Annotated in this window: 199 protein-coding genes and 3 pseudogenes (1 of these 202 only partly in view); 103 read left to right on the forward strand and 99 right to left on the reverse strand. The window is 69.9% G+C overall.

Annotation, left to right across the window (positions count from 1 at the left end):
• Positions 1–122: 122 nt before the first annotated feature.
• Entirely contained in the window at positions 123–1,346 is a 1,224-nt protein-coding gene (locus tag AB0H36_RS02390; protein ID WP_360515143.1) for an alpha-hydroxy acid oxidase, read from the forward strand.
• A 61-nt stretch (positions 1,347–1,407) separates the two neighbouring features.
• Here AB0H36_RS02390 and AB0H36_RS02395 read toward each other — a convergent pair whose 3' ends face one another.
• The 3 genes from AB0H36_RS02395 to AB0H36_RS02405 form a co-directional block, all read right to left on the reverse strand.
• On the reverse strand, positions 1,408–2,547 hold the full coding sequence (locus tag AB0H36_RS02395; RefSeq protein WP_360515146.1) for a sensor histidine kinase: 1,140 nt from the start codon (positions 2,545–2,547) through the stop codon (positions 1,408–1,410).
• Between the two features lie 78 nt (positions 2,548–2,625).
• Entirely contained in the window at positions 2,626–3,264 is a 639-nt protein-coding gene (locus AB0H36_RS02400; protein ID WP_360515149.1) for a pyridoxamine 5'-phosphate oxidase family protein, read from the reverse strand.
• Positions 3,264–4,580, reverse strand: a complete 1,317-nt coding sequence (locus tag AB0H36_RS02405) for an MFS transporter (RefSeq protein WP_360515152.1) — start codon at positions 4,578–4,580, stop codon at positions 3,264–3,266. The genes AB0H36_RS02400 and AB0H36_RS02405 overlap by 1 nt, the downstream gene beginning before the upstream one ends.
• A 141-nt stretch (positions 4,581–4,721) precedes the next feature.
• On the opposite strand from AB0H36_RS02405, the gene AB0H36_RS02410 reads away from it, so the two are divergent.
• On the forward strand, positions 4,722–5,270 hold the full coding sequence (locus AB0H36_RS02410) for a hypothetical protein (protein ID WP_360515155.1): 549 nt from the start codon (positions 4,722–4,724) through the stop codon (positions 5,268–5,270).
• An 18-nt stretch (positions 5,271–5,288) separates the two neighbouring features.
• On the opposite strand, the gene AB0H36_RS02415 is transcribed toward AB0H36_RS02410, so the two are convergent.
• Complete coding sequence (locus AB0H36_RS02415) at positions 5,289–5,933, reverse strand: alpha-ketoglutarate-dependent dioxygenase AlkB (RefSeq protein ID WP_360515158.1); 645 nt, start codon at positions 5,931–5,933, stop codon at positions 5,289–5,291.
• A gap of 77 nt (positions 5,934–6,010) precedes the next feature.
• On the opposite strand from AB0H36_RS02415, the gene AB0H36_RS02420 reads away from it, so the two are divergent.
• From AB0H36_RS02420 to AB0H36_RS02435, 4 genes are all read left to right on the forward strand, one after another.
• Entirely contained in the window at positions 6,011–6,655 is a 645-nt protein-coding gene (locus AB0H36_RS02420) for a hypothetical protein (protein ID WP_360515161.1), read from the forward strand.
• Between the two features lie 65 nt (positions 6,656–6,720).
• On the forward strand, positions 6,721–8,292 hold the full coding sequence (locus AB0H36_RS02425; protein WP_360515164.1) for an amidohydrolase: 1,572 nt from the start codon (positions 6,721–6,723) through the stop codon (positions 8,290–8,292).
• A gap of 205 nt (positions 8,293–8,497) precedes the next feature.
• Positions 8,498–9,307, forward strand: a complete 810-nt coding sequence (locus tag AB0H36_RS02430) for a dienelactone hydrolase family protein (protein ID WP_360515167.1) — start codon at positions 8,498–8,500, stop codon at positions 9,305–9,307.
• Positions 9,308–9,551: 244 nt separating this feature from the next.
• Positions 9,552–10,301, forward strand: coding sequence for a hypothetical protein (locus tag AB0H36_RS02435; protein WP_360515170.1), 750 nt, complete (start codon positions 9,552–9,554; stop codon positions 10,299–10,301).
• Between the two features lie 16 nt (positions 10,302–10,317).
• Here AB0H36_RS02435 and AB0H36_RS02440 read toward each other — a convergent pair whose 3' ends face one another.
• Positions 10,318–10,863, reverse strand: a complete 546-nt coding sequence (locus AB0H36_RS02440; RefSeq protein WP_360515172.1) for a hypothetical protein — start codon at positions 10,861–10,863, stop codon at positions 10,318–10,320.
• Between the two features lie 709 nt (positions 10,864–11,572).
• Here AB0H36_RS02440 and AB0H36_RS02445 point away from each other — a divergent pair.
• The 10 genes from AB0H36_RS02445 (at position 11,573) to AB0H36_RS02490 (ending at position 26,729) form a co-directional block, all read left to right on the forward strand.
• Positions 11,573–12,844, forward strand: coding sequence for an ROK family transcriptional regulator (locus AB0H36_RS02445; RefSeq protein ID WP_360515175.1), 1,272 nt, complete (start codon positions 11,573–11,575; stop codon positions 12,842–12,844).
• A gap of 115 nt (positions 12,845–12,959) precedes the next feature.
• A complete protein-coding gene (locus AB0H36_RS02450) occupies positions 12,960–14,465 on the forward strand; it encodes a sugar ABC transporter ATP-binding protein (RefSeq protein ID WP_360515178.1) in 1,506 nt (501 codons plus the stop codon).
• Positions 14,462–15,505, forward strand: a complete 1,044-nt coding sequence (locus AB0H36_RS02455) for an ABC transporter permease (protein ID WP_360515181.1) — start codon at positions 14,462–14,464, stop codon at positions 15,503–15,505. Before AB0H36_RS02450 ends, AB0H36_RS02455 begins: the two co-directional genes overlap by 4 nt.
• A 13-nt stretch (positions 15,506–15,518) precedes the next feature.
• A complete protein-coding gene (locus AB0H36_RS02460) occupies positions 15,519–16,562 on the forward strand; it encodes a substrate-binding domain-containing protein (RefSeq protein ID WP_360515184.1) in 1,044 nt (347 codons plus the stop codon).
• A gap of 12 nt (positions 16,563–16,574) precedes the next feature.
• Positions 16,575–17,738: a Gfo/Idh/MocA family oxidoreductase gene (locus AB0H36_RS02465; protein ID WP_360515187.1), complete on the forward strand. Its 1,164-nt coding sequence runs from the start codon at positions 16,575–16,577 to the stop codon at positions 17,736–17,738.
• Positions 17,735–18,895 carry a xylose isomerase gene (gene xylA, locus AB0H36_RS02470; RefSeq protein ID WP_360515190.1) on the forward strand — a complete coding sequence of 387 codons (1,161 nt, stop codon included), beginning with the start codon at positions 17,735–17,737 and terminating at the stop codon, positions 18,893–18,895. The genes AB0H36_RS02465 and xylA overlap by 4 nt, the downstream gene beginning before the upstream one ends.
• Before the next feature lie 111 nt (positions 18,896–19,006).
• Positions 19,007–24,391, forward strand: coding sequence for a ThuA domain-containing protein (locus AB0H36_RS02475; protein WP_360515193.1), 5,385 nt, complete (start codon positions 19,007–19,009; stop codon positions 24,389–24,391).
• Between the two features lie 229 nt (positions 24,392–24,620).
• Positions 24,621–25,622, forward strand: a complete 1,002-nt coding sequence (locus AB0H36_RS02480; RefSeq protein ID WP_360515196.1) for a sugar phosphate isomerase/epimerase family protein — start codon at positions 24,621–24,623, stop codon at positions 25,620–25,622.
• A 65-nt stretch (positions 25,623–25,687) separates the two neighbouring features.
• Entirely contained in the window at positions 25,688–26,008 is a 321-nt protein-coding gene (locus AB0H36_RS02485) for a hypothetical protein (RefSeq protein WP_360515199.1), read from the forward strand.
• A 4-nt stretch (positions 26,009–26,012) separates the two neighbouring features.
• On the forward strand, positions 26,013–26,729 hold the full coding sequence (locus AB0H36_RS02490) for a DUF2071 domain-containing protein (protein ID WP_360515202.1): 717 nt from the start codon (positions 26,013–26,015) through the stop codon (positions 26,727–26,729).
• 4 nt (positions 26,730–26,733) lie between these two features.
• On the opposite strand, the gene AB0H36_RS02495 is transcribed toward AB0H36_RS02490, so the two are convergent.
• Genes AB0H36_RS02495 through AB0H36_RS02505 form a run of 3 tightly spaced genes read right to left on the reverse strand, consistent with a single transcriptional unit; the run spans position 26,734 to position 29,026 of the window.
• Positions 26,734–27,735: an ABC transporter permease subunit gene (locus tag AB0H36_RS02495; protein ID WP_360515205.1), complete on the reverse strand. Its 1,002-nt coding sequence runs from the start codon at positions 27,733–27,735 to the stop codon at positions 26,734–26,736.
• A complete protein-coding gene (locus AB0H36_RS02500; protein ID WP_360515208.1) occupies positions 27,732–28,631 on the reverse strand; it encodes an ABC transporter ATP-binding protein in 900 nt (299 codons plus the stop codon). Before AB0H36_RS02500 ends, AB0H36_RS02495 begins: the two co-directional genes overlap by 4 nt.
• Positions 28,628–29,026, reverse strand: coding sequence for a GntR family transcriptional regulator (locus AB0H36_RS02505; RefSeq protein WP_360515211.1), 399 nt, complete (start codon positions 29,024–29,026; stop codon positions 28,628–28,630). The genes AB0H36_RS02500 and AB0H36_RS02505 overlap by 4 nt, the downstream gene beginning before the upstream one ends.
• Before the next feature lie 128 nt (positions 29,027–29,154).
• Between AB0H36_RS02505 and AB0H36_RS02510 the strand changes: the two genes are divergently transcribed.
• Positions 29,155–29,319, forward strand: coding sequence for a hypothetical protein (locus AB0H36_RS02510; RefSeq protein WP_360515214.1), 165 nt, complete (start codon positions 29,155–29,157; stop codon positions 29,317–29,319).
• On the opposite strand, the gene AB0H36_RS02515 is transcribed toward AB0H36_RS02510, so the two are convergent.
• Positions 29,316–29,894, reverse strand: coding sequence for a GNAT family N-acetyltransferase (locus AB0H36_RS02515; RefSeq protein WP_360515217.1), 579 nt, complete (start codon positions 29,892–29,894; stop codon positions 29,316–29,318). The two genes, AB0H36_RS02510 and AB0H36_RS02515, sit on opposite strands and share 4 nt — an antisense overlap.
• A 9-nt stretch (positions 29,895–29,903) precedes the next feature.
• A complete protein-coding gene (locus AB0H36_RS02520) occupies positions 29,904–30,683 on the reverse strand; it encodes an SGNH/GDSL hydrolase family protein (RefSeq protein WP_360515220.1) in 780 nt (259 codons plus the stop codon).
• Positions 30,684–30,759: 76 nt separating this feature from the next.
• Here AB0H36_RS02520 and AB0H36_RS02525 point away from each other — a divergent pair, with 76 nt between their 5' ends.
• A complete protein-coding gene (locus AB0H36_RS02525) occupies positions 30,760–33,714 on the forward strand; it encodes a hypothetical protein (RefSeq protein ID WP_360515223.1) in 2,955 nt (984 codons plus the stop codon).
• Here AB0H36_RS02525 and AB0H36_RS02530 read toward each other — a convergent pair.
• A complete protein-coding gene (locus AB0H36_RS02530; RefSeq protein WP_360515226.1) occupies positions 33,705–35,495 on the reverse strand; it encodes a BTAD domain-containing putative transcriptional regulator in 1,791 nt (596 codons plus the stop codon). The genes AB0H36_RS02525 and AB0H36_RS02530 overlap by 10 nt on opposite strands.
• A gap of 118 nt (positions 35,496–35,613) precedes the next feature.
• Positions 35,614–36,432: a class I SAM-dependent methyltransferase gene (locus AB0H36_RS02535; RefSeq protein WP_360515229.1), complete on the reverse strand. Its 819-nt coding sequence runs from the start codon at positions 36,430–36,432 to the stop codon at positions 35,614–35,616.
• A 302-nt stretch (positions 36,433–36,734) separates the two neighbouring features.
• Here AB0H36_RS02535 and AB0H36_RS02540 point away from each other — a divergent pair, with 302 nt between their 5' ends.
• The 5 genes from AB0H36_RS02540 to AB0H36_RS02560 are packed head-to-tail and all read left to right on the forward strand — an operon-like array spanning position 36,735 to position 42,234.
• The gene (locus tag AB0H36_RS02540; protein WP_360515232.1) at positions 36,735–38,573 is read left to right on the forward strand and encodes an ABC transporter substrate-binding protein; all 1,839 of its coding nucleotides are present in this window, start codon (positions 36,735–36,737) and stop codon (positions 38,571–38,573) included.
• Positions 38,570–39,664 (forward strand): ABC transporter permease, encoded by a 1,095-nt coding sequence (locus AB0H36_RS02545; RefSeq protein ID WP_360515235.1) that lies wholly within the window; start codon positions 38,570–38,572, stop codon positions 39,662–39,664. Before AB0H36_RS02540 ends, AB0H36_RS02545 begins: the two co-directional genes overlap by 4 nt.
• Positions 39,665–39,669: 5 nt before the next feature.
• Positions 39,670–40,545: an ABC transporter permease gene (locus AB0H36_RS02550; protein WP_360515238.1), complete on the forward strand. Its 876-nt coding sequence runs from the start codon at positions 39,670–39,672 to the stop codon at positions 40,543–40,545.
• A complete protein-coding gene (locus tag AB0H36_RS02555) occupies positions 40,538–41,350 on the forward strand; it encodes an ABC transporter ATP-binding protein (RefSeq protein WP_360515241.1) in 813 nt (270 codons plus the stop codon). Before AB0H36_RS02550 ends, AB0H36_RS02555 begins: the two co-directional genes overlap by 8 nt.
• Positions 41,347–42,234, forward strand: coding sequence for an ABC transporter ATP-binding protein (locus tag AB0H36_RS02560; protein ID WP_360515244.1), 888 nt, complete (start codon positions 41,347–41,349; stop codon positions 42,232–42,234). Before AB0H36_RS02555 ends, AB0H36_RS02560 begins: the two co-directional genes overlap by 4 nt.
• Here AB0H36_RS02560 and AB0H36_RS02565 read toward each other — a convergent pair.
• A complete protein-coding gene (locus AB0H36_RS02565) occupies positions 42,231–43,004 on the reverse strand; it encodes a methyltransferase domain-containing protein (protein WP_360515247.1) in 774 nt (257 codons plus the stop codon). The genes AB0H36_RS02560 and AB0H36_RS02565 overlap by 4 nt on opposite strands.
• 41 nt (positions 43,005–43,045) lie before the next feature.
• A complete protein-coding gene (locus AB0H36_RS02570) occupies positions 43,046–45,829 on the reverse strand; it encodes a BTAD domain-containing putative transcriptional regulator (RefSeq protein WP_360515250.1) in 2,784 nt (927 codons plus the stop codon).
• Between the two features lie 184 nt (positions 45,830–46,013).
• Here AB0H36_RS02570 and AB0H36_RS02575 point away from each other — a divergent pair, with 184 nt between their 5' ends.
• Positions 46,014–46,454 (forward strand): LysE family translocator, encoded by a 441-nt coding sequence (locus AB0H36_RS02575; RefSeq protein ID WP_360515253.1) that lies wholly within the window; start codon positions 46,014–46,016, stop codon positions 46,452–46,454.
• Here AB0H36_RS02575 and AB0H36_RS02580 read toward each other — a convergent pair.
• A complete protein-coding gene (locus AB0H36_RS02580; protein ID WP_360515256.1) occupies positions 46,447–46,890 on the reverse strand; it encodes a hypothetical protein in 444 nt (147 codons plus the stop codon). The two genes, AB0H36_RS02575 and AB0H36_RS02580, sit on opposite strands and share 8 nt — an antisense overlap.
• On the opposite strand from AB0H36_RS02580, the gene AB0H36_RS02585 reads away from it, so the two are divergent.
• Positions 46,882–47,544 carry a histone deacetylase gene (locus tag AB0H36_RS02585; RefSeq protein ID WP_360515259.1) on the forward strand — a complete coding sequence of 221 codons (663 nt, stop codon included), beginning with the start codon at positions 46,882–46,884 and terminating at the stop codon, positions 47,542–47,544. The two genes, AB0H36_RS02580 and AB0H36_RS02585, sit on opposite strands and share 9 nt — an antisense overlap.
• On the opposite strand, the gene AB0H36_RS02590 is transcribed toward AB0H36_RS02585, so the two are convergent.
• On the reverse strand, positions 47,488–49,590 hold the full coding sequence (locus AB0H36_RS02590; RefSeq protein ID WP_360515261.1) for a M6 family metalloprotease domain-containing protein: 2,103 nt from the start codon (positions 49,588–49,590) through the stop codon (positions 47,488–47,490). The genes AB0H36_RS02585 and AB0H36_RS02590 overlap by 57 nt on opposite strands.
• A 146-nt stretch (positions 49,591–49,736) precedes the next feature.
• On the opposite strand from AB0H36_RS02590, the gene AB0H36_RS02595 reads away from it, so the two are divergent.
• The 3 genes from AB0H36_RS02595 (at position 49,737) to AB0H36_RS02605 (ending at position 53,195) form a co-directional block, all read left to right on the forward strand.
• Positions 49,737–51,095: an NAD-dependent succinate-semialdehyde dehydrogenase gene (locus AB0H36_RS02595; protein ID WP_360515264.1), complete on the forward strand. Its 1,359-nt coding sequence runs from the start codon at positions 49,737–49,739 to the stop codon at positions 51,093–51,095.
• A gap of 139 nt (positions 51,096–51,234) precedes the next feature.
• Positions 51,235–52,182, forward strand: coding sequence for a hypothetical protein (locus AB0H36_RS02600; protein WP_360515267.1), 948 nt, complete (start codon positions 51,235–51,237; stop codon positions 52,180–52,182).
• Positions 52,183–52,274: 92 nt separating this feature from the next.
• On the forward strand, positions 52,275–53,195 hold the full coding sequence (locus AB0H36_RS02605; RefSeq protein WP_360515270.1) for a hypothetical protein: 921 nt from the start codon (positions 52,275–52,277) through the stop codon (positions 53,193–53,195).
• Here AB0H36_RS02605 and AB0H36_RS02610 read toward each other — a convergent pair.
• Both AB0H36_RS02610 and AB0H36_RS02615 read right to left on the reverse strand, forming a co-directional pair.
• Positions 53,135–53,644, reverse strand: a complete 510-nt coding sequence (locus AB0H36_RS02610; protein WP_360515273.1) for an excalibur calcium-binding domain-containing protein — start codon at positions 53,642–53,644, stop codon at positions 53,135–53,137. The genes AB0H36_RS02605 and AB0H36_RS02610 overlap by 61 nt on opposite strands.
• Positions 53,645–53,878: 234 nt before the next feature.
• On the reverse strand, positions 53,879–54,388 hold the full coding sequence (locus AB0H36_RS02615; protein WP_360515276.1) for a helix-turn-helix domain-containing protein: 510 nt from the start codon (positions 54,386–54,388) through the stop codon (positions 53,879–53,881).
• A gap of 65 nt (positions 54,389–54,453) precedes the next feature.
• Between AB0H36_RS02615 and AB0H36_RS02620 the strand changes: the two genes are divergently transcribed.
• Positions 54,454–54,960 carry a PaaI family thioesterase gene (locus tag AB0H36_RS02620; RefSeq protein ID WP_360515279.1) on the forward strand — a complete coding sequence of 169 codons (507 nt, stop codon included), beginning with the start codon at positions 54,454–54,456 and terminating at the stop codon, positions 54,958–54,960.
• A 3-nt stretch (positions 54,961–54,963) separates the two neighbouring features.
• Here the strand turns inward: AB0H36_RS02620 and AB0H36_RS02625 are convergent, their stop codons facing one another.
• Positions 54,964–55,710, reverse strand: a complete 747-nt coding sequence (locus tag AB0H36_RS02625) for an AraC family transcriptional regulator (RefSeq protein WP_360515282.1) — start codon at positions 55,708–55,710, stop codon at positions 54,964–54,966.
• Between the two features lie 83 nt (positions 55,711–55,793).
• Here AB0H36_RS02625 and AB0H36_RS02630 point away from each other — a divergent pair, with 83 nt between their 5' ends.
• Positions 55,794–56,561 (forward strand): phytanoyl-CoA dioxygenase family protein, encoded by a 768-nt coding sequence (locus AB0H36_RS02630; protein ID WP_360515285.1) that lies wholly within the window; start codon positions 55,794–55,796, stop codon positions 56,559–56,561.
• On the opposite strand, the gene AB0H36_RS02635 is transcribed toward AB0H36_RS02630, so the two are convergent.
• The 3 genes from AB0H36_RS02635 to AB0H36_RS02645 form a co-directional block, all read right to left on the reverse strand.
• Entirely contained in the window at positions 56,558–57,802 is a 1,245-nt protein-coding gene (locus AB0H36_RS02635; RefSeq protein ID WP_360515288.1) for an aminotransferase class I/II-fold pyridoxal phosphate-dependent enzyme, read from the reverse strand. The two genes, AB0H36_RS02630 and AB0H36_RS02635, sit on opposite strands and share 4 nt — an antisense overlap.
• An 84-nt stretch (positions 57,803–57,886) precedes the next feature.
• Positions 57,887–60,283: a penicillin-binding protein gene (locus AB0H36_RS02640; protein ID WP_360515291.1), complete on the reverse strand. Its 2,397-nt coding sequence runs from the start codon at positions 60,281–60,283 to the stop codon at positions 57,887–57,889.
• Between the two features lie 97 nt (positions 60,284–60,380).
• Positions 60,381–60,812 (reverse strand): Lrp/AsnC family transcriptional regulator, encoded by a 432-nt coding sequence (locus tag AB0H36_RS02645; RefSeq protein WP_360515294.1) that lies wholly within the window; start codon positions 60,810–60,812, stop codon positions 60,381–60,383.
• Positions 60,813–60,892: 80 nt separating this feature from the next.
• On the opposite strand from AB0H36_RS02645, the gene AB0H36_RS02650 reads away from it, so the two are divergent.
• Both AB0H36_RS02650 and AB0H36_RS02655 read left to right on the forward strand, forming a co-directional pair.
• Positions 60,893–61,591, forward strand: a complete 699-nt coding sequence (locus AB0H36_RS02650) for an AzlC family ABC transporter permease (protein WP_360515297.1) — start codon at positions 60,893–60,895, stop codon at positions 61,589–61,591.
• Positions 61,584–61,931, forward strand: a complete 348-nt coding sequence (locus tag AB0H36_RS02655) for an AzlD domain-containing protein (protein WP_360515300.1) — start codon at positions 61,584–61,586, stop codon at positions 61,929–61,931. The genes AB0H36_RS02650 and AB0H36_RS02655 overlap by 8 nt, the downstream gene beginning before the upstream one ends.
• Here AB0H36_RS02655 and AB0H36_RS02660 read toward each other — a convergent pair.
• From AB0H36_RS02660 to AB0H36_RS02670, 3 genes are all read right to left on the reverse strand, one after another.
• The gene (locus tag AB0H36_RS02660; RefSeq protein WP_360515303.1) at positions 61,897–64,155 is read right to left on the reverse strand and encodes an ATP-binding domain-containing protein; all 2,259 of its coding nucleotides are present in this window, start codon (positions 64,153–64,155) and stop codon (positions 61,897–61,899) included. The genes AB0H36_RS02655 and AB0H36_RS02660 overlap by 35 nt on opposite strands.
• Before the next feature lie 176 nt (positions 64,156–64,331).
• Positions 64,332–65,390 carry a LacI family DNA-binding transcriptional regulator gene (locus AB0H36_RS02665; protein WP_360515306.1) on the reverse strand — a complete coding sequence of 353 codons (1,059 nt, stop codon included), beginning with the start codon at positions 65,388–65,390 and terminating at the stop codon, positions 64,332–64,334.
• A gap of 4 nt (positions 65,391–65,394) precedes the next feature.
• A complete protein-coding gene (locus tag AB0H36_RS02670) occupies positions 65,395–67,788 on the reverse strand; it encodes a glycoside hydrolase family 3 N-terminal domain-containing protein (protein ID WP_360515309.1) in 2,394 nt (797 codons plus the stop codon).
• Between the two features lie 288 nt (positions 67,789–68,076).
• On the opposite strand from AB0H36_RS02670, the gene AB0H36_RS02675 reads away from it, so the two are divergent.
• From AB0H36_RS02675 to AB0H36_RS02685, 3 genes are read left to right on the forward strand one after another with little or no spacing between them, the layout of a single operon-like run.
• The gene (locus AB0H36_RS02675) at positions 68,077–69,432 is read left to right on the forward strand and encodes an extracellular solute-binding protein (RefSeq protein ID WP_360515312.1); all 1,356 of its coding nucleotides are present in this window, start codon (positions 68,077–68,079) and stop codon (positions 69,430–69,432) included.
• Positions 69,433–69,469: 37 nt separating this feature from the next.
• A complete protein-coding gene (locus AB0H36_RS02680; protein WP_360515315.1) occupies positions 69,470–70,399 on the forward strand; it encodes a sugar ABC transporter permease in 930 nt (309 codons plus the stop codon).
• A 1-nt stretch (position 70,400) separates the two neighbouring features.
• Positions 70,401–71,291, forward strand: coding sequence for a carbohydrate ABC transporter permease (locus AB0H36_RS02685; RefSeq protein ID WP_360515318.1), 891 nt, complete (start codon positions 70,401–70,403; stop codon positions 71,289–71,291).
• On the opposite strand, the gene AB0H36_RS02690 is transcribed toward AB0H36_RS02685, so the two are convergent.
• From AB0H36_RS02690 to AB0H36_RS02700, 3 genes are read right to left on the reverse strand one after another with little or no spacing between them, the layout of a single operon-like run.
• Positions 71,288–71,938 (reverse strand): hypothetical protein, encoded by a 651-nt coding sequence (locus AB0H36_RS02690; RefSeq protein ID WP_360515321.1) that lies wholly within the window; start codon positions 71,936–71,938, stop codon positions 71,288–71,290. The two genes, AB0H36_RS02685 and AB0H36_RS02690, sit on opposite strands and share 4 nt — an antisense overlap.
• On the reverse strand, positions 71,935–72,750 hold the full coding sequence (locus tag AB0H36_RS02695; RefSeq protein WP_360515324.1) for an ABC transporter ATP-binding protein: 816 nt from the start codon (positions 72,748–72,750) through the stop codon (positions 71,935–71,937). The genes AB0H36_RS02690 and AB0H36_RS02695 overlap by 4 nt, the downstream gene beginning before the upstream one ends.
• A complete protein-coding gene (locus tag AB0H36_RS02700; RefSeq protein ID WP_360515327.1) occupies positions 72,698–73,936 on the reverse strand; it encodes a hypothetical protein in 1,239 nt (412 codons plus the stop codon). The genes AB0H36_RS02695 and AB0H36_RS02700 overlap by 53 nt, the downstream gene beginning before the upstream one ends.
• A 59-nt stretch (positions 73,937–73,995) precedes the next feature.
• Between AB0H36_RS02700 and AB0H36_RS02705 the strand changes: the two genes are divergently transcribed.
• A complete protein-coding gene (locus tag AB0H36_RS02705) occupies positions 73,996–74,964 on the forward strand; it encodes a helix-turn-helix domain-containing protein (RefSeq protein WP_360515330.1) in 969 nt (322 codons plus the stop codon).
• Positions 74,965–74,986: 22 nt separating this feature from the next.
• Here the strand turns inward: AB0H36_RS02705 and AB0H36_RS02710 are convergent, their stop codons facing one another.
• Complete coding sequence (locus tag AB0H36_RS02710; RefSeq protein WP_360515333.1) at positions 74,987–76,009, reverse strand: DUF4331 family protein; 1,023 nt, start codon at positions 76,007–76,009, stop codon at positions 74,987–74,989.
• 112 nt (positions 76,010–76,121) lie between these two features.
• Between AB0H36_RS02710 and AB0H36_RS02715 the strand changes: the two genes are divergently transcribed.
• Entirely contained in the window at positions 76,122–77,048 is a 927-nt protein-coding gene (locus tag AB0H36_RS02715; protein WP_360515336.1) for a LysR family transcriptional regulator, read from the forward strand.
• Here AB0H36_RS02715 and AB0H36_RS02720 read toward each other — a convergent pair.
• Positions 77,008–79,416: a glycoside hydrolase family 3 C-terminal domain-containing protein gene (locus tag AB0H36_RS02720; protein ID WP_360515339.1), complete on the reverse strand. Its 2,409-nt coding sequence runs from the start codon at positions 79,414–79,416 to the stop codon at positions 77,008–77,010. The genes AB0H36_RS02715 and AB0H36_RS02720 overlap by 41 nt on opposite strands.
• A gap of 47 nt (positions 79,417–79,463) precedes the next feature.
• Here AB0H36_RS02720 and AB0H36_RS02725 point away from each other — a divergent pair, with 47 nt between their 5' ends.
• Entirely contained in the window at positions 79,464–80,030 is a 567-nt protein-coding gene (locus tag AB0H36_RS02725) for a helix-turn-helix domain-containing protein (protein ID WP_360515341.1), read from the forward strand.
• 13 nt (positions 80,031–80,043) lie between these two features.
• Here AB0H36_RS02725 and AB0H36_RS02730 read toward each other — a convergent pair whose 3' ends face one another.
• Genes AB0H36_RS02730 through AB0H36_RS02740 form a run of 3 tightly spaced genes read right to left on the reverse strand, consistent with a single transcriptional unit; the run spans position 80,044 to position 86,172 of the window.
• Positions 80,044–81,243 carry an alginate lyase family protein gene (locus AB0H36_RS02730; protein WP_360515344.1) on the reverse strand — a complete coding sequence of 400 codons (1,200 nt, stop codon included), beginning with the start codon at positions 81,241–81,243 and terminating at the stop codon, positions 80,044–80,046.
• Between the two features lie 26 nt (positions 81,244–81,269).
• Entirely contained in the window at positions 81,270–83,024 is a 1,755-nt protein-coding gene (locus tag AB0H36_RS02735; protein ID WP_360515347.1) for a putative Ig domain-containing protein, read from the reverse strand.
• A 13-nt stretch (positions 83,025–83,037) separates the two neighbouring features.
• The gene (locus tag AB0H36_RS02740) at positions 83,038–86,172 is read right to left on the reverse strand and encodes an alginate lyase family protein (protein ID WP_360515350.1); all 3,135 of its coding nucleotides are present in this window, start codon (positions 86,170–86,172) and stop codon (positions 83,038–83,040) included.
• Between the two features lie 118 nt (positions 86,173–86,290).
• Between AB0H36_RS02740 and AB0H36_RS02745 the strand changes: the two genes are divergently transcribed.
• Together AB0H36_RS02745 and AB0H36_RS02750 are read left to right on the forward strand one after the other, a co-directional pair.
• Positions 86,291–87,085, forward strand: coding sequence for a CPBP family intramembrane glutamic endopeptidase (locus tag AB0H36_RS02745; RefSeq protein ID WP_360515353.1), 795 nt, complete (start codon positions 86,291–86,293; stop codon positions 87,083–87,085).
• 65 nt (positions 87,086–87,150) lie between these two features.
• Entirely contained in the window at positions 87,151–87,423 is a 273-nt protein-coding gene (locus AB0H36_RS02750) for a hypothetical protein (protein ID WP_360515356.1), read from the forward strand.
• Here AB0H36_RS02750 and AB0H36_RS02755 read toward each other — a convergent pair.
• Positions 87,420–88,208 (reverse strand): phytanoyl-CoA dioxygenase family protein, encoded by a 789-nt coding sequence (locus tag AB0H36_RS02755; protein WP_360515359.1) that lies wholly within the window; start codon positions 88,206–88,208, stop codon positions 87,420–87,422. The genes AB0H36_RS02750 and AB0H36_RS02755 overlap by 4 nt on opposite strands.
• Before the next feature lie 50 nt (positions 88,209–88,258).
• Between AB0H36_RS02755 and AB0H36_RS02760 the strand changes: the two genes are divergently transcribed.
• Positions 88,259–89,086: a helix-turn-helix domain-containing protein gene (locus AB0H36_RS02760; protein WP_360515362.1), complete on the forward strand. Its 828-nt coding sequence runs from the start codon at positions 88,259–88,261 to the stop codon at positions 89,084–89,086.
• A 3-nt stretch (positions 89,087–89,089) separates the two neighbouring features.
• On the opposite strand, the gene AB0H36_RS02765 is transcribed toward AB0H36_RS02760, so the two are convergent.
• From AB0H36_RS02765 to AB0H36_RS02780, 4 genes are all read right to left on the reverse strand, one after another.
• Entirely contained in the window at positions 89,090–89,845 is a 756-nt protein-coding gene (locus tag AB0H36_RS02765; protein WP_360515365.1) for a glucose 1-dehydrogenase, read from the reverse strand.
• A 69-nt stretch (positions 89,846–89,914) separates the two neighbouring features.
• Positions 89,915–90,682 (reverse strand): helix-turn-helix transcriptional regulator, encoded by a 768-nt coding sequence (locus tag AB0H36_RS02770; RefSeq protein WP_360515368.1) that lies wholly within the window; start codon positions 90,680–90,682, stop codon positions 89,915–89,917.
• A gap of 63 nt (positions 90,683–90,745) precedes the next feature.
• Complete coding sequence (locus AB0H36_RS02775; RefSeq protein WP_360515371.1) at positions 90,746–94,384, reverse strand: PQQ-binding-like beta-propeller repeat protein; 3,639 nt, start codon at positions 94,382–94,384, stop codon at positions 90,746–90,748.
• Positions 94,381–95,460 (reverse strand): HupE/UreJ family protein, encoded by a 1,080-nt coding sequence (locus AB0H36_RS02780; RefSeq protein WP_360515374.1) that lies wholly within the window; start codon positions 95,458–95,460, stop codon positions 94,381–94,383. The genes AB0H36_RS02775 and AB0H36_RS02780 overlap by 4 nt, the downstream gene beginning before the upstream one ends.
• 120 nt (positions 95,461–95,580) lie before the next feature.
• Between AB0H36_RS02780 and AB0H36_RS02785 the strand changes: the two genes are divergently transcribed.
• Positions 95,581–96,105, forward strand: coding sequence for a GNAT family N-acetyltransferase (locus AB0H36_RS02785; RefSeq protein ID WP_360515377.1), 525 nt, complete (start codon positions 95,581–95,583; stop codon positions 96,103–96,105).
• Here the strand turns inward: AB0H36_RS02785 and AB0H36_RS02790 are convergent.
• The 6 genes from AB0H36_RS02790 to AB0H36_RS02815 all read right to left on the reverse strand — a co-directional run bounded on the left by AB0H36_RS02790 (position 96,102) and on the right by AB0H36_RS02815 (position 104,060).
• Positions 96,102–96,833: an amidohydrolase family protein gene (locus AB0H36_RS02790; protein WP_360515380.1), complete on the reverse strand. Its 732-nt coding sequence runs from the start codon at positions 96,831–96,833 to the stop codon at positions 96,102–96,104. The genes AB0H36_RS02785 and AB0H36_RS02790 overlap by 4 nt on opposite strands.
• Positions 96,830–97,555 carry a hypothetical protein gene (locus tag AB0H36_RS02795; protein WP_360515383.1) on the reverse strand — a complete coding sequence of 242 codons (726 nt, stop codon included), beginning with the start codon at positions 97,553–97,555 and terminating at the stop codon, positions 96,830–96,832. The genes AB0H36_RS02790 and AB0H36_RS02795 overlap by 4 nt, the downstream gene beginning before the upstream one ends.
• Positions 97,552–98,787, reverse strand: coding sequence for a DegT/DnrJ/EryC1/StrS family aminotransferase (locus tag AB0H36_RS02800; protein ID WP_360515386.1), 1,236 nt, complete (start codon positions 98,785–98,787; stop codon positions 97,552–97,554). The genes AB0H36_RS02795 and AB0H36_RS02800 overlap by 4 nt, the downstream gene beginning before the upstream one ends.
• Before the next feature lie 29 nt (positions 98,788–98,816).
• The gene (locus tag AB0H36_RS02805) at positions 98,817–100,772 is read right to left on the reverse strand and encodes a hypothetical protein (RefSeq protein ID WP_360515389.1); all 1,956 of its coding nucleotides are present in this window, start codon (positions 100,770–100,772) and stop codon (positions 98,817–98,819) included.
• A gap of 9 nt (positions 100,773–100,781) precedes the next feature.
• On the reverse strand, positions 100,782–102,725 hold the full coding sequence (locus AB0H36_RS02810; RefSeq protein WP_360515392.1) for a PQQ-binding-like beta-propeller repeat protein: 1,944 nt from the start codon (positions 102,723–102,725) through the stop codon (positions 100,782–100,784).
• Positions 102,726–102,848: 123 nt separating this feature from the next.
• Positions 102,849–104,060 (reverse strand): helix-turn-helix domain-containing protein, encoded by a 1,212-nt coding sequence (locus AB0H36_RS02815; protein WP_360515395.1) that lies wholly within the window; start codon positions 104,058–104,060, stop codon positions 102,849–102,851.
• An 83-nt stretch (positions 104,061–104,143) separates the two neighbouring features.
• Between AB0H36_RS02815 and AB0H36_RS02820 the strand changes: the two genes are divergently transcribed.
• The 6 genes from AB0H36_RS02820 to AB0H36_RS02845 are packed head-to-tail and all read left to right on the forward strand — an operon-like array spanning position 104,144 to position 112,505.
• Positions 104,144–105,007: a hypothetical protein gene (locus tag AB0H36_RS02820; RefSeq protein ID WP_360515398.1), complete on the forward strand. Its 864-nt coding sequence runs from the start codon at positions 104,144–104,146 to the stop codon at positions 105,005–105,007.
• A gap of 50 nt (positions 105,008–105,057) precedes the next feature.
• Positions 105,058–105,468 carry a PRC-barrel domain-containing protein gene (locus AB0H36_RS02825; protein WP_360515401.1) on the forward strand — a complete coding sequence of 137 codons (411 nt, stop codon included), beginning with the start codon at positions 105,058–105,060 and terminating at the stop codon, positions 105,466–105,468.
• Positions 105,469–105,483: 15 nt separating this feature from the next.
• Positions 105,484–108,597 carry a BTAD domain-containing putative transcriptional regulator gene (locus AB0H36_RS02830; RefSeq protein WP_360515404.1) on the forward strand — a complete coding sequence of 1,038 codons (3,114 nt, stop codon included), beginning with the start codon at positions 105,484–105,486 and terminating at the stop codon, positions 108,595–108,597.
• Positions 108,598–108,637: 40 nt separating this feature from the next.
• Entirely contained in the window at positions 108,638–109,795 is a 1,158-nt protein-coding gene (locus tag AB0H36_RS02835) for an MFS transporter (protein WP_360515406.1), read from the forward strand.
• A complete protein-coding gene (locus tag AB0H36_RS02840; protein ID WP_360515409.1) occupies positions 109,792–111,672 on the forward strand; it encodes an FAD-dependent monooxygenase in 1,881 nt (626 codons plus the stop codon). Before AB0H36_RS02835 ends, AB0H36_RS02840 begins: the two co-directional genes overlap by 4 nt.
• 17 nt (positions 111,673–111,689) lie before the next feature.
• A complete protein-coding gene (locus AB0H36_RS02845) occupies positions 111,690–112,505 on the forward strand; it encodes a class I SAM-dependent methyltransferase (RefSeq protein WP_360515412.1) in 816 nt (271 codons plus the stop codon).
• 33 nt (positions 112,506–112,538) lie between these two features.
• Here AB0H36_RS02845 and AB0H36_RS02850 read toward each other — a convergent pair whose 3' ends face one another.
• Entirely contained in the window at positions 112,539–113,279 is a 741-nt protein-coding gene (locus AB0H36_RS02850) for an IclR family transcriptional regulator (RefSeq protein ID WP_360515415.1), read from the reverse strand.
• Positions 113,280–113,342: 63 nt separating this feature from the next.
• Here AB0H36_RS02850 and AB0H36_RS02855 point away from each other — a divergent pair, with 63 nt between their 5' ends.
• The 6 genes from AB0H36_RS02855 to cpt are packed head-to-tail and all read left to right on the forward strand — an operon-like array spanning position 113,343 to position 118,412.
• Positions 113,343–114,473: a cupin domain-containing protein gene (locus AB0H36_RS02855; RefSeq protein WP_360515418.1), complete on the forward strand. Its 1,131-nt coding sequence runs from the start codon at positions 113,343–113,345 to the stop codon at positions 114,471–114,473.
• The gene (locus AB0H36_RS02860; RefSeq protein WP_360515421.1) at positions 114,470–115,279 is read left to right on the forward strand and encodes a fumarylacetoacetate hydrolase family protein; all 810 of its coding nucleotides are present in this window, start codon (positions 114,470–114,472) and stop codon (positions 115,277–115,279) included. Before AB0H36_RS02855 ends, AB0H36_RS02860 begins: the two co-directional genes overlap by 4 nt.
• Positions 115,279–115,881 carry a maleylpyruvate isomerase family mycothiol-dependent enzyme gene (locus AB0H36_RS02865; protein ID WP_360515424.1) on the forward strand — a complete coding sequence of 201 codons (603 nt, stop codon included), beginning with the start codon at positions 115,279–115,281 and terminating at the stop codon, positions 115,879–115,881. Before AB0H36_RS02860 ends, AB0H36_RS02865 begins: the two co-directional genes overlap by 1 nt.
• Positions 115,882–115,932: 51 nt before the next feature.
• Positions 115,933–117,201: an MFS transporter gene (locus tag AB0H36_RS02870; RefSeq protein WP_360515427.1), complete on the forward strand. Its 1,269-nt coding sequence runs from the start codon at positions 115,933–115,935 to the stop codon at positions 117,199–117,201.
• Complete coding sequence (locus AB0H36_RS02875) at positions 117,177–117,836, forward strand: GAF and ANTAR domain-containing protein (RefSeq protein WP_360515430.1); 660 nt, start codon at positions 117,177–117,179, stop codon at positions 117,834–117,836. Before AB0H36_RS02870 ends, AB0H36_RS02875 begins: the two co-directional genes overlap by 25 nt.
• A 45-nt stretch (positions 117,837–117,881) precedes the next feature.
• Positions 117,882–118,412, forward strand: a complete 531-nt coding sequence (gene cpt / locus AB0H36_RS02880) for a chloramphenicol phosphotransferase CPT (protein ID WP_360515433.1) — start codon at positions 117,882–117,884, stop codon at positions 118,410–118,412.
• Between the two features lie 3 nt (positions 118,413–118,415).
• On the opposite strand, the gene AB0H36_RS02885 is transcribed toward cpt, so the two are convergent.
• The 3 genes from AB0H36_RS02885 to AB0H36_RS02895 are packed head-to-tail and all read right to left on the reverse strand — an operon-like array spanning position 118,416 to position 121,401.
• Positions 118,416–120,164, reverse strand: a complete 1,749-nt coding sequence (locus AB0H36_RS02885) for an ABC transporter permease (RefSeq protein ID WP_360515436.1) — start codon at positions 120,162–120,164, stop codon at positions 118,416–118,418.
• Positions 120,161–120,886 (reverse strand): ABC transporter ATP-binding protein, encoded by a 726-nt coding sequence (locus tag AB0H36_RS02890; protein WP_360515439.1) that lies wholly within the window; start codon positions 120,884–120,886, stop codon positions 120,161–120,163. The genes AB0H36_RS02885 and AB0H36_RS02890 overlap by 4 nt, the downstream gene beginning before the upstream one ends.
• The gene (locus tag AB0H36_RS02895; RefSeq protein ID WP_360515442.1) at positions 120,883–121,401 is read right to left on the reverse strand and encodes a PadR family transcriptional regulator; all 519 of its coding nucleotides are present in this window, start codon (positions 121,399–121,401) and stop codon (positions 120,883–120,885) included. The genes AB0H36_RS02890 and AB0H36_RS02895 overlap by 4 nt, the downstream gene beginning before the upstream one ends.
• A 148-nt stretch (positions 121,402–121,549) precedes the next feature.
• On the opposite strand from AB0H36_RS02895, the gene AB0H36_RS02900 reads away from it, so the two are divergent.
• Positions 121,550–122,704 (forward strand): alkaline phosphatase PhoX, encoded by a 1,155-nt coding sequence (locus AB0H36_RS02900; RefSeq protein WP_360515445.1) that lies wholly within the window; start codon positions 121,550–121,552, stop codon positions 122,702–122,704.
• Here AB0H36_RS02900 and AB0H36_RS02905 read toward each other — a convergent pair.
• A complete protein-coding gene (locus AB0H36_RS02905; RefSeq protein ID WP_360515448.1) occupies positions 122,701–123,660 on the reverse strand; it encodes a TIGR03885 family FMN-dependent LLM class oxidoreductase in 960 nt (319 codons plus the stop codon). The genes AB0H36_RS02900 and AB0H36_RS02905 overlap by 4 nt on opposite strands.
• Before the next feature lie 116 nt (positions 123,661–123,776).
• Between AB0H36_RS02905 and AB0H36_RS02910 the strand changes: the two genes are divergently transcribed.
• Positions 123,777–124,349, forward strand: coding sequence for a TetR/AcrR family transcriptional regulator (locus tag AB0H36_RS02910; protein ID WP_360515451.1), 573 nt, complete (start codon positions 123,777–123,779; stop codon positions 124,347–124,349).
• Here the strand turns inward: AB0H36_RS02910 and AB0H36_RS02915 are convergent.
• The 3 genes and pseudogenes from AB0H36_RS02915 to AB0H36_RS02925 all read right to left on the reverse strand — a co-directional run.
• Positions 124,336–125,430, reverse strand: a complete 1,095-nt coding sequence (locus AB0H36_RS02915; RefSeq protein WP_360515454.1) for an aldo/keto reductase — start codon at positions 125,428–125,430, stop codon at positions 124,336–124,338. The two genes, AB0H36_RS02910 and AB0H36_RS02915, sit on opposite strands and share 14 nt — an antisense overlap.
• A gap of 46 nt (positions 125,431–125,476) precedes the next feature.
• Entirely contained in the window at positions 125,477–125,707 is a 231-nt protein-coding gene (locus tag AB0H36_RS02920) for an SDR family oxidoreductase (protein ID WP_360516042.1), read from the reverse strand.
• Positions 125,661–125,975, reverse strand: a pseudogene (locus AB0H36_RS02925) (SDR family NAD(P)-dependent oxidoreductase); the annotation flags it as partial. The pseudogene AB0H36_RS02925 and the gene AB0H36_RS02920, both read right to left, overlap by 47 nt.
• Before the next feature lie 12 nt (positions 125,976–125,987).
• Between AB0H36_RS02925 and AB0H36_RS02930 the strand changes: the two are divergent.
• Positions 125,988–128,000, forward strand: coding sequence for a GMC oxidoreductase (locus AB0H36_RS02930; protein WP_360515457.1), 2,013 nt, complete (start codon positions 125,988–125,990; stop codon positions 127,998–128,000).
• A 1-nt stretch (position 128,001) separates the two neighbouring features.
• Here AB0H36_RS02930 and AB0H36_RS02935 read toward each other — a convergent pair whose 3' ends face one another.
• A complete protein-coding gene (locus tag AB0H36_RS02935) occupies positions 128,002–128,547 on the reverse strand; it encodes a VOC family protein (protein WP_360515460.1) in 546 nt (181 codons plus the stop codon).
• Between the two features lie 31 nt (positions 128,548–128,578).
• A complete protein-coding gene (locus AB0H36_RS02940) occupies positions 128,579–129,295 on the reverse strand; it encodes a LysR substrate-binding domain-containing protein (RefSeq protein WP_360515463.1) in 717 nt (238 codons plus the stop codon).
• 39 nt (positions 129,296–129,334) lie between these two features.
• On the opposite strand from AB0H36_RS02940, the gene AB0H36_RS02945 reads away from it, so the two are divergent.
• Entirely contained in the window at positions 129,335–129,706 is a 372-nt protein-coding gene (locus AB0H36_RS02945) for a DUF5997 family protein (protein WP_360515466.1), read from the forward strand.
• Here the strand turns inward: AB0H36_RS02945 and AB0H36_RS02950 are convergent.
• Positions 129,687–130,145 carry a GNAT family N-acetyltransferase gene (locus AB0H36_RS02950; protein ID WP_360515469.1) on the reverse strand — a complete coding sequence of 153 codons (459 nt, stop codon included), beginning with the start codon at positions 130,143–130,145 and terminating at the stop codon, positions 129,687–129,689. The genes AB0H36_RS02945 and AB0H36_RS02950 overlap by 20 nt on opposite strands.
• A gap of 85 nt (positions 130,146–130,230) precedes the next feature.
• On the opposite strand from AB0H36_RS02950, the gene AB0H36_RS02955 reads away from it, so the two are divergent.
• From AB0H36_RS02955 to AB0H36_RS02970, 4 genes are read left to right on the forward strand one after another with little or no spacing between them, the layout of a single operon-like run.
• On the forward strand, positions 130,231–131,487 hold the full coding sequence (locus AB0H36_RS02955) for a sugar ABC transporter substrate-binding protein (protein ID WP_360515472.1): 1,257 nt from the start codon (positions 130,231–130,233) through the stop codon (positions 131,485–131,487).
• Between the two features lies 1 nt (position 131,488).
• Positions 131,489–132,169 carry a hypothetical protein gene (locus AB0H36_RS02960; RefSeq protein WP_360515475.1) on the forward strand — a complete coding sequence of 227 codons (681 nt, stop codon included), beginning with the start codon at positions 131,489–131,491 and terminating at the stop codon, positions 132,167–132,169.
• Entirely contained in the window at positions 132,166–132,921 is a 756-nt protein-coding gene (locus tag AB0H36_RS02965; RefSeq protein WP_360515478.1) for an amidohydrolase family protein, read from the forward strand. The genes AB0H36_RS02960 and AB0H36_RS02965 overlap by 4 nt, the downstream gene beginning before the upstream one ends.
• Positions 132,918–134,051 (forward strand): DegT/DnrJ/EryC1/StrS family aminotransferase, encoded by a 1,134-nt coding sequence (locus AB0H36_RS02970; protein ID WP_360515481.1) that lies wholly within the window; start codon positions 132,918–132,920, stop codon positions 134,049–134,051. The genes AB0H36_RS02965 and AB0H36_RS02970 overlap by 4 nt, the downstream gene beginning before the upstream one ends.
• Here AB0H36_RS02970 and AB0H36_RS02975 read toward each other — a convergent pair.
• Entirely contained in the window at positions 134,038–135,561 is a 1,524-nt protein-coding gene (locus AB0H36_RS02975; protein ID WP_360515484.1) for an FAD-dependent monooxygenase, read from the reverse strand. The genes AB0H36_RS02970 and AB0H36_RS02975 overlap by 14 nt on opposite strands.
• Positions 135,554–136,507 carry an MBL fold metallo-hydrolase gene (locus tag AB0H36_RS02980; protein ID WP_360515487.1) on the reverse strand — a complete coding sequence of 318 codons (954 nt, stop codon included), beginning with the start codon at positions 136,505–136,507 and terminating at the stop codon, positions 135,554–135,556. Before AB0H36_RS02980 ends, AB0H36_RS02975 begins: the two co-directional genes overlap by 8 nt.
• A 70-nt stretch (positions 136,508–136,577) precedes the next feature.
• On the opposite strand from AB0H36_RS02980, the gene AB0H36_RS02985 reads away from it, so the two are divergent.
• Positions 136,578–137,918, forward strand: coding sequence for a sulfatase-like hydrolase/transferase (locus AB0H36_RS02985; protein WP_360515490.1), 1,341 nt, complete (start codon positions 136,578–136,580; stop codon positions 137,916–137,918).
• On the opposite strand, the gene AB0H36_RS02990 is transcribed toward AB0H36_RS02985, so the two are convergent.
• A complete protein-coding gene (locus tag AB0H36_RS02990) occupies positions 137,915–139,054 on the reverse strand; it encodes a pyridoxal phosphate-dependent aminotransferase (RefSeq protein ID WP_360515493.1) in 1,140 nt (379 codons plus the stop codon). The two genes, AB0H36_RS02985 and AB0H36_RS02990, sit on opposite strands and share 4 nt — an antisense overlap.
• Positions 139,055–139,328: 274 nt before the next feature.
• Between AB0H36_RS02990 and AB0H36_RS02995 the strand changes: the two genes are divergently transcribed.
• Positions 139,329–140,177, forward strand: a complete 849-nt coding sequence (locus AB0H36_RS02995) for an NAD(P)-dependent oxidoreductase (protein ID WP_360515496.1) — start codon at positions 139,329–139,331, stop codon at positions 140,175–140,177.
• Here the strand turns inward: AB0H36_RS02995 and AB0H36_RS03000 are convergent, their stop codons facing one another.
• Positions 140,178–141,536, reverse strand: a complete 1,359-nt coding sequence (locus tag AB0H36_RS03000; protein WP_360515499.1) for an FAD-dependent oxidoreductase — start codon at positions 141,534–141,536, stop codon at positions 140,178–140,180. It lies immediately after the preceding gene.
• A gap of 42 nt (positions 141,537–141,578) precedes the next feature.
• On the reverse strand, positions 141,579–142,295 hold the full coding sequence (locus AB0H36_RS03005; RefSeq protein ID WP_360515502.1) for an alanyl-tRNA editing protein: 717 nt from the start codon (positions 142,293–142,295) through the stop codon (positions 141,579–141,581).
• 78 nt (positions 142,296–142,373) lie between these two features.
• Here AB0H36_RS03005 and AB0H36_RS03010 point away from each other — a divergent pair, with 78 nt between their 5' ends.
• From AB0H36_RS03010 to AB0H36_RS03035, 6 genes are all read left to right on the forward strand, one after another.
• Positions 142,374–143,024, forward strand: coding sequence for a hypothetical protein (locus AB0H36_RS03010; RefSeq protein ID WP_360515505.1), 651 nt, complete (start codon positions 142,374–142,376; stop codon positions 143,022–143,024).
• Between the two features lie 8 nt (positions 143,025–143,032).
• The gene (locus AB0H36_RS03015; RefSeq protein WP_360515508.1) at positions 143,033–143,584 is read left to right on the forward strand and encodes a DUF6529 family protein; all 552 of its coding nucleotides are present in this window, start codon (positions 143,033–143,035) and stop codon (positions 143,582–143,584) included.
• 11 nt (positions 143,585–143,595) lie between these two features.
• Positions 143,596–144,000 carry a Rieske (2Fe-2S) protein gene (locus tag AB0H36_RS03020; protein WP_360515511.1) on the forward strand — a complete coding sequence of 135 codons (405 nt, stop codon included), beginning with the start codon at positions 143,596–143,598 and terminating at the stop codon, positions 143,998–144,000.
• A gap of 34 nt (positions 144,001–144,034) precedes the next feature.
• Positions 144,035–144,916, forward strand: coding sequence for an LLM class flavin-dependent oxidoreductase (locus tag AB0H36_RS03025; protein WP_360515514.1), 882 nt, complete (start codon positions 144,035–144,037; stop codon positions 144,914–144,916).
• 125 nt (positions 144,917–145,041) lie between these two features.
• Complete coding sequence (locus tag AB0H36_RS03030; RefSeq protein ID WP_360515517.1) at positions 145,042–150,555, forward strand: carboxyl transferase domain-containing protein; 5,514 nt, start codon at positions 145,042–145,044, stop codon at positions 150,553–150,555.
• A 9-nt stretch (positions 150,556–150,564) separates the two neighbouring features.
• Positions 150,565–152,835 carry a penicillin-binding protein gene (locus tag AB0H36_RS03035; protein WP_360515520.1) on the forward strand — a complete coding sequence of 757 codons (2,271 nt, stop codon included), beginning with the start codon at positions 150,565–150,567 and terminating at the stop codon, positions 152,833–152,835.
• Here AB0H36_RS03035 and AB0H36_RS03040 read toward each other — a convergent pair.
• Positions 152,832–154,706, reverse strand: a pseudogene (locus tag AB0H36_RS03040) (primary-amine oxidase); the annotation flags it as partial. The gene AB0H36_RS03035 and the pseudogene AB0H36_RS03040 overlap by 4 nt on opposite strands.
• Positions 154,707–154,778: 72 nt before the next feature.
• On the opposite strand from AB0H36_RS03040, the gene AB0H36_RS03045 reads away from it, so the two are divergent.
• Positions 154,779–156,224, forward strand: coding sequence for a gamma-aminobutyraldehyde dehydrogenase (locus AB0H36_RS03045; RefSeq protein WP_360515523.1), 1,446 nt, complete (start codon positions 154,779–154,781; stop codon positions 156,222–156,224).
• Here AB0H36_RS03045 and lysA read toward each other — a convergent pair.
• The 5 genes from lysA to AB0H36_RS03070 form a co-directional block, all read right to left on the reverse strand.
• Positions 156,221–157,471: a diaminopimelate decarboxylase gene (gene lysA / locus AB0H36_RS03050; RefSeq protein WP_360515526.1), complete on the reverse strand. Its 1,251-nt coding sequence runs from the start codon at positions 157,469–157,471 to the stop codon at positions 156,221–156,223. The two genes, AB0H36_RS03045 and lysA, sit on opposite strands and share 4 nt — an antisense overlap.
• Positions 157,472–157,478: 7 nt before the next feature.
• Positions 157,479–158,399 (reverse strand): universal stress protein, encoded by a 921-nt coding sequence (locus tag AB0H36_RS03055; RefSeq protein ID WP_360515529.1) that lies wholly within the window; start codon positions 158,397–158,399, stop codon positions 157,479–157,481.
• Positions 158,396–159,850 carry an amino acid permease gene (locus tag AB0H36_RS03060; protein WP_360515531.1) on the reverse strand — a complete coding sequence of 485 codons (1,455 nt, stop codon included), beginning with the start codon at positions 159,848–159,850 and terminating at the stop codon, positions 158,396–158,398. Before AB0H36_RS03060 ends, AB0H36_RS03055 begins: the two co-directional genes overlap by 4 nt.
• Positions 159,851–159,956: 106 nt before the next feature.
• The gene (gene speB / locus AB0H36_RS03065; protein ID WP_360515534.1) at positions 159,957–160,976 is read right to left on the reverse strand and encodes an agmatinase; all 1,020 of its coding nucleotides are present in this window, start codon (positions 160,974–160,976) and stop codon (positions 159,957–159,959) included.
• Between the two features lie 82 nt (positions 160,977–161,058).
• Positions 161,059–161,394 (reverse strand): hypothetical protein, encoded by a 336-nt coding sequence (locus AB0H36_RS03070; RefSeq protein WP_360515537.1) that lies wholly within the window; start codon positions 161,392–161,394, stop codon positions 161,059–161,061.
• A 64-nt stretch (positions 161,395–161,458) separates the two neighbouring features.
• Between AB0H36_RS03070 and AB0H36_RS03075 the strand changes: the two genes are divergently transcribed.
• Entirely contained in the window at positions 161,459–164,884 is a 3,426-nt protein-coding gene (locus AB0H36_RS03075) for an error-prone DNA polymerase (RefSeq protein ID WP_360515540.1), read from the forward strand.
• An 81-nt stretch (positions 164,885–164,965) separates the two neighbouring features.
• Here AB0H36_RS03075 and AB0H36_RS03080 read toward each other — a convergent pair whose 3' ends face one another.
• The 4 genes from AB0H36_RS03080 to AB0H36_RS03095 all read right to left on the reverse strand — a co-directional run bounded on the left by AB0H36_RS03080 (position 164,966) and on the right by AB0H36_RS03095 (position 167,172).
• Positions 164,966–165,220 carry a HEAT repeat domain-containing protein gene (locus AB0H36_RS03080; RefSeq protein WP_360515543.1) on the reverse strand — a complete coding sequence of 85 codons (255 nt, stop codon included), beginning with the start codon at positions 165,218–165,220 and terminating at the stop codon, positions 164,966–164,968.
• Positions 165,221–165,224: 4 nt separating this feature from the next.
• Positions 165,225–165,911 carry an SMI1/KNR4 family protein gene (locus AB0H36_RS03085; RefSeq protein ID WP_360515546.1) on the reverse strand — a complete coding sequence of 229 codons (687 nt, stop codon included), beginning with the start codon at positions 165,909–165,911 and terminating at the stop codon, positions 165,225–165,227.
• A 20-nt stretch (positions 165,912–165,931) separates the two neighbouring features.
• The gene (locus tag AB0H36_RS03090) at positions 165,932–166,327 is read right to left on the reverse strand and encodes a hypothetical protein (protein WP_360515549.1); all 396 of its coding nucleotides are present in this window, start codon (positions 166,325–166,327) and stop codon (positions 165,932–165,934) included.
• Between the two features lie 71 nt (positions 166,328–166,398).
• The gene (locus AB0H36_RS03095) at positions 166,399–167,172 is read right to left on the reverse strand and encodes an inositol monophosphatase family protein (protein WP_360515552.1); all 774 of its coding nucleotides are present in this window, start codon (positions 167,170–167,172) and stop codon (positions 166,399–166,401) included.
• Positions 167,173–167,255: 83 nt separating this feature from the next.
• On the opposite strand from AB0H36_RS03095, the gene AB0H36_RS03100 reads away from it, so the two are divergent.
• A complete protein-coding gene (locus tag AB0H36_RS03100; protein ID WP_360515555.1) occupies positions 167,256–168,095 on the forward strand; it encodes a YhjD/YihY/BrkB family envelope integrity protein in 840 nt (279 codons plus the stop codon).
• Here the strand turns inward: AB0H36_RS03100 and AB0H36_RS03105 are convergent.
• The 5 genes from AB0H36_RS03105 to AB0H36_RS03125 are packed head-to-tail and all read right to left on the reverse strand — an operon-like array spanning position 168,088 to position 171,928.
• Positions 168,088–168,711 (reverse strand): neutral zinc metallopeptidase, encoded by a 624-nt coding sequence (locus AB0H36_RS03105; RefSeq protein ID WP_360515558.1) that lies wholly within the window; start codon positions 168,709–168,711, stop codon positions 168,088–168,090. The genes AB0H36_RS03100 and AB0H36_RS03105 overlap by 8 nt on opposite strands.
• Positions 168,708–169,223, reverse strand: a complete 516-nt coding sequence (locus AB0H36_RS03110; RefSeq protein WP_360515561.1) for an RDD family protein — start codon at positions 169,221–169,223, stop codon at positions 168,708–168,710. Before AB0H36_RS03110 ends, AB0H36_RS03105 begins: the two co-directional genes overlap by 4 nt.
• Positions 169,220–169,759: a hypothetical protein gene (locus AB0H36_RS03115; RefSeq protein ID WP_360515564.1), complete on the reverse strand. Its 540-nt coding sequence runs from the start codon at positions 169,757–169,759 to the stop codon at positions 169,220–169,222. The genes AB0H36_RS03110 and AB0H36_RS03115 overlap by 4 nt, the downstream gene beginning before the upstream one ends.
• A complete protein-coding gene (locus AB0H36_RS03120; protein WP_360515567.1) occupies positions 169,756–170,658 on the reverse strand; it encodes a formylglycine-generating enzyme family protein in 903 nt (300 codons plus the stop codon). Before AB0H36_RS03120 ends, AB0H36_RS03115 begins: the two co-directional genes overlap by 4 nt.
• A 7-nt stretch (positions 170,659–170,665) precedes the next feature.
• The gene (locus AB0H36_RS03125; protein WP_360515570.1) at positions 170,666–171,928 is read right to left on the reverse strand and encodes an arylsulfatase; all 1,263 of its coding nucleotides are present in this window, start codon (positions 171,926–171,928) and stop codon (positions 170,666–170,668) included.
• 201 nt (positions 171,929–172,129) lie between these two features.
• On the opposite strand from AB0H36_RS03125, the gene AB0H36_RS03130 reads away from it, so the two are divergent.
• Together AB0H36_RS03130 and AB0H36_RS03135 are read left to right on the forward strand one after the other, a co-directional pair.
• On the forward strand, positions 172,130–172,552 hold the full coding sequence (locus AB0H36_RS03130; RefSeq protein WP_360515573.1) for an SHOCT domain-containing protein: 423 nt from the start codon (positions 172,130–172,132) through the stop codon (positions 172,550–172,552).
• Positions 172,533–172,961 carry a hypothetical protein gene (locus AB0H36_RS03135; protein ID WP_360515576.1) on the forward strand — a complete coding sequence of 143 codons (429 nt, stop codon included), beginning with the start codon at positions 172,533–172,535 and terminating at the stop codon, positions 172,959–172,961. Before AB0H36_RS03130 ends, AB0H36_RS03135 begins: the two co-directional genes overlap by 20 nt.
• A gap of 41 nt (positions 172,962–173,002) precedes the next feature.
• Here the strand turns inward: AB0H36_RS03135 and AB0H36_RS03140 are convergent, their stop codons facing one another.
• A complete protein-coding gene (locus AB0H36_RS03140) occupies positions 173,003–173,413 on the reverse strand; it encodes a hypothetical protein (RefSeq protein ID WP_360515579.1) in 411 nt (136 codons plus the stop codon).
• Positions 173,414–173,506: 93 nt separating this feature from the next.
• Between AB0H36_RS03140 and AB0H36_RS03145 the strand changes: the two genes are divergently transcribed.
• Positions 173,507–174,511 carry a DUF2278 family protein gene (locus tag AB0H36_RS03145; protein ID WP_360515582.1) on the forward strand — a complete coding sequence of 335 codons (1,005 nt, stop codon included), beginning with the start codon at positions 173,507–173,509 and terminating at the stop codon, positions 174,509–174,511.
• Positions 174,512–174,570: 59 nt separating this feature from the next.
• The gene (locus AB0H36_RS03150; RefSeq protein ID WP_360515585.1) at positions 174,571–175,164 is read left to right on the forward strand and encodes a DUF4386 domain-containing protein; all 594 of its coding nucleotides are present in this window, start codon (positions 174,571–174,573) and stop codon (positions 175,162–175,164) included.
• Here AB0H36_RS03150 and AB0H36_RS03155 read toward each other — a convergent pair.
• Entirely contained in the window at positions 175,088–175,912 is an 825-nt protein-coding gene (locus tag AB0H36_RS03155; protein WP_360515588.1) for an IclR family transcriptional regulator C-terminal domain-containing protein, read from the reverse strand. The two genes, AB0H36_RS03150 and AB0H36_RS03155, sit on opposite strands and share 77 nt — an antisense overlap.
• 45 nt (positions 175,913–175,957) lie before the next feature.
• Complete coding sequence (locus tag AB0H36_RS03160; protein WP_360515591.1) at positions 175,958–177,421, reverse strand: amidohydrolase family protein; 1,464 nt, start codon at positions 177,419–177,421, stop codon at positions 175,958–175,960.
• 184 nt (positions 177,422–177,605) lie between these two features.
• Between AB0H36_RS03160 and AB0H36_RS03165 the strand changes: the two genes are divergently transcribed.
• The 5 genes from AB0H36_RS03165 to AB0H36_RS03185 are packed head-to-tail and all read left to right on the forward strand — an operon-like array spanning position 177,606 to position 181,720.
• Positions 177,606–178,769, forward strand: coding sequence for a CoA transferase (locus AB0H36_RS03165; protein WP_360515594.1), 1,164 nt, complete (start codon positions 177,606–177,608; stop codon positions 178,767–178,769).
• On the forward strand, positions 178,766–179,545 hold the full coding sequence (locus AB0H36_RS03170; RefSeq protein WP_360515597.1) for a citryl-CoA lyase: 780 nt from the start codon (positions 178,766–178,768) through the stop codon (positions 179,543–179,545). Before AB0H36_RS03165 ends, AB0H36_RS03170 begins: the two co-directional genes overlap by 4 nt.
• 25 nt (positions 179,546–179,570) lie before the next feature.
• On the forward strand, positions 179,571–180,434 hold the full coding sequence (locus AB0H36_RS03175; protein WP_360515600.1) for a hypothetical protein: 864 nt from the start codon (positions 179,571–179,573) through the stop codon (positions 180,432–180,434).
• Complete coding sequence (locus AB0H36_RS03180; RefSeq protein ID WP_360515603.1) at positions 180,431–180,790, forward strand: hypothetical protein; 360 nt, start codon at positions 180,431–180,433, stop codon at positions 180,788–180,790. Before AB0H36_RS03175 ends, AB0H36_RS03180 begins: the two co-directional genes overlap by 4 nt.
• Positions 180,791–180,799: 9 nt before the next feature.
• On the forward strand, positions 180,800–181,720 hold the full coding sequence (locus AB0H36_RS03185; protein ID WP_360515606.1) for a zinc-binding alcohol dehydrogenase family protein: 921 nt from the start codon (positions 180,800–180,802) through the stop codon (positions 181,718–181,720).
• Between the two features lie 3 nt (positions 181,721–181,723).
• Here AB0H36_RS03185 and AB0H36_RS03190 read toward each other — a convergent pair whose 3' ends face one another.
• Positions 181,724–182,644: an asparaginase gene (locus AB0H36_RS03190; RefSeq protein ID WP_360515609.1), complete on the reverse strand. Its 921-nt coding sequence runs from the start codon at positions 182,642–182,644 to the stop codon at positions 181,724–181,726.
• On the reverse strand, positions 182,641–184,056 hold the full coding sequence (locus AB0H36_RS03195; protein ID WP_360515612.1) for a cytosine permease: 1,416 nt from the start codon (positions 184,054–184,056) through the stop codon (positions 182,641–182,643). The genes AB0H36_RS03190 and AB0H36_RS03195 overlap by 4 nt, the downstream gene beginning before the upstream one ends.
• Positions 184,057–184,162: 106 nt before the next feature.
• On the opposite strand from AB0H36_RS03195, the gene AB0H36_RS03200 reads away from it, so the two are divergent.
• On the forward strand, positions 184,163–185,722 hold the full coding sequence (locus AB0H36_RS03200) for a helix-turn-helix domain-containing protein (RefSeq protein WP_360515615.1): 1,560 nt from the start codon (positions 184,163–184,165) through the stop codon (positions 185,720–185,722).
• Here the strand turns inward: AB0H36_RS03200 and AB0H36_RS03205 are convergent.
• On the reverse strand, positions 185,719–186,309 hold the full coding sequence (locus AB0H36_RS03205; RefSeq protein WP_360515618.1) for an urea carboxylase-associated family protein: 591 nt from the start codon (positions 186,307–186,309) through the stop codon (positions 185,719–185,721). The genes AB0H36_RS03200 and AB0H36_RS03205 overlap by 4 nt on opposite strands.
• Positions 186,310–186,427: 118 nt before the next feature.
• On the opposite strand from AB0H36_RS03205, the gene AB0H36_RS03210 reads away from it, so the two are divergent.
• The 3 genes from AB0H36_RS03210 to AB0H36_RS03220 are packed head-to-tail and all read left to right on the forward strand — an operon-like array spanning position 186,428 to position 189,649.
• A complete protein-coding gene (locus AB0H36_RS03210; protein WP_360515621.1) occupies positions 186,428–187,555 on the forward strand; it encodes an NADH:flavin oxidoreductase in 1,128 nt (375 codons plus the stop codon).
• Between the two features lie 52 nt (positions 187,556–187,607).
• Positions 187,608–188,477, forward strand: a complete 870-nt coding sequence (locus AB0H36_RS03215; RefSeq protein WP_360515624.1) for a polysaccharide deacetylase — start codon at positions 187,608–187,610, stop codon at positions 188,475–188,477.
• A gap of 38 nt (positions 188,478–188,515) precedes the next feature.
• Positions 188,516–189,649: an MFS transporter gene (locus AB0H36_RS03220; protein ID WP_360515627.1), complete on the forward strand. Its 1,134-nt coding sequence runs from the start codon at positions 188,516–188,518 to the stop codon at positions 189,647–189,649.
• Here AB0H36_RS03220 and AB0H36_RS03225 read toward each other — a convergent pair.
• Positions 189,618–190,199, reverse strand: coding sequence for a TetR/AcrR family transcriptional regulator (locus AB0H36_RS03225; RefSeq protein WP_360515630.1), 582 nt, complete (start codon positions 190,197–190,199; stop codon positions 189,618–189,620). The genes AB0H36_RS03220 and AB0H36_RS03225 overlap by 32 nt on opposite strands.
• A gap of 81 nt (positions 190,200–190,280) precedes the next feature.
• Here AB0H36_RS03225 and AB0H36_RS03230 point away from each other — a divergent pair, with 81 nt between their 5' ends.
• Both AB0H36_RS03230 and AB0H36_RS03235 read left to right on the forward strand, forming a co-directional pair.
• Positions 190,281–191,369 (forward strand): serine hydrolase domain-containing protein, encoded by a 1,089-nt coding sequence (locus AB0H36_RS03230; protein ID WP_360515633.1) that lies wholly within the window; start codon positions 190,281–190,283, stop codon positions 191,367–191,369.
• Positions 191,370–191,408: 39 nt separating this feature from the next.
• Positions 191,409–192,692: a BNR-4 repeat-containing protein gene (locus AB0H36_RS03235; RefSeq protein ID WP_360515636.1), complete on the forward strand. Its 1,284-nt coding sequence runs from the start codon at positions 191,409–191,411 to the stop codon at positions 192,690–192,692.
• Between the two features lie 36 nt (positions 192,693–192,728).
• Here AB0H36_RS03235 and AB0H36_RS03240 read toward each other — a convergent pair whose 3' ends face one another.
• From AB0H36_RS03240 to AB0H36_RS03250, 3 genes are read right to left on the reverse strand one after another with little or no spacing between them, the layout of a single operon-like run.
• Entirely contained in the window at positions 192,729–193,505 is a 777-nt protein-coding gene (locus tag AB0H36_RS03240) for an ABC transporter permease (RefSeq protein WP_360515639.1), read from the reverse strand.
• A complete protein-coding gene (locus tag AB0H36_RS03245) occupies positions 193,502–194,461 on the reverse strand; it encodes an ATP-binding cassette domain-containing protein (protein ID WP_360515642.1) in 960 nt (319 codons plus the stop codon). The genes AB0H36_RS03240 and AB0H36_RS03245 overlap by 4 nt, the downstream gene beginning before the upstream one ends.
• Before the next feature lie 57 nt (positions 194,462–194,518).
• Positions 194,519–196,180 (reverse strand): putative PEP-binding protein, encoded by a 1,662-nt coding sequence (locus tag AB0H36_RS03250; protein ID WP_360515645.1) that lies wholly within the window; start codon positions 196,178–196,180, stop codon positions 194,519–194,521.
• Positions 196,181–196,307: 127 nt separating this feature from the next.
• Between AB0H36_RS03250 and AB0H36_RS03255 the strand changes: the two genes are divergently transcribed.
• From AB0H36_RS03255 to AB0H36_RS03270, 4 genes are read left to right on the forward strand one after another with little or no spacing between them, the layout of a single operon-like run.
• Positions 196,308–197,075: a DeoR/GlpR family DNA-binding transcription regulator gene (locus AB0H36_RS03255; protein WP_360515648.1), complete on the forward strand. Its 768-nt coding sequence runs from the start codon at positions 196,308–196,310 to the stop codon at positions 197,073–197,075.
• Positions 197,072–198,040: a 1-phosphofructokinase family hexose kinase gene (locus AB0H36_RS03260; RefSeq protein ID WP_360515651.1), complete on the forward strand. Its 969-nt coding sequence runs from the start codon at positions 197,072–197,074 to the stop codon at positions 198,038–198,040. Before AB0H36_RS03255 ends, AB0H36_RS03260 begins: the two co-directional genes overlap by 4 nt.
• A 21-nt stretch (positions 198,041–198,061) precedes the next feature.
• On the forward strand, positions 198,062–200,152 hold the full coding sequence (locus AB0H36_RS03265) for a fructose-specific PTS transporter subunit EIIC (protein WP_360515654.1): 2,091 nt from the start codon (positions 198,062–198,064) through the stop codon (positions 200,150–200,152).
• Between the two features lie 11 nt (positions 200,153–200,163).
• Positions 200,164–200,421 (forward strand): HPr family phosphocarrier protein, encoded by a 258-nt coding sequence (locus tag AB0H36_RS03270; protein ID WP_360515657.1) that lies wholly within the window; start codon positions 200,164–200,166, stop codon positions 200,419–200,421.
• A gap of 19 nt (positions 200,422–200,440) precedes the next feature.
• Here the strand turns inward: AB0H36_RS03270 and AB0H36_RS03275 are convergent, their stop codons facing one another.
• The 3 genes from AB0H36_RS03275 to AB0H36_RS03285 all read right to left on the reverse strand — a co-directional run bounded on the left by AB0H36_RS03275 (position 200,441) and on the right by AB0H36_RS03285 (position 205,122).
• Positions 200,441–201,958 carry a hypothetical protein gene (locus AB0H36_RS03275; RefSeq protein ID WP_360515660.1) on the reverse strand — a complete coding sequence of 506 codons (1,518 nt, stop codon included), beginning with the start codon at positions 201,956–201,958 and terminating at the stop codon, positions 200,441–200,443.
• 252 nt (positions 201,959–202,210) lie between these two features.
• Positions 202,211–202,876: a response regulator gene (locus AB0H36_RS03280; protein ID WP_360515663.1), complete on the reverse strand. Its 666-nt coding sequence runs from the start codon at positions 202,874–202,876 to the stop codon at positions 202,211–202,213.
• Positions 202,852–205,122, reverse strand: coding sequence for an ATP-binding protein (locus tag AB0H36_RS03285; protein WP_360515666.1), 2,271 nt, complete (start codon positions 205,120–205,122; stop codon positions 202,852–202,854). Before AB0H36_RS03285 ends, AB0H36_RS03280 begins: the two co-directional genes overlap by 25 nt.
• A gap of 238 nt (positions 205,123–205,360) precedes the next feature.
• On the opposite strand from AB0H36_RS03285, the gene AB0H36_RS03290 reads away from it, so the two are divergent.
• The gene (locus AB0H36_RS03290; RefSeq protein WP_360515669.1) at positions 205,361–206,449 is read left to right on the forward strand and encodes an enolase C-terminal domain-like protein; all 1,089 of its coding nucleotides are present in this window, start codon (positions 205,361–205,363) and stop codon (positions 206,447–206,449) included.
• Here the strand turns inward: AB0H36_RS03290 and AB0H36_RS03295 are convergent.
• Both AB0H36_RS03295 and AB0H36_RS03300 read right to left on the reverse strand, forming a co-directional pair.
• Positions 206,424–207,287 (reverse strand): hypothetical protein, encoded by an 864-nt coding sequence (locus AB0H36_RS03295; protein WP_360515672.1) that lies wholly within the window; start codon positions 207,285–207,287, stop codon positions 206,424–206,426. The two genes, AB0H36_RS03290 and AB0H36_RS03295, sit on opposite strands and share 26 nt — an antisense overlap.
• The gene (locus AB0H36_RS03300; protein ID WP_360515675.1) at positions 207,284–207,856 is read right to left on the reverse strand and encodes a sigma-70 family RNA polymerase sigma factor; all 573 of its coding nucleotides are present in this window, start codon (positions 207,854–207,856) and stop codon (positions 207,284–207,286) included. The genes AB0H36_RS03295 and AB0H36_RS03300 overlap by 4 nt, the downstream gene beginning before the upstream one ends.
• A gap of 178 nt (positions 207,857–208,034) precedes the next feature.
• Here AB0H36_RS03300 and AB0H36_RS03305 point away from each other — a divergent pair, with 178 nt between their 5' ends.
• A complete protein-coding gene (locus AB0H36_RS03305; RefSeq protein ID WP_360515677.1) occupies positions 208,035–208,709 on the forward strand; it encodes a lysoplasmalogenase in 675 nt (224 codons plus the stop codon).
• On the opposite strand, the gene AB0H36_RS03310 is transcribed toward AB0H36_RS03305, so the two are convergent.
• The gene (locus AB0H36_RS03310; RefSeq protein ID WP_360515680.1) at positions 208,678–210,117 is read right to left on the reverse strand and encodes an alkaline phosphatase PhoX; all 1,440 of its coding nucleotides are present in this window, start codon (positions 210,115–210,117) and stop codon (positions 208,678–208,680) included. The genes AB0H36_RS03305 and AB0H36_RS03310 overlap by 32 nt on opposite strands.
• A 174-nt stretch (positions 210,118–210,291) precedes the next feature.
• Between AB0H36_RS03310 and AB0H36_RS03315 the strand changes: the two genes are divergently transcribed.
• Positions 210,292–210,696, forward strand: coding sequence for a hypothetical protein (locus AB0H36_RS03315; protein ID WP_360515683.1), 405 nt, complete (start codon positions 210,292–210,294; stop codon positions 210,694–210,696).
• Here the strand turns inward: AB0H36_RS03315 and AB0H36_RS03320 are convergent.
• The 3 genes from AB0H36_RS03320 to AB0H36_RS03330 form a co-directional block, all read right to left on the reverse strand.
• Positions 210,688–212,022 carry an FAD-dependent oxidoreductase gene (locus AB0H36_RS03320; protein ID WP_360515686.1) on the reverse strand — a complete coding sequence of 445 codons (1,335 nt, stop codon included), beginning with the start codon at positions 212,020–212,022 and terminating at the stop codon, positions 210,688–210,690. The genes AB0H36_RS03315 and AB0H36_RS03320 overlap by 9 nt on opposite strands.
• Positions 212,023–212,252: 230 nt before the next feature.
• Complete coding sequence (locus AB0H36_RS03325) at positions 212,253–214,979, reverse strand: AAA family ATPase (RefSeq protein ID WP_360515689.1); 2,727 nt, start codon at positions 214,977–214,979, stop codon at positions 212,253–212,255.
• 56 nt (positions 214,980–215,035) lie between these two features.
• Positions 215,036–215,662, reverse strand: a complete 627-nt coding sequence (locus AB0H36_RS03330; protein ID WP_360515692.1) for a sigma-70 family RNA polymerase sigma factor — start codon at positions 215,660–215,662, stop codon at positions 215,036–215,038.
• 180 nt (positions 215,663–215,842) lie between these two features.
• Here AB0H36_RS03330 and AB0H36_RS03335 point away from each other — a divergent pair, with 180 nt between their 5' ends.
• From AB0H36_RS03335 to AB0H36_RS03345, 3 genes are all read left to right on the forward strand, one after another.
• Positions 215,843–216,400 carry a GNAT family N-acetyltransferase gene (locus AB0H36_RS03335; RefSeq protein WP_360515695.1) on the forward strand — a complete coding sequence of 186 codons (558 nt, stop codon included), beginning with the start codon at positions 215,843–215,845 and terminating at the stop codon, positions 216,398–216,400.
• Positions 216,401–216,493: 93 nt separating this feature from the next.
• Positions 216,494–218,227, forward strand: coding sequence for an FAD-dependent oxidoreductase (locus tag AB0H36_RS03340; RefSeq protein WP_360515698.1), 1,734 nt, complete (start codon positions 216,494–216,496; stop codon positions 218,225–218,227).
• A gap of 86 nt (positions 218,228–218,313) precedes the next feature.
• Positions 218,314–220,680 (forward strand): glycosyl hydrolase, encoded by a 2,367-nt coding sequence (locus tag AB0H36_RS03345; RefSeq protein ID WP_360515701.1) that lies wholly within the window; start codon positions 218,314–218,316, stop codon positions 220,678–220,680.
• Here AB0H36_RS03345 and AB0H36_RS03350 read toward each other — a convergent pair.
• Entirely contained in the window at positions 220,656–221,306 is a 651-nt protein-coding gene (locus AB0H36_RS03350) for a hypothetical protein (protein WP_360515704.1), read from the reverse strand. The genes AB0H36_RS03345 and AB0H36_RS03350 overlap by 25 nt on opposite strands.
• A 113-nt stretch (positions 221,307–221,419) precedes the next feature.
• Between AB0H36_RS03350 and AB0H36_RS03355 the strand changes: the two genes are divergently transcribed.
• The 5 genes and pseudogenes from AB0H36_RS03355 to AB0H36_RS03375 all read left to right on the forward strand — a co-directional run bounded on the left by AB0H36_RS03355 (position 221,420) and on the right by AB0H36_RS03375 (position 224,697).
• Positions 221,420–222,349, forward strand: a complete 930-nt coding sequence (locus tag AB0H36_RS03355) for an ABC transporter ATP-binding protein (RefSeq protein ID WP_360515707.1) — start codon at positions 221,420–221,422, stop codon at positions 222,347–222,349.
• The gene (locus tag AB0H36_RS03360) at positions 222,346–223,113 is read left to right on the forward strand and encodes a hypothetical protein (RefSeq protein WP_360515710.1); all 768 of its coding nucleotides are present in this window, start codon (positions 222,346–222,348) and stop codon (positions 223,111–223,113) included. Before AB0H36_RS03355 ends, AB0H36_RS03360 begins: the two co-directional genes overlap by 4 nt.
• Positions 223,110–223,646 (forward strand): annotated as a pseudogene (locus tag AB0H36_RS03365) (FAD-dependent oxidoreductase); the annotation flags it as partial. The gene AB0H36_RS03360 and the pseudogene AB0H36_RS03365, both read left to right, overlap by 4 nt.
• Before the next feature lie 20 nt (positions 223,647–223,666).
• Entirely contained in the window at positions 223,667–224,236 is a 570-nt protein-coding gene (locus tag AB0H36_RS03370; RefSeq protein WP_360516051.1) for a hypothetical protein, read from the forward strand.
• Between the two features lie 14 nt (positions 224,237–224,250).
• Complete coding sequence (locus AB0H36_RS03375; protein ID WP_360515713.1) at positions 224,251–224,697, forward strand: hypothetical protein; 447 nt, start codon at positions 224,251–224,253, stop codon at positions 224,695–224,697.
• Here AB0H36_RS03375 and AB0H36_RS03380 read toward each other — a convergent pair.
• The 4 genes in view from AB0H36_RS03380 to AB0H36_RS03395 are tightly spaced (at most 48 nt apart) and all read right to left on the reverse strand, a layout consistent with a single transcriptional unit that may run on beyond the window.
• The gene (locus tag AB0H36_RS03380) at positions 224,677–225,102 is read right to left on the reverse strand and encodes a DUF1801 domain-containing protein (RefSeq protein ID WP_360515716.1); all 426 of its coding nucleotides are present in this window, start codon (positions 225,100–225,102) and stop codon (positions 224,677–224,679) included. The two genes, AB0H36_RS03375 and AB0H36_RS03380, sit on opposite strands and share 21 nt — an antisense overlap.
• 12 nt (positions 225,103–225,114) lie before the next feature.
• On the reverse strand, positions 225,115–227,040 hold the full coding sequence (locus AB0H36_RS03385; RefSeq protein ID WP_360515719.1) for a LamG domain-containing protein: 1,926 nt from the start codon (positions 227,038–227,040) through the stop codon (positions 225,115–225,117).
• 48 nt (positions 227,041–227,088) lie between these two features.
• Positions 227,089–227,484 carry a hypothetical protein gene (locus AB0H36_RS03390; RefSeq protein WP_360515722.1) on the reverse strand — a complete coding sequence of 132 codons (396 nt, stop codon included), beginning with the start codon at positions 227,482–227,484 and terminating at the stop codon, positions 227,089–227,091.
• A gap of 24 nt (positions 227,485–227,508) precedes the next feature.
• Positions 227,509–228,597, reverse strand: the 3' portion of a protein-coding gene (locus AB0H36_RS03395; protein WP_360515725.1) for a heparinase II/III family protein. The gene runs 879 nt beyond the window's last position; 1,089 of the gene's 1,968 nt are visible here — the last part of the coding sequence; its start codon lies beyond the right edge, outside the window; it ends in the stop codon at positions 227,509–227,511.

A 228,597-nucleotide genomic window follows, 5' to 3' on the forward strand; every position in this document is an offset into this window, starting at 1 on the left:
CCGCATCCGGATTCCTATCGGTACGCGGCCGTCGTGTGCGGTGTCCCGGAGGAGCCGATGGCGCTGGTCGCACAGGCTATGCTGTGGTCCGACCACAGGATTCCCCCTCCGCCGGAGTAGTGATGACCGACCGACAGCTCCCCAAATGGTCCGAGCTCAAGCCGCTGCTGCGGCCGAAGCCGGTCACGGTGAACCCGACCGACCGCCGGCTGGAGAAGGCGCTCACGATCCACGACCTGCGGGCGATCGCCAAGCGCCGGACGCCGCGGTCGGTGTTCGACTACACCGACGGCGCGGCCGAGGCGGAGATCAGCCTGCAGCGCGCCCGACGGCTGTTCAGCGAGATGGAGCTGCAGCCGTCGATCCTGCGCGACGTGTCCGACCTCGACCTGGGCACGTCGATCCTCGGCGGCCGCTCGGAGCTGCCGTTCGCGTTCGCGCCGACCGGCTTCACCCGGATGATGAACCACGAGGGCGAGAGCGCGGTCGTCAAGGTCGCCGAGCAGATCGGCATCCCGTACGCGTTGTCCACGATGGGTACGACGTCGATCGAGGACGTCGCCGCAGCCGCTCCGGACGCGCGCAAATGGTTCCAGTTGTACGTGTGGAAGGACCGCGACGCCGGCGAGGACCTGCTGAAGCGGTCGGCCGCCGCCGGGTACGAGGCGCTGATGCTGACGGTCGATGTACCGGTGGCGGGCGCCCGGCTGCGCGACGTACGCAACGGCTTCACCATCCCGCCGTCGCTGACCGCGAAGACCGTGCTGGACGCTTCGCTGCACCCGGCCTGGTGGGCCAACCTGCTGACCACACGGCCGCTGACCTTCGCGTCACTGTCCACCTGGGACGGCACGGTCGCCGAGCTGCTGGACAAGCTGTTCGACCCGACGATGACCATCGACGACCTGAACTGGCTGCGTTCGATCTGGTCGGGTCCGCTGATCGTCAAGGGCATCCAGACCGTCGACGACGCCCGTCGGGTGGTCGACGCGGGCGCGGACGCGATCGTGCTGTCCAACCACGGGGGCCGCCAGCTCGACCGGGCGCCGACACCGTTGCGCATCCTCCCGGACGTCCGCAAGGCGGTCGGCAGCGACGCCGAGATCTACCTCGACACCGGCATCATGTCGGGCGCGGACATCGTCGCGTCGATCGCCTTGGGCGCGGACGCCTGCCTGGTCGGCCGCGCGTACCTGTACGGCCTGATGGCCGGCGGCCAGCGCGGCGTGGCCCGGGCCGCCGAGATCCTCACCAAGGAGGTCCGCCGCACGATGGCGCTGCTCGGCGTCTCCCGGGTCGCCGACCTCAACCCGTCGCACGTCCGCCTTCCAGCAACGGGAGTGTGAGCCGGAAGCGGGAGCCTTCGCCCACAGCGGTTCGCAGTACGACGTCGCCGTTGTGGACGACCTACAGCGGTAGGTGGGCGGTGATGCGCATGCCGCCGGTGGAGGTGCGGGCGGCGGTGAGGGTGCCGCCCAGGGCAGTGGCGCGTTCCCGCATTCCGATGATGCCGTTGCCCTCCTTGGGCGGGCCGACCAGGGACTGGCCATCGTCGTCGACCTGGAGTACGAGCGCTTCGTCGCCGTACTGGATGCGGACGGTCGCGGAGTTCGCCTTCGCGTGCCGCACGATGTTAGTGAGCGACTCCTGGATGATCCGGAACGCCGCGCGGTCCAGGCCGGTCGGCAACGGCTGTGGGTCGCCGTGGACGATGGTGTGGACCTCCAGGCCGGCGCGGGACGTGCGGCTGACCAGGTGATCGAGCCGCTCGAGCCCGGCAACCGGCTGCCTGGGCGCAGACTCGTCCGACTGCCGCAGGATGCCGACGATCGACCGCAGCTCCACCAGAGCTTCCTTGCTGGCGTCCTTGATCGCAGCGAGCGCGGGACCGGCCTGCTCGGGCTGCCGGTCGACCAGGTGCAGGGCCGTCGACGCCTGCACGTTGATCAGTGAGATGTGGTGCGCGACCACGTCGTGCAGCTCCTGCGCGATCCGCAGCCGCTCCTCACCGGCCTTCCGCAGCTCGGCCTCGCGGCGCGTGCGGTCTGCCGCGATCGCCCGGTCCCGCTGGGCCCGGGCCAGCTCGGCGACGATCCCGAGCACGACGAAACACGTGCCGACGAGGAGGACCTGGTAGATGCCGTCCTGGTTGATGCCGAGGATGAGCCGGCCGCCGACGTGGCCGACGTACAGGGCGGCGAGGCCGACCCAGCCGGCCAGGCGGTGACCGCGGCGGATCACCGAGAACACGGCAATCACGAACGCGAAGATCACCGGGCCCCACGGGTACTGCATCAGCATGTAGACCAGGGTCGAGACGACCGTTGCCCACAGCACCGGGATGGGACGGGGCCGGAGCCAGTACAGCGACACCGATCCGATCAGCAGCAGGACCGCCATGAACCAGTCGCCGGGCCGGCGGTCCGGCTGGCCGTTGGCCGCGCCGAACGAACCGACCACGGTGAACACGCTGAGCACGGCAGGCAGCGCGATCCGCCGTACCTGGGCTGCCCAGGTCGGCGCGGTCGTCGGCTCAGTCGTGGTCACACTACGAAACCGTAGAGGTCGGCCCGGTCGGTGTCATCGTCGCCACGGAGTATCCGGGCCTGCTCCGGCCGGAGTAGTTCAGTACTTGACCTTGTAGATCTTCTCTTCGTACGCCTTGCCGTAGTACTCCTCGAGCTCGGCCAGGTCGTCGTTCTGCCGCTCCAGGGCCTTCGCGATCCGCGGGCGGCTCGGCATGGCGTCGGGGTTCCAGGTCTCGGGCTTCCACAGCTGCGAGCGCAGGAACGACTTCGAGCAGTGGTGGAAGACCTCCTCGATCTCCACCAGCAGCGCCAGCTGCGGACGGTTGCCGCGGACGATCATCTCGTCGAAGAACGGCGCCTCCCGGACGATCCGGGCCCGCCCGTTGATCCGCAGCGTGTCACCGCGGCCGGGGATGAAGTAGATCAGGCCGACGTGCGGGTTGCTGAGGATGTTGGTGAAGCCGTCGACCCGGCGGTTGCCCGCGCGCTCCGGAACGGCGATCGTGCTGTCGTCGAAGATCTTGGTGAACCCGGCCGGGTCGCCCTTGGGGGAGACATCGCAGCTGCCGTCGGCCGCCGAGGTGGCGATCAGGCAGAACGGCGACGCGGCCAGCCACTGCCGGTCCAGCTCGTGCAGCGCCTTGCGGGTCTTGCCGGCCGCGGCTGCCAACGGGGTGGGGACGATCTCGCGCAGCTCGTCGTACGTCGTGATCTCTTCCAGTCCGGGGATCTCCATCAGGCGGCGGTCTCCTCTGCCAGCGACGGCGTGGCGTCCTCGTTGACGGCCCTCGTCCGTGCGGCCCATCGTACGGCGGGACCAGTTGCGCAACTGGTCCCCAGGAACAGTGCGCCCACAGCGATCCAGCCGATCGGGCCCCACCCCAGCACGACCGTCGTGAGCATCGCCGGACCGAGCATCCGGGCGACCGCGGGACCGGTGCCGAAGAAGCCCTGGTACTGGCCCTGCTTGTCGGCCGGGGCCAGTCCGAAGCTGATCTCCCACGCTCCGGAGGCCAGCTTCATCTCGCCGAGCGTCAGCAGCGCGGCACCGGCGATTAGTACGGCGGCCGCCGTCCAGGTGCTCATCTCCGCGGCAGAGATGGCGAACACCGCGCACGCGGCCAGCATGGCGACACCGGCGTACCGGACGGACTTCGTTGCTGTGCGGAGGTCCTTGACGCTCTTGGCGGCTTTCACCTGGAAGAGCGTGACCAGGAGCGTGTTGACGATCAGGAGGGAGGCGACGACCCAGTCCGGTGCGTCGGTGCGGGTGACGATCCACAGCGGGACGACCAGGCTGAGCAGCGGCATGAAGAGCAGCATGATCGCGTTCAGCAGCGCGAGGACGGCGTACGGGCGGTCGTGCAGGACGGCGAGGCGCGGCTCGCCTTTGACGCGTGTGCTGACGTTGACCTTGGGGACGCGGTGGACGAGGCGTGCGGCGATCAGGAAGCTGAGGGCGTCGAGGGCGAATACGGTCAGGTACGCCGCTGCAGTGTCGTAGTGGAGCGCGATGCCGCCGAGCAGGGCGCCTACTGCGAGGCCGGCGTTGACCGTGGACTGGAGGAAGGCGCGGATGCGGGTGCGCTCCTGTGGTTGGACCAGGCCCGCCAGTAGTGCCTGGCGCGCTGCGGTCAGTCCGGTTTGGCTGCTGGCGTAAGCGATCGCGGCGACCAGGAAGAGCGGGAAGCTTCGTACGACGAGGAACGCCGCGACCGAGGCTGCTGTGGTGAGCGCGAGCACGACGGCGACGCCGCGAGGACCTCTGCGGTCGGCGAGGTTGCCGAGCGGCACACCCATCAGGAAACCGACCAGCCAGGCCACCGTCAGCCCCAGCCCGACCTGCGCCGTCGACAGCCCGACCACCCGCGTGAAGAACAACGCTGACGTGACGATGAACGCCCCGTCGCCGACCGAGTTCGCCAACTGCGCCATCGCCAGGTCCCGCGCGACCCCCGCCGGCGGCAAGACCCGCCCGACGCGAGCCGGCGGGCGCACCCGCCCTACGCCCTTGCCGCCGCTCCGCCTGCTGCGCTCCATCGTGATGCTCATCTCGGTCTCCCTCAGCTCGTTACACCCGAGCCTAGGAGCACAGCGGCCCAGCAGGCAGATCCACTTTGATGCTCATCAGATGGGCCACTTTGGTCTGTGGATAACTCGAGTCAGCGCGTGAAACGACGGCATCTTGTAGGCATGAGCTTCCAAGACCTCCCCCAGACCTGGACCGACCATCCACTCTCCGACCCCACCCGCGCCGCCGACGTCGTCGACCTCCTGGTCAGCCTCGGTGACCGCCACCGCGGCACCTTCACTGTCATCCTCTGCGACGAGAACACCCGCTACCGAGCCGCCATCGCCGTCGACCTCCCCTCGGAGTTCGGCCAACCTCCCGCACCTCCCTCACCCCTCGCCGCCCGCGCCACGTCCACCCCACCCCTGGCCCGCACCACGTCCACCTCACCCCTAGCCGCCCGCACTATGCCCACCTCATCCCTGGCCGCCGGCGCCATGTGTACGTCAGCCCTGACCCCGATCATCCCCGCCGTCCGCACCGCCCCCGGCACGTCCTTGCTCCTGGCCCTGGGCCGCCCCGGCCCCGACACCTGGCCCGACCTCGACACCGAATGGGCCCACGCCGCCACCCACCTCTGCCGAACAACCGCCGTCCCCCTCCTCGGCTTCTACATAGCCACCCCCCACCACATCTACCAACCCCAACTCCCCATCCCCACAGCCGCCTGACCACCACGCGGCTGGTGGTCAGCGGACGTTGTGGGGGCGGTACTGGATGCTGATGCGGGGGCCCTTGTGGCCCGTGGCTTTGGGGATGGCGTGTTCCCAGGTGCGTTGGCAGGAGCCGCCCATGACGATCAGGTCACCGTGGCCGAGCGGGTAGCGGACGGTCGAGCCGACCGGGCCGGCCGAGTTGCCCGGGCGCGGGCGGAGGGCGAGGACGCGGGGTTCGCCGACGGAGAGGATGGCGACCATGGTGTCCTCGTGGTTGCCGCGGCCGATCCGGTCGCCGTGCCAGGCGACGCTGTCCCGGCCATCGCGGTAGAAGCACAACCCCGCCGTACGGAAGGACTCGCCGAGCTCCTCCGCGTAGTGAGCGCTGAGCCGGTCGCGGGCTTCGTCGAGGATCGGCAACGGGAGCTCTTCGTTCTCGCCGTAGAAGCACAGCAGGCGCGGTACGTCGACCACCCGGTCGTACATCTGCCGTCGCTCCGCCTGCCACGGCACGTCGCGGGCCAACCGCTCGTACACCTGATCCGCCCCGGTCAGCCACCGCGGCAGCACGTCGATCCACGCGCCGCGCCCCAGCTCCGTCCGCTGGATCCCGTCGAGCGAACCCAGCGCAGGATCCTCGAACGCATCCAGCAACGAGCCCTGCAGATCAGCACCCATGACGCCCACCATACCGGAAACTCGAACATCTGTTCCCATGACTTTCCCAGGCCCAGTCCGGCGCGCATCATGACGGTATGACCGGGGATCCACCTGGACCGGCGGTGCGGGCGCAGCTGCTCGCCACCGAGCACTGGAGCCTGCTCGCGACCAGGAGCCAGACCTGGTCGGAGGTGATGGGCCGGATCAGCGCCCAGTTCACGTTCGCCTCGGCCTCGCTGGTGGTGCTCGCCCTCACCCTGCAGGTCTCCGGGCTGAACTCATCATTCAGGCTCCTCGCGGCCTGGCTCGGGGTGTCGGTGCTGGTGACCGGGAGCCTCACTGCACTGCGCGTGCGCAACGCCAGCCAGCAGGACCTCATGCTCGTCATCGGCATGAACCGGCTGCGGGCGGCGTACCTCGAGCTCGACCCCGGCATCCAGGAGCACCTGGTGACGGGCTGGACGGACGATCCGGCGGGCATCGACCGGACCTACGACATGGGGGTGCGGCGCAGCGGTGTGTCCCACTTCCTCGCCAGCGCCTTCGTGTTCGCCGGCGCCGTGAACATCATCGTCGCGGCCGGTCTCGGCGCGGTGCTCGCGGATACCGCTGGGACCAACGGTGCAGTCACGGCCGTCGTCGGTGCGCTGTCGGCGTTGGCGTATGCCGTCCTCGTCTTCGTGCCCGCACACCGCGCCTATCGCCGCGTGGTCGCCGAGCTCCCCGCTGCTGCTGAGTGAACTCCGGCGGTTGGCCCGGCGGATGCACGAGACTGCGGTACGACGAACCACCGGCTGGAGGATGGATGTCGTACCTGCTGATCCGCAACGTCTCGGTCCTGATCGTCCCCGAACACGGCGACTGCCGAGTCGACGAAGCACAAGACATCCACATCCACGACGACAAGATCACCGCCATCACCCCCACCGGCACACCCCTACAACTCCCTCCACCGAGAGTGGAGGAGACCGGGAGCCCGGAGGTCGACCGGGAGAGGACCGGGGACCCGGAGGTCGACCGGGTGGGGACGGGCAGCCGGGAGACCGACCGGGACGGGGCGGGCAGCCGGGAGACCGACCGGGTGGGGGCGGGTAGCCGGGAGACCGAGCGGGACGGGGCGGGGAGCCGCCAGGCCGACCGGGACACGGCTGGAGGGCCGGGCGGTGTGCCGGGGCGGGGTGTGGAGCCGGAGGTGGTTGAGGGGCGGGGGCTGGTGGCGGTGCCGGGGTTGGTGAACTCGCACACGCACAGTCCGATGGTGATGATGCGGGGTGCAGCTGAGGATCTGGCGATCGAGGACTGGTTCAACCAGCGGATCTGGCCGATGGAGGTGAATCTGACGGCCGAGCGGGTCCGGGTCGGTGCGCGACTCGCGTGCGCCGAGATGTTGCTCGCCGGGGTGACCACGTTCGTGGACCACTACTTCCACGCCGACCAGATCGCCGAAGCCGCGATCGAGTCCGGCATCCGCGCCGACCTCGCGCCGACGTACTTCTCCTCGACCGGACCCGAAGCCATCGAAGCCGCCATCACCACCGCCCGCGACCTCCGCAACCGCAGCCCCCGGATCACGGCCAGCCTCGGCCCGCACGCGACGTACACGGTCTCCGACGACGACCTGCGCCGTACGGCGGACATCGCACGAGCAGAAGGCTTCCGCATCCACCTGCATGCCGCGGAAACCGACGACCAAACCCAATCGTCCATCGACCGCCTGGGCGTCACGCCGATCCAAGTCCTCGAGCGAACCGGCGTGCTCGACGCCGGCGCCCTCATCGCCCACGGCTGCGGCATCCGCGAAGCCGACCTCCCGATCCTTGAGCAGTACGGCGACCGCACCGCAGTGGCCTGCTGTCCGAAGGTCTACCTCAAACTCGCCATGGGCACGGTCACCCCGATCAAAAGCCTGCAGTCGAAGGGCGTGAAGGTCGGCATCGGCACCGACGGAGCCGCGGTCCACAACACCCTGGACGTCTGGGAGTCGCTGCGGATGGTTGCGCTGACCCAGAAGCAACGCGAGCAGGACGCCGAGTGGATGAACGTCTCCGACACCCTCCGCCTGGCCACCAGGGGCGGAGCCGCCGCAGCGGGCCTCGCGGACCGGATTGGCGTACTCGAACCAGGCCGCCAAGCCGACCTCGCCCTGGTCGACCTCTCCGGCCCGCACTGCCAGCCGGTCCACGACCCCAGGGCAGCCCTCGTCTACTCCGTGCGCTCGTCGGACGTCGTCACCGTCCTGGTCGCGGGCCGCGTCGTCGTCCGCGACCGCCAACTCACCACCATGAACCTCGACGAGGTCCTTGCCGACGCCAAGGACCTCGCCCACACCCTGGTCGACCTGTCCAAGGGCGGCGCCGTCCAGCACTACGCACCCTGACAGCACGAACACCCTGACAACACGAACACCCTGACAGCACGAACACCCCGACCCAAGCGGGCCGGGGCGTTCGAGCGGGTTCAGCTGATGGTGACGATCTTGTTCACCGTGTAGGCCTGCGTGTGGTCCGGTCCCTTCTCCAGTCAAGAGCTGCAACCGGCCGCGCACCCTAAGCTATGAGCCTCCACCTGCGAGGAGGCGTGCGATGACCGCACCGAGCTCGGATCTGACCGGCTGGCGACGGACGCCGTTCACCGGCGCGGGGTTGACCTACGACTGCTTCGAGAAGGGCGAAGGCCCGGGCGTCGTGCTGATCCCGGAGATACCGGGGTTGACGCCGGAGGTGCTGGGGCTGGGGGACCACCTGGTGGGTGCGGGGTTCACGGTGGTGATCCCGTCGCCGTTCGGTACGCCGGGGAGCCCGGAGACCACGGGGTACGCGCTGGGGGTGATCGCGCGGATGTGTGTGGCGAAGGAGTTCCGGGCGTTCGCGGCCGATGCGGAGCGGCCGATCACGAAGTACCTGCGGGCGGTCGCCGCCGACCTCGCGACGCGGACGCCGGGGCGCGGGGTCGGGGTCATCGGGATGTGCTTCACCGGAGGGTTCGCGTTGGCCACAGCGGTCGAGGAGGCGGTTCTGGCCCCGGTCCTCAGTCAGCCGTCCACGCCGTTCGCCGTCAGTGGCCGTCTGCGGCGTGATCCGGGGCTGTCCCGGCAGGAGCTCGAGGTCGTCAAGGAACGGACGCAGACGGACGGTCTGTGCGTCCTGGGCCTGCGCTTCAGCCATGACCGGATGTCACCGGCCGAGCGGTTCACGACCCTGCGCAAGCAGCTCGGCGACGCGTTCGAGGTGATCGAGCTCGACAGCCGGCCGGGGAACCCGGACGGCTACCGCCGGATGGCGCACTCGGTGCTCACCCGCGACCTGCGCGAGGACCCGCCGAACTCGGCGCTGCAGGCACGCACCCGGACCGTCGAGTTCCTCCGGCAGCACCTGACTGCTACCGCGCGGTGACCCACAGTGCCGAAATGTTAAAGCAACGTTGAGGAATGCTCTGCGTGTGACTATGCGGACGCAGAGTGGGGAACCTGGCGGAAGTCTGGGGTGGAATGTTGCAGTGCGCAAGGGAGGGGGAGCGGTGGGTGACGCTGGGTGATTTCCTCTGGTCGTGGGCACTGGAGACATGGCACGATCGGCCACCGGAGGCACATCAGGGGGCGCGCATGGCGATGGCCAGGCACTTGACGAGTGAGGCTGTATGAACGGGCGGACAGCGCAGGAGAGCCGGCTCCCGAGGAACGGGACCACGGCCGCGAACGGGACCAATGGTCACGGTCCGCAATCGGGCCCTCACGCAGGCCGGACCACGCCGGCCGGCCAGGGCGATCAAGAGGCTGAGCAAGAGCCGACCGGCCAGGCCTCCGAGGGCCCGGCACCGGAGGGCCAGGAGACGGTCGTCAAGACGCCTGCCTGGGTCGAGGAGTACGCCGCCCGCAGGGCCGGCCGGGTCGCCAACGGAACGGCGCGCGCCGAGTTCGAGACGCCCGTCCGGGTCGACGAGATCGCGCTGGCCGCCAAGACGCTGTCGGAGAACCTGCAGGCAGCCACCCGGGGGATGCCCGAGTCGCCCGAGCTGCGGGCGTTGCGCCGCGACCTCGACCACGCTGCCAGCACGCTGGGCTCGGTGGCCGGCGCGCTCGAGGCGACCGCCGGCAACCTGATCCGACTCGCCGCCAGCGAAGGCCAGGCGTGTGGCGTCGGCTGGGGTGTCTGCCCCGAGCACGGCCTCACGCTGATGAACGTCGGCGAGACGGTCACCTGTCACGTCCTCGGCTGTCACCGCGAGAACGAGGGCGCCGTCGAGCGCTGCGGGCACCCGGTCGCCTACCGCGTCGTCGACGCGGCCGGCCCGGCCCTGCACACCTGCGCAGGCCACGCGATCGCCTGCCGGCTCTACCTCGACGACGCCGTCATCACCCTCGCCTCGGACAGCCTGGAGCTGTTCTAGGAGATCCGGCAGGACGTCAACTGGTCGTTCGCGTTCGGAGCCCGGCCGCACCGCCGTAGTCGACGTGCTCGAGGAACACCACGCCGCCCGGCCCTTGGACCGGCATCGGCACGGTTGGGCGCACGGACGTGAGTGGTGCCTGGCCCTTGAACATTCGGCCGCCGTCGTTGGTCAGGCGCAGGTAGTAGTCCGCGGAGCACGCCGTACCGTCCTCGTCGAGGGCGCGGATGCCTGAACCCGCGGGTACCCAGGCCGCGGACTCGGCGGTCTTCGCGATCTGGTTGCCCTCGTTGTACTCGTCGAACATCGAGATGTAGATGCCTTGTACATCCGCGCCCGCGATGTCGCTGATCCGGCCAACCATCCACGGCGACAGCATGTCGAACGCGTGGCACACGTCCAGGTAGCCGGCGCGCGAGTCCTCCACCCCGCGCCGCCAGTGCGTCGGCACTCCACCGATCACGTAGCACCCCTGGCCCTTGAACCAGTTCACGACGTCCAGGCACACCGACGCCGGCCAGGCCTTGTTGGCCTCGTCGAACCCGAACCCCCAGATGCACACCACCGGGCTTCCCGTTCTGCCGCGCGTACGCCGGTGAGGCCGTGTAGGCGCTCATCTTCGACGTCCAGTCCGCCTTCATCTCCGACTGCATCGAGGTCCAGCCGGTGGCGTCGTACATGATGTAGAACTTGCGCCCGTACTGCTCCGCCGCCTGCCGGACCTTGACGGCCATCGCGTCCCGCGTCGGTCCCTCGCCGCCGGTCGGGTTGAACCGCTGCAGTGCCGCGGTGTCGCAGCCGTTCTGCTGCACGGCGGCTGGCCCCAGTTGTGGCTCCAGTGCCACCAGCCGTTGATCGGGGCGCCGTCGCCGGTGCAGGCGAACCGGCCCTGGTACCCGACGGTGACCTTGCCGACGACGTCACCGGGCGGGCTGGCGGCGAAAGCGGACGTGAGTTGGGTGCCGCCGACAGCGGTGGCGGCGGTGGCGGCAAGGAAGGCACGGCGCGACAGAGTCATGTGGGGCTCCTGGTGGGGGCGGACAGGAGAAGTGCCGCGAGAGTACAAACGCCGAAGAACGCCCGCAAGAGTTGAACGGACTTCACGCAAGTTCCGGAACCAACCCGGCCTCTGGTCAAAGAGAGCGTTTGCCCGCTAGCGTCGGCGAAAACTTGTCGACAACGTCTTGACGCGGCTTCAGCGGCGTACTTAGTTTGTTGGTTCAACAGACAAAGTCTGTGACTGGGCTCACAACGACCAAGGGTGGGGTCGCATGACGTTGACGGGGGGCAGCCGTCCGGGCAGTCGCGTGGTCGCCGCCGACCACGTCTCGCTCCGGCGCAACAACCTCTCGGTCGTGCTGCGTCACGTCCGCGACAACGGTCCCCGGTCCCGGGCCCGGATCGCCGCCGACACCGGCCTCAACAAGGCGACCGTGAGCAGCCTGGTCGCCGAGCTGGTCGAGCGCGGCCTGCTTCGCGAAGGCCCGGCCGACTCGACTCGTGCCCTCGGCCGCCCCGGGCAGCTGGTCGAGCTCGACGGCACCGGAGTCTGCGGCGTCGGCGCCGAGATCAACGTCGACTACCTCGCCGTCACCGCGCTCGACCTGGCCGGTGACACGGTCAGCGAACGCCGCGTCCCGCTGGACGTCGCCCACATGGACCCCAGTACGACGCTCAGCCGCCTGGCCGACCTGATCCGCGAGGCCGTGGCCGCTGTGGACGCGCGCGACGGCCAGGTCGCCGGCGTGACCCTCGCCGTGCCGGGCCTGGTGCAGGGCGACACCGGTGAGCTCAAGCTGGCGCCGAACCTGGGGTGGGGCGAGGTCCCCGTCGTGCGCGAGATGCGCGAGCGGCTGGGTGGGCCGTCGTACCCGCTGCACGTGGACAACGAGGCGAACCTGGCGGCGCTGGCGGCGTACTCGGAGCTGCAGAAGACTGAGCCGGTGCAGGATCTCGTGCTGCTGACCGGCGCTGTCGGTGTCGGCGGTGGCGTGGTGTCGAACGGGCACCTGCTGCGCGGCGGCCACGGGTACAGCGGAGAGGTCGGGCACATGCCGGTCGCACCGGCCGGACGGATCTGCGGCTGCGGCCGGACCGGTTGCTGGGAGACCGTCGTCGGCCTGACCGCGCTGTTGCACAAGGCAACGGATGCGGACGACCCGGTCCGCGACCCGGCGCTGGACGTGGACCGGCGGCTGGCCGAGATCACCGCGCGGGCCGAGGCGGGGGAGCCGCGGACGCTGTCCGCGTTGAAGGACGTCGGAACCTGGCTGGGGATTGGGGGAGCGATCCTGGTGAACATCCTGAATCCGGACGTGCTCGTGCTCGGCGGCTACTTCGCCGTGCTCGGGCCATGGCTGAAACAACCACTGGAGACGGCGATCCGCGACCGCGTGATCGCCCCGGACGGCGGCGGCTGCCGGGTGGTCCGCTCGGAGCTCGGCTTCACCGCCGCGGTGCGCGGCGGCGCCCAGATCTCGCTCGACCAGGTCTTCGTCGACCCGACCGTGATCGGCCGATCCGAGACGGGAGTAGCGCAGTGACTCTGTTGAATGCCGCGCTGCCGCGCGGCGGGTCATGGGGCTGGAACTCCCGGCCTTCCCTCGTCACTCCAGTCGCTTCGCTCCCTCCGCTCCTCAGTCCAGGCCGGGAGGCCCCATGACCGAGCTGCTCACGATGACCGGCATCGTCAAGGAGTTCCCCGGGGTGCGGGCGCTCGACGGTGTCGACCTGGATGTGCGCGAGGGTGAGGTGCACTGCCTGCTCGGCCAGAACGGCGCGGGCAAGTCCACGCTGATCCGCGTGCTGACCGGCGCCCACCAGCCCGACGCCGGCACGATCCTCCTGCACGACGAACAGGTCCAGTTGAACACCCCGACCGCCGCGATCCAGCGCGGGATCGCGGCGATCTACCAGGAGCTCGACCTGGTGCCCGAGCTGACCGTTGCCGAGAACATCTTCCTCGGCCACGAGCCGGCCCGCTTCGGCTTCAGCCGCCGGCACGAGGCGACCACCCGGGCGCGCGAGATCCTGCGCGGACTCGGCCACGGCGAGATCCCGACGCACCGCACGGTCGGCTCACTCCCGGCGGCCGGGCAGCAGGTGGTCAGCATGGCGCGCGCGTTGTCGCGGGACGCCCGGCTGATCGTGATGGACGAGCCGTCCGCCGTCCTCGACCCCGAAGAGGTCGCGAACCTGTTCCGGGTGATCCGCGGGCTCACCGCGCGCGGTGTCGCGGTCGTCTACATCTCGCACCGGCTCGAGGAGATCCGCCAGATCGGCGACCGGGTCACCGTGCTGAAGGACGGCGCCACCGTCGCGACCGGCCTGGACGCGCGCGCGACGCCGACCAAGGAACTGATCCGGCTGATGACCGGCCGCTCGATCGAGTACGTCTTCCCGCCCCGCCGCGAGATCCTCAGCACGGCGCCCGTCGTCCTGGAGGTGACCGACCTGACCCGGCCGGCCGAGTTCGCCGGGATCACCTTCGAGGTCAGGGCCGGCGAGATCTTCGGCCTGGCCGGACTCGTCGGCTCCGGGCGCTCCGAAGTACTGGAGACCGTGTACGGCGCTCGGCGCGCGGCCACCGGGTCGGTCCGGGTCGACGGCGTGCCGCTGCGGCCGGGCCGGGTGCAGTCCGCGGTGAAGGCAGGTGTCGGGCTGGCGCCGGAGGAGCGGAAGAGCCAGGCGTTGCTGCTGGACGAGGCCGTCTACAAGAACATCACGGTGTCGACCATGCAGCGGTTCGCCAGCGGGGGATTCCTGAACGGCCGCGCCGAGCGGGAGGCTGCCACCGAGCTGTCCAAGGCACTGGACGTCCGCCCGGCCGGCGTGGACCATCCGGTGCGCAACCTGTCCGGCGGCAACCAGCAGAAGGTCGTGCTGGCCCGCTGGCTGCTCCGGGACTGCCGCGTGCTGCTGCTGGACGAGCCGACGCGCGGTGTCGACGTGGGCGCGCGGTCCGAGATCTACGCGCTGATCCACAAACTGGCCGCCAACGGGGTCGCGATCGTGCTGGTCTCCAGCGAGGTCGAGGAAGTGCTCGGTCTCGCCGACCGGGTCGTCGTACTGCGGGAGGGACGGGCCGTCTACAACGGGCCCGCGCAAGACATCGACGAGCACCAGGTTCTCGACCTGGTGATGGAAGGAAGTGCTGTCTCGTGAGTGATGACCTCGCACGGCCCTCTGACCAGACCGCGTCGACCCAGGCGACGGTCACGCCGCCCGCGGCGCCGCGGGCCGGCAGCAATGTGCTGATGACAGGGATGGGGCGCAACGTCGGCCTGGTGGTGGCGCTCGTCCTGCTCTGCCTGGTCGGCATCATCACCGCCGGCGACACGTTCGCGACCGGCGCCAACGTGCTGACCATCCTGCGGCTCGCGGCCGTCATCGGTGTGGTCAGCATCGGCATGACGTTCGTCATCACGGGTGGCGGCATCGACCTGTCCGTCGGGGCGATGGTCGCGCTGGCCTCGGTCTGGGCGACCACGCTGGCGACCCAGCAGCTGGCCGAGGACTTCCACTGGATCCTCATGGTCTCCACGGCGCTGCTGGTCGGCGCCGCGTGCGGCCTGGTCAACGGCCTGCTCGTTGCCTACGGCAAGATCGTGCCGTTCATCGCGACGCTGGCGATGCTGGCCGCCGCGCGCGGCCTGGCCGAGATCATCTCCGACCGGAAGACCCAGATCATCTCGGTGAACGGTTTCGTCGACTTCTTCGGCGGCTCGCTGATCGGGGTGCCGGTGCTGGTCTGGATCTTCCTGCTGGTCGCCGCGGCCGGCTGGGTGCTGCTGAACCGGACCACGTTCGGCCGCCGCACCTTCGCGGTCGGCGGCAACGCCGAGGCGGCCCGGCTGGCCGGCATCAAGGTGCAGCGGCACACCGTCGCCCTCTACGTGCTGGCCGGCCTGTGCTGCGGGATCGCCGCAGTCATGCTGATGGCCCGTACGACGACCGGCAGCTCGACCCATGGTCAGTTGTACGAGCTGGATGCGATCGCGGCCGTGGTCATCGGCGGCACGCTGCTGTCCGGTGGCCGCGGGACGATCGTCGGCACGGTGATCGGCGTACTGATCTTCACCACCCTGAACAACGTCTTCACCCTGAACAACCTCAGCATCTCCGCCCAGTCGGTGGCGAAGGGCCTGATCATCGTGATCGCGGTCCTTCTCCAGCAGCGCCTGGCGCGCACGACCCGCCAATAGAAGGAGGACAAAGATGTCCGCACGTTCCGTCCGCACTCTCATCGTCGCCGGCCTGAGCGTGATCGCGCTGGCCGCCTGTACCAGCAACACCCCGGAGGCCGAGGAGAACGACAACGCGCCGGCGAACTCGGGTGTCGCCGCCGGGAAGAACGACGAGCCGGGCCAGAAGGTCCGGATCGGGTTCTCCGCGCCGGCCGCCGACCACGGCTGGATGGGCGCGATCACCAAGGCCACCCAGGCGGAGGCGAAGAAGTACTCCGACGTCGAGCTGATCGTTGCCGAGGGCACCAACGATGTGAACCTGCAGATCAGCCAGGTGGAGACGTTCATCAACCAGAAGGTGGACGCGATCGTGCTGCTGCCGTTCGACGGCGCCGCGCTCACCCCGGTGGCGGTCAAGGCGATGGAGGCCGGGATCACCGTGGTGAACGTGGACCGCGAGTTCGACAGCCCGTTCGCGGCCCGGACCACCATCCTCGGCGACAACTACGGGATGGGCCGCTCGGCCGGCACCTACGTGTGCCAGCAGCTGAAGGACAAGAAGGACTCGGTGGTCGCCGAGATCGCCGGGATCGACTCGCTGCCGCTGACCCAGGACCGCAGCCGCGGCTTCAAGGAGGCGCTGACCGACTGCGGCCTGAAGGTGAGCAACCGGGTCGCCGCCGAGTTCACCGTCGAGTCCGGTGAGAAGGCCGCCGCCAACCTGCTGCAGGCGGCGCCGAAGATCGACGCGATCTGGAACCACGACGACGACCAGGGCGTCGGCGTGATGGCGGCGATCAAGAACTCCGGCCGCAAGGAGTTCTTCGTGGTCGGCGGGGCCGGCTCGGCGAACGTGATGCGCGACATCAAGTCCGGCAACAGCCTGCTGAAGGCGACCGTCATCTACCCGTCCACCCAGGGCGCGGACGGCGTCCGGCTGGCCCGGCTGCTGGTGCAGAAGAAGGCCCTCACCGACCTGGTGGAGGTCGAGGTGCCGCGCACCATCCAGCTGTACGCGCCGGTGGTGACCAAGGACAACGTGGACCAGTACCTGCCGACGGCATTCGAAAGCTGACAGAGGAGAGTCATGACGAACCTGGGCATCGGCCTGATCGGCTACGCGTTCATGGGCGCGGCCCACTCGCAGGCCTGGCGGAGCGCGCCGCGCTTCTTCGACCTGCCGCTGAACCCCGAGATGAACGTGCTCTGCGGGCGTAACCCGGACGCGGTCGCGGCCGCGGCGACGAAGCTCGGCTGGAAGGAGACCGAGACCGACTGGCGCAAGCTGCTCGGCCGCGACGACATCCAGCTGGTCGACGTCTGCACGCCGGGAGACAGCCACGCCGAGATCGCGATCGCCGCACTGGAGGCCGGCAAGCACGTGCTGTGCGAGAAGCCGCTGGCCAACACGGTCGAGGAGGCCGAGGCGATGACCGCCGCGGCCGAGGCGGCGGCGGCCAAGGGGATCAGGTCGATGGTCGGGTTCACCTACCGCCGGGTGCCGGCGATCGGGCTGGCCCGCCAGCTCGTCGCCGAGGGCAAGCTCGGGACGATCCGTCACGTCCGGGCGCAGTACCTGCAGGACTGGATCGCCGACCCGGAGGCGCCGTTGTCGTGGCGGCTGGACAAGGAGAAGGCGGGGTCCGGCGCGCTCGGTGACATCGGCGCGCACATCATCGACCTGACGCAGTACATCACCGGTGACAACATCGCCGAGGTGAGCGGTCAGCTCGAGACGTTCGTCAAGGAGCGCCCGGTCGCCGCCGAGCACGCCGGTCTCGCCGGTACGGCGGGCACCGAACGCGGACCGGTGACGGTCGACGACGCGGCCGTGTTCCTGGCCCGGTTCGGCTCCGGCGCGCTCGGCGTCTTCGAGGCGACCCGGTTCGCGACCGGCCGGAAGAACGCGATCCGGATCGAGGTCAACGGCAGCCTGGGCAGCCTCGCGTTCGACTTCGAGGACATGAACCTCCTGCACTTCTACGACGCGACCGAGGACGCGCGTACCGCCGGCTTCCGGCGGATCCTCGCCACCGAGTCCGCCCACCCGTACGTCGCAGCGTGGTGGCCGCCCGGCCACCTGCTCGGTTACGAGCACGGGTTCACCCATCAAGTCGTCGACCTGGTCACCGCGATCGCCGATGGAGCCGATCCGACACCGTCGTTCGCCGACGGGCTGCGGATCCAGCGTGTGCTGGCCGCGGTCGAGGCCAGCTCGACCTCCCGACAATGGCAGGAGATTTCGGAATGAACAGCTACACCCCGACGAAGGACGACAAGTTCTCGTTCGGTCTCTGGACGGTCGGCTGGCGGGGGGTCGACGTCTTCGGCACCGCGGTCCGCCCGGCGATGGATCCGATTCACGCGGTGGAGAAGCTGGCCGAGCTCGGCGCGGCCGCGATCTCGTTCCACGACGACGACCTGGTGCCCGACGACGGCACCCGGCAGCAGGTGCTCGACCGCTTCGGCAAGGCGCTGGCCGACACCGGCATCGTGGTCGAGATGGCCACCACCAACCTGTTCGCCCACCCGGTGTTCAAGGACGGCGGCCTGACCGCCAACGACCGCTCGGTCCGCCGGTACGCGTTGTCGAAGTTGCTGCGCAACCTCGACCTCGCGGCTGAGCTGGGCGCGTCGACGTACGTGCTCTGGGGCGGTCGCGAAGGTGCGGAGTCGGGCGGCTCGAAGGATGTCCGCGCGGCCCTGGACCGGTACAAGGAGTCGATGGACCTGCTCTGCGCGTACGTCCGGGAGCAGGGCTACGACATCAGGTTCGCCCTCGAGCCGAAGCCGAACGAGCCACGCGGTGACATCCTGCTGCCGTCGATCGGCCACGCCCTTGCCTTCATCAACGATCTCGAGGATCCCGAGCTGGTCGGGCTGAACCCGGAGGTCGGGCACGAGGAGATGGCCGGGCTGAACTACGCGCACGGCATCGCGCAGGCACTGTGGCACGGCAAGCTGTACCACATCGACCTCAACGGGCAGCACGGCCCGCGGTTCGACCAGGACCTGCGGTTCGGCGCCGGGAACCTGCGCGGCGCGTTCTGGACCGTCGACGTCCTGCAGGGCTCGGAGGGCCGGCCCGGGTACGACGGCTACGTCCACTTCGACTACAAGCCGCCGCGGACCGAGGACGAGGACGGCGTGTGGGAGACCGCGCGGGCGTCGATGCGGAACTACCTGATCCTGCGCGAGAAGGTGAAGGCGTTCCGGGCCGACCCCGAGGTGGCCGAGGCGCTGGCCGCGGCCAAGGTCGCGGAGTTGTCCGAGCCCACCCTGGCCGAGGGTGAGAGCCTGGCCGACCTCCGCGGCGAGAAGCACGACCCGGACGCGCTGGCCGAGCGCGGTCTCGGGTTCGAGAAGCTGGATCAGTTGGCGATGGAGCACCTGCTCGGCGTCCGCTGACCGGTAGCAGTACCTCCCGCGCAGGGCAGAGCACGGGACTTGTGGTAGCTGGGGTTCAACCGCCCCGGACCGATGGAGCGCGCGCCTTATCCGACCCATGAGGAGCTCCGCATGATCCAGCTACGCAGGCATGGCACGGTGATCCGTGCGCTCGTGCTCGCCCTGATCGCGGCAGTGTTGGTCCCCACCATGTCACTGCCGGCCAGGGCCCACCCGGGCCACGGTGACGAGACCTTCAACGCCCTGATCTTCAGCAAGACCGCCGGGTTCCGGCACGACTCGATCCCGGCCGGGATCCAGGCGATCAACGAGCTCGCGGCGGCGAACGGCTTCACCGTCACCGCGACCGAGGACGCGTCGATGTTCAACGACACCGAGCTGGCCAAGTACGAGGTGGTCGTCTGGCTGTCGACGACCGGTGACGTCCTGAATGCCGACCAGCAGGCCGCCTTCGAGCGGTACATCCGGGCCGGCGGCGGGTACGCCGGCATCCACGCCGCCTCGGACACCGAGTACGACTGGCCCTGGTACGGCGAGCTCGTCGGCAGCTACTTCGACAGCCACCCACCGGGTACGCCCGCCGGCACGGTGAAGGTCGAGGACCACGCGCACCCGTCGACCGCCGAGGCGCCGACGATCTGGCAGCGCACCGACGAGTGGTACAACTACCGCACCAACCCGCGCGACAAGGTCCACGTGCTCGCCTCGCTCGACGAGTCGTCGTACACGGGCGGGAACATGGGGCCGGAGCACCCGATCACCTGGTGCCAGGACTACGACGGCGGCCGGGCCTGGTACACGGGCATGGGGCACACGATCGCGTCGTACGCCGAACCTGCCTTCCGGCAGCTGCTGCTCGGCGGTCTCAAGACGGCGGCCGGTGTCGTGCCCGCGGACTGTGGCGCTTCGCTGAGCGACAGCTACCAGACGGTGACGCTGGACGACGACACGTCGAACCCGATGGAGCTCGCGGTCGCCGGCGACGGCCGGGTGTTCTACATCGACCGGAACGGCGCGGTGAAGATCGTCAAGCCGGACGGCTCGGTCGTCACCGCCGGGACGCTGAACGTCTACACCGGCCAGGAGTTCGGCCTGCTCGGGATCGCGCTGGATCCCGCCTTCGCGTCGAACGGCTATGTGTACTTGTACTACTCGCCCGCCGGGACCGAACCCTTCGACCGGGTCTCGCGGTTCACGATGACCGGCGACACCCTCGACCTGGCGAGTGAGAAGCAGGTGCTGCGGATCGACACCCAGCGGGACCAGTGCTGTCACGCGGGTGGCGCACTCGAGTTCGATGGTCAGGGCAACCTCTTCATCGCCACCGGCGACAACAGCAACCCGTTCGACTCCGACGGCTACACGCCGATCGACGAGCGGTCCGGGCGGTCCGCGTGGGACGCGCAGCGCAGTGCCGCCAACAGCAACAACCTGAACGGCAAGATCCTCCGCGTCCACCCGTCGCCGGACGGCACGTACACGATCCCCAGCGGCAACATGTTCCCGCCTGGTACGGCGAAGACGCGGCCGGAGATCTACGCGATGGGCTTCCGGAACCCGTTCCGGATCGGCATCGACCCGACCACCAACCACCTCTTCGTGGCCGACTACGGCCCGGACGCGGGCGCGGTGTCGCCCACACGCGGTCCGGACGGACGGGTCGAGTGGGACATTCTCGACAAGCCCGGGTTCTACGGATGGCCGTACTGCGTCGGCAACAACACGCCGTACAACGATCATGACTTCGCGACCGGCACGTCGGGTGCGGTGTTCAACTGCAACGCGCCGGTGAACGAGTCGCCGAACAACACCGGCATCACGCAACTCCCGGCGGCGATCCCCGCGACGTTGTGGATGGGGAAGTCGACGACCGGCGTACCGGAGATCGGTGGCAGTGGCGCGCCGATGACGAGTGGCGCCTACCAGTACGACGCCGACAGCACGTCGGACCGCAAGTGGCCGGCGTACTTCGACGGCAAGGCGGTCTGGGCGGACTGGAACGACAGCCGGCTGTTCTCGGTGCAGCTGAACGACGACCGCAACGGCGTGGTCGACGTGTCCCGGATGCTGCAGAAGCTGAGCTTCATCCGGCCGCACGCGTTGCAGTTCGGGCCGGACGGCGCGTTGTACGTGATCGAGTGGGGGAGCGGGTTCGGCGGCAACAACGCCGACTCCGGGATCTACCGGATCGACTACGTGCAAGGGAATCGGGCGCCGATCGCGCAGTTCAGCACGGACAAGACATCCGGGCCGGCGCCGTTGACGGTCGCCTTCGACTCGACCGGGTCGCGCGATCCGGACGGGCAGCCGATCACGCTGGCCTGGGACTTCGATGGCAACGGTACGACGGACAGCACCGAGGCCAAGCCGTCGTACACCTATGCCACGGCCGGCGTCTTCACAGCCCGGCTGACGGTGTCCGACCCGGACGGCCGTACAGCGGTCTCGAACCGGACGATCACGTCCGGCAACACGGCGCCGACGATCACCGTGCAGGCTCCGGTCGATGGTGGATTCTTCGACTTCGGGGACACGATCCGCTACCGGGTGACCGTCACCGATCCCGAGGACGGTTTGGTCGACTGCAACGACGTGATCACCCAGCCGGCGCTCGGGCACGACGAGCACGCGCACGGGTACGAGCAGTACCGCGGGTGCGAGGGCACGTTCCCGTTGCCGGGCGACCAGGGGCATGTCGGGGCGAACATCTTCGGCATCGTCACCGTGACGTACACGGACAAGGGCGCGCCGGGGACGGGCACGATCACCACGCAGAAGGTCGTGCAGTTGCAGCCGAAGACGCGTGAGGCGGAGTACTTCGACGAGACCGGGGGACCGGGGTCCGCGCCCGGTGTGCAGGTCGAGGACACCGGTGACGTGGCCGGTGGCGGGAAGAACATCGGCTGGATCGAGGACGGCGACTGGTGGGGCTGGAAGCCAACGAACCTCACGCAGATCGACCAGATCCAGTTGCGGGCGGCCTCGCCCGAAGCGGGCGCGACTGTGCAGGTTCGGCAGGGGTCGCCGACCGACGGGCCGGTGGTGGCGACGATCCAGGTCTCGCCGACCGGCGGTTGGCAGACGTACGGCGACTTCACCGGCTCCGTGTCCGGGGCGTCGTTGGACAGCGGGCCGCTGTACTTCGTGAAGACGACCGGTCAGCTCAACGTCAACTGGGTGCGCTTCATCGGGAAGGGCGTCACGGAGAACCAGCGGCCGGCGGTCACTGCGTCGGCGTCGGTGACCCAGGGCAAGGCTCCGCTAACGGTGGACTTCACCGCGGCGGCGACCGATCCCGAGGGTGATCTGCCGCTGTCCTACGCGTGGAGCTTCGGAGACGGTTCCACTGCGTCGGGCGCGTCGGTGAGCCACACCTTCACGACACCGGGGACGTTCTCGGCCACCGTGACGGTGACGGACTCTCGCGGCGCGGCCGGGGTGGCCAAGGTTCCGATCACCGTGGACTCCCCGTCGTTGCCGGCCTGCCTGACCGGCCGGTCCGACGGCTTCGACGGTACGGCGCTGGACACCGAGCGCTGGTCCGCGGTCGTCCGGGGCAACCAGGAGCTCGTGGTTGCCGATGGCAAGTTGTCGATCCCGTTGACGGCGACCGACATCTACGGGACCGGCAACTCGGGCACGCCGAACGTCGTACTGCAGCCGTTGCCGTCCGGCGCGTGGCAGGCGACCACGAAGGTCACGCTGCCGGCCCGGCTGGCGTACCAGCAGGCCGGGTTGATCGTGTACGGCGACGACGACAACTACGCCAAGATGGTGATCCAGGGCCGGTCGACCGGAGCGCCGTCCGCGGCCGACCGGATCTTCCAGTTCATTCGCGAGGAAGGCGGCGTGCCGAACGAGGTCGCCGCGTCGAACACGGCCAACCTGGGCGCGTCGTACCCGGACACCGTCTGGGTGCGGTTCACCTCGGACGGGTCGTCGTTGCGGGCGGCGTACAGCGCGGACGGGGCGACGTTCACCGAGATGCCGGAGACCAAGCAGCTGGCCGGGATCTCGAACCCGCGGATCGGGGTCTTCGGGCTGACGAACCGGACCGAGGCGTTGCCGATCACGGCCGCGTTCGACTACTTCACCATCACACCGGACGACACTGCCGAGCAGGCGGCGCCGGACGACGAGTTCGCGGGTACGACGCTGGACGCCTGCCGGTGGTCGGCCGTCGTACGGCCTGATCCTGCGGCCTACCGGGTCGCCGGTGACGTGCTGGAGATCGACACCGGGAAGGGCGACATCTACCAGGGTGGCAACACGAACCCGGCCAACCTGATGCTGCAGCCGGCGCCGGACAGCGACTGGACGATCGAGACGAAGGTGGACGCGTCGGCGTTCGACGAGCGTTACCAGCAGGCCGGGCTGCTGGTGTACGCCGACGACGCGAACTACGTGAAACTCGACTACCTCACGACCAATGCGCCTGGGTCGCCGGTGACACGTGGTTTGGAGTTGCGCTCGGAGATCAACGACGTCGTGCAGTCACCGCAACCCAACGCGCCGACACCGACTCACGGCATCTGGCACCTGCGGATAGCCAAAACGGGCACGACCTACACCGCCTCCTACAGCGGGGACGGCCTGACGTGGGCGGCTCTGCCGGCTGTCACCAACGCCGCGCTGACCAACGCGAAGTTCGGCGTCTACGCCTTCGGGGCGGATCAGGTCGCGTCGAAGACGGCCCGGTTCGAGTACTTCCGGTTGGTCCGGGACACGGTCGCTCCGGCCGTCACCTTGTCGTTGAACCCGTCCACGCCTTCGGGTCTCGCCGGCTGGTGGACCGCGCCGGTCGTCGCCACCGCGATGGCGACGGACGACCAGGGCGGTCAGGTGTACGTGGAGCAGAAGGTCGGGGACAGCAACTGGTCCGAGTACACCGCGCCTGTCACGTTGTCGGCTGACGGCACCCACACGCTGACCGTGCGTGCCAGCGACACAGCCGGCAACGTGTCCGAACCCGCGTCCGCCACGGTCAAGATCGACAGCACGGCGCCGACCGTCGCGGTGACCGGTCTGTCACCTGGGGGCTCCCTTGGCGTCGCCTCCGTCCTCGCGGTCACGGCTGCGGCGACGGACGCGCTGTCTGGTCCAGGGCCCGTGACGCTCGCGGTCGACGGTCGTCCGCTGACCGGCTCCCTCGACGGCGTGCTGCTCGGTCTCGGGACGCACACGCTGACGGCATCCGCGGCTGATGTCGCCGGCAACAAGTCGGTGACCACGGTGCCGTTCACGGTCGTCGCGTCGTACGCCGAGGCCGTGAAGCTGGTCGACCGGCTCCGGGCGGCCGGGACGGTGCCGGCGGCCACAGCGACGGTGCTGAAAGTCCAACTGGGGTTGGCGTCCGAGGCCGATCGGCGAGGCCGTGACAACGTCGCCCGGGTCGCGCTCGACCTCTACCTGGCCAAGGCCAGCACGGTGTCCGACACCGCCGCCCGCACCCTGCTCATTGCGGTGGGCAACGACCTGAAGTCCGGGCTGGGCTGATGACGTCCGCCGTGGGAGATCGCGCACCCTGGTGCTCGTCCGGCTGGTTCGGCCCCAGCCGAACGGCGGCAGCGCCTTCTCCCACGGCAGGCGGGGGACCACGGTCCCCGGTCCCCGGCGTCGCCCCCGCGCTCCAGGCGCCGCCGGGGACACCCCAGCCCCACCCAACAGACCCCAGCTCGCCCCGGCTGGACCGCAGTACCGAAGGAAGCTCGACTAAGGAGTAGTGATGGCTCGACCGATTACCTTGTTCACCGGGCAGTGGGCTGATCTGCCGTTCGAGGAGGTGGCGCGGCTGGCGTCCGAGTGGGGGTACGACGGGCTGGAGATCGCCTGCTGGGGCGACCACCTCGACGTACGGCGGGCCGCGGAGGACGACTCGTACGTGCGCGACCGGCTCGACATCCTGGACAAGCACAACCTCAAGCTCTGGACGATTTCCAACCACCTGCTCGGCCAGGCGGTCTGCGACGACCCGATCGACCAGCGCCACCAGGCGATCCTGCCGGCGCACATCTGGGGCGACGGCGACCCCGAGGGCGTCCGGCAGCGGGCCGCTGAGGAGATGAAGACGACCGCCCGCGCCGCCCGCGCGCTGGGCGTCGACGTGGTCGTCGGTTTCACCGGCTCGTCGATCTGGAAGACGGTCGCGATGTTCCCGCCGGTCCCGCCGGCGATGATCGAGGCCGGCTACCGCGACTTCGCGGACCGCTGGAACCCGATCCTGGACGTGTTCGACGAGGTCGGCGTGCGGTTCGCGCACGAGGTGCACCCGTCCGAGATCGCGTACGACTACTGGTCGACCACCGCGACCCTGGAGGCGATCGGCCACCGCGAGGCGTTCGGCCTGAACTGGGACCCGTCGCACTTCGTCTGGCAGGACCTCGACCCGGTCGGCTTCCTGTGGGACTTCAAGGACCGGATCTACCACGTCGACTGCAAGGACGCGAAGCGCCAGGTCGGCAACGGCCGCAACGGCCGGATGGGCTCGCACCTGGCCTGGGGCGACCCGCGCCGCGGCTGGGACTTCGTGTCCACCGGGCACGGCGACGTACCGTGGGAGGCCTGCTTCCGGATGCTGAACACGATCGGGTACGACGGCCCGATCTCGGTCGAGTGGGAAGACGCCGGCATGGACCGCCTGGTCGGCGCCGCCGAAGCCCTCCAGTTCGTCCGCTCGCTGGCCTTCGACCCGCCCACCGCGTCCTTCGACGCCGCCTTCTCCTCCTGATCGGCCGGACGGCTGGGTGGGCCGCCTCGCCCACCCAGCCGGCTTTCGGAGCTACCCTCGATGGCATGACTGCAGGCAGGTACGTCGCCCGGATCGTCGAGGTGCCGGATCAGGGGATCAAGCTCGCGCCGGAGGCCGGGACGGTGGTTCCCGACCAGCCGACGCAGGTGAATCTGCTCGGGATGGCGATCGCGCTCGCGCTCGGCTCCGCCGGGTACCGGCATCACGCGATGCAGCGCGATCCGGAGATGCAGACCCTGGACGCGCTGCTGAGTGGTGACGCGGTGATGCCGTGGCAGGCCACGTCCGGCAGCGGTACGGCGTACGTCGTCTGCGACCTGAACGACGGCCGCCCGACCTGCGAGGTCCGGCCGAGCGCCGACTGACCTGGTGGACGCGACCTGGCCCGAGGCGCCCGCGCTCCGGCGGCCACGGATCCTGCGCCAGTGGTGGCGAGACCTGACGTTCCTGCACTGGGCCGTGGAACCGGCGGCGGTCGCGCACTTCTTCCCGCCGGGTGTCCGGCCGGACGTCTTCGAGGGACGCACGTACGTCGGCCTCGTGCCGTTCCGGATGACTGACACCGGGTTGGCTCGAGGTCCCGCCGTACCGTATGTGGGGAGCTTCCTGGAGACGAACATCCGGCTGTACTCCGTCGACACCTCGGGCCGGCGCGGCGTGGTCTTCCTCAGCCTGGACGCCGACCGCCTGGCCGTCGTCGCGGCCGCCCGGGCCGCCTTCGGCCTCCCGTACCGCTGGGCCCGGATGACGCATGTTGCTGACGGCAACCACCATGTCTATACCTCGACACTGCGCCGGGCACGCGCCTCCGCCACAGTCGAAGTCCGGCTCGGCCGGCCGGTCGAACCAGGTCCCTTCGAACACTTCCTGACCGCCCGCTGGGGACTCCACATTCAGCGAGCCGGCCACACCTGGTACCTCCCCAACCACCACCCCGCCTGGTCCCTGCGCACAGCCGACCTCCTCCGCTTCGAGGACCGCGGTCTGTTCGCCTCAGTCGGTCTCACCGACCTGAACCGCGCACCGGACCACGTGCTCCACAGCCCCGGCGTCCCCGCCGAGTTCGGCCGACCCTTCCGCGCCTGACCGCTCAGGAGAGGCGACGCCGTACGCGGTAGACAGCCAGGACGATCAGGATCACGGTCAGGCCGAGGAAGATGCCGGTCTCGATCGTCTGGAACAACCAGAACCGGTCGGCGGGCTGGAAGACCTGCAGGTTGTAGAGACCTTCCTCGCAGCCCTCGGGCGTCGGTCCGGCCGGCGTCCCGGTCGGTGGTGGCGAATCGATCCGGCACGATCGTTGCTGGTTCGCCGCGACCTGGACGCCGCTCGCGTCGTAGATGCCGGTGCGGATGATCCAGTCGCCGCTGAGCGGGTTCGGCTCGACGGTGCTGGTGACCGGGAACGTGCGCTCCTCCTGGGCCTGGAAGTGCGGCCGGGCCAAGCCGGCCACCACGAGCCGTACGGCGAGGAAGCCGACCAGCGTGGTCGCCATCGCCGTCATCACCCGCGGCGTCACCGTGCCGGCGAAGACGCCGAGCGCGACCGCGAACAGCGTGTACCCGATCGGGACGGTTCCCTGCTGGTCGAAGATCAGCACCGTGAAGCGGCTGCCGTTCGCGCCGTTCAGCGGCCGGATCCACCAACTCAGCAGCAGGGTGTACCCGATGGCGAGGGCGAGGCAGCCGGTTCCGACCAGTCCGAACTTCACCAGCGCCCAGCGCAGCCTGCTGATGCCCTGCGTCCAGACCAGCCGGTGGGTGCCGTGCTCGACCTCGCGGGCGACGAGTGGCGCGCCGAGGAACAGCCCGACCAGCAGCGGCAGCACGGCGAACAGGACCGCGAGCGGCTGCAGGTAGCCGAAGCGCGCCAGGAACTGGTTCGCGATCTCACCGCAGTCCCGCTGCGAATCATCGTCGACAGCAACGAACTCGGCGCCGGCGGTACGGCGCAGGCAGTCGGCCAGCCCGCTGTCGGTGAAGACGTCGTGCATCTTCAGCCCGGTCGGCAGGATCAGCGCCGCGACCGCGGCCATGCCGAGCACGACGAACAGGACCTGCTGCCGGTGCTGTCGCCAGGTCATCCAGATCATGACGTCACGTCCATTCCGAGCGGCGACGGTCCGGGCAGGACGCCCGCGCTCGGCTCGGCGAGGTAGGCGAGCACCAGATCCTCGAGACTGAGGTCGCGGATCGTCCAGGCCGGGTCGAGGACCGGTCCGTTGATGCGCGCCAGCAGGGTGGACTGCTTGTCGGTGTGGCTGTCGCGGATGACGGTCGCGACGCCCACCGGTGGGGCCGAGCGACGCGGACCGATCAGCACCTTGTGGTCGGCCAGTAGGTCGTCGACGGCGCCGATCACCTGCACGCGCGACTCCTGCAGCACGATCAGGTAGTCGCAGACCCGCTCCAGGTCGGCCACCAGGTGCGACGACAGCAGGACGGTCGTGCCGTCGTCGGCGACGGCTCCCATCAGCGCTTGGAGGAACTCGCGCCGGGCCAGCGGGTCGAGGCTCGCCACCGGCTCGTCCAGGATCAGGATCTCCGGGCGCTTCGCCAGCGCGAGCGCGAGCGCCACCTGGGCCCGCTGACCGCCGGACAGCTTGCCGACCTTGCGGTCGAACGGGATCCGCAGCCGTTCGAGCCGGCCGGCGGCGAGCGCGGAGTCCCACTGCCGGTTGAGCTTCTGGCCCATCTTGAGCAGGTCCAGGACGGTGAAGTCCGGATACATCGGGGCGTCCTGGGCGACGAACCCGACCTGGGTGAGCAGGTCGGCGTCGGCAGCCGGCGTACGGCCCAGAACCCGCACCGATCCGGCATCCGGCCGGAGCAACCCGACCGCGAGATGCAGCAGCGTGGTCTTGCCCGCGCCGTTCGGGCCGACCAGGGCCGCGACCCGGCCGGCCGGAAGCCGCAGCGAGCAGTCCCGCAAGGCCCAGGTCCGGCCGTACCGCTTGCCCAGGCCAGTGGTCTCGAGCGCCGTACTCATGCCTGCGCTATCCCCTCCTGAAACGTGGCCCGCAGCGTGGTCTCGACCAGGGCGACGATGTCCTCCTGGTCCAGCCCCGCCGCGGTGGCCCGGCTGAGCCAGCCGACCAGGTCGTGCCGGAGCGCAGCCTGGTTCGCCAGTGACGGACCGGCCAGCGACCGCGTCACGAACGTGCCGACGCCCGGGCGCGCGCTGACCAGCCCTTCGAGCTCCAGTTGCCGGTACGCCTTCAGCACCGTGTTCGGGTTGATCGCCAGCGACTCGGCGACCTCCCGAACCCGCGGCAGCTGGTCACCGGGGTCGATCAGGCCGAGCCGCAGCGACTGCCTGACCTGCTGCACCAGCTGCATGTAGGTCGCGACCTTCGAGTGCCCGTCGAGGTGGAACTCGATCACGCCAGCCTCCCTATTGTCTTACTCAAGTAAGACAATAAGACAACCGGGATGTCAAGAATCCGCGGCCGGTTCCGACGTACCTGTGAAGGCGCCCGGACGGCGGGTGCCCGGATCCGGAGGACGGACCGATGGAACCCCTGAACCTGATGGTCTCGCTGAGCCACTTCGGCAACGCCAAGTCGACTCTCCCGCCGAAGCAGAAGCGCCGCACGACCAGCAAGCCGCGCGGTACGACGACCCGTCGCGCCACTCGCCGCGCCATCCGCTGGTTCCGTACGGCGACTGCCCGCTAGCGCGGTGGCCGGTACATCGCGTAGTGGATCGGGCCGCGGTGCGGAAGCTCCAGCTCGGCGATGACGGTGAAACCGAGGGACTCGTAGAAGGCGAGGTTGCCGGGCTCCTGGGTTTCCAGGAAGGCGGCCGAGTGGTCGGCGTCGGCGGTGGCCAGCCCGGGCCCGATCACGGCCCGGCCGAGCCCCTGGCTGCGCCGTTCGGGATCGACACCGACCAGCGCGAGGAACCACACGGGTTCGCGCGGGCGGAAGACGCCCATCGCCTGCTCGTACTCCGCCGCCAGCTCCGCCCGGGAGCCGGCCAGTTCCCGGAACGCGTCCGCGTGCGGAGCGAAGGCGTTCGGGGGAGTGGCCGGCGTCGTCCAGACGGCGACCGCGCTCACGTCCGACGTCACCCAGACCCGCCCGTGCGGCAGGCCGATCCGGGTCAGGAAGAGCCGCTGGTACTGCGTGAGCCGGTCGAGGTAGTGGTCCGGATCGAGGCCCATCCGCGTCATCGGGTAGTCCTCGAACGCGCGGGCCAGGGTGCGGACCGCCGCGTCCACGTCCGTCGCACTCGCCCGCCGTACCTCCATGGTCCGAGCCTACGTTTTCAGCGTCCGCAGGATCAGGTCGGCGACGGCTCGCATGCCGGCCGCGTTCGGGTGGTACGGCGCGCCGCCGAGCAGCTTGAACGCGGTCGTCCAGGGATCGGGCGATCCGATCGCGTGGTCCCGGCTCGCCGCCGAGGCCGTGACCAGGTCGGCGCCCGTGGTCGCGGCCGCCTTCGCGAACGCGGCAGCGAGCCCGTCGGCCATCATCGCGACACTCGGAAGCTGCTCTTCGTTCAGTGGTACGTCGAGCCGCGGCCGAGTGCTCGGGCCGACCAAGGTGAGGTAGTCGACCAGCAGGATGCGCGCCGAGGGAGCCCGGTCGCGGACGCTTTCGACGACGGTGACGAGTGAGTCGGTGACGGCCTGGTAGGCGGCGTCGTCCTTGAGGTAGCTGACCCGGGCGCGGATCCGGTTCGCGACCCGGCGGCCGAGCAGGGTCGCCGGCTTGGCCAGGGTGTTGAGCATGCTGCCCCGGATGAACGTCCCGACGTACTCGAGATCGTTGCCTCCGGCAGTGATCGTCACCAGCGCGGTGTCGGGCGTGACCGCTTCGAGCTGCGGGGGCGCCGCGTCCTGCGGGGTGTCGAGCAGGTTCGCGGTGGTCGCGCCGGAGTAGCTGACGTCGACCAGGTCGAGGCCGAGCTCGGCGGCGACCAGGTGCGCGTAGTTGTTGGCCGAGCGTCCCGCCGGCTTGTGCACGATCGGGTTGATTCCTGGCCCCGCGGCGAACGAGCTGCCAAGGGCGACGTACCGGCTGCCGGGTCGGATCACCGGACCACGATAGCTGCGACCTACCAGGACGGGAGACCTGGCTGCCCGCGCAGGGACGCTTGACATACTGCACGGCGTGACTGACGACGTGTTCGGGGTGGGCGGGATTCGGGAGCGGGTGCTGGCCGGGTGGCTGGCGGCGCCGGTGCGGTTTCGGGAGGACGCGAACGCCGAAGAGGAGCTGGCGCTCGGCGGGTACGTCGACCGGGTCGTCATCGAGCTCGCGCAGAACGCGGCGGACGCCGCGGCGCGGGCGGGGGTGCCGGGGCAGGTGCTGTTCGAGTTCCGGGACAACACGCTGGTCGTCGCCAACACGGGCGCGCCGTTGTCCGCGGCCGGGGTCGAGTCGCTGGCCACGCTGCGGGCATCGGCGAAGCGGGACGAGGCTGCGGTCGGGCGGTTCGGCGTCGGGTTCTCCGCGGTACTCGCGGTGACGGACGAGCCGGTGGTGCTGTCGCGGACCGGGGGAGTGCGGTTCTCGAAGGCGGACACGGCGGCGACGATCGCCGCGCTCGGGTCCGCTGGGCTGGACACCGAGGTACGGCGACGTGGCGGCCAAGTGCCCGTACTGCGTCTGCCGTTCGAAGCAGCCGGCGAGCCGCCGGACGGCTACGACACCGCGGTCATCCTGCCCCTTCGCGACGAGGCCGCCGCCGCCCTCGTCCGCCGCCTCCTCGACGAGGCCGGCGATGCGCTCCTGCTCGCCCTCCCCGGCCTGGAGCGCATCGAGATCGAAACCGCGCACGGCCGGCGCGTCCTGGAAGACGTCGAGTCCCGCTGGCATATCCACCGCGTAGCCGGCGTCTTCACCGAACCCCAACGCGAGCAGTTGCTCGCCGACCGCCCCACCGAAGAACGCACCCGCCCCCAGTGGTCAGTCCTCTGGGCACTCCCATCCGCCGGCGCACTGCCGGGGGTCGTGCATGCTCCTACGCCTACTGACGAGCCACTGAGCCTGCCTGTGTTGCTGTTGGCAACTTTCCCGCTCGACTCCACCCGGCGGCATGTGGCGCAGGGGCCATTGACCGACTGGCTGGTGCGGGGGTCGGCAACCGCCTATGCAGAGCTGTTGCGGCGACGGGTCGAGGACGGCGACGACGTGCTCCACCTGGTGCCCACGGGGCTTGCTGCGGGGGCGCTGGATCACGCGCTCCGGGATGCGATTGTCGCCGTGCTGCCAGACACCCCGGTGCTCCGGGTGGTGGAGGACGGGGCGACCATCCGGCCGCGGGATGCGGTGGTGGTCGAGGGGGCGGATGAGGCGTTCACCGGGCGACTCGGGGCGATCGTGCCGGGGTTGGTCCGGTCGAGCTTGCAGTTTCGGAGTGCGCTGGATGCGTTGGGCGTGCGCCGGCTCGAGCCGGCGGAGGTGGTTGACCAACTCGGGGCGCAGCACGAGCCGGAGTGGTGGCGGGACTTGTACGCGTCGCTCGCCGGCATGGTGACGGACGCGCTCCTGCGCGAGTCGCTCGGCACGCTCCCGGTCCCGCTCGCCGACGGTCGGCTCATGCGCGGCGTGCGCGGCCTGCTCCTGCCCGGTCCCGAGCTACCGGTCGACGTGCTCAAGGAGTTCGGCGAGTACGGCGTCCGCATCGTCCACCCCGACGCCGTCGCGCCAGCGCTCGAACGCCTCGGCGCGCTCCCGGCGACCCCGCGGACGTTGCTCGAGGACAGCGCCGTACGCACCGCCGTCGAGCACTCGCTGGAAGCCGACGACCCGGACGCGATCGCGCACGCCGTCCTGAGCCTGGTCGCCGCCGACCCGGCGCAGGCGGACGGCCTGTGGTGGCTCGCCGACCTCGCGCTCCGCGACGCCGACGGTGACCTCGTGCCCGCGAACGCGCTCGTCATCCCAGGATCCGAGGCCGAGTCGATCCTCGACGCCGACGAGGTCGCCCCGATCGACCGCGCGCTCCTCGATCGCCACGGACTGCCCGCGCTGGAGGCGGTCGGCGTGCTCGCGACGCTCGGCGTCGTCACCGCCTCGGACGTTGCGCTCGACGAGCTGCCCCAGTCGTTCACCGACCTCGACGGTATCGAGGACTGGGCGTACGACGTGGCGCCCGACGGCTCCCGCTACGGCGCGACGATCGGCGAACTGACCGCGATCCGGGACCTCGACTGGATCACCGACGACGCCTGGCCGCGAGTCCTCGAACTGTTCGGCTCGTCACCCGATCTCCGCCGCGCCCTGGTGACCCAGGTGCGCGTGGTCGGACCCGACGACCGTCCGCTCGGCGTCCCGTCGTACGCCGCCTGGTGGATCCGCGAACGCGTGCTGCTCGAGGACGGCGAACCGCTCGCCGGCCGGGCCGATCCGGACGCCGACCCTGTGCTCGCGAGCTTCCTCGACGAGGCCCCGGCGTGGACGGCCCAGCTCGACCCCGAGGTGCGTACGGCGGTCGGCCTCGTCCGCGACGTCGGTGACCTCGACGCGGACGGCATCAGCCTGCTGCTCGAACGGCTCGCGGATCCGGACCGCGATGTCGAGGAGAGCGAGCTGCTGCGGTTGTGGAGCCGGCTCGGCACGTTGGCCGTCTTCCCGGGCGACGCCCCGGAGCAGGTCCGGGTCCTCGCGGACGACGGCCTGACCCGCGTCACCATGGCCGGCAGCGCAGTGGTCGTCGACGGCCCGATGTGGTTGCAGCGCGAGGATCTGGGCGGGTTCGTCGTCGCCTCCGGCGCCGCGGCGGACGGGTTGAGCGACCTGCTCGACGTACCGATGGCGCAAGAAGTTGCCCAGGGCAAGATCGACGGCGAGGGTACGGCGGCCGACGTGCCGGAGATCGTCCGTGAGCTGGTCCCCGAGGTCCCGGCGACGTGGTGGGAGCACGAGGAGCTCACCGTCGACGGGGTCGAGGTGTCGTGGTGGGTGGACGAGGACGGTGCGCCGCATGCGGCGACGTTCGACGGTCTGGCCAAGGCGCTGGCCTGGGCGAGCGGACGGTGGGACCAGCGGCACGTGATCCGCGCCGTGCTCAACGAGCCGGACCGTAGCTCCGAGCTGCTGGTCGACGCCGCCTACGACTGAGCCAGCAGTTGCAGCGCCGGGTTGTCGATCTCGGCGCTGAGCGATCGCGCTGTGGCGACGGCCCGTTGGTCGCCGAGCCGACCGAGGTGGAGCTGCGCGTGAACGAGCATCTCCCGGAGGTCGCAACGTGCGGCCAGCGAGGACAGGCTGCCGGCCAGGTGCTGCGCACGTTCGCCGTCGGATCGCTCGATCGCCGTCCCGACCGCGGTGTCGAGAACGTGCGCGTGCACCCACTGGTACCGATCGGGTTCACGACTCGCCCGCGTCAATGCGAGATCGAGCCACTCGGTCGCACCCGGATAGTCGCCGCGCCTGGCGTGCAGCATCGCCAACCCGCGACCTGCCATGCCCTCCCAGCACGGGTCGTTCAGCTGGCAGCCCATCGCCCACGCCTGCTCGAACCCCTCGGCCGACGTGTCCAGCTTGCCGGCGTACAGGTCGATCTCAGCGGCCAGGGCCTGCGGCCAAGGCAGGAAGGCGATCCAGCGTTCCTGCCGGACGAGGTCGAGCGTCTCGGCGAGCGTCTTGGCGGCCTCGCCGTACTCCGAACGCAGCAGCTGCGCCCGCCCGACCAGGGCCAGGGACCATGCCTGCTGCCGGTGATCGCCACAGCGGGCAGCGAGCTCCACCGACTCGCCCAGCTGCTCGAACGCGGCCGGGTAGTCGGCCCGGTCGGACGAGTTCATCCCGCGGACGCCGAGGATCGCGGCGTTCTCCGCATCGGTCTCGGCGAGCGCATGGGCCTTGGACAGCCACTCGTCCCCGGTCTGCCGCCGCCCGGCCTGGACCTCGATGAACCCGAGCTCGCGCAGCGCCAGCACTGTGGTCGCCCGCTCACCGGCCGCGTCGGCGACCGTCAACGCCTCGTGCAGGACGATCGCACCCTCCTCGTCGTGCCCGCGAATCGCATGCACGAGCGCGCCGCCGAGCGCCGCGAGAGCCCTTGCCTCCAAGGTCTTGTCGTGGCATTCGACCGCGAGCGCCGCGGCCTGGCGCAGGCATTGCAACCCAGCGTCGACCGCACCGGCGACGATCGCCGCGCGGCCGGCCTGCAGCTGACTGACGGCGGCGGCCCGCCCGCGCAGCGGTGGGCCCGTCAGGGACTCGACCCGCGCTGCTTCCCGGAGCGACCCGGAGACCGAGATGCCGAGCTCACGCTGGAACAGGTCCTCGCAGATCGAGATCTGCCGCAGCGCGCGCACCCGATCGCCGGAGGTGGCCAGGCTCCGGATCAGCAGCTCGTGGTTGCCCTGCTCGTGCGGATTGATCTCAACCGCCTTGGCGGCAAAGGGAATCGCCTTGGCCGCCTGCCCGGCCGCGAGCAGGGCGATCGCGTTCTGCCGGAGCCGGGCCTCGATCGTCCCGGCGATCCGGCGCCGCTCCACCAGCAACCAGGACTCGAACTCCGGACAGGACTCCAGGTCGACGCCTTCGAGCAGCTCACCGCCGAGTGTCAGCAGCGACTCCGGATCGGCCGACGGCTCGGCCAGCTCCAGTACGTCGACAGTCGTCGTACCGTCGAGTGTCGTCACCACCGGATCGCCGGACAGCAGGTCGGGAACGTCGAGGGCACGACGAAGCTCGGCCAGCGTCCAGCGCAGCCCGCCGAGCGGATCCTCGGCGTCACCGAAGAACAGCTCGGCGAGCCGGCGGCGGCTGGGCGGCCGCTCGGCCAGCAACAGGTAGCCGAGCAGCGCCCAGGCCTTCCGCCCGCGCGGCTGACGACCCGGCTCCCCGCCGTGCTCGACCACCGGCGGCCCGAGCAACCGAATCGTCGCCATACCGCTCCCCTCCACGCCTCGCGTGCTTGCCCATCCGGTTCGGGGGTTGCCCATTGGAAATTCCAGTGGGCAACCCCTCATCCGAGTGGGCAAGCTCCCCCGAGACCAGTGTGACCCCTCAGCGGCGGATTCCCACGGCTTCCAGGTATTCCGCGCGGGCGGCGACGGTGCCGTCGTCGGCGTAGTCGAACGGTCGCGGAACGTCGGCGAGCTCGCGGGCGAACTCGTGCAGGTCCTCGCCGTCCAGCGTCCCGGCCAGCCGCGTGATCGGGCCGTAGAAGTCCCGGAACCACTCCGAGAAGTGCTCCGGCGTGTGGTAGCGGAACACGAACTCGCGCCGGTTCAGCGCGACCCACTCGACCCGGTCGCCGAACAGCTCGAACAGGTGGTCCTCGGTGCCCCACAGCGTCGGCGGCCGCACCCCGGCGGGCGGCGGCGCCCACTTGGACACGGTCTTGAACATCTGCCCGATCATGCCGGACGGCGTCCAGTTGGCCAGCGCGATCTTCCCGCCCGGAGCGGTCACCCGGACCAGCTCGTCGGCCGTCTGCTGGTGGTTCGGCGCGAACATCACGCCGACCGTGCTGCAGACCAGGTCGAACGACGCGTCCGGAACCGGCAGGCTCTCGGCGTCGCCCTCGGTGAAGGTGATCGGCAGGTGCTCGGCGGCGGCCCGCTCCCGGCCCTGCTCGAGCAGGTTCGGCGCGTAGTCGACACCGGTCGCCTCGGCGAACCGCCGGGCGGCCGCCATCGCCGCGTTGCCCTGGCCGCAGGCAACGTCGAGGACCCGTTGCCCGGCCCGTACGTCGGCGGCCTCGACCAGGTTCTCGGCGATGATCTGCAGCGTGTTGCCGACCCGCGGGTAGTCGCCGGTCTGCCAGGACGCTCGCTGCTTGGACTTGATCGCCTCGAAGTCCACGGTCGTGTTGGTCGTCATGTCTCCCCCTGGAGTAACGGTTCTGATACGCGACCGCTTCGGTGCGGCCGCCGTACCGATGGAAGACGGCCGCCGTGTGACGCGGCGTGTGACGAAACCGGCGAGCTCCCGCCTGAGCGCCGTCACGCAGAGCGAACCAACGTTGTCAAAGGTTGGTATATCGACTGACCTGCACGTTCAGCGTCATTGTTCCAACGTGGCAATGAACTCTTGCCAACGTTGTCAACGCTACTTATAGTCCGTCACACCTCTCGGTGGGTGATCGCCCTGTCCGCGCAACGAAAACGGAGGTGACTTTCGTCATGAACGAAGCACCGCGCCCCCAGTACGAAGACGTCGCAGATGTCGTCCGCTACCAGCTGAGCCGGCGGCACATGCTCGGAGGAGGTGCCGCGGCCGCGATGACGGCCTTCCTCGCGGCCTGCTCCGGCAGCGGCGGTTCATACTCCGACAAACCTGCCGACAACAAGCCGGCCGCCACCAAGTCGATCCAGATCGGCAAGGCGAACATCCCGGTCCCGCGGGACCAGTCGGTGATCGTCGGCCAGGTCGAGTACACGGTCTTCGACAGCTTCAACGGGATGATCCCGAACGGCTCTCCCGGCGGCGCCGGCGTCGAGCTCGCCACCGAGCCGCTGTTCTTCCTCAGCTTCGCCACCGGCAAGCTGACGCCCTGGCTGGCCACCGAGTACAAGTACAACGACGACCACACCGAGCTGACCATCAAGTTCGACCCGAAGGCGCACTGGAACGACGGCAAGCCGCTGGGCGCGAACGACTTCAAGTTCACCGTGATGATGCTGAAGGACCGTCCGGACCTGTTCGGCGGCGGTGGTGAGCTGAAAGAGTTCGTGAAGGACGTCGAGGTCACGGACCCGCACACCGCCGTGGTCAAGCTGCTCAAGCCGACCCCGCGGCTGCACTACAACTTCATCGCCGCGATCGCCGGTGCGCCGAACAACATCATGCCCGAGCACATCTGGAAGTCGCAGGACCCGACGAAGTACAAGGACAACCCGCCGGTGCGGTCCGGCCCGTACAAGCTGAAGCAGGCGATCCGGAACCAGAAGATGTTCGTCTGGGAGAAGGACCCGAACTACTGGAACAAGGACAAGCTCGACGTCAAGGCGCAGTACGTCATCTTCCAGAGCACCTCGAAGCAGGCCGACCAGGCCTCGCTGTCGTTCGAGAAGGCGGAGTTCGACGTCGGCTCGATCGACGAGCAGCACGCCAAGCAGCTGCGCAACACCGGCTACCCGGCGCTGCAGACCACGCAGTTCCACGACCCGAACCCGCGGGTGCTGTGGCTGAACTGTGACCCGGCCCGCGGCGTGATCTCGGAGCCGAAGATGCGCCAGGCGATCAACCACTGCCTGGACCGGGAGAAGATCGGCAAGTCCGTCTGGCAGGTCGAGGTGCCGCCGGCGATCTACCCGTGGGCGGACTACCCGACCAACGACAAGTGGAAGAACGACGAGCTGGCGAACAAGTACAAGTACGACTACAACCTGGACAAGGCGACCCAGCTGCTCGACGAGATCGCCCCGAAGAACGCCGCCGGCAAGCGGACGTACAAGGGCAAGGAGATCAACCTCGAGATCATCACGCCCGCGCCGGTCGACAAGGACGAGTACGCGATCGCCAACGTGCTGAAGGTCGACCTGGCCAAGGTCGGGGTGCCGGCCACGCTGCGCAGCCTGTCCGGCAGCGTGCACGACCAGAAGTTCCAGCGCGGCGAGTACGACATCGACTCCAGCTGGGCCGGGTTCGCCATCGACCCCGAGCAGCTCTACACCGACTGGGAGAGCAGCAAGGCCCAGCCGATCGGCAAGAACGCCGCCGGCCGGAACAAGATGCGGTTCCGGGACCCGCAGTTCGACGAGATCTCCCAGAAGCTGGCCGGGATGGACCCGAACAGCGAGGAGGCCAAACCGCTGCTCGACCAGGCGCTGGAGATCTACTTCCAGAAGCTGCCGCTGCTGCCGGTGATCCAGACCGGGTACCCGCAGTTCTTCAACACCGCGTTCTGGTCCGGCTGGCCGACCGACGACGACCTCTACGAGGTACCGCTGAACTGGTGGCCGCACTTCATCTTCGTGCTCGCCAAGATCAAGGCCACCGGGCAGAAGGGACCGGCGTGACGGCGGAAGCCCCGCCGGTGGTGCCTGTCGACGAGAGCCAGGACTCCGCACCCGCCTCGGGGGTGCGGGCCTGGCTGTCGCGGCATCCGCTGGCGGCGTACGCGCTGCGCCGGTTCGGGCTCTACGTGGTGGAGCTGTGGGGCGCGCTCACCATCGCGTTCTTCTTCTTCCGGATGATGCCGGGCGACCCGATCCAGACGCTGATCCAGACCCTGCAGCAGAACTACATCTACAACCAGCAGGCCAGCGCCGAGCTGATCGCGCGGTACCAGCACGAGTTCGGGCTCGACGGCAACATCTTCTCCCAGTACCTCAAGTACATGGAGAAGCTGGTCCTGCACGGCGACATGGGCCCGTCGCTGATCAACTACCCGACGCCGGCGCAGACCGTCATCCTCAGGTCGTTGCCCTGGACCATCGGCCTGCTCGGCATCTCGGCCGTGCTGGCCTGGATCTTCGGCGTGGTGATCGGCGCGATCGCGGGCTGGCGGCGCGGCAAGCTCGGCTCGCGGGTCGCGACCAACCTGTCGATCGCGCTGTCGCACGTGCCGTACTTCTTCGTCGCGCTGATCCTGGTGTACGTCTTCGCGTACACCCTCGGCATGCTGCCGGCCAGATCGGCGTACGACTCGAGCATCAACCCCGGCATCACACCGGAGTTCATCGGCAGCGTACTCAAGTACGGCTTCCTGCCGGCGTTCTCGATCGTGCTGATCGGGACGTTCAGCTGGATTCTGTCCACCCGGATGCTGATGATCCCGATCCTCGGCGAGGACTACCTGGTGTACGCCGAGGCCAAGGGCCTGAAGGGTTCGCGGATCCTGACCCGGTACGCGCTGCGGAACTGCTACCTGCCGCAGATCACCGCGTTCGGCATCTCGCTCGGCTTCATCTTCAACGGCAACGTGCTGGTCGAGCAGCTGTTCAACTACCCGGGGCTCGGGACGACGCTGGTCACCGCGATCCAGCAGCTCGACTTCAACACGATCCTCGGAGTGACCAACATCGCGATCTTCTCGGTGCTCACCGCAGTCCTGATCCTCGACCTCCTGCTCCCGCTGCTGGATCCGCGGGTCAAGTACTGGAAGTGATGGCGATGAGACTTCTGACTGCGGTACTGCGGACGATCCGGGGCAGCCGGCGGCTGGCGACCGGACTGGCGATCCTCGGGGCGATGGTGCTGCTGGCGCTGTGCAGCCCGTTGATCACCAAGGCCATCGGCGGTGGCGAGGATCCGATGGAGGTGGCGGCGTACGAGAAGTGGCTGGTGCCGTCCGCGGACCATTGGCTCGGCACCGACCAGTTCGGCCGGGACGTGTTCGCGATGGTGATCAAGGCGCTCTCGGTGTCGCTGCAGATCGGGGCGATCGCCGGTGTCATCTCGACCGTCGTCGGCGTGATCGTCGCGTTCGTCGCCGGGTACAAGGGCGGCTGGATCGACGGGGTGCTGTCGACGTTCACCGGGATCCTGCTGGTGATCCCGACGTTCCCGCTGCTGATCGCGCTGTCGGCGTACGCGAAGAACGTCACCCTGTTCCAGGTCGGTGTGATGATCTCGATCTTCTCCTGGCCGTTCGCGGCCAAGACGATCCGGTCCCAGGTGCTGAGCCTGCGGACCCGGCCTTACGTCGACCTGGCCCGGGTGAGCAAGGCCCGGGACCTGGAGATCATCGTCACCGAGCTGCTGCCGAACCTGCTGCCGTTCATCGGCGTCGGGTTCGCGTCCTCGGCGCTCGGCGCGATCTTCGGCCTGGTCGGGCTGGAGGTCATCGGGCTCGGGCCCGGCGGGGTGGTCGACCTCGGGCAGATCATCTTCAACGCGATCACCACCGGCGCGCTGACGCTCGGCGCGTGGCCGATGTTCGCGGTGCCGATCATCTTGCTGACGTTGCTGTTCGCGGCGCTGAACATGGTCAACATCGGGTTGGAAGAGGTCTACAACCCGCGGCTGAGGGGAGTGACCGGTGAGTGACTCGGTCTTGGAGATCAGGGGTCTCGAGGTCACGTACCTGTCGACGCGGGGCAACGTGAAAGCGGTCAACGGCGTCGACCTGGACGTCCGTCGCGGTGAGATCCTCGGCATCGCGGGGGAGTCGGGCAGCGGGAAGAGCACCCTCGCGGTCGCGCTGCTCCGGCTGCTGAAACCGCCGGGCAAGGTGACGGGCGGGTCGGTGATGTTCCACCCGGCCAAGCGTTCGCCGGTCGACCTGCTGAAGGTGGACGGCGAGGAGCTGCGGGTGCTGCGCTGGTCGGCGCTGTCGTACCTGCCGCAGGGCTCGATGAGCTCGCTGAACCCGGTGATGCGGGTGCAGGACCAGTTCAAGGACGTGATCCTGGAGCACGCGCCCGGCCGGAAGGACTCGCTCGGGGAGCTGATTCCGCGGCTGCTCGGCCAGGTCGGGCTGGAGCCGCGAGTCGCGCGGATGTACCCGCACGAGCTGTCCGGCGGGATGAAGCAGCGGGTGCTCATGGCGATTGCGGTCGCGCTCGAACCGGACTTGGTGATCGCGGACGAGCCGACCACCGCGCTCGACGTGACCATCCAGCGGGTGATCCTGCAGTCGCTGGCCGACCTGCGCACCGACTTCGGCGTCACGCTGGTGGTGATCTCGCACGACATGGGTGTGCACGCCCAGCTGGCCGACCGGGTCGCGGTGATGTACGAAGGCCGGCTGGTCGAGGTCGGCGACGTACGCCAGGTGTTCAAGGATCCCAGGGATCCGTACACCCGGCAGCTGATCGAGTCGATCCCGCAGGTGGGACGGAGGGCATCGTGAAGTCCGAGCTCGAACTTCGTGGCGTACAGCAACGATTCCACGCGCGTGGGGTGGCCGGCGGTTACCTGACCGCGGTCGACGACGTGAGCTTCACGCTCGCGGCGCAGCCGCCGCAGGTGGTCAGCCTGGTCGGCCAGAGCGGCAGCGGGAAGAGCACGATCGCCCGCAACGTCCTCGGCCTGCAGAAGCCGACCGCCGGATCCGTGCTGTACGGCGGCAAGGACATCTTCAAGCTGAGTCGCGCCGAGTACGACGAGTACCGGCGCGACGTCCAGCCGGTGTTCCAGGACCCGTACGCGATCTTCAACCCCTTCTACCGCGTCGATCGGGCGCTGTGGAAGGCGGTGAAGAAGTTCGGGCTCACGACCAGCCGGTCGAAGGGGCTCGAGCTGATCGAGGAGTCGCTGCGCGCGGTCCGGCTCGAACCGGAGAACGTGCTCGGCCGGTATCCGCACCAGCTGTCCGGCGGCCAGCGCCAGCGCATCATGCTGGCCCGCGTGCACATGCTGCGGCCGTCGTTCATCATCGCGGACGAGCCGGTGTCGATGCTGGACGCCCAGGTACGCAAGCACTTCCTGGACATCCTGCTCGACTTCCAGCGCGAGCACGGGATGACCACGCTGTTCATCACCCACGACCTGTCCACCGTCTACTACCTGGGCGGCGAGGTCATGGTGATCACCAAGGGCAAGATCGTCGAACGCGGCCCGGTCACCACGGTGATGCACGAGCCGTCCCACCCGTACACCAAGCTCCTGCTCGACTCCATCCCGCAGCCCGACCCCGACCTGCGCTGGACCTCCCGCATCAACGTCGACGAGCTCGACGAGGAGGAGAAGGCCGAAGCCGACGCCACCAGCGGCCCCGAGACCCCAGTGATCTAGGGCCGACGGCCGCTGGTGACGAGGAACTCGTAGAACCAGGCGCGGAAGGCCGGGTTCGTCATCAGCTCGCGGTAGCGGGTGAGCTCGTCGTCGGTGGCGCCGGCGGCGCGGAGCAGCGGTTCGGCCTGCTGGTTGAGGTTGAGGTGCAGCAGGCAGCCGTCGGTGCCGCCGGCCGTGGTCTGGGAGTACTCCATGACGTCGACGTCGACGAGGCCGGCGGCGGTCATCAGGCCGGCGGTCTCCCGGGCGAAGGTCCAGCTGATACCGCGAGCCGGGCTGACCACGTTGTGGGACAGATGCAGCATCTTGTCCCACAGCCCCTGGTCGCCCGGCTCCGGTACGGCGAGGGTCTCGAGCGGACGGTCGGTGATATCGCCGAGCACCAGCCAGCCACCAGGCGCCAGCGCCTCGACGATCCGTTCGAGGAGCTGCTCGCGTTCTGGCAGGTGCATGAGCAGCAGCCGCGCGTGGATGAGGTCGAACGGCCCCTCCACCGGCAGGCCGTCGCGCAGGTCGTGGCGGATCACCTGGACGCCGGGTGCGACGTCGTTCAGCTGGCTCGTGTCGATGTCGACGGCAACGACCTCGCGGGTGCGCGCTGCCAGCCAGTTGGCGATCGAGCCGTTGCCCGCGCCGAGTTCGAGGCAGCGCAGGTCCGGCCGGAGCCCGACCCGCTCCAGGGCCCAGGCGGTCGGCCGGTTCAGGAGCTTGCCGAGGTGATCGAGGTGGTGCGTGCCGAGTTCGCTGCCGGTGTCGAAGAGATAATCCATGCTCCGAGCGTGGGCGGCCCGGCCGACCGAAACATCCGGGTTCACCCGGATCGTGACAGCGCCCAGGCGACGATCTCGTACCGGCTGGCCAGGTCCAGCTTCTGCCGGATGTGCTCCAGGTGCGACTCCACGGTACGGCGGGAGATCACCAGAGCGACCGCGATCTGTTCGTTGCTCAGCCCCTGTCCGGCCAGCTCGGCGACCTCCAGCTCGCGGCCGGTCAGCGGCTTGTCGGTCGGGGTCGGCGGTGCGAGCGCCTCGGCCATCAGTTCGTCCTGAGTGAGCTGCCGGCCGACCGCCATCAGCCGATCCGCGACGCGGGCACCGACCCGCTGCCGGAGTCGCGCGACGGTGGCGTCACAGAACACGGTGGTCACGTCCGACATCCGCCCACCGCGACGGCTGAGCGCGATCGCGGCCCCGGCGAGCCGCAGTGATGCAAGCTCCCGGCCTTCGCTCGCCGCCAGGCTCATGCTGGCCCACAGCCACTCAGGATCCTCGATCAGACCGGACGCCTTGCGCAGCTCGGCGACCACCGCGGTCACCTGCTCGCGATGGGTCCGCACGTCACCGGCCACGGCTGCCGCGAAGGCCGTCCCGAGCCGGCCCGCGACGGTCAACGCGGCGGCGCCGGTCGACCTGCCGATCTCGAGTGCTTCGCGCGCGCAGGGAGCTGCGGCTGCGTAGTCGTCCGCCTCGAAGTGCGCCAGGCCGAGCACGGTCAGCGTCCATCCTCGGCTGTGCTCGTCACCGAGCCGCCGGAAGATCGCCATACTCTGCTCACACAGGTCGATGGCGACCGCAGTCTCGCCGGTGGCCGCAGCGACCAGGGCGAGATTGCGCAGCGCCCGTGCCGTACCGGGCTCGTCGCCGAGTTGCCGATGCAGGTCGAGGCTCTCCTGGTAGGCGAGCCTGGCGGCCGCGTAGTCGCGTTGCCGCCAAGCCAGCCGGCCGAGTCTTGCCAACGCGGTGGCACGCAGCGCCGCGTCGTCGCGGTCGAGGAACTCCTCCAGCCAGCCGCGTGCGTCATTGACGAAGCCGCGGTTCTCCCAGAAGTAGGCGAGGCCCGTGGCCAGGCGCAGCCCGAGATCGCCGGGCTGCGATCGCGCCCAGCTCAGCGCGGCGAGGAAGTTGCCCTCGTCACGCTGCAGGTCGATCACCGTGCGGCCTCGATCGCTCTTGTGCAGCTCGGAGTCGCCCCGCTGGGCGACGGTCAGGTAGTGCGCTGCGTGGCGCGACCGGACGGACGGCGCTTCGCCGAGGAGCGAAGCGGCGTACTGGCGAACCGGCTCCAGCAGGCGGAAGCGAATGCGGCCGTCGGGCAGCCGGTCGGTCAGCACCAGGGAGTGGTCGACGAGGCCGGTCAACGCACCGAGCAGGTCGTCGCCGAGATCGGCGACGCACTCCAGCGCGGTCAGGTCGAAGCCGCCGGAGAACACCGCGACCCGCTCGAACAGCAGCTGCTGTGGTTCGGAGAGCAGGTGGTAGCTCCAATCGAGCGCAGCCCGCATCGTTGCGTCGTTCTCCTGCAGCAGGGGAGTGAGGCGCTGCAGGATCTGACGCGGCGACAGCACTCGGCTCCAGGCCGCCGCGAGCTCGATGGCGAGCGGCAAGCCATCCAGCTTCAGGCAGATCTCGGCGACGGCTTCCGCGTCGACAGGGGTGTCACCGGACACGAGTGCGGCCCGGTCGTCGAAGAGTTCCTTTGCGGACGTGGCGGCCAGCGGCGGTAGCCGGAAGACCTGCTCGCCGGGTGCGCCCAGCGGGACCCGGCTCGTGGTCAGGATGCGCACGTCCGGGTGGGTCTCCAGGATGCGCGTGGCGACCTCGATCGCCTCGTCGACCACGTGCTCGCAGTTGTCGAGGATGAGCAGGTCACCGTCGAGCGGATCCGGGATCGCTGACTCCACCGAGGCCGCCGATGCGAGCTCGGCCAGTACGACGTCGGTCGCTGACCGGGCGGCGAACTCGCGACTCAGCCGGGTCTTTCCGGCTCCCGGCGGTCCGGCGATCGTCACCAGGCGAGTGGTGTTCACGAGGTGGTCGAGGCGATTCAGCTCGGTGTCGCGGCCGAAGAACCTGGTGAGGTCCGGAGGTGGCTGTCGTCGCATCGGCGGTTGTGCGGCTGGTCGTCGTACTTCGAGCAGTTGCTGATGGATCGCCTGCAGGTCGGGCGACGGGTCGGCGCCGAGTTCGTCGGCGAGCTGGGTGCGGAGGGCCTCGTAGCGGTCGAGAGCTTCGGCGGATCGGCCGGCGTCGCGCAGGGCGGTGAGCAGCCGGAGCCAGAGGGTCTCGCGCAGTGGATAGCGGGCGGTGAGCTCGTGGAGCTCGGGGATGCGTTGCAGGTGCGCGCCGGTGGTTGCTTCCTGGTCGATGCGTCGTTCGCAGGCGGTCAGGTAGCGCTCGATCAGGGCCGGCGTCTCGTGATCCTCGAACCACGCCGACAACTGCTCGCCGAACGGGTCACCACGCCAGAGCTGCAGCGCGGCGTCGTACTCGGATCGGTCGAGCAGTTGACGGAAGCGCAGTACGTCGACGCACTCCGGCGGCACGTCGAGGCGGTAGCCGGTCGGCTCGGTGGTCACCGACTCGTCGCCGAGGACGCGGCGCAGCCGGCCGACGTACGTCTGCAGACTGCCGCGGAGCCGCTCCGGCGGATCGTCGGCCCAGAGCGCCCGTCCGAGCGCGTCGAAGGAAACCGTCCGCCCGCAGTCGAGCGCCAGAATCGCCAGCAGAGCACGAACCTTGCGCCCGGGCAGCGTCACCCGCCGCCCGTCACGACAGATCTCGAACGGACCAAGCAGCCGAATCTCGAGACGCGCCATCACACCCCCGGCCCCTCACCCTACCGAGCCGAAGGGTCGCCACTGGACTGACAGCAAACCGACAGCGCTACTCCCTACGTTGTCGAACGGGAGTGCAACTGATCGGGGGATCATGCCGAGTACGACAACTGTCCTGTCCTTTTGCCTTGCAGCGCTGGCGGTACCACTCGTACCGGGACCATCCGTGGCGTTCGTGGTGGCCTCGTCCCACGAGCTGTTCCAGGCAGTCACGTACGCCGGCGCCGCCTACCTGATCGTGATGGGGATCCGCGAGCTCCGGCACCGGCCGGCCGACAGTGGACCGAAGCACCGGGCGGTGTCGTCGGGCTACGGGCGGCTCGTCCGGGACGGGATCCTCGTCGACCTGCTGAATCCGAAGACCGCGCTGTTCTTTCTCGCGTTCCTGCCGCAGTTCGTCCGTCCGGCGGAGGGGTCCGGGCCGGTGCAGATCCTGGTGCTCGGCGGGTGCTTCGTCGTACTCGCGGGCTGCTGCGACGCGGCGTACGCGATCGCGGCCGGTGGGCTCGCGAGCCGGTGGCATGAGTCCCACCGCGCCCGGCGGAGGCTTCGGCAGACCACGGGTGGGGTCTACCTCGGCCTCGCCGGGTTGACAGTGCTCACATGAGCTCAGGTGGTGCGGATGGCGGGGTCGCTGAGGCCGGGGTGCCGGTTTCGACGTGGCCGGCCAGGCGGCGGAGGTACGTCGTGTCGTTGGTGGTGATGGAGACGTCGTACCAGCGGTTGGTGGTGGTGATGGTGTGGGTGCGGGTCGGCCGGTAGTCCGGGTGCCGGTCGTTGTCCGGCGGCTCGTACGCCGACGTGTCTGGCAGGTCGGCCATCGTCACCGCGGACTTGGCCGCGATCCACTGGTTGTACTTGCCCTTGTTGATCGCCTGCTGCCCGTCCGGCCAGCTGTGCGGGAGGCCCTGCAGGAACTGCAGTCCGAGGTCGTCAGCCTCCGGGTGGAACGGCAGTGTCTCCTGGCCGGAACTCCCGGTGGAAGATGAACTGTGCTGTTTGAAAGAGCCGACTTCCGAACTATTCTGAGCGGTGTGGACCACGTCTGGTACGTCGCCTACGGGTCCAACCTCGCCCTCGACAGGTTCCGCTGCTACCTGGCCGGCGGCCGCCCGGCCGGCGGCGCGCGTGTCTACCCGGGGTGCCGCGACGCCCGCGACCCGGCGCGGATCGCAGCGGTCGAGGTCCCGGGCGGCCTGGTCTTCGCGGGGGAGTCCCGGGTCTGGGGTGGCGGCTCGGCGTTCTACAACCCGGCCGCGCCGGGCGTGGTGGCCGCGCGGGCCTATCTGGTGACCGCGGATCAACTGGGCGACATTGCCGCGCAAGAGATGCGCCGCGACCCGGGAGGCGAGTTCGCTCGCGACCTGGCCGCCGTACTCCCGGAGGTTGATGCCGTCCACGCGATGGGTTCGGGGCGCTACGAGACTGTGGCCCGCCTGGGTGAGCAGGACGGCGTACCCATGTTCACCGTCACCCACGGCACCGTCGCCGACCTCGAACCGAACGCGCCGACCCTCCCGTACCTGCGCTGGATCGCCGCCGGCCTCGCCGAAGCGCACGGCTGGGCCGCCCGCCGGGTCGCGGAGTATCTCTACTCCGCGACCGGTGTCAGTCGGGCGTGGACAGTGGACGAGCTCGCGTCAGCGCTTGACGGCGAGGCAGGTGGCGGTGGATTGCTTGGTGGGGTCGCTTTCTGAGGTGGCGGTCAGGGTGATCTTGGCCAGCGGCGCGGTGCCGGACTTCGTGTAGACCGGGACCGTCGTGTGCTGGCCCGCGTTCGCGGTGGCGAGGGCGTTGGGCAGGGACATCGACCAGCCCTGGCCCTCGATCTCGGCGCTCACGCGGTAGACGTCGCCCTTGAGGTACGACGTGACGTCCGCGGGGTGCTGTGATCCGGACGCCGCCGTACCGGTGTTGGTCAGCTGGAAGCTGCAGGTCTGCACGCCGTTCTGCTGCGGCTTGGCCACGGTCGGCAGCACCCGGACGCCGCGCTTCTGGGCTCCGGCGCCGTCGAGCGACCGGATGGCGACCGTGTAGGAGAGCACGCCATGGCGGTCCCGCTTCACGTTGGTGACGTAGAAGTGCAGGCGGTTGGCGGCGTCGGTGTACTCGTACTCGCTGCCCGAGTTCGTGCCGGCGTGGAAGAGGGCGTCGGACAGCTGGCGGTAGTCGCCGATCGTGATCGGTACCTCGGTGCCGTCGGGCAGCACGTAGTCGGTCATGCCGATGTCCTGCGGGTTCGCGTCGATGACCCACTCGAACGGCGCGCGGTCCTCGTTCTTCGTCTTCGCCAGCAGTACGCCGGCGTCGGGGGTGAACGAGTCCGTGCCCATCCGGTCGACCACCTCGACCGTGTAGTTCTGGTACCCGCGGCCGTCGCACATCGGGTCCGTGGTGACGCTGCAAGGTGGTGCGAGATCGCCTGCGCCGCCGAGCTGGATGTTCACGCCGGCCAAGCCCTTGGGACCGGGCTGGACCGTCCTCGCGGTGACGTCGGCGATCACGACACCGGACGTCGCGAGGGCCTCGCGGGACAGCCGCAGGACGTTCTTCTCGTCGACCATCTGCAGCTTGATCTTGTTCCGGAGCATGTGCTGCGCGCCCATCGAGCCGCCACCGGTCGCCGGGATCATCCAGCGGCTGTGCGGACCACCCGGGCCGTTGAAGCTGCCGCGGCTGAGCATCTCCCAGATGCCGGTGTACGCGCGCCGTGGCGGAACGCCGTACGGGTTGTTGTAGTTGTCGCCGATGCCCAGGATGTGGCTGAGCTCGTGCGCGTAGACGCCCATCCCGGAGCTCTCGGCCTGCGTCGACGATCCGCCGCCGGCGTTCGGCCAGATCGACGCGCCGGCGGCCCAGGACGTCCAGTCGACGTACCGGGTGTCGGACCAGTTCGGCAGCGCCGGGTCCGGCGGGCCGAACTCGTCGGTGACGTCCTCCTTGGTCGGGAACTTCATCATCCCGAACTCCTGCCAGGTGGACGACTCGTCCTGCCCGGCGCTCAGGAAGAAGACGAAGTCGAACCCGGCCGGCACCTCCGGGCCCTGGTCGGCGACCCAGGCGGCGCGGCCGTCGGTGCGAATGTTCTTGGTGCAGTCGTCACCGGCCGGGCAGGCGGTGCCGCCCTGGAACTCCATCGCGTACTCGTGCGACTTGCCGGGCATCCGGTACGGGCCGAACGCGGTCAGGTCGACGCCGTACCGGCCGCCGGAGTCCTCCATCCAGTACTCGTGGATGGTGTGGCCGCGGTTCAGCGTGCCCGGGGTGTTGAGGAAGTTCTTGTAGAACTCGGCGACCTGGTCGCGCGGCACGCCGTTCGCCTCGGCACTCGGGTTCCCGAACGGCGTCGACCCCTTCGCCTTGGTCACGACGAAGTCCTGGTTCGGGTAGTCCACGAGCACCAGCGCACCCTTGAACGTCCGCGTCGACCCCTTCACGTTCGGGTCGGACCAGTTGGTCCCCGGCGGCTTGCGGTAGTCACCCCACGTCATGTGGTCCGGGTTCACCCAGTTCTGCGGATCAATGGCCCCCGGCAACCCCTCGGCGGTGGTAGCCGCAACACGCTGCGGCGATCCCGACTCCTGCCAAGGCTGCTTCTGCGGCCAATGCGGAAACTGCCAAGCATTAGCGGGATCCGGGGGTGCGGTCGCGCTCGGCGAGGCCAGCGCCATCGAGGGCACCGAGACGGCGGCGAGTACGGCGACCAGCTTCAGGACAAGACGAAACTTCCGTTGCTCAGACACGGGCGGGCATCCGATCGACTAGGGCGGGACAACGGGCTGCCATGAGCTTGCCCTGTGAACACCCGTGACCACAACAGATGAGACCACTGTATACAGTATGGAATGAAGTCGCCAACCTGGGCGCGACGGCTGTGGATGGAGGAACCATGTACGTGGTGACGAACCCGGCGACGGGTGTGGTGGTCGAGGAAGTGGCCAACTCGACGGAGGAAGAAGTTCACGCCGCGGTCGGGCGGGTGGCCGGGGGATATGCGGGGTGGCGGGCCCGGTCGGTGCGGGAGCGGGCCGCGATCGTGGCGCGGGCGGCGGACCTGTTCGAGGAACGGGCCGAGGAACTGGCTGCGATCATGACGCTGGAGATGGGGAAGCGGATCAACGAGGGCCGCGGCGAGGTCGGCATCGTGGTCGACATCTTCCGGTACTACGCCGAGCACGGGCCGGCGTTGCTGGCCGACGAGCCGCTGGACATCAAGGGCGGCAAGGCCGTCATCACCAAGGGCCCGATCGGGCCGCTGCTCGGCATCATGCCGTGGAACTTCCCGTGCTACCAGGTGGCCCGGTTCGTCGCGCCGAACCTGGTGCTCGGCAACACCATCCTGCTCAAGCACGCCTCGATCTGCCCGCGCTCGGCCCGCGCGATCGAGGAGATCCTGCACGCCGCCGGCGTGCCGGACGACGTGTACGTCAACACGTTCGCGTCCAGCCGGCAGATCCCGGCGATCCTGGCCGACCCGCGGATCCAGGGCGTCTCGCTGACCGGCAGCGAGCAGGCCGGGGTGTCGGTGGCGGCCGAGGCCGGGCGGCACCTGAAGAAGACCGTGCTCGAGCTCGGCGGCTCCGACCCGCTGATCGTGCTCGACACCGCCGACATGGACGAGACGGTCAACGCCACCGCGACCGCGCGGATGCGGAACTGCGGCCAATCGTGCAACGCGCCGAAACGGATGATCGTGCTCGCCGACATCTATGAAAAGTACGTCGACCGGCTGACCAAACGAATCGCGGAGTACTACCGGCCCGGCGACCCGGGCGACCCGGAAACGAAGCTTCCGCCGCTGGCGTCGGCCGCGGCCGCGGACGAGGTCGCAGGCCAGGTGACGAAGGCCGTCGAGCAGGGTGCGACGCTGCGCGCCGGCGGACACCGGATCGAGCCTGGTGCTTTTCTCGAAGCAACCGTGCTCACCGACGTCACCCCGGCGATGGACGCGTACTACGAGGAGATCTTCGGCCCGGTCGTCATCGTGTTCCGCGCCGCGGACGAGGACGACGCGGTCCGGCTCGCCAACGACACCCCGTTCGGTCTCGGCGCCAGCGTCTGGGGGACCGACCCCGACCGCCTGCGCCGCGTCGCCGAGCGGATCGACGCCGGCATGGTCTACCTCAACCGGGCCGGCGGCTCCCAGGCCGACCTCCCGTTCGGGGGCATCAAACGCTCCGGCATCGGCCGCGAGCTCGGCCCGGCCGGGATCGAGGAGTTCATGAACAAGAAGTCGATCAGGCTGTAAAGGGTTTTGAAACGGGCGTTTTACGCATAAGGTTACGCACCTGATGTAACGGGCTGGTGACTGTGTGAAACCGGTCCGGCCAGATCTGTTCCGTGAGGACGGCCGGTGCGATCCACCGGCCGGGAAAGAGTGGCAGCAGATGATGCGATTCCGCCCCCTTCGTTCCGTCCTGCTCGCAACCACCTGTGCCGTCGGCCTCGTCGTACCGCTCGCCGGTACGGCGTCCGCCGGCCACCCCTCGACGGTCCACGAGGCCGCGACGACCAAGGCCGAGCAGGCCAAGGTCGCCGGCTTCTGGACACCCGAGCGGATGCGGTCCGCCGTACCGCTCGAACAGCTTCTGAAACCGAAGCAGCGGGTGGCCGCCGCGCCGGCGGCCGGCAAGCCCACGACGGTCGCGCCGACCGCGTTCCCGAACGGCGGCGGTCAGTGGACCGGCGGCGGCAAGATCGTCAGCACCGAGGGCCGGGTGTTCTTCACCTACCAGGGCCGTACGGCGTCCTGCAGCGGGACCGCGGTGACCTCGACGAACAAGAGCACCGTGATCACCGCCGGCCACTGCGTGAAGCTGGACGGCGCGTTCCACACCAACTGGGCCTTCGTCCCGGCGTACAACAACGGCAGCACGCCGTACGGGACGTGGACCGCGAAGAAGACCTACGCGACGCCGCAGTGGGTGGCCAGCGAGGACATCAACTACGACGTCGGCGCCGCGGCGGTGAACCAGCTCAACGGCCAGAACCTCACCGACGTGGTCGGCGGCCAGGGCATCGCGTTCAACCAGGCGCGCGGCCAGAACATGTACGCCTTCGGCTACCCGGCCGCTGCGCCGTACGACGGCTCGAAGCTGATCTACTGCAGCGGTACGACGTTCAACGCGCTCATCTCCAACGGGATCGGGATGACCTGCGACATGACCGGCGGCTCGAGTGGCGGCGGCTGGTTCCTGCAGTTCAGCGAGTCGACCGGCGCCGGCATCGTGAACTCGGTGAACAGCTACAAGATCAACTTCATCCCGACCTGGATGTTCGGCCCGTACTTCGGCACCGACGCCCAGAACGTCTACAACACGGCCCAGGCCGGCTGATCCCGACACGCGGCGGGCCGCACGCGCTGCCGTGCGGCCCGACGCAGCGCATACTGCGAGTAACAGGGGGAGCACATCTCTAGGGGGCGGACATGGCTGAGCCTGCGGGTTACTCGATCAAGACCTACCGCTACCTGCGGATGGCGATGGTGGCGATGGTGGTGCTGCTCGCCGCGTCACTGGTGATCGAGTGGTCGAAGACGAATCCGCGCTGTCTGCAGACGTCGATCAGCGCCTACTACTACACGCCGGTGCAGGCGATCTTCGTCGGCGGCCTGATCGCCATCGGCCTCTGCATGGTGGTGCTGAAGGGCAACACCGAGCGGGAGGACATCCTGCTCAACGTCGCCGGGATCCTCGCACCCGTCGTGGCGCTGGTGCCGACACCGGGTGCAGGTCGGTGCCGGTCGGTGCCGGTCGTGCTGGGTGACACCGCCGCGAACATCGCCAACAACATGCTGGCGCTGTTCGTCGTCGGCGTGCCGTGTCTGGTCGTCACCGCGGTGTTCGTGCTCCGGGCGCGGTTGTCACGCGAGGACCGGAACCCCATGTACCTGGTCGGCTTCGCTGTCGCGCTCCTGCTCTTCGGCGGTGGCGTCGCGTGGTTCTTCGCCGACCGGGCCGGGTTCATCGCCAACGCGCACTACACGGCGGCGTTGGTGATGTTCGCCTGCATCATCGCGGTCGTGGTGGTCAACGCGCAGGACTTCCGCCGCAAGCAGCACCGCGCGGAGCACCACCGGGCGCCGGAGACCAAGCCGGTGCCGGCCAACCGGTACTCCGCCATCGCCATCGCGATGGTCGTCGTTCCGCTCGCGTTCTGGGCCTGGAAGGCGATCTTCGGCTGGGAGCACCTGGTGCTGTGGATCGAAGGCGCGCTGATCACGCTGTTCGCGACCTTCTGGATCATCCAGACGCAGGAGCTGTGGGACGAGGGCGTCCGCGACGGCGGTCAGGAGTTGCCGCGCTCGCAGGCGATCCCGTCACCGTTCTTGTCGAGCGCTTCGGAGTAGCCCGGCCGACCGCGGTACAGCGGCGCCTTGCCTGCGGCCCGAGCCTCGGCGCAGGTGCTGAACACGACCGGTTTGGTGCTGGTCGGCGCAGTCGTGGGCGCACTGGTCGGGGGGTTGGCCGGGTCCGGCGTCGACGAAGGCGCCGACGACTCGGGCCCCGTCGGCGTGGAACTCGGTGCCGAAGTAGGCGACGACTCCTCCGACGTTGTCGGCGTGGGTGGCGTGGTCGGCGTGGTTGTCGGAGGAGCCCCGGTCTCGGGAGCGGCCGGCGAGCTCTCCGGCTCCGACGACGTCTCGACCTCAGACGTCGGCGCCGCCGTGGGCTTCGTGTCGTCGCCGCCGGTGAACGGGTTGAACAGCACCAGTCCGATCAACACGAGTACGACGAGCGTCGCCGACCCGAGCTTGATCACACTCGGACCGCCGTACCGTCCGATCGGTCCGCGCACCGGATAGCCTTCTTCGTCGACCCAGAATCTCCAGCCGGCCGGGGCCGGCGGCCACGACGAAGCGGGTCCCCAGCGTTTGGGCGGTCGCCACCTCGCGTTCGGCGGGCCGGGCCAGCCCGGTGGCGCGTTGAACTGCCTCACACAACCTCCTGCTCCCCCAGGTTGTTCATCGCGTCAGGCAGCCTACAGACAATCACGCGGGAAAGTCTGGCCTAGGCCCGAATGTCGTCGTTTTCAATCGTTTGAACGCCGCTTGGCACCCGGTCCCGGTCGCGGTACGGCGTCGCGCGGTGACTCAACGGTGTGGCCGGCCGCACAATGGACCTCGGTGTGGACGACCGCGCCGCAGTCGCGATGGATGATGGTCAGCGGCGAGCCTTCGGGACCGGCCAGGTACTTGTCACCCCAGTCGCGGATCGCGATCAGCAGTGGGTAGAGGTCGAAGCCCTTCTCGGTCAGCCGGTACTCGTCGCGCTGCCGGGCCCCGGGCTCGCGGTACGGCACCCGGCGCAGGATGCCGTGCTCGACGAGTTTGGCCAGCCGGTTGGACAGCACCTGGCGGGGGATGTCAGTGCGGATCCGCAGGTCGTCGAACCGGCGGATGCCGTTGAACACCTCGCGCAGCACCACTACGGTCCACCGCTCGCCGAGGATCTCCATCGCCCGGCCGATCGGGCAGTTGTCCACCGACCAGTCCAGGGCGTCGTACCCCCGCACCGGAGGCGCGGCATTCAGTGCCGTCATGGGGCTATCGTAGTGAGGGCTAGGTCTCGTTGACAGACCCAGCTGCGTAGTGTGAGGCTCGGTCCATGACAGAGACCCAGCAGGCGACCCGCAGCCGTACCTTCACCTGGGCCGACCCGGCGCTGACGGCCGCGTCGCTCGGCGCGATCTCCGGCCTGGAGATGCTGCAGGCGATGCGGGACGGCAAGGTCCCGCCGCCGCCGATCCTGCAGCTCGTCGGCGGGACCGGGTTCGAGGTCGAGGAGGGCCGGGTCGCGGTGCTGATGCCGGCCGCCGAGTTCCACTACAACCCGCTCGGCACGGTGCACGGCGGCATCATCGCGACGCTGCTCGACACCGCCGCCGGATGCACGGTCCACTCGACGCTTCCGGCCGGCGTGGGGTACACCTCGCTCGACCTGATGACCCGCTTCATCAAGCCGGTCACGGTCTCCTCCGGTCTGCTCCGGTGCGAAGGCGCGATGATCAGCCGCGGCCGCCGTACCGCTGCTGCCGAGTCCCGGCTGTTCGACGAGCGTGGGACCCTGCTGGCGCACGCGACCTCGACGTGCCTGCTCTTCGACCTCCCGTGACTGTCATTCCGGCGTACGCAGTGCGCCCGGCGCCGAGCCGGTCGCGGCCTTGACCTGGCGGCTGAGGTGGCTGACCGAGTCGTAGCCGGTCAGCTCTGCGATCGCCTGCAGCGTCAGCGTGGAGTTGCGGATGTGGCCGAGCGCGTGCCGCAGGCGCACATGTTGGAGCGCCGCGCGCGGGCTCGTGCCACGCAGTCGTGCGAAGGCGGCCCGTAGCCCGGACGGCGAGATGCCGAGCTCGGCGGCGACCTCGGCGACCCGGATGCCCGAGGCGAAGCGTTCCTCGAAGATCCGCTCGGCCTGCGCGACCAGTTGTTCGGCGGCAGTCACCGGCTCCGCGGCCGCAGCGCGGCGCAGCAGAAGGTCGAGCTCGTCGAGCAGCAGCGAGCACATCCGATCGCTCTCGTCGCCGGGCTGCGCGCTCTCCCGGACGATGGCGTCGAAGACCCGGCCGAGGCTGCGCTCGCCGTCGTCGAAGCAGACCCGCGGCCACGGGCGCCCGGCCGCGGCGTCGACCTGCAGGAAGCGGTTGGCGTAGCCGGTCCGGCTGAGCTCGGCGTGGAACGTCCGCGGTGGCGTGAGCAGGACGGTGCCGGGCGTGGCGGCGTACGTCTCGTCGCCGATCGGGCACGTGATCCGGCCGCGCACGTAGTAGACCAGCTCCCACGAGGTGTGCGCGTGCGACGGATAGTCCTTGCCCGGACCGGCCGTGTGTACGCCGGCGCCGAGCAGCTGGAGCGATTTGTGCATAGTCGCTGTCGCCTCCTGCATTGTTTCCCAGGCACGTTCGATCGATGCTGACATCGATTCGTGCAACCTGTGAAGGAGTGCTTATGGATATGGCGACCGCACTGCACGACCTCGGCGTGACCGGCGACGTGCTCACCCAAGCCGAGAAGGACCGGCTCGACCGTGACGGGTTCCTGCCGCTCGAGGGAATCCTCACGGCGGAAGAGGTGTCCGGCCTCAACAAACGGATGGCGGAGCTCACCACTGCCGAGGGCGACCGAGCGGGTCTCGAGGTGCACCAGGAGAGGGGTACGGACCGGCTTGCCGACCTGGTCAACAAGGATCCGAGGTTCGAAGTCTGCTTCAGCCGCCCGCGGGTGCTGGCCGCGATGAAGCACGTGCTCGGCGAGTTCCGGCTGTCGTCGCTGAACAGCCGCGCAGCCCTGCCGGGGCAGGGGCATCAGGGCCTGCACGCCGACTTCGGCCACCCGGTCGAGCCCGGCGCGTACGAGGTGTGCAACTCGATCTGGCTGCTCGACGACTTCACCCCGGACAACGGCGCGACCCGCGTGGTGCCCGGCTCACACCGGCGCGGCACCATGCCCGGCGACGAGATGGCCAACCCGGGTGACGAGCACCCGGACCAGGTTCTGCTGACCGGCAAGGCCGGCACGGTCGTCGTCTTCAACAGCCACCTCTGGCACGGCGGCACCCAGAACCGGACCGACCAGCCGCGGAGGGCGATGCACTCCTACTTCGCCCTACGCCATCTCCCGCAGCAGCTGGACCAGCAGGCCTACCTCCGCGTCGAGACCTACAACCGCCTGACGCCGGCCCAGCGCTTCATCCTCGACGTCACCGGCACCAACTAGCCGGCCGGCTGCTGCTCCGCGCCGACGAGGCGGATGCAGGTGACCAGACCGGAGATGGCTGCCTCGACCTCGGGCAGCTCGGGGTAGGTCGGGGCGATGCGGATCGTCCGGTCGTCCGGGTCGTCGCCGTACGGGTGGCTGGCGCCGGCTGGGGTCAGGGCGATGCCGGCGGCCTTCGCCTTCGCGACGACGGCGCGGGCGCAACCCTTCGGGACCTGGAGCGTGATGAAGTAGCCGCCGGCGGGGCTGGTCCAGGACGCCAGGTCGGTGCCGCCGAGCTCGGCGCTGAGGATCTTGTCCACGGCCTCGAACTTGGGCCGGATCAGCTCCGCCAGGTTCCGCATGTGCGCCCGCAGCCCGTCGGCGTCGCGCAGGAACTGCACGTGCCGCAACTGGTTGATCTTGTCCGGGCCGATGCTGCGCTTCGAGGTGTGGCTCAGCCACCAGGCGACGTTGGCGGGGGAGGACCCGAAGAACGCCACCCCGGACCCGGCGAAGGTGATCTTCGAGCTGGACCCGAACACGAGCGCCCGGTCCGGATGGCCGTGCTCGGCACACAACGCCAGCACGTCGGCGATCTCGGACTCGGTGTCGGTCAGGTGGTGAACGGCGTACGCGTTGTCCCAGAAGATCCGGAAGTCCGGGGCCGCCGTCTCCATCGCCGCCAGCCGCCGCACCGCCTCGTCCGAGTACACCGTGCCGTCGGGGTTGCTGTACTTGGGCACGCACCAGATGCCCTTCACCTGCGGGTCCGCCGCGACCAGCCGCTCGACGACGTCCATGTCCGGTCCGTCCGGCGTCATCGGCACCGCGACCATCTTGATGCCGAACCGCTCGCAGACCGAGAAGTGCCGGTCGTACCCGGGCACCGGGCACAGGAAGGTGATCTCCGGCTCGTCGACCCACCGTCGCTCCGCGCCCGGTACGACGCCCAGCAGCGAGAACACCACCGCGTCGTGCATCAGCTCCAGGCTGGAGTTGCCGGCCGCAAGCAGCTGGTCGACCGGCACCTGCAGAGAGCCGGCGAAGATCGCCCGCAGCTCGGGCAGCCCCTCCAGACCGCCGTAGTTGCGCAGGTCCACCCCGGCGGCCGACACCGGCTCGACGTCTTGGTCGAGCATCCCGTTCGCGAGATCGAGTTGCCGGGGTGACGGCTTTCCGCGCGTCAGGTCGAGCTTCAGCCCCCGCGCGACAAGGTCGTCGTACTCCTGGCGGGCGCGCTGCAGCTCATCGACGGTCACAGGATTTCCCTTTCTGCTCTGGCTTCGAACGGCCACAGCCTAGTGACTCACCCCGGCGGCCCGCAGAAGATATCCACAGACCGGTCAGCGACCGCGCCGGCAGTTGGGGTACTTCGGGTCCCACGGCGGGCAGGTCGGGAAGCCCGGCGGCGGCTTGATCGTCGGTGGTGTCATCGGCGGTGTGGGTGGTGTCACCGGCGGTTGCGCCTTGCTGCCGTTGGACAGGTGCAGCGTCACGGTCGCACCGGCCGGAGCACCGTCCTCCTGCCGCGGCGTGGTGTAGGCGACCATCCCCGCCTGCGCGTCCGAGTCCACCGGCTCCGGCGCGACCTGCGCCTTGAAGCCCAGCTGCATCAGCTTCGCGATCGCCTCGGCGGGCGGCATGCCCTTCAGGTACGGCAGATCCTTCACGTTGCCGCGGATCGTCTTGTCGTCCGGCTGCACGAACTTGCTCGACGGCAGGCCCTGCAACGCTGCCTGCATCGCGGCCTGCCAGATCGGTCCCGCCGTACCGGAACCGGAGGCGTCGCGCATCTTCTTGCCGTTGAGCGTGTGACCGATCAGGTTGGTGTACTCCGGATCCGCGTCGGCCACCACTGTGGCGGCGGCCAGTCTGTTCGTGTAGCCCGCGAACCAGACCGCCAGATTGTAGTCGGTCGTTCCGGTCTTGCCGGCCAGATCGCTCTTGCCGAACTTCAGCTTGGCGCCGGTGCCGCCCGGCTCCATGACCTTCTGCAGGACGTAGTTCACGCCGTCGGCGACCGTCGGCGACAAGGCCCGCTTGCAATTCGGTCCCGGGGTCGGGACGCCCTTGCCCCGGCTGCTGGTGATCGCGGTAACCACCTGCGGCTTGCAGTAGATCCCGCGGGCCGCGAAGGTCGCGTAAGCGTTGGACAGCATCAACGGGCTGACCAGGCCGGGCCCCAGCGTGTACGAGACGGTCTGCTTCAGCGGTTGCAGCGTCTGGGCGTCGTACATGCCGAGCTTGCCTGCAACGGTCGCGATCGGGCAGAGGCCGATCTGCTGGGACAGCTGCAGGAAGTAGGTGTTGGTCGACGCCCGGGCCGCGTCGATCATCGACGGGTCGGCGACCGTCTTGGTGGAGTTCTTCGGCTTGTAGTCGGGGTCGGACGTGGTGCCGCCGCCACAGGTGCTGAACTTCTTGTTGCTCAGGTCGATGGTCTGCGGCGAGGCGATCCGGTACGTCATCGGGACGCCCCCGCCGATCGCGGCCGCGATCGTGAACGCCTTCATCGTCGAGCCGTTCTGGAAGCCGCCGAAGCCGCCCGGGTACGACTTCTCGACGTTGTAGTTGTACGACGTCTGGCCCTTCTTGCTGCCGTACGTCCGGCTCTGCGCCATCGCCTTCACCAGGCCGGTGCCCGGCTCGACGACGGTGATCGCGGCGACCGCGGTGTCGGTCGGCTTGGAGTGCTTGTCGATCGAGGCCTGGGCCGCCTTCTGGATCTTCGGGTCCAGTGACGTGCGCACGATCAGGCCGGAGGTCTCGATGTAGTTCTCCCGGTCCTCGCCGGTCTTGCCGAACGCCGGGTTGTCCTTCAGCGCGGCCACGATGTAGTCGCAGTAGAACGGGTACTTCGAGTTGGCGCAGCCGCTCGGCACGTTGCGGATCTTGGCCGGGTCCAGCACCGGCGTCTTGAGCGCGTCCCGGGCCTCCTTGGCCGAGATGATGTTCAGCTCCTGCATCCGGCGCAGCACCACGTCGCGGCGCTCCTTGGCCCGCTTCGGGTTGTTGGTCGGGTTGTACCCGGTCGGGTTCTTCACCAGGCCGGCCAGCAGTGCGGCCTGCGGCAGGTTGAGCTTGGCCGCGTGCACCCCGAAGTAGTGCATCGCCGCCGCCTCGACGCCGTACGAGCGGTCGCCGAAGAAGGCGAGGTTCAGGTAGCGGTTGAGGATCTCGTCCTTGGAGTACTGCTTCTCGATCGCGATCGCGTAGCGGAGCTCGGCGACCTTGCGCTCGTAGGTCTCCGCGGTGGCGGCCTGGATCTCCTCCGGCGTGCGCGCCTTCGCGACCAGGCTGAGCTTCACGTACTGCTGGGTGATGCTGGAGCCGCCCTGCTGGACCGAGCCCTGGGACTGGTTGCGCAGCAGCGCGCGCAGCGTCCCCTTCGCGTCCAGCGCACCGTGCTGGTAGAAGCGGTCGTCCTCGATCGCGACGATCGCCTTCAGCATCACCGGGCTGATCTGCTTCAGCGTGACCGGCGTGCGGTTCTCTTGGTACAGCGTGGCGATCAGCGAGCCGTCGGCCGCCAGGATCTGGCTCTTCTGGGCCAGCGGCGCCGTCTGCAGGTCCTGCGGAAGGAACTGGACGGTGTCGTGCGCCTTCTCCGTGGTGACGCCGGCCAGGCCGGCGAACGGAAGCGCAAGTCCGGCGACGAGGGCGCCGCACAGACCGCTGACCAGCAGGAACAGGATCACCGATTGTGCAACGTTGGGCCGGGCGGGCTCGCCTCTGTGCATGGTCCGGCAGATTACGTCAGGACAGGCCTTTCCGGGAGCCTTTTCGTTACGGACTTTACTCAATTACCCAAAGATCTCACCGAGCGTGAGGGCTCGCTCACTTGATGACCTTCATGGTGAAGGCGGAGGTGACCCGCTGGACCCGGGGGATCGGGAGGACGTGGGTGCTGAGGAACGCCTCGTACGCGGTCAGGTCGGCGACTGCGACGCGGACGAAGTAGTCGGGTGTGCCGAACAGGCGCCGGAGCTCGGTGACCTCGTCGAGCGCGACCAGCGTCTGCTCGAACCGATCGACGGCCGCGGCGTCGTTGGCCTCGAGAGTGATGTTGAGCAGCACCTCGAACGACCGTCCCAGTGCAGCCGGGTCGAGCACAGCCTGGTAACCCTGGATCACGCCGTCGGCCTCGAGCCGCTGCACCCGCCGCAGACACGGCCCGGCGGTGAGACCGACCCGCCCGGCCAGCTCGACGTTGGTCAACCGCCCGTCGCGGGTCAACTCTGCGATTATTGCGCGATCGACGGCATCCATGGCCTGATGATTGCACAGAGCGGCGTCCCGAGGGCAATCTTCGCAACCACCTCTCACTGCATTTCCGGGACCATGAAGAGGTGCCTCAAACTCTGCTGGTCCCTCGTTACGGCGCTGCCGGCGCGGGGATCCGTGACTCGTTCTCCGCCGGGCTCGGGATCTTCCCGCTCGGCATCGCGCTCGGCCTGCTCGTCGTCCAGGCCGGACTGCCGTGGTGGATCGCGCCGGCGCTCTCGCTGGCGGCGTTCGCCGGTTCGCTCGAGTTGCTGCTCGTTGGCATGATCGCCACCACCGCGCCCTTGGCCGCGGTGGCGCTGACTGTTGTCGTGGTCAACTTCCGGCATGTCTTCTACGCGTTCTCGTTCCCGCTCGACCTGGTGAAGAACCGCTTCGCCAAGGCGTACGCCGTCTACGCGATGATCGACGAGGCGTACGCCGTACAAGCCTCCCTCCCGCCGTCCGAACGCTCGGCCAGCCGGCTGATCGCGATGCAGTTGACCTGCCAGACCTACTGGGTCGGCGGCGGATTCGTCGGCGTCGCGCTCGGTGCCGCCTTGCCCGCGCCGATCAAGGGCCTGGAGTTCGCACTCTGCGCGCTCTTCACCGTGCTCACGCTCGACGCGTTCCGCTCCCGGCGCGAGCTCCCATCCCTGCTGCTCGCCTTGGGCAGCGTTGTGGTCGCCCTGGTGCTCACGCCGGGAGCCGCGATGCTCACCGCTCTCGTCCTCTTCGTCGTTCTCCTGCTCGCCCGTCACGCCCTGAAGGTCGTCCATGCCTAGTACGTCGTACGTCGTCGCCGTCCTGGCGATCGTCTTCACCATCACCCTCGCGTTGCGCGCCGTACCCTTCGCGATCCTCCGCACCCTCCGTACGTCGACCGTCGTGCAGGAGTTCGCGCTCTGGATGCCGGTGGGCATCCTCGCCGTCCTCGCCGCCGCAGCCCTGCACACCACCGTCACCGAAGCCCCCGGCGCGATGCCCTACGCGATCCTTGCTGTTGCGGTGACCGCGGCCGCACATCTCCTCCTCGGTCGCCGGACCATCCTCAGCGTTGGGATCGGCACCACCACCTACGTCGTCCTGGTCAACGCAGTACCGCTGGGAGGGGGCCTGGGGTGAGGATGGTGAGGCGCTTGGTCGCTCGGGTGATGGCTACGTAGAGGTCGGAGAGGCCGCGGGGGGAGTCGGTGATGATGGTGGCCGGGTCGGCGATCAGGACGGCGTCGAACTCGAGGCCTTTGGACTGGGCCACGTCGAGCAGGGCGGCGCCGGCGTCGAGGACGGCCGGGTCGTGGCCGTGGGCAACGTCCGGGAGTACGGCGGCCAGCTCGTCGTACCGCGAGGCCGGGACGATGACCGCGAGCCGCCCGTCGTCGATCGCCTGGCGCTCGAACCTGATCGTGGTCACGAGCGCGTCCACGAACGCGTCCGCGGGCACCGAGTCGAGCCACGGCTGGGTGCCGGTCTGGCGGACCGAAGCCGGCGGGCTGAGCGACGGGTCGATCGCGGCCAGCACGTTCCCGGCGACGGCCATGATCTCGGTGGGCGTGCGGTAGTTCACCGTCAGCTCCGCGCTCCGCCACCGCCGCGGCGCGTACTTGTCCAGAACATCGGCCCACGAGGCGATTCCCGCCGCCGAGCCGGTCTGCGCGACGTCTCCGACCAGCGTCATCGAGCGACGCGGGCACCGGCGCATCAGCATCCGCCAGTCCATCGCGGACAGCTCCTGCGCCTCGTCCACGATGACGTGTCCGAACACCCAGGTGCGGTCGGACGCGGCCCGTTCGGCCACGGTGCCGGGGTTCTCGATCAGTTGCGTCCGGTGGTGGACGAGCGCGGCGAACTCCTCGATCTCCCACGGCTCGATGGTGATCCGGTCGGCGGTGAGCTCGATGTCGATGACGCCCCGGGCGTACTCCCAGTGGACCTGCTCGGCCGCCGCGTCGTCCGACTCCTTCCGGTTGCGTGCGGCAACGGTTCCGTCGGTGTCGCCGAGCAGCTCGGCCGCCTTGTCGAGGAGCGCGACGTCGGACTGCGTCCACTCGGCGTCGACCGGCCGCCGTACCGCTGCCAGCTCGTCGTCGGTCAGGTGCGGCGCCGCGGCCTTGAGTCGCTCCGGTGACGACAGCAGCACGGACACCAGGATCTGCGGCGTGAGCTCGGGCCAGAGCCGGACCAGTAGCGCCTGAACCTTGTCGTCCTCGGTCAGCTCCTTGCGGATGTCCTCGAGGTCCTCGGTCCCGAGATACCGCCGCCCGAGCCGATCGGCGATCTGATTGGTCAACGCCGTGAGAATCGCACGCACGAAGACGAGCCGAGCCCGGTTGTGCGGCCGGTCCGTGGCCCGGGCCCGCTCCCGAGCCTTCCGTACGACGCTCGGCCGCAGTACGAGATCATGCTGATCCACCTTCAGCTCGATCGGGGCCGTCGGCACCAGCTGGAAGTCACGCACGGCCCGCGCGAGGACGTCGGCCATCGCCTCGTCGCCCTTGACCCGGGCCGCCGCCTGGGACTCCGCCGCAGTCGCGTCTACGCCCGGGTAGAGCTCGCCGACAGTCGCCAGCACGACATCGGTCTCACCGAGCGAGGGGAGCACCTGATCGATGTAGCGCAGGAAGGTCGCGTTGGGCCCGACGACCAGTACGCCGCTCCGCGACAGCTGCTCGCGATGCGTGTAGAGCAGGTACGCCGCGCGATGCAGCGCGACCACGGTCTTGCCGGTGCCCGGACCGCCCTGGACCACCAGCACGCCGGGCAGCCCGGAGCGGATGATCTCGTCCTGCTCGGTCTGGATCGTCGCGACGATCTCGTTCATCCGGCCGGTGCGGCTCGCGCCGAGTGACGCCATCAGCGCGGCCTCGCCGATCAGCGTCCGGCGTTCGGTGTCGCCGAGTGCCTCCAGATCCAGTACGTCGTCGTCCACGCCGACCACCGTGCGGCCGTACAGCCGGATGTGCCGGCGCCGGGTGACGCCGAGCGGGTCGGCCGGCGTCGCGCGGTAGAACACCTGCGCGACCGGTGTCCGCCAGTCGATCAGGAGCGGGTCGTAGTCCTCGTCGAACAGCCCGATCCGGCCGACGTGGAAGCGCCCGCCGTCGCCGGTGTCGATCCGGCCGAAACACAACCCGCGTTCCACCGACGACAATTGCGAGAACCGTCCGGCGAACAGATCGGTGAAAGACTCGCGTTCGGCCCAGGCCTGCTCGGTCTCGGTGGTCTCCTCGCGCTGAACCCGCGCCAATTCCCCGCGGGCCCGCTCCCGGAGAACGTCGAGCCGGTCGTACATCCTCGTCACATCGCCTTGTTCCACGGCGATCTCGCGCACCAGCACCTCGTCCGTCACACTGCCCCCAATAGGTGTTTGCACAGAGCGGAATTTCCTGCTAATCTGTTATTAGATGCCCCACCGGGCGTCTTTTTTTATGTCTCCGCACAAACACACAACGGTACGCCGAATCGGCGCACCGGGCAACAAACCGTCGGTAGAAGAACAGGCGAGTGAGCAGGTCCGGCGCTGCGTCAGGCCGGGCGGTCGGCGGCTCTGGGCCGCGGGTAGTGGTTGGGCGCGGCCGAGGACCGGATGATCAGGGTCGTTGCCAGCTCCACATGGTGGGAGTCGACCTTTTCGCCGGCAGCCAGCTGCAGGGCTGTGCGTAGTGCTACGGCGCCCATCTCGCGCAGTGGCTGCTTCACCGTGGTGAGCGGGGGAGAGGCGAGCCGGGCGACCTCGGTGTCGTCGAAGCCGACCACGCTGAGGTCCTCGGGGACGCGCAGGCCGCGGGCGCGGGCCGCCTCCAGGATGCCGAGGGCGACCTCGTCGCTGCCGGCGAAGATCGCAGTCGGCCGGTCCGGCAGGTCGAGCATGGCGGCCCCGCCGGCCAGACCGTCGTCGTACAGGAAGTCCCGCAGCCAGATGTACTCCGGCGGCACCGGCGCGCCGACCGCGTCCATCGCGCTGCGGAACCCGCTCATCCGGGCCTGGTTGCAGCCTGAGGTCGGCGGACCGCCGATGTACGCGATCCGGTGGTGGCCGAGGGACAGCAGGTGCTGGGTGGCCGCCATCCCGCCGGCGAAGTTGGTCGAGCCGACGCTCGTCACGTCCGGCTGCGGGATGTCGATCGGATCGACGACCACGAGCGGCAGCCGGGCCCGGGACAGCGCGGCGAGGTCGGCGTCGGCGAGCTCGCTGGTGATGCCGATCGCGGCGCGCCGGCCGTTGCCGATCAGCTCCCGGATCCAGCGCGCGGCCCGGCCGGAGCTCGAGGTCTGCGGGTGCGGAGGATGGGCGTTCAGTACGACGTCCACGCCGGCCACCTGCCCGGCCTCGACGACGCCCTGGATCACCTCGACCGAGTAGGCGTTCAGCACACCCTGGAAGAAGAGCTCGACGCTGTCGCGCTCGACCGGCTCCGGCCGGCGGCCGACGTACCCGTGCTTCTCGAGGATGTCCTGGACCCGGGCCCGGGTGGCCGGCGAGACGTCGCTGCGGCCGTTGAGCACCTTGGAGACCGTGGCGACCGACACCCCGGCCGTGCCGGCCACGGTGGCCAGGGTGACGCGACCCTTCAACCGCGGCATCCCATCATCCTCCTCCTGCTCCCTCGGTCACCACCGGCGTCAACTCGACCGGGGTGGTCAGCACGCGATCGTGTCCCACCACCCTCACATCCCCGGTAACCCGGACAAAAGCCCGACACGGCAGGTCCAGTGACGACGTGCCGATCATCACCTCGACGTCACCCGGCTCGACGATTCGCTGCAGGTCCGGCCCGGTGTACGCGGTGCGATCGGCGTGCACACGGAAGGTGACATCGGCGGCCTCGCCCGGCTCCAGCGACACCCGCGCGAAGCCGGTCAGCTGTTTCAGCGGGCGGGCGATCCGGGCCACCACGTCGTGCAGGTAGAGCTGGACGACCTCGTCGCCGGCCCGGTCGCCGGTGTTGCGGACCCGGACGGTCGCGGTGAACTCACCGTCGCTCCCGATCTCGGTCGCGCTGACGCGCAGGTCGCCGACCTCGAAGCTGGTGTACGACGCTCCGTACCCGAACGGGAACAGCGGCCGCGCCTCCAGCCCGCTGATCCCGGCGCTCTCCACACTGCCGAGCGCGGGCTGCAGGTACGTGCCCGGCTGCCCGCCGACGTGGCGCGGGATCTGCACCGGCAGCTTGCCGCTCGGCACGATCCGCCCACTCAGTACGCCGGCGATCGCGGCCGCACCCTCCTGGCCGGGAAGGAACGCCTGGACCAGCCCGGCGAGTCGGTCCGCGAAGTCGCCGAGCGCGTACGGACGGCCCGAGACGACCACCACGACGACCGGCGTACCGGTGTCGAGCAGTTGGTCGAGCAGCTCACCCTGTACGCCGGGAAGCCGCAGGTCCTCGGCGTCACAGCCTTCGCCGGAGGTGCCGTGGCCGAACAGTCCGGAGCGATCACCGACGTACGCGATGCACAGCTCGGCGTCCCGGGCCGCCGCGACCGCGGCCTCGATACCGGACCGGTCGTCGCCGGTGACCTCACAACCCTTGGCGTGCACGAGCTCCGCGTCGCCGATCTCGTTGCGCAGGGCATCGATCTGGCTGGGGACGTCGATCCCGAAACCGCGGTCGGGGTAGCGGGGGAGCACGTGGTTCGGGAACGCGTAGCAGCCCATCAGCGTGCGCGGGTCGGCCGCGCACGGCCCGACCACCGCGATCTTGCGCAGGCCGGTCGCCAGCGGCAACGCCGTACCGGCGTCGAGGAGGATGACCGAGCGCTCGGCGAGCCGCTGGGCGATCTCCCGGTTCTCGGCCGAGTCGAGGTCGACGCCGCCCGCGCGCACCGAGCCCTCCGGGGTCCAGTCGGGATCGAGCAGGCCGAGCTTGACTTTCTGCAGCAGCAACCGCCGGGCCGCGCGATCGACCAGTTCCTCGGAGACGACACCCGACTGCACCTTCTCGAGCAGGCCGGCGAACCCGATGGTGTCCGGCAGTTCGACATCGGTGCCGGCCGTCAGCGCGACCACACCGGCGTCCGCATTGTCGGACGCGACCCGGTGCATCGACGAGAGGAACGGCACCGCCCAGTAGTCCGACACGACCGTGCCGCCGAACCCCCACTCCGTGCGCAGTACGTCGGTGAACAGCCACGGATCCGCACTCGCCGGCAGGCCGTCGATGTCGGAGTACGAGCTCATCACCGAGCCCGCGTCGGCCGTCGCGATCGCGGTCTCGAACGTCGGCAGGATGAAGTCGAGCAGCTCGCGACGCCCCATCGACACCGGCCCGTGGTTGCGCCCGGCCCTGGACGCCGAGTACCCGGCGAAGTGCTTCAGCGTCGCGACCACGCCGGCACTCTGCAGCCCGCGGACGTACGCCGACCCGAGCATGGCCACCAGGTACGGATCCTCGCCGATCGTCTCCTCGACCCGGCCCCAGCGATAGTCACGGACGACGTCGAGCACCGGCGACAACCCCTGGTGCACACCAACCGCGGCCATGTCGCGCCCGATCGCCGCGGCCATCCGCTCGACCAGCGCGGGATCGAACGTGGCGCCCCAGGCGATCGATGCCGGGTAGACGGTCGCGCCGTACGTCGTGAAGCCGGTGAGGCACTCCTCGTGGACCAGGGCCGGGACGCCGAGCCGGGATCCCTCGAGCACTACATGGTGCTGGCGGATCAGCTCCTCGACACCGTGCTCGACCGACTGCGGGACGCTGCCCCAGACCCGGGTGAGGTGGCCGAGTCCGTGCCGGCTCGCCTCCTCGAGCGACAGCGAGCCACCGGCCGCGAACACGTCCTCCATCGGCGCGACGTTGATCGTCTCCTCTTCGGGGAGCTCGTGGTCGGCCATGTCGTTACCGGCCCACCGGCTGCCGAGCTGCGCGACCTTCTCCGCCGGTGTCATCGCCTGCAGGAGCAGCTCGGCGCGCTTGTCGGGCGCGAGCGCGGGGTCGAGCCAGGGACGGTCCGGCACGCTGGAGGAGGTCGGCGTGGACAAGAAATTCTCCCTTAACCTGGGCCCTTTGCCGTGACAAAGTATCGAAAACTTTTCGAAGTTTCGGGGCGGCTCTCCGCCCTCGTCACGGTGCTCGGGAAGTCTATGGATCTCCTGTGACAGCAGGGAATCCGTGACCTCACTGTGACCCCAAACTGACGGTAGTTCAAGTCTTGACAGCGAAACTCTCGAAATCTACGTTACGAAACATAGTCTTAATCGGGGGGCCTTGAGCGCCCCGACAGCCACGCGCCGTGGAGCGGGTCCGCGGCCTGGAGTACGGAGATCACTGTGGATCCCATCACGACATCTCGGCGTTCCTTTCTCGGCCTGGTCGGCGGCGGCGCGCTCGCGGCCGGACTGGCTGCCTGCGGCACTTCCGGCCCACAGAGCTCCGGCGGCTCCACGGGTGGTGCGGCGGCCGGCAGCGGTGCGTCGTACTGGTTCCTGACCGGCCAGCCGCAGCAGGCGATCCGGGAAGCGCAGGTCAAGCGGTTCAACGACGCGAACTCGGGCACCCAGATCAAGTTCACCGAGTTCCAGAACGACGCGTTCAAGCAGAAGATCAAGACCGCGATCGGGGCCGGCCAGGGGCCGACGCTGATCTGGGGCTGGGGCGGCGGTGGCCTGAAGAGCTACGTCGACGCCAACCAGGTCGAGGACCTGACCTCGTGGTTCGGGGAGCAGTCGGCGCTGAAGCAGTCGATCTTCCCGTCCGCCTTCGGCGCCGCGACGGTCGGCGGCAAGATCTACGCGATGCCGGTCGAGACCACGACGCCGATCGTGCTGTTCTACGACAAGCGGTCCTTCCAGAAGGTCGGTGTCGAGCCGCCCAAGTCCTGGGGCGACATCATGGACCTGGTGCCGAAGTTCAACAACGCCGGCATCGCGCCGTTCTCGCTCGGCGGCCAGTCGCGCTGGACCAACATGATGTGGCTGGAGTTCCTGTTCGACCGGATCGGCGGCGCCGAGGTCTTCCAGAACATCTTCGACGGCAAGCCGAACAGTTGGTCGGACCCGTCGGCGCTGAAGGCGCTGGAGGAGATGCAGAACCTGATCAAGGCGAACGGCTTCATCAAGGGCTTCTCCTCGATCACCGCCGACTCCAACGCCGACCAGGCGCTGCTGTTCACCGGCAAGGCCGCGATGATGCTGCACGGCGCCTGGACCTACGGCAACATGAAGGCCTCCGGCGGCGACTTCGTCACCGGCGGCCACCTCGGCTACATGAACTTCCCGCCGGTCGACGGCGGCAAGGGCGACCCGAGCAACACGGTCGGCAACCCGGGGCAGTACCTGTCCATCTCCTCCAAGGCCAGCGCCGGCGAGAAGGAGACCGCGAAGAAGTTCCTGGCCAACAACACCCTCGACGACGCCTCGGTCGAGGCCTGGGTGCAGTCCGGCAACATCCCGGTGGTGACGAGCGCCAAGGACAAGCTGTCCTCGGTGACGGACAAGAACGACTCCGAGTGGCTGAACTTCGTCTACGACACCTCGGCGAACGCGAAGAGCTTCCAGCAGTCCTGGGACCAGGCGCTCAGCCCGACCCAGGCCGAGACGCTGCTCGACAACATCGCCAAGCTGTTCCAGCTGTCGATCTCCCCCCAGCAGTTCGCCGACAGCATGAACGCGGTGATCGGGCAGTGACAGTGCCTTTGGCCTCGCCTCCGGCCGGGAGGGCCCCATGACGACGACCGCTCCGCCTGTCCTGCCGGCCACTGGCCGCAAAGCTCCGTCCGGCGGCGCCGGGCGGAGCGGTTCCGTCGCCTGGATGGCGCTGCCCGCGCTGGTCATGTTCATCGCCTTCGGCATCGTGCCGCTGTTCGGTGTCCTGTTCCTCAGCTTCACCCAGTGGGACGGTCTCGGTGCGATCCACCCGGCCGGGTTCGACAGCTGGCGCTCGGTGCTCGACGACCCCGCGCTGCCGCACACGATCTGGGTGACGTTCGAGATCATGATCCTGTCCTGGGCGGTGCAGACGCCGATCAGCATGCTGATCGGCACCTTCCTGGCCGGCCGGCAGCGCTACCGCGGTTTCCTCGCGGTGCTGTTCTTCATCCCGCTGCTGCTCAGCTCGGCCGCGATCGCGATCACCTACAAGGCCCTGCTGGACCCGAATTTCGGGCTCGGCCCCGGGTTGAAGATCGGATTCCTCACCCAGGACTGGCTCGGCAACGAGACGCTCGCCCTCGGCGTGGTCATCTTCGTCGTGTCCTGGCAGTTCATCCCGTTCCACTCCCTGATCTACCAAGGCGGGGTCCGGCAGATCCCGACCTCGATGTACGAGGCAGCCGCGATCGACGGCGCCGGCCGGGTCCGGCAGTTCTTCAGCATCACCGTGCCGCAGCTGAAGTACACGATCATCACGTCGTCGACGCTGATCCTGGTGGGTTCGCTGACCTTCTTCGACCTGATCTTCGTGCTCACCGCCGGCGGTCCCGGTGACGCCACCCGGGTGCTCGCGCTCGACATGTACAAGCGCGGTTTCCAGGCGAACCTGATGGGCCCGGCGAGTGTGATCGCCGTTCTGCTGGTGCTTTTCGGCCTGGCGCTCGCGCTCTTGCTGCGAAGGCTCGGCGGGAGTTTGACGTCCAGCCAGCAGGAAGGTGCGTGACATGGCAGTGGCGACCACCGAGGCGCAGACGGCCGGCCGCCGTCCCTCCCGGGCACGCTTGAACGTCCGCAAGCTCCTGCAGCTCAACTGGTTCGGCGGCGCCGCGGCCTGGTTGTGGCTGGTGATCGTGATGGTCCCGCTGTACTGGATCGTGGTGACCAGCTTCAAGGACCAGACGGCGTACTTCAGCCAGAACCCGTTCGCGCTCCCGGCCGACCCGACGCTGGCGAACTACCGGCTGGTGATCGAGAACGACTTCGGCCAGTACTTCCTGAACAGCGTCATCGTGACGGCCGGCACCGTGATCCCGGCCGTCGCGATCGCGTTCATGGCCGCGTACGCGATCGTCCGGGGCGCCGGCAGCAGGTTCCTGGCCGGGATCAACGGCATGTTCCTGATGGGTCTGGCGATCCCGCTGCAGGCCACGATCATCCCGGTCTACCTGCTGATCATCCGGATGCGCCTGTACGACAGCCTGCTGGCGATCATCCTGCCGTCGGTCGCGTTCGCGATCCCGCTGTCGGTGCTGGTGCTGACGAACTTCATCCGGGACGTGCCGAAGGAGCTGTTCGAGTCGATGCGGGTCGACGGCGCGAGTGAGTGGGACATGCTCCGCAAGCTCGCCCTGCCGCTGACCCGGCCGGCCCTCGTCACGGTCAGCATCTACAACGGCCTGGCCGTGTGGAACGGCTTCCTGCTGCCGCTGATCCTGACCCAGAGCCCCGACAAGCGCACGCTTCCGCTCGGCCTGTGGACCTTCCAGGGGCAGTTCAGCGTCAACATCCCGGCCGTGCTCGCGTCGGTCATGCTGAGCACGCTGCCCATCGTCATCCTCTACGCCATCGGCCGCCGCCAGCTCCTCAGCGGCCTGACCGCCGGCTTCAGCCGCTAGCGATCCGCCAGCGCGCGGGTCGCAAGGACCGCGGCGATCAGGAGGACCGCCGACAACGCCGTCAGCAGAGTGAGTGGTACGGCGTTGTCGGCCGGCGAGTGCTCGTTGGACAGCAGCGTCATCAGCGGCCGGATCGGCGAGATCCAGCGGAGCAGCAGTACGGCGAGGATCGCCGCGGCCGCGGTCAGCGTGGCGATCCCGATCCGCGGGATGACGAGGCGCGAGCACAGCAGGCCGATCGCGCTGCCGATCATCGCGGCGGAGAGCTGAGCCGCGGCGCCGACGGCGAGCGCGCCGACGGTCACGACATGCTTGCCGGTGACGATCGGGTAGGCGAGCCCAATCGCCAGCAGCGGGGTGCACCAGGTCAGGACCACGGCGACCGTGATCGCGAGGACGCGCAGCGAGTCGCCGATCATCACCAGGGTGATCTGGTGCTGGGTCGGGTCCTCGTGGTTGACGATGGCAACGGTCAGCCAGGTCGAGCAGACCAGCATCGCGAGCACGCAGAACGCGTAGGACGACTCGAGCGGGCCGGAGTCCGAGCTCGTGCCGACAGCCAGCGCGGCCAGGAAGATCAGGGTGGGTGGCAGATAGCGCTGGGAGAGCAGGACGCTAGTGATCAGGTAGCGGTAGAGAGCGGTCACTCGGACCTCACCTGGCGAACCGTGGTGACCGACCATCCGTGGTTCAACGCGGTCAGCAAGGCGGCGTCGTGGCGGCCGGTCGGTAGTGACAACGTGACGCCGTCGGCGTGCCGCCGTACCTCCAGGACGTTGGGTTGGGTGGTCCAGTCGAGCGGTTGGCCGGCCACCAGGGAGATCTCGGTGACGGAGGTTCGGGCTGAGGTGACCAGCCTGCCGTCGCGGAGCTCGCAGACTCGGGTCGCTGTCGAGCGGACGACGTGGTCGGAGTGCTCGGTGAAGGCGACCGCCGCGCCTGCCGCCGCGGTCTCGGCGAGAAGCTCGCGCAAGGTGCTGTGCGCGGTTGCGTCCAGTCCGGACCACGGCTCGTCGAGCACCAGCAGCTCGGGAGGTTCGAGCAACGCCTGGGCCAGTGCGACCTTCTGCGCGTTGCCTTTCGACAGCTTCCGCATCGGGGTGCCCGCGCCGCCCGCGAGGGCCAGCCTCTCCAGCAGTGCATCGGATCGCGCCTTGGCCGCGTGCGCGCTGAGCCCGCGGATCCGTCCCATGTGGCGCAGGTACGCCGACGCCGAGAGCCGATCGTGGGACGCGAACACGTCCGGCACGTAGCTGACGATCCGGGCACTCCGCCGTACCGTCCCCGACGTCGGCCGCGACAGGCCGACCATGAGCTTCAGGACGGTCGACTTGCCCGAGCCGTTCGCGCCGACCAGAGCGAGCAGCTCGCCGGCAGCGAGCTGCAGGTCGACGTCCGCGAGGACCTCACGCCGGCGGCCGTACCTCTTCGAGACCCTCCGCAGCCGCACTACCTCCATGGCGCGAGCCTATCCGGGCCTCGGGGTTCATCACGCGGGCCAGCGGCCGGGTGAGGACGAGCGAGACCAGCAGCGACGCGGCGGCGAGGGCTGTGATCGCCGGGGCGGGGGAGGTGAGGTCGGCGAGCGCGCCGGCCAGGATCGCGACCACCCCGAACGTCGTCATCCGCAGCGCCGACTCCAGCCCGAGCACCTGCCCGCGGAGATCCGTCGGCGTCAGGTCGACGAGCACCTCCTGCTGGGACAGCGATGCCGCGTAGCCACTGCTGCCGAGTGCGACGAGCCCAGCAAGTACGGCGATGTGCAGGTCGAACGCGAAGCCGAGGAACGGCACGGCCAGCATGATGCGCAGCCAGCGCCCGGCCGTGCGGCGACCGGAGCGGCTGAGGAAGCGGCCGACGACCAGGTCGCCGGTCATCATGCCGGCGGCACCCGCGGCCAGCAGCCAGCCGGCGTCCGAACCGGCGTACGGGACGAAGAGGGCCTCGCAACCGACGACGAGTCCGTTGGGGAGAGTCAGGGCCAGCAGCAACGGGCGGGTCCGGGCCTGGCCGAGCAACCGCTGATTGCCGCGCCAGGTCTCCACGAGGCTGGTGCGGGCGAGGCGGCGTGGCTTCCGGTCGAGCAGGCCGAACCAGATCACCGGGATCGCCAGCGCCGAGCAGGCCGCGGCCAGCCAGAGGACGTCCGACGGTCTGAGGTCCTGGAGCAACAATCCCGCTGTGCCGAAGCCGGCGATCTGCATCGCGCCGACCGACAGGTTCATCGCCGAACGGCCGAGGACGAACTGGTCCTGGCCGACCACCTCGTTCAGCAGGCCGGAGCGGACCCCGGAACCGATCGACAGTCCGTAGGCCACCAGCAGCGTGATCAGCAGCCGGAGCCCAGCGCCGAGGTCGAAGGCGGCCTGGACGGCGGCGGCGATTGTCGACAATCCGGCGAGTAGCGTCAGCACCCGGCGCGGCCGCGCGGTGTCCGCCGCGGACATCAGCGTGGACGCGCCCAGCACCTGGGCCAGCGACGGCCCGAACATCACCATTGCCGCCAGCAGCGCGGACCCGGTCGCGGCGTCGACCATCAGGGCGAGCGTCAAGCTCGTCATGGTCGCCGACGCGTTGCCGAGCGCGCTCCCGATCCACAGGCTGCGGAACTCCCGATTCGCGAAGAGCTGCCGGTACGTCGTCATGCCAGTGAGGATCGACGGATGCGCCGGCGCCGCCTACAGTTTCGGGTGGAGGCGAAACGTTGTCCGAGTTCCTGGCCGATGCCGACACCCTGGCGAACGCCCGGTTCGGCACCTCGCAGCTCACCGAGACGGTGTCCGCGCTGAAGATGCTGCGGGCGCCGACCGAGCCGTGGTACCGCGCGTGGAAGGACGCCCACGTGGCCGCGTTCCAGGACCAGTTGCGGCAAAACCCGGTCTGGGCGGCGATTGTCGACAACGCCTTCGGCCGGAGCTGGGTTGCCGACTTCATCACCGTCCCGCCGTTGGAGCCGGACCAGGTGCTGGCCGACGAGCTCGAGTTGATGATCAGCCTGGACGACGACGACATCCGGGCGGACCTGAGCGTCGTACGGACGCCGCTGCCGGACGTCCTGCTCGAGTCGACCGGCCTGGGCGGGCAAGCGGCCGAGCTGCTCACCTGGATCTGGACGGAAACGATCGAGCCCGAGTGGCCGCGGCGGTTGCGACTGCTCCAGGCCGACATCATGTCCCGGACGTCCAGGCTGAGTGAGCACGGCTGGTCCGGGGTGCTGGAAGGGCTCGGGCCGGATGTTCGGTGGCTGGGCGACGGGCGGATCCAGATCAACCGTTGGGACTACCCGGTCACGGACATCCGCGGGCAGGACCTGATGTTCATCGCGGCGCACACGAGAGGTGTGAACGTCTCCTGGCGCAAGCCGGACCGGTTCGCGTTGACCTACCCCGTCTCCGGGATTTTCGCCGGCGCCGAACCCCAGACCGAGCCGCTGGTGCAACTGCTCGGCCGCAACCGCGCGCGGATCCTGGTCGAGGCCGCGAACCCGGTCAGCACGACGGTCCTGGTCGCCACGACCGGTCTGTCGCCGGCCACGGTGTCCGACCATCTCCGCGTGCTCACGGACGCCGGCCTCCTCGAACGCCGCCGATCCGGCCGCTCAGTCCTCTACTGGCAGTCCGACACCGGCCGCCGAGTCGCCCGACGACCGACGCCGAACCGCCGAAGACCCTAGGTGCCGCGGCCCGCCGGCGGCGTCAGGCGGGGACGACGTAGGGGAAGTTGGGTTGGCGGAGGCGGGTGGAGATGGAGGGCTTCAGGCCGGAGGGGATGGCAGTGCCGGCGACCAGGGAGAGCATCACCTCGGGGGCGTTGTCGGCGAGCGTGCGGCCGTTGCGGGTTGCGAAGCCGAAGGTGGCCGGGGTGCCGACGCGATAGGGGAGTACGTCGGGGAACAGTTGGCGGGCGACGGTTTCGCCGTACCCGTGCGGATCGTCCGACGTGCCGCCGGCCGCGACGACCGCGGTGACGCGTTCGGCCAGGTTCTTGCCGTCGGCCTCGAAGTCCTGGGAGGGGTGCCGGGTGTTGGCCGGGTAGGTGAACCGGGTGTCGTCAGGCCAGAAGATCGGCCACATCATCGGGTGACCGGCACGGTTGATCTGCCGCCACCCACCGGCGTCGGTGGCCAGCTTCGTGGTGCACCAGACCCCGATCCGGGCGCCGGGCCGCAGCACCGGGTGCTGATGCGAGATCTCCAGCACGATCGACTCGACGGTGGTGCCGGCGAAGCTGTTCTGCGCCTGCTCGGGCTGCCAGCCGGACAGGTCGACAGCGGTCCCGTCGTGTACGGCGGCATTGACCCGGGCCAGCAGCGCCAGATCGATGTAGAAGGAGTCCGCGATCAGCCCGGCCCACAGCCGGATGCCCGGCCCCTCGACCGGCTGACCTGCGTCGCCCTGCAGGACAAGCTCGCCCTCGGCCTCGTCGTTCGAAGCGTCGTCGCCGGTCAGCACGTGCACGGTCAGCGGCTGCCCGCCGTACACGTCGCGCTCTTCGAAGGACACCCGGTAGGTGAGTGTCTCGGTCTCCGCGTCGTCGACGTGCACCTTGAACTCGTAGCGGGCCTCGGAATGGAAGCCGGGCTGGACGTCGGGCTCGGTGATCGTCGAGTTGACGTCCATGACGAACACCGTGCTCTCGTGCCCCGGGAACACGTACAGGTCGTCGATGTAGAGCTGGCCGTTCTGCCGGGCGAGCGGTGTGTCGAGGTGGTGCGACATGCTGGCGGTCTCCCTGTGATCGGTGCCCTTGGGTGGGCTCTGCCGTCGAGCATCGTCGCCCCCGCTCGGGCGGGGTACCCGGCAATCCGGCAACTGCTCATAATCAGTGGTTATGAGCGAACCCCTGCCGGATCTCGACAGCCTGATGCTGCTCACGCTCGTCGCCGAGCTCGGCAGCCTCGGCCAGGCCGCGGACCGGCTGCAGATCAGCCAGCCGGCGGCCAGCAAACGGCTCAGCATGCTGGAGCGCAGGCTCGGGCTGCCGCTCGCCGAACGCGGAACCCATGGCTCGGTGCTCACTACCGAAGGCAAAGCCGTCTGCCAATGGTCCGAGCGCGTGCTCGGCGAAGTCCACACCCTGATGGCCGGCGCGACGGCGCTCCGTACGGCCCGGGACCAGGACCTGCGGCTCGCGGCCAGCATGACGCTCGCCGAGAACTTCCTGCCGGCCTGGCTCGCGGAGCTGCAGCGGCAGTCGCCCGGCGTTCAGCTCAGCCTGCGGGTGACCAACTCCGAGCAGGTGACCGAGCTTGCTGCCCGTCGCGAGATCAGCATCGGGTTCACCGAAGCGCCCACAGTGCCTCGTGGGCTCAGCTCGCGGACCGTTGCCACGGACCGGCTCGCCGTCGTCGTCGCCCGGTCGCACCCGTGGGCACGCCGTCGCCGGCCGGTGCCGCTCACCGAGCTCGCCGAGACGCCGTTGATCGTGCGCGAACACGGGTCGGGCACTCGGGAGACCCTGGACCGCATCTTCGCGACCGCGAAGCTTCAGTCGGTGCCGCCGTTGGTCGTGCTCGAGGTCAACGCCGCCGTACGCAGCGCGGTTGCCGCTGGCATCGGCCCGGCCGTACTCAGCGCTGCGACCGTGCAGAACGATCTCGCCCTGGGACATCTCATCGAGGTGGAGCTCGCCGACGCCGACCTGCACCGACGACTGCGCGCCGTCTGGCCCAAGACCCACGCCCTGCCGGTCGCAGCCGAAGATCTGCTCCGGATCGCTACGGCAGTTCGAGGTCGGTTGCCAGGGGGAGGTCGGTGACGGAGGAGCCGGCGCGCAAGGTGAAGCTGCCGGGTTCGGTGGTCCAGCCGTTGTCCCAGTGGTCGAAGGTGCGCTCGTGGAGTTGGACCGTGATCTCGCGGGCCTGACCAGGCTCGAGGCGTACGACGGTGAACCCGGCCAGCCAGCGGGTCGGGCGATCCACGGTGGACTCGGGCCGTTCGGCGTACACCTGGACGACGTGCTTGCCGGAGCGGTCGCCGGTGTTGTGCACGGTCATCGCGACCGACGACGGGTCGACGGCGCGGAGGTCGGACAGCTGCCAGGAGGTGTAGCCGAGGCCGTGGCCGAACTCGTACGCAGGCTGCGTGCCGGCCCGGAGCCAGGCCCGGTAGCCGATGTGGATGCCTTCGTCGTAGCGGACGACTCCGTCGCGCGGCGTCACGTCGATGACCGGTACGTCGGACTCCGCGACCGGCCACGTGGTCGGAAGCCGGCCGCCGGGCTCCACCCCGCCGAGGAGCACGTCGGCCAAGGCGTTGCCGTACTCCTGGCCACCGAAGTAGGTGACCAGGAGCGCGGCAACCTCGCCACGCCAGGGCAGCAGCACGGGCGAGCCTGCGTTGACGACCACGACCGTGCGCGGGTTGGCCGCGGCGACGGCCCGGACCAGGTCGTCCTGGAGACCGGGAAGTGCGAGCGTGCTGCGGTCGTAGCCCTCGGACTCGACCTTCGAGTTCGTGCCGACCACCACGACGGCGACATCGGCGGCCCGGGCTGCCGCGACGGCCTCGTCGATCAGCGCCTGCGGGTCCGACGGGTCGGGCTCCACGCCGACGGTGATGCTGAGCGCGTTGCTGAGACCGCCTTCGCGGGTCGGCAGGTCGAGCTCGACGCGGACGTCGACCGACTGGCCGGCGGTCACGTCGAGCGGCGTGGAGATCGACGGCGGTGACAGGATCGCCGCGCCGAGGTCAGTGCCGACCGGGACCGCGGTGGCCTCGTGCAGAAGCTTGCCGTCGGCAAAGATTCGGCCGTGGCCGACCGACGCGAACCCGAGCAGCACCGAACCGGACTCGGCCGGCGTGTACGTCGTCCGGAACTCGAAGACCGCGGCCTCGGTGATCGGCGCGTTCCCGCCGAGGTAGACCAGCGCGCTGGAGAACCGGTCCTCCGCGAACAGCTCGGAGCCGTCCGCGTCGAGGAACCGCGCCCGGGCACCGGGCTCGCCGGTCGCCGGGTTCGTCATGGTGGCCAGCGGCAGCTCCGCAACGCCTTCCTGCACGACCGCGCCGAGCGAGTACGTCACCTCGGCGCCGGGCAGGGCAGCGCGAATCCCGTCCAGCGGCGAGACCACGGACGCCGGGATGACAGTCGCGCTTCCGCCGCCCTGGGTCCGCGCGTCCCGGGCGTTGTGCCCGATCACCGCGACCCGCTGCAGCGCCCGAGAGCTCCACGGCAGCTCGCCGTTGTTCTGCAACAGCACCGAGCCTTCGGCGGCCGCCGTACGCGCGAACGCGACACCGTCCAGCTGCGGAACCTCGGCCGGCTTCTCGGAGCCCTCGAGAGCGCCGACCCGGGCGGCCAGCGCGAGCAACCGCAGTACCTTGCGGTCGATCACGTCTTCGTCGATCTCCCCGGACCGGACTGCCTCGACCAGGGCGTCCCCCCACGCCCCGGTCGGTCCCGGCATCGCCAGGTCCTGCGAGTGCTTGGCACTCTCCAGGCTGCGTACGGCGGTCCAGTCGCTCACCACGACCCCGTCGAAGCCCCACTCGCTGTTCAGTGGGGTCTCGAGCAGCTCGTTCTCCGAGGCGGTGGCGCCGTTGATCGAGTTGTAGGCGCTCATCACCAGCCACGCCTTCGACTCGGTGACCGCCTTCTCGAAGGCCAGCAGGTACACCTCGCGCAACGCCCGGTCGCTGACGACCACGTCGGCGGTGAAGCGCTCGGTCTCGAAGTCGTTCGCGACGTAGTGCTTCGGGGTCGCGCCGACACCGAGCTCCTGCACACCGGCCACGTAGGCGGCGGCGAGCTCGGCGGTCAGGACGGGATCCTCGCTGAACGCCTCGAAGTGCCGCCCGCCGAGCGGGGACCGGTGCAGGTTGATGGTCGGCCCGAGTACGACGTCCACGCTCTTGCGACGCGCCTCGAGTGCGGACACCACGCCGTAGCGGTGTGCGATCTCGAGGTCCCACGACGACGAGAGCGCGGTCGCCGAGGGCAGGTTGAGCGACGGGTCGCGCTCGTCCCACACTGCGCCGCGGACCCCGCTCGGGCCGTCCGACAGCACCATCGACCGCAGCCCGATCCCGGGGAGCGGATGGGTGGACCAGAAGTCCTGGCCGGTCAGGATCCGGACCTTCTCCTCGAGGCTCAGCCGGTCGAGCAGTTCCTTGACGTCGCGCATGCGTGTCACTGTACGCGCCAAAACCGAGTGATGCTAGGTTTTGAAACATGGCAACCACCAGAGGTCCGTACGCGAAAGGGGTCGCCAAGCGCGAGCAGATCCTGACCGCCGCGCTCGAGGTGATCGCCCGGAACGGGTACCGCAAGACGTCCACCCGCGAGCTGGCGGCCGCGGTCGGCCTGAGCGAGGCCGGCCTGCTGCACTACTTCGGCTCGAAGGAGCAGCTGTTCGAGGCGGTGCTGCGCGCCCGCGACGAGGCCGACGCCGCACGACTGGGCGACCAGTACGACGTGGTCGGCAAGCTGACCGCGATCGTCCGGCACAATACCGACGTACCGGGACTGGTCCAGCTGTACTCGACCTTCTCGGCGGAGGCGGGGGATCCGCAGCACGGCGCGCACGAGTTCTTCGTGGAGCGGTACCAGCAGCTGCGGGAAGCACTCGCCGAGGGCGTTCGGGTCCGGCAGGCGGACGGGACGATCAGCGCGGCGGCCGATCCGGAGAAGATCGCCGCCCTGCTGATCGCCCTGTCCGACGGCCTGCAGGTCCAGTCGCAGTTCCGGCTGCCGGACCAGCCGGGGGACCTGCTCGACCACCTGATCGAGCTGCTATGACAAAGACTTCGGCCTACTTCGCGTACATGACCGTGCCGAAGCCGGTCTGGTCGAAGCCGCCGCTGTTCGGTCCGTAGTCGCCGCCGCCTCCCTCCGGCCGGACCAGCGCGGCCATCTGGGAGATGTACGGCACCGACAGGAACTTCCGCCGGGTGTAGTGGAAGTGCAGGATCTCCCAGACCGGCCGGAGCTGGCCGCGGCTCGCGCTGGAGATCACGGTGTGCTCCTGGTAGGCGCAGTTCTGGCCCGTGCCCCAGCTGTACTTGGTGAACGGCACGTCCTGGCCGAGGTTGTACTTCGCGACGTACTGCGCCGCCTTCATGAACCGGTTGTTGTCGTAGCCGTACAGGTCCTCGCCCTGGTTCCACGCCATCTCGCAGAAGGCGCCCATCTGCCCGATGCCCATCACCGTGTGGCCCTGGTCGCGGCCCGCCTCCTGCCACTGGGCCAGGCCCTCGGAGTCGTAGACGAACGGGATCGCGTTCCGGATCGCGCCGTTGCCGGCGCCGTTCTTGAAGTAGTTCACCGCCTGGTCGTACTTCGCCCCGTCGTCGCACAGGATCGCGATCGCCAGGATCGAGTTCATCGTGCACAGGTCCCAGTTGGCCCAGTAGTTGGTGATGCACGCGTCGTTGTGGTTGATCAGGAACGAGTTGTTCAGCGGGTAGAAGACGTTCAGCATCATCGTCTTGAACCGGGCCAGGTCGAAGCCCGGGTAGCCGCGCATCAGCTCGGCCACGTTCGCGAACTGGTAGCCGTAGATGCCGGCCGCCAGGAACCGGTCTGCGTTGCCGGTGACGGTGGTGAGCGTCGCCGACCAGGCGTTCAGGATGTTGCGTGCGCAGTCGCCGTGTGCGGTGGAACCGGTGATCCACCACCGCAGGGCGTTCTGGTAAGCGGCATGGATGTCGTTGTAGAGGATGCCGTAGTTCTGCCCGTCGCCGCCGCGGATGATCGTCGCCTGTGGATTCGGCTGCCAGGTCGACTGCGCGTGCGAGTTGGCGATCAGCTTGTTGTAGCCGGACAGCCACGGGTCGTCGCCTGCGGCAACCCGAACCTTCGCGCGGTTCAGGTCACCCCAGATGTGCAGCGCGCCCGGGTGCGTGAACGTGGCCGGTGCGGCCGCTGCACCTGTCGCGGTGACGCCGACGGCGGCCGCGACCGCGGCACCCCCGGCTCCCTTCAGCAAGGTACGTCGATCGATCTCCTTCAACTGTCCTTCTCCTTCGGGGCGGTGGATCAGAGGACGGTGACGATGAGGCTCTTCGTGGTCGTGCCGGCGACGTTCGTGACGGTCAGCGTCGCGTTGTACGTGCCGGGGCTGGTCGGGGCGCCGGTGATCACACCGGTGGTCGGGTCGACGGTCAGGCCGGTCGGCAGTCCTTGCGCGCCGAAGCCGGTCGGGAAGCCGGTCGCGCTGATCGTGAGCACGACCGGCGCACCGGCGGTGAGCTCAGCGGTGGCCGGTGTCGTGACGGTGGGCGGCGTGGTCGTCGGGGCGGTGGCCGCGTCCAGCCAGCGCAGGTTCGTGACGTGCTCGTTGACGTGCATCGGCACCATGTCGGCGACCGAGAACCAGCCGGGCTTGCGCATCGTCGAGGCGATCACGGTGCCGTTGACGACGAGGTTCTGGAACGTGACGTCCTTGATCCCGCGGGTCTCGTCGTACCCGAGCATCATCGCGGTCTCGGCGTGCTGCCCGGTGTAGGTGAGGTTCTTGACGTAGACGCCTTCGATGCCGCGGCCGGGGGAGGTGTTGTAGGTCTTGTTGTAGGCGATCCGGAAGTGGATGAACTGGCCCCAGCGGAAGTCCTCGACCCGGACGTTCTCGATCCGCACGTTCCGGACCAGGTTGCTGTCGCCGGGGTTGAGCGCTATGCAGCCCTGGTACAACTTCTGCGGCTCGCGGTGGTCGAGGATGTCGACGTTGCTGACGGTCAGGTTCTCCAGCACCTCGGGCGCGGCCGTGTTGCCGTGGGTGCCGACGTTGATCGCGTGTGCGACGTCCGCCCAGAGGCTGGAGTTCTGCACGGTGACGTTGCGGGTGTCGCCGTAGTAGTCCCAGCGATGCGTGTAGAGCGCGACACAGTCGTCCGAGCAGCGCAGGAACGACCTGTCGATCAGTACGTCGCTACTGGAGAAGACGTCGATGCCGTCACCCCACTGACCCGCGCTGAAGTAGCCGAAGTCGGTGATCGAGACCTGCTCCGACATCCCGGCGGTGATCGCGTACCCGGTGGCCAGGTTGAGCATCGAGATGCCGTCGACCTGGATGTTCTTCGAGCTCACGATGGTGCAGCCGCCGCCGTTGGTGCCGTAGATGACACCGCGTCCGGTCAGGCCCGCGTTCGTGACGTTCCGGAAGATCACCGAGGCCTTCAGTACGGCGCCGCCGGCCAGATAGACGGTCTTCCCGCTGGGCACCTCCAGCTGACCGGTCGCGGTGGTGTGCACGCCGGGGCCGTAGTAGATCACGTCCGGGTCGTCGGGGGAGGGCGCGGCCGTTTCGATCGGACGGGTGAGCAGGTGCAGGCAGTCGAAGATCTCGCCGTTCACCTCGACCACGACCTTGCGCGGCTCGGTCAGGGTGAACTTGACCGTATTCGTCTCGATCGTCGGCGTGACGCCGTACGACAGCGGCCGGACCCGCGCGGTGTTCACCGTGCCCTTGGTGTAGGTGACCATCACCTCGACCGGGCCGGCGAAGTCGAAGTAGGCCAGCGAGGACTTCTGGATCTGGCCGGATCCGGTCTGCGCGTTGATGATCTTGAGGTTGACCGAGTACGTCGGCACCGGCTGCCACGGACCGGGACCGGTCCGGACCTTGACGTCGAACGTGGTCGCCTGGGCGATGCCGTCCGGGATCGGGTACGTCTTCAGCCGCGGCGCCTTCGTCTCGGCGGTTGCTGTTGCGGCCTGGGTTGTGACGTAGCCGGCGGCAACGGTGGCGCCGGTCGCCTGCAGGAGGCGGCGTCGGGTAAGTTCTGCGGTCATCGGCAGGAGCTCCTTAGTTGATCGTCACGTGGTCGAAGACGGTCGTGTTGAGCACGAAGGGATTGCGGGACACCACGGCCAGCCCGGCGTGGTACGGCGCGTCGCCGAAGCCCGGGATCGCGGCCGGCTCGCCGAGCGACGTCCAGGTCTCGCCGTCCGCGGACGTCTCGGCCTGGAACGTCTCCCCAGTACGACGCAACCGCAGCCAGACCGCGGTCCCGGTGACCTCGGTGGTGACCAGGCCGGTCGCCACGCGGAGGCGTCGTACGAACTGGAGTTTGTCGCCGGTCCGGATCGCGCCGGCGGACTGGTCGAACGGCGACAGCGACTTGGTCATGAGCAAGCCGATCCGGCCGCCGGTGTCACTGCTGAGGACACGGGCGGTGAGGGTGCGGTCTCCGGTGACCAGTTGGGAGACGTACTGCGCGGTCATGCCCTGGTTGATGATGTTGAGGTCGACGCCGGCGCCGCGGACGGTGAAGCGACCGGCCTCGTAGCTGGTGATCCCGGGGGTGCGGATCGCGACCGCGCTGAAGGTGGCGAGTTGGCGTTCGTCGAGCACGTAGTCGCCGATGTCGCGGTAGGCCCACGGCTGCGGTGGCGGCGCGGTGACGGTCAGGTCGAGGGTGGCCGTCGCCGTGGCTGCCTTCAGCTGGACGGCGAAACGCCCTTGTTCTGTGGGCTTTCCGGAGATGATGCCGGTGCTCTGGTCCACGCCGAGGCCGCGGGGGAGGCCGGTCGCCTCGAAGCTCGACGGATCGTTGGTGGCGGCGATTCGGAATTCGAAGCGGGTGCCGACGTTGGCGTAGGCGGTGGTCGCGCTGGTGATCGTCGGCTGCGGTGGGAGGGGCATCCGCGCCGAAGCCAGTGACGAGCAGGGGCCGTCGGTCTTCGCGACGACATAGCTGTACTTCGTGCCTGGTACTCCGGACGCATCGCGATAGCGCGTCTCCACACCGAAGCCGGACACCCCGGTCGCGATCACCTTGTACGGACCGCCTGAACTGCGGCGGATCGTGTAGGTGGCGTTGACGTCGAGGTCGGTCCAGGCGAGCTCGATCGCGCTGGTCGAGGGTTTTGCCGTCAGCGGTCCCACGGGTGCGCTGGGGCGGGATGCGCTGAGGTTGTCGAAGGCGGCGGTGGTGGTCTCGGCGTCACCGAGGCCGCCGCAGACGGCGATGCCGACGTACAGCAGGCGACCGAGGTGCAGCGTGGACGAGCCGACCTCGGACCAGGTTTCGCCGTCGGGCGAGATCGATCCGGTGAACTTGTTGCCGTTGCGGACGATGCGGACCCAGTACGGGCGGCGCAGGCGGTAGCCGTCGCTGGCTGCTTCGACGTACGGCGCTTGGAGCGGCGTTGCTGAGGTCGGAAGCGTGCCCAGGTCGGAGATCGGGAAGCCGGCGTTGGCGGTGATGGCTGCTTGCTGCGTTGGTGGGACGAGAGTGCTGCCGGTGCCCGTGGTCGGTGCGCCGGTAGTCGGCCGGACGGTCCACACTCCACTCCAGGTGTGGAGGGGGAGTCCCTGGATGAGCATGGACGCGTGAGCAGAGTCGGCGTCCAACGTCTGGCGCATCATCACGCCGAGGGTCGCGTACTGCGAGCTGACCGGGTGGACGACGCGAGCGGTGACCGTGCCGTCGCCGTCCAGTGGGTAGTAGACGAAGCGGAAGCCCGCGCTGAGGTCGGCGCCGGCCGCCTCGATCGTCAGGGTCTGGCCGTCGAAGTCGGTGCGTCCGGGACGGATCGAGCCGATGTCTTTGCTTGCCCAAGGCAATCGCTGGTGATCGATCGGCAGTGACTCCGCACTGGCGCCAAGAGCGTTGGTGGCCTCGACGGTGTAGCGACCGGGGAGCTGCACCGGGTAGCTCGGCGAGGTCACGGTGGCGATCGGTTCGGAGTTGCGCTTCACGGTGTAGCTGGTTGCGTCGACCGACGCGGCCCAGGTGAGTCTGTTGTCGCGAACAGTCAAGCCGGACGGAACGCCGGGGAGCGCGGGTTGAACGGGTGCCGCGCCGGCGTGGGTCAGGGTGCCGAAACCCGGGTGGTCGTCGTTGGTGCCCTCGACGCGACCGCGCACGACTTGCGCCAGGTACGGCGCCGGCAGACCGCGCCGGCCGACGTAGTGGCCGTAGGCAAGCTCGTAGATCGGCTGGAACTGACCACGGTTGCCGGTGGCGATGGCCGTCTTGAGGTACTTGCCGGTGCGGTCGAGGTCCTGGACGAACGGAACGCTGTCGTCGCCGAGGTTGTAGCGAGCGGTGTACTCGAAGCCCGTCAGGATGCGGTTGTCGCTGTGGCCGAACAGGTCGACGCCCTGGTTCCACGCGACCGCGGCGACGTTGGCGAGCAGGCCGAGGGCGAGCTGGGCGTAGGCCTGGCTGCGTCCGCTCTCCTGGCCCTGGCCGCTCGCGTCGACCACGATGTGCTCGATCCGGCCGTTGCCCGCGCCGGCCACGGCGTACCGGAGCGCGTCCTCGAACATCACCCGGTCGTCGCAGAACACCGCGATTCCGATGATCGCCTGCAGCGCGGCGACGTCCCAGTTGCCGTTCGCGAACAACGCCGTACCGGCGAAGGAGCGGTACCAGACCTTGCGGAACGACTCCCGGCAACGCTCCACGTCGGCCGCGGCCCAGCCGTCGTACTCGCGGAGGAGCTCGGCCGCGTTGACGAACTTGAAGCCCTGCAGACCGGATCCGAGCTGCCCGTCGGCGCCGGTGATCGCCTCCAGGCTGTCCGACCAGACGTTCAGGATGTCGCGGGCCTTGGCGGCGTGCCGGGCGTCGCCGGTGACGGCCCACATCAGCGCGTTCTGGTACGCCGCACAGGAGTCGCTGACCGCCTCGGCCATGAAGTTCGCCGGACCGCGGCCCCATGAGGTGACGTGTCCGGTGTTGCGGACCGCATAGTCGTACGACGACCTCGCGTGGGCAGCCAGTGCGAGGAAGCCGTCGTACGCCGGTGACTGTCGCGCTGCGACGGCAGCCCGCATCCGGTCCAGGTCTTCGGCGGTGTGCAGCAGGCCGGGGTGGGTGAAGGTGGCGCTGGTCGGGGCGGGGGTCGGGGTGGCGGCCGCGGGGAGGGCGTGGGCGGCGGCGACCGACCCGCCGGCGGCGATCAGCAGCGTGCGACGGTTCAGCAGCATGGCGTCACCCTGCCGGGCCGCGGTGTATCGATCAACGGACCGTCATCATCCGAAAATTTCGAACAGGTTCGAACATGTCGAGGCGGGCGCGGGTTGCCGGGCGTTGGATAGTTGGGGCATGACGAGTTCCGCTGAGGAGGCCGCCGAGCCGGCGGCTCCGGTCGCCGGCCGGCGGGTGCTGACCCAGGAGGTCTGGCTGGTCCTGGCGCTGTCGCTCGGGGCGTCCGCCCTGTCGGCGATCATCTCGTTCACCGGGGTGCTGACGTCGGCGAAGCCGATCAGCGGCCAGACCGCGGTGATCGTCGGGTCGCGCGCGCCGGGCCGGCCGTGGCTGGACCTGACCTGGCAGCTGTTCGCGGTGGCGACCGCGCTCGTGCCGGTTGCGCTGGTCGCACACTTCCTGGCCCGCGGCGGCGAGTCGATGCGCACGATCGGGTTCGACCTGCGGGACCGCCTGCGCGACCTCGGGCGCGGGACGGCGGTCGCCGCGGCCATCGGCGGCGCCGGGCTGGCCTTCTACCTGGCCGCCTACGCGACCGGGGGCAACCTGACCGTCGACCCGGCCCGGCTGCCGGACACCTGGTGGCGGATCCCGATCCTGGTCGCGGTGGCGGCGCAGAACGCCATCCTCGAGGAAGTCATCGTGCTGGCCTACCTGAACCGGCGGCTGGACCAGCTCGGCTGGTCGGTCGGGCGTGCCACGGCGGCCAGCGCGCTGCTGCGCGGGTCGTACCACCTGTACCAGGGGCTCGGCGGGTTCTTCGGCAACGTCATCATGGGCGTGGTCTTCTGCTACCTGTACCGCCGCTGGGGCCGGGTGATGCCGCTGGTGGTGGCCCACACCCTGATCGACATCGGCGCGCTGGTCGGAGCGACGTACCTGATCGGGAAGGTCGGCTGGCTGCCCGGCTGACCCCGGGTTGAACCGACCTGAGCGCCGGTCCGTAACCGATCGGTGTTTCGTCAGGTTGTGATGGCGTGACTGTTCACGGGGAAATCACGAGTCCGCCGGAGATCGATCCGGGGTTGGCGGCCGCGGCGCTGGCGGTGTTCGCGCACCGGCACGAGGTGGTCCATCTGCTGTACGCCGCGGTCGACGAGCCGGACGCCTTGGCCCGGATCGCCGACCTGCTGCACGTCGACGAGGCCGCCATCGGCCGCGTCCTGGACCAGCCGCTGCGCTGGATGCTGCCGCAGTTCCGCACCGAGCTCGAAACCATCGCCGCCGAGCCCGCCACCGTCAGCGGTTAGGGCTCGGCGTCGGCGTAGTCGCCGCAGGGGCCGCCGCCGATCGCGAGCGGGATCGAGATCGTGCGGCGGTCCGGGCGGACCAGCGGGTCGTAGAAGGCGGCGATCTCGACGCTCGCCTCCGGGACGTAGTGGAAGATCAGCGACCGGCGGAACCGGTCCGCGGTCGAGTTCGGCCGTGAGCCGTGCACCACGCTGCCGTGGAAGAACAGGGCGTCGCCGGCCTGCATCTTGGTCTGCACCTTCGCCAGCCCGTCCGGCACCGGGACCTCGGCGGAGGTGAACGACTCGGTCAGGTCGGCGTCCTGCTCCGGGCAGACGAGCTCGGTCCGGTGCGAGCCGGGGACGACGGCCAGGCCGCCGTTGTCCGCGTCGACGTCGTCGATCGCGATCCAGGCCGCCAGGCAGGTCTCGGGCTCGGCGCGCAAGAACGTGTTGTCCTGGTGCATGGCCTGGCCGCGGGCACCCGGCGGCTTGAAGTAGAACATCGACTGCGCCCCCAGCGCCGGCCCGATCAGGGCGGTGACGACATTGAGGATCCGGTCGTCGAGCAGGTACTCGAGCGCGAGCCGGCCGGCCTCGACATCGGTCCGCCGGTGCGGATGGACGAACCGCGGGTACTGCGCCAGCGGGTCACTGTCCGGTACTCCGTCGTCGATCGCGAGCGAGTGGTCGATCGCGACCTGCTCCATGAACGCAGCGCGGATCCGGTCGATCTCGGTGGGAGTCAGCAACTGCGGGACCTGGACGATCCCGTCCCGCTGGTAGACGTCGGTAACGGTGGTCATGCCTCGAGTCTGGGCCACCGGGCCGGGTCCGGGGGATAGCATGATGGGCTGTGAACCTTCGAGATCCTGCTGTCCCGGAGTCGCCGCACCCGGTCGTGCGGCGACTGAACGCGGGCGAGTTCGACGAAGGGCCGGGCTATGCGACCTTCCGGCGGCGCGGTACGACGGACTGGCTGCTGATCCACACCCTCGGCGGCCGGGGCCGGTTCGGCACCGCGGGGGACGACGTACTCGCGGAACCCGGGACCACCACGTTGGTCCGGCCGGGCACGCTGCACGACTACGGCGTCGAGCCCGAGCTTCAGCGCTGGCACTTCCGGTTCGCCCACTTCCACCCGAAGCCGGAGTGGCTGCCCCTGCTCGACTGGCCGGAGGTTGCACCCGGCATCCTCCAGCTCCGGCCCGCCGAGCCGACCGGCACCCGGATCGCGGACTGCCTGCGAGACGTCGTTCGGTACCAGTTCAGCGTGCTGCCACAGGGTTCCCTGCTGAGCATGAACAGCCTCGAGGCAGCGTTGCTGTGGTGCGACACCCAGAACCCGAAGGCGGTCCACGTCGACGACCGCCTGCTCCGGGCGACCGAGCTGATCGACCAGGACCTGCGCGCGACCCTGGACGTCCCGCGGCTGGCCCGCGCAGCCAACCTCTCGGTGTCCCGCTTCGCCCACCTGTTCCGGGAACAACTCGGCGTCAGCCCGCAACAGTTCATCGAACGCCGTCGCCTCGACGCGGCCGGCCGCCTGCTCGAGCTCACCACCCGGCCGATTGCCTCCGTCGCCGCCGAAGTCGGGTACCCGGACCCGCTGTACTTCTCCACCCGCTTCCGGCACCACACCGGCCTGAGTCCGACGGCGTACCGGCAGCGGGCGGAGAGTTGAGCCTCAGATCGACGGGCCGGCGGTGACCAGGCCGCCGTCGATGACGAGGTCCTGGGCGTTGATGTAGGAGGCTTCGGCGGAGGCCAGGAAGGCCACGGCGGCGGCTACGTCGTCGGCGGTGCCGAGACGGGCGGCGGGTACGGCGGCCAGGACGGCAGCGTGGGCTTCCGGAGTGACGTTGTCGTGGAACATCGGGGTTTCGATGTAGCCGGGGCTGACCGAGTTGACGCGGATCCGGCGGGGTGCGAGCTCGGCGGCGAGGGTGTGGGTGAGGTTGTGGACGGCTGCCTTCGTGGCGGCGTAGACCGACGCGCCGGGCAGACCGCGCTGGATGGTCCAGGAGGCGTTGATCACGATGGCGGCATCGTCCGAGAGCAGCGGGCTGAGCTTCTGCATGGTGAAGAAGACACCCTTGAAGTTGATGGCCACGACTCGGTCGAACTCGGCCTCGGTGGTGTCCGCAGCAGGCTCGAAGGCGGCGACGCCGGCGTTGGCGAACAGTACGTCGAGGTGCCCGAAGCGGTCGCGGACAGTCGTGACGAGGGTGTCGAGGTCCGCGAGACTCGCGGTGTCACCGGGGACCGTGAGGACCCGGTCCGGGTTCCCAAGGGTGGAAGCTGCAGTGTCGAGGCGGGTCTTGTCCCGGCCGGTCACGACGACCTGGGCGCCTTCGGTGAGGAGGCGGTGGGCTGTGGCCAGGCCCATGCCGCTGGAGCCGCCGGTGACGAGGGCGACCTTGCCGGTGAATCGATGCGTCATGTCGTCCAGCGTGCCGGTGGTTGCGCGGGGCAACCAGAGTCCACTGAACCTGGGTCCGGCACCACCAGGCTAGGCGGGCCGCGGGACGTACAGCTCCAGGAGCCAGTCCGGGTGGTCGGTCACCGCCAGCGTGGTCAGGTCGAAGAACAGTTCACCCGCTTCCGGGTGGTTCACCGCCTTGACCGCCTGTCCAGGTACGCCGACCTCCTGGCGTGCCCACAGTGCCGCGAACTCCGGACTCGCCGTACTCAGCTCGTCCACCACGCGGTCGAACTCGGGATCGCCCGGAGCACGGGCCGCGTCCGCCCGGAACGCCGCGACCACGGCCGGCGCGACGGCGGCCCAGTGGACGTGCATCCCGCGGTAGCGCTCGTTGGTGAAGAACGAGATCAGGCAGTTGTGGTCGGTGTCGTCGTACCCGAAGACCGTCCGGGTGGCGTCGTTGATCGCCAGCAGATTCCAGTACCGGTCGCGCAGGATGGCCGGCCGCGGCGACCAGGCATCGACCAGGCGGCGCAGCTCGGGAGAGACCTCGCTGTCGGTCGCCTGCGTGAGCGGTGGGTTGAGACCGGCGAGCAGGTACAGGTGCGACCGCTCCGGCTCGGTCTGCAGCAGCGCCTTGCTGATCGCGTCGAGCACCTCGCCCGACACGTTGATGTCACGCCCCTGCTCGAGCCAGGTGTACCAGGACACCCCGACCCCGGCCAGCGCCGCGACCTCCTCGCGCCGGAACCCCGGCGTACGGCGCCTGCCGGCATCCGGAAGCCCCACGTCGGCGGGCGACACCGCCGCCCGCCGAGCGCGCAGGAACTCCCGCAACTGCTCCCTCGTGGCCACACGCCACGCTAACAAAACAGCTGTCCGCGGGACCTGGCAGCAGGACCCGCGGACAGCTCTCGATCAGAACGCGAACTGGTTCAGTACGGCGAACTTGTCCGCCGCGCCACCGTTGCCGGCTGCAACGATGCGGCGCGTGATGGTGTGGTCGCCACCCGCGGGCAGCTCGAGCTTGAACTTGCTCATCGTGAAGTTGCTCTGCGAGTAGCCGGTGAAGGCGCCGCTGTCGGTGGAGTACACCAGGCCGTAGGTCTGGTTGTCCGGACCGGTGCCCGCCTGGCCGATCCACCGCTTGGCGTCCGGCACCTGGCTGAACGGCCCACCGCTGGTGATCACCGGGTAGCCCGAGACGGCCGACCGCGAGCCGGTTCCGTCGTGGTCCATCGCGTCACCGGCCCATACAGACAGCGCCGCGCCGGACTCGTTCGTGAACGTCGTCGCCGCAGTGACGAACTGCTCGTCCGGCGTCGCCGTGTACGTCGTGACGATCTTCAGACCCGGGTGCTCGGCCGACGTCCCGGTGACCCGGACGACCGCCTTCTCGCCGGTGTTCTCGACGATCTGCACGTCGTTCGACCGGGTCTGCAACTGCTGCCACGAGTTGCCGCCGAGCGGTTCGGCGGTGCTCACGTAGGGCAGGTTGATCCAGTCGAGCTGGTCCGGCTGGCCGGTGATCGCCATGTCCAGCACCTTGCCGGTGGTCGACTGGGTGAGCTGCGGGTCGTTGAAGACCTTGGCGACCGAGAGCGCGAGCTTCCGGTTCTCGATCACCACGTCGTCCGGCCCACCTTCGACCAGGCCGCTGGGCAGCCGCTTGCCGATGCTCGCGTCGACCGCGACCGGTGAGATCTCGAGGTCGATCCCCGAGGCGCCGGTCTCGCCGACCGTGAGCTCGCGCGCGGCGGTGGCGTAGCCGAGCTGGGCGGACTGGACCGTGTAGGTCCCGGTGCCCTTCTCGACGGCGATCCGGTAGTTGCCGGCCGAGTCCGTCGACGTCGCGGCGATCGCCGTACCGTTCTGGACCAGGCTGACCGCGGTCGAGGCGAGCGGCTCGCCGGTGCCCTTCTTGGTCACCTTGCCGGACACCACCGGCCACGGCTTGGCCGCGACACCGCCGGGAGTGAAGGCGTACAGGTTGCCGTCGAGCGCACCGACCACGACCGTGTTGCCACTGACCGCGGGACCGGCCGACACCCAGGTGCCGAGGTCGTGCTGCCACAGCGGCTGACCGGTCCGGGCGTCGAGCGCGTAGAAGCTGCCACCATTGGAGCCGACGAACAGCGTGTTCCCACTCAAGGCCGGCGACGTGAACGAACCGCCGCGGTACTGCTGGCCCGGCAGCAGGCGCTTCCAGATGACAGCGCCGGTGGCTGCGTTGAGTGCGGCGACCTCACCGCTCGGGAAGCCCATGTAGACGACGTCACCCTTGATCGCGGCCGCGGCGGGGGTGGCGTTGCCGTTGACCAGCGACGGCCAGGAACTGCGGTAGCTCCACAGCGTCGCGCCGGTGCTGCCGTTGCGCGCGATGATGCCGTTGCCCGAGCCGATGAAGACCCGGCCGTCGGCCGCGGACGGGATGCCGTCCTGCCAGCCGCCGAGCGCAGCAGCGCCGGTCCACTCCTGCGCACCGGTCTGGAGGTTGTACGAGATGACCCGGTCGGCCGTCTCGTTGCCGACGTACACGTGACCGTCCGAGACGACCGGCGTACCGTCGCTCATCGTCGCGCCGCTCATCGGCGCTGCCCAGATCTGTGTGCCCGTCTTGGCGTCCAGCGCGACGAGCAGACCGCGGCTCGCCTCACCGTGGCGGGTCTGGTACGGGTACAGCACCTTGCCGTCGGCAACCGTCACGCCGTAGTACCCGTAGGTGCGCTGGTTGTTGCCCTCCGGCGCCGGACCCGGGTCATTGCGCCACTTCAGCTCACCCGTCTTGGCGTCGACCGCGAACAGCGTCCCGCGCAGCGTCGGCACGTAGACCAGCCCGTCGGCCACGGCGACACTGCCGTGCACCGACGACGGTACGTCGTAGCTCCACAGCTTCTTGCCCGTCGCCAGCGACACCGCGTGGACGGCGCTGTTGCCGTCACCGTTCTCGTCCCGGGTTCCGGCGTACACGACGCCGCCGACGATCATGGGGGAGCCGGTCAGGAAGGTGCCCTTGGTGCGGTACGACCAGGCGAGCCGCTGGCCGGCGGCGATGGCATCAGGCGAGACGCCGCTGTGGCCGGCGTCGCCGTGGTGCTGGGCCCAGTCGGCGCCCGCGACCGGCTTGATCGCCTTCTCGTTCGTCAGCGTGAAGGTCGACGTCCGCGTCCAGGTAGCGCCGGTCTTGTCGGCGGCCTCCACGGTGACGGTGTGCGTGCCGATCCGGGCGGTGCCGGGCAGGACGCCGTACCAGGTGAAGTCACCGGTGGAGTGCAGCGGCAGCCAGCTGCCGTTATCCAGGCGGTAGCGCACCGTCTTGGGGGCGTCGCTGGTGTCGTAGGCGTTCACCTGGATCCCGGGGAAGCTGTCCAGCGGGACCGACGTGCCGGGGGCCGGGCTGACGATGGTCAGGTCCTTCTCCGCGCCGTACAGCCGGAACGGGTTGTCGAAGGCCTTGTTGTCCATGTTCACGAACCGGAACCCGCGCGGCGAGTTGTCGATCGTGTACGAGCTCGACACCGTCTGCACGTGCTTGGCGGTGCCGGCGAAGTCGCTGCGCGGCTCCACGTCGTTGGAGTGCTCGTGGCCGACCAGCATCAGCTCGGCGCCGTACTGCTCGAGCAGCTTGCCGTACTCGTCGTACACCGACGGCGAGCCGAACGGGACGTTCATCGGCTGGTGGGCGAGCACGACCAGGTGCTTACCCGTCTTCACGTTCTGGGCCAGGTCGGCCTTCGCCCACTCCAACTGCTCGGCGAACGGCGCGGCGCCGTTGTTCTCCAGCACCAGGAAGTGCCGGTCGCTGTAGTCGAAGGAGTACCACTCCGGGCCGACGTGCTTGCGGTAGTTGTTGATCCGGTCCTTGTACGTCGACCCCGCCGAGTACTCGTGGTTGCCGACGGCCGGCCAGACCGGCACCTCCGAGTGCGCCGTGCCGGCCTTGTAGAACTCGAACTCGGCGTCGGTCGCGTTGTTCGTCAGGTCACCGCTGACCTGGATGAACGCGAGGTGCTGCCGGGTGCTGTTGATCTCGGTGATCTGCTCGGCGAGCTGGGCGTTCACGTGCGGGTCGGCGACGTTGCCGAAGGTGAACCCGCCGTCCTCGGACTTCTTGTCCTTGCGGAGAGCGAAGTTGACCTCCCGGGTGTCGCCGGTGGCGAGCTGACCGAGGTCGCGGTAGAACTTCGCGGTCATGTTGGCGTCGGTACCCACCGAGTACCCCGCCGGCTGGGTGACGAAGACCAGGTCGACGGTTCGGCGCTCGACGTCGGTGTCCAGCGTGTAGCGCCCCTGGGCGTCGGTGACGACGATCTGCTGTCCGTCGGACACGCTGACACCGGGCAGCACCGGCTCACCCTGGTCGATCCGGTCGTCGTTGTCCCGGTCCTCGAAGACCGTGCCGGAGATGGTGGCGCTCGGGCCGTCGACGGCGTCGGCGATGACCCCACTGAGCGGAAAGCCGATCACGAGCGCAGTCAGGCCCGCGGTGACGCCGTACAGGACTCTGTGCGCCGTCGTCGTACGTTTTTCGCGAGACGAGCGGGTCAGGCGAATCATGCGAAGAGGAACCTTTCTACGAACCAGTAAAGGCCGAAGGCGGCGACGACCCCGGTCGCCGTGCGGACGGCCGGAACCGCGATGCGGGTCCGGCGGACGAGCTGGATCAGCGGGAACACGGCGACCAGCAGCATCGCCTGGCCCACCTCGATGCCGACGTTGAAGCTCAGCAGCGAGAGGAGCAGTTCCGGACTGATCGCATCGGTGATCCGCAGCGACCCGGCGAAGCCGAGGCCGTGCAGAAGACCGAAACCGAAGACCACCGGCAGCCGGTGCCGGGTGGAGCCGAGCAGGTTCTCGACCGCGACGAAGGCGATCGACAGCGCGATCAGCGGCTCGACGATCACCGCCGGCACCGAGATCCCGCCCAGCAGGGTGGAGACGAGCGTGACGCTGTGCGCCACGGTGAACATCGACACGACCTGGACCAGGCTGCGGAACGTGGTCGCGCCGAGGATGAGCGCGACCACGAACAGCACGTGGTCCAGCCCGAGCAGGATGTGCTCGATGCCCATCTTGGTGAACTGCAGGCTGGACGATGCGAGCGTGTTGTCGCCGACGGTGACGTCGTGCTTGGACCGGTCGAACACGGTCCGCCCGGACTGGTCGCCGAACGCGTACTCGACCACGTTGGTGTGGTCGTCGGCGACCGCCTCGGCCTCGGCGAAGACGTCGTACCGGAGCTTGAACTGGCCGGTGTCGCCGGGACAGGAGTAGACCAGGCCGAGGTCGGCGTACGGCTTCTCCGCACGCTGCCCGACCGAGGTGGACGCCAGCGCGGGTTCGCAGGCGGCGCCGTCGAGCGAGACGACGACGCGATCGTGCAAGTACTCCTCGAGCGCGGGCTTGGCCGTGTCGAGCGCCTGTGCCCGCCGGCCGTCGTCAGTCGCCGGCGCGCCGAGGTCGACGGCGCGCGCGAGTACGGCGTACTCCAGGCTGAGCTGGTACGTCACCTGGCTGCCGGTCTGGCGGACCGTCGAGTAGCCGGTCGACGCGATCACGTGGGCGGAGGCGGTGCTCGCTCCGATGGTGAACAGCAGGAGGACGAGTCCGGTCAGGGTCAGCAGGCGCCGCATGAGAATCCATCCCACGCGCCTTCGGCAGCCATTGGGTGACTTGTCTGGAAACGATTTCCCTCCGCCGTACGGCGAAAAATCACAGCTGCGACCGGGTCGCACACCGGCTAGCTTTGGTCCGTGCAGAGCTATGGGGTGGACGTGCTGGAGATCGCCGACGAGCTGACCGAGGCGTACGTCGAGGTGTTCACGGCGCCGCCGTGGACGTTCCGGGTGCCGGACGAGACCCGGGTCGCCTTCCGGTCCCGGCTGGAGGGTGACGCACGGCGGGACGGGTTCCAGGCGCTGGTGGAGCGGTCACCAGGCGGCTCGATCGCGGGTTTCGTCACCGGCTGGACGACGCCGTCGCCCTTCCGGACGGACCGGGCCTACGGGAAGGTGCTCGAGCGGCTCGGCGCGGAGCAGGTCGAGGAGTTGCTGGTCGGGGCCTTCGAGATCGACGAGTTGGGTGTGCTGAAGAGCGCCCGGGGGACCGGCCTCGGTCGGCGGTTGCTGGAGGCGGCTGTCGCCGAGCATCCGCGCGCCTGGCTCCTCACCTGGGACCAGGCCCACGACACGATCGCCTTCTACCGCCGCGTCGGCTGGCGCGAGCCGCCGGTTCGCGGACCGGAGACCGACATCGTGGTGTTCGTGGCGCCGGGTTAGAGGTTGAAGAGGGCGGTCGCGTTCTGGTGCATGACGGCGTCGCGCTCGGTGGGGGTGAGGTTGGCGGCTTCGAATGCGCCGATGGCGACCGAGGGATCGATCAGGGTGGCGTCGGTGCCGAACATCAGGCGGGACGGGCCGAGCTGGTCGAGGATCCAGCGGATGCGGTTCGCCTCCGGGGCCGACCAGCAGGGTTCGAACCAGATCCGGTCGCTGCGGCTGGCGGCCTCCGGGACCAGCGGCCAGCCGTTCGCTCCCATGTGACCGGCGATCACCCGGGCGTCCGGCACCCGGTCGGCGACGTCGGCGAGGTCGAGCACGTTGTCGCCCCAGGTGTGCACCAAGGTGGGCAGGCCGTACTCGGTGGTGAGCTCGATCGCTGCCTGCATCCCGGGGGAGTCGATCGGGGTCCGGCTGTACTCGGTGTGGATCTTCGCGCCGACCCAGCGGGTCCGGCCGTCACCGGCCAGGAGTTCGTCGAGGTCTGCGCGCGCCTCGTCCAGCCGGCGCGGATCGACCACGAGCATCCCGCGCAACCTGGGGTCCTCGGGCAGTTGCGCGGCCAGCGACCGGTTGCCGACCGGGGCGTCGTACACGATCGCCTCGATCGCCGACACCAGCTGGATGTCGATGCCGAACCGATCCATCAGCTCGCTGTTGACGGCCACACTGCCAACGTCCATGGAGAAGAACCACGGCCCCCAGTGGGCGTGCACGTCGATGATCATGCCTGCTCCAGGAGTCTGCTCAGGTTGTGGCTGCCGGCTTGGGCGATCTCCGCTGGGGTGAGCTTGGAGGTGAGGAGTCGGCGGACGACGGACTGGGTTTCATGGAAGGGTGTCCGGCAGCCGAGGATCAGGCGGTCGACGCCTAGCTCGGCGGCGACGATCTCCAGGGAGTCCGGGCCGGTCAGCATTCGGGTCGAGGTGTGGAAGCCCTCCTCGCCGCGCGCCAGCACGACGAAGTCACCGAGGTAGTAGAAGTGGGTGTCGAGGAACACGACCCGCGCCCCCAGCCCCCGCAGCGCCGGACCGATCTTCCGTACGTCGCCCTCGGTGAAGATCGTCACGCCCGCGTCCACGAGCAGCCGCACGACATGCTCGAAGGCCGCGAACGTCGGCTCGACCCCTTGCGACGTCGGCGCCAGCCGGAACGCCCGCGGCGGCTCTACGCCGCCCAGCAACCGCTCCAGCTCCCGCTCGGCCCCGAGCGGATCCCGCAGGTCCAGCACCGGGCACGCCGTCCACCCGTTGCCCTCGGCAACCTCAATGGCCTCGTCGTTCCCGCTCGGCACGTCGAAGTACGTCGCCCGCAGCGACGACACCACGCCACCGGAGAGCCCGGTCGACTTCATCACGTCACGCACCGACTCGGCCCGGCTCCACCGGCCCGTCGTCACGTCATGCCCGACCAGTACGTCGCAGTCCAGCAGCACGGGTCCGTCGCTCATCCGGCCACCTTAGCCAGCGCGGTGTGGACCTTCCGGATCGCGGTCACGATGTCGTCCACATCTCCTGAGGTGTAGTTCTCGTTCCAGGGCAGGACGAGGAGGCGGTGGTTGATGAGCTCCTCCGCGTTCGGACAGAGGCCGACCGGGTACTCGACGTCCTGCAGCGGGAAGTGCGAGTCGCCGTACGTGATCCGGTCCCGCAGCGCCGGGGCGCCGTACAGCGGGCTGGTCAGGTAGCCGCCGTTCGCCGGGATGCCCTCGGCGGTCAGCGCGGTCGCCCACTCGTGCAGGTCACCCGCGATCTCGGGGTCGAGGATCAACGGGTACTGCCAGTACACGTGGTCACCGGCGTCCGGTGGAGCCGTGATGCCGACGAGGTCGCCGATCCCGGCAGTTGCCTGCGCAGCCGCCGTACGACGATCTGCCACAACGCCGGCCAGTCGCGACAACTGCGCCCGGGTGACCGCGCCGACCAGCTCGGTCATCCGGTAGTTGAGGGCGAGGAAGAGGTAGTTGCGTTCGTTGGTCGCCCGCGGCCAGCCCTTGTCGGCGAACAACCGCATCCGCCGGGCGAGCGCCGCGTCGTCGGTGACGACCAGCCCGCCGTCGCCGGCGCTGATGTGCTTGGTCTGCTGCAGGCTGAAGCAGCCGATGTGCCCTATCCGGCCGGTCAGCGTGTCGCCGACCGGGGCGAGGTAGGCCTGTGCGCAGTCCTCGATCAGTGTGATCCCGTGTTGGTCGCAGAGCTCACGCAGCTCGACGATCGGCGCCGGCTTGCCGAACAGGTGCACCGCCATCACGGCCTTGGTCCGCGGCGTGATCGCGGCGGCGACCGCGGCCGGGGCGACGTTGCCGGTCATCGGGTCGACGTCGGCGAACACCGGCACCGCGTTCTGCATCAGGATCGGGAACACGGTGCCCATGTCGCTGATCGGCGTGGTGATGATCTCGTCGCCCGGCTCCGGGTCGACCGCGGCGACCGCGAGGTGCAGTGCCGCCGTCCCGGAGCTGCAGGCGACCGCGTGCCCGGCCCCCAGCAGCGCGGCGAACTCCTGCTCCAGCGCGGGAACCTCGGTGCCCCAGGTGGCCGACAGCATGCCGGTGCGAAGCACTCGCTCGGCGGCCTTGATCTCCTCGTCGCCGAAGCGCCGGCCGGAGGCGTCCATCACCGTCGGCAGCGGTCCGGAGCGCACCGGGGTGCCGCCGTCGCGGGCGAGTTCGGGCTGGTCCATCGCAAAGGTCCCCACGTGGTCTGAGTTGCTCACGGCAACGGTAGCTGGACGAGATCGCGGTCGGCGAGGCCCCACACGCTGTGCGGCGCCCCGCCGCGGACCGGCGACAGCTGGGGCACCGTGTACCACCCGTCGCCGAGCTTGTTCACCAGGAGTTTCGCCTCGGCGAGCCCCGGACCGAGCTGGTACAGGTTCCCGCCGAAGTTCGTCTCACAATAGACGCCGGTCCGGTCGGTGTAGATCTCTCCATAGCCGGAGAGCTTGTTCGTGCCGCGGACGACGGCGTTGGTCCGCAGGTTGTACGTGAACCAACCACCGCTCGTCCGCTTGAGCACGCCGTACAGGATGCCGTCCTTGACCGCGACGCTCTGGATCGAGCGCTCACCGGCGAGCGGGTCGACCGTCCACAGCAGCTCGCGCCGGCCCAGGTCGAACGCCCCGATCGCGGCCGACGACCGGGTCGGGGTGATGCCGCCACCGCCGACGACGTCACCGCCGAGGTAGGCGATCCCGTCCACGATCGAGACCGACATGACGCTCTGGTCGGGCAGGACGCCGTAGTACACCTCGAGCGCGCCGGTCCGGGTGTCCACGAGCGTCAGCGCACCGGTGAGCTTCCCGGTCCCTGGCGCCGAGGCGATCGCGAGCATCTTCGTCTTCTCGTCGTACGCCGCCTGCCACGGCCGCATCTGCTGGTTGCCGATGAGCCCCAGCGAGTGCACCTCCTTGGTCCGCGGGTTGATGCGGACCACCTCTGTGCTCGGGTAGATCGCCGAGTACAGCTCACCCTTCACCCAGGTCAGTGTCTTGGCCTCGCCGGGAACGCGGATCCGGCGGGTGGCGCCGGTGCCGATCGCGTGCTCGGTGACCACCCAGTGGCCGCCGACGTACAGATGCGGGTCGCCGAGCTCGAGCGACTGTGGCTTGTCCGGGGCAGGTGTGAAACCGGCGTCGACCAGATCCAGCAGCTCGAACTCACCCGAGGCCAGATCCAGCCACCAGAGCACTCCGGACCCGGTCGAGCCGAGCAGCGTCGTCGCGTCGAGCAGGACGAGTCGGCGATGCTCGTCGGCCGGTGCGGGCGTCGCGACCGCGGTCAGCACCGTGTCGGTGGGGCCGCACGACCACACCGTCCCGGAGCGACGCGTCGTCAGGTACGCCGTGCCGTCCGGTGCGACCGCGATCGCGTCGACCCCGGTCTCACCGCTCGGCAGCGGGACGATCCGTGCGTCGCTGCCATCCGCCGCCAGGCTCACGAGTGCCCGGGAAGCGCCCGCGTAGATCCGGTCCGCGGTCGCGGCGAACGGGCCGAAGTTCTGACCACGCAAGGCGGCCGGCGTGAGGTCGCGGAAGGTCCCGGCCGCCCGGTCGTAGCCGACGAGCTGGGACGGCGTGTAGATCCCGGCGAAGACGAAGTTGCCCGCCGCGCCGACGTAGCGCCCGTACTGCGCGCCTGCCACCGGTGCACCGAGTCGGGTCAAGGCGTTCGTCGCGGGATCGATCTGCCACACCGTGGCGTTGGGATAGCTGACCGCGAACACCTGACCGTCCGGCCCGGTCGTCATGTCCCAGACGAACCCACCGGCCCCGGCCAGGCTGCCGACTCGCGTCAACGCTGCGGTCGCCGGGTCGAAGCAGTAGACGTCGGCGACCGGATACAGCCCGACGTACACCTTGCCCGCAGCAACGGTGATGCCCCAGCCGCCTTCACCGATCGGGAGGTCGGTGGTCCGGGTGACCTGCCGGGTGGTCAGCGAGATCTCGACCAGCTTGGGCGGCACGATGCCCCGGGTGATCACGTACGCGTGCTCGTCGTGGACGGCCATGGCCACCACCGCGGCCGTCAGGCACGCCGGCCCGAAGGTCGGCAGCGTGGAACCGTCGATCGGATCAGCCTGGGCAGCGGCTCGGGCGCCAGGTATCGGCAGCGTGGTCGCGGCGCCGGTCAGGAGGGCGCCGGTCAGGACGGTGCGGCGAGAGATCATCGGAGGGCCTCAGTTCGCGCGGGGGAGATTGCCGATCCGGACCAGGTCGCGGCCCTTGATCGTGTAGAGGGCGTCGCCGGTGTGCGACGTCGTGATCAGCGGGAAGCCGTAGATCTCGGTGCCCAGCCCGTCGACCACCGTGGTGACGGCCGGCGGAGCGGATCGTTGCGGGACGACCTGGAAGACCCGCTTGCTGTCCGTCCCGAACAGGCCGGCCCGGGCGATCGTCAGGCGACTCTGCCCGGTGCCGATGGTGACGGTCGAGAGCACCTTGCCGGTCCGCGGATCCAGTACGGCGAGCCGCCCGTCGTCCGTGGTCGCGTACAACCGGCCGTGATAGACCATCACATCGCTGTACGCCTGCGCATCCGGAAGTGGCGTGACCTCCCAAAGCGTGCGGTTGCGGCGCAGGTCGAACGCGACGACCGTTGCCTCGGGCAAGATCGGCTCGGTGCCTAGGCTGTTCCGGGTCGCGCCGCCGAGGTAGGCGATGCCGTCGGCCGTGGCGACCGAGCGGACGGACTGCTGCGGCACGACGCCGCGGTGCACCTCGAGCTCGCCGGTGTCCAAGTGTCGCTCGGTGAGCGTGCCGTCGTACTTGCCGTAATCGGGCTCGGTGGAGATCAGCCACGTCTTCGAGCGGGCGTCGTACGCGTCGTCGGTCGGGCGGGTCTGCTCGTTGCCGATCCGGTCGAGCTCCTTCAGACCGGACCCGTCCGGCTTCATCGACCACAGCCGGGCGAGGGTGTAGACGCCGAGATACACGTCGCCTCCGACCGGCGTGAGCGTCTTGGCCTCGCCCGGCAGGAAGGTGCGTGTGCTCGCCCCTGTCGCGAGGTCGTGGACCTGGATCCCGGCCTTGCCGCTGACCAGCACCGAGGTTGCGGTGGCGGCGATCCCCATCGCCTGCTCCGGCGCCGGTGGCAGGCCGGCCGTGCCGAGGTCGGTCCCGGTGAACGTGCCCGTGGCCGCGTCGAACTCGACCACCTGGGAGGTCAGCTCGGCCCGGACGGTCGAGCCGTCGACGAAGATCCGGTTGAAGTAGGCCCCGTCGTACGGCGACCCCAGCCGTGTCAGCGTGGAGCCGTCGTACCGGTAGAGGGTGCCGGACGGGCGGGTGCCGAGGTAGACGTCACCGGTGGGCGCGTCGATCGTGATGGCAGTGACGTACTGATCGCCGCCCGGGGTCTGCACCTCGACCGGGTTGCTCAGGTCGGTGGTGTCGAACACGAGCATCGTCCCGGTGGGGGAGAGGCCGGCGGCGAGCTTCGTCCCGGACAGGCTGAGCGTGGCGACGAAGGTGCGGTCGGCGTACTGCGTGGGGAGCACGTTGCGGCGCTCGCCGGTGACCCGGTCGATGGCGATCAGGTACGCCTTGGTGCCGACGCCGGCGTAGATGGTGGTCGCGTCGGCGGCGATGCTCCGGACGTACTGCTGGCCGGCGACGGCGGCGCCGTACGTCTTGGTGGCTCCGGTGGCCGGGTCGTACTCGTGGACGCCGCCGTCCGGGTAGGTGCCGACGACGATCTTGCCGTCCGGGGTGGCGGCGATCGACCAGATGAACGATCCGAACCGGGCGACCTTGGTGGCCGCGCCCGACACCGTGTCGATCCGGTACAGATCGCCCGGGGTGTAGAGACCGACATACAGGTCTGTGCCGATATGCGTCATCGCCCAGGCGCCGGCGCCGGTCGGCAGCGAGAGCTTGCGGTCGATCGTGCGGGCCACCGGGTCGAACGCACCGACCTGGATCGGGGAGACGCCGGACGTCACGGTCCAGATCCGGTCGCCGACCTGCTCGGCGACGCTGGTCGAGGTGACGGCCGACGCCGGGCCGAGATTGTCCACGGTCACCGCGCTCGGGCCCGCCGCGGCCGGACTGACCGAATTGCTCACGAGCGCTGCGCATATGACGAGCACGGCGAGCAGCTTCCGCGCAAATCGCTTGTCCACAAGGCCTCCCGGGACACCGCGACCGGTTTTACGGTCATGGCTGAAATTACCCGGCAGCGTACGCGCGGCCGAATCGGGACGTCAACAGGCCACGAACCGACCTGTGGAAAAGACGCGGGCGACTCAGAGGTGCACGCGGTAGACGACCAGCGGCCGGCCGCTGCCGGTGCCGATCTGGGTGCCGGTGGCGTCGGCCAGGCCGGCCCGCTCCAGCCGGTTCAGGACGCGGCGCGCGGTCCGTGGCTGGATGCCGAGGTGATCGGCGACGGTGCGCGTCGTCAGCCCCTCCGGGGTGGCGTGCACGAGCTCCTGCAGCCGCTCGAGCGTTGCCTTCGACAACCCGGCGCGCTGCGCGAGCAGCTGCAGTTTCGTGCGCTGCTGTGCGCGTGGCGCGGCGCCGCCGACCAGGACCAGGTCGATGTCGTTGCGCAGCGAGACCACGGCCGCCGTCCGCCCGGCCGTCTTCGCGCGGCCGAGTGCCCGCCGTGCCAGCGCCTCGGTCTCGGTCCCGGAGCCGCCGATGCCGAACCCGATCCGGACTGGACCGAACTCCTCCTTGAGCCTGGTCAGCATGCCGAGCTCGGTGAACGACGCGGTCGCCTGCTCGAGCGGTCCGCGGGTGGCCACGACCAGATAGCGCTTGTCGTCGTACCTGATCACGCTGCCGCCGAGCGAGCCGGCCTCGCGCCGCAGCGCCTGCTCACCTTCCGGGGCGATCTCGACCAGACCGAGGGCGATCCGCGCATCGTCACTGCGCAAAGCGTCATGAACGAGCAGCAGGCTGTTCACCGCGGCCCGCACCGAGTGCACCGACGGGGCCAGCCGGACCGTGACCTGCTCGGTCCGGAGTTTCTCGTACGCCGACCGCAGACAGGTGATCGCGATCGTCGCACCGGCGTCCCGGTGGAACGCGATCACCTCGTCCGCGCTCAGCCCGCGCCGGTACGGCAGCACCTTGACCCCGGCGGTCGGCAGGCCGACCTCGTCCAGCGTCTCGTGGACCTGCGCCTCGGCCAGCACGTCGATGCTCATCGAGGTGACGTCACGGCCTTCGCGCAGCAACTGGACCAGCGCCCGCATCAGCGTCGCGCCGGTGTACTCGACGTGCGCGGCCGGCCGGTCGAGCAGCTCGTGCGCCGCAGCGATCTGGTAGGGCACGACGCCGGTGAACAGCCAGGCGTCGACACTCGCCGGCGCCTCGGCCATCACCCGCGGAGTGTCGGTCTCGCGCCGGTAGCGCAGCGGGACGACCTCGACACCGCGGAGCGCCGCGACGATCCGGCTGGTGGAGGTGACCAGGTCCGACGGCCCGACGACACCGATCGTCGTCACCATGCCGGGATCCCCTCCTTCATCGGGCCAGTCTCACCACAAGACCAGGCTGCTGCAAGAACCCTCGCCGTAGAAGACTGGCGGCCATGGTCCGACGCGTAGCACTCGTGGAACTCGACACCTCGCACCCTGCTGCCTTCGTGCCGTTGCTGCGAGAGCTCGGTCTGGAGATCAGCGCCGTACTCGACTCCGGGGCCGTGCGGCCGCCGTCGTACGCCGACGAGTTCGCCGAGCGGCACGGGATCCCAGCAGTGGCGACGACGCTGGACGGATTACCCGCGGACGTCGCCATGCTGCTGGGTTGCGACTGGGACCAGCGCTACCAGCAGGCCTGCACGCTGCTTGACGCTGGTACGGCGGTGGTGCTGGACAAACCGCTCGCCGGCCGAGTCGGCGACCTACGCGACCTGGCTGCTCGAGCGGCCGCCGGTCAGCCGGTCAGTGGTGGGTCGTCGTTCCGCTGTCTGCCCGAGGCGCTCGCCTGGCGGGAGCGTGGTGAGACCGCCTCGCTGGTGCTTGTTGGTTGCGCGGGGCATCCGTTCTACTACGGCGTGCATGCGGTGTCCTTTGCGGAAGCGCTGCTCGGTCCGGGGTTCACTGCAGCCCGCGCCTTGGACGAGTCGAGTCGGCGGGGGTTGCTCCGGCATGCGTGCGGAGCCGAGGTGCTGGTCGACGTCCACGACGGCTACCCGTACTTCGCCACCGTCGCGACATCGTCGTCGGTCGAGCACCTACGGCCGGACCCGGTCGGCGTCTACCGGCCGTTCCTGGCCGCTCACCTCCAGCAGGACAGGGCGCCGTACCTCAGTGTCGAGCCTGAGCTGATGCTGCTGGCGTTGGCCCGCTCTGCGGCGACCGGTGGCGGCTGGGTGGAGCCGGCGGACCTGCCCGACGACTACTCGCCTTGGGACGCTGCTGCCTACACCGCTGCGTACACGCCACCGGCATAAACCGCGGTCACGGTGGGTACCGGACCACCCTGCTAGCTAAGGGAGGACCTATGAACGAGTTCACGCACACTCTGGTCCGACTCCAGGACGCCGGACTGACGCTGTCCGACCCGGCTGACGACCTGCGCGGCCGCAAGGTCGTGGACCGCAACGACGACGAGGTCGGCAAGGTCGAAGGCCTGCTGATCGACGAGGACGAGCGCCGGGTGCGCTTCCTGGAGGTCGGCGAGGGCGGCTTCCTCGGGCTCGGCGAGAAGAAGCGCCTCATCCCGGTCGACGCGATCACCCGCGTCGACGACGACAGCGTGCACATCTCCACCGACCGCGACCGCGTCGTCGGCGGACCCGTGTACGACCCGGACGTCGTCCCCGAACGCCACTACCTCGAGGACGTCTACGGCTACTACGACGTGCCGCCGTACTGGGGGCCGGGCTACTTCTATCCAGGCTGGCCGCGTTAGTCGTACGTTTCTCGTGTGACATCAGGGGGAGCTGAGCCGCGCTTCGGGATCCTCGGTGATCTCGTGGTGACGGTGGATCACCGGCGGCTCGAGGTGGGCGGGCCGAAGCAGCGTGGGCTGCTGGCGATGCTGCTGATCCACCTGAATCAGCCGGTGTCGGCCGGGCGGCTGGCCGAGGCGCTCTGGGGGAGTGCGCCGCCGGCCGGCGCCGAGGTCACCCTGCGCACGCACGTCTCGCACGTACGTCGCCGTCTGGCTTCGGCCGGCGCGGACGGCGTACTGGTCACCCGGCCGTCCGGGTACAGCCTGGTGGTCGATCCGGAGCAGGTCGACGCCTATCACTTCGAGCAGCTGGCCGGACTGGGGCAGGAGGCGTTCGGGCTGGGTGACCCGGAGCGGGCCGCCGAGTTGTTGCGCGAGGCACTCGACTGGTGGCGTGGACCGGTTCTCCAGGACCTCGGTCATCCGCTGTTCGCGGAGGCCGAGACCGCCCGGCTGGAAGGCCTGCGCCTGGACGCGCTGGAGGCCCGGATGAGCGCGGACCTCGCCCTCGGCCGGTACGACGTCATCCCCGAACTCGAGCGGTTGGTGGTGGAGCACCCGTTTCGGGAGCGCTTCCACGGTCAGTTGATGCTCGCGCTCTACCGGGCCGGGCGGCAGGCCGACGCGCTGGCGGCGTACGCCTCGGCACGCGAGCGCCTGGCCGACGAGCTCGGCCTCGATCCCGGTCCGGCGCTCGCGGCGCTCGAAACGTCCATTCTGCAAGGGGATCCGGCTCTGCTCCTGGAGCAACCGGTAGGCCAGGTGAGGGCGCCGCCGGATGCGCTGTTCAGCAGTGTGCGCAGGGGCCGGATGATCGGGCGGTCGGGAGAGCTGGAACGCCTGCGCGGGCTCTGGGCTGAGGCGGCGGACGGCGCTGGGCGAGTCGCTCTGATCTCGGGGGAGGCGGGTGTCGGCAAGACGCGGCTGGTCGCGGAGTTCGCCGACGGTGTCGCCGCGCAGGTGCTGGTCGGGCGCTGCGACCAGACCGAGCTCCCGTACCAGCCGATCACCTCGGCCTTCGACGACGCAGGCGAGATCGGGTCACCCGAAGCGATGCGGACTCGGGTCACGAGTGCGCTGGCGCGGCTGGCCCCCGCCGTACTCGTCGTGGAGGACGCAGAGCGCATCGACCATGCCAGCGCGGCGTTGCTGCGGCACGTCCTGCGCGGGCTGCCTGAGCGGGTGCTCGCGATCATCTGCTTCCGCGACCCACCGGGGACGCGGCACCCCGCTTTGCTCGAGCTGGTCGGTGACCTCTCCGGTGCGGACCGACTGTCACTGCAGCCCTTGAGTGAGAGCGATCTGGGTGTGCTGGCTGGTGACAAGCCGGCCGGGTTCGTACACGAGTTGTGGCGCAGCACGGGCGGCAACCCGTTCTACGCGACCGAGGTGCTGCGCGACGGGCAGTCCGTGGTCCCGTCCGGCGTACGTGACGTCCTGCGGCATCGCCTGCAAGCATTGCCGGCCGAGGCTCAGCAGGTGGTGCGGTGCGCGGCGGTCCTCGGCCGGGAGGTCGAGTACGGCGTGCTCGCGCAGCTGGTCGACCTGGCCGAGGATCCGTTGATCGATGCGTTGGAAGAGGCGGTCAGCGGCGGGTTCCTGGTCGAGGCGGGCAGCTCGTGGAAGGCGACGTACAGCTTCCCGCACGACCTGATGCGAGAGGCCGTGTACGGCGACCTGCCGCAGACCCGGCGTCAGCGGCTGCACGTCCGCGCGGCCGAGGCGTTGCTAGGAGCAACTGTCGGCGCGGCGGCCGTACACCTCCGGGCCGCAGGTCCGGCGGCCGACCCCGAGCGGGCCGCGGACCTGAGCTTGCGGGCAGCGGACGAGGCGGCCGCGCTCTACGCCTGGCACGAGGCCGTCGATCATGCCGAGGCGGCGATCGAGGTCCTCGACCAAGCCGGAGCGGCACCGACCCGGCGCGCCGAAGCCGCTGTGCAGACAGCGGTCCTGCGGCTCAAGTCGAGCATCGGCGACCGGCGGGCGGTCGAGCTCCTGGAGTCCGCGCTGGACCTCTACCGCGGCGACGACGATGCCGTGGCGACCGTCCACAGCCGGCTTGGCGGGGCGTTGTGCACGAACCACTCGGTGATGGACATCCCGCGCGCTATCGAGCACCTCGCAGCCGCGGAGCGACTGACCGGCGACCGGTTCCACCTGCACCGCGGGATGGCTCAGGCCGCGATGTACGGCGTACGCACCGAGGTGCTCGGTGATGCCGTGGGCCGGGCGGAAGCGTTGGCGAGTGAGCTGGGTCGCCGCGACCTCGCCGTCGTGGCGTCCTGGGGCCGGGCCTGGTACGAGTTCAACCGCGGCCGGTTGCGCACCATGATGCAGACCCGCGAGACGATGTGGGAGACCGCGCATGAGCTGGCCGACCCGTACCTCGGCTGGACCTCGGTGAGCGGCGCCGCGCTGTCCTCGACGGAGTACCTGCTGGACCCGGTCGCGGGCCGGGCCTGGTGCCGGCGAGGCCTTGCGCAGGCGCGGTTCGAGACCTTCGAGTACCCGCACGGAACGATCGTCGATCAGCTCGCGCTGGCACTGGCCGCGATGGGCGACCTGGAGAATGCGCGCCGCGTGGCCGAACCACTACCCGCCGACGCCGTGAGCCGGCGCGTCCTCACGTTTCTGGGCGGCGACTGGGTGCGGGCCGAGCACGATTGGGCTGCGGCTTTCCACCGGGACGAGGAGGCGGGCGACTTCCACGATGCGGCCTTGAACGCGCGCTGGCTGGCCGGGGTTCGCAGGTTGCTCGGCGACCAGGACGGCGCGGTCGTTGCCTTGCGACGTGCGGTGGCGATCGGGGTCGAAGGTCCCCAGCTGCCGACCGAGCTGGCGGCGCGGGCCGAGCTTGCCCCGCTGCTGGTGGAGATCGGCACCGCCGACGAGGCGGCGGCTCAGCTGGCGCGTTGTGACGAGATCATCGCGCAGGGCGAGGACTGGCGTGGGCTCGCCGGGGTGGTCGAGATGGCGCGCGGGGCGGTGACCAGGGCGGACGAGGCGTACCAACGGGCGGTCGAGATCTTCACGACGTACCGGCTGCCCTGGCGGCGGGCGGCCGCGTTGAAGGCCTGGGGCCGCTGACTCAACAAGACTTCAACATCGCCTCGTCATCGTTGCCGGCATGAACCAATCTCCAGCGGCGGACAGTGCGAGGCTGTTCGGTTCGCTCTTCGCGGCGCAGTCCAGCCTCTTGGTGCTGACGCCGATTCTGTCCGAGGTCGCGGCCGACCTCGGGGTCTCAACCGCGACCGCGGGCCAGCTCCGGTCGCTGTCCGGCGTCGCCGCGGCACTCGTGGCGATCGGCCTGGTGATCAGCCGGCGTCGTTGGGAGCTGCGCGGACTGCTCGAGGTCGGACTAGGTCTGCTGACCATCGCAGGCTCGGTCAGTGTGCTCGCACCGTCCTTTGCCTGGCTCGCCACCGCGCAGGTCGTCCTCGGTGGCGGCGTGTCCCTGGTCCTGGCCGGCGGACTCGCCGCAGCCGGGAGCTGGGCGCCGCCCGGGCAGCGATCCACGCTGTTGTCCTGGGCGATGGTCGGCGCACCGAGCGCCTGGATCGTGGGAATGCCGGTGATCGGTTTCCTCGGCGAGCACAGCTGGCGACTCGCCTGGGTGGTGCCGCTCGTCGCGAGCGCCGTCACGCTCTCCGCAGTCTCCCGGCGTCAGAGGGGTACGCCGGAACCTGCGCCGACGCCTGTGCGGTCGCTCTTCCGCGGTGCAGGCGCCACCCGGTGGGCAGTCGGTGAGTTGCTGGCGTACGGCGGTTGGTCCGGCGTGCTCGTCTACGTCGGCACCCTGCTGACGGACGCCCACGGCGCCTCGACCTCGTCGACCGGTATCGCGCTGGGCGGCGGAGCGATCGCCTACGTCGTCGCCACGTTCCTGGCCCGGCGATGGGTGGACCGCGCGGCCCGGCCCATGGTGCTTGCCGCCGGCTCTGCGCTAGTCGTAGCCGCCCTGGCCTTGGGCGCGGTCCGGCCGTCATTCGGCGTCTCCGTGGTGATGTGGGCGGTCACCGCGTTCATCGCCGGAGTCCGGATGATGGCGGGCAGCACGGCCGGGCTCGATCTGGCCGGTGTCGGTCCATTGCAGGCGATGAGTGTCCGGGCCGCGTCCATGCAGGCGGGCTACTTGGCCGGCGCCGTACTGGGTGGGGTTGGGCTCGCGCTGGGTGGCTGGACGGTTGTCGGGGTCGCGCTCGCCGTACCGCTGCTTCTTGCCGTGGTTGTGACCGCAACCGATGATCGGAATGCCGCCCGACCGAAGGTGGGTGCGCGATGACCGAGCGGTACGACGCTGTCGTGGTGGGCGCGCGGTGCGCGGGTTCGACGCTCGCGACGCTGCTCGCCCGGGCCGGTTGGCGGGTCCTGTTGCTGGACCGCGACCAGTTCCCGAGCGACACCGTGTCCACGCATGTGATGTTCCCGGACACGCTGCAGCGGCTGGACGAGTTGGGGGTGCTGGCTGAGCTTCGGGCCGCGCACGAGTTGCGGATGGTGAAGTTCAGTTGGCGGGTGCTCGGTCACGCCGTAGCCGGCGGGTTCACGCCGGTCGGGGGATACGACCGGGCGACCTGCGTACGGCGGATCACGCTGGACGCCGCGATGGTCACCGTCGCGAAGGCGGCCGGGGTCGAGTTCCGCGCCGGCGTCGAGGTGTCGGCGTTGATCGGTGACGATCCGGTTCAGGGCGTCGTACTCGACACCGGTGAGCGGATCGAATCCACCTGGGTGTTCGGCGCGGACGGACGGGTGTCGACGGTTGCACGGCGTCTCGGGGTGCCGGTGACGGACGAGAAGCGCGGCGAGATGGCGTTCCTGCTGGCCTACTGGCGGGGACTGCCACCGTCGGACTGGTGCCACATCGACGTCCACGAGCAAGCGGCGTTGATGTCGGTGCCGTGCGAGGACGGGATTCACCTGCTGTCCGTGACCGGCACACCGGAGATCACGCGGGGCTCGGCCGCGCAACGCGAGGAGCGGTACCTGGCCGCGCTGCACCAGTTCCCGGCGGTGCTGAACGCCCGGCTGCTCGAGAGCGCCGAGCGGATCTCGCCGATCGTCGTGGTCCCGGAGACGATGCTCCGCGGCTACTACCGGAAGGCGACCGGCCCGGGTTGGGCGCTGCTCGGCGACGCCGGCCACTTCAAGCATCCGGTGACTGCGCAGGGCATCGGCGACGCGATCGAGCAGGCCTGGTACATCGGTACGACGCTGGCCGCCGGCGGCGACCTGGACGGGTACCAGGAGTGGCGCGACGGCCGGGCCGCCGAGTTCTACGAGTGGTCCTACGGGCTGGCGATGTTCGCTCGCGGCCGGGCCGCCGGGCACTTCTCGGGTCTCGCCTCGGATCCCGTGGCCGGCCAGGAGTTCCTCGACACCTTCACCAAGCGGGTCCGCCCGTCGCAGGTCAACACCCGGGAGCGCTCGCGCCGCTGGAACGCGGCCTGGTCGTACGACGACGGCCGTCGGCAGATCCTGGCCCTCGATCTCGACGAGGAACGGCTCGCCCGGCAAGTCCCCGCCTGTCCCGACTGGACGGTGCGGGACCTGATCGCCCACCTGACCGGGATCGCCGAGGACTCGCTGCGCGGGACATACTTTGCGGACGCCATCGACGCCTGGCGCGATCCCGGGCTCGCCGAGCAGCGCGAAGCCTGGACCGCGGGCCAGGTGTCGACGCGAGCGGGACGCGCTTTCGAGTCCGTGCTGCGCGAGTTCGACGAGTACAGCGGCCGCCTGGTCACTCTGATGCGTCGCGGCGAGGGCCTGGTCTTCGACGGTCCGTCGTGGTTGCTCTCGGCGCCGGTCGCCGACCTGGCCGTCCATCTCGCGGACCTGCGCGAGGCGCTCGGTCTCGAACCCGATCCGTCCGCACCCATCACGCAGTACGGCTTCGCGGCGTACCGCGACTGGCTGCGGGCCCGGATCACCGACCGCGGTCTACCGGCGCTTCGGCTGTCCGACGGCGACAAGACCTGGGTGCTGGGACCAGGCGAGCCCGCGGTCACCGTGGTTGCCGACCGCAACGAACTGTTCCGCGCGATCACCGGCCGCCGCAGCGAGCCGGACATCCGCGCCTACGAGTGGTACGGCGATCCTGCGCCGTACCTGCCGATCATCGCGCCGTACCCACTTCCGGCCGGCGTGTTCAACTAGGGAGGGAAACCAACACCATGAGCACCACCACCACCACTTTCGAGGAGATCAAGGCGAAGCAGCGGGCGACCTGGGGGAGCGGTGACTACGCGAAGATCGCGTGGGTGACCGTGCCGGTCGCCGAGACACTCGTCACCACAGTCGATCCACGGCCCGGCGCGACAGTGCTGGACGTGGCGACCGGGACCGGACACGTCGCGCTGGCCGCGGCTAGACGGTTCGCGGTCGTCGCGGGGATCGACTACGTGCCCGAACTGATCGCGCACGCCGAGCGCCGGGCCGAGTCCGAAGGGCTCACGATCGACTTCCGGACCGCGGACGCGGAGGACCTGCCGTTCGCGGACGGCTCGTTCGACTACGTGACGTCGGCGATCGGCGTGATGTTCACGGCCGACCACCAGAAGGCGGCGGACGAGCTCGTCCGGGTCACCAAGCAGGGCGGGCGGATCGGCCTGGCCAGCTGGACGCCGACCGGGTTCATCGGGCAGCTGCTGAAGACGGTCGGCAAGCACGCGGCGCCGCCGCCCGGTGCGCTGCCGCCCACCCGCTGGGGGACCGAGGAGGTGCTGCGGGAGCTGTACGGCGACCGGGTCAGCTCGGTCGAGACCACAGTGGCGACGGTGACCCAGCGGTTCGCGTCGGCGGAGCACTTCGCGGACTTCTTCATCACCTACTACGGCCCGACGTACAAGGCGGCCGAGCGAGTCGGCGAGGACGGCCGGGAGGCCTTCCGCGCCGATCTGATCGAGCTGGCGAACTCGTCGAACCACGCCACCGATGGGACGCTGGCCTGCGACTGGGAGTACCTGATCGCAGTCGCCACCAAGGCCTGAGGCTTCGCGGCCCTGCGGCCGGCTCGCTGCCGGCTACAGGGCCGCGGAGATCTGTTGGGCGGCGGTGCGGAGTGCGGGCGTGATGCTCTCCACCCGGGCCGGGGAGTAGCGGGCGCTCGGCATCGACACCGAGACCGCAGCGACCGTCTCGCCGACGGAGTTGGTGATCGCGCGGCCCAGGGCGATCAGTCCGCGTTCGGTCCGTTCGCGATTGATCGCGACGCCGCTGCGCCGGACTGCTCTCAGCTCGCGCCGTAGCTTCACCAGGTCGACTTCCTCGTCGGCGTACAACGCCTTGAGCTGCTCGTCGGTCAACGCGGCCAGCATGACCAGACCGCCGGTCGAGTGGTGGGCGGGGAGCACCATGCCCTCGCGGCTGCCGACGCGCAGGGTCTGGGTGGACTCGACCGACGCGATGAAGCGGATCGTGCGGCCGGTGCGGATGCTGAGGTTGACGGTCTCGTCGAGCGTGTCGACCAGAGTCCGCATCGGCCCGAGCGCGGCCGCCCGGATGGCGCCGATGCCGGAGTGTGCGGTCGCCGCGACCTCCAGGACCGGCCCGGCGCGGTAGCTGCGGTCGTCGTCCTGTACGGCGAAGTCGCGGTAGACGAGCGTGGACAGCAGCCGGTGCGCGGTCGACCGGGCGACGCCGAGCCGTTCGGCCGCGGCGGCCACGGTGAGCGGTCCCTCGACCTGCAGAATCACCGCCAGCCGGAGCGCGTGGTCGACGCTCGTCACGCCGTACGCCGGTGGGTTCTTCATCTCCCGGGCCATACGGCCATTCTGCAGGACAGAATCTTCTGTTCTGCCAGCGCGGCACCGGCGCAGGGTGAGGACATGACCGACTCACCTGTGAAGCTGACCGCCGAGGACCGGCCCGACCAGCCGCCGGCGACACCCGAGCTGGAGGACCTGTACCGCGGCTTCGAGAAGGAGCTCCTGGTACCGCTGTGGACGCGGATCGGCGACCTGATGCCGCACCAGCCCACGTCGAAGGCCCAGCCGCATCGCTGGGAGTGGAAGCACCTGGTCGAGCTGGCTGCCCGGTCCGGTGACCTGGTCCCGGTCGGTCGCGGTGGGGAGCGCCGGGCCATCGCGCTGGCGAACCCGAGCCTGGGCGGACGCCCGTACGCGACGCCGACCTTGTGGGCCGCGATCCAGTACCTGATGCCGGGCGAGGACGCCCCCGAGCACCGGCACACCCAGAACGCGTTCCGGTTCGTGGTCGAGGGCGAGGGCGTCTGGACGGTCGTCGAGCGCGACCCGGTGCCGATGCGCCGCGGCGACTTCCTCCCGCAGGCCGGGATGAACTGGCACGCGCACCACAACTCGGCCGCCGAGCCGATGGCCTGGATCGACGGGCTGGACATCCCGTTCCAGTACGACGTCGAGTCGCAGTTCTTCGACTTCGGTCGCGAGCACCTGTCGGACGAGGAGGACGCGACGCCGGACCGATCGCGTTCCGAGCGGCTGTGGGGTCACCCAGGCCTGGTGCCGGTGTCGCAGTTCAAGGCCGTCGAGGGCAGCCCGCTGCTGTGCTACCGGTGGGCGGACACCGATGCAGCGCTGACCGATCAGCTGGAGCTGGAACGCGAGGGCTACCCGAGCACGGTCGAGCACGGGCATGCGGTCGTCCGGTACACGAACCCGACGACGGCCGGCGACGTGCTGCCGACGATCCGGGTGCAGTTCCATCGCATCGCCTCGGGTGTCGAGACCGCGCCGCGCCGGGAGACCGGGTCGTCGGTGTACCAGGTGTTCGACGGGTCCGGCCGGGTGACGGTCGGCGACTTCTCGTGGTCGGTGACACGCGGCGACCTGTTCGTCGTACCGTCCTGGATGCCGTTGTCGGTGTCGTCGCAGGCGTCCGCGTCGGACTCGGACTCGGGGGCGCTCGACCTGTTCCAGTTCAGTGACGCGCCGATCTTCAGCAAGCTCAACCTGTTCCGCGAGGAGGTCGGCCGGTGAAGCTGGCAACGATTCGGGTCGACGGCCGGACCGCCGCCGTACGGGTCGAGGGGGAGGTGCTGGTCGATCTCGGGGCGCCGGACGTCGGCGCCGTGCTCGCCGGGGCTGAAGTTGCTGACGGCAAGGAGTATGCGGCGGCCGGCGCGGACTTCGCGCCGCTGGTGCCGCGGCCCAGCAAGGTGGTGTGCGTCGGGCTGAACTACCGCAACCACATCCAGGAGATGGGCCGCGACCTGCCCGAGTACCCGACGCTGTTCTGCAAGTTCGCCGACACGTTGATCGGCGCGTACGACGACATCCGGCGGCCGGCCGAGACCGAGATGTTCGACTGGGAGGCCGAGCTCGCCGTGGTGATCGGCCGCGAGGTACGGCGCGCCGACGAGGCGGCGGCCGTGGACGCGATCGCCGGGTTCACCGTGCTGAACGACATCACCTGCCGGGACTGGCAGTTCCGCACCCGCGAGTGGTTGCAGGGCAAGAACTGGGACTCGACCACCCCGGTCGGTCCGTACCTGGTGACGCCCGACGAGGTCGGCGGACCGCGGCCCGCCCTCGACATCCGCTGCCTGGTGAACGACCAGGTGATGCAGAAGGACACCACCGGCGACCTGCTCTTCGACCCGGTCGACCTGGTCAGGTACGTTTCGACCATGATCCGGCTCAACCCGGGCGACCTGATCGCCACCGGCACTCCCGGCGGCGTCGGTCACGCCCGCAAACCTCCGGTGTTCCTGCGGGGCGGCGAGACCGTCGTCACCGAGATCCAGGGCCTCGGTCGCCTGGAGAACCGCGTGGTGCCCGGGTAATGCGCTGGGTTGCGGAAGGTACGGCGCTGAGCCGCAAGGCCCTCGTGGACCTCGACGGTCCGTCGCTGCTGCCCGGCTGGACCAGGAAGCACGTCGCGGCGCACCTCGCGCTGAACGCCCAGGCCCTCGGCAACCTCGTGCACTGGGCGCGGACCGGCGAGGAGCGGCCGATGTACTCGTCGCCCGAGCAGCGGAACGCGGACATCGAGGCGAACGCATCCCGGTCGGCCGACGACTTGCTCGGCTGGTTCGACAGCTCTGCCCGCGAGTTGGCGGAGGCGATGGCGACGCTGACCGACGAGCAGTGGCAGACGCAGGTGCTGACCGCGCAGGGCCGTGCGGTCCCGGCGACCGCGATCCCGTGGATGCGTAGCCGTGAGGTGATGATCCACGCGGTCGACCTCGGCACCGGTGTGACGTTCGCGGACCTGCCGGCGGACTTCCTCGAGGAGCTGTGTGCCGACATCCGCACGAAGCGTGGCGACGTACCGGAAGTGAACGGTCCGCTGCCGGAGGTGGCGGCGTACCTGGCCGGGCGTCCGTATGAAAGCGTGACCACGGCTGACGGGACGCCCGCGGAGCCCTTGCCGCCCTGGTTGTAGAGATCGTCGAGGCGGCTCCGACGTAGCAGATGACTACGGAGGAGGTGCCCGATGACCAGGCCGGACCAGGTACTGCGGACCTACATCACGCTGATGGTGGTCTCGACGGCCGCGTCGTCGATGATCTGGGGCGTCAACACGCTGTTCCTGCTCGATGCGGGGTTGAGCATCGGCGAGGCGTTCGCGGCCAACGCGTTCTTCACCGTCGGGATGGTGCTGTTCGAGGTCCCGACCGGCGTGGTCGCGGACACGGTCGGACGGCGTACGTCGTACCTCCTCGGGACGATCACGTTGCTCGGGTCCACGCTGCTGTATCTGATGATGTGGCAGACGGGTGCGCCGTTCGCCGCCTGGGCGGTCGCGTCGATGCTGCTCGGGCTCGGCTTCACGTTCTTCAGCGGCGCCACCGAGGCGTGGCTGGTCGACGGCCTGAACGCGACCGGGTACACCGGCTCGCTCGATGCCGCGTTCGCCAAGGGGCAGATCGCGAACGGGATCGCGATGCTCGGCGGTTCGATCGGCGGCGGCGTGCTGGCGCAGCTGACCAACCTCGGTGTCCCGTACGCCGTTCGCGCGGCACTGCTCGGGGTCACTTTCGTGGTGGCGTGGCGGGCGATGCACGATGTCGGGTTCACGCCTAAGCCGCGGGTGTCGGTCGTCGCGGAGATGCGCGGCATCCTGAGGGCGTCGCTGGACCACGGCTTGCTGAATCCGCCGGTGCGTTGGGTGATGCTGGCCGCGCCGTTCACCGCCGGTGTCGGCATGTACGGGTTCTACGCCGCTCAGCCCTACCTGCTTGAGCTCTACGGCAGCAGTGACTCCTACGCGATCGCCGGGTTGAGTGCCGGACTGGTTGCCGGTGCGCAGATCGTGGGTGGCGCGTCGGCGTCGTACCTGGCGCGTGCTTTCCGTCGCCGTACGTCGGTCATGCTTGCGGCGACCGGGACAGTCGTGGTCGTGCTCTTGCTGATCGGGTTGGCGTCCAGCTTCTGGGGCGCGTTGGTGCTGCTGGCCGTGTGGGCGGTGCTGTTCGCAGCGGTCACGCCGGTGCGGCAGGCGTACCTCAACGAGCTGATCCCGTCGGCGCAGCGCGCAACCGTGCTGTCGTCGGACAGTCTGCTCGCCTCGGGCGGTGGCGTGGTGATCCAGCCGGCGCTCGGTCGGACTGCGGATGTCTGGGGCTACGGATCGTCGTACGTCGTCGGTGCGGGCATCCAGCTCCTGGCGCTTCCGTTCATCCTTCGGGCCCGAGGGGTACAGGGGTCCGTATGCGTGACGAATACCTTGTCGAAACCATGCGACAGCTCTCCAAGTCGCTGACGCCGCGTGCGCTCGACGAGACGTTGAGCAACATCACGCGGGCGGCGGTCGAGCTGTTGCCGGTGGTCCAGTACGCCAGCATCACCGTGCTGCACGAGGACCAGCGGCTGGAAACCGTCGCGCCCACGCACGAACTGCTGCTTCCGCTCGACGCGGCGCAGTATGAGCTGCGCGAGGGGCCGTGCTACCAGGCGGCGCAGGACTCGGTGCACATCATCTCGCCGGACCTGGCGGCCGATCAGCGGTTCCCGAAGTACGGCTCGATCGCGGTGGCGTCCGGTATCCGGGCGCAGGCCGGGTTGCGGCTGTTCGACGCACCGAAGGCGAACGGGGCGCTCAACCTGTACGCGCACGATGCCGGCGCCTTCGAGGACTTCGAGTCGCTGGCTGCGTTGTTCGCGCACCACTCCGCGACCGCGATCGAGTACGCCCGCGAGATCGACAACCTCGAGGAGGCGGTGCGGACCCGGACGACGATCGGCCAGGCGATCGGCATCGTGATGGAGCGGTACAAGCTGCCGGAGCAGCGGGCGTTCGCGTTCCTGGCCCGGCTCTCGCAGACCAGCAACACCAAGCTCCGCCGGATCGCGCAGGACATCGTCGACCAGGTGCAGCGGCAGAGCGACCAGCTGTGACGAAAGGCAGAGGCTGACGAGCGGCCGCCCGTCTAGCCTTGGGCCGTGACTGTGCAGCTGGTGGTGCTGAACGGCGGGTCGAGCTCGGGCAAGACGGGCATCGTGCGGTGCCTGCAGGCGGTGCTGCCGGAGCCGTGGCTGGCCTTCGGCGTGGACGACTTCGTCGACGCCCTGCCGGCCGCGATGCGGGATTCCGACGCCGGCATCGAGTTCAAGCCGGACGGTGACATCTCCGTCGGCCCGGCCTTCCGGAAGCTCGACGCGGCCTGGGTGGCCGGGATCGTCGCGATGTGCCGGGCCGGCGCCCGGGTGATCGTCGACGACGTCTTCCTCGGCGGTGCCGGCTCACAGCAACGCTGGAAAGACGCCGCCGGCGACCTGGACGTCCTCTGGGTCGGCGTCCGCTGCTCAGCCGACGTCGCCACCGGCCGCGAACTGGCCCGCGGCGACCGCGTGGTAGGCATGGCCGCCCTCCAAGCCGAAATCGTCCACGACGGCGTCAAGTACGACCTGGAAGTCGACACCACCCACACCGAGTCCCTCGACTGCGCCCGCACGATCGCCAGCCATCTCTGACGGCTACTCGTAGCGGAGGGCGTCGGCGGCGGGGATTCGGGTGGCCAGGCGGGCGGGCAGGCTGGTGGCGAGGACTACCAGGAGCACGGTTCCGACCGGGACGAGAGCCAGCCACCACCAGGGCGCGATGACTCGGTCGGCCGGGCTGCCGCCGGCGATGGCGTAGACGACGACGTACAGGGCGATGCCGATGGGGATCGACACGATCGCAGCGAGCACGGCCACGGCGGTGTGGGCGCTGATCAGGCTGCCGGCGATCTGGCGGGGTGTGAGGCCGATGGTCTTGAGTACGCCGTAGTCGCGGACGCGCTCGCGGACGGACAGGAGTGCGACCGCGACCAGCGTGGTCGCGGTGATCAGGAGGAGTACGGCGTCCAGCGTGTAGACGAGGACCGGGAGCTCACGCGGGACGTCGCTGACCGTGCCCGGCGTACGGGCCTGAAGGCTCGCCTCCATCGACAGCGCGAAGACGACCGCCGACCCGGTCACCGCGATCGCAACCGCCAAGCGAACGGCCCGATGGCGTCTGGTCAGCAGGTCCTTGAGGCCGAGCGAGAGCGGGACCGGGAGAGCCAGCCGACTGGTCAGCCGGGCGAGGCGAGATCGGCCGGCGGGCACCGGCGCACCGGCCTGGATCGCATGCATCGTGCTGAATCGCGTGCTCCGCCGGGTCGACGAACTCGCGCTGCCGATCAGCACGATCAGCACCGGGAGAGCCGCGACCAGCAGATGCCAGGGATTCGCCGCGATCGTTGGCGATCCCAACATGGTCGCGCCACTGGACGCGGCCAGCTGAGGCGCGAGTACGACGCCAACCGCAAAGCCGATCGCGACCGCGAGCATGCCGAGCGCAGCGGACTCCAGGGCGAACACCACCGTCACCTGACGAGGCGTGACACCGATGGCTTTCAGCAGACCGATCTCGCGATGCTGTGCACTCGCCCGGGCCGCGACCAGGATCGCCACGACCGCGAAAACCACAGCCAGCAAGACGATCGTGTAGGTCGTCAGCACGAGCCGGGTCGGCGCTGCGTCCTGAAGCGCACTGTCGCGTTGGTCCTGCCAGGTCTCGAACGAGGTCGTGCCAGGTGGTGCGGTCGCGGCGGCGCGTTCGGCGAAGGCGGCTGCGGCGGCCGGGTCGGTGAGCCGGACGGCCTCGGTCCAGCGCCAGCGCGAGCTGTCTGGCTGGATCAGCTCGAGGGTGGCGGGTGTGATCCAGGCCAGGCCGGGATTGCGGCGCGGGTAGCGCGGTTGGGCGGGGGAGACCGCCGTACCGACGACGCGGAGGTCGATGGAGCCGTCCGGTGTTGCCAGGCTGATCGTCGTACCGACTCCGAGGCCGAGCGCGTCGGCGAAGCTGCGTTCCAGGACGATCCCGTTGCCGGGTTGGGTCGAACCGTCGATCGGGACCGGTTTGCCGACCTGCGGTGGTGAGGCGAGGGCTGCCAGTTGCAACCGGTCTTCTCGGCCGATCAAGGCGGTGTTGGTGTTCGGCACGGGGTCGTCGCGCTCGGCGACGCCGGGGAGGTTCGCGATCCGGCGTGCGTCCTCTCCCGATGCCACGTTCGCGAAGATGTGGGCGCCGTTGGCTGCGTCGAACGTGCGCTGCCACGGATCGCGCGCGGTCGCGCCGACCTCCAGGGCGAGCACGATCGTCGCGGCCGCGGCGCTGCAGAGCAGGACCGTGAGCGCGCTCGCCAGCAGCCGGGACCGAATCCCGGCGAAGGCGAGCCTGATCAAAGTGCCGGTCATCGCGGGCCGTCGAACGGTAGGGTCACGGGTCGCGCCGCCTGCAGTTCGGTGGAGTCGAACACCAGCCCGTCCCGCAAGGTGATCACCCGGTCGGCTGCCGCGGCGACTCGAGCGTCGTGGGTGACGAGCAGCAGGGTCTGGCCGCGGTTGCGGGCGGCGCGCAGCAGGCCGAGCACCTCGCGGGCGGCCGCGGAGTCGAGGTTTCCGGTCGGCTCGTCGCCGAGCAGGATATCCGGGGTGTTCGCCAGCGCGCGGGCGAGCGCGACGCGCTGCTGCTGACCGCCGGACAGCTGCGAGGGCGCGGCGTCGTACTTGTCGGCGAGGCCGAGGTCGGTCAGCAGTTCGGCCGCCGTCTCCCTGGCCTCGCTGCGGCGACGGCCGACCAGCAGCAGCGGCAGCTCGACGTTCTCGATCGCGGACAAGGTCGGCATCAGGTTGAAGAACTGGAACACGAACCCGATCCGGTCCCGGCGCAGCCGCGCCAGCGCGGTCTCGCTCAACTGGTCGATCCGCCGGCCGCCCAGCCACACCTCGCCGGACGTCACCCGGTCGAGTCCCGCGAGCAGGTTGAGCAGCGTCGACTTCCCGCAGCCGCTCGGTCCCATGATCGCGACGAACTCACCGCGGTCGACGGTCAGGTCGACACCGCGGACGGCGAGCACCTTCGTGTCGCCGGTGTCATAGGTCTTGGCGAGGCCGCGCGCCTCGAGCACCTGTGTCACGCTGACCCCTCCCGCATCGGCAGCCGCTCCTCGATCAGGTCGAGCCACTCCAGATCGGCCTTCAGGTGCAGGACCGCACCCTCGGCCAGCAGTTCCGCGGCGGGCCGCGCGCCGTCGGCTGCCAGCATCGCGTCCAGGTCCCGCAACGACTGCAGGTACTCCCGCCGCTGGCCGGCGATCAGCGCCTTCGGATCGGCCAGCCCGGCCGACGCGAGGATCACCAGCTTCATGAAGAACTCGTCCTTCAGCCGGGTGCCCGGCACCGGCGTCTCGATCCAGTCCGCCAGCGCCGCCCGCCCGGCCTCGGTGAGCTCGTAGACCCGCTTGCGCCGGCTGTCGCCCTCGACGCTCTCGCCGACGACCAGGCCGTCGCGCTCCAGCCGCGCCAGGGTCGAGTAGATCTGGCCGGCGTTCAGCGCGGGCAGGGTCTCCCCGAACTCCTGCTCGAGGGCCTGCTTGATCTCGTAGCCGTGCCGGCTCTCGTCGGCCAGCAGCGCAAGGAACAACGACCGCATAGATAGCGAGAATATATACCCGCTATCTATCCGTCAATCGGTCGCCGTTCCGTGCCTTCGGGTTCACGGGGTAGCCGGGGCGGAGTTCACGTCGGCTCCGGTTGACTGTGCGTCACAACAGAACCGCCCTACGTTGTGAGGAGCAGTCGTGGACCGTCGTACCTTTCTTCGCGCGGCAGTGATCGGCACGTCGACATCAGTGGCCTTCGGGTTCAGCGTGGCGCCGGAGGCGCTCGCCTTCCCGGCCCAGACCGGCCCCAGCCCGTACGGCGGCCTCCGGGCCGCCGACTCGAACGGCATCATGCTTCCGCAAGGCTTCACCAGCCGGGTGCTCGCGCGGTCGACGCAGACCGTGTCCGGCACCGGCTACACCTGGCATGGCGCTCCCGACGGTGGAGCGTGCTTCCCGAACGGCAGCGGCTGGATCTACGTGTCCAACTCGGAGCTGAGCAGCGGCAGCGGTGGCGCGAGCGCACTGCGGTTCAACAGCAGCGGCTCGATCACCGGCGCCTACCGCATCCTGTCCGGTACGACGCGGAACTGCTCCGGCGGCGCGACGCCGTGGGGCACCTGGCTGTCCGGCGAGGAGAACGACCTCGGCTACATCTGGGAGACCGACCCGACCGGCGCGACGGCCGCCGTACGACGTCCAGCTCTCGGCCGGTTCTCCCACGAAGCAGCCGCGGTGGACACGGACCGGCGCGTGATCTACCTGACCGAGGACGTGTCGGACGGCGGCTTCTACCGGTTCGTCCCGGCGACCTGGGGCAATCTGTCGTCGGGCACCCTGCAGGTGCTGCGGGAGTCCGGTGGTGCCCTGTCCTGGGTGAACATCCCCGACCCGGACGGCAGCCCGACCCGGACCCGCAAGCAGGTCTCCGGGATGAAGGTCTTCAACGGCGGCGAGGGCTGCTACTACCGCAACGGCACCTGCTTCTTCACCACCAAGGGCGACAACCGCGTGTGGGCCTACAACGCGGTCAACAACACGATCGCGATCGCGTACGACGACAGCCTGACCAGCAACCCGCCGCTGACCGGCGTCGACAACATCACCGGCGCGACCGTCGGCGACCTGTACGTCGCCGAGGACGGCGGCAACATGGAGATCTGCATCATCACGCCGAACGACATCGTTGCGCCGTTCCTGCGGGTGACCGGCCAGTCCGGCTCCGAGCTTTGCGGGGTCGCGTTCAACCCGGCCGGCAACCGGCTCTACTTCTCGTCGCAGCGCGGGACCAGCGGATCCAGCAGCGGCGGCATCACCTACGAGGTGACCGGCCCGTTCCGCACCAGTCTCTAGATCAGCTCGGGCAGCACCCGCCGGCCGAAGGCCTCGATGAACGGCTGCTGCTCCTGGCCGACGTGATGGAGGTAGACCTCGTCGAAACCGAGGTCTGCCGCCTCACGGATGCAGCCGATGAATCGCTCGGCCTCCGAGGAGATCACCACGCTGCGGTACATGTCCTCGGGCTCGACGTACTTCGCCGCCAGGTCGAACTCCTCCGCGGTCGCGAGGTTCCAGCACAGCGGCGCCTCGAACACGTTGGACCGCCACTGGTCGAAGGCGATGTCCAGCGCCCGTTCCTCGTCGGGCGCCCAGCTCACGTGCATCTGCACCGCCAGCGGCTTGTCCTCGCCGCCGTTCTCCCGGAACGCGGCCACGATCCGCTTCAGGAGGCCTGGTGGCTGCCAGATCGTCACCAGGCCGTCGGCCCACTCGGCGGCCCATCGTGCGGTCGCCTCGCTGACGGCGAGCGCGAGCATCCGCGGCTGTTGCTCGGGCAGCGTCCACAACCGCGCGCGGTCGACCTCGACCAACCCGTGGTGAGTGACCTCCTCGCCGGTGAGCAGCGCGCGGATCACGTCGACGGACTCTCTGAGCCGGGCGTTGCGGATGTCTTTGTGCGGCCAGGGTTGTCCGGTGATGTGCTCGTTCAGGAACTCGCCGCTGCCGAACCCGGCCGACAGTCGGCCCGGGAACATCTCGGCCAACGTTGCCAGCGCCTGCGCGACGATCGCGGGGTGGTAGCGCTGTCCCGGCGTACTGACGACTCCGACCGGAATCGAGGTCGTCGCCATGGCCGCGCCGAGCCACGACAGTGCGAACCCTGACTCGCCCTGGCGCCGGCTCCACGGGGTGAAGTGGTCGGAGGACCACGCGGCCTGGAAGCCGGCCTGCTCGGCGGACTGGATGTCTCGCAGCAACTGACTGGGCGCGATCTGCTCGTGCGACGCGTGCCATCCGACGACGGGCATGCAGAAACCTCCGGATTCTCGATCCGCCTGCCGGTGCCCTGGTCCCGCTGCACCGAAACGCACTCCGGGCTGATTGGACCACGCAGTACAGTTGGTGTGTGCTGACGGCTAAAGGGATGGCTACACGAGGGCGGATCGTCGAGGCGGCGGCTGCGGAGATTCGGGAGCGGGGGATCGCGGGGGTGACGCTCGATGATGTCGGGCGGCGGAGTGGGACGGGGAAGAGCCAGCTGTTCCATTACTTCCCGGACGGCAAGGAGCAGTTGTTGCTGGCGGTGGCCGAGCGTGAGGCCGAGCGAGTCCTCGAGGATCAGGAGCCTCAGCTCGGGCAGTTGGACTCCTGGGCGGCCTGGGACGACTGGCGGGACGTCGTCGTCGAGAAGTACCGGCGGCAAGGGGTGAACTGCCCGCTCGGGGTGTTGATCACCGAGATCGGACACCACACCCCGGCCGCGCAGGCGGTCACCGGCAAGCTGCTCGCGCAGTGGCAGCGGCGGGTCCGGGCGGGCATCGAGGACATGCAGGCAGCCGGCGAGATCCGCGCGGACGTCGACCCCGACCGGGCCGCGGCTGCGTTGATCGCCGCGATCCAGGGCGGGGTCGTCATCCTGATGTCGTCCGGCTCGTCCAAGCACCTCGAGTACGCGCTGGACCTCTGCCTCGACTACTTGCGCGTCAGCTCCAGTTGACGACCGGCGGGTGGTAGCCGGCAGGCTTGTCGGCGACCTTCGCGCCCGGGCTGACCAGCCAGCCCTGGTACTCCGGCGTGAACATCCGGTACACCGATTCCCGCGGTACGGCGCTTGCCTCGTCAAGGACCGCCCGCAGTTCCGCCGGGAGTTCGAAGTCGAGAGCGGCCAGGCTGCTGTCGAGTTGCTCCGGACTGCTCGCGCCCACGATCGCCGACGCGACGCCGGGCTGGGTGGCAACCCAGTTGAGCGCGACCTGCGCCATCGTCACCCCGAGCTTGTCCGCAACCGTCTCGACGGTCTTCAGCAGCTGCCAGTGCCGATCCGTCCACGTCCGGCCCGTTGCGCCGTCGCCGGTCAGCCGACCGTCACCCGCGAGGCCCTGGTCGTCGCGGCGGTACTTCCCAGTGAGGAAGCCGCTGCCGAGTGGGCTCCACGCCGTGATCCCGAGCCCGAGCGTCTGGCCGGCTGCGACGTGCTCGGTCTCGATCGTCCGCTCGACCAGCGAGTACGGCAGTTGCAGGCTGACCATCGGGGTCAGTCCGTGCGCATCCGCGAGCGTCTGTGCGCGGGCGGCGTACCAGGCCGGTACGTCGGACAGCCCGGCGTACCGGATCTGGCCGGCGCTGGTGAGGTCGTCGAACGTGCGCAGCATTTCCTCGACCGGAGTGATCCGGTCCCAGGTGTGCAGCAGGAACAGGTCCAGGTAGTCGGTGCGGAGCCGGCGCAGGGAGGCCTCGACCGCGCGGATCATGTGCTTGCGGCCGTTGCCGCCCGCGTTCGGGTCGCCGGGGTCGACGCTGTTGGTGAACTTGCTGGTGAGCACCATCCGGTCCCGGAGCCCCGCCTCCTCGACGAGCGTGCCGAGGATCGTCTCGCTCTCACCCGCGGTGTAGAAGTCGGCCGTGTCGATGAAGTTCCCGCCGGCCTCGACGTACCGGCGGAAGATGGCGCGCGCCTCGGCCTCGGTCTTCCCGTACGGCGCGTGGAACCCGCCGGTGCCGAAGTTCATCGTGCCCAGCGCCAGCCGGCTGACGCGCAGCCCGGACCGGCCGAGTAGGTAGTACTGATCAAGTGCCATGCCTTGCATGGTGGCTCGGCAAAAATGGACCCACAAGTACAAAAGTTCAGGTCGCGGTGTAGCCGCCGTCGACCGGGAGAACGGCACCGGTGACGTAGGCGGCTGCCGGAGACGCGAGGAAGACGTACGGCGCGGCGATCTCGTCGACCGTTGGCCCGGCGCCCCAGCGGGGTGAAGGCGCCGCGGAGGTTGACTGCGAGGATGCGGTCCCACTCGTCCGGGGTGTAGTCGACCGCGGGCTTGATGATGTCGATGCCGGCGTTGCACACCACGTGATCCAGGCGACCGAACGCCCGGATCACTTCGTCAACGAGGCCTTGCGCGAGGTCCGCGTCGCTGACGTCGCCGGCCAGCGCCGCCACCCGGTCCGGGGACTCGGCCCGCAGTAACTCAAGGGCTTCCGCGGTCTCCCCGGGGGCGTAGCCGTTGATCAGTACGGCGGCGCCCTGGCTGTGCAGAGCTTGGGCGATGGCGAGTCCGATGCCGCGGCTCGAACCCGTGACAACCGCGGTGAGACCGGTCAGTTCGAACATGGCCGCCCGCATAGGGTGGAGCGGATGAGTGAGCTCTCGGAGTGGCAGCGGATCGTGCTCGGACAGTTGGCCGAGGTGGCTGTTCCGGCGGACGAGTTCCCCTCGGCGGCCGACGCCGGTGCGGTCGCGTTCGTCGAGCGCGTGCTGGCCGCGGATCGCCCGGACTGGCGGCCGCGGGTCGAGCGTGCGTTGGAGATCGCGGGGGAGGCGCCGGACCTCGACGCGCTGCTGGCCGACGAGGACGCGGCCTGGCTCGTCCGCCTGGTGGCACAGGGGTACTACGCGAGCGATGATGCCTCCGGCAACCAATCGGCCGCCTGGACGATGGTCGGGTGGGAGTCCGCTGCCGTGCCGATCGTCCAGACCGAGCTGACCACCACGCCCTGGACCCAGCTGCAGGCCCGGTACGACGCGATCGTCATCGGCTCGGGCGCGGGCGGTGGGGCCGCCGCGCAGGTACTCGCCGAGTCCGGCCGGTCGGTGCTCGTCGTCGAGGCCGGCCAATACCCGTCGACCGAGTCGCTGACCCACGACCACCTTCGCAACCCACGCTCGTGGTCCGCCCTCCCCGCTCCGACGGACCCCGACCCGGCCGGGCGGCCGCGGATCTCGGTCGTCGACGGCGTACGTCGTACTGTCCTGCCGCCCGATCCTGGGTGGGGGAACAACGCCTTCACCGTCGGCGGTGGGACCCGGGTGTACGGCGCGCAGGCGTGGCGATTCGTCCAGCGCGACTTCACGATGGCCAGCAGTTACGGGGTTCCGGACGGCAGCGGTCTGGCGGACTGGCCGATCACGTACGACGACCTGGAGCCGTACTACAGCCTCGCCGAGCAGCGGTTCGGAGTGAGCGGCGGGGGAGTGGACCCGTGGCACGATCCGCGGTCGATCCCGTTGCCGATGCCGGCGATGCCGCGGACTGCCCCGGCGCAGCGGTTGGCGGCTGCGGCTGATCGGCTCGGTTGGGGGACGCTCGACGTACCGCTGCTGATCAACTCGGTCGACTACCAAGGGCGGGCGGGCTGCGTGCGGTGCGGGCAGTGTGTCGGCTTCGCGTGCCCGGTCGAGGCGAAGAGCGGAACGCACAACACCGCGCTGCCGGCCGCGTTGGCGACTGGCCGGTGCACGTTGGTGACTGAGGCGACGGCCGAGCGGTTGGTCACTTCTGCGGCTGGTCGCGTGGTCGGAGTTGCCTTGGCCGGGTACGACGACGGTCGGGTGTGGCGCCGTACGGTCGAGTGCGCCGAGGTCGTCGTCGCTGCGGGTGCGACTGAGACGCCGCGGTTGCTGCTCAACAGCTCGCACGATCGCGAGCCGAATGGGCTTGGCAACAACCAGGATCAGGTTGGCCGGTATCTGCAGGCGCACGTGTACGCCGGGGCGGTCGGGCTGTTCGACGACGAGGTCGTTGATCTGGTCGGGCCCGGGGTGTCGATCGCGACCTGCGACTTCCGGCATGGCAACGACGGGATCGTGGGTGGCGGGATGCTGGCCAACGAGTTCGTGCCGACGCCGGCGGCGACGTACGACTACCTGACCGCGGCCGGCCTGATCCCGCAGGCCGGGGCGGCCGGCAAGCAGGCGATGCGGCGTGAGGTCCGCCGGATGATGCGGGTGGTCGGGCCGATCCAGGAGGTCACGTCAGCGGGATCCCGGGTGCGGGTGGATCGCAGCGTCGTCGACCGGTTCGGGAATCCGATCGTCGTGCTCAGCGGGTCGATTCATCCGGAGGACATCCGGGCGTACGAGTTCATGAGCGAGAAGGCTCGGCAGTGGCTGGTGGAGGCGGGTGCTGTGCGTACTGCGGTCGGCGGGATCGGGAGCACGCAGCAGGCGAGTGCCGGTCAGCATCAGGCCGGTAGCTGCCGGATGGGTGACGATGCGGCGCGCTCGGTCACCGACCCCCACGGTCGAGTCTGGGGGCACGGCAACGTGTGGATCGCGGACGCATCGACCCATGTGACCAACGGTGGCGTGAATCCCGTGTTGACCGTCCTCGCCAACTCGCTCCGGATCGCTGCGGGGATCGTGACCTGAGTCAGCCGAGGACGCGGGAGATGCCGACGCCGCTGCGGGCGTCGCGGCCGTACTTGGCCACCTCGGCGGCCAGGTCCAGGCGGCCGACGCCGGCCTTCTGCTTGTCCTCGTCGGTGAGCAGGTCCGCCGGGATGATCCAGACGACCTCGAACTCCAGCCCGTTCGGGTCCTTGCCGTACAGCGACTTCGTGGTCCCGTGGTCCGAGGCGCCGACCAGTGCGCCGGCCTCCGACAGCGTGGTCGCCAGGTCCTCGAGGTCGCCGAGCGTGTCCACCTCCCAGGCGAGGTGGTAGAGCCCGACCGTGGTCCGCCCGGCGCCGGACGGTGCCGCCTGGGAGCCGAGCTCGAACAGCCCGAGGTCGTGGTCGTTGGTCGAGCCCGGCGCGCGCAGGAACGCCGCGCCGCGGAACGCGTCCCCGGTCTCGGTGTAGCCGAAGCCGAGGACTTCGCGGTAGAAGGCGACGCTCTCGGCCAGGTCGCGCACGTACAGCACCGCGTGGTTCAACCGGAAGATCGCCATCACGCACTCCTTGTCATCATCGGTCATCAACGATGATAGTTGAATGCTCAACCGAATGCTAGCGGCGGGGCCGGCCGCGCCGCCGTGCCGGTTGCTGCGCGGCCTTCTTCGCCGACTTCTTCGTCGACCTCTCGGTGGACTTCCTGGCCGGCTTGTCGGATGACTTCTGGGCGGCTGCCCGGCTGCTGTTGACGGTCCGGCCGCGGACGATGCCGATGAACTGCTCCATCAGCTCGGTCGTCTCGTCCTCCGGCCACGCCAACGCCACCCCGGACTCCGGCACGCCCAGCAGCGGCCGGTACGTGAGGTCCCGCCGATGGTGCAACCGCGCCACCGACTGCGGTACGACGACCAGCCCAGTCCCCGCCGCGACCAGCTCAATCGCCTCCGCGGTCGTCCCCGGCCGTACGTCGATCACCCGACCAGGCGGACCCGCCCAGTCCAGTACGTCGTCCTGCGGGTGCAGCATCAGCTCGTCCGCCAGGTCCTCGACGGTCGCCTCTTCGACCGCCGTGACCACGTGATCCTTCGGGACCACGACGACCGTGGTCTCGACGTACAAGGGGATGGCGTGCAGCCCGGCCCGGTCGATCGGCAGGCGCAGCAACGCGGCGTCGAGCTCGCGGCTGCGGACCAGTGCGACGGCCTCGGCGTTCGCGACCTGGACGAGGTCGAGCGGGATGCCGCGCGAGCGCTCCTGCCAGATCCGCGCCCACTTCGCGGGCGTCACCCCCGGGACATACCCGAGCCTGAACGACGTCTGGGGGCCGGTCACCTGCACAGGTTACCGGTTGTGATCGCTACCCTTGCTGCCATGACGGCGCGTAAGACCTCTCAGACCATGAAGCCCGCGACTGCGGCGAAGAAGCTGGGGGTTTACCTTCAGGCCACTCCGGCGGACTTCCAGGAGGGCGTTGTCTCTCGCGACGAGCTGAACGCGCTGCAGACCGACCCGCCCGAGTGGCTGCGGGACCTCCGCCGCAACGGCCCGCACCCGCGCTCGGTGGTCGCCGCGAAGTTGGGCGTCTCTATCAGCGGCCTGGCACGGGCAGGCATCACCGAGGCGCTCACCACTGACCAGATCGAAGAGCTGAAGGCGGAGAACCCCGACTGGCTCCAGCATGAGCGCGACACTCAGGCCGAGGTGCGCAAGGAAGCCGCCCGGCTCAAGGAACGCGAGCAGTAGCGGGTTCGCGGACCATGTAGACGTCGATCGGGTCCTCGTCCTCGACGGTGAACCCGTGGCGTTCGTACAGGCGCTGCGCCGGGCTGCCCTGCAGGACGTTGAGCCGGACCGGCACGCCGTCGGCGTCGGTCCGCTCGAGCAGGCTGCGGAGCACGGCTGATCCGAGGCCGCGGCCCTGGTGGCCGGGGGCGAGGTAGAAGTGCTCCAGCCAGCGTCCGTCCTCGGCCGGGCGCACGGCGACGCACCCCGCAAAGGTGCCGTCGGCCACGATCACCGAGGTGTGCTCCGGGGCGAACGCGTCCCGCAGCCGCTGCCGGACGCGGTGCTCGTCGTACCGGCCCAGGCGCTCGAGGTCCGGCCGCATCACCTCCGCGCGCAGTTCGGCGATCACGTCGACATCCCCGGCCTCGGCGGCCCGCAGCGTCCACGTCGTCTCCACCGCCGAAGTATCTCAATGCTGCTGAGTGGTTGACGCGCGCGGGGGCCTGGGCTGTATTTTCGGTCCTGACCGTAAAGGAGGCCCGATGAAGGTCAAGCGTCTGGGGTTGCCGCTCGCTGCGGCCGTTGTAGCGGCCGGGCTGAGTGCCTGTGGTGGTGGGTCGGGGGAGGGCGACGCGGCGAAGCCGGTCACCGTCTGGATGTATCCGGTGATCGCCGACGAGAAGGCGGCCGTGGCCTACTGGTCGCAGGTGGAGAAGGACTTCGAGGCGGCGAACACCGACGTCGACCTGACCGTCGAGCACCAGCCATGGGCGAACCGGGACCAGAAGCTGGCCACCGCGTTCTCCGGCGGCAAGGGCCCGGACGTGCTGCTGCTCGGGCCGGACCAGATCCCGCAGTTCGTGAAGACCGGTTCGCTGGAGCCGGTCGACAAGGTGCTCGAGGCGGACAAGGCGAAGTTCCTGCCGGGAGCCCTGGAGGCGCTGACCGTCGACGGCAAGCTGTACGGCGCGCCGATCTACCACACGGTCACCACCACGCTCTACAACAAGACGCTGCTCGACAAGGCCGGGATCGCGAAGCCGCCGGAGACCTGGGACGAGATCAAGGCGGCCGCGCCGAAGCTCAAGCAGGCCGGTGTCGCGACGCTGGACTACTCGGCCTCGCCGGAGACCTCGCTGAACCTGAGCTTCTACCCGCTGCTCTGGCAGGCCGGCGGCTCGGTGTTCGCCGCGGACGGCAAGAAGGTCGCGTTCAACCAGGCGCCCGGTGTCGAGGCGCTCACCTTCCTCAAGGGCCTGTACGACACCGGCGGGATCCCGAAGAGCAGCCTGACCAACGCCAACGTGGTCGCCGACCAGGCGCTCGGCAAGCAGCAGGTGGCGATGGGCTTCACCAACACCCTGATCGACGCCAAGACGGTGAGCTCCAGCTGGGGCGCGGCCAACGTGATCGTCGGTGTACCGCTGCAGAACAAGAAACGTGTCGGGTTCGGCCTGCCTGGCGGGCTCGCGGTGAACGCGGGCTCGAAGAACATCGAGGGCGCCGAGAAGTTCCTGAGCTTCATGACCCAGCCGAAGCAGGTGGTCAGCCTCGGTACGGCGTCCAACTACCTGTCACCGCGGACCGACGCGCCGGTGCCGGCCTCGGACGAGCAGTCGAAGAAGTTCGAGGAGGCTCTGCAGTTCGCGTTCCATGGTGAGGTGAACCCGGCCGCCCGGCAGGTGATGGCGTTGCTCGCGGTCGAGATCCAGGCCGTGCTGACCGGCAAGAAGACACCGCAACAGGCGCTGGACGACGCGGCGAAGCAGGCCGACGACCTGCTGTCCAGACAGCGGTGACATGAGAGTCGTCGACGTCAACCGGATCCTCGGGCCGGTGCCGGTGGGCGACGTGCCGAGCAGGGACGTCGCCGGGCTGGTCGCCGAGCTCGACCGGTTGGCGATCGACGCCGCCTGTGTCGTCCACTCGCACGCACTCCACTACGACCCGGTCGCGGCGGTCGTCGTACCGGGGCATCCACGGTTGACCAGCGTGCCGGTCGTCGTACCCGGGCCGTTGGGGACGGCGGTGCCGGATGCGCGCATCGTTCGGATGTGTCCGGACGAGCACCGGTTCGCGCCGGCCGGGGCGCAGGGGCTCGCGATGGCGCGGGAGCTTGCCGAGCGCAACATCACGGTCCTGCTCGGGTGGGAGTCGGCGTCGGCAGCCGAGATCCATCGGCTGGCGGCTGAGGTCCCAGCCCTGCGGATCGTGCTGATCAACACTGGGTACCGCGCGCTGCGCGAGCTCGCCGACCTGATGGATGCGCACGCGCAGCTCAGGGTCGACACGGCGAGTCTGTGCGGGCATCTGCAGGTCGAGTGGATGGCCAACCGGTACGGCGCGCACCGCGTGCTGTTCGGCACCGGAGCCCCCGAGACGGACGACGCCGGGCCGCGGTTCCAGCTCGACCACCTCGAGTTGCCGGCCGCGGACGTCGAGCTGATTGCCGGGGGCAACGTCATGGACCTGCTCGGATGACCGGGATCATCGACGCTCACGGGCATCTCGGCGGCTGGTTCGCGTTCGCGATCGCGGACAGCTCGACCGAGAGCCTGCTCCGGGTGATGGACAGCTGCGGGGTCGACACCATGTGCGTGTCGCACCTGCTCGCGATCGGGCCGGACTCCCGGGCCGGCAATGCGCTGCTGCTGGACGAGCTCGCGAAGCATCCCGGCCGCTTCCTCGGGTACGCCGTCTACGACCCGCACGACCCCGAAGCGCCGGAGCGGACGGCCGACCTGCTCGCGCGACCTGGCGTGATCGGGCTGAAGCTGCACCCAGACACCCATCAGCACGAGCTGGACGGACCCGGGTATGCGCCCGCGTTCGAGCTCGCCGCTGAGCACGGTCGCATCGTGCTCTCGCACGGCATGAACGGCTCTCCGTGGTGCAGCCCGGAGCGGTTCGCGAACGTTGCCTCGCGCTATCCATCGGTCCAGCTGCTGATGGGTCATGCCGGCTTGTTCCCGGCCGGCCTGCCCGCGGCCGCTGAGGTCGCGATGCAGCACCCGAACGTCACGCTCGAGATCTGCAGCTCCCGGTTGACCGCGCGGCACGTGGCCTGGCTGGTCGACGCCGTCGGCGCGGATCGGATGGTGTTCGGCTCCGACGCGTTGTTCCTCGACCTGCGCGTCGGTCTGGGCCGGGTGCTGCTCGCGCCGATCACGCCCGCCGATCGCGACCAACTGCTGTCCGGCACCATGACACGGCTCCTGGAGGGATCGCGATGACGCTCGCTCTGCACGGCGGCACGCCGGTACGACGTACGCCCTGGCCGAGCTGGCCGCCTCCGGCGACGAAGGAGCAACGCGAACTGCTCCTCGAGGTCCTCGACAGCGGCGCCTGGGGAGCGACCTCGGGGACGAAGGTCAATGAGTTCACCGAGGCGTTCGCACGGTCGGTCGGTGCGCCGTACGGCGTGAGCGTCGTCAACGGGACCGTGGCACTCTTCCTGGCCCTGCGTGCACTCGGAGTCGGCCGGGACGACGAGGTGATCGTTCCCGCGTACACGTTCGTGGCCAGCGCGACCGCCGTCGTGCTCGCCGGCGCCCGGCCGGTGATCGCCGACATCACGCCGGACACGCTGCACCTGGACCCCGATGCGGTCGGGCCCCTGATCGGCCCGCGGACCAAGGCGATCATGCCCGTCCACCTGGCCGGCGCCCCGGCGGATGTGGAGGCGCTCAGGCAGTACGGCGTACCAATCGTCGAGGATGCCGCGCAGGCGCACGGCGCGAGGTGGCACGGCCGGCCGGTGGGTACGGCGGGGGATGCGGCGTGCTTCAGCTTCCAGTCCAGCAAGGCGATGACGGCCGGCGAGGGTGGGCTGATCGTCACGGCGGACGAGGAGGTGTACCGGCGGCTGTGGGCGTTCCACAACGTCGGACGCCGACTCGATGGTGGCTGGTACGAGCATCCTGACGTCGGATGGAACCTACGGATGACCGAGTTCCAGGCCGCCGTACTCCTGCCGCAGCTCGCCACCCTCGACGAGCAGGTCGCGACCCGGCAGCGCGCGGTCGCGTTTCTCGGGCAGCATCTGGACATCCTTCCGGAACCCGAAGGCACGACCCGGAGCAGTCACCATCTCGCACTGCTGCGGTACGGCGCGAACTGCAGCAAGGCCGACTTCGTCGAGGCGATGACGGCCGAGGGGGTGCCGCTGGACCTGGGGTATCGCTCGCTGTCGCGGGAGGCCGCGCTCAGCGCCTACACCGAGCTGAAGCCGTGTCCGGTCGCCGAGGCGGCCGAGGACTCGATCGTGTGGATCCGGCAGAGCCTGTTGATGGCGGACGAGGAGGCGCTCGCAGACATCGTCACTGCGGTCGACAAGGTGGAGCGGGCCTTCAAGAGCCGGTGAGTACGCGGTGCACCGCAGTTGGAATGGACTGGGAATCCGTCAGTACGGCGGCGACATGACCATCCGGCCGGATCAGCCAGGACTCACCTGGACGTGCGCCGAGAACGGAAGCATCAAGGCCCAGCTCGGTCAGGCTGAGCACGCGGGGGGGAGCGGACGTCTCCAACCTGCTTGACCCAGTGGTTGTCAGCAGCAACAAGCCGTCGCGGACCAGTTCACGCAGGCGGCCGCCGGGGACGGGCGTGTCGGGGATGATGATGCCGGGACCGGGTGTGGGCAGTTGGCCGCGGGGTGGGCGGCCGGGGAACGGGCGGGTCGGATCCGGGGTGGTCAGCGGCGAGTCGACGTACCAGAAGGGTTCGGCGAAGCGGCCGGAGTCGACATCCGCGACCTTGGCCGGATCGGCGAGCGCGGCGTCGAGGAGGGCGCGCCGCCGGGTCCAGTGCGCCTTGTCCGGCGGCGCGAGGAAGCGCATGGTGGCGCTGGTGATCTCGAGGTTCTCCAAGGCAGCCGCGTGCCGCTCGTCGTGGTAGGTCTCGAGGAGTGTCTCGGGCGCCCAGCCGTGCAGGACGAACGCCAGCTTCCAGGCCGCGTTCTCGGCGTCCGGGACGCCTGAGTTCAGGCCGCGGGCGCCGAACGGCGCGTACAGGTGGGCGCAGTCCCCGGCGAGGAGCACCCGCCCGACCCGCATCCGGTCCGCGCACCGGGACTGGAACCGGTACACCGACTGCCAGACGAGCTCGTACGGGCGGTCGCCGAGGATCATCCGGATCCGCGCGTCCAGCCGCCCGTCGACGCGCTCGGCGTCCGCGTCGAAGTCCTCGGGCACCTGCCAGTCGATCCGGTACGTCGAGTCCGGGCACGGATGGATGAGGACCTGGCGATCGGGGTTCCAGACCGGGTCGAAGTAGAACCGCCGTTCGGTCTCCCAGCCCGGCAGGTCGGCCCGCAGGTCGCAGATCAGGAACCGGTCGTCGAAGCTCTCACCGGCGAACGTCACGCCGAGTTGCCGCCGCAGCGACTCCGCCTTCGCTCCGGCGCACAGGACGGCGTACGCAACCTGGAGCTCGTCGGAGCCGCAAGTGAGCGTCACACCTGAGCTGTCCTGGGCGATCTCGGTGACCTCGTGGTTCCACCGGACGTCGATCAGCGGCTGGGCGGCGATGCACTCGTCGAGGATCTCCTCGGTGCGGCTCTGCGAGATGTTCACGCAAGCCGGCAGCGCCGAGCGGCCCGGATCCGCGAAGGACCAGGAGAACAGCTCGCGGTCGCGGTAGAACGTCCGGGCGGTGGTCCAGGCCAGGCCTTCGTGGACGATCCGGTCCGCGCCGACCGAGCACCAGATGTCGAGGACGTCGCGCTGCTGACAGATCGACTTCGAGCCGACGGCCTCGCGGCCGGGCCGCTGGTCGAGCAGGATCACCCGGAGACCCCAGCGGGCCAGCAGCAACGCGGTGGTCTGGCCGACCGGTCCGTTGCCGATCACCGCGACCGGCGTGCCGTCATACAAGGCTGTCCCACACCTCGCGGTCGCGTTCCGCGGTCCAGATCCGCGGCCAGTCGATGCCGTCCAGCTCGTCCCACAACCGTTGTACGTCGAACGGCAGGCAGTGCTCGAAGATCGGCCAATGACCGTACTGCGGCGCCAAGGCAGCATGCGCGTCCTGGAACGCCTCGGCCACCGACCCACCCCGCGAATGCACCGCGCCGACCGTCTCCCGCAACACGACCAGGAAGTGCCGGGTCTGCTCGATCGCGGCGTCGACCGCCTCGCGTCCCCGCGGTACGGCGCCCCGTCCGCCGACCAACGCCTCGGCCTCGAACGCCTTCACCCGGTCGAGCGTCCCGGTCGACCAATCGGTGTGGAACGCGTCGCCGGTGTAGAGCGCGGCCTGTGCCTCTACCAGGTCGCCTGCGAACAGCACGCGCTGCTTCGGCAACCACGCGACGATGTCGCCGGCGGTGTGGCCGCGACCGCAGTACTGCAGGACGAGCTCACCACGCTGGCCGCCGAGGTCGATGGTCAGCTGGTCGGAGAACGTCACGTCCGGCCAGGTCAGGCCGGGGATCGAGGACGGCTCCTTGAACAGCCGCGGCATCCGCCCGAACTCGCTGTCCCAGTCCTCCCGGCCGCGTTCGGCGATGAGCTTGCGGGTGTTGTCGTGCGTGATGATCACGTCGGCCTCGAACGCGGACGCGCCGAGCACCCGGACCGCGTGATAGTGGCTGAGCACCAGGTACCGCACCGGCTTCGTGGTGTGCTCCCGCAGCTTGTCCAGCCACTCTCGCGCCGCCACCGGGGTCGCCCGCGCCTCGAACGCGACCACGAAGTCCTCGCCCTCGATCGCACCGACGTTCGGATCACCCTCGGCCGTCAGGGCATACACCCCCTCGGCCAGCACCTCGAGCGTCTCCGTCTTCGCAGCCAGGTCCCCCGAGGACGCAAACGACTTCATCTCGACCTCCACGACCGATTCCTGCCACACACCGTGACACCTACAGCGATCCCGGTAAAGGATCGACGTCATGAGTCCGAATGTCGTTGTCTTTCTGACCGATCAGCAGCGGTGGGACACGAGTGGTCTGCACGGGAATCCGGTGGGCCTGACGCCGAACCTGGATCGGGTGGGGCGGGCGGGGACGCACTTCGCCAACTCGTTCACGAATCAGCCCTTGTGTACTCCGGCGCGGGCGACGTTGCAGACCGGGCTCTACCCGACGACTGCGGGGCCGCACCGCAACGGCATCGCGTTGCCGGAGGACGCCAGGACGCTGGCACACCATTTCGGTGCCGCGGGCTACGAAACGGCGTACGTCGGGAAGTGGCACCTGGGTGACTCGTCGCGTGGACCGGTCCGGCCGGAGCAGCGTGGGGGATACGAGCACTGGTTGGCCGCGAACGCGCTCGAGCACACGTCGGACTCCTACAACACCATCGTGTACGACGGCGCCGGCGCGCAGGTGAAGCTGCCCGGGTACCGCGTCGACGCCCTGACCGATGCCGCCATCCGGTACGTCGCCCAGCCGAAGGACCGCCCCTTCTTCCTGTTCCTGTCGTTGCTCGAACCCCATCACCAGAACCGCCGCGACGACTACCCGGCCCCGGAGGGCTACGAGGAGGCGTACCGCGGGGCGTGGACGCCGCCGGACCTGGCGACGCTCGGCGGGACGTCGTACCGGCAACTTCCCGGGTACTACGGGATGGTCAAGCGGATCGACGACGCGTACGGGCGGTTGCTCGACGCGCTCACCAGCCTCGGCTTGCGGGACGACACGATCGTGCTGTTCACCTCCGACCACGGGAACCACTTCAAGACGCGCAACTCCGAGTACAAGCGCTCGGTGCACGACGCCTCGATCCGGGTGCCGACCGTGGCCACCGGCGGCATCTTCACCGGGGGAGGACAGGTGACTCAGTTGCTCAGCCACGTCGACCTGCCGCCGACGCTGCTCGACGCCGCCGGGCTTCCGGTGCCTAAGGAGATGCAGGGCAGGTCCGCCGTACCGCTGCTGCACGACCGACGGACGGAGTGGGGTGACGACGTGTTCGTCCAGGTCAGCGAGTCGGAGACGGCCCGCGCGGTGCGCACGCAGCGGTGGAAGTACGGCGTTGTCGCCCCGGACTGTGATCCCGCGGCACCCGGCGCCGACCGCTACGTCGAGACCTACCTGTTCGATCTGATGGCCGACCCGTACGAGCTCGACAACCTGATCGGCTACCGCTCACACGCCCACGTCGCCACGCGCCTGCGGGAACGCCTGGTTCGGCGGATGGTCGACGCCGGCGAACCAGCGCCGACGATCGATCTCAGCCCCGAGCGCGACTCCGGCCAGCTGGACCTCGAACCGGGCGAGGCGGATCTCTAGGACGTCAGGTCCTTGAAGGCGGCCAGCGCCCGCTGGATGTTCTCGATCGAGTTCGCGTACGAGAACCGCAGGTGGCCCTCGCCGTACACGCCGAACGCCGTCCCCGGGAGGCAGGCCACTCCGGCCTCCTCCAGCAACCGGTCGGCGAGCGTCGCCGCGGACTGGCCGAGCTCGGTGATGTTCGGGAAGGCGTAGAACGCGCCACCCGGCTCGACACACGAAACACCCGGTACGGCGTTCAGGCCCGAGACGATCACCTCGCGGCGCTCCCGGAACGCCTCCAGCATGGTGTCGACGTCGTCCCACGGACCTTCGAGGGCGGCGATCGCGGCGTGCTGGCTGAAGGCCGACGTACACGAGACCGAGTTGATCACCAGCCGGGTGATCGGCTCGACCAGCGGCCGCGGGAACACACCGAAGCCGAGCCGCCAGCCGGTCATCGCGAACGTCTTCGACCAGCCGTCGAGCAGGATCGTCCGATCCGCCATGCCCTCGAGGTCGAGGACGCTGTGGTGATCGCCGTCGTACCGCAGCGCCCAGTAGACCTCGTCGCTGAGCACCACCAGGTCGTGCCGGATCGCGATCTCGGCGATCGCCTCGAGCTGCTCGGGCGTCGAGGCGCTGCCGCACGGGTTGTGCGGGGAGTTCAGGATCAGCAGCTTGGTCCGGTCGGTGACCAGCGACGCGAGCTCCTCGGGGTCGATGACGAACCCGTTCTCCTCGCGCAGCGGCACCGGGACCGGCTTCGCGCCGGCGAACGACGCGATGGAGGCGTACATCGGGAAGCCCGGGTCCGGGTAGAGGACCTCGTCGCCCTCCTCGCACAGCGCCAGGATCGCGAAGAACATGATCGGCTTGGCGCCGGGCGTGACCAGCACCCGGTCGGGCGTGGTGGTCAGCCGGCCGGTGCGCTCCAGGAAGTCCGCCACCGCGGTCCGCAGCTCGGGGATCCCGGGGGCGGGCACGTAGTGGGTGTGGCCCTTGTCGATCGCCTGTTGCGCGGCGGCCGCGACGTGGGCCGGAGTGTCGAAGTCCGGCTCGCCGATCTCGAGGTGCACGATCTCCCGGCCGCTCGCCTCGAGCGCCTTGGCCTTGGCCAGCACCTCGAAGGCAGACTCGGTTCCAAGACGTTCCATCCGCCCAGCTAGTTTCACAACCCTGAGCTTAGGCCCTGCCTGCTGATCCCGCGCCTACTGCGCGGCACTCGGCACGGCACCTCGCCGCACTGGCCCGAAGGCCACGATGCTCCGCATCGAGACCTCCGTTCCAGCACGCCGATGCACCGCACCGAGCACCTGCTCGCTACGGCGCGGGATCAGCAGACAGGACCTAGTCCACCCCTTGGTTGTCCGCTGAAACCGATTGCCGCCGGTGCAATCATCGGGACCAACAGCTCGAGAAGGAGTGCGCATGGCACGGGTAGCGGTCGCCGGAAGCAGCGGCAAGCTCGGTCGCGCGGTCGTCGACCACCTGGTGGACAACGGGTGGGACGTGGTCGCCCTGGACCAGGCGCCGCCGGCGCGGTCCGGGGTGACGTCGACGCGGGTCGACCTGACCGATTTCGGCCAGACCTACGAGGCGCTCGCCGGGATCGACGACCGGCACGACGGTGTCGACGCGGTGGTGCACCTGGCCGCGATCCCGGCGCCGGGGCTGCGGCCGAACGCGGCCACGTTCGAGAACAACATGGTCGCCACCTACAACGTGTTCTCGGCGGCGTTACGGGCCGGCGTGCGCAACATCGTGTGGGCGTCGAGTGAGACCGTGCTCGGACTGCCGTTCGACGAGTTCCCGCCGTACGTGCCGGTGGACGAGGAGTACGCGCCGCGGCCGAACAGCACGTACTCGCTCGTGAAGACGCTGGAGGAGGAGCTGGCCCGCCAGCTGGTCCGGTGGCACCCGGACCTCAAGCTGATCGGCCTGCGGTTCTCCAACGTGATGTACCCGGAGGACTACGCCGAGTTCCCCTCGTTCGACGCCGACGCCCGGTCACGCAAGTGGAACCTCTGGGGCTACATCGACGCCCGCGACGGCGCCCAGGCGGTCCGCAAGGCCCTCGAGTACGACGTCACCGGCACGGACGTGTTCATCATCGCGAACGCGGACACGGTGATGACGCGACCGAACGAGGAGCTCCTGGCCGAGGTCTTCCCCGGCGTGCCGGTGAAGCGGCCGTTCGGCCCGAACGAGACCCTGCTGTCCATCGACAAGGCCCGCAAGCTCCTCGGCTACGACCCCCAGCACTCCTGGCGAGCCTGACTAGGCCGGTCCGAACGGGAACACCTTGTCCGGGTCGTACGTCGCGCGCACCTCGGCCAGCCGGGCGAACGTGTCCGCCGGCCAGCACGCCTCGTACGACCCGGGGAACGAGAAGGCGGCGTCGAAGTTGACGATCGCCTCGGTCGCGATCCAGTCGCGCAGGCCAGCCAGCACTCCGTCCACGACCCCTGGCAGCACCGTCTCGAACAGGCTCGGGTCGGGCACGCCGATCAGCACCAGGCTGTAGGCGCTGCTCCGCCCACCGGCCGCGCTGCCTTCCGGCACGTCGCGGTTCATCGCGCCGCCGAGGTACCGGATCTCGATCGCGATCAGCGGCAGCTGCTGCTGCGGACCGACTGCGTCGAGGAAGGCCGAGACGAACCCGGGGTCGACGTCCGTCAGCACCAGGCCGCGGTCGAACGCCGGGGTCGGGTCCTTCGGGTCGTTGTGGATGAGCGCGATGTCGGTGGCCGGCATCTCGCCGACGCCGTCGATGATCGCCGTACCGGCGGCCCGGATCGGCTGGAACAGGCGCTCGCCCTCGGCCGGGTCGCCGACGAAGGCGAACCGGACGCTGAGGACCGTCTTGCCGCGCAGCGGTTCCGGGATGACCTCGAGCGGCGGCAGCCGGAGGACCACGACCGAGGTGTTCGCGGTCGCGGGCAGCGTCTTGGTCCACGCGGCCCAGGCGCCGAACACGGCGGCGATGTCGTCGGCGTCGAAGAAGACCGAACCGCCGTACAGCGTGCTGAGCTCGACCAGCGCGAAGTCCATCGCGGTGACCAGGCCCAGACCGCCCTTGCCGCCGCGCAGCGCCCAGAACAGGTCGGGGTGCTCGGTCGCGCTCGCCGTCACGGCCTCGCCGTCGGCGGTGACCACCCGGAAGCTGCGCGCCCAGTCGGACGAGAAGCCGTACGTGCGCGACAGCGGTCCGACGCCACCGCCGAGCGTGTAGCCGATGCAGCCGACGGCGTCGGACGCGCCGATGACCGGCGCCAGCCCGTGCTCACCCGCGGCCGCGATCACGTCGGCCCACCGGCTGCCGGCCGCAATGTGCGCCAACTTGGCGTCTGCATCGACCGTGACACCGGTCAGGCGTGACGTGTTGATCAGGACCCCGTCGGTGATCGGCACCGGCGACCCGTGACCGGTCGCGAGCACGCGCACCGGCTTGCCGGCCTCGGCCGCGGCGCGCACCGCCGCCACCGCATCGGCCTCCGACGTGACTCCTACGGCAACCTCAGGACTGTGCTGCGCAGCCAGGTTGAACCCGGTGACCTCTTGCGCGTACGCGTCATCCTCCGGCGCCAGCACAGGCCCTTCGACCACACCCCGGAGTCTCTCCACCATGTCGGTCATGCGTTCTCCCCTCTCCGGTTCGCAGTCTTGTCCCCGAGGGGGTCAGACGATGCGGACGCGGAGACGGCGGAAGCCGCGGCCCTTGCTCTCCATCTTGACGACCTCCATCCGGCCGATCATCGCGGTGGAGGCGACGTGCGTGCCGCCGTCGGCCTGGGTGTCGAGCCCTTCGATGTCGACGATCCGGACCACCTCGATGTCCGGCGGCAGCAGGTTGGTGGCGGTCCGGATGATGTCCGGGATCACGAACGCCTCGTCCCGCGGCAGGTTCGCCACGGTGATCCGGCGGTCGGTGCGGATCTCGGCGTTGACCGCCTCCGCCACCCGGTCCTTGAAGTCCGGCGGCACCTCGGCCAGGTCGAAGTCCATCCGGGCCGTCAGCGGCTCCATGTTCCCGCCGGTGACGAGCGCGCCGAAGTCGCGGAAGACCACCCCGGTCAGCACGTGCAGGCCGGAGTGCGTCCGCATCAGGTCGGTACGGCGTTCGTCGTCGAGCGCACCGCGGACGGCGGTGCCGACCGGCGGCACCGGATCCTCCTCGTGCAGCACCAGGTACTGGTCGTCACCCTTCACCGTGCCGAGCACGCGGGTCCGCACCCCGCCCCACAGCAGCACACCGTGGTCCGGCGGCTGGCCACCGCCTCCGGGGTAGAACGCGGACCGGTCGAGCACGATGCCGCGGTCCGGGTCGACGCCGACGACGACCGCGTCCCACTCCCGCAGCGTCGCGTCGTCCAGGTCAAGCCGATGGGTGCCCATCCGCCGAATGTAGCAACGCAGTGCGAGCGGTTGACCCCAGCCGTGGCGGCCGCGATTCTCTTCTGAGAGGTGGGGGAGATGGGACAACGCAGTCCGCTGGTCACGCTCGCGGCCGCAGCCGTCGGGCTGGTCGCGCTGCTCGTCGTGAACAGCACCCAGACCGGCACCCTCGCGTCGCCGCCCGCCACCGCGCCTGCCACCGCCACTCCATCACCCGACGCGACCCAGACAACCCCGCCGCCCACTCCGACAGCCACACCGACCCAGCAGCAGGTCGTGGCCGTCTTCACCGGTCGTACGACGGGACGCGAAGCCACGCTCGCGATCGCGGTGAAGGGCGGTAAAGCAGTCGCGTACGTCTGCGACGGCCGCAGCGTCGAGGCCTGGCTGACCGGAACCCACGACGCCGGCCGTCTCGTGCTGCGCTCCAAGTCCGGTGATCGTCTGACCGCCATCCTGTCGGCCGAAGCCGTGACCGGCACAGTCACCGTCCGCGGCCGCCAACTCGCCTTCACCATCGACAAGGCCGACCCGCCGGCGGGCCTGTACCGCGCGCGGACCTCCAGCAACACCATCGGCTGGATCGTCCTGCCCGACGGCAGCCAGGTCGGTGTCGACAACGACGGCACCCCGGCCCCCGCGCCGCCACTCGACGCCGCCGGCGGTACGGCGACGGTCGGCGGCAGCCCGGTCACGGCCACGTCGATCACCGGCGACGAGACGTTCTGAGGAGAGCCATGACGACGACGGCGCCGGTCCGAGTCGCGAGCAGGGCCGTGATCCCGCTGTCCGTCGGCGCCGCAGTCGCCATCGTCCTCGGTGTCTACGGGCGGCTGCACGACCCGACCGGTGTCGCGATCAACGTGGCCGGCTTCTCCAGTCCACAGTCGGTGAAGGCATGGCTGGCAACGCTGGCCTTGCTGCTGGCCGTCGTACAACTCGTGTCGGCAGGGGCGTTGCTCGGGCACATCAAGGCGTTGTCGGGCCGGCGATGGGTCGGGCCGCTGCATCGATGGTCGGGGCGAGCCGCCATCGCGGTGACGCTGCCGGTGGTCGCGCACTGCCTGTACGCGCTGGGCTTCCGGTACGACGAACCGCGCGTGCTGATCCACTCCCTGCTGGGTTGCTTCTTCTACGGCGCGTTCGCGGCCAAGATGCTGACGCTGACCCGGAACGACCTGCCGCGCTGGCTGCTGCCGGCCCTCGGTGGAGCCGTCTTCACCGGCCTGGCCGGGCTGTGGCTGACCTCGTCGCTGTGGTTCTTCACCACTTTCGGCATCATTCGTTGAGAGGACCCGCCGTGGACGAACCGAGTCGCCGTACCGTCCTCGCCGCCGGTGCGGCCGCCGTCGCCGCGGTCGCCGGCTGCAGCACGTACGGCGAACCGCAGAGCCCGCCCGCCACCTCGGCCCCGGCCGGCGCGGTGCTCGCCAAGACCGCCGACGTACCGGTCGGCGGCGGCATCATCCACGCCGACAGCAAGACCGTCGTCACGCAACCGACCGCGGGCACGTTCAAGGCGTTCACCTCGATCTGCACGCACCAGCAGTGCCCGGTCGCCAGTGTCGAGGGCGGCACGATCAACTGCGACTGCCACGGGAGCAAGTACGCGATCGCGGACGGGTCGGTGGTGAAGGACCCGGCGCCGGCGCCGCTGGCGGCCAAGCAGATCACCGTCTCCGGTGACTCCATCCAGCTTGCTTGAGCTCAAGTGCTCTTCAACTGACAAGCTTGCGGGCATGGTGGAGTTCGGAGTACAGGTCACGCCGACCGAGCAGGTCGGGCTGCATCGGGAATTGGTCGCGGCGGCCGACGAGGGCGGGGTCGATCTGATCGCGGTCCAGGACCACCCGTACGCGCCCAGCCACCTGGACGCGCTGACGGTGATCGGCGATCTGCTGGCGAGGACCGAGCGGCTGCGGTTCTTCCCGGATGTCGCGCCGCTCCCGCTGCGGCCGCCGGGCCTGCTGGCACAGTCGGCCGTGGCCCTCGACGTACTGTCCGGCGGGCGGTTCGAGCTCGGCCTGGGCGCCGGCGGGATCCCGCGGGGCATCACCGGCATCGGCGGTCCGGAGCGGACTCCGGGCGAAGCGCTCGAAGCACTCGAGGAGGGCATCGGGCTGCTCCGCCGGCTGTGGACCGGGTCCGACCGAGTGGTTGCTGATGGCAAGTACTACTCGCTGAACCTGCGCCCCGGCCCGCTGCCGGCGCACGACATCCAGATCTGGGTCGGCTCGGTCGGCCCGAGGTCGATGCGCCTCACCGGGCGGCTCGCCGACGGCTGGGCCGCGCCGATCCCGCACTACCTCCCGTACGACGCGTGGGCCGGAGCCAACGCGATCATCGACGAGGCGGCCAAGGCGGCCGGCCGGGATCCGTCGGACGTGCTCCGGATCGCACAGGTGGTCGGGACGATCACCGACGTACCCGGTGACACCGACACGACGCGCGGCGATGCGCCGCTGCGCGGCACCCCGGACCAGTGGGCCGAGTTCTTCGCGCGGCTGGCGACCGAGCAGCCGTTCCGGACGTTCGTCTTCTGGCCGGAGGAGCACAACCTGACCCAGATCACCCGGTTCACAGCGGACGTCGTACCGGCGACGAAGGCGCTTCTGAGCTAGTTACCACGAGTGACGACGCACCGGATCAGGGGGGCGACTCGACGGTAATGCTTCCGGGCTGAAAACCTGTGCGCGCGGAGGGCGATCCCGTCCGCAGAATGCAAGGTGAGACACGGAGGCGGTCGATGTTCAAGCGTATCGCAGTGGTGAACCGGGGCGAGGCCGCGATGCGGCTGATCAACGCGGTGCGTGAGCTCAACGCCGAGGGCGGTGAGCCGATCGAGACGATCGCGCTGTTCACCGACGGTGAGCGCACCGCGACGTTCGTCCGCGAGGCCGACATCGCCTACCCGCTCGGCCCGGCCTCGGCCCGGCCGTACCTTGACCTGCAAGTGCTCGAGCGCGCCCTGCGCGAGACCGAGGCCGACGCGGCCTGGGTCGGCTGGGGCTTCGTCGCCGAGGACCCCGCCTTCGCGGAGCTCTGCGACCGGATCGGCGTCACCTTCATCGGCCCGCCGGCCGACGCGATGCGCAAGCTCGGCGACAAGATCGGATCCAAGCTGATCGCCGAGGAGGTCGGCGTACCGGTCGCGCCCTGGAGCCGTGGCGCCGTCGAGTCGCTGGACGCCGCCCTGGAGGCCGCCGCCTCGATCGGCTACCCGCTGATGCTGAAGGCCACCGCCGGCGGTGGCGGCCGCGGCATCCGGGTGATCCGGTCCGCGGAGGAACTGGCGGACGCGTACGCGCGGACCAGTGAGGAGGCCGCCCGTGCGTTCGGCAGCGGCGTGGTCTTCCTGGAGCGCCTCGTCACCGGTGCCCGGCACGTCGAGGTGCAGGTCATCGCCGACGGCCAGGGCACGGCGTGGGCGCTCGGCGTCCGCGACTGCTCGGTGCAAAGGCGCAACCAGAAGGTGATCGAGGAGTCCGCCTCCCCGCTGCTGTCCGCCTCGCAGGTCGACGACCTGAAGGCATCCGCCGAGCGGCTGGCCCTCGCGGTCGGCTACCGCGGCGCTGCGACCGTCGAGTTCCTGTATCACCCGGGCGACAAGACGTTCGCGTTCCTGGAGGTCAACACCCGGCTGCAGGTCGAGCACCCGATCACCGAGCTGACCACCGACTTCGACCTGGTGAAGGCCCAGGTGCACGTCGCCTCGGGCAGCCGGCTGGACGGCGGCAAGCCGGCCGAGACCGGCCACGCCGTCGAGGCGCGGCTGAACGCCGAGGACCCGGACCGCGACTTCGCGCCGTCGCCGGGCCGGATCGCCGTACTGGATCTGCCCGCGGGACCTGGCGTGCGGGTCGACACCGGAGTGAGCGCGGGGGACAGCATCCCGGCCGACTTCGACTCGATGATCGCGAAGATCATCGCCTACGGCCGGACCCGGGACGAGGCGCTCGCGCGGCTTCGCCGGGCGGTGGCCGCGACCACCGTGCTGATCGAGGGCGGCACCACCAACAAGAGCTTCATCCTCGAGCTGCTGGATCAGCCCGAGGTGATCGACGGCAGCGCCGACACCGGCTGGATCGACCGGGTCCGCGGTGAGGGCCGGCTGGTCTCGCACCGGCACTCCGGGGTCGCGCTGGTCGCCGCGGCGATCGAGGGGTACGAGGAGGCCGAGCAGGTCGAGCGGGCGCGGTTGCTCGAGACCGCCCACGGCGGCCGGCCGCAGGTGCAGCACGAGGTGGGTCGCGCGATCGACCTGAAGCTGCGCGGCGTCGGGTACCGGGTGACGGTCGCGCGGATCGGCCCGGACCGGTTCCGGGTCGGCGTCGGCAGCGGCGACACGTTCAAGGTCGTGGACGCCGAGCTGGAGCGTCTCGACACCTACACCGGACGGCTGGTCGTCGGCGGGCAGCGGTTCCGGCTGGTCACCGCCACGCACGGGCCGGTGCACCTCGTCGAGGTGGACGGTGTCACGCACCGGGTGAGCCGCGACGAGGGCGGCGTACTGCGTTCGCCTGCACCGGCGCTCGTGGTCGCGACGCCGATCCAGAGTGGCAATGTGGTCGAGGCCGGCGCGCCGGTGCTCGTGCTCGAGAGCATGAAGATGGAGACGGTGCTGAACGCGCCGTTCAAGGCCACCGTCAAGGAGTTGCTCGTCGCCACCGGCAGCCAGGTCGAGACCGGCGCGCCGCTGGTCCGGCTGGAGCCGGTCGCGGACGACGGCGCGGCGGAGGAGGCTGCGCCGGTCGAGAACGGCGTGAAGCTGGACCTGCCGAACGGGTCGGGGGAGAAGTCGGCGGCCGAGCGCGCCGAGCGCGGGTTGGACGACCTGCGCAGCATGCTGCTCGGGTTCGACATCGACCCGCGGGACGAAGGCGGCATGCTGGCCGACTACCTGACCGCGCGATCCGAGCTGACCGAGCCGCCGGTGAACGCCGAGATCGACCTGCTGCAGGTGTTCGCGGACTTCGCCGAGCTGAGCCGCAACCGGCCCGCCGGTGAGGAGATCAGCACCGAGAACCGGGTGCACAGCCCGCGCGAGCACTTCCACGCCTACCTGCAGAGCCTGGACCCGGAGCGGGGTGGCCTGCCGGCCGAGTTCCAGTCCCGCCTCAGCCGGGTGCTCAGCCATTACGGGGTGACCGAGTTCGAGCGCAGTACCGAGCTGGAAGAAGCGGTCTTCCGGATCTTCCTTGCCCAGCAGCGGTCCACGCCGGACGTGCTGCTCGTGACGTCGGTGCTGCAGCGCTGGATCGCCGAGCCGCGCCCGGCGGCGCCAGTGGACGAGGGCGCGCACGAGCTGCTGGACCGGTTGGTGCTGGCCACGCAGCTGCGCTTCCCGGTGATCGGTGACCTGGCCCGGAGCGTGCGCTTCCGCTGGTTCGACCAGCCGCTGGTGGACGCTGACCGCATCTCGGTGCTGGCCGGTGTCAGCGACGAGGTCGCGGCGCTGGCCGCCGACCCGGCGGCACCGAACCGCAAGGAGCGGGTCGACGCGCTGGCGGCGATTCCCGAGCCGATTGTCCGCTTCCTGGCGGAGCGCGTGGAGCACGGCTGGGGCGAGCGGGAGCCGATGCTCGAGGTGCTGATCCGCCGGCACTACCGCGAGTACGAGCTGCACGACCTGCGGGAGTTCGCCGTCGACGGCCGGCCGTTCGCGACCGCGGACTACTCGATCGACGACCGCCTCAGCCACCTGGTCACCACGGTCGGCACCGTGGCCGAGCTGGCCGACCCGAACAGCGCGCTGGTCCAGGCGCTGACTGCGCAGGTCGACGCCCGCCCGGCCGGACACGAGGCAGTCGCCGAGCTGTACCTGCACGGCCCGGACGTGCCCGAAGGCCAGCAGGAGGCGTCGGATCACCTCCGCGACTTGGTCGACGCCCTCCCGGTCTCCCAGCACGTACGGCGTTTCACCGTCGCAGTCGCACCGGGTCAGGGCGGACCGGTCTCGTACTTCACCTACCGCCCGGCCGCCGGCACGGTGACCGAGGACGACAACGTCCGCGGCGTGCACCCGATGGTCGGCCGCCGGCTGACCCTGTGGCGGCTGCACGACTTCCGGATCACCCGGCTGGACGCGCCCGAGGACGTCCTGCTCTACCACTGCGTCGCCCGCGACAACGAGGCCGACCAGCGGCTCGTCGCGCTCGCCCAGGTCCGCCAGTTCGCGGTGGTCCGGGACGAGGACGGCCAGGTGACCTCGTTGCCGCATGCCGAGCGGGCGATCGCGAACTGCCTGGAGGCGATCCGCCGGGCCCGCACCGAGCGCGGCGCGGCCGGGGCGAAGCTCGACATGAACCACGTCTGGGTGCACATCTGGCCCGAGATCAAGGCCCAGGTCGACGAGCTGACCGCTCTGCGCCGCAACATCGCCCCGCTGACTGCCGGCGCCGGGATCGAGGAGGTCCTGGTCCAGGGCCGGGTGCTGACCCCGGACGACTCGGTCAACCTGCTCGCCGCGCGGTTCTACTACCAGCCCGGCGCAGGTGTCGTGACGTCGGTCGAGCAGCCGCCGACCGAGCGCCTGATGCCGCTCGACGACTACGCGCAGAAGGTCCAGCGCTCCCGCCGCCGCAACACGGTCTACCCGTATGAGGTGGCCGGGATGGTGTCCGGTCCGGGCGGCAGCTGGACGGAGTACGACTTGGACGACACCGGCGCCCTGGTGCCGGTGGAGCGTCCGCGGGGTCTGAACAAGGCCGGCCTGATCGCCGGTGTGGTCACCACGCCGACAGCGCGCCACCCGGAGGGCGTGACTCGCGTCGTACTCAGCGGTGACCCGACCAAGGCGCTCGGCGCAGTGGCCGAGGCGGAGTGCTCGCGGATCATCGCGGCCCTCGACCTGGCCGAGCGGATGCGGGTGCCGGTCGAGTGGTACTCGCTGTCCGCCGGGGCCCGGATCTCGATGGACTCCGGCACCGAGAACATGGACTGGGTCGCCAAGGCGCTGAAGCGGATCGTCGAGTTCACCCAGGACGGCGGCGAGATCAACATCGTCGTGGCCGGCATCAACGTCGGCGCGCAGCCGTACTGGAACGCCGAGGCGACCATGCTGATGCACACCAAGGGCATCCTGGTGATGACGCCGGACAGCGCGATGGTGCTGACCGGCAAGCAGTCGCTGGACTTCTCCGGCGGCGTGTCCGCCGAGGACAACTTCGGCATCGGCGGCTACGACCGGGTGATGGGCCCGAACGGCCAGGCGCAGTACTGGGCTCCCGACCTCAAGGGCGCCCGGGACGTGCTGATGGCGCACTACGACCACACGTACGTCCTCGCCGGCGAGGACGGGCCGCGACGGGCCGAGACGTCGGACCCGGTGAACCGCGATGTGACGACGTACCCGCACAACGTGGTCGGCAGCGACTTCCGCACCGTCGGCGAGATCTTCTCCGCCGCGACCAACCCCGAGCGCAAGAAGGCGTTCGACATCCGCACGCTGATGCGGTCCGTCACCGACCAGGACCACCCGGTGCTCGAGCGCTGGGCCGGGATGGCCGACGCGGACACCGCGGTGGTGCAGGACGCCCGCCTCGGCGGGTACCCGGTCTGCCTGCTCGGGATCGAGTCCCGGTCGGTGCCGCGCCGCGGCTTCCCGCCCGCGGACGGCCCGGACACCTACACCGCGGGCACGCTGTTCCCGCAGTCGTCGAAGAAGGCGGCCCGCGCGATCAACGCGGCCAGCGGGAACCGGCCACTGGTGGTGCTGGCCAACCTGTCCGGCTTCGACGGCTCACCCGACTCGATGCGCAACCTGCAACTGGAGTACGGCGCCGAGATCGGCCGGGCGATCGTGAACTTCCGGGGCCCGATCGTGTTCTGCGTGGTGTCGCGCTACCACGGCGGCGCGTTCGTGGTGTTCTCGAAGGCGCTGAACCCGTCGATGACGGTGCTCGCGGTCGAGGGCTCGTTCGCGTCGGTGATCGGCGGCGCGCCGGCGGCCGCGGTCGTGTTCGCCGCTGAGGTCAACTCCCGGACCGCTGCCGACCCGCGGGTCGCGGCACTGGCCGAGCGGGTCCGGGAGGCCAGCGGCGCCGAGCGGGCCGCCTTGGCGACCGAGCTGGAAGAAGTGCGCACGGCCGTACGGGCCGAGAAGCTCGGTGAGGTGGCGACCGGGTTCGACCGGGTGCACAGCATCCAGCGGGCCGTCGAGGTCGGCTCCGTCGACGCGGTGATCAGCGCGGCCGAGCTGCGACCGCGGCTGATCGAGGCAATCGCCGCTGGCCTGGCACGAGGTGAGCAGCCCACTTAACCTGGAGGTATGCACGCCGACAGGGGCGGTGGCAGCAAGCTCCGCGCACTGGTGACCTTCCTCATCGTGAGCGTGATGTCGGGTGCGCTGGCGGCGGGGCTGGCGATCCCGTTCGCCGGGCTGGCCGGGGTCGGCAGCGAGAAGGCCGTCGAGACCGTGCAGACGCTGCCGCGGGAGCTGGAGATCGAGCCGGTCGCCGTCCGCAGCCGGATCCTGGCCGCGGACGGCACCCTGATCGCCACGCTGTACGAGCAGAACCGGGTGCCGGTGTCGCTGAGCTACATCAGCCCGATCATGCGCAAGGCGATCGTCGCGATCGAGGACTCGCGGTTCTACGAGCACGGCGCGTTGGATCTGAAGGGCACGCTGCGCGCGATGCTGCGCAACCAGACCGAGGGCGAGGTGCAGCAGGGCGGATCGAGCATCACCCAGCAGTACGTGAAGCTCAGCCTGGTCGAGAAGGCCAGGACCGCGGAGGAGCGGCACCGCGCCACCGCGGTGACCTACGAGCGCAAGCTGACCGAGCTGCGCTACGCGATCGCGGTCGAGAGCCAGTACTCCAAGGACGAGATCCTCGAGCGGTACCTGAACGTGGTCAACTTCGGCGACGGCGCATACGGCGTCCAGGCCGCCGCGCAGCACTACTTCCGGACCTCGGCCAAGAACCTCACCCTCGCCCAGGCCGCGATGCTGGCCGGCCTGGTGAAGAACCCGACCGGCTACGACCCGACCAACAACATGGCCCGGGCCAAGGCCCGCCGCGACCTGGTGATCCGGCGGATGCTCGAGCTGCGCGTCATCTCGGTGCACCAGGCGAACCAGGCGCTCAAGACCCCGGTGATCGACCCGGCGCGGATCCTCAAGGTGCCGAACGGCTGCGCGAGCTCGAAGTACCCGTTCTACTGCGAGTACGTCGTCTCCAAGCTGCTGCAGAACCCGGCCCTCGGCCGGACCCCCAAGGACCGCGAGCATTACCTGAAGACCGGCGGCCTGACCGTGACCACGTCGCTGGACCGGCGGATGCAGAAGGCCGCGCAGGCGTCGATCGAGGAGCACACCAGGCGCACCGACAGCGCGATCGCGGCGATCACCATCGTCGAGCCCGGCACCGGTCTGGTGAAGGCGATGGTGCAGAGCCGGGAGTACGGGCGCGGCGCCTACCAGACCGCGTACAACTACAACGTCGAGAAGTCCTACGCGGGCGGGTTCGGCGGCTTCCAGAACGGCTCGACGATGAAGGCGTTCACCCTCGCGGCCGCGATCTCCCGGGGCATCCCGCTGGACTACCGGATCAACTCACCGCAGCAGATCAACCTGAGCGGCAAGCGGTTCCAGACCTGCTCGGGCTGGACCAGGGACCCGGACTACAACCCGCAGAACTCGACCCGCGGCGGCAACCTGACGCTGGTCGAGGCGACCCGCTACTCGACGAACACCTACTTCCTGCAACTGTCACAGCGCGTCGGCCTCTGCGCGATCGGCAAGACCGCGCAGGCGCTGGGCATGTACAACGGGCAGACCCTGGAGCCGCTGGACCAGGTCATCTCGATGACGCTCGGCGTCGGCTACGTGACGCCGTTGATGCTGTCCAACGCCTACGCGACGTTCGCCGCGCGCGGCAAGTACTGCAAGCCGCTGCTGGTCGTCTCGGTCGAGGACAAGTCCCGCCGCCCGGTCGACACCCCGGGCATCGAGTGCAAGCAGGCGCTGCGGCCGGAAGTCGCCGACGGCGTGAACCGGGTGCTCAGCGCGGTGATGGAGCCGGGCGGCACCGGCGGCCGGCTGAACTTCGGCAACTGGGACCTGGCCGGCAAGACCGGCACCATCCAGGAGAACAAGGCCGTCTGGTACGCCGGTTACGCGCCCAACCTGGCCGCGGCAGCAGTCGTGGCCGACGCGAACCTGCCGTACACGAACCTGATGTACCGCCACACGCTGGACGGCCAGGACATCTCCGACCCGACCGGCTCCGGCACCGCCGGCCCGCTCTGGCAGACCGCGATGCAGAACGCGCTCGACGGCATGCCGCTGAAGCGGTTCGTCGCGCCCCGGGCCACCGCCGTCGCGGGCGACCGCAAGGAGATCCCGCCGGTCAACGGGATGAACCCCGACGACGCCGAGGATCGCCTGCGCCAGGCCGGCTTCGACGTCGCGATCGCCGAGGACCTGGTCGACTCGCCCGAGAACGAGGGCACCGTCGCCTACACCGACCCGAGATCGCGCGAAGGCGCGCCCGAGGGCTCGCTGATCACCATCCACCTGTCCAACGGCGACGATTAGCTCGCGTGCCCGTGGTCCGGGGCCACGTCCAGCGACGGGTTCCGGTCGAAGAAGCCGAACGGCTTGAGCCAGAAGGCGATCGTGTCCGCCGGCATCACCGGCCAGTCCTCGACCCGGGTGACGTGGTGGATGCCGAACACGTACCAGAGCACCACGTCGGTGTTCTCCAGCGACTCGTCGTCGGCGATCCACTGCGTCATCCCGTCGTCGGTCGTCGACTGCGTCGGGTAGGCGCCGCACGGCCAGCGTTCCTCGTCGTGGTGCCGGGTCACCCACACCGTGTGCCCGATCACCGGCGCCCGCCGGAACTGGGGAGTCGCCGGATCCATCAGCGGCGGGATCGAGGCGCTCGGCACCAGCTTGTACGCCGGATGGGTGCCCAAGGCGTTCACCCGGTTCGGGTTGACCACTTTCCAGGACCGTTGGCCCGCCCAGTTGAAGTCGCGGGCGGCCTCGGACTCGGACCGGATCGGGGTGGACTCGGTGACCACGGCCAGGCCGTACGGGTTGTCGTCGGACACGGGGAGCGCGCGCGAGTCGACCTCGTGCACGGTGTTCCCGTCGCCGTCCACGTCGAGGTCGAGCCGCGCGACCAGGAAGTGCTGGTGGAACGGCGCATACGTTTGCTTGTCCACCACCGTGCCCGTCGCCGGTGCGGAGCCGTCGGCGGCGAACGGAGTGGTCACCATCAGCCCGGTCGCGCGCACCTCGCACTCGATGTTGCCGTCCTGGTAGAAGCGCCAGTAGACCAAGTACTCGTAGTTCGCGACGGTGACGTGACACGACACGACCAGCCGGCGCATTCGCCGTACCTCGGCGCCGGTGGTGTGGTCGACGTGCTTCCACAGCACGCCGCTGTCCTCCTCGTGCAGGCAGATCGCGTTCGGGATCGGGTAGGGCTCACCGTGGCTGTCGTGCAGTACGGCGTCCAGGTAGACGATCTCGCCGAGACAGTCGCAGCCGAGCTCGAGCGAGGTGGTCATGAAGCCGAGACCCCACTCGCCGATGTCGAACGCGGTCCGGCGGTAGTGGTCGAAGGACGCGTCCCGGTAGGGGACCATCAGCTCCGCGAACGACATCCGGTAGGCGATGTCGCGGCCGCCGTACTGCACCTGGTAGATGACCGGGCCCTCGCGGTAGTTGAAGCCGAGCCGCAGCGTCCAGTTCTGCCAGCTGAGCCCGTTGCCGTCGAGGGTGAACGAGACGCCTTCGGGCTGGGTGATGTGCAGCGGCTTGAGGTCGGCGCGGAACGGGCCGGCGGCGTACTCCGCGGTGACCTCGGGCTGGCCGTGGTTGTGGTCGTTCTCGAGCTCGAGCAGCTCGAGGGTGTTCATGTCGACGACGACCTTGAGCCCGGACACCGGGTGCGCGTACGGGTTGCCCTCGGGAGTCTCCCGGTACCAGATGTCGCACCAGCCGAGCCGGCGGTCGCGGTACTTCGCCGGCATCAGGGCCTTGCCGTAGGTCCACACCTCGATCAGCACCAGCGACAGGTCGGTGACTCCGCGCTCGGCCAGCGCGGCGATCACGTCCGGGTGCGCCCGCATCGCCTCGTCGACCTCGTGGTACTCGTCGACGGTGAAGTTCGGGGTCGCACCGGGCACGTGGGTCCAGGACTCCACCCGGTCGTCGATCAGGTCGACGACACCTTCCCAGGCCTGGTTGTCGGCCCGGTTCCACAGTACGGCGAACGCCGTCCGCGGAATCGGATCACCCGGACGCCAGGTGCGGACCACCGGCTTGGCCGGCTCGAGCAGCTCGATCGCGGCGAACCGCCAGGACCCGCCGAGCTCCTTGTCCCGGCGCAGGATCGCCGCGGTCCGGCGGAACTCGTCCGCGTCCAGCGGGTCCAGCGGATGCGTCGCCATGGGCTTCTCCTCGTCAGTGCGGCGGGCCTAGATTGAAGGAACCTGGGGGCGAATCGGTGCCGGGGAGGGCTCGACATGCCGGAGAAGAAGGTCTTTCACAACATCGTCGACGGCACGGTCCAGGCGGCCGCGTCCGGGGCGATGATGGACATCGTCAACCCGTCCACCGGCGAGGTGTACGCGTCGGCGCCGAACTCCGACGACCACGACGTCGACCTGGCCTGCCGGGCCGCGGCCGGCGCGTTCGAGAAGTGGCGCTGGTCGACGCCGTCGGAGCGGCAGAAGGCGCTGCTGAAGCTGGCCGACGTGATCGAGGAGAACGCCGAGGAACTGATCGCGGTCGAGAGCGAGAACACCGGCAAGCCGGTCGGCCTGACCCGGTCGGAGGAGATCCCGCCGATGGTCGACCAGATCCGGTTCTTCGCCGGCGCCGCGCGGGTGCTGGAGGGCAAGTCGGCCGGTGAGTACATGCGCGGCTTCACCTCGTCGGTCCGGCGCGAGCCGATCGGTCCGGTGGCCCAGGTGGCGCCGTGGAACTACCCGATGATGATGGCGGTCTGGAAGTTCGCCCCGGCGCTGGCGGCCGGCAACACGGTCGTGCTCAAGCCGTCCGACACGACGCCGGCCTCGTCGTACTGGATGGTCGAGAAGATGCAGGAGATCTTCCCGCCCGGGGTCTGCAACCTGGTCTGCGGCGACCGCGACACCGGCGCCGCGCTGACCAGGCACAAGGTGCCGCAGCTGGTGTCGATCACCGGCTCGACCCGGGCCGGGATGGCGGTCGCGACGGCGGCCGCGGCCGACGTGAAGCGGGCGCACCTCGAGCTCGGCGGCAAGGCGCCGGTGGTGGTGTTCGACGACGTGGACATCCCGGCCGCGATCGAGGGCATCTCGGTCGGCGGCCTGTTCAACGGCGGCCAGGACTGTACGGCGGCCACCCGGGTGCTCGTGCAGCAAGGGATCTACGACGAGTTCGTCGAGGCGCTCACCGACGCGGCCCGCAACACCCGGACCGGCTACGACCCGGCCGACGACGACATCCTGTACGGGCCGATCAACAACGCCAACCAACTCGGCCACGTCTCCGGGCTCGTCGAGCGCGCGCCCGGGCACGCCCGGGTGACGACCGGCGGCAGCCGGGTCGGCGAGCGCGGGTACTTCTACGAGCCGACGATCGTCGCGGACCTGCGGCAGGACGACGAGCTGATCCGGACCGAGATCTTCGGCCCGGTGCTGACCGTGCAGAAGTTCGCCGACGAGGACGAGGCGCTGCGGCTGGCCAACGACACCGAGTACGGCCTGGCGTCCTCGGTGTGGACGACGAACGTCACCACCGCGGCCCGGATGTCGGCCCGGCTCGACTTCGGCTGCGTCTGGGTGAACACCCACATCCCGTTGATCGCGGAGATGCCGCACGGCGGTTTCAAGCACTCCGGCTACGGCAAGGACCTGTCGATGTACGGCCTCGAGGACTACACGCGGATCAAGCACGTCATGCTCCATCACGGCTTCGAGGGCTAGTCGACGTCCCGGGCCGTCAGGTCGTTCCAGGTCTCCCGTCGGACGACGAGTCGCGCGCGGCCTTCGTGCGCGAAGACGACCGGGATCCGGCGGTTGCCGTTGTAGTTGTTCGCCATCGTGTAGCAGTACGCCCCGGTCGCGGGGACGGCGAGCAGGTCGCCCACGCGCGGGTTCGCCAGCGGCACACCGTCCACGAGAACGTCACCGCTCTCGCAGTGCCTTCCGACGACGGTCGCGGTCTCCAGGCCGGGACCGTCGAACCGCCCGACGATGCCGGCCTCGAAGCGCTGCCCGAACAACGCGACCTCGAGGTTGTCGCCCATCCCGCCGTCCACCGCGACGAACGTGATCGCGCCGCGCTTCACCGTCGTCACCCGGTAGATCGTGGTCGCCGCCGTGCACACCATGCTGCGGCCGGGCTCGATGATGACGTGCGCCGACGAGGGCAGGTGCTGCTTCGCCGCGCCGATCAGGGCATCGAGGTACGACGACACCGTCGGCGGCTTGTCCGACCAGGTGTAGCGCGCACCGAGTCCGCCGCCCAGGTCGTACACCTCGAACTCGCCCAACCGTGCGATCGGCGCGACCGACTCGGCGAACGGCTCGACGTCGAGGATCTGTGATCCGACATGGACGTGCAGCCCACGCATCCGGAGCCGCGGACTGTGCTCGATCCGCTGGATCAACTGGGCGGCGTCGGCCGGCATGAGCCCGAACTTGGAGCCCTCGTGACCGGTCAGCACATGGCTGTGGGTGTCCGCGGTGACGCCGGGAATCACGCGGACCAGCACGTCCTGGTCGCGGCCGGTCGCCTCCAGCCGGTCGACGTCGTCGGCGTTGTCGACCACGACCAGGCCGATCCCGTGCTCGACCGCGAGCGCGATCTCCTCGTCGCTCTTCGCGTTGCCGTGCAGCACGATCAGGCCCGGATCGACTCCGGCCTTCAACCCGGTCAGGATCTCGCCGCCGCCCGCGACGTCCAGGCCGATGCCTTCCTCCACCATCACCCGCTGGATCGCCGTACAGGGGAAGGCTTTGGAGGCGAAGACGACGCGGGAGTCCGGCCAGCGCGCGGTCAACTCGTCGCGGTACTCGCGGGCCCTTGCGCGGAGCGCGTCCTCGGCGACGACCAGCACCGGCGTACCGAAAGCGACCGCCAGGTCGTCGGCGCGGCAACCGCCGACGACCAGGGTGCCGTCGGCGTCGAGGCTGCTCCCGGGCGGAAACAGCGAGAGCAGATCGCTCATGGCAGGCTCAGCCTTCGGTGGCGCGTTCGGCCAGCACCTCGGCCCGGTGCCGCGGCACGACGATGACCGGGACGGGGGAGTGCCGCAGGATCTTCGACGCCCGCGAGCCGAGGAAGACGCGCGCGACCGGCCCCAGCTCACTCGACCCGACCACGAGGACGTCGCCGGGGTCCCAGCCGACGTCGTCGATCGCCTCGTCCCAGGTCGCCCCGGCGCCGATCACCGTCTCGACCGACCGGGGTCCGGCGGGCAGATGCTTGACCTGGGCAAGTGTGGCGCTCACGGTCTTGTCCAGTTCCGCCCGCCACTCCTGCATGACCAGGTCCTCGGGCTCGGTGCCGAGCCGGGTGGTGAAGGCCGGCCGGGACCACACCGCGAACGTTGCTATCCGCAACGATGCGCCCACGTCGCCACCGACCGTGGCCGCGGCCAGGACCAGGCTTTCGGCGCTCGCCGTACCACCGAAGGCCGCCGTGACCCGGCTGACCCGGGCGTCCGGCGGACAGCGGAATCCCCGTGTGGCAAGGGCGAGCGAGACGTGTGAGCTGTGCAGCAGCCGGTCGGTCACGCTGCCCAGCGCGATGTGACCGAACACCCCGGCCGATGACGACCCCAACACGATCAGCCGCGCGTCATGATGGTCGGCCAGCTCTAGCAGACCGACTGGCGCCGATCGCGCACTGTGCCTGACGTAAGCCGCCGGCACGTCGGACGGCATGAAGCCACGAGCGCGTTCGAGCGCCTGGTCGGCGGTCTGCGCGAGGTACTCGTGGTACTCCGCGTCCACCCGCGCCATCCCTGGCGTCCACGGCGCCGGTACGACGCTGCAGACGATCAGATCGTCGTTCGCGGACCGGGCCAGCATCGCCGCCAGGTGCAGGGCCGCCTTCCCGCGTTCGTCGGAGGCGTAGCCGACGATCAGCGTCATGAGGCGGGCCCGTCGTCGTCGTGGATCAGGCCGACGTGCTCGTGACGGCCGAGGTGGGAGTGCCTGAAGCCGTAGAAGAAGTACCAGGCCAGCGCCACCGCGACCCAGATCAGGAACACCCAGATCGTCACCGCGCGCAGGTCCTGGATGATCCACAGACAGCCCAGGATCGACAGGATCGGCGTGACCGGGTACAGCGGCACCTTGAAGCCGCGCGGCAGCTCCGGGTGCGTACGGCGCAGCACCATCACGCCGATCGACACCACCAGGAACGCGACCAGGGTCCCGATGCTGGTCATCTCGGCCAGGAAGTTGATCGGGATCAGCCCGGCCAGCAAGGCGATCACGGTCGCCACGATGATGGTGTTCGGGACCGGCGTGTGGGTGCGCGGGTTCACCTTGTGGAACAGCTCCGGGATCATTCCGTCGCGAGCCATCGCGAACAGGATCCGGGTCTGGCCGTAGATCACGATCAGCGTGACGCTGAAGATCGAGATCACCGCGCCGGCCGCCAGCACGGTGGCCGGCCAGGTCGAGCCGGTGACGTCCTCCAGGATCGCCGACAGCCCGGCCTCCTGCCCCTCGAAGTCGTCGGCCGGCTGGGCCGCGACCGCGACCAGCGTGACCAGGATGTAGAGGGTGGTGACGGTGACCAGGGCGATCAGGATCGCCAGCGGCATCGTCCGCCGCGGGTTCTTGACCTCTTCACCTGCGGTCGAGACGGCGTCCAGGCCGATGTAGGAGAAGAAGATGATGCCGGCCGCCGAGGTGATGCCGGTGATCCCGAACGGGGCGAAGTCGGACAGGTTGTCGGAGTTCCAGCCCTGCAGGCCGATCACGATGAACAGCACCAGGACGCCGATCTTGATCAGCACCATCACGGCGTTCGTCTTCGCCGACTCGCTGGCGCCGCGGATCAGCAGCAGCGTGACGAGCAGCACCAGGATCACCGCGGGCAGGTTGAACACCCCGCCCTGCTCCGGCGCCTGCGACAGGCTGTCCGGGATGGTGACGCCGAAGATGTTGTCGAACAGCTCGTTGAGGTACTGCGACCAGCCGACGGCCACCGCTGCCGCGGAAACGCCGTACTCCAGGAGCAGGCACGCGGCCACCCCGACCGCGGGCAGCTCACCGAGCGTCGCGTACGCATACGAGTACGACGAACCCGACACCGGCACCGCGCTCGCGAGCTCGGCGTAACAGATCGCGGTCAGCCCGGCGACCACACCGGCGATCACGAACGACCAGATCACCGCCGGGCCGGCGACCGGCACGGCCTCCGCCAGGACGAAGAAGATACCGGTGCCGATGGTGGCGCCGATGCCGAACATCGACAGCTGGAACAGGCCGATCGACCGGACAAGCTCGCTCTGGCCGGTGTCGGTGCCGGTCTCCTGCGCCATCTCCGGGACCGGCTTGCGGCGGAACAGTTGCTGCGGCGTCATCGCCATGGAAGCCCCCCATCCTCGATGGAGGTGCCCGCCCGTCCCCGCCACCTCCACCTTCTTCGGAGTGTGGCACTCGCTCACCGCGCTGTGAACAGGTCAGGTTCGGTGGTCAGCTGGGCCGGTCGTCCAGTAGCGGCTGGGACGGGTCCCAGTGCGTGCCGTCGCGTTCGTCCCTGCGCTTGCGGGCAATCGCCGACAAAGCTTCCAGCACGACCCGGTTCGCGAGCGCCGCGGTGATGTCCGCGTGGTCGTACGGCGGGCTCACCTCGACCACATCCATCCCGACCACGGGCAGCTCGAGGCCGATCCGCCGTACCGCGTCCAGCAGCTGGCGGGCGGTCAGGCCGCCCGGCTCCGGAGTGCCGGTGCCCGGGGCGTGGCCGGGGTCGCAGACATCGATGTCGACGGACAGGAACACGCCGTCGCACTCGTCGGTGGCGATCGCGAAAGCCTCGCTCAGGCAGGCGTTCAGTCCGCGGTGCCCGATCTCGGTCATCTCGTAGGAGCGCATCCGTTGCTGGGCCATCCAGTCCAGCGTGTCCGGCGGCGGCCAGTAGCCGCGCAGCCCGATCTGCAGGAACCGGTCGCCGCGCAGCGCGCCGGACTCGATCAGCCGGCGCATCGGTTGCCCATGGCCCCACAACGACCCGAACTCGATGTCGCCGGTGTCGGCATGCGCGTCGAAGTGGATCATCGACACCCGGCCGTGGCCGAGCACGTTCGCGACCCCCTTCGCGTCCGGGAACGCGATCGAGTGGTCACCGCCGAGCACCACCGGGATCGCGCCCGACCGGGTCACCTTCTCGACCGCGGCCTCCAGCGTGGGCAGGGCGGTCTCGATGTCGCCGGAGTACATCTCCACGTCACCGGCGTCGACGACGTTCAGGTCGACCAGGCCGTCGGTGCGCAGCGCGATACTCGGCCGGGACCCGTCGTGCCCGAGGTAGTCGCGCATCCGGATCGCCATCGGCCCGAACCGGGCGCCCGGCCGGTGCGACGTGCCGCCGTCGAACGGCGCCCCGAGGATCACCACCTGGGCGTCCGCGTACGACGCCGGGTCGTCCAGGTCGCAGGCCGGGACCCCGAGAAAGGTGAAGTCCGGGCCGAACTGCTGGCCGTAGCGGGTCATGCTCGGAGTGTCGCACCCCGCAACCGCCTGTCAACCGCTCGCCTGTCAACCGCTCGGCCTGTCAACCGCTCGGGCTCGCCGGCTACAGCGGGCGGAGGTCGGTGCCCGGGATCCAGGTGACCCGGCCGGACTTGTCGCGGACGCGGCCGAGCCACTCGCCGTTGTCGCGGATCCAGATGTCGAGCTCGCCGTTGGCCCACTGGGCGCGCTGGACCGGCTGCGGCGGGTCCACCTTCCGGACGGCGTCGGCCGGTCGCGGCCCGTGCGCGTCGTACTGGACGTCGAGGTCGCTGGCTATCCGGTGTGCCTCCGTCTCGTCGTCGATGTCTGTTGCCCGCCACCCGTTGACCGCGCCGTCCCAGACGCCGAATCTGTTCGATCCGTCGTCGGAAGGTCGCACCGTGAACCGCCCAAGCATGGCTTCAGATTAGCGCTACTTCGAACACATGTTCTAGTCTTGTGGTGGACGGAAGGTGTGTGCGATGGGCTACAACAATCCCCCGATCAAATGGTCGGAGCTGGAGCGCAAACTGTCGAACCGCTCGCGCCCGGGCAGCCACGGCAACCGCCCGGTGACGGCCGACGGCGGCGACAGCCCGGCGTGGTCACAGCACCGCGGTCCGTACGTGCCGGCCCCCGCCCGCCGCCCGGACAACGCGGTGCCCTACGCAGAGCTCCACGTCCACTCGAACTTCTCCTTCCTGGACGGCGCGTCCCAGCCGGAGGACCTGGTCGAGGCGGCGGTCCGGCAGGGCCTGCACGCGCTGGCGCTGACCGATCACGACGGGTTCTACGGCGCGGCCCGGTTCGCCGAGGCCGCGGCGGCGTACGAGCTGCCCACCGTGTTCGGGGCGGAGCTGTCCCTCGGCCTGACCGGCCCGCAGAACGGGGTGGCCGATCCCGAGGGTAGCCACCTGCTGGTGCTGGCGGAGGGGCAGGAGGGGTACCACAAGCTGGCCGGCGCGATCACCGAGGCGCAGTTGGCCGGCGGTGAGAAGGGCCGCCCGGTCTACGACCTGGAGGAGCTCGCCGAGCATGGCCGCGATCGCTGGCTGATCCTGACCGGCTGCCGGAAGGGGCTGGTCCGGCAGGCGCTGGAGCTGGGCGGGCACGCCGACGGCCCGGCCGCCGCGGGCCGGGAGCTCGACCGGTTGGTGAGCCTGTTCGGCCAGGACCGCGTGGTGGTCGAGCTGGTCGACCACCACCTCCCGGCCGACTCCACCCGCAACCAGGTGCTGGCCGGCCTGGCCGCCGACCGCGGGCTCCCGGTGGTTGCCACCAACAACGTTCACTACGCCACCCCGGCGCAGCACAAGCTGGCCGCCGCGCTGGCCGCGGTCCGGGCCCGCCGGGACCTGGACTCGATGGACGGCTGGCTGCCGCCGGCCGGGATGGCATTCGTGCGGTCGGGTGCCGAGATGACCACCCGGTTCCAGCGGTTCCCCGGGGCGGTGGCGCGGTCGGTGACGATCGCGGACCAGCTGTCGTTCGACCTGGCCCGGGCGAAGCCGAAGCTGCCGTTGCGGGACGTGCCGGACGGGCACGACCCGATGTCCTGGCTGCGGCACCTCACCTTCGAGGGCGCCGCCCTGCGGTACGGGACCCGCGAGGAGCGCCCGGATGCGTACGAGCGGCTGCAGCGGGAGCTGGACGTGATCGCCGAGAAGGGCTTCCCGGGGTACTTCCTGATCGTCCACGACATCGTCAAGTTCGCGCACGACCACGGGATCCTGTGCCAGGGCCGCGGCTCGGCGGCGAACTCGGCGGTCTGCTACGCGCTCGGGATCACCGCGGTCGACAGCATCCTCTACAACCTGCCGTTCGAGCGGTTCCTGGCCTCGACCCGGACCGAGGAGCCGGACATCGACGTCGACTTCGACTCCGACCGCCGCGAAGAGGTGATCCAGCACGTCTACGAGAAGTACGGCCGGCGGAACGCGGCCCAGGTCGCGAACGTGATCAGCTACCGGCCGAAGTCCGCCGTCCGGGACATGGCCAAAGCCCTGGGGTACTCGGTCGGCCAGCAGGACGCGTGGTCGAAGCAGGTGGACGGCTGGAGCCCGGAGATCACCTCGACCGAGCACGACATCCCGCCACGGGTGGTGGAGATGGCCACCGGGTTGCTGAAGTTCCCGCGGCACCTGGGGATCCACTCGGGCGGGATGGTGCTGACCGAGCGGCCGGTCGGGGAGGTGGTGCCGATCGAGCACGCCCGGATGGAGAACCGCACGGTCCTGCAGTGGGACAAGGACGACTGCGCGTGGATGGGGCTGGTGAAGTTCGACCTGCTCGGGCTCGGGATGCTGGCCGCGCTGCAGTACTGCATGGAGCTGGTCCGCGAGCACGTGGGGGAGTCGTGGCTGCTGCACACGATCCCAAAGGAGGAGGCCGGCGTCTACGACCAGCTGTGCCGGGCGGACTCGGTCGGGGTGTTCCAGGTGGAGTCGCGGGCCCAGATGGCGACGCTGCCGCGGTTGAAGCCGCGCCGGTTCTACGACCTGGTCACCGAGATCGCGCTGATCCGGCCCGGCCCGATCCAAGGTGGCGCGGTCCATCCGTACATCCGGCGCCGGACCGGGGAGGAGCCGGTCACCTACCTGCACCCGAAGCTGCGGCCGGTGTTGGAGCGCACCATGGGGGTGCCGCTGTTCCAGGAGCAGCTGATGCAGATGGCGATGGCGGTCGGCGAGATCGACGGCGACGAGGCCGACCTGCTCCGCCGCGCGATGGGGTCGAAACGCGGGATCGAGAAGATCTCGTCGCTGAAGGAGAAGCTGTACGCCGGGATGGCGCGCAACGGGATCACCGGGGACCTGGCCGACGAGATCTACGACAAGATCGAAGCCTTTGCGAACTTCGGGTTCGCCGAGTCGCACTCGATCAGCTTCGCCCTGCTCGTCTACTCCAGCACGTGGCTGCGGCTGCACTACCCGGCCGCGTTCCTGGCCGCGTTGCTGCGGGCCCAGCCGATGGGGTTCTACTCACCCCAGTCCCTGGTCGCCGACGCGCGTCGGCACGGTGTCGAGGTGCGGCGTCCGGACCTGCACCTGTCCGGGGTCGACGCGGGCCTCGAGCAACTGGTCGACGGGCAGGAGCTGACCGGGCCGACCGGCTCGGCGGAGTGCCTGGTGGATCCGCAGCCGCTGGTCGGCCCGTTCGACCCGAAGGCGCCGTTCGACACCACCGTCCATCGCCGGGACGGCGCGTTCTCGGTCCGGCTCGGGTTGTCGGAGGTGCGCACGATCGGCGAGAAGGGCGCGAAGCTGATCGTCGAGGAGCGCGACCGGGGTGGGCCGTTCACCGAGATGGCCGACCTGGTCCGCCGGACCGGGATCACCGCCGCCCAGGTGGAGGCGCTGGCCACCGCGGGCGCCTTCGACTGCTTCGGGCTGGATCGCCGGCAGGCGTTGTGGGAAGCCGGCCGGGCCGCCGAGGAGCGTCCGGGCCAGCTGGCCGGGATCACCGCCGCGGGGCCGCCGCCCACCCTGCCCGGGATGACCGACATCGAGTCCGACATGGCCGACCTGTGGTCGACCTCGATCACCACCACCAGTCACCCGATGCAGCGCATCCGGGCCGAGCTCCGGGCCGAGGGCATCCTGTCCGCCGCCCAGCTCCGCGAGGCGCCCGACGGCAGCCGGGTCCGGGTCGCCGGCGTTGTCACCCACCGCCAGCGCCCAGCCACCGCCTCCGGCGTCACCTTCATGAACCTCGAGGACGAGACCGGTATGGCCAACATCGTCATCACCGTCGGCTGCTGGCACCGCCACGCCACCGTCGCCCGCACCGCCGGCGCCCTCATCATCCGCGGCCGGGTAGAACGCGCCGGCGAAGTCACCAACCTCTCCGCCGACCACCTCCAACGCCTCCCTCTCGCCGCCAAAACCACCTCCCGCGACTTCCGCTGAGCCACGCGCTGCCGCCGGCGTCGGGGGGCCAGTGCCAAGTGCCAGTGCCAGTGCCGGTGGTCGGGTTGGGCGGCGTGTTCGTCACGGTTTCCGGCGGCGAAGCGCCGGCCACCGGCTCTTCCAGGATCCGACGACGCGATCGAGGTTCGTGCGGACCACGGGGTCGGTCTCCGTGGCCTGCAGCTTCCGAAGGTCCCGCAGCAGCGACCGTTCCTTGCGTTGTTCGGCCGCTTGGACGGCTTGGCGCCGTACGTCGGCATCGGGGTCCACGAGTGCACGGCGCAGTAGGCCGGTCGCGTCGCCGTGTGCCGTGATCGCGCGGTATACGGCCGTCACGCGGTCACCGGCGGCGGGCCGTTCCAGCAGCGGCCGAGGCGGCGCTCGGCATCGGGTGGGCTGCCCGCTGCCGCCGGTCCGGATCCGGGTCACCGGCAAGAATCGCGAGCAGTGCGGTCTCGTCGCCAGGCAGCTTCAGGCCGAAGTCGGTGACCGAGTACCCGGCCAGGAGCTCGTCGAGCCACCGCTCGTACCAGGTGAGGAAGTCGGGATCCTCGCTCACGTACGGCGGGTCGCACCAGTCCGCGTTGATACTGACGAGCTGGCCTCGACCCGGGCCGGTCACCACGAGCTGGGTGTAGTAGGCGCAGCCGTGGTGGACGATCGCGAGGCTGCCCTGCCGTGGCTCAGGCAACTCGCCGTACTCCTCGTCCTGGTAGGCGACGCCGTCCGCCAGGTAGCTCGGGGCGGCGAGGAAGCCGACCGGGTCGTCGTCCCAGTCGACCGCTTCCCGCAAGGGCACCAGCCCGTAGCTCGGGCCTGCGCCGCCGTCCCCGGCCTCGAGCAGGAACAGCCGGTACTCCGCCGGCAGCGCGACCTCATGCTCGGCCTCGAACGCCGCGACCTCCGCCTCGGACAACGTCGGCTTCAGCCGGTACGCGTGGGCCTTGGCGCCGAAAGCCTCCAGCAGGGCAGGGGATTCGGCCGCCTGGGCGAGTTTCGCGCGGATACGGCTGATCCGGTCGTCCACCAGGACAGACTAGGGGACCGCTACGGCTGGGGGAGTTTGGTGTTCCAGTGGTGGAGTTGGTCGGTCAGCCAGGGGAGGAGGGGGTCGCCGACCGCGGTGTCGATGCCCAGGTAGCGGAGCCCGACGGTGGCGAGGGCGAGCAGGCCCAGCAGGAGCCCCAGGACGTTGAGGGCCGAGCCGGCCATGTCGGGACGGTGGGTGCTGACCAGGCCGACCAGGCCGGTGAGTACGGCGAGGGCGCCGAAGATCAGCGAGACGCCGAACAGGATCGAGAACGTTGCCGTGAGCACCGCTCCGAGGCCGCAGACCAGCGCGATCTCGGCCGCGGCGGACATCCGCGCCCGTGGCGCCGGCGACGCGTCGATCAGTTCCTGCAGCCCCACATCGCCTCGAGGGCTGTGCCCGTACGTGGCCATATCCCAAGGTTAAGCCGCAAACCTCGCGCAGACAGTCAACCGATGGTCACGAAATAGGGGTTGCTTCGGGCTCAGAGGTGTGGGGCGACCAGGTCGAGCAGCCGCTGGTGGGTGGCGGGGTCGGCGGCGGCGATCAGGCCGGGGCCGGTGTGCACGGGGTTGCCGCGGAAGTCGGTGACGGTGCAGCCGGCGGCTTGGCACACGGCGATGCCGGCGGCGAAGTGGACGCTGTCGAGGAGATCGCCGTCGGCGATGTACGCGGCCCGGCGGCCGATGGCGACCCAGGCGAGGGCGAGGGTCGTCGAGGACACCCGGCCGGCGAACGCCGCCAGGAACTTCTCGTCGGCCAGCAGTTGCGCGCCGAGAAAGTCGGTCCCCTGCGGAGCGTCGATGTCCACGTCGACCAGACGCGATGCGGCAGAGGGCGTCGCCGGCAGGTCGGTCGGCGAAGGGCCGCGGAGGTGGGTGGTGGTGCCGTCGGTCCAGAGGAGTTCGTTGGTGAGCGGGTCGGCGACGGCGGCGACGCCGGTGCTGGGGAGGGCTACGTTGACGGAGAAGAGTGGGGTCTGGGCGGCGAAGTTGAGGGTGCCGCAGAGCGGGTCCACGAGCCAGGTGCGGGCTGCGGTGCCGCTGGCGCCGTACTCCTCGCCGATCACCGCGTCGTCCGGGCGCGCCGCGCGGATGACCTCGAGGATCGCCCGCTCCGACTCCAGGTCGGCCTCGGTGGCAAAGTCTGTCGGCGACTTGTCGAAGTGGCTGAGGGCGCCGCCGTACATCCGCCGCACGACGTCCGCCCCCGCCGCAGCCGCATCGATCGCTACCTCAGCATCAGTCAGTCGGTCCATGGCGGCATCCAACCCCAGGTCGGACCTGCTGTCACCCGTCAGGGATGAGTACGGCGGCCGCGCGCTTGGCTAGCGTCGAAGTGATGAAGCAGCGGTGGGTGGAGCACCCGCGGGTGCAGCAGGGCTGGACGTGGGTGCAGGGCAGCATCGTCTGGCGCATCGTGATCGCGGCGCTGCAGATCCGGCTGTACGACCGGGCCCTGTCGATCGCTGGGAAGGCCTTCATTGCGCTGGTCCCGCTGCTGATCGTCGTCGCGACCCTGCTGAGCACGTCCGATGCCGAAGCGGTCGCCAACTGGATGATCACCCGGTTCGGCCTGACCGGTACGACGGCCGACACGGTCCGCTCGCTGTTCTCCCGGCCGCCGTCCAGCTCGGGCGGTCTGACCATCCTCAGCGTCCTGACGGTGCTGATCTCCGCGAGCAGTTTCGCCCGGTCGATCCAGCGGACCTACGAGGTGGCGTGGGACCTGCCCGCGCGCGGACTACGCCGTACCGTCGACGGCATCCAGGGCGCCTTCCTGCTGCTCCTGGCCCTGGTCGTGCTGGCCTCGATCGCGAGCCTGGCCGACGACCTGCCGGGCGGCGTGCTCGTCACGCTGGCCCTGCAGACCTGCGCTGCGGTACCGGGGTGGTGGCTCGGTGCGTGGCTGTTGCTGAGCCGCCGTGTCGCCTGGCGGTTGCTGTTGCCGGGAGCAGTGGTGAGCGCGCTGGCGCAGACGACCGTCAGCGCGGTGGGTGCGAGGTACGTCCCGTACCTGATCGAGCAGAACACCGAACGGTACGGCGTCATCGGCGTGGCGATCGCGATCATCTCGTGGCTCGTCATCCTGGCCCTGGTGATCGTCGGCTCGGCCGTGGTCGGCGCCCAACTGGGCGCCGCGCTGGCCAGGCACGACGAGCAGCGGGAGCGCGCTAGCTGATGCAGGCCTCGACCCCGCGGTTGACGCCGAGACTGAACGCCGAGGTCCGCTCCTGGATGTTCCCGTGGTCGCTCACCCTGGTCCACGGGTACTCGTCCGCGACCGCCGCGAGCGTCTGCGCGAGCTCCTGGGCGTCACCGGGCTCGATGGCGATCCTGCCCGTCTCCGCGGCGCCTTGGAGGGAGGCGCCGGCCAGGCAGTCGGCCTGCAGTTCGGCCGCGACGGAGACCTGGTCGGTGTCGAGCCGGGCCTGGATCGCATGTGCCCACTCGTGGGCGATGATCAGGTAGACCCACGCGTCGCCGATCTGGCTGTAGCCGGCGGCCATCAGGTCCTCGTCCCACGCGATGTAGTCACCAGTCGGGCAGTAGTACGCGTTGAACGGCACGGACCGTTCGCCGGCACACTGTGGCCCGTCGACGCCGGTGTAGCCGCCGGCCACCCGCGGGCTCTCGTACGGCTCGCCGAAGGCCTCTGGGAAGGTCTGCCGCCAGAAGTCGTCCACGACCTCGACGGCGCTCTGGATGTCCTTGTCCATCGTGTCCTGGTTGACCGCGGTCGTCTCGGTGCAACCGGCGACCAGGACGGCGAGCAGCAACAAGGCGATCCTCCTCATCGACCCTCCACGTTGGCGCGCCGGAGGAAGTCGGACAGCGGCCCGGGCAGCTCGGCCGGCCGCTCACCCCAGTCGTAGACGACCGCGGTCCCGGCGATCAGGTCGTGCAGCGCACGATGCTCGCGCTGGAAGATGATCAGCACGAACCCCAGGCCGAACAGCAGCAAGCTCAGCGGGAGCACGCACACCCGCAGCAACGCCCGCCCGGTCCGCAGTGTGCTGCCGTCCTTACGCACCACCCGCAGGCCGACGATGCCCTTCCCGGGCGTCCGCCCGGCGATCGCCAGGCACCCGAAGGTGTAGCAGAAGGCCCAGCTCAGCAAGGCGATCGTCGCCACCGGCGCGTTCGGATCACCCCGCAACGACACATCGAAGAACGCGGTGGTCAGCAGGTCGAGCCCGGCGAGCCCGAGCGTGTACGACACGAACACGAAGACCACGTCGAGTACGGCGGCCACCGCCCGGCTGATGGCCCCCGCGTAGTGACCGGTGACGGTCAGCCGCGCGTTCATGCCTGCTCCGGCCCGGCCAGCAGCCGTGGCGCCGACGGCTGCGACGGGGTGTGCCGGCGCAGGATCCGGCCGATCACCCGGTCGAGTACGGCGTCCAGGCCGGCCAGTTGCCGCCGGACCAGGTCAAGGGCCGAGCCGGCCATCTGACTGGTGCTCTCGGCAACGATATCCGGGATGCCGGAGCGCCGGACCACCTCCTCCAGATCCACGTCCCGGAGCAGCGCGTCCATGTCGACCCGCGCCAGCAGCCGGTTGAGATCGATCCGGTCCGTGAGCCGGTCCAGGTCGACCCGGTCCAGCAGTTGGTCCATGTCGATGCGCACGACCAGCTGGTCGATGTCGATCCGGGTCAGCAGCCGGTCGATGTCGATCCGGGTCAGCAGCCGGTTCAGGTCGATCCGGTCGACCAGGGCTTCGACGTCCACGTGCTCGAGGATGATGTCCGGCTGGACGGTCTCGACCACCCGGCCGGTGACCTTGCCGGCGATCCGGCCGATCAGCCGGCCGGGAGTGTTCGCGAGCTCGGGATGGGTCATCGCACGCACCGGAAGCCGAGGTGGCTCATCCCGGTGTCGACCATCTGTGGACGCCGGGCCGCGGGCCGGTAGCGCAGGCAGTAGCTGTCGGCGCAGAGGAACGAGCCGCCTTTGATCACCTTCCGCGGGATCCGGAACTGCGGCTGCGCCGGGTCCAGGCTCGCCTCCTCCGGGACGCAGCAGCCGTGGCCCGGTTCCGGCTCCGAGCTGTACCAGTCGCTGGTCCACTCCCACACGTTCCCGGCCATGTCGTACAGCCCGTAGCCGTTCGGCGGGAACGACCCCACCGGCGCCGTCGTCCCGTACCCGGTTTCCGGCCGCCACGGGAAGTCGCCGTGCCAGTAGTTCGCCAGCCGGTGCCCGGGCTGCTCGGGCTCGTCACCCCAGACGTACGTCGCCGACTCGAGCCCCCCGCGTGCCGCGACCTCCCACTGTGCCTCCGTCGGCAGCGCCCCGCCGGCCCAGTCGCAGTACGCCAGCGCATCGTCGTACGCCACGTGGACGACGGGATGCTCGCCACGACCACTGAGATCCGATCCGGGCCCCTCCGGACGCCGCCAGCTGGCGCCCGGCGTCCAGGTCCACCACTGGCTCAGATGCCGCAGGTCGACCGGTCCGGGCGTTCGCGTGAACACCATCGAGCCCGGAGCGAGGTTCTCCGCGGGAGCGCCCGGGAAGTCGGCCGGGTTCAGCGGTCGCTCGGCCACGGTCACGTAGCGGGTGTCGCCGACGAACTCGGCGTACTGCCGGTTCGTCACCTGGTACGGATCGATGGTGAACTCAGCGACCTCGACCCGGCGGACCGGGCGCTCCTCGGCGTAATGCCGGTCCGAGCCCAGCGTGAAGACCCCGCCGGGCACGCGGACTGCCGGCGGCGCCGAAACACGGTACGGCGTCATCACGGGACTACTGGCCCGCTGTCAGGGCGGCCTGGAGCTTCTCCAGCGCCTGATCGATGGTGAACGAGGCCGCGCGCTGCCGGGGCGGGAACTCCTCGAAGGTGGCCAGGAACTCGCCGATCAGCTGGCTCGCGGAGAAGACGAGGTAGGCGTTGTCCAGCAGGAAGTCGGCGGTGTGCCCGGTCTTCAGCTTGTCGACGATGTCCGGGTCGCCGGCCGCGGCGACGAGGGTCGGCAGCCAGTCGTGGTGCTGGACGATCTCGTTCGAGACCACGCCGGCCGGGATCTTGCCGGGCCAGCGGATCAGCTCCGGGACCCGGAAGGCGCCCTCCCAGTTGGTGTTCTTCTCGCTCCGGAACGGTGTCATCCCGCCGTCCGGCCAGGTGTTCATGTGCGGGCCGTTGTCGGTGCTGTAGATGACGATCGTGTCGTCCGCGATGCCGAGCTCGTCGAGTTGGTCGAGCAACAGCCCGACGTGCTTGTCGTGGTCGATCATCGTGTCGTGGTAGGTCGACTGCCACCGGCCGGCCTGGCCGACGCTCTCCGGCTTCGGATGCGTGCGCAGGTGCATGTGGGTGGTGTTCATCCAGACGAAGAACGGGGTCTGCTCGGCGGTCTTCCGCCGGATGAAGTCCATCGCGGCGGCGACCGTGTCGTCGTCGATCGTCTCCATCCGCTTCTTTGTCAGCGGGCCGGTGTCCTCGATGCGCTGCTTGCCGACCCGTCCGAACCGCTCGTCGACGTTCTCGTCCTCCTTGTCGGTCGCCCAGGTCCGCAGCACACCCCGCGGACCGTAGCGGGCCCGGTACTGCGGGAAGTCCTCCGGGGACGGGTAGTTCGGCTGCTCCGGCTCCTCCTCGGCGTTCAGGTGGTAGAGGCTGCCGTAGAACTCGTCGAACCCGTGCACGGTCGGCAGGAACTCGTTCTTGTCGCCGAGGTGGTTCTTGCCGAACTGCCCGGTCGCGTAGCCGAGCGGCTTCAGCAGCTCGGCGATCGTCGGGTGCTCCGCGCGCAGGCCGATGTCCGCACCGGGGACGCCGACCTTGCTGAGCCCGGTGCGGTACACGCTCTGCCCGGTGATGAACGACGCCCGGCCCGCCGTGCACGACTGCTCGCCGTACGAGTCGGTGAACCGCATCCCCTCATCGGCCAGCCGGTCGATATTCGGAGTCCGGTAGCCCATCAGCCCGCCGGTGTAGCAGCTCAGGTTGGCGATACCGATGTCGTCGCCCCAGATCACCAGGATGTTCGGCTTGCTCCCGTCGGGCATGCTCGGCTCCTCCCCAGCGTCGGCTTCTCGTGCGACCACCCTGGAGGCGCGGAGACGGCACCGGATCCCCCGCCACGGATGATCCGCGCACCCGCCGGCGGCGCCGCAGGTCATCCGCAGGAGATGAGGCGGGACGGGCGGGCGGCGGTCGAGACTGCTCGCAGAGGGTGCGTGCTGCGTGCCCGAAGGAGGAATCTGACCATGTCGTTCTGGGATGTTGTGTGGTTCATCATCATCAGCTTCGCGTTCGTCGCGTACCTGATGATGCTGTTCTGGATCTTCGCCGATCTGTTCCGCGACCGGGACCTCTCCGGGTGGGTGAAGGCGATCTGGGTGATAGCGATGTTCATCGCGCCGCTGCTCACCGCGCTCGTCTACCTGATCGCCCGCGGCAAGGGGATGTCGGAGCGTACGGCGCGCGAAGCGGTGGAGCACCAGCAGCGGCAGGACGAGTACATCCGGCAGGTCGCCGGTCAGAGCTCGGGCCCGACACCTGCCGAGCAGATCAGCCAGGCCCGGTCGCTGCTCGACTCCGGCGCCATCACCCAAGTCGAGTACGACACGCTGAAGGCGCAGGCGCTCGGCAGCGCGACGACGGTTGGCAATGGCCAGCGAGTCGGCTGAGCCGCGGACCGAGTCGGCTGAGCCGCGGACCGGCGCGAGCTCACCGGGTGCCACCGCGACCGCGCTGGCCGGGACCGTTGCGGACGTGCTGACGCAACGGACCCGGTCGGTGCTGCGGCTCGTGTTCAGCCCGCTGCTCGACGTTGTGCTGCCGATGGTCGTGGCCGAAGGGGTCCGGCGGACGGACCTCGCCGGTGCGATCGCCAAGGACGTCGAGGCCGCGCTGGCCAACGTCGACCTGACCGCGCTCGTCCTCGAGCGGGTGGACCTGGACGCCGTGGTGAAGGCCGCGCTGGCCACGGTCGACCCGAAGGTCCTCGCCGAGCAGATCGCCGACGCGCAGAAGGCAGACGGACCGGAGGCCGCCGGCGACGAGCCCCGGCGACCTCCGGACGACGACACTCTCTGAGCGTCGCCCGCGCCGGGAGCACCCGGCGCGGGCCGTTCGGTTCAGGTGCGGATCGCGCCCGGGCGGGTCAGCGACCAGATCACCCACACGTTCAGGCCGATCAGCAGCAGCGACCAGAACGGGTAGTACGGGATGAAGAAGAAGTTGTCGACCGCGCTCAGCACGGACAGGAACAGCGCGCTGATCCCGGCCCAGGTCGACCGCCGGAACAGCGCGATCCCGACCACGATCAGCAGCACGCCGAGGACCAGGTGGATCCAGCCCCAGACGGTGGTGTCGAAATCGAAGGTGTACGAGCGGACCACCACGAAGAACTCGTCGTCGATGATCGCCACCAGGCCGGTGATCGACTGGAACAGCCCGATCAGCACCAGCATCGTCGCCGCGAACGTGATCCCACCGACCGCCCAGCCGGACACCTGCTCCGGACTCCTCTGCGTATTCCCGACCATGTCCCCTCCTGTCTCCTGCGGTGAATCGACGGTAGAGCCCCCATAACGGCAACGACCTCATCCCGGACGGGTGAGGCCGGGGAAGGGCAACTCATGCCGCTGCAGTCGTACGGCGTACTCGCCGGCCGGGCCGTCGACGCGCGTCGCGAGGGCGGGACGGACACGCCGCACTACCAGGTGCAGCTGCGGGACGCGGACGGGGTGGACTACCGGATCGCGGTGAACGTGCGGTCGAAGGAGTACCCGTCGGAGCTGCTGTTCCGGGTCGACGAGGACTTCCGGCATCCGGTCACGGCGCAGTTGAGTGTGCTCGCCCCGGGGTGGCACCGGCTCGACACCGGGCCGCGGGGCGTGAACCTCGACTACGTCCGGCAGACGCTCTTCGACCGCGCGCTGCTCCGGCCGCTGCCGCATGATCTCGAAGGGCCGGGCAACGACCTGTCCGACCTGCTCGACGACCAGGTACGGCGGGCGATCCGCGAGCCGGCCGCGATCGTCTACGCGTTCGGGGAGCGGTGGGGCCCGGAGAGCGCCGTACCGGACAAGATCTTCGGCTTCCGGCCGGGGAACGGGGTGCACGACATCCACATGAACCAGGGCAACGTCGGCGCCTTCCGCAAGGACGACGGGGTCTGGCAGGACGGCGCGCTGATCATCGCGCTGCCGGACCAGCAACGGTGGGTGGGGATCTTCCTCGCGTTCCAGAGCCAGTCGTGGCATACCGACGACGTGACCGGGCACGCGCTCGTCGACGCGCCGGTCGAGGAGTTCGGCGCCGAGCCGGTCCGGATCGTGGCCGCGCTGGTCAACCCGGTCGGTCCCGCCCCCGAGGCGGAGACCGTCACCTTGCTGAACGCGTCACCCGACGCCGTCGATCTCACCGGCTGGCACCTCGTCGATCGCGCCTTGCACGTCGGCCCGGTCCCCGGCGGTGTCCTCGCGGCCGGCGCGACCCTCGCCGTACCGCTGCCGCCGAACGTCCAGCTGGGCAACAAGGGCGGTGAGATCACCCTGCTGGACCCGCAGGGCCTGAAGGTCCACGGCGTCTCCTACACCGCCGCGCAGGCCGAACTCTCAGGCTGGACCGTCGTCTTCTGAGGTTGCCTCTCGCGCTTTCGTACTAAGTACGTTACCTTTGCCGTACTTAGTACGAAACCATGGGAGGGTACGCCGTGCGGGCTTGGAGCATCACCGGGGGAGTAGGCCTGCTGCTGATGGCAGCCTTGGCCGGGTTCGGCAACCTCACCACGTCGGACAGCAGTGACGACCTCTTCCGGGCCGGGGTCGCGAGCCTGTTCCTGGTCGTCGTCCTCGACGTCGTCGTCGCCTGCGCCCTTTACCGCGTCTTCGAGCCGATCGACCGGACAGTCTCGTTCATGGCCGCAGCTTTCAGGCTCGGCTACGCAACTGTCTTCATGGTCGCGATCGGCCAACTTCTGCAAGCCTCGACCGACGCCTTCTCGGACCTCTGGCGCGCCGGCCTGGGCCTCTTCGGCGTCCACCTGATCCTGCTCGGCTACCTGACCGCCCGCACCACCAGATGGCTGGCCGCCCTACTGGTCATCGCCGGCCTCGGCTACCTCACCGACGCCTTCGCCACCTTCTTCGCCCAAGACCTCACCATCTCCACCTACACCTTCATCGGCGAGCTCCTCCTCGCGATCTGGCTGCTGGTCAGGCCGAGGACTCGGTCTTGGGCTGGGGTAGCTCGTGGTGAGGGCGTGACTGGTACAGCGCCCATTCGGCGCTGACGTCGCCGGCGGTGCGCAGGAGCAGGGGGAGGTGGTCGCGGAGGAGTTTGTCGGTGCTGGTCTCGGCGGCGTGAACGGTGACGTTCATGGCGGCGCGGACGATCCCGGCGCCGTCGCGGACCGGAGCCGCGACCGAGCGGACGCCGGGGGCGAGCTCCTCGTCGGCCAGCGCCCAGCCGCGGGCGCGGATCTCGGTCAGCTCGTCGCGAAGCTGCTCGGCGCTCCGGCCGATGTACGGCGGCAGGCCGGCCCGGCTCGGCAAGGAGAGGGTGTCCGCGAGCTCGGCGGGGGAGAGGGCGGCGAGCAGGACCTTGCCCTGGGAGGTCTGGGCGGCCGGGAAGCGGGTGCCGATGTCGACCCGCAGCGCGATGATCTTCGGCACCGACACCCGGGCGACGTAGACGATGTCGGAGCCGTCGAGCTGCGCCATCGACGACGACTCGCCGGTGCGCGCCACCAGCGCCTCGAGGTGCGGTTTCGCGATGTCCCACAGCCCGAGGGCGCCGACGTACGCCATGCCGAGCGTCAGCACCTTCGGGGTCAGCTGGAACGAGCCGTCGGTCGACCGGACGAAGCCGAGCTCCTCCAGCGTCAGCAGCAGCCGGCGGGCCGTCGGCCGGGCCAGGCCGGCCGCGGCCGCCACCTCAGACAGCGACATCGCGCGGTGGTTCGCGTCGAAGCAGGCGAGCACGTCCAGCCCGCGAGCCAGCGACTCGACGAAATCCGGGCCCGCGCCCCGTCCTGCCATCAGTTCCTGCCTCCAGGTCGTACGACGTACCGCAGCCTACTGATTTCACTCGCCGAAGATCGTGCCGCGGGCCTCGCGCGTCGACTCGGACTTGTACTCGGTGTACTGGTACGGGTTGTCGAACACCTCGTCCTTGGGCAGGTCCGGGTTCATCCCGGCGGCCCACGCCTCGTCGCCGAGCGCGCCGCGCAGGAAGTCCACCGTCGCCTCGACACTCCGCCGTACGGCGGGAAGGTCGACGCCGACCAGCTTGTTCGCGTACTTCACGACCCGGCCGTCGACCAGCACGGTGTGCACATCGCCGCGCTGCGCCTGGAACGCCACGTGCCCGTAAGGGTTGACCAGCGGGAACGACACCGGTGAGTCGTCGTTCTTGATCAGCACGACGTCCGCCTTCTTGCCGGGCTCGAGGCTGCCGAGGTCGTCCCGGCCGATCGCCTTAGCGCCGCCGCGGGTGGCCCAGTCGACGACGTGCTCCGCGCGCAGGTGGCTGTGCGTCACGGTGTCGCCCTTCATGTGGGCCTCGAGGTGCTCGCGGGCCCGGTCGGCGCCGAGCGTCGTACGCATCGCGCTGAACAGGTCGCCGCTCCACCACACGCTGGTGTCCTGCGACAGCGACACCGGGATGGCGTACTTGCGGACCTGCCAGGTGGGCGGGTAGCCCTGTCCCGCGCTCTGCTCGGACTCCGTCGACACCGACACCGAGCCGCCGGTCGCGGCGATCCGCTGGTAGGAGTCCTCGGTCAGCGTCGCCGCGTGCACGTAGATGTTCTGCGGCGTCATGAAGCCGTTCTCGTGCATCAGCCGGATGCCGTCGTCGTTCGTCGCACCCCAGACACCGGCGTGCGTCGTCACGCCGACGCCCAGCTCACGCGCCACCTCGAAGGCTGCCCGCTCGGGGAACGACGGATCGCCGGTGACGTCGAAGGCCAGCTGGAGACCCAGTTGGCCGTCGTCGCGCAGGCGTTCCAGGAAGGCGCGGACGGACGGCTCCGCGGTCCACTCCCACGGCCCGGCCTGAATGTTGCCGTAGGCAAGAACAAACCGGCCCGGCACGGAGCGCAGCGCGTCGACGGCCGCTTCGGCGTGGTCGACGGACTGCAGCCCGTGCGACCAGTCGACGGTGGTGGTGATACCGGCCTCGAGCGACTCCCACGCGGACGTGAGGTTGCCGGCGTGGATGTCCTCGGGCCGGAAGGTCTTGCCGTGCTCGAGGTAGTACCAGACGAAGTACTGCGTCAGCGTCCAGTCGGCGCCGTACGCGCGCATCGCGGTCTGCCACATGTGCCGGTGCGTGTCGATCATGCCCGGCATCACGATGCCGCCGCGGGCGTCGATCTCCTGCGTCCCGTCGGGGGCGTCGACCGACCCGCCGACGGCCTCGATCCGGTCGTCCACGACCAGTACGTCGCCCTCGGTCAGCACGGTGTGGTTGTCGTCCATGGTCAGCACGGTCCCGCCGCGCAGCAGTACCGGCCGGCCGGCCACCGGCGTCTCGGCAGTCGTCATGATCCCCTCCAGGCTCTGGCCGGACATACGTCCGTATGCCGGTCACCACGGCTCCATCGTCACTATCCGAGCGATGTCCGCGCGGTGTCAAGGCCTCGGAGCCCGTGCCTTGACAGCCTGGAGTGGCGCTCGCAGACTGAGGCGACGAAGCAGGTGCGGACAAGTGTCCGGAAGGAGTGAGGTCGTGCCCGATGCTGCGCCGGACTCGCGGGGACCGCTGGCCGGGTTGCTGGTCGCCGACTTCTCCCGGATCCTGGCCGGCCCGTACGCGACCATGCTGCTGGCCGACCTCGGCGCCGAGGTGGTCAAGGTCGAGGCGCCCGGCGGTGACGACACCCGCTCGTGGCAGCCACCGGTCCGGGACGGCATCTCGACGTACTACCTCGCGGTGAACCGGAACAAGCGATCGATCGCGCTCGACCTGAAGGAGCCGAAGGACCTGGCCGCGGCACAGGAGCTGGCCCGGCGGGCCGACGTCGTGCTGGAGAACTTCAAGCCCGGCGGGCTGGCCCGGTTCGGGCTGGACTACGACACGGTCGCGGCCTCGAACCCACGGGTCGTCTACGCGTCGATCAGCGGCTTCGGCAGTGGGCCGAAGGGGGCCGTGCTGCCGGGGTACGACCTGATCGTGCAGGCCATCTCCGGACTGATGAGCCTCACCGGAGACCCGGACGGTGAGCCGTTCCGGGCCGGGATCTCGGTGTTCGACGTGATGGCCGGGCTGCACGCGACGATCGGCGTGCTGTCCGCGCTGAACGCCCGGCACGAGACCGGTCGCGGCCAGCACGTCGAGGTCAACCTGCTGTCATCCGCGCTGTCCGGCCTGGTGAACCAGTCGAGCGCATACGTCGCGGGCGGCGTCGTACCGCTGCGGATGGGGAACAGCCATCCCAGCCTGTTCCCGTACGAGCCGTTGCCGTGCTCCGACGGCGAGCTGATCATCACGGCCGGGAACAACGGCCAGTTCCGGCGGCTGACCGAGGTGCTCGGCGTCCCCGAGCTCGCTGACGACGACAGGTTCGATCAGAACGAGAAGCGCACCGCGAACCGGGAGGAGCTGCGGCCGTTGCTGGTCGAGCGGCTGCGGACCAGGACCCGGATGGAGTGGTTCCGCGACATCATTGCCGCCGGCGTCCCGTGCGGGCCGATCAACACGATCGACAGCGGGGTCGCCTTCGCCGAGGACATCGGGCTCGACCCGGTGGTGACGGTCGGCGACATCCCGACCGTGCGGAACCCGATCACGTTCTCCGAGACGCAGCCGTCGTACCGGCTGCCACCGCCGGAGCTGGACGAGCACGGCGCCGAGCTGCGCCGCTGGCTGACCGACGAGGAGCGTTCGGCATGACGACCTTTCCGACGTCCCTCGGTACGTCGACCGCCGACGAGATCCACCTGCTCGGTCAGGATCTGACGGCCGACCTGATGGGCAAGGTCGGCTTCGGCGAGCTCGCCTTCTGGCTGGTCGCCCTGCGCCGGCCGACGCCGTCGGAGACCCGGCTCTTCGAGGCCGTGCTGGTCGCGCTGGCCGATCACGGCTTCACGCCGACGGCGATTGCCGCGCGGCTCACCTATCTGTCGGCGCCCGACTCGTTGCAGGGTGCGCTCGCCGCCGGCCTGCTGGGTGGCGGCTCCCGCTTCCTTGGCGTCACCGAGGACTGCGGGATGTTCCTGCACCGGGCGATCGAAGGGCGCGAGTTGCCGACCGATGACGCCGGCTGGGACGCACTGGCGCTCGAGGTCGTGCAGCAGGCGAAGGCCGACAGCAAGTTCGTTCCCGGGCTCGGGCATCCCGTGCACAAGGTTCAGGATCCGCGCACACCGGTGCTGATCCGCATCGCAACCGAAGAGGGTCTGCTCGGACCGCACCTGGAGTTGTTCCAGGCGATAGGGCGGGTGCACGAGCAGGTGCTCGGCCGCAAGCTTCCGCTGAACGGCGCCGGGGTCTGCGGCGCCGCGCTCGCCGACCTCGGGCTGCCGGTCGAGCTGCTGCGCGGCTTCGCCTTGCTGGCCCGGGCCGCCGGCCTGCTCGGGCAGCTCGCCGAGGAACGCCGCCGCCCGATCGGCATGGACGCCTACCTCACCGTCGACCGCAACGCGGTCTACATCGACCCGACCGAGTAACGAGGAGCAGGACAAGGAGCAGGACATGGCCACTGTCGTCGCGGTCATCGCCTCCACCCACCACCCGTTCTACTACCGCGCCAGTACGTCGACCGGCGACGACCGGCCGCCGTTCGCGGACGAGTGGGTGGCCAAGATCGAGGCGTTCCGGGAGACCCTCACCAAGGCCCGGCCGGACATCCTGGTGATGGTCGGCAGCGACCACTTCCACCAGCTGTGGCTGGACAACATGCCACAGTTCCTGGTCGGCAAGGCGCCGTACTTCGACGCGAACTGGTACAACGAGGAGCGCGAGTTCGGGCTGCCGCGGATGACGCTGCCGGGGGACGAGCGGCTGGCCGCGCACATCCTGCGGAACGGCCTGGACGCCGGCTTCGACCTTGCCTTCAGCAACGAGCTGCGGATCGACCACAGCATCACCTGCCCGATCATCACGCTGCGGCCGCAGGCGGACCTGCCGATCGTGCCGATCTACACCAACATCTTCGCGCCGCCGCTGCCGCAGCCGAAGCGTTTCGTCGAGCTGGGCCGGACGATCCGGCAGCTGGTCGAGTCCTGGCCGGACGACCGGCGGGTCGCGATCATCGGCACCGGCCACCTGTCCCTCGAGCTCGGCGGCCCGCGGCAGTTCGGCGCCCACGGCCCCGATCCGGAGTTCGACCGGAAGGCGGTCGACTGGATCGCGAGCGGCGACATCGAGGGCTGCCTGGCCGAGGTGACGCTGGACAGCCTGCACCTGCCCGGCAACGCGACGCACGGGTTCATGGACTTCATGCTGATGATGGGGGTGGCCGGCGCCGGCGCAAAGGCCGACCACGTCGACTCGCTCGACCTGTTCCACACCATGGAGGCGTACTTCACCTGGTACCCGAACGGAGTCCCGGCATGAGCAGGTACCTGCTGGACAAGTTCCTTTTCACCGTCGATCGCGACCCGGAGCTGGTCGAGCGGTACCGCGAGGATGCCGCCGGGACGGTCGCCTGGTGGGAGGCGGAGATGGCCAACCGGATCCTCAACTGCACCTCCGGTGAGCGGTCGACCTGGCTCGCGTTCACCGACGAGGAGCGGCAGGCGCTGGTCGCGCAGGACCACGTCGAGCTGTTCCGGATGGGCGCGCATCCGTTTCTCACGTTGACGCTGTTCATCGCGATGTTCGAGCGCGACCACGGACCGCTGGAGTACCAGAAGGCCTACGGCAGGGCGATGGAAGACTTGCACCTGCCCTACCCGGACATCGCCACCTAGGAGAGCGCCGTGCGAGCTGGAGTCCTGCGTGGTCATGGTGAGGCACCGGTCCACGGTGAGCACCCGGACCCCGTTCCGTCGGAAGGTCAGTCGATCGTCCGCGTCACCGCGGCGCCCGTCGTACCCCTGGATCTGTTGTGTGCTTCGGGTACGTCGTACTTCGGGCCGCCGGACATCCCTTACGTGCCAGGGGTTCAAGGCGTCGGTGTGGTCGAGGGAACGGGCGATCGGGTGTTCTTCGCGACGTCGGCCGGGATGTCGCCGGGGGACGGGAGCTTCGCGGAGTACTGCGCGGTGCCGGACGAGGATCTGGTGGTGCTCGACACGGCGGTGCCGGATGCGGCGGTGGCGGCGATCGGTCTGTCCGGGGTCGCCGCGTGGATGGTGCTGACCTGGCGGGCGCAGCTGCAACCGGGGGAGCGGGTGCTGGCCCTCGGTGGCGGCGGCGCCGTCGGGCAGTCCGCGATCGGGGCGGCGAAGGTGCTTGGGGCCGGCGGCGTCGTTGCCGTGTGCCGGTCGGCGGAGGCCCGGGATCGTGCGCTGGCGGCCGGTGCTGACAACGTGGTCGGTGTCGACGAGCTCGACGGCAACTTCGATGTCGTGGTGGACCCGGTGTTCGGCGCGGTGGCGACGGCGGCCGGGCGGTTGCTGGCGCCGGGTGGCCGGTTGGTCAACCTGGGTGGTGCTTCGGGGGACGAAGCGACGTTCTCGTCGGCCGTCCTGCGCAGCCGGTCGGCGAGCATCCTCGGCTACACCAACAACGCGCTCACCCCCGAGCAACGCCGTGATGCGCTGACCAACGTCCTCCAGCACGCCGCCACCGGCGCCATCAAAGTCGCGCACGAGACAGTGCCGCTCCCGGACATCTCGGCGGCCTGGCACCGCCAGTCCGCGGGTTCGACCGTAGGCCGGCTCGTCCTGACGATCTGACCCTCAGCGGAAGTGCTCGGGGAGGCGGTGCACGGCCGCCGACGCGAGCGCGACCGACAGCAGGATGCGCGCCTTCGACGACGGCAGCGGGCCAGCCATCAGCGCGCCTGCAGCCTTCAGATCAGCGCCACCCCCGGAGCCATAGACGGCTGCTGTCGGTCCGCTCGCGCACCGGCTGGTCACGACGACCGGCAGGCCTGCGTCGAGGCAAGCGCGGACCTCGGCGAGCATGCCGGGAGTCGGGTTCCCGGCCCCCAGCGCTTCGAGTACGACGCCGACGGCACCCGCGGTCCGGCAGGCCGCGAGTTGCTCGCCACCGGCGTCGACGTACGACGCGACGATGTCGACGCGAGGTAGTTCGGCAGGCAAGGGGAAGCCGCGTGGTCGCTGCGGCGTCGACCAGATCCGCACCTCTCCTCGCCGTACTTCGCCGATCGGCCCGCCGAAGGACTGGAAGGCGTCCGGCGCCTGGGTGTGCGCCTTGACCGCTTGCCGGGCTGCGTGGATCCGCCCGTCCATCACGACCAGCGGACCCAGCCCGCGAGCCGCCGCAGACCCGGCGACCAGGATGGCGTCGGCGATGTTGCGCGGCCCGTCGGAGTCCGGCTCGCCTGCGTGCCGTTGTGCTCCGGTCAGCACGACCGGCGCGGGCGGATCGACGAGGTCGAGCAGGTACGCCGTTTCCTCCAGAGTGTCCGTGCCATGCGTCACGACAACCCCGTCGCCGGCGGCTGTCTCCGTCAGCACCTCCCGTGCGATGGTCAGCAGATCCGAACCGGTGAACGCGAAGCTGTGCTTGCGCAGGACCTCCCGAACCGGCGCGGACTCGACCAACTCCGCGCCGCCGAGCGCCACGCTGACCGACCCGTCCGGAGCGGGACGGGAGGCGATGGTGCCTCCCGTCGTCAGGACCCGAACCGTCACCGGCCCTCCAAGCTCAGCTCCGCCGTGCGTACGACGACCCGCCGGCTCGCCAGGTAGTACACGCCACCCGCGACCAGCGATCCGGACAGCCAGGAGAAGTCGGTGTTGTTCAACGCGATCGCGATCGGGCCGCGCATCTCCGGCACCAGGCCGTACTGCCAGCTCCAGCCGGCGATGATCCCGAGGACCAGGCTGACCAGTGCCCGCGGGTTCCAGGATCCGTACGGCGACGGGTCGGCGTACAGCCCCGGGATGTTCAGACGCCCGCGCCGCAGGACCAGGTAGTCGACCACGACGATCGCGCTCCACGGGCTGATCCAGACCAGGATGGACACCATCCAGCTGTCGAAGGCATGGCCGAAGCTGTCCGCGCGGACGAACGCCACGAGGACCGCCGACGCGACCAGCCCAGCGAGCAGTGTGAGCTTCCAGCGCGCGACGGTGATGCCGATCGACAGCGCGGCGAGTGAGCAGGAGTACAGGTTCAGGATGTTGGTCGCGACCGGGCCGTGCATGATCAGCAGCAGGACCGGGACCGCCATCACGCCGAACGAGTTGATCACCAGCGCCGACGGGTCGCTGCCGGTGCCCGCGCCGGCCAGGCAGGCGCCGAGGGCCGCGAGCCAGACGGTCGGGATGTACATGCCGAGAGAGGTTGCCCAGAACACCGATCGCGACGACGCCTGCGGACGGACGAAGCGGCTGTAGTCGGCCGAGTACGGTAACCAGCTGATACCCCAGCCGACACCGATCGCAGTCGTCAGCTGGGTGATCGCGGTCAGCTTCTCGGCCGGGGTGATCGCGGCGCCGGCAGTCATCCGCAGGTCGGCCTGGCTCAACGCCAGCACCGTCATGACCGCCATCACGAGGACGGTCAACGGCACGGTGTACTTCTCGAACGTGCGGATCGCGTAGAAGCCGTAGAGCGCCAGGCCCAGCTGCACGAGCATGATCACCGCTGCGACCAGGTACTCCAGCCAGAGACCACCGTGGATCCCGAGCTTGCCCAGCACCGCCAGCGCGAGATCGAGCACGACCCAGGTGTTCACGCCGACCCAGGCCATCGTCAGCAGCCCCTGCACAACGCCCGGTACGACGGCGCCGCGCCGGCCGAACGCGGCCCGGCCGAGCACCATCTGGTTGACCGCGGTGCGGTGCCCGATCACGTTCAGCAGCCCGAACACCGCACAGCCGACCAGGTTGCCGAGAGCAACGACCAGGATGGTCTCCAGGACGCTGAGCCCGAGGGTGATGCCGAGGGCGCCGAGCACCCAGTTGATCGGCGCCAGGTTGGCGCCGGCCCAGATCCAGAACTGCTCCCGCGGCGTGGAGTCGCGGTGCTCCGGCGGGATCGGCGCCACCCCGTGCGAGTCGAACGGGACAGCTTCGGTTGGTGCGGATGTGGTGGTCACGACGGCCTCCAGGGGAACGAGTTGGCTCAGATAACCAAGAGCCACCTCCTCGAGGCAGTGGGTAGATGTCTAGTGAAATGCGGGTCCGACTGGATATGTTCACACCATGCTCAGCCTGGCAGCCCTGATCGGCAACGCCCCGCTCCGGCTTCGGTTGCTGGTGCCCGGGCCGGACGGTGCGCTCGAACGCGAGGCGTTGTGGGTGCACAACACCGAGTTGCCCGATCCGTCGCCGTACGTGCGGGCGGGCGAGATCGTGCTGACCAACGGGCTGTGGTTGACCGAGACGAGCCCGGCGGAGTTCGCGGCGAGTGTGCGGCGGGCGGGGGCCGCGGGCATCGTGTTCGGCCTGCGCACCGAGACGCCGTCGACGCCGCCTGAGCTGATCGAGGCGTGCCGGCAGGAGGACCTGCCGCTGGCGGAGATCGCGATCGAGGTCCCGTTCACGGCGGTGACCGAGGCCGCGTCGGCGATTCACACCGACCAGCGGCGTGATGCGCTGGTCGGGATGGTTCGCCGGGGCGATGCGCTGGCCTCGGCGATCTCCCGCGGCGCCGGGGCGTCCGGCGTGCTCGCCGTACTGCGCCGGGAGCACGACCTGCCGCTGGCTGTCGTCGACCGGATGGCGAGGCCGCTCGCATCGACCGGGCTGGAGTTGACCGCGGAGCAGCGGCGGATCGTCGCCGACGGATTGGCTCGGCACCCACCGCCGCTCGAGGTGGATCTCGGCGGCGAAGAAGGGCGGGCGACGGTGTTCCTGGTCGGGGCCGTGGGGGACACGGATGCGGCGCTGCTGTGCTTGCGGCCGGTGAGCCGGTTGAGCAAGCCGGAGCAGGACGCGCTCGATCAGGCGGCGCGCTTCCTCAGCCTGGAAGTGGCCAAGCAGCAGGCGATCCAGGCGATCGAGCTGCGGTTCGCCTCCGAGCTGCTCGACATGATCCTGTCGGGTGCGCAGCGGGCGGCAGAGGTGCCGGACCGGCTCCGCGCGTTCGGGGTGGATCCGTCGGGGGAGCTGGTGGTGCTCACGATCGCCTTTGCCGACGGCAACGAGTCGGCGCCGCCGGGGTTGTCGGAGACGGTCGGGGACTTCTTCCTGGCCGAGAGCCTGGCGGTCGTTGTGGCCGGTGGCAGTCAGGACGTGGTCGCCGTACTGCAGCGTCCGCGGCAGGAGCTGAAGTCGCTGGCCGAGGCACTCTGCGCGGCGGTGCGGAAGCGGTTTGCGGACCGGCGTCCGGTGGTCGGGCTCGGCGAGGTGGCTGCGTCGGCGGCGGAGTTGCGGCGGCCGTTGGTGCAGTCGCGGGAGGCCTGTCAGGTGCTCCGGCGGCGCCGCGGTGGTCAGGCGGTGGCGTCGTTCCAGGAGCTGGGTACCCACCGGTTGCTGCTCGGCCTGCAGGACTCGGGCACGCTGCAAGGCTTCGCAGACGGCGTGCTCGGACCGCTGCGCGAGTACGACGGTCAGCGGGCCGGCGAACTCGAGTCGACGCTCCGGGTGTTCCTCGCGCACGACGGTCAGTACGGCGCGACCGCGGCCGCCCTCTACGTGCATGTCAACACGCTGCGGAACCGGCTGGCGAAGATCACCGAGCTGACCGGCCGCGACGTCGCCCGCACCGAGGACCGGGTCGACCTCTACCTGGCCCTCGAAGCGGACGAGCTGTCGCGCTAGTCCAGCACGTCGATGGCGAGATCGGTGGGCTGCGATCCGTTGATGACGGTCAGGTCCTGCGGGCAGGCCGAGACCACGACGACGCAGTCGAGCTCCGCCCGGAACGTGATCGAGTCACCGGGAGCAGTTGCTGCGGGCAACCAGTCGAGGGCGCCGCCGGCCCGGACCGGGATGTGCATGAACACGTTCACCGGCTGAGGCACGACGTCGACGCCGAGCGCCGTGCGCAGATTCCGCGCGCACGACGGATGGTCCGGTACGCCGAGACCGGCGTACCGGGCGTCGTCGCAGGCGGCGATCAGGAGGTCGTGGTGGCCGGGTGAGGTGTCCTCGACCAGGGTCAGGATCGGCCGGCGCTGATCGGTCACGAAGCTCTCGCCGACGGCCGGGAAGAGCCGGCTGGTCGCGGCCCTGGTGTGGGAGGCGCTGAGGTGCTCCCCGGTGACGCCGGAGGGTGTGGCGACGTACGCGAAGAGGTCGCCGACCTGTTGGCCGGCGAGATCGACGACCCGGACGGATTGGCCGCGACGGACCCGGACGGCGCGTCCGGAGCGGGCGGGGACGTGAGTGCGCGCGACAGTCTGCATACCTCAACCGAAGCAGCCTCGCGCGAGCGGTTCAGTGGAGGATCCTCCACCGTTCTCCGGGTAGTGCTGTGGATCGGTCCATCGCTTGGGGGCGGTCGCGCCTGGTGGAGTGGGGGCCATGGATCTCACAACGACTCGTGTTCACCCGGCCCTGGAGCCGGTAGACCTCGGCGGCCTGGCGCTGGCGAACCGTTTCGCGGTCGCGCCGATGTCCCGGGTCTCCGCCACCCCCGACGGGGTGCCGACGGCCGAGATGGCCGACTACTACGCGGAGTTCGCGGCCGGCGGGTTCGGCCTGGTCATCACCGAGGGCACCTACCCCGACTCGGCGTACAGCCAGGGCTATCTGAACCAGCCCGGGCTCGCCACGGCGGCGCACGTCGAGGGCTGGCGGCAGGTGACGGACCGCGTCCACGCCGCGGGCCGGCCGATCGTCGCCCAGTTGATGCACGCCGGTGCGATCTCGCAGGGCAACCCGCGCACCACCGAGCGGGTCGGGCCGTCCGCCGTCCAGCCGCTCAACGAGATGCTCACCGAGTACGGCGGCTCCGGGCCGTGGCCGGTCCCGTCCGAGCTCTCGGTCTCCCAGCTCGACGAGATCGTCGACGGGTTCGCCGTCGCCGCCGTCCGGGCGGCCGAGGCGGGTTTCGACGGTGTCGAGATCCACGGCGCGAACGGCTACCTGCTCGATCAGTTCCTCACCGTCTACACCAACCAGCGGACCGACTCGTACGGCGGACCCGTCGCGAACCGGATCCGCCTGACCGCCGAGGTCGCGCGGGCTATCGTCGACGCGACGCCGTCCGGTTTCGTGGTCGGCGTGCGGCTGTCGCAGACGAAGGTGAACGACCTTGAGTACCGGTGGCCCGGGGGCGCGTACGAGGCCGAGGCGATCTACGAGGCGCTTGCCGCGACGGGCATCGGCTACCTGCACATCGCGAGCGAGGGCCGGAACTGGCTGGAGACCGCGAGGCTGCACGGCGGGCAGACGCTCACCGGGCTGGCCCGGCGGGTCACCGGGCTGCCGGTCATCGCGAACGGCGGAATGCACGACCCGGCGCAGGCGGATCAGGTGCTGACCGACGGGCATGCGGACCTGCTGTCGCTGGCTCGCGGTGCGCTGGCCAACCCGGACCTGCCGCGGCGACTGGCCGAGAACCAGGAGCTGCAGCGGTTCGACCGCAGGCTGATCGAGCCCGCGGCAACGCTGGCGAACGCAAGGCAGTGGCAAACTGGTCGGTCATGACGGTATCGGATGCCGCGCTGCCGCGCGGCGGTTCATGGGGCTGTGAGGCCCCATGACCGGGCTCACGTGGCATGGCGGTGCGGCGGCCGTTGTCACGCTGACGTTCGACGTCGACGTCGAGACGCCGATCCTCGCGGCCGGGCGGCAGTACGCGGATCACCTGATGGTGATGTCGCACCAGGCTTACGGACCGGACGTCGGCGTACCGCGGATCCTGGAGCTGCTGGCGGAGCTCGCCGTACCGGCGACGTTCTTCGTGCCGGGGTGGGTGGCCGAGCAGCGGCCGGGGCTGGCGGCAACGATCGTCGAGCACGGGCACGAGGTCGCGCACCACTCCTACAGCCACCGGGCGCCGACCTCGCTGACCCCGGCGCAGGAGCGGGCCGACTTCGAACGGGCGCTGGCGGTTTTCGATGCCCAGGGCATCGAGATCGCCGGCCACCGGGCGGCCTTGTGGGAGGCCACCCGGACCACGCTCGAGCTGGTCGCCGAGCACGGCCTGTCCTACGACTCCTCGTTGATGGGCGACGACCGGCCGTACCTGCTCGACGTCGAGGGCGGGCCGGTCACCGAGCTGCCGGTGCACTGGTCGCTGGACGACTGGGAGCAGTACGCCTACCTGCCCGAGCCGCAGATCGGGTCGGTGATCGAGTCGCCCAGGAAGGTGCTCGAGTTGTGGCGCGCGGAGTTGGACGGCATGCGGCACTACCGATGTCTGTTCAACCTGTGCCTGCATCCGTTCCTGTCCGGTCGGCCCAGCCGGCTGCTCGCCGTCCGGGAGCTGATCGAGTACGCGCAGTCCTGTGGCGACGTCAGCTTCGCCCGCTGCCGCGATCTCGCCGCTGCGGCTCGATCGGACAGCACGCTACGACCGCGGAAGCCGCCGTCGGTGGTCGCCGATCCGACGGTCTACCCGGACTGACGCCGGACGAGATAAGAACGATCGGTATTATCTAGCCCATGACGGTCCCGGTCCGGCGGTTGTGGGCGGCAGTCCTGTGTGGGTATCTCGCGTTCGGCGCCGCGTTGCAGGCGTTGCCGACGTACGTGCCGGAGCGGTACGGCGGGGGCGCGCTGGCCAGCGGGACCGCGGTCGGGATCGCCTTCCTGGCAACGGCTTTGGGGCGGCCGTTCGCCGGCTGGCTCGCGGACGGTGGGTGGTCGCGTCCCGTCGTACTGCTCGGTGGAGCGCTGACTGCGGCCGGTGGGGTCGGGCAGTTGGTGGCGCCGAATCTCGCCGTGCTGCTGATCGCTCGGCTGGTGATGGGGGCCGGGGAGGCGGCGCTGTTCTCGGCGGCCTTGCCGTGGGTGCTGGCCGGCACCCGGGTCGCGCAGCGTGGGCGGGTCGCGGGCTGGTTCGGCCTGTCGATGTGGGGCGGACTGGCGGGCGGGCCGGTGATCGCGTCGCTGGTGGGGGAGTGGGTTTGGTGGACGATCGTCGGACTCGCGGGGTTGTCGATGGTGCTGGTGCTGTCGACGCGTGCGGATCCAGCGCGGGCCGAGCCGTTGGTCCGGATTCGCCGGATCCGGGACCTGGTGCCGGTCGGCGTACCGTTGCCAGGCGCAACCATCGGCCTGGCGGCGTACTGCTACGGCACGATCGCCGCACTGCTCGTGCTGCGGTTGCGCGACGACGGGATCGGCGCGGACGGCTACGCGCTCGCGGTCTTCGCCGCGGCGTTCCTGGTCGTGCGCTTCGCAGGCAGTCCCTTGGTCGATCGGTACGGCGGGCGCGCGGTGGCGGCCTGGACAGTCACGATCGAGGTCGTGGCGCTCACCGGGCTTGCGCTGGCTGATGCGGCGGTGACTGCACTGGTGTTCACCGGGCTGGCCGGGTTGGGTCTGGCCTTGATCTACCCGTCGTGTGTGTCGATGACGCTCGACCGGGTGCGCGGGCTGCGGCCGGGGGTGTCGATGGGCGTGATGACGTCGTTCTGGGATCTCGGGGTGATGGCGGCCGGCCCGCTCGGTGGGCTCGTGGCCGAGCAGCTCGGGTTCCCGGCCGCGTTCTTCGTTGCCGCGGGCACCGGTACGGCGTGTGTGCTGGTCTGCCTCGTGTTCCTCAGGCCGCGTCCAGCAACGTCTCCACGATGACCCGCGCCTCGGCTCCAAGCGCCGGGTTCCGGTCGATCGCGCTGACGATCGTCGCCCCTTCGAGGACGATGACCAGCTGGCGCGCCGTGGTCGCGGGGTCACGCACACCGGCCTCGGTGAGGAGCCGGCCGAACAGGTCGCGGTAGAAGGTCAGGTGCTCCTGCGCGAGCCGCTGGGGTGCGCCGTCGTGCGCGCGGTCCTCGGTCGCGGCGTTCATCATCGCGCACCCGCGGAAGCCGGCCTCCGCGTACCAGGCCGCGACCAGGTCGAAGACGGCGAGAATCCGGTCCCGCCCGGCGTCGGCCCGGTCGACCGCCTGCTGGTACCAGGCCCGCACCCGCTGGGTCCGGTCGGTGAGCACGGCCTCGACCAGGCCCTCCTTGGAGCCGAAGTTCCGGTAGATGGTCAGCTTCGACGCGCCGGCCGCCTCGGCGACCTCGTTGATGCCGACGGCATGGATCCCGCGCCGCCGGAACACCTCGGACGCCGCCGCCAGGATCCGCGCCCTGGTCGCCTCCGGGTCGAGCCGTTCACCCGCCTTGACCGGCATCGTGCACCACCTCCGCCGCTCATAGTACCGATCGTTCTCATGTACTGGCGTCAGATAAGAACGATCGGTACTATCTCGGCCATGATCGATGGCTGGACGGCAGCGGGATTCGAGGGCGTGGCCGAGGCGTTCACGCGGAACTTCACCGAGCGAGGCGAGTTGGGGGCAGCGTTCGCGGCGTACCGAAACGGCGAGCTCGTGGTCGATCTGTGGGGCGGGACCGCGGATCGCGACACCGGGCGGGCCTGGGATCGGGACGCGGTCCAGCTGATGTTCTCCGGGACCAAGGGGCTCGTGGCCGCTTGTGTTCTGCTGCTCGTGCAGCGCGGGGGGTTGTCGCTGGACGATCCGCTCGGCCGCTACTGGCCGGCGTTCCGCGCGGGCGAGACGACGATCGCCGAGGTGCTGTCCCATCAGGCCCGGCTGCCCTGGGTCGAGGCCGGGTACGCCGACCTGCTCGACCATGACGTGATGGCTGCCCATCTGGCGGCTCAGGCTCCGGCGGCGGACCCGCGGGCCGCGTTCATGTACCACGCGATCACGTGGGGCTGGCTGGTCGACGAGCTGATCCGCCGCGTCGACGGGCGCACGGCTGGGCAGTTCTTCGCCGACGAGTTCGCCGCGCCGCTGGACCTGGAGGTGTGGATCGGGCTCCCGGACGAGCTGCACTGGCGGGCGACGACGATGGTCGCGCCGGACGGCGTACTCATGGATGAATCACAGACCGACCCGCTGCTGCGGCTCAACCGCAACCCGCTGTGGGTCCCGGGCGCGGAGAAGATCTGGAACAGTCCTGAATACCGCAGTGCCGGCCTCGCCGCCGTCGGAGGATTCGCCACCGCCCGCGGCATGGCCCGCTTCTACGCGTCCCTCCTGGCCGACGGTGTCCTGACCCCGCAGACGGTCGCGCTGGGCCGGCGCGAGCTCCGGCGCGGCATCGAACCGACCTGGGGAAGCGAGATCGCGTACGGCGCCGGCTTCGAGCTCCACACCCCGTCCGCCAACCTCGGACGCCCCGCCGACGCCTTCGGCCACCCGGGCGCTGGCGGCTCCCGCCACGGAGCCTGGCCGACCCGCGCAATCTCCTTCTCCTACCTGATGAACGAGGTCCGCCCCGCCCCGGACAACCGCCCTCTCGACCTGCTCGCCGCGCTGGAAAACGCCGGGTGAGGTCGTGTTGGTAAGCGCTTGCTGGCAGACTGGGGGCCTATGGGCGAGCCTGCGGTGATCAATGACAACGGTGCGTGGTGCTGGTTTCAGGACGAGCGGGCGGTGGTGGACCCGGACAGCCAGACGCTGGTGGTCGGGTCGATCGCGGCGCCGGAAGGGCCTGGGGCTGACCAGCGGTCCGGGAACGTCGAGCTGACGGTGGTCGACCTGCGGTCCGGCTCGAGCGAGGTCGTCGTACTGCATGAGAACTTCGAGGCGGACGATCACGATGTGCCGGCGCTGTGGCGGCGGGCGGACGGGCGGTGGCTGGCCGTCTACACCAAGCACAAGACCGACGACCTGACCCGGTGGCGGATCAGCGAGCCGGGTGATCCGCGCACGTGGGGTCCGGAGCAGACGTTCGACTGGAGCGAGTTCACCGGCAGGCGCGGGGTCACGTACTCGAACCTGCACGTGCTCGACGGGCGGCTCTACTGCTTCGCGCGGGCGGTGAACGACGACCCGTGTGCGCTGGTGTCGGACGACGACGGTGACTCCTGGACGTACGCCGGCAAGCTGTTCACCCGGCCGAAGGTCGGCTACGTCAACGGCTACACGCGGTACGTCTCGACGCCGACGCGGATCGACCTGGTGACGACCGACCACCATCCGCGCGACTACAACAACTCGATCTACCACGGCTACCTGGAAGCCGGAGCGCTGCACCGCAGCGACGGGACCGTGGTGGATCCGGTCGCTTTGAAAGGCGAAGCACCGTCGCAGGTGGAGCTCACCACGGTCCTGCAGGCCGGGTCGTTGTGGGACGGCGAGGAGATGACGCACTGCTGGACGCTCGACATCCGGCGTGGGGCCGACGGCACGATCGCCGCCGTACTGCTCGCCCGGCAGGAAGCGCCGTCGAAGGACTCCGACCGGCACCGGGTGGTGCGTGATCACCGCTACTTCTACGCACGGCTCGCCCCGGGTGCGGAGTGGGACGTCCAGCAGTTGGCCAAGGCCGGACCGGGCCTGCTGCCGCACGAGCAGGACTACACCGGCCTGGTCGCGATCGACCCCTACGACCTGGACTCGCTGTACGTCTCGACACCGATCGACCCGCGCGACGGCACGGAGCTGGCGCACCACGAGATCTTCCACGCGCGCCTGAGCGACAGCGGTACGACGTGGACGCCGGTCACCGAGGACTCCGACGTCGACAACCTGCGGCCGATCGTCGCCCCCGGCGACCCGAACCGCGTCCCGCTGCTCTGGTTCCGCGGCCCGATGACCGCCTCCCAGCACTACGACTGCGAGGTGGTCCTGCTCGACCGGCCGCGCGGGTGAACCTCAGACCTTGCTCATTCCGTGCTCATACCGTGCTCACACCTTGCGCCGTAGCGCGAGCACCGAGATCGGCGCGAAGACGACCATGATCCCGCACGCCCACAGCAGGGACCAGGCGACCGGCTCCGCCACGGGGCCGCCGATGAGCAGGCCGCGGGCGGCGTCGGACAGGATCGTCACCGGGTTCGCCTCGACGATCGGCTGCATCCAGCCCGGCATCGTCTCGGTGGGAACGAAGACGTTGCTGACGAAGGTGATCGGGAACAGCACCGTGAAGCCGAAGATCTGCACCTGTTCCGGATCACGTGCGAGCACCCCGACCAGGACCGAGATCCAGGAGAAGGCCAGCGCGAAGAACAGCACCAGGCCGACCATGGCGAGCAGGCTCAGCACCGAGGTCTCGACCCGGAAGCCCATCAGGTAGCCGACGGCGAGCAGCAGGAACACCGACCACGCGTGCTTGACCAGGTCCGCGGTGATGCGCCCGGCCAGCGGCGCCCAGCGGGCGATCGGCAGCGACCGCAGCCGGTCGAAGACGCCTTTGGTCAGGTCGGTGTTCAGTCCGGTGCCGACGTACATCGTCACGAAGAACATGTTCATCACGATGATGCCGGGCAGGGTGATCTGGAGGTAGTCGGCGGTGCTGCCGGCGATGGCGCCGCCGAAGATGTAGGTGAACAGGACCAGGAACAGGATCGGCTGGAAGCTGAAGTCACCGAGCTCCCACGGGTTGTGCCGGATCTGAACGATCGTCCGCCACGCCAGCGTGGCCGACTGCCGCAGGCCTTGCACGGGAGTGACTCCGACGCTCATGCCCGGACCTCCTCTTCGGACGATTCCTCGGCCGTGTGGCCGGTGAGGGAAAAGAACACCTCGTTCAGGCTCGCGCTGCGCAACGTCAGCGTGCTGATCACGACACCGGCGTCGTCCAGCCGCCGTACGACGGCCGGCAGCACAGCGGGGTCCGTGACCGGTGCGGTCACCTCCTCGCGGTCGACCTCCGGCTCGGCCTGCGCCAGCTCGCCGACGACCGCGATGACTGTGGGCAGGTCCGACGGATCGGCCGGGCGCACGGCGAGGGACTGCGCGCCCGCCTTCGCCTTCAGCTCGTCCGGCGTGCCGGTCGCGATCAGCTTGCCGTGGTCGATGACGGCGATGTTGTCGGCCAGCGCGTCGGCCTCGTCCAGGTACTGCGTGGTGAGCAGGACCGTGGATCCGCCGCGCACCAGGTCGCGGACGAGGTTCCACAGCTCCAGTCGTGCGCGCGGGTCGAGGCCCGTGGTCGGCTCGTCGAGGAAGAGGATCTTGGGCCGGCCGACCAGGCTCGCGGCCAGGTCGAGCCGCCGCCGCATGCCGCCCGAGTACGTCTTGGTCGCGCGGTCCGCGGCGTCGGACAGACCGAAGTCCTCGAGCAGCTCGGCGGCCCGCTGGCGCGCGGCGCGCCGGGACTGGCCGAGCAGGCGCCCGATCAGCAGCAGGTTCTCGGTGCCGGTCAGGTTCTCGTCGACCGCGGCGTACTGGCCGGTCAGGCCGATCATCTTCCGGACCTGGTGAGCTTCGCGCAGTACGTCGTACCCGCCGACGGTGGCGCGGCCCTCGTCGGGACGCAGCAGTGTCGCGAGTGCGCGGACCGCGGTCGTCTTCCCGGCGCCGTTCGGGCCGAGCAGCCCGAGGACGCTGCCGGTCGGCACCGCCAGGTCGACCCCGGCCAGCGCGACGGTCTCGCCGAACCGCTTGGTCAACCCTTCCGCCCAGATCGAGTGGTCCATGCCGTGCCCCTCCCAGCTCGGTATGACCTCCCAGTCGACTACTCGATCATCCGTGCGTCAACCGGATTGGTTCAGCGCCGTGCGGGCCGCCTCCCGACCGGTGGCGGGATCTTCGGCGGCGAGGGCTGCGGTTGCGGCGGCTCGGCACTGGTCGAGGGTCGCCGTGGCCAGGCGAGCGCCGACGGCGGGGAGGGCGGCGGTTGCTGCCGACAACGAGGTGATGCCGAGGCCGACGAGAACGCAGGCCAGCAAGGGATCCGCGGCCGCCTCGCCGCAGACGCCGACGGGCTTGCCCGCGGTCTGGCCCGCGCGGGCGACCTGTGCGACCAGCGCGAGGTGTGCGGGCTGCCACGGGTCGGTGAGGTTGGCGAGCTCAGGCGACAGACGGTCCGCGGCCATCGTGTACTGGGTCAGGTCGTTCGTGCCGATCGACAGGAAGTCGACGTGGTCGAGGACGCGGTCGGCGAGCAGGGCGACTGCAGGGACCTCGACCATCACGCCGGCGACGAGGCCGCGGCTGCGGGCGCGTTCGGCGAAGAACCGTGCGTCCGCGACAGTGGCGACCATCGGAGCCATCACCCACGGCTGCTCACCGGTTCTTTCCGCGGCCTGGGCGATAGCATCCAGCTGGCGGTCCAGGATGCCCGGATCGGCGAAGGCGAGTCGCAGGCCGCGGACGCCGAGCGCGGGGTTCGGCTCGTCGGTCGCGCCGGTGAACGCCAACGGCTTGTCGGATCCGGCGTCCAAGGTCCGTACGACGACCTTCCGGCGGGCGAAGGCACGCAGTACCTCGGAGTAGAGGTCGGCCTGCTCGGCGACGGCCGGTTCGGTCTCGCGGTTGAGGAACGCGAGCTCGGTCCGGAACAGGCCGACGCCTTCGGCCTGGCTCTTGGCGGCCTGCTGGGCGGAGGCCCCGTCCTGCACGTTGGCGAGGATGCCGACCGGGTGACCGTCGGCGGTGCGGCCGGGCCCTTGCCAGGACTCGGTCGCGGCGCGCTGCGCGGCGGCATCCCGGACGGCTGCGCGGGCGGTTGTCTCGTCTGGCTCGACCAGGATCTCGCCGGTGTCGCCGTTCACCAGAACCGGCGTACCTGCTGGGATTTCGGGCAGGTCGGTGACTGCGACCACGCAGGGGATGCCGAGCTGCCGGGCGATGATCGCGGTGTGGCTGGTCGGCCCGCCGAGCCGGGTCGCGAGGGCGACGGTCAGCTCGTCGAGGCCGGCGGTGTCGGCGGGGGAGAGGTCGTCAGCGATCAGCACGGACGGCTCGGACGGATGCGGTACGCCGGGCTCCGGTTGGCCGGTGAGCTCGGCGACGATCCGGTCCCGGATGTCGTGCAGATCGGTGACCCGCTCGGCCATCAGGCCGCCGAGCTGGGTGAAGAGGGCGGCGAACTGGTCGGTCGCACCGGCGCAGGCGTGGACGGCGTCGGTTCCGGACTGGATCCGCTGGGCCGCCGCAGCGGCGAGTCCCCGGTCGCGCGCCAGGTCGGCAGTCGCGCTGAGCACCTCGGCCGCCGCGCCTGAAGCGAGTCCGGCGCGGGCGGCCAGCCGTTCGGCGACGGTCGCCGCGGCGGCGTCGTACCTGGCGACCTCGGCGGCCCGGTCCGGCTCGGCGACGGCGGTCGGGGCCGGGATCGCCGGACGCGGCTCCGGGCGGATGGCCGGCCCGTAGCCGACACCCGGTACGACGGGGACGCCCTTCGAAATGTGGTTCATGACGGGTCCTCTAGCTCGGCTGGATTGCCAGGACGTTACGAACAGAGGTCTTGACATGTCAATAGATCGGGCGTAAAACCAACTGAAACAACACAAAATCCCAACGAAACGCAGATCTGGAGCCGATATGTACGCGGAGGAGCGGCAGGCGGCGATCGTCGCCAAGGTCCGTGAGCAGGGCCGGGTCACGGTCAGCGGCATCGCGACCGACCTCGGCGTGACCACCGAGACGGTGCGCCGCGACCTCGCTCAGCTCGAGCGGGCCGGCCTTCTCCGCCGGGTCCACGGCGGTGCGGTGTCGACCACCGCGCTGACCGTGATCGAGCCGGGCGTCGCCGAGCGCGACGCCACCCAGGCGGACCAGAAGGACCGGATCGCGAAGGCCGCGATCGAGCTGTTGCCGGGCAGCGGCGGCAGCGTCCTGCTCGACGCCGGTACGACGACCGCCCGGATCGCCTCGCTGCTGCCGGTGGACCGCCAGCTCGTGGTCGTGACGAACGCGGTGCCGATCGCGGCCCGGCTCGGTGCGTCGGACAGCGTCCGCCTGCACCTGCTCGGCGGCCGCGTCCGCGGCGAGACCCAGGCCGCTGTCGGCGATCAGACTGTCCGATTGTTGACAGACCTGCGGGTCGACCTGGCTTTCATCGGCACCAACGCGCTGACGGTCGACCACGGTCTCACCACCCCGGACACCGACGAGGCTGCCGTGAAGCGGGCGATGATCGCGGCCGCGCACCAGGTCGTCGTGGTCGCCGACTCGTCGAAGATCGGCCGCGAGCACCTGGTCCGCTTCGCTTCCCTCGACGACGTCGACGTACTGGTCACCGACGACGCGATCGACCCAGCCGTGGTCCGAGAGCTCGAGACCCGCGAGGTCGAGGTGGTGATCGCATGATCGTCACGCTGACTGCGAATCCGAGTGTTGATCGGACGATCGAGCTTGCGGGGGAGTTGCGCCGTGGCGAGGTGCAGCGGGCGGTGTCTGTGCGGAGTGAGCCGGGTGGCAAGGGTGTGAACGTCGCCCGGGCGCTCACGGCTGCGGGAGCGCCTGCGATTGCGGTGCTGCCTGCTGGTGCCGACGACCGGATGCTGGCCGCGCTGCGCGATCAGACGGTTGCCTACCGGGCGGTCGACGTACCGCATCCGGTGCGGGTGAACGTGACCGTCGTCGAGCCGGACGGTACGACGACCAAGCTCAACGAGGCCGGGATGCCGCTCACTGCTTCGGTTCTCGAAGCACTGGTTGGTGCCGTACTTAAGGAAGCAGCCGATGCTCGGTGGGCGGTGCTGTCGGGGTCACTGCCACCGGCTGTGCCTGCGGACTTCTACGTCGAGCTGGTCGCGGCGCTGCACGAGCAGGGATGTGCGGTCGCCGTCGACACGTCCGGTGAACCGCTGCGCGCAGTGGCCGCTGCGGCCCTCCAACCGGATCTGCTGAAGCCGAACGCGGAGGAGCTCGCCGAGCTCACCGGGTACGACATCGCGCGGCTCGAGGCTGATCCGTCGTTCGTCGCCGAAGCGGCCCGGGCGCTGATCGCTCGTGGCGCCGGGGCTGTGCTCGCGACGCTCGGCCGGCACGGGGCCGTGCTGGTCGACGGCTCCGGTACGGCGTGGCTCGGGAAGGCCGAGGCCGTCGTGCCGATCAACACCGTCGGCGCGGGTGACGCCACCCTGGCCGGCTACTTGCTTGCCGACCTGGCCGGAGCGGGGCCGGCCGATCGGTTGCGTCAGGCGGTGGCGTTCGGCGCCGCCGCAGTCCAGCTCGCCGGATCCGCGATGCCGCGGCCCGGTGATCTCCGTCCTGCGGGCGTCAGCGTCGTCGCCCTGGCCCCCCGTTCCGTCGCGTCGCCGCGTGGCTGACGACGGCTGAGAGGAACTGTCATGTCCCAGATCATCCAGGCCGACCTCGTCGTCTTCGACGAGAACCTCGGCAGCACGTCGCCGGACGTGATCCGCCACCTCGCGACCCGGGTCGTCGAGGCCGGGCGGGCCACCGACGTCGAGGGGCTGTACGGCGACGCCCTGGCCCGCGAGGGTCAGGCCGCGACCGGGCTGCCCGGCGGGATCGGGATCCCGCACTGCCGGTCGTCGTACGTCACGGAGGCGACGCTGGCGTTCGCGCGGTTGCAGCCCGGGGTGGACTTCGGCGCGCCGGACGGGCCGGCCGACCTCGTCTTCCTGATCGCGGCACCCGCCGAAGGGGACGCCGACCACCTGACCCTGCTGACCGCACTGGCCCGCTCCCTGGTGAAGCCGGAGTTCGTCGCTTCGTTGCGCGAGGCAACCACCCCCGACGAGGTGGTCGCCCTGGTGCAAGCAGCCGTTGCTCCAGCACCACCCGCGGCGGCTCCTGCCACCGAGTCCGCGGCATCCTCGGCGGCTCCCGCCACCGAGTCCGCGGCATCCGCGCCTGCTGCCCCGGCCTCCGCGCCTGCTGCCCCGGCCTCCGCGCCTGGTGCGGCGGCTCCTTCCGAGCCGGCTTCGGCCGCGCAGCGGCAGGTTGTGGCGGTGACTGCTTGTCCGACGGGTATCGCCCACACCTACATGGCGGCGGACTCGTTGGTGGCGGCCGGCAAGCGGGCGGGGGTGAAGGTGCTGGTCGAGACTCAGGGGTCCGGGGCCTCGACGCCGCTCGGGCCGGACGAGATCGACGCGGCGGACGCGGTGATCTTCGCGACCGACGTCGGGGTGAAGGACCGCGGCCGGTTCGCCGGCAAGCCGGTTGTCGCCTCCGGCGTGAAGCGGGCGATCAACGAGCCGGACGCGATGATCGCGGACGCCCTCGCCGCCGGGGCCGACCCGGATGCTCCCCGGGTCGAGGCCTCCGCGTCGACGGCCGCGCCGCGCAAGGACAAGCGCTCCGGTGACGTGTCGTGGGCCGTGCGGCTGCGGCAGATCCTGCTGACCGGCGTCAGCTACATGATCCCGTTCGTCGCGGCCGGCGGGCTGCTGATCGCGCTCGGCTTCCTGTTCGGCGGCTACCAGATCAACGCCTCCGCGACCGACATCGTCGCGAACAACTCGCTCGCCAACCTTCCGTCCGGCGGACTCGCGCAGTACCTCGGCGCCGTGCTGTTCAGCCTCGGCGCACTCGCCTTCGGCTTCCTCGTGCCGGCGCTGTCCGGCTACATCGCCTTCGCGATCGCCGACCGTCCTGGCATCGCGCCGGGCTTCACGGTCGGGGTGGTCGCGACGACCGTCGGCGCCGGCTTCATCGGCGGTATCGTCGGCGGCCTGCTGGCCGGCTTCGCCGCGCTGTGGATCAGCCGGCTGAAGGTGCCGGCCTGGGGCCGTGGCCTGATGCCGGTCGTGGTGATTCCGCTCGGCGCGACGCTGATCGCCGGCGGGTTGATGTTCCTGGTCCTCGGCCGGCCGCTGGCCGCGATCACCTCGGGCCTGGAGAGCTGGCTGAACGGCCTGTCCGGCTCGTCCGCGATCGTGCTCGGCATCGTCCTCGGCCTGATGATGGCCTTCGACATGGGCGGCCCGGTGAACAAGGCGGCGTACGCGTTCGCCACCGCCGGCCTGGCGGTCGACAACCCCGCCTCGCTCAAGGTGATGGCCGCGGTGATGGCGGCCGGCATGGTGCCGCCGCTGGCGATGGCGCTGGCGACCGCGGTCCGGCCGAAGCTGTTCAGCACCGCGGAGCGGGAGAACGGCAAGGCCGCTTGGTTGCTCGGGGCATCGTTCATCACCGAGGGCGCGATCCCGTTCGCGGCCGCCGACCCGCTGCGGGTGATCCCGTCGATCATGTTCGGCTCCGCGATCACCGGCGCCCTGGTGATGGCCGGCGGCGTGACGCTGTCCGCACCGCACGGCGGCATCTTCGTCTTCTTCGCGATCGGCCACATCGCCTGGTTCGTGCTCGCCCTCCTCGCCGGTGCGGTGGTCGGCGCGGCCGCGGTGACGGTCGCCAAACAGCTCGGCCGCAAACCCGCCACCACCCAAACTCGCACTGCTGTCACGGTCTGAAAGGAACTCCCATGTCCAGCACCACTGTCACCGTCGGCTCCTCCGTCGGCCTGCACGCCCGTCCCGCTGCCCTGATCGCGGCCGCCGCCACCGAGGCCGGCGTACCGGTCACGCTCGCCACGAACGGCGGCCTACCGGTCGACGCCGGGTCGGCCCTGCTGATCATGACGCTCGGCGCCAAGTGCGGCGACGACGTCACCGTCTCCTGCGACGACGACGCGGTCCTGCGCAAGGTGGCCGACCTGGTCGCCACCGACCTGGACGCCTAGCGACCCTCGGCCTGGACGCTCAGGCGTTCGAGGTCAGCTGCTCTCGGACGGCCGTGAGGTCGGCGGCGATCGCCGCCTCACGGTCCCGGGCGCCCGCCTTGTACGACGCCAGTTCGCCGGCGGTCTCGGTCGCCTTCTCCTTCAGCCGGGCGATCTGGTCCGCCGCATCGGTCTTCGCCTCCGCGACCTGGGTACGCGCCCGCCAGTACCGGTGCGCCGCGACGCCCAGGATCGCCACGCCGATCACGATCCAGAACGAGTGCACAATGCCCAGACCGATTCCCACCACGAGCCCGGTCACCGCGATCGCGATCGCCCCGGCCGCGGACTTCACGGTCAGCGGCGGCGCCTCGGAGTTGATCTTCGCCACCGCAGCGGCCATCGACTGCTGGTCCGGACCATCCGGAAGCACGGTGATGTCCCGGCGGCCGACCTTGCAGACGATCTCGGTCGGGATCAGCCCGCCCGCGGTCTTCGCCAGTTCCTCCGCCTCGGTCAGTACGCCGTCCGCCACCACCCGCAACGCGGTCGCCGACAGGTGCGGCTCGTCCTCGCGTCGCAGGTCGGCCCGCAGCAGGTTCTCGATCGTGTCGACCGGGTCGGTGATCGCGCCGGCCGCGGCCGAGGTGTTGGTGATCCGGGCTCGCAGCTCGGCGACCCGGGACAGCGGCTCGCGTTCGTGCTCGCTGCCCTCGGAGATCAGCATCCGCAGCACGGACGACGCGCTGTCGGGGTCGGGTTCGCCGTACGCGAGATCCCGGTCGGGTTCGCGGACGGTGGTGTCGCCCGCGATCGTGTCGACGGCGGCCCGGAGCTGGCTGAGCCGGTCCCGCGCGTTGGCCGCGGTGGCGATCTCGGTGAAGCCCGGATGCGGATGCCGCACGGCCTTGCCCCGGCTCAGGACTGTCTCCAGCCAGCTCAAGCCTTTGACGTGCTCCCGCAGCCGCTCGATGACCAGCGTCTGCCCCTCCGCGCCGAGTCCACCGCGCGCGCCGGTGGACCACAACGCGCGTTGCAATCGGGTGACCTTGCCGTCGGCCGGCGTACCGAAGGCTGTCTCGAGCCAGGTGTTCTGGACGAGGTCACGCCGTCCCAGCGCGGCCAGGGCCAGGCAGAGGAAGATCGACGTACGGTCCTTGTCGAGAGCCATTGCCTCGGACAACGGTCCGTCCGGCAGGGCGGTCGCTTCGGCCGACAGGCCGTGGATCGTCGCGACTGCGGGCTGCAACCAGTAGCCGGGCACCGCGGCTCCCGCGGCCGGCGGCTGCTGCCCCGACGCCAGCGCTGTCAGGACCTGAGTCGCGTGCCGGCGTACCTCGGCCGCGTCGGCGAACCCGATCAGCTCGTACCGGATGTCGGACAGCTCCACGAACGCGTCGAACGCGTCACTCAACTGCCGCAGCCGCGAGTCCAGGCTGCCCTGCAACTGCGACACCTTCGACCGCAGGCTCGACGCCTCGGAGAACGCCTGCGACATCTCACTCCGGAGCGCATCGAGCTCCCGATCCTGCCGCCGCTCCACATACCAGTCCGACATCCACGACTCCCGTCCCGCTGACCTCTGCGGCACTAGCATCCCGCCTCACGGGGTCGCCAGAAGCCATCGGAACGGTATGTCGGTCGGCGCACTGCTGGTCGGTCCCCCTGTGCTGACCGGCAGTGCGCCACCCCCCGCAACCTGGGCGAAGAATTCAGCCCATGCCTGGAACGGTAGGTGGCGCGCGAGCAGGAGTGGGTCCGGGAAATCCCGGGCATTTAAGTCGTGTCTGGTGGAACCACCAGACACGACCTACTCGGTCGCGAGGTCCTCGACGGTGACCACGTGGTCTTCGAGGGCGCGGCGGATCAGGGCAGCGATGCTGCCGGCCGGGCGGCCGAGGTTGGCGTACTTGATGCGCGCACGGTCGATGTAGGTCTCGACGGTGCGGGCGCTGACGCCGAGGCGCTGGGCGGCGAGTTGCTTGGAGCCGGTCTGGAACCAGGCGCGCAAGGCGTCCCGCTCCTGCGTGCTGAGCCGGACCCGCTTGTCGGCCTGGATGGTGCCGGCCAGCGTGGGTGCGGTGTGCGGCAGATGGGCGGCGGCCTTCACGATCGCGGGGACCAGGTGCTCCGGTCCTTCGTGCTTGGTCAGGTAGGTGTCGACGCCGAGGCTCATGCAGCGCGTGATCGTGTCCGGGTTGGAGCTCGACGAGTACACGATGACCGAGCGACCGGCGTCCACCAGCTCGGTCAGAGCGCCGTACTCGGGGACCGGGATGCGGCCGTCGCGGTCGTCCAGGTGCAGGTCGAAGATGACCACGTCGGCCATGGTGGCGGGCTCCGTCCACAGCTCGGCGAGGCGGTCGCCGACGTCGATCAGCTCGATCGGCGGGTCGGCCTGCGCGCACCACACCCGCACTCCCGCCGTGGTCGCCGGATGGTCCTCCACGATCACTGCGATGATCGGCTTGCCCACTGCGCCTCCACCCAGAGCAGCCCGTCGTGCCGCGTCGTACTCAGATGCACATTGTGACCGACTGGTAGCGGTACGTCGATATCGGGCGCGTCGGCCACCACGCTTACCGCCAGCGATCCGTCGGTGGACGACACCGTGATGCGTGCCTGGCTGGCCGCCGTTGCCAGCAGCATCAGCGGTCCTTCGGTCAACCCACGCCGTACCGGCAGCGGGGGAGCGGCCCACGTTCCGGCGGTTGCCAGCGTGACGAGCACGCCGCGGCGGTCCGCGAGATCGGCGCAGGCCCGGAGTTCGTGCAGCAGCGGATCGGGTGTCTCGTCGTGCTCGGCGAAGATCCGGCGCATCCGCGCTGCCTCGATCGCGCAGCGGCGCCGTACCGATTCGTCTTGTGGATCGAGCGTTCCATCGGCCAGGCCGGCCAGCAGCGGGCCTGCCGTCGCGGACAGTTCGGCGTAGCGGCGCTGGCGCCTCTCGTGGGTCTGTGCCGCGAGCTGGTCGGCGATGCGGACCTCCTCCGCGTCCCGGCGCTGCTGTGCGGCCTGCTGGGCAAGGGAAGCGAGCAGCGAGGTGGCGACTGCGACCGCGAGCGGGTAGCCGGCGCTGGTGATCATTCCGGCCAGGTAGCCCGTCTCGACGCCGTCGACCGGCAGCGTCAGCATCCGGCCGATCGCGATCAGGTGGTTGATCGCGAGGACGGTTACGACCTCTTTGAGCCGTTCACCGAGTACGACGAGGGCGAGCCAAGGCGCCGTACCGACGAACCAGTTGCTCGCCAGCGCGTGGGCGGTGTGCTCGACACCGGACGCGCTCAGCAGCCCGGCCGCGGCGATCACGGCGATCGCGGCCCACCGCCAGCGGCCCCAGCTGAGGTCGCGTTCGAACAGGATCGCGCCGGTGACGAACACCAGCGACAACAGGCCGAATGCGATCAGTTGGACAGCTATCGAGTCGTACTCCGCGCGGTTGCTGAACAGGGTTGCGGGGGCGAGCAGGTAGAGCACGGCCGCGGTGATGATCAAGGTCGCGAGACGCAGTTGGCGGTGCAGCCCGCTGGTGGTGGAACCGGCCAGATTCGCTTGCCAGACGGCTGCCTCATCGGTCGGCTCGGAACGGTGTTTCGCTTGCCACAGCAGGCGAACGGTGGTCCCGCGCCCAAGCTGCGACTCGAACTGCGCCGAGCCGCCGACCGCCTGCAGGGTTTCGACGATCGAGTGGGTGATCCCGCGTCGCGCATCTGCCGCACCGTGGAAGCCGACGCCGTCGTCGATCACCTCGATCTGTACGGCGCCCAGCGGCTGGCTGACCCGGCAAGTCGCCGTACGACGGCCGGAGTGCCGCAGGACGTTGGACAGCGCCTCATGGACCGCGTCGGCCAGCGCGGCGACCACATCGCCGGGGAGCGAGATGTGGCTGTCTCCCTCGAGTCTGATGGTCAACGGACTGCTCTCGGTCACTTCGCGGAGCGCTTGGCCGAGGTCGCGATCTGCCTTGGAGGGAAGGACTTCCGGGACTCGGGACAGGGCGGCGAGGTCTCGGGCAGCCTGGTCCGGCAGCCAGTCGTCGGTCGGGCGAACGTATCCGGCGCCGATCATCAGCAGCGTGGTCGACGAGGTGTCGTGCAGCATCCGGACGGCCCGTTGCTCGTCCGCGCGTACTGCGGTGGCGACTTCGCGCTCACGCCGTACTCGCGAGGTCTCCTCGGCCGCCTGGTCGGCCAGCGTGCCGCCTCGCCGTACGAGCACCCAGAGCCAGCGGGACAACCCGGCCGAGACGAGCAACCAGATGAGCCCGACCACCCAGCCCGTCCAGTACTGCGGCGCCGCCCGCCACGCACCGACTGCGATCGCGAGATCGACGACCACTGTCGCGCCGAACCCCAACCGGACCGACGTGTGCAGCTGGTACGACACGCACACGAAGCTCGCCCAGCTGATCACCCACCCCGCGCCGACCGCCAGCACTTCCAGCCGCTCGGTCACCCCGAGATTCACGGCGACGAACGCCACCACTGCGACATCGGCGACAACCAACCAGGTCGCGGAGCCCCGAAGCAGCCGCCAACTGTAGAAACCGCCCCACCCGATCACGAGCGCAACCAGCCCGGCCGCCCGCCACCGCATCGCCGGCTCCGCACTCACCAGCCCGACCAGCCCGCACGAGACCCCCACGGCCCCATGCACCACCGCCGCATAACGCAACGCCAACCGCTCCAGCAATCGCGTCGCATCGCCAGCAACGGAAGGCATCGACACCTGCCCATTCAAACGAACGGATACCCGCACGAAGGACCCCAGGACCCGAAATGATAGGGCAATCCTTACCTGGCCCCCGGATTGTGCGTTGTCCGACGATGGTCACCGGAGCGCTCACAGACCCGGCGCGTACGTCTGCCTGAGCTAGCTCCTGAAGACGCTCGACTAGGTCTGCGCGGGCTGGGCAGGATGGGCGAGGACCAGCACGCGGAGTCTGACGCACGGAGGACGGATGAGTCTGTCGGGGCATGTGGTGAGTGGGATCAGTACGGCGGAAGTGGGGTCGGAGTACATCCGGGAGGTTGGGCGGAACTCGTTTCGGGGGCATCACGGGCGGGGTGGGCGCGAGACGGCGTACGTGGTGGAGACGGACCGGGGAGCGGTTGGGTGGGGGCTCCCGCTGTTGGCGGGGGATCCGGCTGGGGTGATCGGGCGGAACGTGGCGGAGCTGATCGACCCGGAGCGTGGGGTCATCGATCCGCAGGCGGAGTTCCTGGACTACGCGTTGCATGATCTGGCGGCGCGGATTCTCGACGTACCGGTGTACGCGATGCTCGGCGGTGCGGGGCCGGCCAAGGTGCGGTGCTACAGCGGTGGGATCTACCTGGACGACCTCGACCCGGAGGACGCGCCGGCCGGGCTGACCGCGATCAAGCAGAACCTGGCGCAGGACCACGAGTTCGGCTTCCGCGACTTCAAGCTGAAGCTCGGCCGCGGGTACCGCTGGATGCCGTACCAGGCCGGCCTCGACCGGGACATCGAGGTGACCCGGCTCGCCCGCGAGCTCTACCCGGACGCCGAGATCCTGGTCGACCCGAACGACGGCTTCAGCGTCAACGCGCTCACGTCGTACCTGGAGGCCGTGTCCGACTGCCGCCTGTACTGGATCGAGGAGGTGTTCGCCGAACGCCGTGAGGACCTCGAGTTCCTGCGCGACCACTTGGCCACGCTGCCGTGGCGGCCGCGGATCGCCGACGGCGAGTTCGACCCGGATGCCGGCTACATCCTGCGGCTCGCCCAGGCCGGTCTGGTCGACGTCGCGCTGATGGATGCCGTCGGCTACGGCCTGACCGCGTGGCGGCGGTTCATGCCGGAGCTGAAGGCCACCTCCGCCGAGGGCTCACCGCACGCGTGGGGCGCGCCGCTCAAGACCCTGTACGCCGCCCACATCGCAGCCGGACTCGGGAACGTCCCCATCATCGAGGGCGTCCCCGGTCACATCCTCGGCACCGATGGCGACGGCTACGAGTTGGCGGACGGCCACCTCAACCTCTCCGACCGCCCCGGCTTCGGCATCACTTTGGCTGGTAGTTCCAGATGAAGCTGCGACGGCAGGTGCTCGGGTCCGGATGCGGGTTGTCGCTCATCCAGCCGACGAGCTTGCCGTTCGGGTCGATGTAGCAGGTTCGCCCCTGGGCCCGCCACTCGCCGTCGTTCTTCGGGCTGCTGTACACCAGCGTGCCGGTGGCGTCGTACCCGTGGATCGTGTACGGCAGGGGAGTGGCGTCGGTGTGCGGGCCGCGGACCCGGACGTACGGGACCGCGGTGAAGAAGAACCCGTGCCGAAGCACCGCGTCGACCGGGGACTGGTTGCCGACAGCCACGGTGATCCGGGTGACGTGCGCCGCGTAGGTGCCGGCGCCGATCATCCGGGTCTCCACGGCGCGGTACTGCGGCTGGTCCGTGCCGCTCGTCGTGGACTGGATCACCATGTCCTGGGCGTTCAGCCCGCAGGCCGTCCACAGGCCGAGCGAGGTGTTCTTGATGACCACCCAGGAGGTGGTGAAGGCGTTGGCGGGCGCGTTCGCGAACCTGAACCCGTCGACCACCTGGTAACCCTCGCGCTGCTTGATCATGGGCAACCGGCTGCGCGAGAAGCAGATCTTGCCGTACTTGGACTTGTCACCGGCAGTCAACGGCTCGGTGGTGAGGGGCTGGGGGTCGCCGCTGACCGCGGGCTCGCTGTTGTCGCGCCGCAGCGCGGGCAGACCGATCGCCAGGCCGGCGATGATCGCGACCACGGCCGCGGCGGCGACCAAAGGGACGAACCTGCGCCGCGGGGTGGTGGCCGAATCCTGCTCGACGATGGCTATCAGCTCGGCGCGCTGGCGGAGGCGGGTCTCGGGACGGAGGTCGTGCTCCGGAGGAGGCGTGGTCATGACTGCGGCTCCACGGGGGACAGAAGGTTCAGCTCGCGCAGGTGATTGCGGGCCCGGGAGAGCCGGGACTTCACCGTGCCGATCGGGACGTTCAGTGCGACCGCTGCGGCCTGCTGGTCGAGGCCGGCCCAGATGCAGAGCTCGACGATCTCGCGCTCCTGCGCCGGCAGGTGCTTCAGCGAGGCGCGGGCCTGCTGGATCCGGCGGTCGTCGTCGAGGCGCCCGGCCACGTCGTCGGCGTGGTCACGGACGTGCTCGACCAGCTGGTGCGCGGCCGACAGCGCCCGGCGGTAGCGCAGCTTGGCGCGCCACGCGTTCCGGACCGTGTAGTCCGCGGTCCGCAGCAGCCACGGCAGCGCGGAGTCCCGGTCGAGGACGACGTCGGTACGGCGTCGCCACGCGTGCAGGAACACGGTCGACGTGAGGTCCTCGGCCTCGCTCCAGGAGCCGGTCCGCCGGTACAGGAAGTTGTAGATCGCCTTGGCATGCCGGTCGTACAGCTGCCCGAACGCCTCGGAGTCGCCGCTGGTGGCCCGATCCCACAGGCTCCGGTCCGAGATCGTCGACATGATGAGGCCATCCTGCACGGCCTGGAGCCCGCTCACGAGTCATTTCCACAGGTGCTGCCGCGCATCCGCGCTCCGATCGCCTCGTCAAGACTGCCTTGCACCTGTCTTGTGTCGAGCGGGCACGGAAGGTTCCCACCGATTTCACCGGGGGCTCACCGAGGGTGCGGACACTCGCGGCATGAGACTCGGGCGGCTGGCGAGCGGGCGGTGGCGGTTGGCGGCGTACTGGGGCGCGACCGTGGTGCAGGTGGTCGCCGTCGCGTGTGACGTGAAGGTGCTGAAGCAGGCGAGCAAGGTGTCGCTGATGCCGCTGCTGCTGTCCTGGGCGCGGACCGAGAAGGCGTCACCGTTGATCCAGGCCGCGCTGCTGGCGTCGGCCGCCGGTGACATCCTGCTGGAGACGGATCTGCAGCTGGCCGGGATCGCCGCCTTCGCCGCGGCCCACGCCTGCTACCTGGCCTTCTTCCTCGGGCAGCCAGGACAGCGGTCGTGGCGGGTGATAGCGGCGTACGGCGCTCTCTGGGCAGCCCTGATCGCGGTCCTGGCTCCCGGGTTGGGCGGCCAGCGTGTCCCGGTTGCGGCGTACGCACTGTTGCTGACCGCAACCGCGATCGCCTCGCGCTGGCACAACCCCCGCAGCGGCCTCGGCGGCACCCTGTTCCTGATCTCCGACGCCCTGATCGCGATGCGCCTGGCCGGCCGCGACTTCCCCGGCCGCGGCGCCCTCGTCATGTCGTCCTACGCCGTCGGCCAGTACCTCCTCACCTCCGGCGCAGGACAGGAGGGCCGCCCAGCGGACGGCCCTCGGATGTCAGTCGGGCTCAGCCCAGGTAGTCGCGCCAGGGGCCGGTGATGGCGAAGGTGATGCCGGGGGACTGCAGGTTGACGAAGAGGACCTTGCCGTCGTTCGAGAACGCGGGGCCGGTGAACTCGGAGTCGTTCAGCATGTTGCGGGCGATCGCGTACGTCGGGCCGCCCGGCGTCGAGCTCAGCACGTGGCTCGAGGCGTTGCCGTCCTCGGCCAGGACCAGCGAGCCCCAGGGGGTGACGGTGACGTTGTCCGGGCTGTCGAAGTTGAAGTCGTCGTACCGCGCCTCGGCGCCCTTGTCGGCGGCCGCGTTCTCCGGGAAGTACGTGACCAGCTGGATGGTCCGGGCCTGGTAGTTGTAGAACCACACCATGCCGTCGTGCGGGACGGCGTCGGCCGGCAGGTCGGCGGTGCCGGACTCGGCGTACGAGTTCACGACGTACACACCCTGGTCGGTGCCGAAGACGCCCTCGAACTTCTTGCCGCGGGTGACCGTGCCGTCGGCGAGCTGCCGGCGGCAGGAGACCGAGACCGCGTCCCGGTCCGGCACCGGCACCCAGGCGACCCGGAACGGTCGGAGCAGCTGGGCCGACGTCAGGTAGGCGACATCCGGGATCGGCTTGCCGTCGTCACCGAGGATCGCCATCGCCTCGAGGGTGCCGAAGTCGACGTCGGCGAGCTCCTGCCAGCTGTCCGGGCCGAGCTCGTACCCGCGCGGTCCGCTCCAGCGGTAGAACAGGCCGTTCGGGCCGGAGGCGTCCTCGGACAGGTAGATGTGGGTCCGGTCCTCGTCGACGGCCAGGGCCTCGTGGGCGTACCGGCCGAGCGCCTTCAGCGGGACCGGGTGCGCGGTCTTGCCGTCGCCCCAGACCTCGAACACGTAACCGTGGTCCTTGAGCCGGGTGGTGCCGTTCGCCTTGGACTCGGTCTCCTCGCAGGTCAGCCAGGTGCCCCACGGGGTGTGGCCGCCGGCGCAGTTCGTGAGGGTGCCGGAGATGCCGACCCACTCGCCGAGGTTGGTGCCGTCGCGGTCGACCGAGATGACCGTGCAACCGCCGGCCGCGCCGACGCCCGCGTCGTACACGGTGCCGGCGAGCGGCGGTACGCCGAGGGCGTTGGCGCTGCCGATCTCGTGGTTCTGGATCAGCAGGTGCCGGCCGCGGTCGTCGCGGAAAACCGCGGTGCCGTCGTGCGCGCCAGGGGTCGGCTGGCCGGTCTTGAGCTTGGTCTCGCCGGCCTTGGTGACGATCTTGTACCGGAAGCCGGGCGGCAGCGCGAGGACGCCGGCCGGGTCGTCCAGCAGCGGCGGGAACGGGCGGTGCGTCGGGTACGGCGAGTGCTTCGGTCCGGGCGTGGCCTCGGCGAGCGACGGTACGGTTCCGACGGTGGCGAAACCGACCCCGGCGGCGCCGGCGGCGGCTCCCCGGAGGACGGAACGGCGGTCAACGGACATGACTGGTTGCTCCTCGGTGCGTAGGCGGGCGGGCGGCCCCAGGCGATCCTGCCCGCGCCCGGCTGCCGCGGGGCAAACAACAAAAGAACAAACACCCGCTCCGCTCGCCGGGCGGTGGAGGCGTGGCTGCAACGATCTGCCCCCGTCGGTCGTCCATAGTGGGAGGTGATGTCGATGCGAAGGTTCAGTGTGCTGGCGGCCGCGGTCGCGGTGACGGTGCTACTGGTTGCGTGTGGCAACGAATCTGGGACGGAAGGACAACCGATGCCCTCGACGGGGAGCAGCAGCACACCGGCGCCCGACCCGAGTACGCCGCCGCCGCCGGCGGGCGGACCGGCCGAGCTGGCCAAGGCGGATCTGGTCAAGCGGCTCGGCGTCGAGCCCGGCCAGGTGACCGTGGTCAGCACCGAAGAGGTCACCTGGCAGGACGGCAGCCTCGGCTGCCCGGAGCCCGGGATGCGCTACACCCAGGCCCTCGTCAACGGGTCCCGCGTCGTCCTCGAGGCCGGCGGGAAGCAGTACCACTACCACTCCGGCGGCGCGCGCCCGCCGTTCCTCTGCGAGAACCCGTCACGCTGAGCGCGACTCCAGCACCGGTACGTCGGACTCGTTGACGAACGCGTCGCGGGGCCGCTGGACCGAGGCCAGCGAGACGATGTCCCGGCCGTAGAACAGGGCAGCCACCCAGACGGCCAGCACGCGCACCTTCCGGTCCCAGGTCGGCACCGCCAGCACGTGGTACCCGCGGTGCATCAGCCAGGCGAGCAGACCCTTGACGACGATCCGCTTGTACTGGAAAATCCCGCTGCCCAGGCCCAGTGTCGCCACCGCGCCGAGGGTGTGGTGGAGGTACTTCTTCGGCTCGCGCCCGCGCAGCGACCGGAGTAGGTTCTTCGCCAGCAGCTTCCCCTGCCGTACGGCGTTCTGCGCGTTCGGCACCGTGAACATCCCGGGCGCCGCCGCGAGGTCGGGGATCGCCGCGTCGTCACCGGCCGCCCAGGCGTCCGGCACGAACTCGTCCTCGGTGCCGATCCGGAGGTCGGCGCGGGTCTGGATCAGGCCGCGCTCGGTGACCGGGAGGTCGGTGTGACTGCGGATCAGCCGGGTCGCGGCGTTGCCGGTCGTCCAGACGATCAGGTCCGAGTCGAACGCCGTACCGTCGGACAGCAGGACGCGGCCGTTCAGCGCGGACACCAGCGTGGTCTCCAGGTGGACCCGCGCGCCCTGGCGCTCGAGCCGGTCCCGGACCCACTGCGCCTGGCGGTCGCCGACCTCCGGCAGGATCCGCCTCGTCGCCTCGACGAGGTGGAAGTGCAGGTCGTCGCGGGTGAGCTCGGGGTAGGACTTGAGCAGCCCGTTGGCCAGCGACACCAGCTCGGTGAAGCCTTCGACACCGGCGAAGCCGCCGCCGACGAAGGTGACGGTCAGCAGCCGCTCGCGGTCCGGGCCGGGCGGCAGCACCGAGGCCTCGTCGAAGGCGGTGAGCAGGCGGTCGCGGATCGCCACGGCCTCCTCGACGTGCTTCATCCCGATCGCGTGCTCGGCCACACCGGGCAGCGCGAACGTCCGGGTCACCGCGCCGGCGGTCACCGCGATGATGTCGTACGGCATCTCGAAGTCGGCGCCCTGGACCGGGTGGATGGTGACCGTCCGCCGGGCGTGCTCGATCCTCGTGACCGAGCCGGCCACGACCCTGCTGCGGCGCAGGTTCCGCCGCAGCGAGATCGCCGCGTGCCGCGCCTCGATCGACCCGGCCAGCACCTCCGGGAGGAACGGCTGGTAGGTCATGTACGGCCGTGGATCGACGACGACGATCTCGGCCTCACCCTTGCGAAGTTTCTTCTCCAGCCTCCACGCCGTGTAGAAACCGGCGTACCCACCGCCGACCACAAGGATCCTGCGCACTTTTCGGACCTCCGATTGGTTCTGTCTCTCTACAGATAAGACAGTTGAGACCCCCGATTTGTGACCTAGGGCGTGGCTCCCAACTCCGCGCCTACTGCGCGGCACTCGGCACGGCACCTCGCCGCACTGGCCCGGAGGCCACGATGCTCCGCATCGAGACCTCCGCTCCAGCACGCCGATGCACCGCACCGAGCACCTGCTCGCGACGGCGCGGAGTTGGGAGCCACGCCCTACCCAAGGATCGGGCCGAGCTGGCGACGGGAGGTGATGCCGAGCTTGGTGAAGACCTTGCGCAGGTGCCACTCGATGGTGTGCTGGCTGAGGAACATCTGGGCGCCGATCTGCGCGTTCGTCAGTCCGGAACCGGCCAGCTCGGCGATGTGCGCCTCCTGCACGGTGAGCACGTCCACCGCACGGCCGGCTCGCTCGTCGACGGCCTCGCCGGCCGCCGCGAGCTCGTGGCGGGCGCGCTCAGCGAAGGCCGCCGCACCGGCCGCGGTGAGCATCTCGTACGCCGTGCGTAGCCGAGCACGCGCGTCCTGTCGCCGACCGGCCCGCCGCAGCCATTCGCCGTACAGCAGGTGGGACCGGGCCAGGTCCATCCGGACCCGCGTGCGGCCGATTCGCTCAATGGCAGCTTGGTAGCCGGCCTCAGCTTCCGGGCCGGGCGTCAGCAGGGCGACCGAACGGTCGAGGAGGCCGAGCGCCCAGTCCGTCCCGGTGGCCTGCGCCAGCTCGGTCATCCGGTCGAGCGCCTCGGTCGCCAGCTCCCGCTGCCCGGCGCGGACGGCGGCCTCCACGAGCTCCGGCAGCGACCAGCTGGCGACTCCGAGATCCTTCGGATCCGAGGCCGCCGCCTGCGCCGAGGCGAGCGCTTCCGGATACCGGCCGACGCTGTTCATCAGTACGGCGTTCGCCCACCGGGTGTACGACATCCCGGCGCCTTCGCCCCTGGTCGTGACCTCCTCCAGGGTGGATGCGATCAGCGGAGTCGCCTCGTCCACCCGGCCGCGCATGACCGACAGCCCGATGGCGCCGTACGGAGCAAGGCCGATACCTGTGGCGTCGGCGATCGTCCGGATCTCTGCGAGGAGGGCAGCGGCGGCTGGGATCTCGCCGGCGAACAGATGCAGGTGCAGCCGGGAGTTGAGGACGAGCGGCAGCTCGGTGAGGTCGCCCACCTCGCGGGCCAGCTGGACGTGGCGCGCGGTGAGGACGTCCCAGTGCTCGAAGTCCCAGAGGTCGACGGAGGTGCGCGACGCCAGCCAGAGCCAGCGCATGTCGCCCGGGTCTGCCCGGCTCTCGTCGGCGAAGGCGGCGATGGCCTCCCGGGCCATCGGCACCGCCGCCGGGTAGCCGTCGGTGAACGAGACGGCCAGGGTGTCGAGCACGAGATCCTGCTTGCGCGGGTTCTTCGGCTGCGGGGCGGCACGGGCGGCCTGGGCGACCTCGGTCTGCGGCGAGCCGTCGGCGAGGACCCCGGCGAACATCGCCGCCATCATCGCGTCGAGGTAGGTGTCGCGGGCGAGCGCGAGGTCGAGTGATTCGAGGCGGCGGGCCGACTCCAGGAGGAGCTGCGCGGCCGCGGCGCCGTGACCGGAGGCGAAGGCGATCTGGGCCCGGAGCAGGTTCACCGTGGCCTGGTGCAGTTCGCCGGGCGACCACTCGTCGGCGGTGACGAGCAGCTTCAGCGCCGGCTCGAAGGCGCCCGCCCGCATCGTGGCCTGGGCCGCGGCCACCGCCCGGTTCGCGCGGGTGGTCGGGTCCGGGGTCAGCTCGGTGGCCCGCTGCAGGAACGCAGCGGTGGCCGCAAGACCGCCGCGGCGTTGGGCCCGGTCGGCGGAGGCGATCAGCTCGGCGGCGACCGCCTCGTCGGGCTGGTCGGCCGCCTGGGCGCGGTGCCAGGCCCGGCGATCGGGATCGGTCGTGGGGTCGATCGCGTCGGCGAGCGCTTGATGCACAGCGCGCCGGTCGGCCGAGACGGCGGCCCGGTACGTCGCCGACCGGACCAGCGGATGCCGGAAGCGGACCCGTGCGCCCAACTCGATCAGACCGGCTGCCTCGGCAGGCCCGGCCGCACTGGCCGGGATGTTCAGCGACTGAATTGCCCGGAGCAGCAGCGGTACGTCGCCGACCGGCTCAGCGGCCGCGGTCAGCAACAACCGCTGAGTCTCAGGTGGCAGCAACTGCACCCGTTGCGCGAAGTTCTGCTCGATCTGGCTCGCCAACGGCCGCGCATCCGGCCGCTCGAACCCACCGGCGAGCTCGGCCGCCGTCAGCCCGCGCGGCAGCTCCAGCAGGGCCAGCGGGTTGCCCCGGGTCTCGGACACGATCCGGTCCCGGATGTGCTCGTCCAGCCGCCCGGGTACGACGGAGTCGAGCAGTGCCCGCGCATCGTTGTCCGCGAGTCCGCCGACCACGAGCTCGGGAAAGCCCCGCCACTCCGGCGCGGTCGCCGGATCCCGCACCCCGAACACGACGCCGATGCGGTCGGCGAACAACCGCCGGCCGACGAAGGTCAGCGCCTGGGCCGAGGCCTGGTCGAGCCACTGTGCATCGTCGATCACGCAGAGCAGCGGCTCCCGGTCGGCCACCTCCGCGAGCAGGCTCAGCACCGCCGCGCCGACCAGGAACCGGTCCGGCGGCCCGCCGAACTCCAGGCCGAAGGCAACGGCCAGGGCAGCGCGCTGCGGCGGCGGCAGGTGCTCGGCGAGGTCGAGCATCGGAGCGCACAACTGGTGCAGGCCGGCGAACGGGAGCTCCATCTCGGACTCGACCCCGGACGCGTGCGCGACCCGGCATCCGCCGGCGTTGCCGGCCACGTACTCGAGCAGTGCCGACTTCCCGATCCCGGCCTCACCGCGGACGACGAGGACCTGGCCCTGGCCGGCCCGGACGTTCGCCACCAGGCGATCGAGGGACTCACCCTCCGAGCGCCGACCGCGAAGCACCGTCATGGCTCCCTATTCTCTCACTGAGAGGCTGGAGCCAGGAGTGGATCAGGCGAGCTGTCTCACGCAGCCTGTTCGGTCAGGCCGGCGGTCAGGAACTCCTCCAGGTCGGCCAGGTCGCCGGCCCGGGACGCGGAGACCAGCGCCCGGACGAGCTGGCTGTGGGCATCCGGGGTGAACGGCCGGCGGCGGTCCGAGGCGAGCCGGTCGCGGGCCCGCTTCACCAGCTGCCGGGCGTTCGGCGCACCGATCCGCAGCTTCTCCGCGATCCGCTGGTACGGGTACTGGAAGCCCTCCCGCAGGACGTAGGAGGCCCGCTCGGCCGGCGAGAGCCGCTCGAGCAGCACGCGGGCGGCGAGGTCGATGGACTCGTTGCGCTCGGCCTGGGTGTGCGGGTCGGCGCCGTCGGCGGCGGCGTTCTCCTCCGGCAGCCAGGTCGCGACGTACGTCTCGTGCCGGCGCCGCGCGCACTTGACCAGGTTGATCGCGAGCCGGGTCGTGGTGGTGGCGAGGAAGGCGGCCGGGTCGATCACGGCCGACCGGTCGGTGCGCTGCCAGCGCAGCCAGACCTCCTGCACGACGTCCTCCGCCTCGGGCGCGTTCCCGACGATCCGGTAGGCGATGCCGAACAGCCGGGGACGGACCACGACGAAGACCGATGCCGCCTGGTCCAGGGTGGTTGCACTCATGTTCCGGCTCCTCTCATCGGTCCCCGAGGTGACGGATCCACCGTCACCCCTGGACCGTGGTGGCCGCGCCCTGGAAGTCCGTGGTCGGGTCCGTGGTCACCCCGGGGACCGCGTGTCACAGGTGCCAGGGCTACGTGGTCAAAGGTGCGTGAGTCCGGGACACAGCTGCGGAGGGAAGAGATGAAGCCGAGTATCGAGACCGAGCGACTGGTGATCCGGCCGTGGCGCGACACCGACGCGTCGGACGCGCTGGGCATCTACGGCGACGAGCACGTGACCCGCTGGCTCACCCCGGCGATGACCTGGGTGCCGAGCGTGCTGGCGATGCGCGACGTCCTGCACCGCTGGATGGCCGAGGACGTGCCGCCGGTGCGGCACTGGGCCATCGAGCTCCGTGACACCGGCCGGGTGGTCGGCGGGGCGGCGGTGCTCCGGCTAGCGCCCTGGGAGGACCTGGAGATCGGCTGGCAGCTCGCCCGGACGGCGTGGGGCAACGGGTACGCCGCGGAGGCCGGAGCCGCGGTCGCGGACTGGACGATGCACCACACCGACGTGGACGAGCTGTTCGCCCTGGTCGGCCCGACGAACGCCCGCGCGGCCGGGACCGCGAAGCGGATCGGGATGGAGCTGATCGGCGAGACGGACCAGTACCACGGCCAGCAGCTCAATCTCTACCGGCTCCGGCACTACGACCTCGCGTACCACGCCGACGCCGGCGAGCAGGCGAGTGAGACGTGACAGACAGCCGGGCTGTGACCGGAGTGACAGTCACAGACCGCCTTACTGGGCTGTCCTAGTTGTGACACCCGAAACCGAGTCAAAGGAGATTCGATGAAGACCACCGAACAGCAGATCGCCACCTCAGTCCTGGTGATCGGAACCGGTGGTGGGGGGTTGCGCGCCGCGATCGAGCTGGCCGAGCAGGGTGTCGAGGTGCTTGCCCTGGGCAAACGCCCGCGCTCGGACGCGCACACGTCACTCGCCGCCGGCGGGATCAACGCGGCCCTGGCCACGATGGACCCGGAGGACAGCTGGCAGCAGCACGCGGCCGACACGCTCCAGGAGAGCTACCTGCTGGCGAACCCGGAGACGGTGCAGATCGTCACCGAGGGCGCGGCCCGGGGCATCGAGGACCTGGAGCGCTACGGCATGCCGTTCGCCCGGGAGGCCGACGGCCGGATCTCGCAGCGGTTCTTCGGCGCCCACACGTACCGGCGGACGGCGTTCGCGGGGGACTACACCGGACTTGAGATCCAGCGCACGCTGATCAACCGGGCCGTCCAGCTGGGCGTGCCGATCCTGGACACCGTGTACGTGACCCGGATCCTGGTGCGCGACAACAAGGTGTTCGGCGCGTACGGGTTCGACCTGACCACCGGTCGGCGGTACGTCATCCACGCCGACGCGGTGATCCTGGCCGCGGGCGGTCACACCCGCATCTGGCGCCGTACGTCGTCCCGTCGTGACGAGAACACCGGTGATTCGTTCCGGCTGGCGGTGCTGGCCGGCGGCAAGATCCGGGACCCCGAGCTGGTCCAGTTCCACCCGTCCGGCCTGATCGAGCCCGAGAACGCAGCCGGGACCCTGGTGTCCGAGGCGGCCCGCGGCGAGGGCGGCCAGCTGCGGAACGCACTCGGCGAGCGGTTCATGGCCCGGTACGACGCGGAGCGGATGGAGCTCTCGACCCGGGACCGGGTCGCGCTGGCGGCGTACACGGAGATCATGGAAGGCCGCGGCACGCCGAACGGCGGGGTCTGGCTGGACGTGTCGCACCTCCCGCGGGAGACGATCATGCGCCGGCTGCCGCGGGTCTACCAGACGCTGCTCGAGCTGCAGATGCTCGACATCACCAAGCAGCCGATCGAGATCGCCCCGACCGCGCACTACTCGATGGGCGGCGTCTGGGTGCGACCCGAGGACCACGGCACCGGGGTCGACGGGCTGTACGCGATCGGCGAGGCGGCCAGTGGGCTGCACGGCGCGAACCGGCTCGGCGGCAACTCGCTGATCGAGCTGCTCGTGTTCGGCCGGATCGTCGCCGAGGAGGCGGCCAAGTACTCGATCGGACGGCAGTCGCAGGAGCGGTCCGCGGACGCGGTCGCCGAGGCCCGTGCCGAGGTCGACAAGCTGCTGGCGAGCGACGGCGAGGAGAACGTCCGGGCGCTGCAGCGAGCGCTGCGCGACACGATGACGAACCGGGCCGGCGTCGTCCGCGACGAGGCCGGGCTGCTGGCCGGCGTGTCCGAGCTGGTCGAGATCGAGGAGCGGATGACGAAGATGGGCGTCCACCCCGACATCGCCGGCTTCCAGGACCTGGCCCACGCGTTCGACCTGAAGTCGTCCGCGCTGGCCGCCCGCGCCACCCTCGACGCGGCGCTGGAACGCCGCGAGACCCGGGGCTGCCACAACCGCTCCGACTACCCGGAGATGGACGAGTCCCTGCAGGTGAACATGGTCTGGTCCGGGCCGGGCGCGGTGGAGCGCGAGGCAATCCCGCCGATCCCCGACGAGCTCCGCGCGCTGATGCGCGACGACATCACCACCGAGGGAAAGCTGGTCGAGTGATCTGACCGGTACTGGTCACCGGCGTTGACTCTCCGCAAGGTCCCGGGTTGGGGTGGTTGAACCGAGACTTGCGGAGGTCGGGACCTGTGCCGACGGTGGACGACGTACGACGGCAGTTCGCGGAACCGCCGCCCGACGGGCGGCCGATGATGCGCTGGTGGTGGTTCGGTCCGGCCGTCGACCAGCGCGAGCTGCGCCGCCAGCTGGAGGCGATGGCGGCGGCCGGGCTCGGTGGTGTCGAGGTCGCGTTCGTCTACCCGATGAGCTCGGTGGACGCGCCGTTCGGGTCTGACAAGTTCCTGCAGGACGTGGGGTTCGCGGCGCGGACCGCGCGCGAGCTGGGGCTGCGGTTCGACCTCACCCTGGGCAGCGGCTGGTCCTTCGGCGGCGGCCACATCGGCCCGGCGCTGGCCGCGCGCCGGCTGACCTGGGACCGCCGCGAGATCGGCGGCGAGGCGTACGACGTCCCGGTGGTCGCGGGCTGGCCCGGTGACGAGGTGGTCGCGGCGTTCGTCGGGGCCGGGTCGGCCGGGCTGCCCACGTCGTACGACGAAGTTGCTGTGAGCAACGGGATGATCCGGGTGCCGGCCGGGAACGGACCGCGGGAGGTGCTGATCGCGACCTCGCGGCTGACCGGGCAGAACGTCAAGCGGGCCGCGGCCGGCGCCGAAGGCCCGGTGCTCGACCACTACTCGCGGGCCGCGGCCGAGGAGCACATCAGGTCGGTGGCCGAGCCGCTGCTGGCGGCAGCCACGCCGGAGTTGGTCGGGTCGGTCTTCTGCGACAGCCTGGAGGTCTACCAGGCCGACTGGACGCCGTCGATCTTCGAAGAGTTCGCCCGTCGGCGCGGGTACGAGTTGCGGCCGCGGCTGTGGGAGCTGCGGACGGAGTCCCAGGTCCGCATCGACTTCTATCGCACGCTGTCGGAGCTGTACGAGGACAACTTCGTCACCGTCTTCCAGCGCTGGGCGGCAGCGCACGACGTGCCGTTCCGGATCCAGTCGTACGGCGAACCGCCCGCGACGATGAGCAGCTACCGCCATGCCGATCTGTTCGAGGGCGAGGGCTGGGGATGGACCCGGCTGCCCGAGACGCGGTGGGCCTCCTCGGCGGCAAGCATCTACGGCCGTTCGGTTGTCTCGGCCGAGGCGTGGACGTGGGTTCACTCACCGTCGTTCCGGGCGACTCCGCTCGACCTGAAGGGCGAGGCGCACGAGCACTTCCTGTCCGGCGTCAACCAGCTGATCGGCCACGGCTGGCCGTACTCGCCGTCCGGTGAGCCCGGCCTCGGCTGGATCTTCTACGCCGCGGGCGCCCTCGACGACCGCAACCCCTGGTGGCCGGTCGCTCCGGACCTCTTCGGCTATCTGCACCGGCTGTCCTGGCTCCTGCAGCAAGGCACGCCGGTCCGGCCGGTCAAGGTGTACGTCCCGGCCGCCGACGCCTACGCCACCGGGTCCTTGAACCTCTATCGCACCGTACGGCGCCTGATCGGCACCGACATCCCGCGGACGATCCGCGAGTCCGGGCTGGACTTCGATCTGATCGACGACGACGCGATCGGCGTGATCGACCCGGCCGGCGTTTCGCTGGTCGTCGTACCTCCGTCGGCGACCGTGCCGGCGGACACCAGGCGGTGGCTGGATGCGGTGGTCGCGGCCGGGGGAGTGGTGGTCGATGACGTCGCCGAGCTTCCGGATCAGCTGCCCGAGCGGTTGCCGGACGACGTCGGTGTGGTGCATCGGCGGCTCGACGACGGGGATGTCTACTTCGTCGCGAACACGGGCAACCAGATGCGGACCTTCAGTTGTGATGCCGGGGTGGTGGAACTGTGGGACACCGCGACCGGAGCGACCAGGGTGTCGTCGGGCTCGGTGACATTGCATCCGTATCAGGCGGTTGTCCTCGTGCCGGTCGGCGATGGTGAGGAGCGGTTGGTGGCCGACGTGCCGTTGCGGACGGTCGAGGGTTCGTGGCAGGTCGATCCAGCTCGGTTGGCCGCGACAGGCTCGGCGTCGTACGAGGTCGAGCTCGAGCTTCCGGCCGTCGACGACCGGATCGTGCTGGACTTCGGTGACGGGGCGCCGGCCGAGCGGGACAGCTATCTGCCGGAGCACTCCTACCAGGCGTTGATCTCGTCGCCGGTCGGTGTCGCGGCCGAGGTCTGGGTCAATGGGACCCGGTGCGGGACGCTCTGGGCGCCGCCGTACCGGATCGACATCACCGATGCCGCGAGGGCGGGATCCAACTCGCTGCTGATCGTGGTCTACAGCACTGCCACGAGCGCCTTGGCTGCGGACCAGCACCTGCCGGAGTTGGTCGAGTCCGTCACCGCTCGCTTCGGCCGGCGGTTCGATCTGCAGGACGTCGACCACGCGGCCGACTTCGAGGACTCCGGACGGATCGAGCCACCGGCCATCGTGCTGCGTCAGCTCGGGAAGCGCGGCTCGTAGCTCCGCGAGACCTCGTGCACCTTGCGGAGGCCGACGTACGCGAGGAGGGCCACGACCACGACGGCCGTGCCGGCGGCGACCAGGGTACGCACGGTGTGTCCGGCGCCGGCCGCCTCGCAGATCACCGCCGCCAGCACACCGGTGACCACCGAGTTGATGACGCCGACGACCACCGGTGACCCGGACAGCCAGTGCGTCACCCCGATCCGGCGGCGGAAGCTGTAGGTCGTCCAGATCCCCGGTGGGTCGTCGTGGTGGCTCGCGATGAAGTATGGCTCGAGCTCCGGTGCGAGCTCGACGTACGCGTGCCGCAACCGGTTCATGCCGATGATCAGCCAGGTGTCCTCGATGTCCGCCTCGATCAGCCGGAAGTACGTCCCGAACCCGACCAGCAGCACCACCGGCAGCACCAGCAGCGCGAACGTCGTGAACCCGGAGCCGAACCCGGTCGCGTTCGCCACCAGCGACAACGCCACCACGGCCGCCGACAGCACGGTCAGGTACGTCCCGGTCCGGCTGAAGATCTCCTGCCACGTCATCCCACGCGTCGCCAGCAAACTCCAGTGCTCGGTCGCCAAAAACTGCGCATGCGTCTTCCCGGCATCAACATCCCTGAGCTCTCCCATTCCCCGAGTGTGACTGCCGCCACAGCGTTCCGGCCACGGCGTGAGCGGGGCACGCGATCGAGAGTCGTTGGTTGGGTGTTGACAGTCGATAGGTGAGCATCGATTATCGATAGGTGATCAGTATCCGGGGATTGACCAAGCGGTACGGCGACGTGCTGGCGGTGGACGAGTTGAGCTTCGAGGTGCCGGCCGGGCAGGTGACCGGGTTCCTCGGGCCGAACGGGGCGGGGAAGTCGACCACGATGCGGATCGTGATGGGCCTCGACCGGCCGACGGCGGGGACGGCGCTGGTGAACGGGCAGCGGTTCGTCGAGCTCACCGAGCCGCTCAACCAGGTGGGGGCGCTGCTCGACGCGGGCGCGATGCATCCGGGCCGGACCGGGCGCGGGCATCTGCGGATCGGTGCCCGGAGCAACGGGATTCCGCTGCGGCGGGTCGAGGAGGTCATCGAGCAGGTCGGGCTCGGGTCCGCGGCGCGGCGGCGGATCAAGGGGTACTCGCTGGGAATGCGGCAACGGCTGGGGATCGCGGCCGCGTTGCTGGGCGACCCGCAGGTGCTGCTGTTCGACGAGCCGGTGAACGGGCTCGACCTCGACGGGGTCCGGTGGATCCGGGCGCTGCTGCGCGGGTTCGCCGACGAGGGCCGGACCGTGCTGGTGTCCAGCCACCTGATGAGCGAGATGCAGCTGATCGCCGACCGCATCGTCATCATCGGCCGCGGCCGGCTGATCGCCGAGGCGCCGGTCGACGAGATCCTGCGCGGCCTGGGTGGTCAGCGGGTCCGCATCCGCACACCGCAGATCGACGTACTGCAAGAGGCCTTGGCCGATCGGGCCGCCGTGGAGCGGACCGCGGCGGACGAGCTGGAGGTGACCGGTCTGACCGCCAAGGAGCTCGGCGATCTCGCCTACTCGCTGGGCCTGCCCGTGCATCACCTGGCCGGGCTCGAGCAGTCGCTCGAACACGCCTACCTCGCGTTGACCGAGGAGAGCGTCGACTACCACGGCAGTGCGCCGGCGTACGCGGACGGAGCGAACAAATGAGCACCCCGACTGTCCTCGCCCGTACCGGCAACGGCGAGTGGAGCCGGCTGTGGAGCGTCCGCTCGACCTGGATCTTCGCGATCGCGACCGCCATCGTCGTCCTCGGCTTCGCCACGATCATGGGGTACGACGTCTCCGACGACCCGACCGGTCCCGGTCCGGACGCGACTGCGTGGGACGGCGGCCGCTTCACGGCGATGTTCGCGCTGTTCGGCGTACTCGCGTTGTCCGTCGTCACCAGCACCGCCGACCACGGCACCGGCGGCATCGTGCCGACCTTGCAGTGGACGCCACGCAGAGGCGTGCTGCTCGCCGCCCGGACCACAGTCATCGCGGCCACGATGACGTTGCTGGGTGTCGTGCTCGTGGCTGCGGCCAGCGTTGTCGTCTGGTCGTTCCGGCCGTCGCTCGGGCTGCCGCTCGGCGAAGGAATCAAGTCACTCGCCGAACTCGCCTTCGTGTGGGCCGCCGGTGCGCTGCTCGGGATCGGGTTGGGCTTGCTGACGCGCAGTACGGCGGCCGCGCTGGTCAGCGTGATCGCGCTCATGTTCGTGCTACCGCTGATCCTGGCGCAGCTCCCGTACGACTGGACCGTCACGATGTCCGCCCGCATGCCCGGCTCCAGCGCGCTCTTCCTGATCTTCGGCGAGGGGCCGCGCGACGACATGACGACGATCTCGGCCAGGCTCACGCTCGGGCTGTGGGCCATCGCGCTCGTCGTTGCCGGCGGGTTGCGGCTGATCCGGACCGACGCCGACCGATGAGCACCAGCGACGTACTGGTGGTGGGAGCCGGGCTGGCCGGGCTTCACACGGCCACGTTGCTGGCTCAGCACGGGCATGACGTCCTGCTGGTGGAACGCCGTACCAGCTTGACCACTGCGATTCGGACCACGGGCATCTTCGTGCGGAAGACGCTCGATGATTTTGCGTTGCCTGCCGAGTGCCTCGGGCCGCCGATCCGTCGGGTGGTGCTCTACCCGCCGGATCTGCGGCGGCCGGTGGCGTTGGTCAGCAAGCGCGACGAGTACCGGGTGGGCGACATGGGGCCTCTCTACCTGGCGGCGGCCGAGCGAGCGGTGGCGGCAGGCGTACGGATCGCGCTGGGCACGCGGTATGCGGGCTGGCGCAGTGGCGCCTTTCATCTGGTCGATCGTGACGGGCCGACTCAGGTGCGGGCCCGGTACGTCGTCGGAGCGGACGGAGCGCGGTCCCGGGTGGCGCGGGATCTCGGCCTGGATCGCAACAGCCACCTGCTCGTCGGGGCCGAGGAGGTCTTCTCGATCCCGTCGAGCGCGGAGCCGCGACGTTCCACTGTGTGCTCGACCCGTCGATTGCTCCTGGCTATCTCGCGTGGGTGGTCAACGACGGGCAGCATGCGCATGTCGGTGTCGCGGGCTACTCCGATCGCTATCCGGACGGCATGCGCAAAGCCCTGCAACGGTTCAGCAAGGAGGCGCCGGGATTGGCCGGCGTCAACCGGCCGGTCGACGTGGAGCGGCGTGGCGGGCCGATCCCGGTCGGCGGTCTGTTGCGGCGAATCGGCTGTGCCGACGGCTTGCTCGTCGGCGACGCGGCCGGGGCAGTCTCACCGCTCACCGCAGGCGGTCTCGATCCCTGTCTACGCTTGTCCTCGCTTGCGGCCGAGGTCCTCGACAGCGCGCTCCGAGGCGGCGCGGCTGCATTGCCCGCGTACGACGGTGCCGCCTTGCGTGCGCACTTCCGCGGGCGGCTGATGTTGCGCCGAGGCTTGGCCCAGGTGCGCACACCGGCTGCGGCATCCCTCGCGTTCACCTTGCTCCGCACCCGTCCGGGACAGCTGGCCGCTCGCCGCATCTTGTTCGGCGACAGGTCCTTCCCCACCCGGACGGAGGCATGGTCGCGGTGATTTAGGGTGGGACGGTGGAGAGTGAGCCGAGTTGGCGCGAGAAGCGACGTGAGGCGTCTGCCGCCCACGCGGCCGCGCTCGAGCAGCGCAAGGCGGCTGAGACCGCTCAGGCCCGTGCCCTGCTGACAGACTTCGTCCAGCAACTGCGGGCCAGAGGTGTCGAGCCCCAGGCGCTCCGTGCACCCGTGACGGGCTCGAGCGCCAGCTACCGGACCGACATCACCGGCTGGTACCTCCGCCGCAACCACTCACTCGCCGTCGACACCGACGCCAACTTCTACATCCTCGGCACCGCCGCCAGCGTGAAGTCCCGCGTCCTGGGCGTCCGGATCCTGCCCTCCGACCCACCTCTCACCGTCGGCCTCGGCGCCCGCGACGGCGAATCCATGCCGTTGCAGCAGTTGCTGGCCCTCCGCCTCGAAGAGGTCGACAGCCGGCCGTCAGATACCGGTACGAGTTGAGACAGCGATCAGTTCGCGGACAGCAGGTCGCCGCACCTCCTCGAGAGTGGTGAGTTTGAGGCTCCGCATGCTGAGCGTGCCGCCGACCTGACGGCCGCCTGCGGTAGGCAGGAGGCCGTCAGGGTCGGGGAGCTCACCGCCGCGGTAGAAGCCGAGGGTGACGTGGTTCTTGAACGGCATCAGGTAGGCAAACTGCTCGGTGTACTTCTTCGGCCCGACACCCCAACCGACCGAGCCCTGCTTCTTCCAGACCACCTCGACGGTCCCGGGCAGGACGTCGTACACCAGGTCGCGTACGGCGCGGGCGAGCGACTGGACGTGGTCGCCCGACTCGGCGATGACCGACTCGAAGTCCGCGTCGTTGTCGCGGCCCTCCTGGTTCACGACGCCTGCTGCTTCCGCCATGGCTGCAGTTTGTCAGAGCGGCACGCCCCAGGCGGCGAAGGCGGTTGGGGCGGAGTCGTAGTACTGGCCGGGGTTCTCGAAGAGCCAGCGGATGTTGGTGGCGCTGATCGGGGTGTCGAACAGGCGGAGGTCGTCGACGTCGGCCACGGACGAGTCGGGATCGTCGCCGCCGACGTGGAGCTCGGTCGGTTGGAGGAGCGCGCCGACCGAGTAGGACTCGACCGAGAAGACCTTGCCGTCGAGGTAGAAGTGGATCGTCTTCTGGTCGCACGACGCGGCCACGTGGGTCCAAGTCTCGGCGGCGATCGGCCCTCGGGACGAGCTGATGATGCCGGTGGTGCCGCCCGTGCCGAACAGCCGGACCCAGAACAGCCCGTCGAGCCGGCCCGCGTGCGCCACCTCGTCCTCGGCGTTCCGCAGCACCAGGAAGCGAGCGCCGCTGCTGCTCGAGCGGCACTTCACCCACGCCGAGAACGCCCACCCGGGCGGCGAGGCCGGCCAGGTGAGGGAGGTCCGCCACGCGCCCGGACCGGTGCCGCTGGCTCCGAGCGCCGTACCTTCGATGCCGGTCACCCACGACCCGGCCGCCGTGAGCGTGAGGTCGTTGGCGGACGGCGACTTGTCGTCGACCACGCTCCCGGTGCTCTCGTTGAAGTGATAGACACCCCGGGCGACATTCGCCGGCCGGTACGGCGTGACGACGGGAGCGCCGGCCCAGTAGCCCGACGAAACCTCGGCGAGGAAGTTCTTGGTGAACGTCAGGTAGTCGTACGCCACCTGACCACCGGCCGTCGCGTCGCCACCGACGTACAACTGGTCCAGGCCGTCGATGGTCGGGGACACGTGCGGGACGCCGTCGCCGATGTTCACCGTCGCCTGGTCGGTGTCGAGCCGGACCTGCACGTACGTCGGGTTGATCGCGAACTGGAACCGGGTCCACTGGCCGACGGTCAGGGCCGCCGTACTGGTCACCGGCACGGTCCCGTCGTCGATGGTCGTCCAGGTGGCGGTGACGGTCCGGTTGGTGTTCACCACGACGCGGACCCGCGCGTTGCCCAGCGCGTCGTTGATCGCGAGGATCGGCGCGGCCGAGCCAACCGGCGCGGCGTCAAGTCGGAGCCAGCCGCAGATGGCGAGCCGGTCGCAGTCGGGGAAGTCGATCGCCCCGGATGCACCGGCCGCGGCCGTCCCGGAGACCAGCGCACCGCCGTAGAGGCCGGTCGTGAAACTGGCCGACCCGGCGACCGTCAGGTCGTGACCGTAGCTGCCGAAGTCCTCGGCGGTCTCGTGGTCGAACGGGTAGATCGCCAGCTGATGGTCGATCTGCTCCGCCGCGACCAGGGTCGGCCAGTACGCCGCCTCGACCGGGTCGTTCCACCAGCGCAGGTCGTCGATGATCCCGTCGAGCGCCTCGGAGCTGGTCAACGCGTTCCGCCCGGCCTCGACGGTCGCCTCGGTGCCGGAGTAGGCGATCGTCGCGGTCGCGTTGACGGACAACACCTGGACGCCGTCCACGGCGATCTTCACGGTGTCGGTGGCCGGCGTCGCGTCGTACGTGACGAGCACGTGGTGCTCCTGACCGTCACGGATGCTCGTGGTCGTGCTGTACGTCGCTCCGGCGATCTTCGCCTCCACATTGCCGGAGGCGTTGGAGGCGTACACGGCCCAGTTGAGCGTCCCGCCGCTGGTCGCGGACGCGATGCACCGCGCCGCGGCCGTCGAGTTGTTCAACTGCACCCAGGCCGCGACCGACAGTCCACCGTCGGTGTTGAGCGGATAGAAGTCGTCCCCGGGCTTCGGCGGCCGGACGACGACCCGCATCGCACCCCCGGTGCAGTTCAGCCCATTGCCGTACCGCCCCGCCACCACCGCGGCCGACCCAACAATCGTGCCGTGCAGGAAGTACCCCGCCACATCCCGAACCGTCGTCCCGTTCACCGTCTCCGCATTGAACGTATACCCCGCTGACTGCGCCACGGCCGGGCCTCAGCTAGTGCGCCGTACGCGGACGGTCACGGTCAGGTCGGCGCCTGCGGTCGTGGAGCCGACCTGGTCTACGTCGACGGTCAGGTAGTCGCCGGCGGCGAGGGTGGTGACGGCTGGGTCGTTGCCGGTGGCGGTGTTGGTGCCGGCGGCGATGGTCGGGCGCTTCGACTGGTCGGTGTAGATCGTCGTGCCGTTCCTGTTCAGGTCGATGATCAGGGCGGCGCCGGTCGGGGCCGTGTTGACGGCGGCTCGGACGGTCTCGACGGCGTACGCCTCCTCGAGGTAGATCCGTGACTTGCCGGTGGCTACCGCGACGGTCCCGGTGACGGCGAACGTGTGGGCTTCGATCGGGACGACGAGTACGCCGTCGATGGTCAAGGTCCCCTGGATCTGCATCTGTGTGTTCCCCCCTGTGCCCTTCTACTTGATCCGGGTCAGGCGGCCGTTGGCGGTGACCCGGATGGTGGTCTTGCGTTTCCCGACGGTCAGGTCGACGAAGAACATATCGCCGGTGGTTCTGGTGCTGAAGGCAACGGTCTCGCCGCGGTTCGCCGGCACCAGCGCGGACAGGATGGTGGCGGTCGGGCCGCTGCGGTTGAACTTCACCACCGGCGCCGGCTGCCGGTCGAAGATGGTCGGGAAGTACCAGCCCTGCACAGGGTCCGCGGAGCCTTGCACGACCGTGATCGCGTTGGCCGGCAGCGCCTGCTGGTAAGGGATCTGCAGCAGGTGGGTCTTGACCTTGTCGCCGGGCTTGGCCGCGACCGCGGTGGTGGGGGAGGTGACCGTGACCTTCTGGTCGGCCGGCAGGTGCCATAACGTCTCGTAGTGCTGCTCGGTGCCCGACCGCCCGCGGTCCAGCGTGATGACGAGGTCGGGATCCTTCAGCACCAGGACGTCGCGGGTCCGCTCCACTCCTTCGGCCGGGGTGTCGGCGAGCGTGTAGTACTCCGAGGTGTCCGCGATCGCCGCGCTGACCAGCCGCGTCTCGGCCCCGGTGCCCTTGGCCGTCGGGACGTACATCACGTTGTGCGCCGAGTGGTGCTTCGTCCAGGCCTGCCACTTGTCGTCCTCGTAACCGGAGTGGCCCGGGTCGATCAGGATGTCCCGCCCGTGCGAGGTGTAGGTGATCGACGTGTGGTCGTTGTGACCGTGGTACCGGCGTCCCGGCCCGAACCTGATCGTGTACGTCGACTCCTCGGTGAACGCCCGCGTCTCACCCCACCCGGTCCGCCCGAAGATGTAGCCGGCGTCGAACACACCCGTTCGCTGGCTCGGCCGGTTCCCCTTCTTGCCGAGCGTGGCGGCGTACTCCAGGGAGGTCCCGGGTACGGCGTCCGGCTTCTGGCGGATCGCGTCGCCGACCTGGGGGAGTTGCCCGGTCGAGGTGGTCGCGAGCGCGAGCCACTCCGCGAGAGCACGGCGCCTCTGGTCGATGACGGGACTCGGATCCGCGCCGCACCGGTGCAGCACGGTGCTCGCCCGGCCCCACAGGTTGTAGTTGAACAT

The sequence above is a fragment of the Kribbella sp. NPDC050820 genome, from assembly GCF_040653975.1.
In the GTDB taxonomy this organism is placed as follows: Bacteria; Actinomycetota; Actinomycetes; order Propionibacteriales; family Kribbellaceae; genus Kribbella.

Coding starts and splice junctions, on each gene's coding strand:
- AB0H36_RS02390 (WP_360515143.1), top strand. CDS start 123: ATGACCGACCGACAGCTCCCCAAATGGTCCGAGCTCAAGCCGCTGCTG.
- AB0H36_RS02400 (WP_360515149.1), bottom strand. CDS start 3,264: ATGGAGATCCCCGGACTGGAAGAGATCACGACGTACGACGAGCTGCGC.
- AB0H36_RS02405 (WP_360515152.1), bottom strand. CDS start 4,580: ATGAGCATCACGATGGAGCGCAGCAGGCGGAGCGGCGGCAAGGGCGTA.
- AB0H36_RS02410 (WP_360515155.1), top strand. CDS start 4,722: ATGAGCTTCCAAGACCTCCCCCAGACCTGGACCGACCATCCACTCTCC.
- AB0H36_RS02415 (WP_360515158.1), bottom strand. CDS start 5,933: ATGGGTGCTGATCTGCAGGGCTCGTTGCTGGATGCGTTCGAGGATCCT.
- AB0H36_RS02420 (WP_360515161.1), top strand. CDS start 6,011: ATGACCGGGGATCCACCTGGACCGGCGGTGCGGGCGCAGCTGCTCGCC.
- AB0H36_RS02425 (WP_360515164.1), top strand. CDS start 6,721: ATGTCGTACCTGCTGATCCGCAACGTCTCGGTCCTGATCGTCCCCGAA.
- AB0H36_RS02430 (WP_360515167.1), top strand. CDS start 8,498: ATGACCGCACCGAGCTCGGATCTGACCGGCTGGCGACGGACGCCGTTC.
- AB0H36_RS02435 (WP_360515170.1), top strand. CDS start 9,552: ATGAACGGGCGGACAGCGCAGGAGAGCCGGCTCCCGAGGAACGGGACC.
- AB0H36_RS02445 (WP_360515175.1), top strand. CDS start 11,573: ATGACGTTGACGGGGGGCAGCCGTCCGGGCAGTCGCGTGGTCGCCGCC.
- AB0H36_RS02450 (WP_360515178.1), top strand. CDS start 12,960: ATGACCGAGCTGCTCACGATGACCGGCATCGTCAAGGAGTTCCCCGGG.
- AB0H36_RS02460 (WP_360515184.1), top strand. CDS start 15,519: ATGTCCGCACGTTCCGTCCGCACTCTCATCGTCGCCGGCCTGAGCGTG.
- AB0H36_RS02465 (WP_360515187.1), top strand. CDS start 16,575: ATGACGAACCTGGGCATCGGCCTGATCGGCTACGCGTTCATGGGCGCG.
- xylA (WP_360515190.1), top strand. CDS start 17,735: ATGAACAGCTACACCCCGACGAAGGACGACAAGTTCTCGTTCGGTCTC.
- AB0H36_RS02475 (WP_360515193.1), top strand. CDS start 19,007: ATGATCCAGCTACGCAGGCATGGCACGGTGATCCGTGCGCTCGTGCTC.
- AB0H36_RS02480 (WP_360515196.1), top strand. CDS start 24,621: ATGGCTCGACCGATTACCTTGTTCACCGGGCAGTGGGCTGATCTGCCG.
- AB0H36_RS02485 (WP_360515199.1), top strand. CDS start 25,688: ATGACTGCAGGCAGGTACGTCGCCCGGATCGTCGAGGTGCCGGATCAG.
- AB0H36_RS02495 (WP_360515205.1), bottom strand. CDS start 27,735: ATGATCTGGATGACCTGGCGACAGCACCGGCAGCAGGTCCTGTTCGTC.
- AB0H36_RS02500 (WP_360515208.1), bottom strand. CDS start 28,631: ATGAGTACGGCGCTCGAGACCACTGGCCTGGGCAAGCGGTACGGCCGG.
- AB0H36_RS02510 (WP_360515214.1), top strand. CDS start 29,155: ATGGAACCCCTGAACCTGATGGTCTCGCTGAGCCACTTCGGCAACGCC.
- AB0H36_RS02515 (WP_360515217.1), bottom strand. CDS start 29,894: ATGGAGGTACGGCGGGCGAGTGCGACGGACGTGGACGCGGCGGTCCGC.
- AB0H36_RS02530 (WP_360515226.1), bottom strand. CDS start 35,495: ATGGCGACGATTCGGTTGCTCGGGCCGCCGGTGGTCGAGCACGGCGGG.
- AB0H36_RS02535 (WP_360515229.1), bottom strand. CDS start 36,432: ATGACGACCAACACGACCGTGGACTTCGAGGCGATCAAGTCCAAGCAG.
- AB0H36_RS02540 (WP_360515232.1), top strand. CDS start 36,735: ATGAACGAAGCACCGCGCCCCCAGTACGAAGACGTCGCAGATGTCGTC.
- AB0H36_RS02550 (WP_360515238.1), top strand. CDS start 39,670: ATGAGACTTCTGACTGCGGTACTGCGGACGATCCGGGGCAGCCGGCGG.
- AB0H36_RS02565 (WP_360515247.1), bottom strand. CDS start 43,004: ATGGATTATCTCTTCGACACCGGCAGCGAACTCGGCACGCACCACCTC.
- AB0H36_RS02570 (WP_360515250.1), bottom strand. CDS start 45,829: ATGGCGCGTCTCGAGATTCGGCTGCTTGGTCCGTTCGAGATCTGTCGT.
- AB0H36_RS02595 (WP_360515264.1), top strand. CDS start 49,737: ATGTACGTGGTGACGAACCCGGCGACGGGTGTGGTGGTCGAGGAAGTG.
- AB0H36_RS02600 (WP_360515267.1), top strand. CDS start 51,235: ATGATGCGATTCCGCCCCCTTCGTTCCGTCCTGCTCGCAACCACCTGT.
- AB0H36_RS02605 (WP_360515270.1), top strand. CDS start 52,275: ATGGCTGAGCCTGCGGGTTACTCGATCAAGACCTACCGCTACCTGCGG.
- AB0H36_RS02615 (WP_360515276.1), bottom strand. CDS start 54,388: ATGACGGCACTGAATGCCGCGCCTCCGGTGCGGGGGTACGACGCCCTG.
- AB0H36_RS02620 (WP_360515279.1), top strand. CDS start 54,454: ATGACAGAGACCCAGCAGGCGACCCGCAGCCGTACCTTCACCTGGGCC.
- AB0H36_RS02625 (WP_360515282.1), bottom strand. CDS start 55,710: ATGCACAAATCGCTCCAGCTGCTCGGCGCCGGCGTACACACGGCCGGT.
- AB0H36_RS02630 (WP_360515285.1), top strand. CDS start 55,794: ATGGATATGGCGACCGCACTGCACGACCTCGGCGTGACCGGCGACGTG.
- AB0H36_RS02640 (WP_360515291.1), bottom strand. CDS start 60,283: ATGCACAGAGGCGAGCCCGCCCGGCCCAACGTTGCACAATCGGTGATC.
- AB0H36_RS02645 (WP_360515294.1), bottom strand. CDS start 60,812: ATGGATGCCGTCGATCGCGCAATAATCGCAGAGTTGACCCGCGACGGG.
- AB0H36_RS02655 (WP_360515300.1), top strand. CDS start 61,584: ATGCCTAGTACGTCGTACGTCGTCGCCGTCCTGGCGATCGTCTTCACC.
- AB0H36_RS02665 (WP_360515306.1), bottom strand. CDS start 65,390: ATGCCGCGGTTGAAGGGTCGCGTCACCCTGGCCACCGTGGCCGGCACG.
- AB0H36_RS02680 (WP_360515315.1), top strand. CDS start 69,470: ATGACGACGACCGCTCCGCCTGTCCTGCCGGCCACTGGCCGCAAAGCT.
- AB0H36_RS02685 (WP_360515318.1), top strand. CDS start 70,401: ATGGCAGTGGCGACCACCGAGGCGCAGACGGCCGGCCGCCGTCCCTCC.
- AB0H36_RS02695 (WP_360515324.1), bottom strand. CDS start 72,750: ATGGAGGTAGTGCGGCTGCGGAGGGTCTCGAAGAGGTACGGCCGCCGG.
- AB0H36_RS02700 (WP_360515327.1), bottom strand. CDS start 73,936: ATGACGACGTACCGGCAGCTCTTCGCGAATCGGGAGTTCCGCAGCCTG.
- AB0H36_RS02710 (WP_360515333.1), bottom strand. CDS start 76,009: ATGTCGCACCACCTCGACACACCGCTCGCCCGGCAGAACGGCCAGCTC.
- AB0H36_RS02715 (WP_360515336.1), top strand. CDS start 76,122: ATGAGCGAACCCCTGCCGGATCTCGACAGCCTGATGCTGCTCACGCTC.
- AB0H36_RS02720 (WP_360515339.1), bottom strand. CDS start 79,416: ATGCGCGACGTCAAGGAACTGCTCGACCGGCTGAGCCTCGAGGAGAAG.
- AB0H36_RS02725 (WP_360515341.1), top strand. CDS start 79,464: ATGGCAACCACCAGAGGTCCGTACGCGAAAGGGGTCGCCAAGCGCGAG.
- AB0H36_RS02735 (WP_360515347.1), bottom strand. CDS start 83,024: ATGACCGCAGAACTTACCCGACGCCGCCTCCTGCAGGCGACCGGCGCC.
- AB0H36_RS02740 (WP_360515350.1), bottom strand. CDS start 86,172: ATGCTGCTGAACCGTCGCACGCTGCTGATCGCCGCCGGCGGGTCGGTC.
- AB0H36_RS02745 (WP_360515353.1), top strand. CDS start 86,291: ATGACGAGTTCCGCTGAGGAGGCCGCCGAGCCGGCGGCTCCGGTCGCC.
- AB0H36_RS02755 (WP_360515359.1), bottom strand. CDS start 88,208: ATGACCACCGTTACCGACGTCTACCAGCGGGACGGGATCGTCCAGGTC.
- AB0H36_RS02765 (WP_360515365.1), bottom strand. CDS start 89,845: ATGACGCATCGATTCACCGGCAAGGTCGCCCTCGTCACCGGCGGCTCC.
- AB0H36_RS02775 (WP_360515371.1), bottom strand. CDS start 94,384: ATGATTCGCCTGACCCGCTCGTCTCGCGAAAAACGTACGACGACGGCG.
- AB0H36_RS02780 (WP_360515374.1), bottom strand. CDS start 95,460: ATGCGGCGCCTGCTGACCCTGACCGGACTCGTCCTCCTGCTGTTCACC.
- AB0H36_RS02790 (WP_360515380.1), bottom strand. CDS start 96,833: ATGATCATCGACGTGCACGCCCACTGGGGGCCGTGGTTCTTCTCCATG.
- AB0H36_RS02795 (WP_360515383.1), bottom strand. CDS start 97,555: ATGAGCGACGGACCCGTGCTGCTGGACTGCGACGTACTGGTCGGGCAT.
- AB0H36_RS02800 (WP_360515386.1), bottom strand. CDS start 98,787: ATGGACCAGCCCGAACTCGCCCGCGACGGCGGCACCCCGGTGCGCTCC.
- AB0H36_RS02805 (WP_360515389.1), bottom strand. CDS start 100,772: ATGATCTCTCGCCGCACCGTCCTGACCGGCGCCCTCCTGACCGGCGCC.
- AB0H36_RS02815 (WP_360515395.1), bottom strand. CDS start 104,060: ATGGTGACGACGATCGGTGTCGTCGGGCCGTCGGACCTGGTCACCTCC.
- AB0H36_RS02820 (WP_360515398.1), top strand. CDS start 104,144: ATGGTCCGACGCGTAGCACTCGTGGAACTCGACACCTCGCACCCTGCT.
- AB0H36_RS02825 (WP_360515401.1), top strand. CDS start 105,058: ATGAACGAGTTCACGCACACTCTGGTCCGACTCCAGGACGCCGGACTG.
- AB0H36_RS02835 (WP_360515406.1), top strand. CDS start 108,638: ATGAACCAATCTCCAGCGGCGGACAGTGCGAGGCTGTTCGGTTCGCTC.
- AB0H36_RS02840 (WP_360515409.1), top strand. CDS start 109,792: ATGACCGAGCGGTACGACGCTGTCGTGGTGGGCGCGCGGTGCGCGGGT.
- AB0H36_RS02845 (WP_360515412.1), top strand. CDS start 111,690: ATGAGCACCACCACCACCACTTTCGAGGAGATCAAGGCGAAGCAGCGG.
- AB0H36_RS02850 (WP_360515415.1), bottom strand. CDS start 113,279: ATGGCCCGGGAGATGAAGAACCCACCGGCGTACGGCGTGACGAGCGTC.
- AB0H36_RS02855 (WP_360515418.1), top strand. CDS start 113,343: ATGACCGACTCACCTGTGAAGCTGACCGCCGAGGACCGGCCCGACCAG.
- AB0H36_RS02865 (WP_360515424.1), top strand. CDS start 115,279: ATGCGCTGGGTTGCGGAAGGTACGGCGCTGAGCCGCAAGGCCCTCGTG.
- AB0H36_RS02870 (WP_360515427.1), top strand. CDS start 115,933: ATGACCAGGCCGGACCAGGTACTGCGGACCTACATCACGCTGATGGTG.
- AB0H36_RS02875 (WP_360515430.1), top strand. CDS start 117,177: ATGCGACAGCTCTCCAAGTCGCTGACGCCGCGTGCGCTCGACGAGACG.
- AB0H36_RS02885 (WP_360515436.1), bottom strand. CDS start 120,164: ATGACCGGCACTTTGATCAGGCTCGCCTTCGCCGGGATTCGGTCCCGG.
- AB0H36_RS02895 (WP_360515442.1), bottom strand. CDS start 121,401: ATGCGGTCGTTGTTCCTTGCGCTGCTGGCCGACGAGAGCCGGCACGGC.
- AB0H36_RS02905 (WP_360515448.1), bottom strand. CDS start 123,660: ATGCCCGTCGTCGGATGGCACGCGTCGCACGAGCAGATCGCGCCCAGT.
- AB0H36_RS02910 (WP_360515451.1), top strand. CDS start 123,777: ATGGCTACACGAGGGCGGATCGTCGAGGCGGCGGCTGCGGAGATTCGG.
- AB0H36_RS02915 (WP_360515454.1), bottom strand. CDS start 125,430: ATGGCACTTGATCAGTACTACCTACTCGGCCGGTCCGGGCTGCGCGTC.
- AB0H36_RS02930 (WP_360515457.1), top strand. CDS start 125,988: ATGAGTGAGCTCTCGGAGTGGCAGCGGATCGTGCTCGGACAGTTGGCC.
- AB0H36_RS02935 (WP_360515460.1), bottom strand. CDS start 128,547: ATGACCGATGATGACAAGGAGTGCGTGATGGCGATCTTCCGGTTGAAC.
- AB0H36_RS02945 (WP_360515466.1), top strand. CDS start 129,335: ATGACGGCGCGTAAGACCTCTCAGACCATGAAGCCCGCGACTGCGGCG.
- AB0H36_RS02955 (WP_360515472.1), top strand. CDS start 130,231: ATGAAGGTCAAGCGTCTGGGGTTGCCGCTCGCTGCGGCCGTTGTAGCG.
- AB0H36_RS02960 (WP_360515475.1), top strand. CDS start 131,489: ATGAGAGTCGTCGACGTCAACCGGATCCTCGGGCCGGTGCCGGTGGGC.
- AB0H36_RS02965 (WP_360515478.1), top strand. CDS start 132,166: ATGACCGGGATCATCGACGCTCACGGGCATCTCGGCGGCTGGTTCGCG.
- AB0H36_RS02970 (WP_360515481.1), top strand. CDS start 132,918: ATGACGCTCGCTCTGCACGGCGGCACGCCGGTACGACGTACGCCCTGG.
- AB0H36_RS02980 (WP_360515487.1), bottom strand. CDS start 136,507: ATGAAGTCGTTTGCGTCCTCGGGGGACCTGGCTGCGAAGACGGAGACG.
- AB0H36_RS02985 (WP_360515490.1), top strand. CDS start 136,578: ATGAGTCCGAATGTCGTTGTCTTTCTGACCGATCAGCAGCGGTGGGAC.
- AB0H36_RS02990 (WP_360515493.1), bottom strand. CDS start 139,054: ATGGAACGTCTTGGAACCGAGTCTGCCTTCGAGGTGCTGGCCAAGGCC.
- AB0H36_RS02995 (WP_360515496.1), top strand. CDS start 139,329: ATGGCACGGGTAGCGGTCGCCGGAAGCAGCGGCAAGCTCGGTCGCGCG.
- AB0H36_RS03000 (WP_360515499.1), bottom strand. CDS start 141,536: ATGACCGACATGGTGGAGAGACTCCGGGGTGTGGTCGAAGGGCCTGTG.
- AB0H36_RS03005 (WP_360515502.1), bottom strand. CDS start 142,295: ATGGGCACCCATCGGCTTGACCTGGACGACGCGACGCTGCGGGAGTGG.
- AB0H36_RS03010 (WP_360515505.1), top strand. CDS start 142,374: ATGGGACAACGCAGTCCGCTGGTCACGCTCGCGGCCGCAGCCGTCGGG.
- AB0H36_RS03015 (WP_360515508.1), top strand. CDS start 143,033: ATGACGACGACGGCGCCGGTCCGAGTCGCGAGCAGGGCCGTGATCCCG.
- AB0H36_RS03025 (WP_360515514.1), top strand. CDS start 144,035: ATGGTGGAGTTCGGAGTACAGGTCACGCCGACCGAGCAGGTCGGGCTG.
- AB0H36_RS03030 (WP_360515517.1), top strand. CDS start 145,042: ATGTTCAAGCGTATCGCAGTGGTGAACCGGGGCGAGGCCGCGATGCGG.
- AB0H36_RS03035 (WP_360515520.1), top strand. CDS start 150,565: ATGCACGCCGACAGGGGCGGTGGCAGCAAGCTCCGCGCACTGGTGACC.
- AB0H36_RS03045 (WP_360515523.1), top strand. CDS start 154,779: ATGCCGGAGAAGAAGGTCTTTCACAACATCGTCGACGGCACGGTCCAG.
- lysA (WP_360515526.1), bottom strand. CDS start 157,471: ATGAGCGATCTGCTCTCGCTGTTTCCGCCCGGGAGCAGCCTCGACGCC.
- AB0H36_RS03055 (WP_360515529.1), bottom strand. CDS start 158,399: ATGACGCTGATCGTCGGCTACGCCTCCGACGAACGCGGGAAGGCGGCC.
- AB0H36_RS03060 (WP_360515531.1), bottom strand. CDS start 159,850: ATGGCGATGACGCCGCAGCAACTGTTCCGCCGCAAGCCGGTCCCGGAG.
- speB (WP_360515534.1), bottom strand. CDS start 160,976: ATGACCCGCTACGGCCAGCAGTTCGGCCCGGACTTCACCTTTCTCGGG.
- AB0H36_RS03070 (WP_360515537.1), bottom strand. CDS start 161,394: ATGCTTGGGCGGTTCACGGTGCGACCTTCCGACGACGGATCGAACAGA.
- AB0H36_RS03075 (WP_360515540.1), top strand. CDS start 161,459: ATGGGCTACAACAATCCCCCGATCAAATGGTCGGAGCTGGAGCGCAAA.
- AB0H36_RS03090 (WP_360515549.1), bottom strand. CDS start 166,327: ATGGCCACGTACGGGCACAGCCCTCGAGGCGATGTGGGGCTGCAGGAA.
- AB0H36_RS03095 (WP_360515552.1), bottom strand. CDS start 167,172: ATGGACCGACTGACTGATGCTGAGGTAGCGATCGATGCGGCTGCGGCG.
- AB0H36_RS03100 (WP_360515555.1), top strand. CDS start 167,256: ATGAAGCAGCGGTGGGTGGAGCACCCGCGGGTGCAGCAGGGCTGGACG.
- AB0H36_RS03105 (WP_360515558.1), bottom strand. CDS start 168,711: ATGAGGAGGATCGCCTTGTTGCTGCTCGCCGTCCTGGTCGCCGGTTGC.
- AB0H36_RS03110 (WP_360515561.1), bottom strand. CDS start 169,223: ATGAACGCGCGGCTGACCGTCACCGGTCACTACGCGGGGGCCATCAGC.
- AB0H36_RS03115 (WP_360515564.1), bottom strand. CDS start 169,759: ATGACCCATCCCGAGCTCGCGAACACTCCCGGCCGGCTGATCGGCCGG.
- AB0H36_RS03120 (WP_360515567.1), bottom strand. CDS start 170,658: ATGACGCCGTACCGTGTTTCGGCGCCGCCGGCAGTCCGCGTGCCCGGC.
- AB0H36_RS03125 (WP_360515570.1), bottom strand. CDS start 171,928: ATGCCCGACGGGAGCAAGCCGAACATCCTGGTGATCTGGGGCGACGAC.
- AB0H36_RS03130 (WP_360515573.1), top strand. CDS start 172,130: ATGTCGTTCTGGGATGTTGTGTGGTTCATCATCATCAGCTTCGCGTTC.
- AB0H36_RS03135 (WP_360515576.1), top strand. CDS start 172,533: ATGGCCAGCGAGTCGGCTGAGCCGCGGACCGAGTCGGCTGAGCCGCGG.
- AB0H36_RS03140 (WP_360515579.1), bottom strand. CDS start 173,413: ATGGTCGGGAATACGCAGAGGAGTCCGGAGCAGGTGTCCGGCTGGGCG.
- AB0H36_RS03145 (WP_360515582.1), top strand. CDS start 173,507: ATGCCGCTGCAGTCGTACGGCGTACTCGCCGGCCGGGCCGTCGACGCG.
- AB0H36_RS03150 (WP_360515585.1), top strand. CDS start 174,571: ATGGGAGGGTACGCCGTGCGGGCTTGGAGCATCACCGGGGGAGTAGGC.
- AB0H36_RS03155 (WP_360515588.1), bottom strand. CDS start 175,912: ATGGCAGGACGGGGCGCGGGCCCGGATTTCGTCGAGTCGCTGGCTCGC.
- AB0H36_RS03160 (WP_360515591.1), bottom strand. CDS start 177,421: ATGACGACTGCCGAGACGCCGGTGGCCGGCCGGCCGGTACTGCTGCGC.
- AB0H36_RS03170 (WP_360515597.1), top strand. CDS start 178,766: ATGACGACCTTTCCGACGTCCCTCGGTACGTCGACCGCCGACGAGATC.
- AB0H36_RS03175 (WP_360515600.1), top strand. CDS start 179,571: ATGGCCACTGTCGTCGCGGTCATCGCCTCCACCCACCACCCGTTCTAC.
- AB0H36_RS03180 (WP_360515603.1), top strand. CDS start 180,431: ATGAGCAGGTACCTGCTGGACAAGTTCCTTTTCACCGTCGATCGCGAC.
- AB0H36_RS03200 (WP_360515615.1), top strand. CDS start 184,163: ATGCTCAGCCTGGCAGCCCTGATCGGCAACGCCCCGCTCCGGCTTCGG.
- AB0H36_RS03205 (WP_360515618.1), bottom strand. CDS start 186,309: ATGCAGACTGTCGCGCGCACTCACGTCCCCGCCCGCTCCGGACGCGCC.
- AB0H36_RS03210 (WP_360515621.1), top strand. CDS start 186,428: ATGGATCTCACAACGACTCGTGTTCACCCGGCCCTGGAGCCGGTAGAC.
- AB0H36_RS03215 (WP_360515624.1), top strand. CDS start 187,608: ATGACCGGGCTCACGTGGCATGGCGGTGCGGCGGCCGTTGTCACGCTG.
- AB0H36_RS03220 (WP_360515627.1), top strand. CDS start 188,516: ATGACGGTCCCGGTCCGGCGGTTGTGGGCGGCAGTCCTGTGTGGGTAT.
- AB0H36_RS03225 (WP_360515630.1), bottom strand. CDS start 190,199: ATGCCGGTCAAGGCGGGTGAACGGCTCGACCCGGAGGCGACCAGGGCG.
- AB0H36_RS03230 (WP_360515633.1), top strand. CDS start 190,281: ATGATCGATGGCTGGACGGCAGCGGGATTCGAGGGCGTGGCCGAGGCG.
- AB0H36_RS03235 (WP_360515636.1), top strand. CDS start 191,409: ATGGGCGAGCCTGCGGTGATCAATGACAACGGTGCGTGGTGCTGGTTT.
- AB0H36_RS03240 (WP_360515639.1), bottom strand. CDS start 193,505: ATGAGCGTCGGAGTCACTCCCGTGCAAGGCCTGCGGCAGTCGGCCACG.
- AB0H36_RS03245 (WP_360515642.1), bottom strand. CDS start 194,461: ATGGACCACTCGATCTGGGCGGAAGGGTTGACCAAGCGGTTCGGCGAG.
- AB0H36_RS03250 (WP_360515645.1), bottom strand. CDS start 196,180: ATGAACCACATTTCGAAGGGCGTCCCCGTCGTACCGGGTGTCGGCTAC.
- AB0H36_RS03255 (WP_360515648.1), top strand. CDS start 196,308: ATGTACGCGGAGGAGCGGCAGGCGGCGATCGTCGCCAAGGTCCGTGAG.
- AB0H36_RS03260 (WP_360515651.1), top strand. CDS start 197,072: ATGATCGTCACGCTGACTGCGAATCCGAGTGTTGATCGGACGATCGAG.
- AB0H36_RS03265 (WP_360515654.1), top strand. CDS start 198,062: ATGTCCCAGATCATCCAGGCCGACCTCGTCGTCTTCGACGAGAACCTC.
- AB0H36_RS03270 (WP_360515657.1), top strand. CDS start 200,164: ATGTCCAGCACCACTGTCACCGTCGGCTCCTCCGTCGGCCTGCACGCC.
- AB0H36_RS03275 (WP_360515660.1), bottom strand. CDS start 201,958: ATGTCGGACTGGTATGTGGAGCGGCGGCAGGATCGGGAGCTCGATGCG.
- AB0H36_RS03285 (WP_360515666.1), bottom strand. CDS start 205,122: ATGCCTTCCGTTGCTGGCGATGCGACGCGATTGCTGGAGCGGTTGGCG.
- AB0H36_RS03290 (WP_360515669.1), top strand. CDS start 205,361: ATGAGTCTGTCGGGGCATGTGGTGAGTGGGATCAGTACGGCGGAAGTG.
- AB0H36_RS03295 (WP_360515672.1), bottom strand. CDS start 207,287: ATGACCACGCCTCCTCCGGAGCACGACCTCCGTCCCGAGACCCGCCTC.
- AB0H36_RS03300 (WP_360515675.1), bottom strand. CDS start 207,856: ATGTCGACGATCTCGGACCGGAGCCTGTGGGATCGGGCCACCAGCGGC.
- AB0H36_RS03305 (WP_360515677.1), top strand. CDS start 208,035: ATGAGACTCGGGCGGCTGGCGAGCGGGCGGTGGCGGTTGGCGGCGTAC.
- AB0H36_RS03310 (WP_360515680.1), bottom strand. CDS start 210,117: ATGTCCGTTGACCGCCGTTCCGTCCTCCGGGGAGCCGCCGCCGGCGCC.
- AB0H36_RS03315 (WP_360515683.1), top strand. CDS start 210,292: ATGCGAAGGTTCAGTGTGCTGGCGGCCGCGGTCGCGGTGACGGTGCTA.
- AB0H36_RS03325 (WP_360515689.1), bottom strand. CDS start 214,979: ATGACGGTGCTTCGCGGTCGGCGCTCGGAGGGTGAGTCCCTCGATCGC.
- AB0H36_RS03330 (WP_360515692.1), bottom strand. CDS start 215,662: ATGAGTGCAACCACCCTGGACCAGGCGGCATCGGTCTTCGTCGTGGTC.
- AB0H36_RS03335 (WP_360515695.1), top strand. CDS start 215,843: ATGAAGCCGAGTATCGAGACCGAGCGACTGGTGATCCGGCCGTGGCGC.
- AB0H36_RS03340 (WP_360515698.1), top strand. CDS start 216,494: ATGAAGACCACCGAACAGCAGATCGCCACCTCAGTCCTGGTGATCGGA.
- AB0H36_RS03350 (WP_360515704.1), bottom strand. CDS start 221,306: ATGGGAGAGCTCAGGGATGTTGATGCCGGGAAGACGCATGCGCAGTTT.
- AB0H36_RS03360 (WP_360515710.1), top strand. CDS start 222,346: ATGAGCACCCCGACTGTCCTCGCCCGTACCGGCAACGGCGAGTGGAGC.
- AB0H36_RS03380 (WP_360515716.1), bottom strand. CDS start 225,102: ATGGCGGAAGCAGCAGGCGTCGTGAACCAGGAGGGCCGCGACAACGAC.
- AB0H36_RS03390 (WP_360515722.1), bottom strand. CDS start 227,484: ATGCAGATCCAGGGGACCTTGACCATCGACGGCGTACTCGTCGTCCCG.